Here is a 230,686-nt window from a genome sequence, read left to right on the forward strand (position 1 = left end):
GCATCATAAAAAAAGGGCATTTCTCATTAAAGAGATAGAAAACAAACCCGACAGGTTTCAAAAAACTGTCGGGTTTGCTATATAAAAACTTAGTGTCTTAGTATCTCAGTATCTTAGTAACTTTTAAGATTCAATATCCTTAATGAAATCATCATATTCCAGGTAAAACATTTCCAGAGCATTCATTTTTTCGAAAAAGAAATCAAAAATAGTATCCCAATTGTTGCGGTTGCTGAAACCTACTCCTTGTATTTCGGTCCAGATTCGGCTGATGGTTTTACCGCTTTCAAGCGTGTAGTTTTTTTCGAAAACTAAATCTTTAATAAATTCTTCTTCGAGAATATTCCTTAAAGCTTCTAATTTTTCAAAATAAGCATTACGTTTCTCGTCGCTTCTTTGTTCGATATCAATTAAAACCTGGGCTTTTTTATTGTCTACAAAAAACTTAAAAGAGAAATCTTTAATCTTGGTATCATACAATACCCATTTACGAGGATATTTTTCGGCGAAAGCCACCCAAAATTCTCTTTTTATTCTTTGTGATTCTTCTTTACTGTACATTTTTATGGCTTTGATTTTAGAAAGCTTGTAGAAACGCGTTTTCTAAACTATATTTATATTTTATTTGAAAATACAAAAATAAACTTTGAATATGGATTTTCAAGATTTTTTGCAATATGTTCCTAATTTAATTCCAGTTGAACTACCGGCAGTTGCCTCACATGTAAAAATGGCTCCAAAAGAGCGCATAGAAGCCTTAAAGAATTTAGATTTAAAAATAGAAAATCCGCGCATTGCCGCCGTAATGATGCTGTTTTATCCAAAAAACGAAAAAACTCATTTGATATTAATTGTTCGTAATGCTTATAACGGAGTTCATTCTTCGCAAATTGCTTTCCCAGGAGGAAAATACGAAACGACCGATTCAGATTACCAGGAAACAGCGTTGAGAGAAACTCAAGAAGAAGTGGGGGTTTCTCCCGAGAAAATAGAGATAGTAAAGCATTTTACCCCAATGTATATTCCGCCAAGCAATTTTTTGGTGCATCCTTTTTTGGGCATTGCCAAAGAAGAGCTTTTATTTTATCCCGATATTAGGGAAGTAGCTGATATTATAGAATTACCTTTATCTGTATTTTTAAATGACGAAATTATTGTCGAAGCCACATTGTCAACTTCTTATGCCAATAACATTTTAGTTCCGGCATTTAATATTCAAAATCATATTGTTTGGGGAGCAACCGCTATGATTTTAAGTGAATTGAGGGATGTTTTGAAAATTGCTTTTGAATTAAAATCGGAAAAGTAGAAATTTAACAATTTGATATTCATTGTAATAACAATTTATTTCCGAAATTGCTTTATAGTTCTGCTAAAAGAATAATTTTTGTATGTTTGCGTTCTACATAAAAATACAATAAACAGCTATGGGATTGTTTAAACGAAATCCTTTTGGACATATATTATTCATCAAGAAATGGTTAATCCGTATTTTGGGTACCATGACTCATAGAAGGTATAGGGGTTTTAATGACTTACAGATTGAAGGATCTGAAATCATTAAAACGCTTCCGGATACAAATGTTTTGTTTATATCAAACCATCAAACTTATTTTGCCGATGTTGTGGCGATGTTTCATGTGTTTAACGCAAGTTTAAGCGGACGTCAGGATACTATTAAGAACATTGGCTATCTGTGGCAACCCAAGATGAATATTTACTACGTGGCAGCCAAAGAAACCATGCAAGCTGGTTTATTACCAAGAATTTTAGCGTATGTTGGCGCAATTACGGTCGAACGAACATGGCGCTCGAAAGGTGTTGATGTTACAGAAAAACGTGAGGTTAACCCAAATGATACAGAAAATATAAGGATTGCACTTGAAGATGGCTGGGTAATTACGTTTCCCCAAGGAACTACCAAATCGTTTAAACCAGTTCGTAAAGGAACTGCACATATCATTAAACAACATAAACCTATTGTAATTCCTATTGTTATTGACGGCTTCCGCCGTTCATTTGATAAAAAAGGATTACGAATGAAGAAGAAAGGGATTCTGCAATCTTTTATCATCAAAGAACCTCTCGATATTGATTATGAAAACGATACAATTGATGAAATTGTTGAAAAAGTAGAATATGCTATCGAACAGCATCCATCATTCTTAAAAGTTATTCCAGCCGAAGAAATCAAAGTAGAGGAAGAACTTAACGAAATGAGAAGATGGAGCTACAAAGCTTCTGAAAGCGAACATTAAAAAAATGTTTCAGGTTTATAAAGTTTCAGGTTTTAGGTTTTAAAAAAAAACTTAAGAGCCTTAACAACTTAGAATCTTAGGAACTTTAAAAAAAAACTTTGCCCCTTTGTCCCTCTGCAGCTTTGTCCCTTTCCTAGAAATCAATTTTCTTCAACTCCTTATAATTAGCATATAATTTACGCAATAAGGTTCCGTAAAGTAATCTGTAAATACACCAGAATATACCCAGTAATCCTAGTATTGTCAAAATTAAAATTCCCACAGTAAAGAACATCGCTTTCCCGTCTGCAGCTAATTTTTCTCTTAAAAATGCCATGTCCGGATTGTACACAAAGGTGATAAAATAGCTAAATATACAAATGATAACAAGCATTCCTAAGTTGTACCATACGTAATACTGAACTATTTTTCGAGTTCTTAAAATAGCACTCATTAGTGTTTTTGTAGCGACGGTTGTTGAAATCGTTTTATAGTTTTTGTAAAAATTAATTACAAAAAACAGCACCACTACATAATTGAAATAAGTTAAAATGTCAAGGGCTAAGACAATTTCCGGATGATTCATTTTTCGTAACAAATCATCAGTATTTATAAATAAATTAGAGAAAGTCCAAAATGAAAATTCCAAAATACTGATAACCAAAATCCACTTCACGGTTGAAGAAGATTGTTTATGAATCATCTTGTAGATTTCTGTTTCAGAAATTTGTTGAAAAGAATCCGAGTTCTTTTTCCAGTCTTTTTTTAATAAATCCAGTTCTTTCATAATAATTTTTAAGGATTTAGTATTTTTTTAAGTTTCCCTTTAATTCTGTTCATTTTCACACGTGCATTCACTTCGCTGATTCCGAGGGTTTCGGCTATTTCTTGATAATCTTTGTCTTCCAAATACATAAAAACTAATGCTTTTTCGATGTCATTAAGCTGATAAACGGCTTTGTACATCAATTTAATCTGTTCTTCTTCTTCATAATTGTAATCGACATCTTTTATAAAATGCTGATGACTCTCGTACTCTACAGTCGATACGGTTCGTTTGGTTTTTCGATATAAGGTAATGGCGGTATTTAAGGCAACGCGATACGTCCAGGTCGAAAATTTACTATCGCCCCTAAATTTAGGATAAGCTTTCCATAACTGAATGGTAATTTCCTGAAACAAGTCTTTATGAGCATCTTCGCCGGCAGTATATAACCTACAAATCTTGTGGATTATATTCTGATTTGCCTGCAATTGCGCAACAAATGACTGTTCTAGATTTTCGCTCATAATCTATTAGTAGTGTTGAAATCACTTTTGTTACAATAATTTTCTTTTTTTTAGTCACGAATTTCACAAATTTCTCGAATTATGACTAAGTTATTAATTAGAAGAATATTTAAAATTTGTTTTTAAATGATAAAAATTCGTGATAATTTGTGTAATTGCTTCGCCTGTTCGCTAACGCTCGGGTCGTGGTAAACTTTTATAATTCTCGCGTTTTGTAATAATTCACCATCAGGTCTACAAATTTGCTGTAGCCTTCCATTCCGTCCTTTTGATTGTTTGTTTTTAGAAAATTATCGTAAAAAGCATGAAAACCTTTATCTATAAAAGTATCATATTGTTTCCAGAAATCCTGACTTTCCTGATAGTTTTTTAAAATACCAACGTGAACGGTTTTCTTTAATTGTTTAAATATTTTTTCATCTTTTGCTTGCCAGATGCCTAAACAATAACGCAAGGCAAAACTATATCCTGAGTATTGATAATATAAATTCTGATTTTTTACCGAAGCCAAAACGCCAATAAAATTACATTCACTTTCGCTGGCATACCCCATTTGGTGCGCCATTTCGTGACAGCTTGTAACAGGGAAATTGTACATTGGCAGTAAATCATTTACCTGGGCTTCATTGGTAAACGGATTCAAATATCCGCCAAAACCCATGTAGGTAAGAGGTAAGCTAAAAAGTGATTTTTTGACGCTTAAAATCTCGTATTTGAAATAAGGATATTCATTGGCCAGATTTTCATAACCAGTTAAATTCATGTGGAAAGCCTGATTTTGAGAATACGGAAAAATTACTTTGGCACTGTCATTTTTAGTAATTTGAAGCTGAATTTCATTTGTTTTGGTAATTAGTTTTTTGGTAAATACCAATAATTCAGCATCAGTATATTCTCTTTGAATTTTCATTTTTTTGAAAAGAGGCTCGCGATAATAGTTAAATGCCCAAAGTAAATGAAAGAAAAAGTAGAATATAGATAATACACTTAAAGCTTTTAGAACATTATCTTTCCACTGAACCTTCCAGGTTTTTCTGGTTTTCCAGATCCATCGAATTAAAAATAAAATCAAAACAGAGTAAATGCAATCTCCAACCGAAAATGGAATTCTGCCTAAAATGATCCTCGAAAAGTAAGAGGTTTTTAAATACAATCCGTTGCTATAAAATTGTTCTATAAATTCAGGGAAAAAGCGAAGAATCTTTAATAGGATAATTTGCAAAAGAAGAAATAAAGGTAAGATGTATTTTGATTTCAAAGTATAAATTTTGGATGGGTAAATATAAATACAATATTGATTGATAAAAAAAGTTAGCCACAAATTCCATGAACTTTCACTAATTAAACGTTTGTAATTTTGGAAAACAGGATAGTATTTGTGAAATTGTATTTTAATTTCAATAAGATTAGTGCTAATTCGTGAAATTCGTGGCGAAAAAAAATATAAACTTTGTAACTTTGGAACTCTTAATTGTTAAACTTCAAACAAAATATAATGAGTCAGGAAATAAGAAATCTGGAACCTAAAGCGCTATGGAATAAATTCGCTGATTTAAATGCAGTTCCACGTCCGTCAAAGAAGGAAGAACGTGTGATCGAGTTTATGAAAAACTTTGGAAACAGCTTAGGTTTAGAAACTTTTGAAGACGAAATTCGAAATGTAATTATCAGAAAACCGGCAACACCAGGAATGGAAAACCGCAAAGCAATCGTTATGCAGGGACATCTTGATATGGTGCACCAAAAAAATGCAGACACTGTTTTTGATTTCGATACACAAGGAATCGATATGTATGTAGACGGTGACTGGGTTCGTGCGCGTGGTACAACACTTGGTGCTGATAATGGGTTGGGAGTAGCGACAATTATGGCTATTCTTGAAAGTAAAGATATTCCGCATCCTGCAATCGAAGCTTTGTTTACTATAGACGAAGAAACTGGAATGACAGGAGCTTTAAACTTAAAAGGAGGAATCCTTCAGGGGCAGATTCTTTTGAATTTAGACACAGAAGAGGATGATGAGATTGATATAGGTTGTGCTGGTGGAATCGATGTAACAGCTACAAGAAGCTATAATGAAGAAGAAGTTCCGGAAGGATCGGTTGGACATATTATTACCGTAAAAGGACTTAATGGAGGCCATTCAGGAATGGATATTCATAAAGGTTTGGGTAATGCCAATAAAATTATGAACCGTTTGTTATTTGATGCATTTGAAAACTTTGGTTTGCAAGTTGCTGAAATTAACGGAGGAAGTTTAAGAAATGCAATTCCGAGAGAAAGTGTTGCAAAAGTAATTATTTCTGAAATGTTTGATGAAGCGTATATTTTTGATATGCAGGAAATCATCAATGATATCAAAGCTGAATACAAAACGACTGAGCCTAATTTATCGATCGAAATCGTGAAATGCGATTTACCGGAAAAAGTAATGGATTTAGGTGTTCAGGAAGGAATTATTCGCGCTATTTATGCAGCTCACAATGGAGTTTACAGAATGAGTGCTGATATGGAAGATTTAGTTGAAACTTCAAATAATATTGCCCGTGTTATCGTAAAAGATGGAGAAATCTCTATTGGATGTTTAACGCGTTCATCTGTAGAAACTTCAAAATTTGATTTGGCGAATGCATTACGTTCTGCTTTTGAATTGGTAGGTTGTGAAGTTGAATTATCTGGTTCTTATCCAGGATGGACGCCAAATGTAAATTCTGAAATATTAGATACTTTGGTTGGAATCTACGAAAAACAAAATAATGAAAAGCCTAAAGTGGTAGCTTGTCATGCTGGTTTAGAATGTGGAATTTTAGGAACAAATTATCCAGATATGGATATGATTTCTTTTGGTCCAACAATTCACGGAGCGCATTCTCCGGATGAAAGAGCTAGTATTTCTTCGGCTCAAAAATATTGGAAATTTGTGTTAGAAATTCTTTCTAATATTCCGGTTAAGTAATGAGTCTCAGTCTTCAGTCGCAGTTTTCAGTTTCGTTTGAGACTGAAAACTGTGACCGCGACTGAAAACTAAAATTAATCTCTTTTAGGATTGTTTTTCTTGTCTCTTTTTTCTTCTTTCTTTTCTTTGGCCGTTTTTAACGGTTCTTTTTTTGCTGTTTTCTTAGCATCCTGACTCTTAGCCATAATATGTTGATTTTGTTTGTGTTATTATTTTAATAGTAAATGTAAGGTTTTTAAAATCCTAAATGCATAAAAAAATCCCCAATTTATAAAATTGAGGATTTAGATATTGTTTTAAGTAGACGGTTTAATTTCTCTTCAATACTTTATATTGTTCGTAACAGCCATTAATAGCATCCATAATTTGTAAATCGTTTGCTGATTGTATAAAAGCTTCTGAATAGTTACAACGCTGTAAAATTTCAGGAATTTCGTCTTTGCTAATGCCTAATAATACTGAGACAGTTTCGCGATCGTATTTTGATTCTAAGAGATTTCGAACAGTGTCATCTTTTCTCATTTCCTTTAACTTCTTGAGTTCTTTTCCGTTTTTTCCAAAGAAACCATAGAGTACGTCGGCGGGGTTAAAAATAGATCCTAAAACTTTTCCAAAAGCATTTGGGGAATATTCGCCTGCTTCATAACCTTGTGTAAGACCTGAAATACTATAACGATAGTTTTCTTTTGTCGGAATTAATTTTGAATCGACCTCAAGATATCCTGTTAAATTAAAAGGAGCAATAATAACTTCTTCAAGAGCAATTGCTTTTTCAGTAAGCTGAATTCGGGTTACTTTATTTTTTATCCAGTCATTCGTTACCCTGATTCTTAGAGATTGAAATCCCAGAATCGAAAAGTGAATCGTATCGTTTAGCTGAACATCTATCTCAAAATATCCTTTGGCATCAGATTTTGCGCCACGAACTTTGTTGGTGTTGATAATATTAACATTGGCAAGTGGTTGTTTGCTATTATCGTTAATAATATAACCAGATACTCTTTGGGGTACAGTAGACTCACTGTCTTGTGCAAAACCAATTGTAGATAGTAGTGTAAAAAAGAAAACTGCGAAATATTTCATATCCTGATTTAAAGCACTAAAAGTACTAAATAGGGATTAAATATTTCGCAGTCTTCGAAGATAATTATCAGAAAATTAACAAAGGTAGTAGTGGTGCTTTTTATATTTAAATAAAATAGGATAGAGAAGATTCGATTACATTGTTTTGGATGCTAAAAGAATATATATATATATATATATGGGAAGTGGAATTCTTAAAACAAAAAAAAATCCCAAATTCCAGTTATGTTTGGGATTTGGGATTTTATATTTTAAGATATTGACTTATTAGTCTCTTCTTGGTCTTCTTGGTCTTGGTGAATCACCAAAGCTTTCAGAACGTCTTGGAGCTCTGTCTGAACTACCTTCGCTTCTTGGAGCTGAACTTCTGAAACCACCTTCTCTTTTTGGAGCAGATGAGTTTCTGTCGCTTCTGAAACCACCTTCTCTAGGAGCAGAGTTTCTGTCGCTTCTGAATCCTCCACCAGAACCTTCACGTCTTGGTCCGAAGCTTCCTCCGCCAGAACCTTCTCTTCTTGGTCCTCCAGAACTTCTTCCGCCACCAGAACGCCCGTTATGGTCACGTCTTCCGCCACCATCATTTTTAGAAATTTCAACATTAATACGACGTCCTTCTAATTGTACGTTGTTTAATACTTCCATTACTTTTTCAGTGTGCTCAGGATCAGTGTTAAAGAAAGAGAAACCTTCTTTTACATCTACTTTGAAAACGTCATCACGACCTAAGTCTAATGTTTCTTTCAAATAATCTTTAAGAGACATCCAGTCGAAGTTGTCTCTTGAACCAATGTTTACAAAGTAACGAACTGCTCCGTTGTTATTGAATTCTCTTGGCTCAGAATCACTTCTTTCACGTCTTTCTCCAGATTGAGCAGAGATATCTCTGTTCTTTTTATAGTAAGCGATAAAACGATTAAATTCTACAGATACCATTTTCTTAATCAATTCCTCTTTAGATAAATCTTCAAGAACATTGTTAATTGCTGGTAAATAGTTGTCAATTTCATGATCAACTTCAGTATCCTTAATTTTAGTTGCTAAGTGCAACAATTGAATTTCGCAAATTTCGATTCCGGATGGAATAGTTTTTTCTTCAAATTTTTGTTTGATGATTCTTTCGATAGAAGAAATTTTACGCAACTCACTTTTTGTAACAATTACAATAGAAGTTCCTAATTTTCCAGCTCTACCAGTACGTCCAGAACGGTGATTGTAAGTTTCAATTTCGTCAGGAAGTTGGTAATTTACTACGTGAGTAATATTATCAACGTCAATACCACGTGCAGCAACGTCAGTAGCAACAAGCATCTGAATTTGTCTTCCACGGAAAGATTTCATTACACCATCACGTTGCGCCTGAGATAAATCTCCGTGCAATGCAGCAGCGCTGTATCCATCTTCAATTAATTTTTCAGCTACAGCTTGTGTGTCTCTTTTAGTACGACAGAAAACCACAGAGAAAATATCTGGATTTGCATCGGCTAAACGTTTTAAAGCTTCGTAACGATCACGTGCATTTACTAAATAAAATTCGTGAGAAACTGTTGCAGAACCTGAGTTCTTAGCTCCAACAGTAATTTCAACCGGTTCGCTCATGAATTGTTTTGCAATTCTGGCAACCTCTTGTGGCATAGTTGCAGAGAACAACCATGTACTTTTTTGATCTGGAGTATCTGATAAAATCGATACGATATCCTCATAAAATCCCATGTTCAGCATTTCGTCAGCCTCATCAAGAATACAGTAATCTATATTTTTAATGTTAACCAAACCTCTGTTGATCATGTCTTGCATTCTCCCCGGAGTAGCCACAATAATCTGTGCTCCTCTTTTAATGTCTCTAGCTTGCTCTGTAATACTAGCCCCGCCGTAAACTGCTACCACATTAATACCTTTCTCGTATTTTGAGTAGTTTTTAAGTTCGTTGGTAATCTGTAAACAAAGTTCTCGTGTTGGCGATAAAACTAATGCTTGTGTATTTTTGTTGTCAGCATCAATTTTTTGAATTAGCGGAAAACCGAAAGCTGCCGTTTTCCCTGTCCCTGTCTGAGCCAACGCAACCATATCCGTGTCTTTTTCCAATAATAGGGGAATCGCTTTTTCCTGTACTTCTGACGGATTCTCAAATCCTAGATCTAAAATCGCCTTCAGTAACGATTCATTCAATCCTAATTGTTCAAATTTATTCATATATGTATTTAAAATAGGGTGCAAAATTACTGTTAATTATTCAGATAAACTAATGCTATTTTAAGAATTATGTATTTGTTATGATTTGATTATCAAAAAGTTATGTTTACTGTAGCACGATTTCTGTCTGACAATCCAGAAAATTCGGGAAAAATACGTCGTGAAATATAAATTTTGGGCTGTAAAATGTTGTATTCTAAACAATTATTTTGCTGCATTCAGAAAATCAATTAGTTGGTGAGTTGCTTTTGCACGATGACTGATTTTATTTTTAACGTCTGAGGCCAGTTCAGCAAAAGTCTCAGTATAATTTTCCGGTTGAAAAATAGGGTCATAACCAAAGCCGTGATTTCCTGTTTTATCAAGAATAATGCTTCCTTTTGCAATTCCGGTAAATAAATGCTGTTTTCCTTTTAAATTTAATGCGATAACAGTCTTAAATTGTGCACTTCGATCTTCTTTATTGGCTAAAGCTTCCAGAAGTTTATTCATATTATCATCAGCATTGCGTTGTTCTCCCGCGTAACGTGCTGAATACACGCCTGGTTCTCCGTTTAAAGCGGTAACTTCTAAACCGGTATCATCAGCAAAACAATCGTAACCATACTTTTCAGTTAGATAATTGGCTTTCAAAATGGCGTTTCCTTCAATTGTTTCGGCAGTTTCAGGAATCTCTTCGTGACAGCCAATTTCCTCTAAACTTAATAATTGAATCGATCCGTTTAGAATACTTTGAATTTCTTTGATTTTATTAAGATTGTTTGAGGCGAAAACCAATTGCATGACGATATATTTTAAAGTTGATTATTGAGGGTAATTCCAAAAACACAAATTTAGAATTCTTATATTTGATATGCGACATGAAATACAAATAAATGCAGATATCATTATTATACAAAAAAATAACTCCTTTTGTTAAGCCTTACAAAAAGATGGTTATTGCTACTTTATTGCTTACTTTTTTAGGATCGTTTGCCGCTCAGGTAAATGCATTAATATTAAAGTACACAGTAGATTCAATTAGTGATCTTATGGTGGCGCACGAACCTTTGTCAAAAGGGTTTCATTTATTAGGTATAATAAGTATCGTTTTACTTTCTAAAGAATTGATTTATTCCGTGGTGCAATTTGGTCAGAAGTTTTATGGCGAAAAACTACGCATCTTTATAACACGTGATATATCGCAGGCAATTGTCGAAAAAATCCTGAGTTATCGAATGGAATTTTATACTTCTAATGAAAATGAAAGCGGAAAACTTCAAACCAGGATTGATCTCGGAATTAGCAGCCTGACAAGATTGGTCCAGAATTTCTTCATTGATATTCTGCCTTTGTTTGCAAATGCTTTCGTAGCGCTGGGGATTATGTTTTATGCCAATGTTTATGTGGGTTTGGTGAGTTTATGTATTATTCCGATTTATTTTTATATCAGTCAATTGCAAGCCACTAAACTAAGTGGTTTTAGACGAAGAATGCGTAATTATCGCGAAACCAAAAATAACGGAATCATAAGTTTAATCGAATCTATAACGGTTATAAAATCGTTTGTTCGGGAACCTATGGAGGCGGATCGTCATAAAGATATTCAGTTCGAAATGACCGAAAATCAACTCGAGACCAGAAAAACCAGTTTTATTTTTGAAAGTGTAAAAGGTTTTGTAGAACAAATAGGCGTAGTAATTATCATTATTCTAACGGCTTATTTTGTACTGAATAATACAATGACAATTGGTGCAATCATGTTTCATATTATGTTGTTTAATAATGTATCTGCACCCATCAGACAATTGCACCGTATTTATGATGAAGTAAATGATGCCCTGATTTATTCTGAAGGATTCTTTGATATTTTAGAATCGGATAATGAAAAAGAAGTCACGGGCGATTATATTCCGGAAAAAATAATAGGTCTTATAGAAGTTAAAAACGTTGATTTTGTTTATCCAAACGGAACAAAAGCCCTTTTTGATATCAATTTTGCCATTAAACCCAATGAAACAACTGCTTTGGTTGGTTTAAGCGGAGCTGGAAAGAGTACTATCATTAATTTACTGGATAAGTTTTACCTGCCTTCATCCGGAAAAATATACCTGGATGGAGTAGATTTAAATGACTACAATACTGACTTTCTTCGTAAAAACATTGGATTGGTATTGCAGAAGAATCATATTTTTAAAGGCACGATCGCCGAAAATATTTTATACGGAAAACCAGATGCTTCACAAGATGAAATTATTGAAGCTGCAAAACAAGCTTATATTCATGATCAGGTTATTCAATTGCCAAAAGGGTATGACTCTGATGCACATTTACTTTCAGGAGGTCAGCAACAGCGAATTGCAATTGCGAGATTGTTTTTGAAAAATCCGCCAATTATTTTCCTAGATGAACCAACTGCAAGTTTGGATGCTATTGCCACAGAGCAAATAAAAAAATCACTCGATGCGATTAAAAAAGACAGAACCGTAATTATTATTTCGCACAGTATTTCTCAAATTATCGATGCGGCGAACATAATAGTTTTAGAACAAGGAAGGTGTGTCGAAAAAGGAACTCATGACGAATTGTATGATAATAAATCAGTGTACTATCAAATATTTACCGCAATGGCAAATAGCCTGAATATTGATAAAATTACACAGACGCTTGATTAATTTCTGTTTCTTAAAACGATTCTTTCTGTAGTAAAAGCAATCAAAGCTCCAAAAGTATAAGCCAGAATATCGCTCCATAGAAAACCCAGTCCCAAGGTATATCTTCCTAAAAGAGTATTTCTAAATTCGTTTATCCAATCCGCCTGATAAAGTTGGGAAAACTCAATGGTGTAACAAATCAACAAAGAAAAAAACAGGATTTGGTTTGCTTTTTTTTCGATCAATAGTATTCTAATCAAAACATACATCATTACCGCGTACAGGAAATCTCCGGTACACAATGGTATTGTATCAAATTTTCTGGAGAAGATTCCAAGAAAAATAATCAATAAAAGAATGATGAAATAATAGATTCTGGATTTTTTCAAGCTTAGTTAGATTTGGAAGCAAATTTATATTAAATCTTTTATTTGTAAATGATGGTGATTTCTTTTTGTCAAAGTCCCAAGCTTTGACAAAGAGAAACAAAGAAAAAAAAGGCTTTGATAGTACATTTTTAGGGAACGAAAAATACAAACCGTTAAATAAGTTTACTTTATTTTATAAATTTATCGATTCAAAAAAAAACTAATAATTTTTCTATTTAATTAAATAACCACATGAATACAAGATTTACAGCTTTGTTTTTGACCTTATTTTTATTTGCAAGTAACGGCTACTCTCAAAAAAAGAATTCGTTTAATGTGAAAAAGCAACTCGAATATTGCGCAGAACAGGCATCGAAAACTTTAAAAGTAATTCCGGATGACGGAACTTCGCCAAGAACGGTTCCTAACGGAAGTAAGGATTGGAAATTTGTTAATTATAAAGATTGGACAAGTGGATTCTGGCCAGGAGAATTATGGTATTTGTACGAAGCAACGGGAGATAAAAAATGGGAAAAAGAAGCAGACAAGTTCAGTCAGTTTTTAAAACCTTTGTCGGTTAGCAAAGCTAACGATCATGATTTGGGTTTTCAGATTTTCAATAGTTTTGGAAACGGGTATCGGTTGACAAAAAATCCAGAATACAAAGATGTTATCCTGAAAACGGCAGATACTTTGGCAACACTTTTTAATCCAAAAGTAGGTACTATATTATCATGGCCTCACAATAAAATGGGTGGTCACAATACGATTATCGATAATATGATGAATTTAGAATTGCTTTTTTGGGCTTCTAAAAATGGCGGGAATAAAAAGTTGTATGACATTGCGGTAAAACATGCCGAAACTACGATGAACAATCATTTTAGGCCAGATTACACTTCGTATCATGTTATTATCTACGATTATGAAACTGGTAAAAAAATAAAAGGAAGAACCGCACAAGGTTATAGCGATGATAGTATGTGGGCGAGAGGCCAGGCGTGGGCTATTTATGGTTTTACGATGGTTTATAGAGAAACAAAAGATCCTAAGTTTTTAGATTTTGCACATAAACTGGCACGTGTTTATTTAGACAGATTAACGACAGAAGATTTAATTCCGTATTGGGATTTTAATGCGCCGGGAATACCTAATGAACCTAGGGATGCTTCGGCTGCAGCTATTGTTTCTTCGGCACTTATGGAGTTAAGTTTGTATACAAAAGATGCCAATCTTAAGAAAGAATTTTTAACAAAGTCCAAAAAGATGATTGTGTCACTTTCAGAGAATTACCAAAGTCATGACGTAAATTCGGCATTTTTACTTCATTCAACAGGACATAAACCTGCCGGAAGTGAAATAGATTGTTCGATAAATTATGCAGATTATTATTATCTTGAAGCACTTTTAAGACTTCAAAAATTAAAAAACTAATGCTATGATTAAAAGAATTATCCAAATTTCGTTTACCATTGCTCTTGTTGTAGTACTGGTAAGCTGTAAAAATGCAAAACAAAAACTTCAGGAATATGTCAAGACTTATAATAGTACGGCTGCAGGTTTTAAGGCTGATGATGTTACGCTTACAACCGCGAGAGGTTATATAAATGATGATAAAATCGAATTGCGTTTTGAAACCAATCTAGAGCAAAATGAATCTAATAAAGTAGAAGCGAATACATCATTTCCTAAGTTACTGAAAGAAATGATCAGTAAAAATCAAATTCCTAAAGAACTTGTTGAAGAAGGGATTCAGTTTGATGCTTATTTTTTGGCTGATGATAATACAGTTCTTGTAAAAGAGATTATAAACAAAGAATCCATAAATGAATTATTACAGTAATAGTTTATTTTATAATGGTAAAGAAGCCGCTTTAATTGTTTTTAAAGCGGCTTCTTTATTTGTTTTAAGTAGTCAATTTGATAAAATGAGGTCTCGGTTTTATTGTAAATGTTTATTTATTTTATGATAATTTATTTGTAGTTAAATAATTACATACTTTATTTTTATGAAATGATGTTGCTTTTGTTTGAAAAGTTCATTATGTTTGAGTTAAAAAATAATCTAAAACATAAAAATTTATGAAAAAAATTACCCAAATCGCATTTACTGTTATGATTGCTTTATTATTGGTAAGTTGTAAAAATACCAAACAAAAAATTCAGGAACATGTAAGTACTTATAATAATTCGTCATCAATAAAAGGAAGTGGGATTACCAGTACAACCGCAAAAGCATTTTTGAATGACAATAAAATTGAAATTAGAATTGAAACCAATTTAGAAGAAAACGACGCAAATAAATTGACTTACAAAGAGTCGTTTCCTGATTTGCTGAAAGAAATGATCAAAAATGATCAAATTTCAAAAACATTAATCGAAGAAGGAGTAAAATTTGATGTGTATTTTTTAGCGTATAATAATGCGATTCTTGCGCAGCGAGTAGTCGATAAAGAAGAATTAGCTGTTTTAGAAAACGGAGATTCTAAAGAAAAGGTAACTGCCAAACTATAGTTTTAAGAAAATAATAAAAGAAAAAGCCTCTTTGTTCAGATTACAAAGAGGCTTTATTTTTTTATCGTTTAGTAACATTGGTTAGAATATCCGGGAAATAAGAATCTGATAAATGACCAAACTCATCGCCGCGCATGAAGATATTAATATCAACATCAGCAAAGCTCTTTTTGCCTGCTGCTGCTAAAAGTTCATTGGCAGCATGTAAGGTGTTTTTGTGGAAATGATATACACGATCTGATTTATCAGTGACAACCAAACCTTTCATCAGCATTTTATTTTGGGTGGCAACTCCGGTAGGACATTCGTTATTATGACAACGTAAAGCCTGAATACAGCCTAGTGAAAACATAAAACCACGAGCGCTGTTACACATGTCGGCACCTAACGCAATTGCATGTAAAATAGAGTAACCCGAAATGATTTTTCCGCTGCCAATAATGCGTATTTTATCACGAATATTTAAACCTACTAAAGTTTTATTTACAAATATCAGGGCAGGTTCAAAAGGCATTCCGACACCATCGGCAAATTCTAACGGTGCAGCTCCGGTTCCGCCTTCTGCACCATCAATCGTGATGAAATCAGGGTAAGTATCCTCAGCAATCATTTCGTGACAAATAGCTTCAAATTCGGCTGTGTTTCCTATACATAATTTAAAACCAATAGGTTTTCCGTTTGATAATTCACGCAGTTGTGCAACAAAATGAATAAGCCCTTTTACATCTGAAAAAGCATGGTGACCAGGAGGAGAAAGAATCATTGTATGTGGCTCAACTCCTCTTATTTTAGCAATTTGTACGGTATTTTTAGCCGCTGGAAGTACACCTCCGTGACCAGGTTTTGCTCCTTGCGAAAGCTTAATCTCGATCATTTTAACATTAGGAAGATTGGCTTTTTCTGAAAATTTTTCAGGGCTGAAATTTCCCTCAGCATCACGGCATCCAAAATATCCTGTACCAATTTGCCAGGTAATATCTCCGCCGCCTTCAAGATGATAATCTGTTAAACCACCTTCTCCTGTATTTTGATAAAAGTTTCCTTTTTTCGCACCAATGTTGATGGCGCGAACTGCATTTTCGCTTAACGAACCAAAACTCATGGCCGAAACATTAAATATAGAAGCTAGATAAGGTTGCTTGCAATCTTTTCCTCCAACCAGTACACGAGGTAATTCTTCGTTGACCTTTGCCGGAAAAATAGAATGTTTTATCCCTTCATAACTATCATGATTTAGGTTTTGTTGCGTTCCAAAAGGTGTATTCGAATCGATATTTTTCGCCCTTTGATATACTAAGGAACGCTGATTTCTTGAAAAAGGTTTTCCGTCAGTAGATCTTTCGATAAAATATTGCTGAATTTCTGGCGCTATCATTTCAAATAAATACCTGAAATAACCCAAAACAGGAAAGTTTCTTAAAATAGCATGCTTTTTTTGTAGCGTATTATAAACACCAATAACTAATAATATCGGAATAATAATAACGAGTAAAAAACCGCGCTTGGTGTAAAAATAAATTGTAACAACAATTATAAACAATAAGAATCCGTAAATAAAGAATTTTTTTCTCATGTTCGTAAAAAATTAATGGGTAATAGTTTAATAATTAATTGAATCGCAGGCGCACATAAACGTGTTTTATGCCTTTTTTATCTGATTCTCTTTCGTCGATTTCAAGAATATCAGTCAGCGATTTTAACATTGGTGTAAGTTTAGAAAATCCATAATTTCTTGGGTCAAATTCTGGTTTTTTCTTTACAATTAAATTTCCAACATCTCCTAAAAATGCCCAGCCATCATCATCCTCAATATCTTCGATCGTAGCTTCGATAAGTTCGATGGTGGGAGCGTCAATTTTATGTAATGCTTTTTCAGCAGGTTTTTCTACCGGTTTTTTAGCATCGGCTGCGGCTGTTGTTTTTGGCTTTTTCTTCTGGATCGCACCGTCAAGAACTTCGATGTAAATAAATCGGTCGCAGGCAACAATAAAAGAATTTGGAGTCTTTTTTTCTCCAATACCAATTACTTTCATCCCGGACTCCCTTAGCCTTATGGCCAAACGGGTAAAATCACTATCACTGGAAACAATGCAAAATCCGTCAAGTTTTCCTGAATAGAGCAAATCCATGGCATCGATAATTAAAGCAGAATCTGATGAATTTTTACCTACCGTATAACTATATTGTTGGATGGGTGTAATGGCATGTTCTAGTAAAACAGCTTTCCATCCATTAGAATTTGGTTTGGTCCAATCTGCATAAATACGTTTTGTGGTTGGTGTGCCAAATTTTGTTATTTCTTCCATCATGCCTTTTACATTACTGTAAGGCACATTATCGGCATCAATAAGAACGGCTAATTTGAGATCTTTTGAGTTGCTTAAAGCCATTTTTTAGGTGTTAGAAAAATTAGTACTTCCAAAGGTAAAACTAAAATTGGTTTTTATTAGAATTTGATCCCGAATAAGTGTTTTGTGGTATATTAATTATTTTGGTTATAAATAAGAGTTTTATTATAATTAAAACTATTAAAGATAAACTTGTCTTTTATATTGAATTTGAATATATTTGTAGTTCAATCAACAAATTTTTCTATGTTTTCAAAAGCCTGCGAGTACGGAATCAGAGCTTCTATATTTATTGCTACTAAATCTTCAAAAGGAATTAGGGTTGGAATAAAAGATGTTGCCAAAGAAATTGATTCGCCAGAACCTTTTACGGCCAAGATAATGCAGATTTTAACTAAAAACGGAATCATCGAATCATCAAAAGGAGTAGGAGGAGGATTTGAAGTTTCTGATAGTGCTGTAAAATCGATTAAATTAATCCAGATTGTTGATGCGATAGATGGCGATACTATATATAAAGGTTGTGGTATAGGATTAAAAGAATGTTCAGAAACAAAACCTTGTCCGGTGCATAAAGAGTTTAAAAAAGTGCGCGAATTGCTTTTAGAGATGCTGACTAATACCACTTTAGAACAGCTTGCTTCAGGAGTAAAAAAGGGCGATTTTTTTCTAAGAATAAATGATAGAGAATAATATAAAAAATTAAAATAATTAGAAATGAATAAAAAAAATAAAATTTCGATTTTATTGCTAATGGGATGTTTGGCAATAACTTCTTGCGGAAAAAAAGATGCTGCAACAACAGACGAATCAACAGAAATAAACGAAAATACATCTGATGAAGGACATCCTGCAGCAGCGAGTAATGTTTTGGTTATTACAGGGGATGATCAAATGCAGTTTAATACGACAGAATTAAGAGCTGAAGCCGGAAAACCAATTACCTTAACGCTAAAACATATTGGTAAAATTCCTAAGCAGGCAATGGGACACAATATTGTGATTTTGCAGGAAGGTACCAATGAAGCAGATTTTGCTGTTAAAGCTGCAGCGGCTCAGGAAACAGATTATATCCCCGCCTCAGAAAAAGCGTCGATTATTGCTCATACCAAATTACTTGGCGGTGGAGAACAAGATACAGTCGAATTTACTATTGATAAAAAAGGAAGATATAATTTTTTATGTTCGTTTCCAGGACACTTTGCTATGATGAAGGGTGTTTTGATTGTAGAATAAATAAAAGGACTCTAATCCTCTTTTGGGTTAGGGTTTTTTCTTTAACTAATAAAAGATTAATTTGTCTTTTATTGAAAAGATATAGATATCAAAGAAAAAAAATAATAATGATTATGGAAAATTTAAGGGATAAAACAGTTGGGGCTTTTGTTGCAGAGGATTTTAGAACTGCAGCAGTGTTTTCAAAATATAAAATTGATTTTTGCTGTAAAGGACATAAAACAATTAATGAAGTTTGTATCAAGCAAAATGTAGATACAAGGGTTTTGCTTAAAAAGATCAACGAAGTCTTACTTGCTGAAGATTCGAATGCTATCGATTTTAACTCGTGGCCTTTGGATCTATTGGCAGATTATATCGAAAAAACGCATCATCGATATGTGGTAGATAAATCGGTGATTATAATTCAGTTTTTAAACAAACTTTGTAATGTTCATGGAGGCCGACATCCTGAATTGTTCAGGATAAATGAGTTGTTTAATCAATGTGTTACTGAATTATCACAACACATGAAAAAAGAAGAAGCCATTTTGTTTCCTTTTATTAAAAACATGGTAAAAGCTAAAGAAAGAGATGAAGCTGTTCTTCAGCCAGGTTTTGAATCAGTGACTAATCCAATTGCCATGATGATGCATGAACATGAAGTAGAAGGGGAGCGATTTGGTGAAATTTCTGATCTGACGAATGATTACACAGCGCCAAGCGAGGGCTGTACAACTTATAAAGTAACATTTGCAATGCTAAGAGAGTTTGAAGAAAACCTGCATACACATATTCATTTAGAAAATAATATATTGTTTCCTAAAGCTATTATTTTGGAAAAAGAATTTTCTTAAAATCATTTTTCTAAAAAAAAATGCACTGGCAGGTTGTTACAACTTTTCAGTGCATTTTCTACTAATTAAAAATTGATTACGTTTTTCTGAAATATTTTTAATCTCATTAAAAAATGAAATTCCTAACTAAAATAAGCGTACAAAAGAGCTGGATAATAGTTTGTCTTTTTAATTTTCTGATAGCTTCACTTAATGCATTTTTTTTATTTCCTGTAAATAATGTCAATTACAGCTTTTTGCTTTGCTTATTATTTCAACAATAGCAACAGTAGCCTTTCCGGTAAGTTGGTATGTCAAAAATGATTTAATAGGTATTGTTAATGGTATGAGTGTTATATTGCAACTTGTTGCCTTTATGTATTTTTATAAAATGCTAAAACCGCAGATTTCCTGGTTCAAAGCGGGTTTAAATACTACTGCAAAAAGCATTTATAGTTTTGCAATTTGTTCCTTATTTCTTAAAGTTATTGTTCAGCTACTGCTTTTATTTTCTGATATAGCTACATTGTCTCATTAAATTAGGGGGCTGGTAATAGGTTTTATTCATTTGACTACTTTAGGAATTATTACAGAATTTTTGCTTGGAATTCTGTTTCAGAACAATTTACTTTCGGATAAATCTTCTTTAGTTCAATCAGGAGTACAGTGTTTTATTTTTGGATATGTTTTTACAGAGATAATTCTGTTTCTGCATGGAGGACTTTTTTACTTTGGTAAAGGATTATTGCCAGGATATTATGAAGCTATTTTTGGAGCAAGTGTATTAATTGTTTTGGGTTTGGTATTGATTATTACATCAGAAATTAAAATAAAAAAATAAGGGCCGATTAATTAAAATCGCCCTTATCTCTTACTAATGAATCAATCTATTTAAAATGCGTAATTTTTTAGTTTATGGTTGTTGTTAATTGTTGATATAAAATGTTTGTTTAAAGTCAATTTAGCTTTGTTTTTAATACAATGTAAAATTAAGGGACGGTTTTGTCTTTTATAATGATAAAAGTCATGTTGCAGAATATCATTGTTTAAATTTGAAATTCTCTGTGATTCTAAAATTAATTTATAGTCGGGAAGCGTTAAAAATAAATACGATTTGATCGATGTTACCTGATTTTTTTAATAAAAATAAAGGGCAAACTCGATTTTAGAATAATAATCATTATTTTTGCACCCTGTTAAATGAAAATTATTACTTCAAAATATATTTATGGTAAAAGATTTATTCGAAAGAATTCAGAACAATAAAGGACCATTAGGAAAATGGGCTTCACAAGCTGAGGGATATTTTGTATTCCCTAAATTAGAAGGGGAACTTGGTCCAAGAATGAAATTTGGTGGAAAAGATATTTTAAATTGGAGTTTGAATGACTATTTAGGTCTTGCGAATCATCCGGAGGTTCGTCAGGCGGATATTGATGCTGCAACTCAGTTTGGAGCAGCTTACCCAATGGGAGCTCGTATGATGTCAGGACATACTAAATATCATGAGCAATTAGAAAACGAATTAGCTGAGTTCGTAATGAAACCGGCTGCATATTTATTGAATTTTGGTTATCAAGGAATGGTATCTATCATTGATGCTTTGGTAACTAAAAACGATATTATTGTTTACGATGTAGATTCTCATGCTTGTATCATTGATGGTGTTCGTTTGCATATGGGTAAACGTTTTACTTACAAGCACAATGATCTTGAAAGTATGGAGAAAAACCTGCAGCGTGCTACTAAAATGGCAACAGAAACAGGCGGAGGTATTTTATTTATTACCGAAGGTGTTTTTGGAATGCGAGGACAACAGGGTAAACTAAAAGAAATTGTAGCTCTAAAAGAAAAATATAATTTCCGTTTATTAGTAGATGATGCACACGGTTTTGGTACTCTTGGTAAAACAGGAGCCGGAGCAGGTGAGGAGCAGGGAGTTCAGGACGGTATCGATGTTTACTTTTCTACTTTTGCAAAATCAATGGCTAATATTGGAGCTTTTGTAGCTGCTGATCAGGATATTATTGATTATTTAAAATACAACTTACGTTCTCAAATGTTTGCAAAAGCATTGCCAATGATTCAAACCATTGGCTCATTGAAACGTTTAGAATTATTGCGTAATCACCCTGAGTTGAAAGACAAACTTTGGGAAAACGTAAATGCATTACAAAACGGATTACGTTCAAGAAACTTCAATATTGGAGATACAAATACTTGTGTAACACCAGTTTATTTAGAAGGAAGTGTTCCGGAAGCAATGGTAATGGTAAACGATTTAAGAGAAAACTACGGTATTTTCTTGTCGATTGTAATTTATCCGGTAATCCCAAAAGGAATTATTTTGTTAAGGATGATTCCAACAACTTCACATACTTTGGCTGATATCGATGAAACGTTAACAGCATTTGAAGCAATACGTGAAAAATTAGAGAACGGTACTTATAAAGAAATTGCAAGCAGAACCACAGTAGATCTGGATGCTTAATTTCTAGAAAATAAATTCCTGATATGGGAATTATGTAAAAAAATCCATTCGTTATGCGAATGGATTTTTTTTATTTAAAGTAATTTTATATCAACTAATTTTAAAAACAAAAGAACATGAAGAAAATACTAGCCGTTACAATTATTACTTTAAGTGTTTTTGCTTCTTGTAAAAAAGATCAAGTTGCAGAACCGGTAGAAATTACACCAAAAGCACCAAAAGAAGCTCAAATCGTTGAGCCATCAGGAGATCAATGTTATGCATCAACAGGTGCCAGTAAAATTGAACTGAGTTATAATGTTAACTCACATCAGGAAGTAAATGGAAAATTAAGCTATAATATAGCCGGAAAAGATAAAAATGAAGGGACTTTGATAGGGAATATGAAAGGTGATACTTTGATTGCCGATTATACTTTTATGTCAGAAGGAGTTTCATCTATCAGAGAGGTTGCTTTTATTGAAAGAGAAGGGATTCTTTATGAAGGATATGGTGATGTTGTAGAAGCAAATGGTAAAGTTTCCTTTAAGGATAAAAAACTACTAAAATTTGATCAAAAAAATACATTGACAAAAGTTGATTGTAAAGCAGAATAATCTCTTTATTCCGCTATTATTAAAAAATCCATTCTTTAGGGAGAATGGATTTTTTAGTTTTATATTTTGCTATGGTTTTATTTTATTTACGTAATCACTTGAATTTCCGTTCCAATAACATTTTTTGCATCGGTGATTTACAAATTCATGCTGGCAATTTTTATATCCGTACAAAACACTTGCGCATTCAGGACATAAATTTTCCATTATGGAAGATTGTTTATAAAACTCACTTTCGCATTCATTACAAATTTTAATGATTGGCATTTAATATTTTTAATGTTTAAACTCAAAACTAAAGATATTTCAGATATGTTTTTCTTTGGCAATGAATTTTTGGATCAAAGTTTTTCCAAAGTAAATGAATAGCTGTATTTTCGGCTAATTCAGGAGTTCTAATGCAATTTTGAATTCCTTTTTCTGAAAATGTTTTATAGTATTCATCAAAAATGATAGCTGTAACTCCTTTGTTTTGGTAATCCGGATGAACTCCGATAAGGTAAAAAACAACATCTTTACTTTGTTTTCGTGCTTTTAATAGATGAATAAATCCAAACGGAAATAGTTTTCCTTTTGCTTTTTGCAAAGCCTCAGAAAAACTTGGCATTACAATACTAAAAGCCACCAGATTATCTTCTTTATCCACAACAAATTTAATATATTCAGGATTGATAAAACTGATGTATTTCTTCTTGAAATATTCTTTCTGAACATCTGAGATCGCTACAAACGAAGCCAATTTAGCATAAGATTCATTAAACAAATCAAACATTTTATCCACGTGTGGCATAATGTCTTTTGTTTTGGTAAAGGTTAGTGATCTTAAACCGTATCTTTTTTTGATTAATTCCTGTGCTTTGAGAAAAAATTCAGGTTTAACATTCGAAAACGGAAAAATACTTTCGATATATTCCTTTTCTACCTGAAAGCCCAATTGTTCAAAATGGGTCACATAATAAGGATTGTTGTACCATGTAATCATGGTTCCCATCTGGTTATAACCTTCTGTAAGAACACCAACTTTGTCCAGGTTCGAAAATCCCATTGGACCTTCAACGTGTTCCAGACTATGTTGTCTTCCTAATTCGTATACTTTTTCTAATAAAGCTTTTGTTGCTTCGATATCATCGATAACATCAAACCATCCAAAACGAACCTTTCTTTTGTGCTGATTATTGACTTCAGCCCAATTGATGATGGCTGTGATTCTTCCCACAATTTGATTGTCTTTGTAGGCCAGATAAAAATAGGCTTCGGCATTATCAAAAGCAGGATTTTTTGTTTTGTCAAAAGACTCTAGTTCATCTGCAATAATAGGCGGAACCCAATACGGATTGTCTTTATAGAGAGAAAACGGAAATTTCACATAGTCGGTTAATTCCTTTTTGGTTTTGGCTTCTTTAATTGTAATCATTAAGATTCAGTATGTAAATTGTCTCTTTATTTAGAGAAGTTGGTTATTAAAATTATTCGTATTTCGCTTTACGCTTTCTTTCTTTTGCCTGGTAATCGATTTCTCTTTGTTCCATCTGATTGTCCTTGTTCTTTTTTGCTTTTTCTTTACCTTTAAACTCCATTTGTTTTTCTTTGTAACTTCCGTCATAACGCCACGAAACACCAACTCCGCCATATAAAACTGAAGGTGTGTTTTTGAAATTGGTACTAACAGAAGCATCAACCTGAAGATTAGAATTGATTAAATAAGCAGCTCCGCCACGAACAATGGCATCACTGTAGAAATCGCTTTTATAACCTTGATTTTCAACAAAACCAGACCATTTGTCATTAAATCCGTGTGTTAGTGTTAATACGTAACCATAACTAGGATAATCGGTTGTAATATAATCGGCAATAATATTGGTTACAAATACCCATTTTCCTCCTCCAAATAAATTTTGCGTAATCAAAGCCACTTTAGGCGATATTGCAGATTGCGGAGAAAAGTAATACGGATTGTCAGCTCCGGTAAAATTGGCTCCTGCAAAAATAGAAACTGCAGGAATTAGTTCATGCCAGTTAAAACTATGATTGGCTTTGTAACTGTATATATTGGCTTCTTTTTTGTAATTTTTATAAGGATCGTAAACTAAATATTTCGCTCCTAAAACGGTTTGTCTGAAATTATTCTTTTTATAGCTGGTGTATGGAGTATCAAAATTTTCCATTTGATATTGTATGTCCAGAATCAATTCTAATTTTTCTAAAAATGCACCATAGCGCAGGGTTAAATCTGTACCAAAACCACTTGCATCATAATTTAATAAATCGTGTTTTTCTTTGATGCCGTAAACACCAAGTTCTGCCTGAATTACAGATTTTCCAACTGCATACGCAGACATTGTTTCACCCGGACGATTAGAGTTAATAACATCAGTATATTGCGCGAAAAATAATTGAGGAACTAAACAAAGAGTTGCAATAAATAAGTTTTTATTTTTTAACATAAACGTTTTTTTTGATTAAAAAGTAATAACGCATTTCAAATGTACTATATTTTATTATTTATTTAAGATTGATATTTTAATTTTAAACAATGGATTTATTAATTTTGGAAAAAAATTATATGATCATGCAAGAAGCATCTTTTACAAATTTGTTTAAAACGATAATGTGGATTATTGCGTTTTATTATATTTTTAAATTTTTAGCTAAAATCTTTTTGCCGGTATTGGTAAAGAAAGCGGTTGAAAAAGCAGGAGAGAATTTTCAGAGACAACAACAATATAGTCAGGATACTACATGGCAAAAAACACGTTCGAATAATGATGAAATTATTATCGATACGGCCAATGCAAAAAAGCCACGCGAAACCAAAAAGGTGGGCGATTATGTTGATTACGAAGAAATAGATTAAGTTTGTGTCCTAGAGTTATAGGATTCATCATTTAACCCAAACCAGTTTCAATTGAAAATAGTAAATAAGTTCTATCCGCATGCCCTTGTTATATTGGGCTTTATTATCGTTTCTTTAATTTATTTTTACCCGGTTTTACAGGGAAAACAAATCTTCCAATCGGATATTGCTCAATATACCGGAATGGCCAAAGAGCAAAATGATTTTAGAGCTACAGAGCATTCTGAGCCTTATTGGACCAATTCAGCATTTGGTGGTATGCCAACTTATCAGTTAGGGGCAAATTATCCTAACGATTTTATTGGACATTTAGATGATGTTTTACGTTTTTTACCTCGTCCAGCAGATTATCTGTTTTTATATTTCTTGGGTTTTTACGGCTTATTATTAGTTTTAAAAACAGATCCTTTAAAAGCCTTTATTGGCGCCATTGCCTTTGGTTTTTCTACCTATTTAATCATTATTCTGGGAGTAGGACATAATGCAAAAGCACATGCAATTGCTTATATGCCGCTTGTTATTGCCGGATTTATATTGGTTTTTCAGAAAAAATATATTTGGGGAGGTTTGCTCACCATGTTTGCTGTTGCATTAGAAATTAATGCAAACCACTTTCAAATGACTTATTATTTATTGATATTCTTGTTGATATTATCAGGTTATTTTGCTTTTAATTTTATTAAAGAAAAAGAATATAAACCGCTCTTAACTGCTATGGGTGTTTTGGCTGTAGCAGGAATTTTTGCTATTGGTGCCAATTCTACCAATTTAATGGCAACAAGCGAGTATGCTAAATTTAGTACCCGTAGCAACAGCGAATTGACTTTTAATCCTGACGGATCCAAAAAGACCAACGAAAATGCTTTAAGCCGCGAATATATTACAGAATACAGTTACGGAATTCCTGAAAGTTTTAACTTAATTGCTCCACGACTTTTTGGAGGTTCTAATCACGAAAATGTTGGAAGCGACAGTCGTATGTATTCGTTTATGATCGAACAGGGAGTTCCTTCAGAACAGGCTCAGGATTTTGTATCAGGAATGCCAACATATTGGGGAGATCAGCCTATCGTTGCTGCTCCTGCATATATTGGGGTTGTTGTTTTCTTTTTAGCAGTTTTGGCATTATTTATTGATGATAGAAAAATAAAATACGTATTCCTTTGCGGAGCATTGGTAGCATTGGTACTTTCATGGGGTAAAAATTTCTCTTTATTGACAGACTTTTTGATCGATTATGTGCCTATGTACGATAAGTTTAGAGCAGTTTCATCGATTCAGGTTATTCTTGAGTTGTGTTTTCCTGTCTTGGCTATTATGGGATTACAATCTTTCTTTAAAGCAAAAGATGAACCTAAACTACAACAGAAAGCCCTTGTGCAAACAGGTGTTTTTGGTCTTGGGATAATTGTGATTTTAGTATTTGCTAAAAGCATGTTCCATTTTACAGGAAGCAGTGATAATTATTTCTTAGAAAGTTACGGACCGGCTTTTGTTGATGCCTTAAAAGAAGACAGAATGACGCTTTACTCTGCAGATTTATTGCGTTCAGGATTTTTTATAGTACTGACTTTTGGAATTTTATGGTTGTTCATTAAAAATAAATTAGCTCAAAATACTACGCTAATTATCGTTGGTCTTTTAATGATTTTCGATTTGTTTTTTGTGGATAAAAAGTATGTTTCGGCTAAAGATTTTGTGAGTCCTGCTCAAATTGCAGCTCCGTTTCAGGAAACACCATCTGATGCTCAGATTTTAAAAGATACAACACATTACAGGGTTTTTGAAGTAAACGGCAATATGTCTAGCGCACGTGCCTCTTATTTCCACCATTCCTTAGGTGGATATCATGCTGCAAAACCGAGAAGAATGCAACAGTTATTCGATTATCAGATTGCAAAAAACAATATGGAAGTTTTGGATATGCTGAATGTAAAATACATTATCCAAACAGATAAGGAAGGAAAAGAATTTCCAACTATCAACCCTAATACAAACGGAAATGCCTGGTTTGTTAGTACCGTAAAATTGGTCAATAAACCGGACGATGTGATGAAAGCTCTAGATCATATCGATACTAAAAAAGTAGCTATTTTTAATGTTCGTGAACACGAAGGTAAATTTAGAAGCGCGCGTTTAAAGAAACAGTGGGATACTACAGGAACGATTAAAGTTGTAGAATATAAACCAAATTATATCAAATATAAGTCTGATAATAAAAAAGACGGTTTAGCTGTTTTCTCTGAGGTGTATTATAAAAATGGCTGGAACGCTTATATTGATGGTGAGTTAACGACACATTTTCCTGTTGATTATGTTTTAAGAGCTATGGAAGTTCCTGGCGGAAAACATACTATCGAGTTTAAATTTGAACCTCAGGTTGTTAAAACAGGAAGTATAATAACTTTGGCCAGTTCAATTGGAATGTTATTATTGCTGATTGGCGGAATTTATTTCGAAAAATTCTACCGCAAAGATTCACAAAGAAATCACGGAGATACTCAAAAATAACCTTAAAAGCTTTGTGAAACTTAGTGAAAGCTTTGTGTATCTCTGTGAAACAGACTAAACCTGATGGAACAAAAAAAACTCTTAATCATTACTTATTATTTCCCGCCTGCAGGAGGTCCGGGAGTACAGCGTTGGTTAAAATTTGTAAAATATTTACCTGAATTTGATGTTCAGCCCATTGTTTACATTCCTGAAAATCCAACTTACCCTATAATTGATGAAGGTTTAGTTGATCAGATTTCTGATAAGGTAATTGTTCTGAAAAATAAAATTTGGGAGCCTTATCAATTGGCGTCTGTTTTTTCGAAGAATAAAACCAAGAAAATTAGTTCGGGAATTTTTCCGCATAAGAAAAAACAAACTTTTTTAGATAAAACATTTCTTTGGATTCGCGGAAATCTTTTTATTCCCGATGCACGTGTTTTTTGGGTAAAACCTTCAGTGGCTTATCTTGAAAAGTATATAAAGGAAAATAATATAGATACCATTGTAACTTCCGGGCCACCGCATAGTTTGCATTTGGTAGGTTTAGAATTAAAAGAAAAATTAAACGTAAAATGGTTTGCAGATTTTCGTGATCCCTGGACTACAATCGGCTATCATAAAGCATTGCGTTTATCAGCTTATGCTGCAAAAAAACATAAAAGTCTAGAGCATAAAGTACTTAATGCTGCAGATACGATTATTGTAACAAGTAAAACTACAAAAACCGAGTTTCAGGCGATTACCAATAAGCCAATTTCGGTAATTACGAATGGTTATGATATCGAGAATGTAGAAAAACAAACTCTGGATACTAAATTTACTCTGGCACATATCGGCTCATTTTTGTCTGATAGAAATCCGAAGTTTTTATGGGAATGTCTGGTAGAGTTGCTTCAGCAAATACCTGATTTTAAAACACATTTAGAAATTAAACTCATAGGAGCAGTAAGTCAGGAAGTTTTAGATGCTATTGGAGAATTTAATTTAAATGACTATCTGAATCTTTTAGGATATGTTTCGCATCACGAAGCCATTGCACATCAAAAAAAGTCTCAGGTTTTACTTTTAATCGAGATTAATTCTGAAGATACTAAAAGTATTATTCCGGGTAAATTGTTCGAATATATGGTATCAAATCGCCCTATAATTGCTATTGGTCCAAACGGATCAGATTTTGCCGATATTATTAAAGAGACCAATACAGGAGTATTTTTTGATTATTCTGAAAAAGCGAAATTAAAAAGTGTAATTTTGGACTTTTATAATCAATTTTTGGAAGGCAAATTACAATCTCATGGTGTTGGTTTACAACAATATTCAAGAAAAAGCCTAACTAAACAATTGGCACAATTGATTAGCAAATCATAAGATTGCAATAATCTAAAATCTAAAAATCTAAAATCCAAACATGGGTATTGTTTTAAATCAGTCTTTCAAAAATACAATTATTACTTATATCGGTTTCGCTATTGGAGCCATCAATACACTTTATTTATACCCGGTTTATTTAGGAGCAACTTATTATGGTTTGACTAATTATGTGACGTCTTGTGCGAATGTGATTATGCCATTGTTTGCGATTGGAATGCAAAATACTTTGGTTAAATTTTATTCACAATATCAAACTGAAGAAGAAAAATCCCGTTTTTTATCCTTTACTGTTTTGTTTCCTTTGCTATTAATAATTCCACTTTTACTGATTGGACTTATTTTTTATGATGATATTCTGTTCTTTTTGTCAAAAAAGAATGCGATTGTAAAAAGCTATATTTGGCTAATACCTTTTATAGGGTTATGTATGGCATATTTTGAAATTTTTTATGCTTGGCTGCGAGTAAATATGCATTCGGTTTTTGGAAACTTTGTTAAGGAAGTAGGTTTACGATTATTTTCATTATTTCTATTAGTAGGTGTTTACTACGATTGGCTTAGTGTAGAAGGTTTTGTGTACGCAACAGCAATTTTATATTTCTTTGCATTCCTGATAACCATGTTATATGCATTTAGCATTCAGAAGCCTACTTTTCAGTTTACAATACCAACAAATACAAAAGATATATTAGTATATACTTTTTATATTATTCTATCAGGAAGTGTGGCTAATTTACTTTTGGACGGTGATAAAATGATATTAAATCAATATATGCAGATTGAAAATATCGCTTTCTATTCTGTGGCTACTTATATTGCCTTGGTAATTTCTGTTCCAAGCCGTGCCATGCACCAAATTGTATATCCAATTACGGCAAAATTAATGCATGAGAACAAGCACGATGAGTTAAATCAACTATACAAAAAGACCTCAATAAATTTGCAGATGGTAGGTGGTTTTGTAATGCTTTGCATATTTGTAAATATTAATCAGCTCTACGAATTGGTTCCAAAAGAATACAGCGGAGGAATTGCCGTTGTATTTATGATAGGATTATCGAAGTATTTCGACTTGATTTTAGGAAACAATAATGCTATTATTTTTAATACCAAATACTATCGAATGGTATTGTATTTAGGATTAATGCTTGTGGTTTTAACCGTAGTTCTAAACATGATTTTTATTCCGATTTTCGGAATCTTTGGATCTGCTTTTGCTACTTTATTGTCTATTACTTTATACAGTTTGGCAAAGCTTCTTTTTGTGGTAAAAAAACTTAATTTATATCCGTTTACCAAGCAAACGATATATTCGATGTTGCTTACGTTCGCTTTGTTTTTATTATTTTATTTCTGGGAGTTTCCTTTTTTCCAATTGATTAGTATTGCTTTAAAATCTATTTTGGTAACAATTTTATACGTTTACCTGAATTACAAGTTTAATATCTCTCCTGATATTAATAAAGTAATCGACATGCTTTTTCGAAAAATAGGAATTAAAATTTAGTAAGATTTTATTGGGAAAACAGAAAGTAATTTAAATTTGAATCTATTTTGTTTTTATATTTGTTAGAAGGATAACCAACTTATTGCTAATAAAATATGAAAAAGAAATTAATTTGTTTTTTAGCGTTCTTTATTGTTTTATTTTCTTCACTGGCTTTTGCTCAAAAAGATAGTTTACAAGCTTCAAAAATAGTCACACCTGAATTAAAACTAAAAGGATATCCTGTTAGCCCTTTTAAGGATACGCTTTTTTATGTTTATAATAAAGTGGGTTCTTTTTCTGCCGAAAACAGAGCAAATGCCATTACAGAAAAAATCAGAAAACTATATGAAGATTCTTTTTTTGAAAAAGATTCTATTGTAGTTGTTCCTTCGGATATTTCTCAGGATATCGTCTATAAAAATGATTTCATCATCATGTCAATTCTTGATGGTGATGCAAAGGCCGAAAATCAAACTACAGGTTTTATTGCCAAAAGAAATTTGAAGGCGATAAAAAAAGCAATCATTTATCAAAACGAAAATTATTCGATGCTTCCTAAAAGGCTTGGATATACGGCATTGCTTATCCTTATCATCGGAATTGTTTTGTATTTTGTAGGTATGATTTTCAATAGAATAAGATTGCATATTCTTAAAAATAGCGATAAATATTTTAAAGGATTTACTTATAACAATATCAGTATTCTTTCTCCACAAAAGCAACAATCGATACTTATGCGATTGTATAGCTTTGTAAAAGGTTTTACTTTGGTTTTGATTGTTTATTTTTCATTGCCATTATTGTTTAGCATTTTTCCGGCTACAGAAGCATATACAACAACATTATTGCGATGGATTCTTACGCCTGCAAAATTGGCCATTATGGGATTTGTTGATTTTTTGCCAAGTTTTGTTACCATAGTAGTTATTGTTTTTATTTTTAAATATACCATAAAAGTAATCCGGTTCTTTTTTGATGAGATAAAAAAAGAGAATATAAAAATAGATGGTTTTTACAGTGACTGGGCAATGCCTACATTTAATATTATCAGGTTTCTATTGCTGGCATTCATGGTGGTTATTATATTTCCGTATTTGCCGGGATCAGATTCTCCCATTTTCAAAGGTGTTTCCGTTTTTGTGGGGATTCTATTTTCTTTAGGTTCCTCAAATGCTATTGCCAATATGGTAGCGGGATTGGTGATTACCTATATGCGTCCGTTTAAGATTGGGGATTTTATAAAAATAGGTGATGTTAGCGGAGAAGTTATCGAAAAAACAGCCTTGGTAACCCGAATCAGAACACCAAAATTCGAAGATATTACAATACCAAATTCCACGGTATTATCGAGTACTTCTACAAATTATTCTTCTAATACAAAACATGTTAATAATGGGTTGCTAATTCATACTACTGTTTCAATTGGTTATGATGTACCCTGGAAAGATATTCATAAAGCTTTGATTGAAGCAGCATTAAAAACCGAAATGATCGAGCAGACTCCGTCGCCTTTTGTACTGCAAACCAGCCTTGATGACTTTTATGTTTCGTATCAAATTAATGTATATACGAAACAACCTACAAAGCAACCGATGATCTATTCTTCATTGCATCAAAATATTCAGGATTCGTTTAACGCGGCCGGAATCGAAATTATGTCACCACATTATAGTGCCTTACGCGACGGAAACAATACTACTATTCCTGAAAGCTATTTGAAAAATGATTATGAAGCTCCTTCTTTTAATGTTAAGGATAAAAGCTAATAAATTGATAATGTGCTATTAATCTTAAAATTTTAACAGTGATTTATTTTGAAGTTAATTTTATAAAAATTAACTTTAGCTAAGAATTTAGCAACACTTCCCTTAGTAGGATAAAAAAGATCTCATTTAAGACAATAAAAGTGTGTGTTATTATGTTTATTAAATTGAATTACTACGCTGAAAAATGTTAAAGCGTGAAGTAATTTTTGCAGTATTTGGATTAATTTTTTTACGTATTGATTATGAAGAACAATGGACTTAGTCAGGAGCAGAGCTTACAAGTGTTTTCTAATATGATATCAAACAAAGTTCATAACGGATTTACATTAGAAGAGAGAAATGATGAATTCCTTTTTGCAGTCCTTTCTAAAGGCGGAAAAGTAGTAAATCATGGTTTAAATTTCATTATTTTTTGTCTAACCTTAGGATTGTGGTCATTTGCTTGGCTTTACTTGACAATTGAGGCATCAAAACAAAAAAAAGTATTAGTTGCCATCGACGAAGATGGTTTCCCTTTTGAAGAACGATGTTTAGTCGCTTAACAAATTTAAATCGCAAAATTAAAAAATTCCAAATTCCAAATGATTAACTCATTGGAATTTGGATTTTTTTTTTTTATTTGTCAGGCTGAGGCGAAGTCGAAGCCTTAGATAATGTTCTTCTATTTCTTGCGGGTAAAGTATTGAGTTTTCTAAAATAAAAAGTAAAAACCTTTGTTCCTTTGCACCTCAACACCTTTCCTCTATAATTTATCTTTTAAATAAATTCCCGTAACAGATTTCTTTTCTTTTACGATATCTTCCGGAGTTCCCGAAGCTAATAAATACCCTCCGTTTTCTCCTCCTTCAGGACCTAAATCAATAATCCAGTCGGCACATTTTATAAGATCAAGATTATGTTCGATTACAATTATCGAATGGCCTTTTTCTATTAATGCATCAAAAGAAGCTAATAATTTTTTGATATCGTGAAAATGCAGACCGGTTGTAGGTTCATCAAAAACAAATAATGCTTTGTCCTTTGTAGCCCCTTTTACTAAAAACGAAGCTAATTTAATACGTTGTGCTTCTCCACCGGAAAGAGTAGAAGAAGACTGTCCTAATTGCACATAGCCTAAACCAACATCCTGAAGTGGCTGAAGCTTCTGTGTAATTTTGGTTTGTTTATTTTTATCGAAAAACGCAATTGAATCATCAATAGTCATGGTTAGAATATCGTTGATGTTTTTATTGTCGAAAGTGATTTCTAAAATTTCCTTTTTAAAACGTTTGCCTCCGCAGGTTTCACATGGTAAAGAAACATCGGCCATAAAGACCATCTCGACGTTTATTGAACCTTCTCCTTTACAAGTTTCGCATCGCCCACCATCTACGTTAAAAGAAAAATGTTTGGCCTGATAACCTCTTATTTTAGATAATTTCTCTTTAGCATATAAATCCCTGATGTCATCGTAAGCTTTTATATACGTTACAGGATTTGATCTGGAACTTCTTCCAATAGGATTTTGATCAACATATTCGATATGTTTTATCTGAGAGAAAGAACCTTTTATGTCGCTAAACTGACCTGCTTTTTCAGAAGCATTTTCCAGTTTTTTCTGCATGGCCGGAAACAAAATCTTTTTGATCAAAGTACTTTTTCCACTTCCTGAAACGCCGGTAATTACCGTTAGGACATCCAGAGGAAAAGTAACATTTATATTTTTTAAGTTGTTTTCTCGTGCTCCAACAATATCAATATGATTTTTGAATTTTCGTCTCTTTTTAGGAACCGAAATTTCTAAATCTCCATTCAGGTATTTAGCCGTTAAGGAATCTGATTTTAGAATTTCATCATAAGTGCCCTGAGCAACAAGATGACCTCCAAAAGTTCCTGCTTCCGGACCAATATCAATAATCATATCAGCAGCTTTCATGATATCTTCATCGTGCTCGACTACAATTACAGTATTACCTAAATCACGAAGCGACAATAAAACTTTGATCAGTCGTTCCGAATCTTTAGGGTGCAGACCAATACTTGGCTCATCAAGAATATACATCGATCCCACCAAGCTGCTTCCTAATGAAGTGGCCAGATTAATACGCTGCGATTCTCCACCGGAAAGTGTTGCAGAATTTCTGTTTAAAGTCAGATAATCTAAACCAACTTCTGTTAAAAATGATAAACGATTGTTGATTTCGATCATTAAACGCTTTGCAATTTGCTGCTCATAAACATTTAGATCAATGTTTTTGAAAAAAGTAACCAAATGTTTAATTGGTAAATCGACTAAATCAGAAACCGTTTTACCATTAATTTTCACATAAGAAGCCTCTTCGCGTAAACGTTTTCCGCGGCAAGCATGACATTTTGTTTTTCCGCGGTAACGCGATAACATCACACGGTTTTGAATTTTATAATTTTTTTCTTCAAGTTCTTTAAAGAAACCGTTCAGACCCTGAAAATACTGATTTCCTTTCCAGATTAAATCTTTTTGATCTTCGCTTAATTCAAAGAAAGGTTTATGAATAGGAAAATCAAATTTATAAGCGTGTTTAACGAGTTCGTCTTTATACCAGCTCATACTATCTCCCCGCCACGGATAAATAGCATTTTCAAAAACCGATAAGGAAGTATTTGGCACTACTAAATCAGCATCGATGCCAATAATATTTCCGTAACCTTCGCAAACCGGACAAGCTCCGTAAGGATTATTAAAACTGAATAAATGAACGTTAGGTTCTAAGAACGTAATGCCGTCTAATTCAAAATTATTCGAATACGTAAATCTTTTATCTGAACCTGCTTCCTGAAGATAACAAATTCCTTTTCCTTCAAAAAAAGCGGTTTGTACGGCATCGGCCAATCGATTATAAAACTCTTCTTCGTCTTTTACAACGATTCTGTCAATAATCAATAAAATATCTTTATTGTCTAATTTATGAATTTCTTTAGGGGTAAATTCATCTAAACGAACCATTTCGTTATCAACCAGAATACGCGCAAAACCTTGTTGCAGCAATACTTTTAGTTTGTCTTCGAGTTTCCTTCCTTCTTCAAGATGAATAGGAGACAGAAGCATCCATTTGCTGTCCAATGGCATACTTTTTACATCGGCAACAACATCGCTAACAGTATTTTTTTTGACTTCAAGTCCGGAAATAGGGGAATAAGTACGGCCAATTCTTGCGAATAAAAGCTTTACATAATCATAGATTTCAGTCGAAGTTCCTACAGTCGAACGCGCGTTTGTTGTATTTACTTTTTGTTCAATGGCAATTGCAGGAGCAATACCTTTTATATATTCTACTTTTGGTTTGTCTAATCGCCCAAGAAACTGACGCGCATAAGAGGATAAACTCTCTACATAGCGGCGTTGTCCTTCGGCATATAAAGTATCAAAAGCTAAACTTGATTTACCTGATCCTGAAAGACCTGTGATTACAACAAGTTTATTTCTGGGAATAGCAACATCTACATTTTTTAAATTATGTACCTGTGCTCCTTTAATTATAATATTATGTTTTGGGTCGAGTGTAGAAAGATCAATCTGCATACAAAAAGTCAATTTTTACAAAAGTAATCAATTTTGAATTGAGTTTTGTTAATGCCATTGTTCCAAATTCTAACATAATTATCATGTTTATAAAATAGTTACTTATGAGAAGAATGGCTTTAAATTCTTTTTGCAAGATCGTTATTCTGCGGTTTTCTCAAAGTTGAAACCTGAGGTTATGGTAAATTATGAATAGAGATATATTTAATAGTTTAAATTATTGATGTTTTGAGATTGAAAGTGTAATTATATCCGATATACTAAATCTTGTTTTATTTTATTAAAAACTTGTAGTTTCAATATAAAATAAGCTATTTTAGAACTGTTTTAATAATAATTAATACCACGGCTCAATTTGAAAACTAAATTTACTTTTCTGCTTTTTTCAATCAGTTTTCTCTTGTTTTCGCAGGAGTTTCCGCCCATTATCAAATATTCATCTTCTGTTTATGGTGCCGGAAATCAAAGTTGGATGATCGCTCAGGACGATCAGAACTATTTGTATTTTGCCAACAATGAAGGTCTCTTAGAATATAACGGCACAAATTGGCAATTGTATCCTACTCCCAATGAAACCATAATGCGATCTGTAAAAGTAATTGGAAATAAAATCTATACCGGTTGCTATATGAATTTTGGCTACTGGACAAGGCGGACAAATGGTAAATTAAAGTATACTTCGCTCAGCGATACCATCAAAAATAAAATTTTAGATGATGAACAATTCTGGAATATTCTTAAATACGATCAGTGGATTTTATTTCAATCCTTAAACCGAATTTATATTTATGATACCAAAACAGGGAAATTTAAAATTATTGCACCAAAAAATGGCGTGGTTAAATCATTCGCAAATAAAAATGCCATTTATTTCCAAACGATAAAAGAGGGGCTTTTTGAAATAGAAAGCGGCAAAGCCAAATTAGTTTCGGATCATCCAATTCTTAAAAAATTCACGATGGTAAATATATTTACCACAGAAGATGGTTTGCTGATTCAGACGCAATTAGATGGTATTTATAAATTATCAGGAAATACTCTAACGCGTTTTATAACAGATGTAGATGCTGAACTAAAATCAAGTTTTGTGTATAGCAGTCAGCTTTTGGAAGACGGAAGTTTTGCTTTGGGCACAGTCTCGAACGGGATTTTTATTTTATCAGATGCAGGAAAACTAAAATATCATATTTCGCAAAGCAAAGGACTGAGTAATAATACCGCTTTATCCCTTTTTGAAGATAAGGACCGCAATTTATGGGCAGGACTCGATAACGGAATTAATTGCATCAATATCAACTCGCCTGTACATAGTTTTACAGATGATACCGGAGTTCTGGGAACGGTTTATGCGTCGGGTACTTTTAATGGTTTGCTGTATGTGGGAACCAATCAGGGATTGTTTTACAAAAATACTCAAAGTAATTCTGAGTTTAAATTCATAAACGGAACAAAAGGTCAGGTTTGGTCTCTTTTTGTATACGATAACACGCTTTTTTGTGGTCACGACTCAGGAACTTTTATTATCACGAATGATTCTGCAAGAAGCATCTTTTCTGCTTCGGGAACCTGGAAATTTGAACCTGTTCCCAATGCCAAGAACAAATTACTTCAGGGGAATTATTACGGAATTTCGGTTTTAGAGAAAGTAAACAATCAGTGGTTTTTTAAAAATAAAATTCAGGGTTTTGATTATTCATCGCGTTATTTTGAAATCAACAATAATTTTGATGTTTATGTAAGTCATGAATATAAAGGAATTTTTCGATTAAAATTAGATCAGACTTTATCAAAAACAAATGCATTTTACACTTATAAATCGCCTAAAAAAGGTAAAAACGCGAGTTTAGTCAAATTTAATAATGCTATTTATTATGCCTACAAAGACGGAATTTTCAAATTAAATCCCATTACAAAACTATTTGAGAAAGATAATTTATTAAGTTCTATTTTCGAAAAAGACGAATATACATCCGGGAAATTAATCGTAGACAATTCCAACAAAATCTGGCTGTTTTCTAAAAACTACATCCATTATTTTTCTGCCAGTAAATTAAGCAATCAGTTAAAGCAGAATATAATTCCCATTCCGTCTTCTTTGACCAATTCGATGCTAGGTTTTGAGAACATTACACAAATTTCCAAATCGACTTATTTAATAGGTACAACAGATGGGTATTATACTTTGAATATTGAGGATTTAAGTTTTAAAAATTATACCGTCTTTATTACTGATATTACAATTAATAAACAAAATGAAACCTTAAAGAACGTTGCAATTCAGAATGAAGGAGAATTTAAATCGAATGAAAATAACATCACTTTAAACTACACAGTTCCGGAATATAATAAGTACATCAACTCAGAATATCAATATTTACTAGAAGGTTTCCAGAACGATTGGAGCGAATGGAGTACAAAAGCTACGGTGAACTTTAAAAACTTAGCACCGGGAAAATACACTTTTAAAGTAAGGGCAAAATATGCCAATACCATTTTACAAAATACGGCTACCTATACATTTGTGGTTTTAAAACCCTGGTATTTGACCAATTTGGCGTGGTTTATTTATTTTCTTTTAATGATGGTGCTGGCGTATTTTGTAAACAAGGCATATCTCAATTATTATCACAAGCAAAAAGAGAAGCTGATAGAAGAAAATAATTTGTTATTGGAGATTAAAGAACTCGAAAATGAGCAGCAATTAATGAAGCTTAGAAACGAGCAGCTTTCTCAGGATGTTGACAATAAAAATAGAGAACTGGCGGTTTCGACCATGAGTTTAAACAGTAAAAATGAGTTGCTGGCATTTATAAAAGAAGATTTAAAAAAGACCAGTCAAAACGATAGCAGTAATATAAAATCGGTCATAAGTACGATAAACAAAAACATTACCGAGGAAGATTCCTGGAACGTATTCAAAGAAGCTTTTGATAACGCCGATAAGGATTTTCTAAAAAGAATCAAACAGCTGCATCCTGTACTTACTCCAAATGATTTACGTCTTTGCGCTTATTTACGTTTGAATCTTTCATCAAAAGAAATTGCTCCATTGTTTAATATTTCTGTTCGCAGCGTAGAAATAAAAAGGTATCGTTTGCGTAAAAAAATGGATTTACAGCACGAAAACGGTTTAGTCGAGTATATTTTGGCTGTATAGTACATCAAAAAATGCTTCTAAAAAACTATACATTACCTCAACATTAACGATTTGTTGTGATTTTGTAGTGTTAATGTTAAAGAAATTAACATTCGTAAATTATAGTTAAATAAGGGTGTATTTTGAGATATATTGAATTTACCTGTTATTTTTTTATGATGTATGTTTTTTGTTGAGGTTAAAATTGTCGTTTTCCTAAATGGATAAGATAAATTTATCTTTCAATAAAAACTAACTAATTATGAAATCTAGATTATTACTAACCGTACTAATGCTGTTTACATCTTATGCGTTTTCGCAGTCTTTTGATGTAAGCGGTACAGTATTAGATGGCTCGGGTTTATCACTACCGGGCGTAAATGTAAAAGTTAAAAGTTCGTCACAAAGTACAACCACAGACTTCGACGGATCTTTTAAATTATCAGGAGTTCCAAAAGGAACTGTAATCGTTTTAAGTTATATAGGTTTTAAAACGCAGGAAGTTGCGGTTGCAGGAACCAAAATAACAGTTAAAATGATTGACGATGCCAGATCGCTTGATGAAGTTGTTGTATTAGGATACAGCAGCAAAAAGAAGAGAGATGTTACCGGAGCAGTTACTGTTGTATCCAACAAAACCATCGAAGATCTTCATCCCCTTAAGGTAGAACAAGCCCTGCAGGGAACTGTGGCAGGGGTTAGTGTTACGGCACAATCGGGTTCTCCGGGCGCACCAATGAATATCAATATTAGAGGTATCGCCACAAACGGAAATAATGCAGCAACTGTATTTATAGATGGCTATCAGGGAGATTTGAGTATTTTAAATCCAAGTGATATCGAATCGATTACAGTACTTAAGGATGCTCAGGCGGCCGTTTACGGAGTATTGGGAGCCAACGGAATTGTGCTGGTAACAACAAAAACGGGTAAAAAGAATTCTAAAACCAAAGTTTCTTTCAACTCTTCTTTTGGTACTCAGGAAACGAGCAAAAAAATGTCGGTACTAAATGCTACAGAATATGCATTGTTACTGAACGAAAGTTATGCTAATGGCGGACAAGCATTGCCTTATCCTAATGTTTCAGGTTTAGGAAAAGGAACAGACTGGCAAAAAGAAATCTTCAACCCAGCTCCGGTTATTAATAATGATATCGCTATTTCCGGAGGTTCAGATAAAATCACCTATTTATTAAGTGGATCAGATTTAAGCCAGCAAGGTATTATTGGAGGTCCAAAATCTGATTTTAAAAGAAATACTGCAAGATTATCTTTAGGTGCTGATTTAGCCAGTAATATGAAACTGCAAACGAATATTATTTATACGTATCTCGACAGAGATTCATTAAATGAAAATGGTTTGGGATCGGTACTTTTTAATGCTATCAATACACCTTCGACTTTGCCGGTTCGTGATCAAAACGGAAATTATACTTTAGTTCCAAGTGCACCGGGTTATGGAGTTGAAATCATCAATCCTTTGGCACAAATAGAAAACACCTATAATGACTATAAATTAAGAAAACTAAACGGGAATGTTAGCTTTATTTACGACATAACCAAAGAGTTTAAATTTACATCTCGTATTGGTTTCAACACAGGAAATAGCATTAGCAGAAACTTCTCTAAGCAAGTAAGCTACGGCGGAAAAGTGTTTGATATCACCAGAAGCAGTGTGACTCAAAATACTGTAAATGATAATGATTATACACTTGATCTTATTGCAGAATACAAAAAGACACTTTTTGGAAATCATAATATCAAAGCAATCTTAGTATCTACAGTTTATAAATCCTGGGGGTCAGGACTTGGTGCTACAGGTTATGATGTTCCTAATAATTCATGGAAATATGCCGATATAAACCTTGCAAAAGGAACAAGTCCGGCTGGTGGCCGTGATGTATCGTCGTATGGGTATGATGAAAGAAGAGTTTCTTATGCCGGAATTTTAGAATATGATTTTAAAGGAAGATATATTTTAAGCGGAGTGATCAGAAGGGATTCATCAACTAAATTTGGTCCGGAGAACAGAGTAGCTTTCTTTCCGTCATTTACGGCAGGATGGGTAGTTTCTGAGGAATCATTTTTAAAAGATAATAGCACTTTAAATTTCTTAAAATTCAGATTAAGTTATGGAGTTTTAGGAAATGACCAGATCCGACCTAATGGTTATACAGGATTATTAAACGGAGAAGCAACTTATGTATACAATGGCGCTCTGATAAACGGAACAGCAATTGGAGGATTACCAAACCCGAAATTACAATGGGAAGAAGCTAAAAAGTTTGACGTAGGGGTTGATTTTCGTTTATTTAATGATAAGCTGGACTTTACAGCAGATTATTTTATTGATACACGAGATAAATTATTAATACCAAAAATTCCGGTTTCGGGAATAACAGGAGTTTATGCTCCGGGAGCTTCTTCACCAACTATGAATGCAGGTTCGGTACGTAACAAAGGATTCGAATTCGCTGTTAATTATAAAGACAAGATATCAGATAATTTTAATTTTAATATCGGATACAACATCACTACAATCGATAACGAAGTTTTAGAAGTAGCCAATAGTACCGGTTATACAGACGCAGGCAGTTTTGGTGTCGGGCAACCGCTTCTTCCCTCAAGAATGGAAAAAGGAAGACCTATAGGATATTTTTACGGATATAAAACAGACGGGATTTTTCAGAACCAGGCCGAAATTGCAGCACATCCATCGCAGGCAGCTTTAGGAGCAGCTACAGCTCCGGGAGATATTCGTTTTAAGGATATAAATGGTGATGGTGTAATTGACAGCAAAGACAGAACGAATATTGGAGACCCGATTGCCAGTGTAATAATGGGATTAAATGTAACCCTTAACTACAAAAATCTTGATTTTCTTGCCTATGCTTATGCTTCAATAGGAAATGATATGGTTAGAAACTACGAGCGTACACTTACAGATGTAAACAAATCTAATTATGTGTTAGGAAGATGGACCGGAGAAGGAACAAGTAATACCGTTCCCAGAGTTACAACGGGAGCAACTAACAACAGCCTTTTTTCTGATTATTATGTAGAAGATGCTTCTTTTTTAAGAATTCAGAATGTACAATTAGGGTATACATTAAACAAAACATTCTCGGATAAAATCGGTATTTCAAAATTGCGTTTGTATGTAGGGGTAAACAATCTATACACGTTTACCAAATACAGAGGTTTTGATCCGGCTGCTATAACAGGGCCACAAAATGACGATAACATTTCACAATCGTCTGTAGGATCTGGAATCGATAACGGATTTTATCCAACACCAAGGATTTATACAATGGGACTAAATCTAAATTTTTAAAAAACAATAAAATGAAAAAGTATATTATAAATATAGGATTAGGAATCGTTCTTTTAGGAGCTTTGAGCGTTTCTTGTTCAGATAATTTTGTAGAACGTGAGCCTGTATATTCAATAGATTCTGAAAATTATTTTAATTCAGAATCAGATTATAACAATGCCTTAATTGGTGCATATGATTTGCTGCAATCTACTTATATAAATGTTTTATTGGGCGAAATAGCTTCAGATAATACATTGGCCGGAGGAGAAAGCGCGAGTGATGTAGTTGGTTTCCAGCAAGTAGATGAAATGACGCACACTGCCGTAAACAGTAATATAAAAGATGTCTGGAACTGGATGTTTGCAGGAGTAAACAGAGCAAGTTATATTCTGGAGTTTAAAGATAAAACAGACTTTCCGGGTAAAAACCAAATATTGGCTGAAGCACATTTTTTAAGAGCATATTATCATTTTGAATTAGTAAAATGGTTTGGTGGCATTCCGTTAAATGGAGATAAGAGGTTTAAATTAGATGACGAGAAAAAAATTCCCCGTTCATCAGTTCCTGAAGTTTACGCTTCTATTGAAGCTGATTTGCTTTATGCTATCGATAATTTAAACCCGAATGCCCCACAAGTGGGTAGAGCTACAAAAGGAGCTGCACAGGCATTATTAGGAAAAGTGTATTTGTATCAGGATAAATTTGCTGATGCCTCTAAAGTTTTAGACAAAGTAATCGAATCAGGAAAATATTCCTTGATAGCAGATTATAATACCATTTTTGAAAACGCAGGAGAAAACGGAAAAGAATCAGTATTCGAAGTACAATACAGTGATGCCGAAGGAGCAGGTTTTGGATGTCTCCAATGTAGCGAAGGTAACGTAGCTGTAGGTTTTAACGGAATAAGAAATTATGTAGGCCCTGTTTTCGATTCAGGATATAGTTTTAATGTGCCAACGTCAAAAATTGCCAATGCATTTGAAGTAGGCGATAAACGTAAAGATGTTGCTATTTTGGATATTGTTGCCTGGGCTGCAGCCAATAATGCTACTTATGGTACGGGATATAAACACACTGGATATTTTAACAGAAAATATTTACCACGTCAGGGAGATTCAAATATTGGAGATCAAAACCTGACAAACCCTAATAATTACAGAGCGATTCGTTATGCAGATGTATTATTAATGGCTGCCGAAGCTTATAGTAGAGGAGGACTAGGCGATGCTAAAGCCAGAACTTATTTAAACGAAGTAAGAAGACGTGCATTTGGAGATACAAATCATGACATCTCAGCTTCAGGACCAGCTCTAACCGATTTTATCTGGGCAGAAAGAAGGTTTGAATTTGTTGGAGAAGGAATTCGCTTTTTCGATTTAGTGCGTACAGGTAAAGCAGCACAGGAAATTGCTGGTTTTAAGGCAGGAAAAAATGAAATATTCCCAGTTCCTATCGAAGAGATTCAATTCGCAAACGGAAACTGGCAGCAAAATCCTCAATATTAAAAAATAGTATTATGAAAAAATTACATTTTATTATAAGTCTGTTCGTTTTGGCAATCACAGTAGGTTGTTCTAATGACAGTAATGGCAGCGATGTCGATATCGATTCGATAGGAGCGCCAAAAAACATATCGGCACTCACAACCATTACTCAGGATAATTCAGGTAAAGTAACTTTTTTGCCTAAAGGAGAAGGCGTTACGCAATATCAAATTAATTTTGGAGATGGAAGCCCGGTGTCGAGTTATCTTTCGGCAGGAGCGACCGTAGCGCATACGTACAAAGAAGGTATTTACCAGGCCAAGATTATGGCAATGGGATTAAATGGAAAAATTACAGAAGTAACACAGGAAGTTACAGTTTCATTTTTGGCACCAAGTAATTTGCAGGTAACTTTAGCACATGTAGTTGGTGATAATTTATCAGCGTCCGTAAGTGCAAAAGCCAGTTTCGAAACCTATTTTCAGGTTTATTTTGGAGAAACCCCAAATGAAATCCCGGTTGATTTTATGGAAGGTGAAACCATTAAACATACCTATGCCAATATAGGAACCTACGAAGTAAAAGTTGTCGCTTTAAGCGGAGGAAAAGCAACATCGGTACATACAGAATCGATTACAATTTCGAACCCAATTTTATTACCGGTTGATTTTGAATCGGCTACCTTAAATTATGCCTTTACTACTTTTGGCGGTGTAGCAACAGTTGTAGCCAATAACCCTAGTGTAGATGCCAGTAACGTAAGTGCAAAAGTGGCTAAATTAACCAAACCGGCGGGTGCAGAGGTATGGGCAGGTTCTTTCTTAGAATTAGGAGAACCAATTAATTTCTCTACTCTGAAAAAAATCAAAATCAAAGCATGGTCACCAAAAGCGGGAATTGTAGTTAAAATGAAATTAGAAAATTTGACCAATTCAGATATTAATACCGAAGTAGATGTTACCAACACAGTAGCGAACAATTGGGAAGAATTGGTATTTGATTTCTCTGCTGTTGATAATGCTAATAAATATCAAAGAGTAGTACTTTTCTTTGACTTTGGTAATGCAGGTACAGGCGTAGATTATTACTATGATGATATTCAGTTAACTTCAGGAGCAGAATCTTTAGTGTTGCCATTAACATTCGAATCGACCAACTTAACTTATGCTTACGGAAATTTTGGTGGAGCGGCCGCATCGGTAGTTGCCAATCCTGATAAATCAGGAATCAATACATCATCAAAGGTAAGTGCTTTAACAAAAAACAATGGTGCCGAAGTTTGGGCAGGTTCATCACTAGCGCTTGAAACGGCGATTAATTTCTCAACATTTAAAAAACTAAAAATAAAAGTCTGGTCACCTCAGGCCGGAATTATTGTGAAATTTAAATTAGAAAATCTAAATGATGCCACTATAAACAAAGAAATTGATGCCACTACAACAGTTGCCAATAGTTGGGAAGAACTCACTTTTGATTTTGATGGAATTGTGAATGCCAATAATTATCAAAGAGTAGTGCTTTTCTTTGATTTTGGAAACAATGGCACAGGCAAAACATACTATTTTGATGATATTAAACAATCCAATTAAAAATATAAGTAATCATGCGTAAAATAATTATAAATATCGCGTCCGTACTTACGATTCTGCTTATGGTAGGTTGTCAGGAAGACGATTTAAAATTCGGGAACTTACAAGCGCCGACAGACCTTGTAATTAAAGCCGAGATTGTAGGTAAAACCGATGCAGATCCAAACGGAGATGGTTCGGGATTAGTAAAACTTGTCGCCACGGCCAATAATGCTATATCGTATAAATATGCTTTTAGCGACGGAACCTCAGTAAATGCGCCAACAGGTAAATTCGAAAAAAGATTTACCAAACCGGGACTTAATACTTATACCGTAACTGTTATTGCAACAGGAACAGGAGGGATAGAAACAAATACTTCGATAGATGTTACTGTGCAAAGTGATTTTAGCGATCCTGAAGCCGTAACGTTCTTAACAGGCGGAACTTCTAAAAAATGGTATTGGTCAGCTTCAGAACCAGGACATTTGGGTGTTGGACAAAATGATGGTGATGCAACCAAAAATTATTTCGCTAATTATTATACAGCAGGACCTTTCGAAAAAGCAGCCTCACCGGCAAGTAGCTGTTTGTATGATAATGTTTTAACATTCTCTCTGGATGGTGATGTAGTGAAATACCAATTAGATAATGGTGGCTCAACATTCTTTAATGCAGCTTTTGCAAGTGTAGCAGGCGGAAGTTCACCAGATGACGCATGTTTGGCATATGATGCAAGCGGAACAAAAATCGTGTCGCTAAGCCCTTCAGAATCGGTTGTGATGAACAACCCGGATCATCTAACACAAACAAGAGGAACAGCAATGAATTTCTCTGATGGTGGATTTATGGGCTATTATATAGGACAAAGTACTTACGAAATAATTTCGATAACAGCCAACAGAATGGTAGTAAGAGCTGTTATGGGCGGTAATCCGGCATTGGCATGGTATCATATATTTACCACTACAAAACCTACTCAGGCACCACCGGCTGATTATACAAAGTTAGTTTGGTTTGATGAGTTTAATACAGACGGTGCACCTGATGCGACAAAGTGGAATTACGATCTTGGCAGAGGAGACAGCGGTTGGGGAAATAATGAAGAACAAAACTACACCAACTCAGCAACAAACGTAATCGTTCAGGGCGGAAACCTGAAAATTACGGCTAAAAAAGAAGCTTCAGGAGGTGCCAATTATTCTTCGACCCGACTTAAAACCGATGGTAAATTTAAATTCACCTATGGTAAAGTCGAGATAAAAGCCAAACTTCCAACAGGAGTAGGAACCTGGCCGGCAATCTGGATGTTGGGTTCAAATTATGCAACTAAACCATGGCCGGCTTGTGGCGAAATAGATATTATGGAGCATGTTGGGAAAAATCAAAATGTTATTTTGAGTACCCTTCATTATCCGGGACATTCGGGAGGACAAGGTAATACAGGTTCTAAAACGATACCAAATGTCTCAACAGAATTTCATGTTTACAAAACAGTTTGGAGCCCTGCATCAGTAACAACTTTTGTAGATGATGTTCAGATCCATTCTGTTCCTAACGACGGTACTTTACCTTTCAACAGCGACTTCTTCTTAATCCTGAATGTTGCAATGGGAGGTAATCTAGGCGGCAATATTGATCCTGCTTTTACACAATCTTCTATGGAGGTTGATTATATAAGAGTATATCAATAGATTATAAATTAATTAGTAAGAATGAGGTGAGAAGGTCAGTTAAGGCTGGCCTTCTTATTTTGTTAATTTTAAAATGATGGTATGAAAAAAGTAATTGTATTATTAATGATAACCAGTTTGAGTTTTGCGCAAGAAGTCAAAAGAAAACTAGTCTGGGAAGAAAATTTTAATAAAAAAGAAGTGAATGAAACCTTTTGGAATTTCGAACTTGGAGACGGATGTCCAAATTTATGCGGTTACGGAAATAACGAAAGACAGATTTACACCAAAACAAATCACGAATTCAGGGATGGAAATCTTATTATAGAAGCCAGAAAAGAAGGTGCTAAATACACCTCGACAAAAATAACGACAAAAGGTAAAAAAGAGTTTAAATATGGCCGCATCGAAGCCAGAGCAAAACTACCGGTAGGACATGGCTTATGGCCGGCATTCTGGATGCTGGGTGCAAATATCGATGAGGTAAAATGGCCTAAAACAGGAGAAATCGACATTCTCGAATATATAGGCAGAGATCCACATATGGTATATACTACTTTGCACACGCAAGCCAGTCACGGAAATACCATCAATACAAAAAGAACCCCTTTTGCTACTATTGAAGAAGGATATCATGTTTATGCAATTGAATGGACAAAAGATAAAATCGATTTTTTTGTAGATCAAACATTAGTTTACACCTTTAATCCTGAAGTAAAAAATGAAGATACCTGGCCTTTTGATAAACCATTTTATATTATCCTAAATTTGGCCATAGGGGGAAATTTTGGAGGTCCTGAAGTGGATGATAATGTACTTCCTCAAAAGTTTTATATCGATTATCTTCGTGTTTATCAATAGTAAGTACTAACGTGACAAAAAAATGTAATAATCAGATGTAAATGAGTTAATTATTTAGTGTTGAGTTGTTTATATCTGATTTTTTATGTTAAAAAAAGACCTTATTTTTGCTTTTTTTGATCATATAAAGCCTGAAATTAAGTTTGTTCTGCAATAATTAACAATTTATTGTTAATTATTCCTCATTTTGTTTGCTTTTTAAAATTATAATTTGTTAAATTTGGTCAGAATATTAACATAACATCATAACCCAAAAAATACGCCTATTATATAAAACTACTTTTTAGAAAAAATTACTCCAAATTTTAAAACAGAACTAAAAAAAAGTAGTATTATGGCTGATCTGCATATTCCAGACGCTCTATTAGTGAAAAATTATGTCGAAGGCAATGAGACGGCCCTGGCGACATTAATTAAAAGACACGAGTCTAAGATATATGGATTTATATATTCTAAGATTGCTGATAGAGATATTTCAAACGATATTTTTCAAGACACTTTTATTAAGGTAATTAAAACCTTAAAAAGTAATTCCTATAACGAAGAAGGTAAATTTTTACCTTGGGTAATGCGTATATCTCACAACTTAATTGTAGATCATTTTCGTAAAACCAAAAAAATGCCAATGTACAGAGAAACCGAAGAGTTTTCGATTTTTTCTGTCATGTCTGATGATTCCCTGACGATTGAGAATAAAATGATCTTTGATCAGGTCGAAGTAGACTTAAAAAAGATCATAGAAGAACTTCCCGAAGATCAAAAAGAAGTATTGGTTATGCGTATGTATCAGGATATGAGTTTCAAGGAAATATCTGAACTTACGGGTGTTAGCATCAATACGGCACTGGGCAGAATGCGTTATGCATTAATGAATTTAAGAAAAATAATTGACAAACATCAAATTATTTTAACCAACTAATACTATTTTGAGTAATAGTCCGTTATACTATAATAAAACATTTTGATAGTATGGCGAAAATTTACTCTAAAAAGGCATTAGCTTCTAAAGATTTAAAACCTAAAAAAGAAGTTGTTTCTTTTTTACTAAATTATTCACAAGCATTAACAGTTGTGAAAATTGAAGATAAAAGTTTTGAAATTATAGCTAATTAAACAGCCCACTACATTTGTCGGATGTTTATTTCGAAAGAAAAACCAACTGGTCGTTTGGTTGAAAGCTCACTATTTGTATGCAAATACAGGTAGTGAGTTTTTTTTTCTGATACAAAAAGAGCACATTCAAAAATCGAAGATCTAGTAAAAAATATCCTCAATTAGATAAACATAACCAACGGTTTCAACCGTTGGGACGCAATCCATCCAAAATGCATTTTTCATCATGATTAATTAATACATTAATAAATTAATAAATTCTCTCAAATACGTTTCCCGCCATCCCAAAGGTTGAAACCTTGGGTTATGTTTGCAATATGCTCATTGTAGGTAATTTTAAAAAAAAAGGAAGATCTAATAAGATATAATCAATTAGCTAAAACATAGCCAACGGTTTCAACCCTCGGGACGCAATCCATCCGCAATCCATTCACAATGCTATTCCATAACAATCCATTTCCACTCTAAATAGCACAATAATAAGCTGTTTATTATTGAAGATAACACCTATTATTGATAATAACTTGATTATAACTTTACAGCTGTTTTGTTAAAATTCTATATTTTAACCGAATATCAATTTTTTATTTTATATTTAGCTTTATTTTAGTTAAAAAGAAGTTTTTTATTTAACAAAATCGCTATATAAAAGAGGTTTATGTATTAAAAACCTTTCAATATGTAGAAAAATTCAATTTTTAATAATAACCAAAAAGAAGTATAACCAAAACCAAATCATCTATGGCCAAAAATTACCCTAACCACGTTTCGTTTGTTGTTTATTTTAATATCTCGTAAAGATTATTAAAAAAGAATGATTGTTTGGTACACATTGATTGAGGGTAAGAGTAAAGAACTTTAGCCTTTCAAATCAATTTTTTCAATCAACAATAATAAGTACTACCCTTAATCTATTTAACAACCAAACTTAACCGAAAATGAAAAAGAACTTTAAGATCTTATTATTGCTCCTATCAATAAGTATAGGAGCATACGCTCAAAAAGAAGAAATCAAAGAAGCGCAATCTTATTACAGCAAAGGAAAAACCCAGGAAGCATTAGCTATTTTAAAGAAAATAGAATACCTAATAATAAACGCACCGGTTGAGGTAAAATCAGATTTCTATTTTACAAAAGGAAATGTTTACAAAGATTTAGCAAGCAAAAATGTAGATGCTGCAGCTAATTTTGCTTTAGCAGTAGGAGCGTATCAGGATGTATTATTATACGAAAATGATTCTCAAATCTACAAATATGCTTTCAAGGCAAGTTTGGCCCTAAAAGAAATGAAATCCAAACTGGTAGACGGAGCATACAATGATTTTAAAGCAGAGAAATACAAAGAAAGTGCCGATAAAAGTTACGAAGTCTATCTTTTCGATAAAAAAGACATCAGAAACCTGTTCAATGCAGCTTCTGCCGCCTTTGCAGCAAAAGAGTACAAGTCAGCCATTAAGTATTTCGAAGAACTTAAAAGACTAAATTACACTGGCGAGACAGTTATTTTTTATGCTACAAACAAAAAAACAAAACAAGAAGAAGCCTTTATCTCCATGAGTGCGAGAGAAGCAAGTATTCAGGAAGGACTTTACGAAAAACCAAGAAATGTAAATCCACCATCAAAAAAAGAAGAAATCCTGACCTCTTTAGCCTTTTGTTATATGGAGACAAACGATTATTGTAGTGCCGAAAAATATTACGAAGATGCACTACAAGCCAACCAAAATTGCATGACCTGCTATATCAATCTGGCCTATGTCAAAATACAATTCAAAAAAGAATTACAGGACCTAATGGGGACTTTAGGAAACAGCCCTGCCGAAATGAAGCAATATGATAAATTAGATGCCCAAAAAGACGAAATCGTAAAAAGCGCCATTCCGTACCTAAAAAAGGCATTGAATATAGAACCAAAAAATGAAAGTGCAGCAAAATCACTTCTAGGTATTTATAGATCACTAAATATGACAGGTGAATATAATGCCCTTAAAAGCAGTATGTAAAAAATAGAGAAGAAGCTACTTAACAATCTTTTTAGTAGCTTCTTCCTTTTTCATAGTTTCCTCAATCAGCGATTTTTTGCCAACAGTCCTTGTAATAATATCTTTATCTAAGCTCCATCCCCTTGCAGGCGAATATTCACGACCATACCAAATAATCTGAAGATGTAAGTCGTTCCAGATTTCTCTAGGAAATAATCTTTTAGCATCTTTTTCAGTCTGCACCACATTTTTCCCGTTCGAAAGATTCCACCTGTGCATCAACCTGTGAATATGCGTGTCAACCGGAAAAGCCGGCACACCAAACGCCTGAGACATTACCACACTCGCCGTTTTGTGTCCCACAGCAGGTAATTCTTCAAGAGCTTCAAAACTCTGCGGAACCTTTCCATCGTATTTATCAATCAAAATATGCGATAAACCATAAATCCCTTTCGATTTCATTGGCGACAAACCACAAGGGCGAATAATTTCCTTAATTTCCTCTACCGACATTTTTACCATATCATACGGATTATCAGCCTTTGCAAAAAGAATAGGTGTAATCTGGTTCACACGCACATCGGTACATTGCGCCGAAAGCAAAACAGCAATCAGCAATGTGTAAGGATCCTTATGATCGAGCGGGACAGGTATAGTAGGGTAGAGTTCTTTTAACGTATTTATAACAAACTGTACGCGAGCTTCTTTATTCATTTCCGTATTTTTAATCCCGTAAAAATACTATAATTTTCATGATGTGCCTAATCCAGCTTTCCGTTGCAACTCCTCATTGTGGCAATAACATTTTTAAGCATTCGCAAGAGCTTCCTCCGGTCGCTTTTCCAATGCAAAAAATGTAAATTACCACAACTCGGGGGTTTTCACTGCAATCTGAGGCATGAAAACATATCTCTTAATTAACCTATTTTATTTAAACAATGAAAATTATAGTGACATTTATTTTTATAATTATTTCGCAATTTAGTTCTGCACAAAATTGTAGTTGTAAAGAGCGACCTCAATTGAATGAAATTATATCTTGTGAAAAAACAACCTTTAAAAACGGAGCAAAAATTTACTATCAGTTTAATTGCGATTCATCTTGGCTTGTTTTTGAAAGTAAAACAAAAGAAAAGAAAAAGCTTTTTTCTTTAGATAAAAGTCTAATCGAATTAACAGGCAGATTAGGTTATTTAAGCTGGGCTGAGTACAACAACACATTCATTATAGAAAACCGTTTAGTTTCTGGTTGTTGCGATCCGTCAGAGTTCGTACTATTTGATAAGAATAACGGAAAAAAAATTGCAAATCTTGGTAGGGAAATTTATCATAGTAACATTAAGAAATATCCTTATTTTGTTACTATTGATTCTAAAGAGTCTAATTTTTTAAACTTTTTTAATTTGAGTACCAACAAACTTTTTAAAATTAATTTACCAAAAGGACGTATAGAAAAAACCTTAAAAATAACTACCGAAATCTTTTTTGAGAGCTTATTCGAAGAAGGGGAAATTAAAAATGGTATTTTTGAGATTGAATATAGATATAAAACTCGACATAACGGAAAATGGTTGATTGGAGAGATAAAAGTAGATTTAAATAAACAGACATTAATCTAAAATCTAAAATCAACAATCTAAAATTTAAAAAATATGACAACATTAAAAGCCGGTGACAAAGCACCAAATTTTTCAGGAACAGACCAGGACGGAAAAACACATAAACTGGCAGATTACGCCGGAAAAAAATTAGTAGTATTCTTTTATCCAAAAGCAAGTACGCCAGGTTGTACCGCAGAGGCTTGTGACCTAAGAGATAATTTCGAACGTTTTAAAGTCAATAACTATGAACTCCTGGGAGTAAGTGCCGACAGTCAAAAAGCGCAGCTGAAATTCAAAGACAAATACGAATTCCCTTTTCCTTTATTAGCCGACGAAGACAAATCAGTTATCCATGCATTTGGAGTTTGGGGCCCTAAAAAATTCATGGGAAAAGAATACGACGGAATCCACAGGACCACTTTCGTAATCAACGAAAACGGAATCATCGATGAGGTAATCGAAAAAGTAAAAACAAAAGAACACGCAGCGCAAATTTTGAAATAAAAATTTTTGTTTCAGGTTTCGAGCTTAACGGTGACTTTTACCGCAAAGCACGCTAATTTTTTTTCTTAGATTGCATTTATAATGCGCAAAGTTTGCAAAGCTTTACCTGAAAAATTGCCTCAAACAACTTGTCAAAGTTCAAAACTTTGACAAAGTTTCAAATCCAGCAAAACCTGAAAACTGAAACATAAAAAGTTCGCAAAGCTTATTCAACACATAGCTTTGCGAACTTTTCTTTTACAAAAGCTTCAGATATAGAAAAAAAACTTAGCGCGCTTTGCGGTAAAAAAAATTTTAGAACTAGAGAGTAAAAAAAAGTCCCAAAAAGAAAGACTTTCTTTTTAGGACCTTTTTGATATTACATATTATTTTGTTCCAATTCAGTTTCCGGATGATATCCAAAAAGATGGTGTTCTTTGATAATTTCGGCAACACCAGAAGGAAGCATCGGTTCCCAGCCTGATTTCCCCTGGCTGATCATTTTTAAAACCTCTCGGGAGAATACATTTAAGATATTCGGGTTATAATCTACGATATCAACCACTTTTCCGTTGAATTTAAAGAATTTATATAATTCCTTCATTCTAGGGTGTACTTTTAGATTTTCAGAAGTAATGATTTCTCCGTTATCGCCCAACATTGGGTATAAGAATACTTTCATATCACGATAGAATAACTTTCCAAAAGCTTCAAGGATACCACCACTTAAATGACGATAATACTTCTCGTCAAAAATATCTACTAAATTATTCACCCCCATGGCCAATCCCATTCTGGCTTTAGTGTAATTAGCAAAATATTCAACCACTTTATAGTATTCCTGGAAATTTGAGATCATTACAGTCTGACCTAACGAACAAAGCAATTCGGCTCTGTCCATGAAATCACGTTCGTCAATTTCACCATCAGAACGTAAATTCGAAAGTGTAATTTCAAAAACGACCAAAGTATTGTCTTTTTCAACCTTATTTTCTTCAAGAAACATTTTGAGAGATTTCTCGTACATATCAAGGTTTACGTTCGTAACCGGTCGAAAACTTCCTCTAAAAGCAAGAAGGTTCTTTTTGTATAAAACGGCAGCTGGTAATACGTTTTTCCCTTCAGGATTAAACATTACCGCATCAGTCATTCCGTTTTTAACCAATTGTAAACTCATCAAACGATTATCAACATCAGCAAAACGAGGTCCTGAGAAGTTAATAGTATCAATTTCGAGTTGGTCTTTGTCTAAGTGATCGTATAAATAACGAAGTAATCGTTTTGGATCGTTGTATTTATAAAAAGCACCGTAAATTAGGTTTACTCCTAAAATTCCCAGTGTTTCCTGTTGTAGTCGGGCATCAGTTTCTTTAAAACGAATGTGCAGGATAATTTCGTTATAAGCTTCATCAGGTTCAATTTGGTATCTAATTCCTACCCAGCCATGACCTTTAAACTGTTTGGCAAAATCTATTGTGGCAACAGTGTTCGCGTAACTAAAGAAAAGTTTTGTAGGATGTTTTTCGCGGCTTAATCGCTCCTCAATGATTTGGCCTTCAAGAGTCAGCATTTTCTTTAATCGCTCTTCGGTTACATATCGGCCATCTCTCTCAATTCCATAAACGGCGTCACTGAAATCTTTGTCGTAGGCAGACATTGCTTTTGCAATTGTTCCCGATGAACCCCCGGATCTGAAAAAATGCCTAACGGTTTCTTGTCCAGCACCAATTTCAGCAAAAGTTCCGTAAATATTCTCGTTTAAATTAATGCGTAACGCTTTGTCTTTTATGGAAGGAATCTGTTCGATGACCTTGTCACCTTTGAGTTTTATTTCTGTACCCATTTTATTTTAAATAGATTTGTTACAAAGTTAGCAAATTAGGCTTCTAATGAAAGAGAAATAATCCTATTTTTGTAAAAAAATTAAGTTCAATTGAAGGTATATTTTTTAGGTACTGGTACTTCACAAGGCATTCCGATAATCGGAGTCGATCATCCTGTTTGTAAAAGCACTGATGCTAAGGACAAAAGGCTCCGCGTATCGATCTGGATCACATGGGGCGAGCACTCTTACGTTATCGATTGCGGTCCTGATTTCAGGCAACAAATGCTTTCTTGCGGCTGCAGACATCTCGACGCCATTTTGTTTACACACGAACATGCAGATCATACTGCTGGTTTAGACGATATACGTCCGTTTAATTTCAGACAGGGCGAAATTCCTGTTTATGCACATCAGCGTGTTATAGATAACCTTAAACGCCGTTTCGATTATGTTTTCGAAACTGTAAACAAATATCCGGGCGCTCCAAGCGTAAAAACGATTGAGGTCATCAATAACGAATCCTTTACGGTAGGTGATAAAACAGCCATTCCGGTAAATGTTATGCACGGCGATTTACAGGTTTTTGGATATCGTATAGATGATTTTGCCTATTTAACCGATGTTAAAACGGTTCACGAAACCGAAGTTGAAAAACTAAAAAATCTTAAAGTTTTAGTAGTAAATGCTTTGCGAGTAGAACCACATGACACACACTTTAATTTGCAGGAAGCACTTGATTTTATAAATTTGGTGAAACCTGAAAAAGCTTATTTAACGCACATTAGCCACGTTTTAGGCTTTCATGAAGAAGTGCAAAAACAATTGCCTGAAAACGTTTTCCTGGCCTACGATAACTTAGAAATTACAATTTAATTATACCACTACAATGAAAAAATCCTTAATGCTTTATCTTTTTATCCTTGCGATACTTATGAATGTTTTTACTTATATGTTTTACAGCAGAGAAGTAAAATTTGGGCAGGAAAGATATGATAAAACAACTAAAAAACTAAGAGACAGCATTAATCTTGTAACAACAAAATTAGCCGATGCAGATTATTTCTCTCTGGAACATAACGAGAATGCGCAAAACTATTTTGATAATAGCGCTTCAGGAGGAAAAGTAATTTTATACGAAAAACTGATTCCGGTTGTAACAGAGAAATTATTAGATCTAAATGCAAATCCAAACGGAAATCCTTATACAGGGCAGGATAAAATTGGTCCAAACAAGTTTATCATCAATAAAATAAAAATTCTAAACCACAGATGGATCATTGCAGATTACAGCAATGGTGAATTATGGGGAGAAGTCTTGTTAAAATATTTTGTTGATAACGATGATAATATTACTTTTGAAGTAAATCAAACCTGGTTGTATCAAAAATAGAAACTAATGATCCTATTTTTTGCAATCTAAAATTATAGGATATATGAAAAAGATATTTTTATTTTCGATGATTATTGGTCTTTCGTTTTCTTGTACAAAGAAAGTTTCGGAAGAGAATAAAACACCAAAACAGCAAGAATCAAAACCGGTGGTAGTAGGAGGTGACTCTGATGCTCACGGTTGCAAGGCATCTGCAGGATATACGTGGTCAATACTTAAAAAAGAATGTGTACGTCTTTTTGAAGCAGGAACAAAACTAGCTCATGCCGAAGATGGAAAAACATACTCGACTGTAGCCTACGTTATTTTTGATGCAAACCAAGCCGAACTTTTCCTTGACACTCAAAAAGAACCCATCCTTTTAGACAGAAAATCGGAAGGAGATTCCTGGACAAAAGGCGATTATCAATTGATTCCCTGGAAAGGTTATGTGCTGAAAAAAGCTGGTAAAATTATTTATACAGGAGAATAAGAGTTTTCAATATACAGTGGCAGTTTTCAGTTTGAAGGCTGCGATTTTTTATTTTAAGAAAAATGCATTGTCATAAAAATGATTGCATAAATCCAAAAGTTGTATAGAATTGTAAAACTAAGACCATATAAGATACTATTTGAATAATTGCCTTTGCACTTTCCGGATTTTTTAAAGACCAGCCTTAATGCCCTGAAGAAAATCCAATAAAGCATTGCCATAAAAGTTAAGATGGAAAACCATACTATGGCACCAAATGCCCAGCATAAGTAACTAATTACGACTGCCATAATAAACCATAAAATTAGGCTTAGTATAATTCCAAAAATTCCTTCGCCAATATCTGGTGCATCCTCAATACTGCGATCTGCAACAGCTTCTCTTATAAAATCAATTTGTGAAGGATCAAAACGATCTGTTATTTGGCCTAGATTATCTCTAAGTTTAATTCCCTTAAATAATCCAATAGATAGAAATAAAAAGAATGCTATAGATAAAATGGTTGTTGATAATAGCGAATTTTCGAAAAAAGATCTATGATCTCCTAATCCAAAAAGCCAAACAGTTATAATAGTTAGGGTTATAATAATAAGTGTAATTATAAATATATTTCTGGAGTTCAGAATTTTATAGTTACTCGTTAATTTTAATTTACTGTTTTTGTTGCTCTTTTTTGTCATTATGCCTTAAAAAAATCTTTAATCATCTTTGAGCTTTCTTCGGGACTTCTTAATGAAACTACCTGACCTTTTTCGTCTATTGTAAAATGACCTTTAAAAGCATCAGGCATTCCATTATATTGCTTATTTACCTGATTTAGTGTTTCTTTAAAACAATTGTAATTGTACTTTTCTACTAAATAAGTCAAAGAATTTTGCCCTTTTAAAAGTTCGTATTCCTGATAATTATAAGGTGTTGTTTCTTGTCTTTTTAGTAAAGTCAGATTGAATTTATGCAATAGTTTTTCTATATCCTTCTCACTAATAAACTGAGAAAGACCACGGAGTGCATAGATTTTCATGTCTAGATAACGTTCTTTCTTATATGCACTATCAAAGAAATCCTTTAATTGAGGAAAATCAAAATCATATAATAATCTTAATACTTTATTTCTAATATCAAGTTGTTTTGTAGTAGAATAAATCCTTGCTAAGTGAACGAAATTATCCTTATCAATAATGTTTTTGTCTAAAGAAAACAGCGCACTTCTAAAGTCTTTATTGCTGTCCTTTATTTTTTCGTCAGTTAATATCTCTGGAAATTTACTCATTATTAGGATTTAAGATGGCTGGAAACTGAGACCGAGACTGAAAACTGTGACTAGAAAACTACTCCGAGAGCCAATTCTTAAAATCAAAGAAATTTTGCGGAGCCACTCCATGACCAACAGGATATTCCTTATAAGTAACCGGAATATTTAGTTTTTCAAGAATAGCAGGAGTTTTTCTCGCCCAATCGATAGGGATTACCTGATCTACGGTTCCGTGTGAAGCGAATATTTTTAAGTTTTTAAAGTCGTTTTTCTGGTAACCTTCTTTGATTATTTCTTCGTTAAAATAACCACTCATAGCCACAACTCTCTGAATTTTTTCAGGATACGAAAGTGCAACCGAATAACTTAAAATAGAACCCTGGCTAAAACCAACCAAGGTAACATTATTGGCATCAATAGGATAATTAGCAACCAGTTCATCAACAAACTTAGCGATCAAATCACGAGAAGTTTTGGCTTGTTCGTTGTCTGAAAATTTATTCTGATCCGCATCAAAATTAATCGCATACCAGGCATAGGCACCATATTGCAAATCATAAGGCGCACGGGCAGAAATGATATAATAGTTATCAGGAAGTTCAGTAGCAAACGAAAACAAATCAGCTTCATTGCTGCCGTATCCGTGTAGTAAAAGTAAAACAGGATTTTTGTCTAAGATAACTTTTGGTTCTTGTATTTTATATTCTAAAGATAGATTCATTTCTTTGGAAGTTATGAGTTTTGAGTTATAAGTTATGAGTTTTCTCTGAAAGTCGAACTTTGAGAAAGTTTGTTGAGATTATATAGTAAAATTTGTTTTTTTCTGCATTTTTGCTTGCAAATCAGTGTTATCCGTGTTATCCGTGTTCTAAATTTATACGCTGATAAAACAGATTCGCTAAAGAGAAAACGCGGATTTTAACGGATTTTTTTAAATTGGTATTTGGAGTTTTTAAAAATTTGGAATTTTCTTATCCTATCGATTTAAACCATTTTTGAAATAAATTCCCAACCAACGGAATTGGTCTTGTTTGACCTTGTATAGCACTAAAAATCCCATACGTCCATAATATCGAAATACAAATCCACATTGGGAAAGTAATCATAAAGCTGTCGAAATTACTGATAATGGCTCCAAATGAAATAAAAGCAAGCGATAATCCTAAAGCTTGGCGAATATGAAAAGAGGCAAAACTATTTTTATTTTCAGAGTTCATAGACATCGCGATCAAAACACCAATAATTAAAATATAACTGGTAATGGCGATTGATTTTCCCTCTTCGATTGAATTATTCATTGTAATTATTTAGTGATAACAAGTTGATTTTGATTCAAGATTCCGTACACAGAACCTTTGATTTCTGTTCCTAAAAAAGCAGAATTTTTAGATTTCGAAAGAATATTAGCTTTTGTAAAAGTCGATTTTCCTTCCGGAGTAAAGAAAGTGAAGTTCGCTTTAGAACCTTCGGCAATTGTATTGTTTTCAATTCCGAAAACAGATTTACCATAAGTTAATTTTTCGATTACCGTTTCGAGTGGTAAAACAGTTAATAAGGCTCCAAAAGCACTTTCAAGACCAATTGTTCCGTTTTTCGCTGTATCAAATTCCATTTTCTTGAACTCGATATCAATTGGATTGTGGTCTGAAGTAATAATATCTATTATTCCGTCTTTAACTCCATTTAATAAAGCCTGTCTGTCGCTTTCGGTTCTTAATGGCGGCGTAACTTTAAAGCGGGTATCAAAACCTTCTAATTTTTCATCGGTTAAAACCAAATGATGTACTGCAACGCTACAAGTTACCTGAAGTCCTTTTGCTTTAGCTTCTTTTATCAATTCAACCGATTTTGCGGTAGAAATGGTCGGAATATGAAGTTTTCCTCCCGTATATTCCAGTAGAAATAAATTTCTTGATATTTGTAATTCTTCGGCCAGATTTGGAATACCTTTTAAACCTAATTTGGTTGAAACGATTCCTTCATTGGCAACACCGTTTCCTTTGATATTTGGATCCTGCGAATAAGTAATAACCAAGCCATTAAAATCCTGAACGTATTGCAAAGCAATTTTTAGCAAGTTGGCGTTGTCAATACTTTTATTATAATCGCCAAAAGCAACCGCTCCGGATTTTTTCATATCAAATAATTCTGCCATATCTTTTCCTTCGCTGGCTTTGGTTAAAGCACCAATTGGGAAAAGTTCTGTAGCAAAACCATTAGCTTTATTTTTTACAAAATTGACCTGCGATTGATTATCGATAACAGGGAAGGAGTTCGGTTGAAGAGCGATGCCGGTAAAACCGCTTTTTGCAGCAACATTCAATCCGTTTGCAATGGTTTCTCTGTCTTCGTAACCTGGCTCTCCAAAAGAAACGCTGCTGTCAAACCAACCTTGGGAAAGATGTAAATTATCCAACTTAACTTCGGTTGTGTCCTCGATATCAAGAATCGAAGTTCCTATTTTTTCTATTAAACCATCTGCAATTAAAAGATCAACGGTCTGATTATGAAACGGACTTTTTGAATCGATAATTTTGGCGCTTCTGATGATTATTTTCATATGTAGATATTTATTTATTCAAACATAAAATGTTTTATTTCTACCATTAAGGTATTAAGTTAAATTAAGAAGGCTTAACCCTTTATGGTCTTAATCTCTTAATGGTTCGGAAAAAATAAACTTTAAGTTTATTTCACGAATTTTATAATTGCCATTTCTAATGCTAAAAATAACAGTGCAAAGATAACAAACCATTTCCAAATTTGGCTGTCAGTTCGTTCAGTTTGTAGCGTATTAAAAATGGTCGAAATCGTATCGGCAGTTTTAAAATCAGAAACTACGTTGGTATTTACCTGACTCAAATCGCTTTCGGTTCTTTTGTAATTGAAGCTCAGGTTTTCTACCCATTCTTTTTTATCAAAAACACTATAATTTCCGGATGTTTCAGGGAAATCATTAAAGGTTAGTTTTACTTTATTATTCAATATTTGCTGAATAGGAATAAAAGAATCTTCACTTCCTTTTACTTCCAGAATAGCATCTTTGGTCAATAAAACATCCACAAAATAAGGTTGGTTATTGCCAATAGTCAGGGCATTAACTCCTGTTTTTTGATTGTTTTGCCCCATTTTATAAAACAACGGAACAATTAATGGCGATTGCTGAAAGTTTGAATTTGCTGCATTAATAGGTGCTGAAAAAACAGTAATTCCCGAAACCGGATTCTGAATTGCAGTTACAAATACGCTCTGATCTTCATAAGATAATACGGCCGGATATGGGCTCGAAATGGCAAAAGAATTATTTGTTTTTGGATATTGAAAATTCGTGATTTTATTCTCGAAAACGCCTGAAAATAAAGGATGATCGAAATTGATTTTGGTAATCAACTTGCTTTTGTTTTCAAGAGTATTAAACTGAATTTTTCCGAAATTACCCAGAAATGAATTGAGATTTGAAACTGAACTTTTTTCAGAAGGAATCACCACTAAATTTCCGCCTTTAGCAACAAATGCTTTCAGAGTAGTTTGCAAAGCCTGAGGAACTTCAACTAATTCATTTAAAATGATAGTATTCTGTTTGTCTAAACTATTATAATCTAAATTGCTAATCGAATAATTATTGTAATTGAATTCAGAAGAAGTATAAATTCTCGATAAGAAATTGCTTTTTTCTGGTTCGCCTATACTAATAACATTTGTTTTTTTATTTTTCGAAATACTAAAATAAAGCTTATTGTCGTAAGTAAGACCGTTATCTTCAATAGTCACATATCCGTGAAAAGCTTCTTTTGGAATCGTAAAATTGACTTTCTTTTTCTTTGCCTCAAAATTGATAATGGTTTTGGCAATCAGTTTATTTTGATTGTATAAGGCCATCGAAACCGGTTTGAAATGCTCTCCGTAAGCGGATAGATTTACGCTAATTTCATAGAAATTTTCTAAAGTCTGATTGATATAAACGCTGTCAATAGCGATGTTGTTTTTTTGTTCCGCCGATGGAATTATAAAATAAGGTTTCTCTTCAGTATCAATATTTTTTACATCTTTTTCGGCCAATCCAATAGCATCTGTAATAATAACAATGTCTTTTTTATAAGCCGATTTATGGGCTTTTATCTTTGCCATGATTGACGGAAGTTCAAAAGGTGTTGCGCTGTACTGTAGATTCTGTAAAGCACTTTTGGATGATTTTATATCCGTATTCCAGTAATTTTCGGTATTGGTTAATAATGAAAACTGAGTGGTTTCGGGAGTATTTTCTAATAATTCCTGAACAGCACGTTTTAGCAATTCTCCTTTTTTGCCTTTTGCTTGCATACTAAAGGAATTGTCCAGAATAATATACATTTCGTTAGTGGCATTTTTACTGTCTTTTGCTTCGAAAAAAGGCTGGGCAAAAGCCAAAATAATACAAGTCAATAACAATAAACGAGTCGCCAGTAAAAGTCTTTTTTTGATTTTTGAACTTTTTCGGGTTTGAATCGAAAGCTCTTTTAAGAAACGTACATTAGTAAAATAGGAAGTTTTAAAACGTCGTAATTGAAATAAATGAACCAAAATTGGAACAATCAATAAAAATAGAAAGTATAGAATTTCAGGATGTTTAAAATGCATTCCGGCTTAGATTTATTTTACTACTTTTTGTAGATACTGGTCAAAAATACAAATTTTTAGTCAAACCATATAGGTAATAGTATTTAAACCATATAAGTAATATAAGAGATATAAGTTAGATTCAAATTATATTAAAATTACATGAACTCATATGACTTACTATGGTTGAAAATTGGAAGACGGAGTTTGAATAATGTAACTTTTGTAATTTCTTTTGTAACGAAAAATGACTTTTCGAATGATATTATTGAGTATTTTAGCCTATTCAAAAAACAAATAAAAAACTATGAAAAGATTATATATGCTGCTTTTTTCAGCTTTAGCCTTTACAACTACACAAGCGCAGAATAAATTTAATTTATTGGTAGGAACTTATACCAATACATGCGATAGTAAAGGAATTTACGTTTACCAATTTGATGCGGCTTCGGGTGATTTTAAATTAAAAAATTCTACAGAAAAAGTAGTGAGTCCGAGTTATGTATCCGTTTCGGCAAATAATAAATTTGTTTATGCCGTAAACGAAAACGGAAATCAAAGTGCTGTAACAGCATTAACATATGATGCACCAACAGGTAAGCTTAAGGTACTAAATACAAATTCTTCTTTAGGAGCAGATCCTTGTCACTTAATAAATGATGATAAAAACGTGATTGTTGCGAATTATTCTGGAGGAAGTATTGCGGTATTTAAGAAAAATGCTGACGGAAGTATAACCGAAGGTCAACAATTGATTCAGCATGAAGGAAAAGGACCAAATGTGGCACGTCAGGAAAAGGCGCATGTGCATCAGGTTGTTTTTTCTCCGGACAAAAAGTTTGTTTTATCGAATGATCTGGGACAGGATAAAGTTTTTATTTATAAGTACAATCCTGGTGCAAGCCATGAGGTTCTAACTTTAAAAGGATCTGTAGATGTAAAAAAGGGAAGCGGCCCAAGACATTTAACCTTTAGCAAAGACGGTAAATTTGTTTATTTGGTTCAGGAATTAGACGCGACTCTTACTACATTTAGTTATGATAAATCGGGAAGTTTAAAGTTACTTTCTGAAACCAGTATTTTAGCAAAAGGATTTACCGGAGGAACAGGTGCAGCAGCGATTAAAATTTCGCCTGATGGAAAGTTTTTATACGTAACAGATCGTGTTGATGCCAATAATATTTCGGTTTATCAAATTCAGAAAGACGGAAAAATTAAATTTACAGAGCAGCAAAGTACTTTAGGAAAAGGCCCAAGAGATTTCGCTATCGACCCAACAGGAAATTACCTTTTAGTTGGTCATCAATATACTAACGATATCATTATATTCAAAAGAGATAAAGCTACAGGAAAACTTAAAGCTACTGGTAAAAAAATCGAATTGTGTTCGCCTGTGGGATTGGTTTTTACCAAAATATAGTTTTCAGTCTCGGTCTCAGTTTTCATTTTCCTAAAAGTGCTAAAAACTGAAACTGAAACCTGCCACAAAAAAAATCCAAATTCTAAGTTCAGCAACTTGGAATTTGGATTTTTTTTTATTGGAATTTGAGAGATTTACTTGTTCTTATCTTTTCTCTTCTTGTCTCTCGTTTTCAACATATTTCGATTGACAGATCCGTGGGTTTTCTTTTTGGTTTTAGAAGGTCCCCCAAGGTTGACTTTTTTATTCTTTTTATCTTTTTCATGAAAAGCACCATCACCTTTAAGGGTTTGTTTTTTCATTAAAAACTTAATCGGCTGTTTGTCTTTTTCAGGTTCGATTAATTTAGAGGAAATTTCAACTTCTTCAGGGAAATCTGCAATGGCAAGTTCCTGATTCATCAACACTTCAACTTCCACTTTAAATTCTTCTTCACGAGGTGTAATAAAACTAATTGCAGTTCCTGTTGCATCAGCACGACCTGTACGACCAATTCTGTGCATATACAATTCAGGAAATTCAGGAAGTTCGAAGTTGATAACGTGAGAGATATTAGAAATATCCAAACCTCTGGCCATAATATCAGTAGTAATTAATCCGCGTAGATTTCCTTCCTGGAATTCAGCCATCGTACTCAAACGGTAATTCTGAGATTTATTGGAGTGAATTACACCAAACTGACCTTCAAAATCTTCTTCGATTCTTGTATGAAGCATATCTGAGATCTTTTTATTATTCACAAAAACCAAAACACGTTCCATGCTTTCGTTTGTTTCTAATAAATGTTTTAGCAGATTTACTTTTGTATTAAAGTTAGGTACGTTGTACGTAATTTGTGTAATGTTTTCAAGCGGTGTTCCTGAAGCTGCAAGTGTAACTTCTTCGGGAAAATCAAAAAAGTCATTCAAAACAGCATCTACTTCATCTGTCATGGTTGCAGAGAATAGAATGTTCTGACGTTTGGTTTTCATCATGGCCAAAAGTGCTGTCAATTGCGTACGGAAACCAAGATTCAGCATTTCATCAAACTCATCAATTACTAATTTTTGAGTTTCATCAAAACGAATAACGGCATCAAGTGCTAAATCCATTGTACGGCCTGGTGTTCCAACTAAAATGTCGACACCTTCGTAAACGGCTTTTTTTTGTGTATTGATATTTACCCCACCAAAAATACCAAGTGTACTAACCGACATGTATTTGGTTAATTTCTCGACTTCTTCTACCACCTGAACAACTAATTCACGTGTTGGAACCAGAATTACAATTTTAGGTGTATTGGTTGGTGTAAATTTGTATAATTTTAAAAGAGGTAATAAGTAGGCAAATGTTTTACCGGTACCGGTTTGCGCAATTCCCATCATATCGCGGCCAGACATAATCACGGCGAAAGATTTTTCCTGAATAGGAGTAGGCGTAACAAAGCCTAATTCGTCGATTGCTTTTTGTACTGATTTTGGAAGATTGAATTTTTCGAAAGTGCTCATTTGCATTAAATTTTGTGCAAATATAGCTATAAATAGCTGAAAATTGGTATTTCTTAGAAATTACGACAGTTTGGGGCATTCGTATTTCTCAAAAATCGACTTTGAATTGCTATAAAAATCGTTTTATTCGCAATAAAAGTTCATTTGGATTAAAGGGTTTTGCAATAAAATCATCAACACCCAATTGAAAAGCTTCTTCGACAGTATTCTCTTCTTCGCCAAGTGCCGAAAGTGCCACCACACGAATGTCTTTAAAATTTTGTTTGATATAACTAATGATTTCTAATCCTGATTTAAGCGGTATAATGATATTAGTAATCACTAAATCAGGCATAATAGTCGGAATGCGTTCTAAAGCATTGATACCATCTTTTGCAATACTTATTTTATAACCTTCTCTTTTTAGAATAAATTTTAGAATTTCGATTGTCATGTCATCATTATCAATGATCATGATTTTTTTATCACTAGTGTTCATGTTTTGATTTTCATTTTTTATATAATTCTATTTCGTCCAGCATTACCATTGGTTTTTTGTTTTTTCTTTTCCTCCACTTGGGGACTGCAGTCTGGTTTTCTACAATGATCTTAATCATAGCAAAACTACTAAAGCTTTGATCTTCAAATTCCCATGATTTTGTTGTAATTTCAAAGTCTTCTGTTAAATTGTCACAAATTTTTTCTTGTAGAAGATTCCATTTCTGATCTTTAAAACCGTACACTTTTATTTTTTTAGGTAAAAAAATCCAATGCCTTTGATCGTTGAGGAAATTTAATATTAAGCTATTGAAATCTAATTTCTTTGTTTCGATTTCAATTTCAGGGTTATTTTCGTACCAACCAATCCAGTTACTATTGAAATCTTTATAACCTCTGTTTCCATCCACTAAACCATAACCTCCTTTACCTTTAAATTCGTCTGAAGGCTGTGTGATAAGATTCACTTTTAGATCTTCACCCAAATGCGTTACGGAGTTTTTGCAAATTTCCAGCCATTCTTTATAATAATTATCCGGAGAAAGTCCGCCTTCGCTGAGTTCGTAAATGCCAAATTGATTGCAGGCTTTCGAAAATTTCAAAACTCTTTCTGTCAAGCCTTGTTTTACTTCTTTCTCTCCTTTAGAATTTACGGTAAACATTCCATGTTGGTTTTTTCCGTAAAACTTAGCCTGTTCAAAATAGACATACTCCAAAGCCAATCGTAATTTTTGAATTCGGGAACTTAAAACCGAATCATTTTCGACAGCACTTAAAGCTTGTTCTAATAATTGATCGTACTGATCCATTGCTACGGGGGTTAGAAACGTATTTCGGGCATCAACAGGGCTCGAATAAATATCTAAATAAGCATTGCTTTTCTTTTGATTGGCTTCCAGAAGATTCAAGTATTTACTAACAAAAGGCGCCGCTTTCCCATAAAAACCACGGAGAAAGTCAGCAGTTACAGCTTCGGTATTAATATCAGTATCCCACATTAATTTAGCTAAAAGATATTGCCTTAATTCTGAGAAATCTCCTGGAAGGTCTGAGTAGCCCTGAGCGAATATTCCTTTTACCTTATTTTTTTTAAAGAGTTTATAATTGCCCTGGAAGGATTCGAAATTAGGAAAAGGCGACATATAATTAGAAAACTGCACGGTATAATCCCATAGAAATAAATGCTGTGAAGTAATGCTCCAGTTTTCTAATGTTTTTACAAACCACGAAGCATTTTCGGCGGTAATTGTTTTTGCCCGATTCAATTCAATCGGGCAAAAAATAGTGTAAATATTAGGTTCTATCTTTAGATTAACCGGAGGTTTGAAGGTATGAAGATAGGCGAGGGTGGTAATTTTTGTTTTAGGAAAATGCGCTGCAATTTTATTCAAAAAATAATAAAATGAACCCTGAGGACCGCCGTATTTTTTATTTAAAGCCTTACATTGAGTACATTCGCAATACACCACATCGTCATTTTGACTCACTGAATAAAATTGAGCATTTGGTTTTTTAGCAATAATTTTTGCCATTTTTGTCTCTATCAAATCTACAACCGTGTCATTGCTCATGCATAACGATTCGGTATTTCTTTCGCCTTCGTATAAAGCAAAAAGTTTAGGGTTGGTTTTAAAATACTCTTTTGCCGGAACCAAAACACTAAACGAATGTCCCCAAATGCCAAAATCGTCAACCTGCCAATCTAGTTTATGCCAGTCTCTAAAATCTGTGTCATAACAGTCCGGATATAAAAGTGCCCGGTAATCAAATGATGGCCGATGAGTTTTATTGGTATTTTTAGCAAAAGTAAGCTGTGTCACTTTCGGGATATAGTTTTCTGAAGCGGTAAATTTTCTAAACTCCCAAATTTCCAGTAAAGTATAAACGGCGTAACTCAGGTATTTTTGATTTGAAGCAATTAAATAAATTGATTTTGAATCGCTTTTGATAATAAATTCATTCGGTTTTAGTTTTTTATTAGCTGATATCGATAAAATTATTTCAGATGCATTATTTTCTTTTTTGCTTTCTGATGTAATTTCAAATGGTTTTGAAAAAGCTTTATCCAGATAATATTTTAGAATTTTAGCCGCTGACTGAGCATTTTCAGAAGCGGAAATAATCCTGTTTTTATCGGATATTATAATTTCAGATTGTGCCATCATATTGAAGCTAAATAGGAAAAAAAAGAAAAGTTGAAAATATATGAATTGCTTTTTTTTCATGAGATTTAAAATTTGTATTGTAATATAACGGCAAAATCAAGTTCAGTTTGAAATCCGTTTTTTGTGTATTCTTGTTCATTATCTGTAATTAGCAAACCAAAAACATAACGGTTTTTTATTAATCTGTAATAACCTGCGCTAAGTCGATAAGATTTTAAAGACATTCTGGTATCGTATTCTGTCGCTCTTGTTCGATCATCCGGAGAAGTTCCATAACCGGCTATCAGGGTGATATAATCAAATTTTGTTTTATAATAATATCGGGAGCTGAATGTAAATGAGGGACTGTCTTTTTGAATATAGGATCTTAAATTAACCCAATACGAACCAAAATATTTTCCGACCCCGATATTTAATGTTTTTAAATTGCTGTTATCCTGCATAGTAATATAACGAACGCCTAAATCAGCTTCCCAGCCTTTTTTAAAATTATGAAAGTAAGAATAGCCTAATCGCCATTCCGGAAAAGCGCTGTCTTTACTATAGGCAACATCAAGATAAGAATAATTATTTCTTTTGGCATACAGATACGATTCAACTTCAAACTGAAGTCCGCTGGCCTGTATCAAATCTGAGGAAAGTCTTTTGGCATAACTTACCCTTCCAATCAAACTTCCCCAGGTACGCTGTCTCATATAATCGGCACTGGCTAAATGCCACGGACCAACTCCCTTACGATCAATCGTGGTAATATTGTAATATGCTCCAACACGATCCATATTTGTTTTAGAATATAAGGCATAAAGGCGCTGTTCTATATCGGCATCATTAGGGTATTTTGTACGGATAGATTTAAGATATTTAGCCTCATTCTGAGTATCATTTTGTAAAGAATAAATTGCAATTCGCTTAAGTCTGAAGATTCTGTTCTCTGGAAATAATTCAATTGCTTTATGAGTTAAATCTAAAGCTTCGTTGTAATTTTTATCTTCTAAATCCATATTAATCAGATAAAGAAAAGCGTCTTCGTATCTCGGGTTTTTCTCAATGACATAATTATAATAAAATCGGGCACTGTCTTCTACTTTTAGTAAATCGTAATTTCTGCCCAAAGCCAAATGAAAATCGATATAATCGGGCGCTAATTTTTTACCTAATAACCCTCTCTCAACATTGAGTTTATAATTAGCACGCGCACTTTTCATGTCTTTTATTATCACGGTCAAAAGACTGTCAGTGTCAATTTTTTGTGCGTTAGTATTTTGGTGAGAAAATAAAAACACGCAAAAAATCAGTACAATTGTATGTAACGTTTTAAGGTTTTTCATTATCAATTATTTTTTAGTTGGGGTTTCATATCCTTTTCGAACCATAACACCCCAGTTTTGTTCTTTTTTTCGAAAGAAAAGCCAATACCCTTTTAATGATGCATAAACCGTGATAGGGTGATATACAAAAGGTTCAATCGCAGCCATACCAATTAGGATTAGTAATTCTTTGTAATTGGCATAACTTTTATATAAAATTTCATCGATTAATATCGATATTATTGTAATCGAGAGATAAAATAAATAGACCAGCAGACTTATAATAAATAGATATTGATAATCGATAATATTAAACACAAAGCTGGAGATCAGGGTTATTACACCTATAAATTCAATAATTGGAACTAAAAATTCGAAACTAAAAAAGAAAGGTAAAACCAAAAAAGCTGTCCGGCCATATTTGGGGTTCAGAAACATTTCCCTGTGTAAATACAACGTTTGTACCAATCCTCTTGCCCAGCGTATGCGTTGTCTTAAAAACACTTCTCTTGTACCTGGAACTTCAGTCCAGCAAAGCGATTCAGGAATGTATTTTATTAAAAACTTTTCTTTATTGTCATGCATGTACCTTCTCATTCGGGTGACCAATTCTATGTCTTCTCCCAAAGATTTGTGCCAATATCCTCCGGCTTTTATTACGATATCTTTATCGAACATTCCGAGACCTCCGGAAACCAGCAGTAAACCGTTGATTTGACTCCAGGCCATTCGTCCAAATAAAAACGAACGTACATACTCTAATTCCTGAAAACGCGGATACCATTCTTTAGGATAATGCACTTTAAATAAGAAACCTTCTTTTATCTGGCAGGAATTCGAAATCCTGATTCCGGCGCCACAGGCAATGACGCGGGTTTCATTTTCCATGAATGGTTTTGCCAGTTTCAAAATCGTATCTCTTTTTAAAATACAATCAACATCTGTACATAAAAACAAGGGATACTGAGAGGAGTTGATTCCTGCATTTGAGGCATCGGCTTTGCTTTTTCCGTTTACTTTATCGACAATCAATAACTTTGAATAAACGGGATTTGTCGATTTATAGTGCCCGCGAACAGGTTGTGTTACGATTTTTTCCTGATAATAGAAATCAATTTTAACCAAATCGAATTCGGCTATTAATTTTTCCAGAGTATCATCTGTACTGCCGTCATTAACAATAATGATTTCGTATTTTGGATAGGTTAATGAAAGCAAGGATTTTACATTATAAACAATATTGACACCTTCGTTAAAAGCCGGAGCCACGATCGAAACGCCTAAAATATGATTGGAGCGAAGTAAAACTTCTTCGTCTAAGTATTTTTGATATTTTAAATGTTTTATGATGGCCCAATACGATAATATCGAAAGGAAGATGTAAAAAAAAATATATCCCATAGAAAACCAGGCTATAAAAAGATCATAACCACGAATAAGATGTGATAGAAAATCATGAATCATAATTGTCGTGTTCTAATGTGATTGATCATTTTTTGTGTATCAGAATCTTGTGTTCCTAATATATTAAGTCCTGTCGGATCAATATTGTTTAAGCAGCAAACCATTTGAAGTTTGAGATCTTTTATTTCTTCTTTTTTTATTTGAATGTTTAAGTAGTCAATGGTTTTTTCTGAACCTATTGCTGATAGTGCTTCCAGAATTTCAAGTTGAATTTCTAAGGTTTCGGTTTCAAGTAAGGTTAGTAATTCGACTTCGGCTTCAAAAAGATAAAGATCGCGAATGGCAATAATAACATCTGTACGTAAGTTTTTATCTTCGTGATGTAAGAGTCTGATTATTTCTGCTGATTTGTTTCTATAGTTGTAAAAAACCATTGTCATAACAGCCAATTTTAGAATGGTTGGATTTTCAGATTGTATCCAAAGATCTATGTCGGGCGGAATTGGTATTTTTTCTGAATGTAAAACGTCCATTACCTTTATGGTCGTGATAAGAGAGGCTTTAATAGGTAATTTATTTACAACCTGCCAATCGCCTTTTGATAAAGCCAGATAAGCAATATTAGCATTTGATCGAATAATTTTATCCGGATGGAATAAATATTTTTTTAGAAGTGAAATTCCAGGCTTGTATTTTAATGCCTGAAAATGATAAATTCCTTCCCGTTTTTTATATTTCCTGAAATCCCGAATTAAACTTGCCGAATAATGATTGAGATCCAGTTGTTTGTAAATGAGTAAAATGTTTTTAGCAGTTTTCCCTTTCAAGTTGCTTTTCATCCGGATCATATCCTCTATAAGCATATTTTTGCACCAGGTTCTGTGTATCGGAATTTCTGATTTGAACTTCGCGATTTTATATTTTAAAGTATTTTTATCCGGTTTTGATAAGGTAATCTCTGTTAGGAAAATTTCAGACTTTCGTATTATAAGATGTCTGTAGGGTAATGTGTACTGGTAATGAATTCTTTTTAGTATTAAAGCCAGCGCCAGAGATAAACTTGTAAATACAAATAAAGGAATGGCGTAATGTTTTATATAACCTATAAAATGTTCCATATCACATAACTTTATATGTAATATTACGAAAAAAAACGCAATAAAGCTAATGAAAAAGGAAGCTGTTGGGGTTAAAACCCTTCAAAAACGCCCAATCCAAATAAAGCAAAATCATACTTTACAGGATCCTGAGCATCCATTTTTCTAAGTTTAAGATCTAATTCGTTCAGGGCTTTTGCGTCGTTTTGTTTTCGGGTCAGAATGCCTAATTTTCGGGCAACATTTCCCGAATGAACGTCAAGCGGACAAGATAATAAAGAAGGTGAAATGGTTTTCCAAATACCTAAATCGACGCCTTTTGTGTCCTGGCGAACCATCCAGCGCAGGTACATGTTGATTCTTTTTGCTGCCGAATTATTCAGCGGATCCGAAATGTGTTTTTGAGTTCGGGGCAAATGATCGATTTCGAAAAATATTTTTTTGAATTCATGAATACTTTTCTGCAAACTATCTTTTTCCTGATGTTTTGCAAAAACAGCTTCTAAGCCGCCATGATTCTTGTAAATATGTTGCAATCCTTTTATAAAACCGCCAAAATCTTTTCCGTTGAAAGTACGGTGAACGAAATCTTCAAGACGGGTTAGATCATCATCAGAATGCGACATGACAAAATCATAAGGTGTATTACCCATTAATTCCATCATTTGATGCGAGTTTTTGATGATCATCTTACGATTTCCCCAAGCAATTGTGGCGCTTAAGAAACCGGCAATTTCGATGTCTTCTTTTTGAGAGAACAAATGCGGAATTTGTACAGGATCGCTATCAATGAAATCCTGATTGTTATATTGAATGACTTTTTGGTCGAGAAATTCTTTGAGTTCTTTTTGGGTCATTTTTTCGAAAGGTCTTTAGCGTAGAAACCATCTTTTAAATCGTTTGTACGCATTTGAGGGATTGTGTTGAAATGTTTTTTAAAGTACTCTATTTGATCTTTATTTACGCAAGGTAAAACACCATCTCCATTTCCCCAAAAGAAATCATTATTTACAGGTGAGTCGTAATTAAGATTTCCAAGCGTAAGAGTAATAAAAGCAGTGTTGCTTTTTGTGTTTTTATACGGGAAGACAATATTGCTAACCGAGAAATTACTAGATTTTCGCATAAAAGGATTATTAGAAAAGCTATTGAAGTTTAAAGGAAAGAATAATACAATAAAAACAGGGATCAATGATAGAGTCAATAATGAGTTGATTGTTTTCTTATTCTGAATCAGACAAGCGAAACAAAAAAGAGAAAAGAATAGTATAAAATTCATGAAAAAACGATATTGCGGTGATGTCATAAAAAGCAAAACCAATTGTAAAACCATCACAATATAAAGTATCCAGAGACTTTTTTTATTTTGAAATTTATAGATAAAAAATGGAACAAAAACGATCAGAAAAATACTTAACGAATTGAATAGACCATGAAGTTTTGGAAGTGTCAACCATTTTAAAAACAAACTAAAAGGTGACATCGAATTATAATGCTCAGCAGTAACAGAGTAACCAAAATGCTTAATGGAGTCATAATAAAAATTTTCGATAGCATCCGGAATACCATAAGCAGTTGATAAACTATTAAAACCTTTAGACGGGAAAATGGGGGATCCGCAAACAATCATATTTTTTATGATAAAAAGCGAGATAATTAAAATTGCCAGTAATATGGGTTTTAATAATTTTTTCGAAAGCAGTTTAAAATGTAAAGTCAATAAAATAAGAGGAATTATCCCAAAAGTTAACATGGTGTTTTTGATGTAAACCAAAAAAAGAACTAAAATTACAATTAGATTAAATACTTCGGGTGTTGGTTTTTTAAAGTTTTCTAAAAAGTAAAAGAAAAGTACTATTGAAAAAACATAAACCGGAACATCTGGAGAAGGAGCGCTTATAAATTGAAATAGAAATATGTTGAATAAAGGAAGCAATCCTGCAACAAGATAATTTCTATTATTGTTGGTGAAGAATTCATTTAATTTTTGAATTGAAAAAAACGTTCCAAGCAAAAGACAGAAACCGCTTAGGTCATTAAAATTTTTGTATAAGAAAGAAAAATTAAAAACACTTTGAGTAACGTGCCAACCACTAGTTTGCCCTAAAAAGAGGTGTAAATTAGCAAGTCCTTTTACAAAACCATATTCATTAATCCATTTTATAGTTTGAATGTAGTACGATTCGTTGTCTATAATAAAAGGAATTGAAGAACATTGTGCAATTATTAACAAACTGGTTATAACAAAAACAATTTTTAGAATGTTTTGCAATTCCTTAAATTCAGATAGAACCAGTTGATAAATTGCTATGATTTTGTTTTTAAATCGAAAAGAAATAAAGATATTTAATAAGAGTAAAAAAACATGAAATTCAATATTTATTCTACCAAAAATGGCCCAAATACTTGCAATTATAGTTGTCCCAAATAGACCGAGAATCGATGTGATCGCAAAATTTTGATTTTTTAGCTGTAATATTCTATCTGTTAGAAAACCTAAATTAATTGTGGCAAAAAGGATATAAAACCAACTTATTACAATTAAAATCATAATTAAGAAATAATTTGTCCATCAGACATTACCAATTTTCTATCGGCCATATTTGCCAATTCCTCATTATGTGTTACAATTACAAAAGTCTGCCCAAATTCATCACGAAGCTGGAAGAATAACTGATGCAGGTTTTCCGCAGAATGTGTGTCAAGGTTTCCCGAAGGTTCATCGGCAAAAATAACATCGGGTTTGTTGATTAAAGCTCTCGCTACGGCAACCCTTTGTTGTTCTCCGCCTGAAAGTTCGTTGGGTTTATGATGTATTCTGTGCGATAGACCTAAATAGTCTAAGATTCTTTTGGCTTCTTTTTCAGTTTCGGCTTTTGGTTTGTTAGCCATAAATGCAGGGATACAAACATTTTCTAAAGCGGTAAATTCAGGTAATAATTGATGAAATTGAAAAATGAAACCAAGATTTAAATTTCTGAAATTAGATAATATTTTGTCTTGCTTGCTTTTCTTTTTAAAATAGCGATTCATATAAATAGCTAACACCAAAAGAGGCAGTAATAAAGCAGCAATGGTAATGTATCTAAAAATATCGTCAAATATGGTAAGCTTAAAGAATAATAAAAAGGCAACTAAGCATACAGTATAAATGCCGCCTATCCAGGAAATTAATCTGAATGTTTTTTCTTGCTTAGAATTGTCAGTTTCTACATCCTGTAATTTCAGTACATTTTCTCCGTTTATAGTCAGAGACGATTCGGTGTTTATTTCTGGTTTGTCCAGTGTTCCTAAAATTTGTAAAAGGGTTGTTTTTCCGGCACCTGAAGCACCAACAATAGAAACAATTTCTCCTTTTTTGATGTGCAAATCGACTCCTTTTAGAACCTCTAATTTATCGTAGAACTTATGTATATTTTTTGCGTGAATCATTTTGAAACTGTTTTTACAAAGAAACAAAGATTCTGCCGATATAAAAATGGGTTGTAACAGAATTTTATGAAGAAAGCTATTTAAATAGGTATTGAAATTTTATGCTACATTTATTAGAAATTATTTAGAGGGATGAAAACAAAAATTGGGTTATTAGTTTTGATAATTGTACTTCTTGGACTGTTTATTGATGCCAAAATATATGCTGATGATTCATTTTTGGTGTATAAAGTCGATCTTAAAAAGGAAGATTTAAAACTATATTGGAAGAATAATAAGGATGAGAATTTTGGAAGTATCCAGAACCTGAAACTTTGGATAGAAAAAAACAAGTTGACGCTAAAATTTGCCATGAATGGCGGAATGTATAAAAAAGATAATTCGCCACAAGGACTTTATATCGAAAAACAAAAGGTTCTGGTTGCTTTGGATACCTTAAAAGCAGCTGGTAATTTCTATCTAAAACCGAATGGTGTTTTTTATCTAACAAGAAAAATTGCAGGAATTTGTAAAACAGAAGATTTTCGTAATGATGGAAAAATTCAATATGCTACACAATCCGGTCCAATGTTAGTGATTGATGGAAAAATTCATCCGGACCTTACAAAGGGATCAGGTAATCTAAACATTCGAAACGGTGTTGGAATTCGGCCTGATGGGAAAGTGATTTTTGTATTGTCGAAAAAAGAGATAAATTTTTATGATTTTGCCCATTATTTTAAAAGTTTAGGCTGTAAAAATGCTTTGTATCTCGACGGATTTGTATCACGTGCTTATGCTCCATCAGAAAATTGGATTCAGACCGATGGAAATTTTGGTGCGTTATTTGCAGTAACAGAAAAAAAGAATAATTAAAGGGTTTATTATGTGGGAATTAAGAAATAAAATTGTACTAATAAATAAGTTCAATTGACTCAATTCTTTATAAATTCGAATAATATCTAAATGAAATGAAAATGCAGGAAGTAAAAACAATAAACGAAGGCGACAGAACCAGGAAACTCCTTTTGGGTTTGCTCTTGGACGGCGTTGGAATGATATCCTTTTCGATTCCCTTGATTGGAGAATTCTCAGATGTAATTTGGGCGCCCGTTGCGGCATTTATTATGACCAGGATGTACAAAGGAAGAGTAGGTAGAGTGGCAAGTGTGTTAACATTTATAGAAGAAGCATTGCCGTTTACAGATATAATCCCGTCGTTTACACTAACGTGGATTTATACTTACTATTTTCAAAAAGGAGAAGACTAAAATTCTAACAATTTTATAAATGAAAAATGGCAACCTTAAAAGTTGCCATTTTTTTATTTTAATGAGATGGTGAAATTAATCTTTAAATAAAAATCCGAGTCCCATGTTTTTTAGCATTTTCTTTTCGAAGTTCCAGAAAAAACGGAATTGACCAAAAATAGTTCCTATTGCAACGAGTAAAACCTGATAGATAGGGAAAATAATCAATAACCGGATTAAAGTAAACCATCCGCCAAAATCTTCTTTGGTGATGCCCAGTACAACGCAAAAAGGTTTAGACAACCATGCAGATGCTGATCCTGTGATGGCAAAAACAATCAATATAATTATGGCTTGTAGATTTGAGGTAATACCCCAACGTTTCTTTAATCGATTCATTTTTATTTGCAATAATTACAAATATAAGAACATTATCTTATAGGAACATACCCTGAAAGCTTTTGTTTGTATGTATTTTGAAAATAAATCATATAATTATAAATCAGGTAATTTACTTCGTATCCGTAATGAATATTTGGCTGATAATCGATTCTCATTTCGTATAAATTGGGGCTATAACGCTGCGGTTGCAAAACACGATTATTCCATTCATTTACATATAAATTGTTCTTGTTTTCAAGATATGATAAAGAGTAATAATTACGCGGAAGCGCCGTTGCAGCCAGCCAGGTGCTAAAACCATTATCGATAATAATAACTTCATATTCTAGAGAATCATTTGCAATTCTTACGGTATCATTTATAGCAACTTTTGGAGTATGCCCAGGATGAGTAGTATTGGTTACAATATTATTTTTTGAAGTAGTAGAACAAGCAATAATCGTAAATAAAAGGATAAAGATGTAGAGGTAATTTTTCATAACTTTTTAGTTTGAAACTTAAATTTACAAAGATGTCAATCAACTATATTGCTATTTAACAACAGTTTATAATTAGTAATTGCAGATTTAAATTTATTTAAAAGTTAGAATATCAAAACCTTTGCCATTCTTACAATGAAAAGAAAAAAAAGCTGCTTACATCAAGTAAACAGCTTTTTTTTATATTTTTAGGCTCAGCAACTTAGTATCTTAGCGACTCAGCAACTTTTATTTACTTCCAAACAATTTACCAATAAATCCTGCAATTCCGCCTTTGCTTTTAGTGACTACAAGAACATCCGTTACATCTACCTTTCCGTCATTGTTTTGATCTAAACCAAACTGCATTCCGTATTTATTAATTGTTTCCATGATCCCGGAAGCCTGACCGCTATTTCCGGTAAGAGAACCAATGATATCAGAAATCTGAAAACTACTGTCATTAGGATCTTTCGCTTTATTAACCAAAGAACTTAGTATTTGCGGAATCATACTTGCTGCAACCCCTGAAGAAGCATCACTGCTCAATCCAAATTTTTGCCCAAGACTTCCTGACAATTGCTGTGTTATTTGCTGTACAACAGGGTTTGAACTGTCTATAGAAGATTTACCGCTAAATAAACCGGCAAGTTGTTCTCCACCACCTTCTGAAGCAATTTTTTTAAGTCCTTCAAAAATCGAAGTGCTTGTTTCGTTTATTACAGCCTCGTTGTGCTCATTAGGAACAGCAGAGTTGTTTACTACGGCATTGCCTCCGTATTGTTGTACTAATTGAGTTAATTGTTCAAACATAATGTTTAGATTTAGATGAGACGACAAATTTAATAAAAAGAAAGGTATTTACTACAAAATAATAATAAATACCTCTAAAGTTAATCTATTTTTTAATTACTTAGTTCAACAAATTTAAGAAATTACTCAAACTCTTATATCGCTTTAACTTAAAGTCAATGTTATGGTTTAGTATTGGGTACTTTCACGTCGCACCAGGTAGTGATATCCTCAGGATTAAATCCGGGACAATTAGCAATGTTCTTTTTAGGAAAAAATAGCACGTCATTATTTAATGTACTTAGATTGAAATAATAATTGCTGTGATCTTCTCCATACCTCCATACGTCACTTGAGCCGTCATTATGTACCGTTTCATTAAAAGTAAAAATAGAAGATTGCTCCGGGATAAAATATTTTTTTTCGATAACAAGCATAAATATATTTCCAAAGATATAAGTACAGAATAATGCAATTGCAGCTGTAAGTACTATCAAACGAAAGATCCACTTACGTCCGGAGTTATTTTTGGCAGTCTCCATATTATAGTTTAATTAAACGGCAAAATTAGAAAAAAAGAAAAGGGATTTACTACGGTTAAGCAGTAAATCCCTTTAATTAATTTGATCTATTTTATTTAGCTCAACAAGGTAATGATTTGTGAAGCCAATTCTGTACCAATTCTGTCTTGAGCCTCTCCGGTTGCAGCACCAATGTGCGGAGTCAAAGAGATTTTAGTATGCATTAAGATTGCCATTTCTGGTTTTGGTTCGCTTTCAAAAACGTCTAAACCTGCAAAAGCAACTTTTCCAGAATCTAAAGCTTTTACTAAAGCAACTTCATCGATAACACCACCTCGAGCACAGTTTACGATTCCAACACCATCTTTCATGATTGCCAGTTCTTTTTCTCCAATGATGTAACCATCCTGAGCAGGAACGTGTAATGTAATGAAATCAGCTTCTTTAAACAAAGATTCTAATGATTGAGAAACGATAGTTGTAGTGATTGACTGACCATCAAAAAACTCCACTTTTACATCTACAGAGGGAATAAAACTATCTGCAGCAATTACTTTCATTCCTAAACCAAGAGCCATCTTTGCTGTAGCTTGTCCGATACGACCAATACCAACAATACCTAGAGTCTTTCCTCTTAATTCAGTTCCATTTGCATATGCTTTTTTCAAACCATCAAAGTTCGAATCCCCTTCAAGAGGCATGTTTCTATTAGAATCATGTAAGAAACGAACACCAGAAAACAAGTGTCCAAATACCAATTCAGCAACAGATTCTGATGATGAAGCCGGTGTATTAATTACGTGAATTCCTTTGCTTTTTGCATAATCAACATCAATATTATCCATACCAACACCACCACGACCAATAATTTTAAGTCCTGGGCAAGCATCGATAATATCTTTACGAACTTTAGTTGCACTACGCACTAAAACTACGTCAACATTATTTTCATTCACAAAATTAGCTACTTGTTCCTGAGCTACTTTTGTAGTTATAACTTCAAATCCACCTTTTTCTAAGGCTAGAATTCCACTTTTAGAAATTCCGTCATTTGCTAATACTTTCATTGTATTTATTGTTTATTTGGCTAATCGTTTAATTGTTTAATCGATAAACCAGCTATTTGATTTTTCTTTTTTGATATTTTAAAGGAAGCATTTTTTGACGATTAAACAGTTAAACAAATTAACGATTAACCGAAAAAAATTAAACTTTAGCTTCCAAAGCTTTCATTACATCAACTAAAACCTGAACACTTTCGATAGGCATAGCGTTGTAAATAGAAGCTCTGTAACCACCTACAGAACGGTGTCCTGGCAATCCTGAAATTCCTGCAGCTTTCCATAAAGCATCAAAAGTTTCTGTATGATCAGCGTTGTTTAATAAGAAAGTAACATTCATTTTAGAACGATCTTCTACCGCTGCAGCACCTTTAAATAATGGGTTTCTGTCTATTTCAGCATAAAGTAAATCAGCTTTTGCGTCGTTTAATTTCTCAACAGCAGCAATTCCTCCTTTTTCTTTAATCCATTGTAAAGTTAGTAATGATACATAAACAGCAAAAACAGGAGGAGTATTGTACATACTTTCTGCTTTAATATGTTTAGCATAATCTAACATACTTGGGATAGTTCTTCCGTTTTTCTCTAAGATATCTTCTTTGATTACTACCAAAGTAGTTCCTGCAGGACCCATATTTTTTTGAGCTCCGGCGTAGATTAAATCAAATTTAGAGAAATCTAAATTGCGTGAAAAAATATCAGAACTCATATCGCAAACAACAGGAATGTTAGTTGCTGGGAATTCTTTCATTTGAGTTCCAAAAATAGTATTGTTACTAGTACAGTGAAAATAATCAGCATCACTTGGTATTTCGTATCCTTTTGGAATATGGTTATAATTTTGTTCTTTCGAAGAAGCTACAACAATAGTTTCTCCAAAATATTTTGCTTCTTTTATTGCAGCAGTTGCCCAGGTTCCGGAATCTAAATAAGCGGCTTTTCCACCTTCTTTCAATAAATTATACGGAGCCATCAAGAAAGCGGTACTTGCACCACCTTGTAAAAATAATGCCTGATATCCTTTTCCTGTAAGTCCTAATAACTCTAAAGCAAGGGAACGAGCTTCATCCATAACGGCAACGAAATCTTTACTTCGGTGCGAAATTTCAAGAATAGAAAGTCCTGAATCATTAAAATTTAATATAGCTTTTGATGCTTTTTCAAAAACCTCTTGAGGTAAAATACTTGGTCCTGCGCTGTAGTTGTGTTTTTTCATGGTTGTTGTTAAAAGTCGAAAATTTTAAAGAGGCAAATTTCGGCAATAGGAGCTGAAAAAGCGATAAATTATTCGAAATAATTAAACATATTTTTACTTTGTTGTTAACAAAAACGTTATAGTATCTACGTTATCTGCATAATCCCACAATTGAGGATTTTGAGTTTGTCCGAATGGGATACTATTTTTGATCAAATTGTTGCTAACAATACACTGAATTTGTTCAGCATCAGCTTCAAGGCGAGTTTGTAATTCGTCTATATTTTCGTAAAATTCATAAAAAACACTCGAAATAGGAGAGGCGTAGCTAGGATCTTCCTTTATCGTTAAAAATCCGTTATCAAGTAATTTAAAATTACTCATTAAAAAAACGGCCTTGTTGTAATCGTAATTGTTGGCGTATTTCTCGTAATGAATCACGTCCTGATATTTAAAAATTGCTTCAAAAAAAGCATCAAATGAATATCCTTTTGGCACAAAAATCTTCGAAACATTGCGGCAACCTAACCCAAAATAACGGAAAATATCTTCGCCTAAATTTTCTAAATCTTCTTTGGTTTCTTTTCCGTTTAAAACTGCAACCGAATTTCTGTTTTTTCGAATGATCGAAGGTTTATCTTTAAAATAATACTCAAAATATCTTGCAGTATTATTGCTTCCGGTAGCAATTACGGTATCAAAGTTTTCCAGTTTTCCTTCCACAAAAGTGATCTTATCTTTTAAGCTTTCATCAGCAAAAATCAAATATTTAGCTAAAAAAGGAAGTAAATGCTGATCGTTTGAAGATGTTTTTATTAAAGCTTTATTTCCGGTAACCAGAACCGATAAAAAATCGTGAAAACCTACCAGCGGAATATTTCCCGCCAAAATTAAGGCTACATTTTTTTCAGTTTTGTCATCCTGGGCAAATTCTGTTGCGTATTGAGAAAGCCATTTTGTAATGTTTTCTTCAGTCAGTGCATCGGCCCATGATTTTATAGCAAAGTATACTTGTTCAGGTGTATACCATCCGTTATGAGATTGAGATAAAAGGATCAGTTTTATAAAATCATCAAAAAACAAGTCATTACCTAAAACCGATTCATTTCGTGTATTTTCTTCTTCGGAAAACTGACTTAAAAATTTTCCTAATTCAACAAAAACACTTTTTTTTGTTTCTAATGTCATAATGTTTGTTTATGAATTGTTTTGATTGTAATTTTGCACAAAAATAAGCTATATTACGTTATAAGGCAAAGCAGAATGAAATCTTTGGTATTTTAAACTCAAAGCCTGTAACTTTTAACATGTAACCAAGAACAAGATGGCAATAATTATAACTGACGAATGCATAAACTGTGGAGCTTGTGAACCAGAGTGCCCAAATACAGCAATTTATGAAGGCGCTGATGATTGGAGATATAAAGACGGAACAAGACTTTCAGGAAAAATAATTTTACCGGACGGAACTGAAGTTGATGCAGATGATGCTCAAACACCAATTTCTGACGAAGTATATTATATTGTTCCTGGAAAATGTACAGAGTGTAAAGGTTTTCATGATGAACCTCAATGCGCTGCTGTGTGTCCTGTTGATTGTTGTGTGCCAGACGATAATCACGTAGAAGATGAAGAAACCTTGTTGAACAGACAAGCGTTTTTACATGGTGATGAATAAACTTTTAGTGTAGAAAATATAAATCCTGAGTAACAACTCAGGATTTTTTTTGCTCATATTTTAAATTTTGACATTTGGTAGTTTGTTGATTTTTAAGGTTTTATTTTTTTAATGTTAATTTATTGATAAAAAATTAATACTTTAGTTGAAAATTTAACAACGCCTATGAAGAGATTGATATTTTTATTTATTGTGTTTTTTAGTGTTAACAGTTTTGCTCAAAATGCAGAATATTCTATCATTGTAAAAGATATAGAAACGCAGTTGCCTATAGAAAACGCAATGGTTGTTATACTTAAAACCAAACAGGTTTTGTTAAGTAATGAAGACGGAAAGGTTACTTTTGTACTCAACGGAGCTTCGAATGTTCAGGTTTCTGAAATGAATTATGAGAATTTAACCCTGCGCTGGGCTACTTTAAAAGAAGATCAATTTGTAGTTTATCTAAAAAATAAGAACAACAAATTAGATGAAATTGTCTTATCTAAAGAAAATCCACAAAAAATACTTCAACGAATTGTTTCTAATTCAATAGAAAAACTAACAACACCTTACCGGCTTAAAGTTTACGTGAGAGAGTTTTTTATGCTCGATAATAAATACTCGTATTATAATGACGGACTGGTAAATTTTCAGTTTTCAGGAAATAAAAAGTCAACCACTACATTATTAGTAGAGCAAAACAGGTCTTATGGTTTGCTGGAAACAGATGTAAGCGCGGATTTAAGAGGCTATAATCTCAATAATATTATGGAGAATTATTCGAACCTAAATTACTTTCATCCCGTTTTAGATTCAAAAGCAAAAAAAGAATATGATTTTATTATAAAAGGTCATCCTAATAATAAAGACTATTATGTCATGAATATTACTGCTCTTGATAAATCTAAAAAAGATGCAGATAGTTTCGAGGTGATTTATGATCCTGTAAAAAAGCTTATTGTAGAATTCTCGTGTGTTTTTACCCCGGGAGATCCTGATAAAATCGAAGAGAAACCGGCTATAGGATCAAAAAAAATCACCAGATCTTTTGTAAAAGTAGATTACAGATTAGATGGTTCAGATTATTACCTGTTAAGTTCGAATGAAGAAATAGCGTATAATCTTACCTTAAAAGATCAGGTTAAGAATATTCAGGTTCGAAATAACTTTATAACCACGAGTTATAACAAACAAAAGTTTACCTATAATGAAAGTGATGTTTTTAAAGAGAAAACACTTTTTAATAAACAAAATAAAATTTTAACCAACTATTGGGATATTTCAGGATTTACAGCAACCGATGAAGAAAAAGCAATCATTGCTTCCTTAGATTTTAAGCTATGATCTTTAATAAATAAAAAAAATCCTGAGTTTAACGCTCAGGATTTTTTGTGATTTATGGTCAGATTATGTCAATGGTTTTTCTTTAAATTAAAAATTAAACCCAAGTCTTGCATAGTAATAAGCTCCGTTGAAACCCATTTGTACAGCATCCCAATATCCTCCGGCTTCAACCCAGTCGTCTTGCTGGTCAGGATAGATATTTAATAAGTTATTGGCTCCAATACTAATTTTGGTAGATTTTGAAACTTTAAAACCTAAAGTTAAATCGGTTACAATTTTTGCCCCGTACGTATCTGTAGCAGCTTTCTTTTGGTTGGCAAAAACCTGAGCATCAGTTTCGGTTGGAGACGTTCTGTAATCTTCAGGATCTTCATCCATTTGATAATCCAGTAATTTTACCTCACTAAATCTGGTAAAAGCCAAACCTGCATCAAACCATTTTCTTCCGTAATTAAGGTTTAAACCAAATTTATTTGGCGGAGCAGAAGCCAGTAAAAAAGCTTTGTCACGTTCACCAAAGAATGTTTTTTCATCTAAAGTACCATTTTTTACTTTATCGATTTTCATGTCATTGATGTTTCCAACAAGAGTTGCACCAAATCTATTCTCGTTTATTGTTTTTTTCCATGCTAAAACAACATCAAGTCCTGTTGTTTTTGTATCAACACCATTTACAAAAAACTGCGCTTTATCTACATTGCCAGGCAAAGCCGATGCATCAAAATAACCCGTTAATACAATTCTGTCTTTTACATTAATTAAATAACCATCTACAGTTGCAGTAAAATCGCCAAAGTTAGCTGTAAAACCCAAAGAAGCGTTTAAAGCTTTTTCTTCGTTTAATTTCTGAATCCCAAAAGCTCTGGTAATTTCGCTATCATTTGGAGCCAGCAAAACTTCAGTTGCACCGGCAGAGCTAAAATTGGTAAAGCGTAAATTGTAATAAATCTGAGCTAATGACGGGGCACGAAATCCTGTGCTTACAGAACCTCTTAAGTTAATATGATCTGTAATTTTAAGTCTGGAAGCAAATTTTCCGTTTACCGTACTTCCAAAATCACTATAATTTTCATAACGAACAGCACCGCTCACCATCCACGCCTGGGTAACATCTAGTTCAGCATCTGCGTATAAAGAAAAGTTAGTACGGCTTTTGTTTACTTCGTTTAAGGGGCTATATCCCGGGAAACCCTGAGAACCACCAGGTCTTGGAATTGTTGGAGAAGAAGTAGGATCTGTAGGATCATAATCAGGATTTGGAACCGTAGGAGCACTTTGAGTTGTTGGGTCTGTAATAGGTACTCCATTTGTGTCATAAGTAGCGTATGAACCTTCTTCTCCTGCAAAAATTTCGAATTTTTCTACTCTAAATTCAGTTCCAAAAGCAATATTTAATCCGCCAAGAATATCACCGTAATTTTTTGAAACATCTAAATTAGTAGTGTTTTGAAGTAAGCTGTGTCCGCCGGCATCAAATTCTCTTGGCGATTTATCTTCAAGAGAAGCATTGATGGTTCCTTTTATATCATAGTGGAATTTGTTCTTTCCTAAAGTATTACTAAGATCCCATTTCCAGCCACCTGAAGTTTCTGTTCTAATTCCTGCTGCAATCGAATTGTCATTTATTTTTGAGGTAATTCTAGGTGTATATCCGCCCGGATAAATAGATTCTACGACTCTTTCTCCGTCATTTCTAGTAAAAGCGTAGGCATCTGTATCTCTGAAATTGCTTCCTCCAAATGCATAAAATTGTGTCTTGTCAGAAATAGGAATAGCAAGATTTACAAATAAATTCACACCCTGAATTTCAGCTTCACCAAAACCTTTTCTAAAATCAAAACCAGGGCGTAATGTTTTGTTTTTATTCAAAAATTCTCCTGTAACATTCACATAGCCTCCTTTAGATCCTATTGCAGTACCATAATTGGCAGACACTTTTAGCGATCCTCCGTCAAAATTTTGGTTTTTCCCAAATGAGTTTCCGTTTCCTTTTTTGTCTAATCTAAAATCTTTTGTGTTGGCAGTACCTTCGGGAAAGTCTCCTTTTGCATCTGTATTAAACGCACCGTAAGTAATGGCTCCGGTAAATTCGTTTATATTGTCATTAGTCACAATATTGATAACTCCTGCAATGGCATCAGAACCGTATTGCGCCGCTGCACCATCTCTTAAAATCTCAATTCGCTTAATAGAGGCAGCAGGAATAGCATTCAAATCAGTTCCTGTATTTCCGCGTCCGCGAGTTCCAAATAAATTAATCAATGACGATTGATGTCTTCTTTTTCCGTTAATTAAAACCAGCGTCTGATCAGGTCCCATTCCTCTTAAAGAAGCCGGGTCGACGTGATCTGCTCCGTCAGAACCGGATTGTTTATTGGCATTAAACGAAGGCGCAACATATTGTAGTAATTCATTAATTTCCAGTTTTCCGCTTTGCGTCGTAACATCTTTTACATTAATAACATCAATAGGAACAGCCGAATTTACAACCGTTCTTTTCGCGTTTCTCGAACCAACAACTACGACATCGCTCAAGATTTGGCCGCCGCTTTCGTCTAAAATAATCTCTATTTTGTCACCGGTAACTTTTTTTTCGATGGAAGAATAGCCAACATAACTAAAAATTAATGTAGCTCCTTCTTTGACTTTTATACGATAGCTTCCTTCAAAATCAGTCGATACGCCGTTTGCAGTTCCTTTTTCAAGAACATTAACACCTGGTAAAGGCGCGCCGGATTTGTCTTTTACAACACCTGAAATTTCTTTTTGTGCAAAAAGAAACATCGTATTTAGTAGGAATAAAAATAATGCAATCTTTTTCATAGTTTTGTGGGTTTGGTTTATTATTTGATTTTGATCTTTGATAAAATTACTATTTTTTAACAAAATATTAATAAAAAGTTTAATTATTTTAAAGAAGGTGTTTTAAAATACATTAATCGTCATTTTTACTTCACTTACGAGCTATTAAATCTTATATTTGCAAAATTTTAAAGCCAAAAAATATCATTTCGGCAGAAATAAAAAGTCAATACATAAATTATACGTCATTAAAGTAACCATCTATATATTAAGGTAGAAGCTAAATGATAAAGACCTGAGAGAATCAGGATCTAATAAAAATAAATAGAAACAACAGATGAAAGCAGGAATTGTAGGATTACCAAATGTTGGAAAATCAACATTATTTAATTGTTTATCTAATGCAAAAGCGCAAAGTGCCAACTTTCCGTTTTGTACAATCGAACCTAATATTGGTGTTGTAAACGTTCCGGATCCAAGAATCAACAAGTTAGAAGAATTGGTAAAACCAGAGCGTGTACAAATGGCAACAGTAGATATTGTTGATATTGCAGGTTTGGTAAAAGGGGCGAGTAAAGGTGAAGGTCTTGGAAACCAATTTTTAGGAAACATTAGAGAGTGTAATGCTATTATTCACGTTTTGCGTTGTTTTGATAATGATAACATCGTACATGTTGACGGAAACGTAAACCCAATTCGTGACAAAGAAACGATTGATATCGAGTTACAGTTAAAAGATTTAGAAACAGTTGAAAAACGTTTAGAAAAAGTAAACCGTGCCGCTAAAACCGGAAACAAAGAAGCGCAAACTGAAAAAGCACTTTTAGACAGAATCAGAGAAGCATTATTACAAGCTAAATCAGCTCGTACTATTACACCTCAAGGTAATGACGAAGAAGTTCTTATGGAATCTTTTCAATTAATTACTGCAAAACCGGTTTTATATGTTTGTAATGTTGACGAAAACTCAGCAGTAAACGGAAACAAATATGTAGATCAGGTTCGTGAATTAGTAAAAGACGAAGATGCTGAAGTAATTATCCTTTCAGTAGGAGCAGAGGCTGATATTACAGAACTCGAAAGTTATGAAGAGCGTCAGGTTTTCCTTGAAGACATGGGATTAACAGAGCCGGGAGCATCAGTTTTAATTCGTGCTGCTTACAAATTATTAAAACAACAAACGTATTTTACGGCAGGTGTAAAAGAAGTTCGTGCCTGGACCATCAATATTGGAGCTACAGCGCCACAAGCAGCCGGAGTTATCCACACTGATTTCGAAAAAGGATTCATTCGTGCAGAGGTGATTTCATACGAAGATTACGTTCAGTACGGTTCAGAAGCAAAAGCAAAAGAAGCAGGAAAATTCAAAGTTGAAGGAAAAGAATATGTGGTAAAAGATGGAGATGTAATGCACTTCCGTTTCAACGTGTAATTTCTAGAGAATAAAGAATAGAGAATATAGAGAATAGACTAAACTGCTGAAGAGATTCAGCAGTTTTTTTATGCTTAAAGCTGACTGTTGTCAGGCTGAGCGAAGTCGAAGCCAGTACAATACATGAGAATAAAATCTGCTCAATCTGCGAGAAACAAAAAAAACAAAGCATAAAAAAAAATCCGTGTAAATCCGCGCTTTCGCGTAAGCGAATCCGCATAATCCGCGTGCGATTATTTTTTTGGCTCAAAAATTGGTTAGAGAAAAATTAACCAATAACTAATTTAAAAACAAACCAATCAAAATGCTAAAATCAACTTTCAAATTTCTAGGCTGGACCATTCTCGGAATCATTACTTTTCTTGTTTTATACCTCATTTCAGTCTATCTGATTTCTAAAATCACAGTCAATTCAGACGTTGCACTAGTAGAGGAAAAAGATGCAGTGCCTATTTATATTCTCTCAAACGGAGTGCATACAGATATTGTAGTTCCAATTGTAAATGACATTAAAGATTGGCGACAAGAAATTCAGTTTAGTCAAACAAAATCAAAAGACAGTTTGATGGAGTATATCGCTTTTGGCTGGGGCGATAAAGGTTTTTATCTGCATACGCCCGAATGGTCACACTTGAAAGCTAGTACAGCTCTAAAAGCAGCATTCGGAGTAAGCTCTTCGGCCATGCATACTACATTTTTCAAACAATTAAAAGAAGGTGAAGATTGTAAACGCATTCTGGTTTCAAAAGAAAACTATCAAAAACTAGTGGCTTTTATTTCAGAAAGTTTCCTGGATCCAAATCACCCACAATGGATTGAAGGTTATAGCTACGGGAAGAAAGATGCTTTTTACGAAGCCAAAGGAAGTTATAGTTTGTTTTATACCTGCAACACCTGGGCGAATTGCGCTCTAAAGGCGGCCAATCAAAAAGCAAGTTTATGGACGGTTTATGATAAAGGGATTTTTTGCCATTATAAGTAAATCTCGTGTAGGGAGTAAGTTTTTCTTATTTTATGTCATTTCGACGCAGCGTCCCAATAGCTATCTGGAGCCATAAAAGATTACTTTACTTAATTTTTATTTTATTTCTGAGTTTAGTGAACTTCGTTTGAAAGGGATTGCTTTGCCAGTTTGCACTTTCAGGCTCGTGTGCGGGATTAGGTCCTGAAAAAAAAGGATTTGGTTTTATTATAGAAATTGAAATAAAAAAAATCCGTGTAATCTGCGTTTTCGCTTTAGCGAATCAGTTTGATCCGCGTGCCATTTTACTTAAATTCGACATGGAAAAAATGTAAAATTCACCAAAAAAGCGAGAATTCAATTTTTCGATAATTGCGTAAATTTGAGAGTATCTCAAAAAATCAGCAAAATGAAAATCAAAAATATCTTTTCAAAATCATGGTTTCTGGTAAAGAACGCTTTTTTAGAATTTAATGATGATAACGCTATTAAACTTAGCGCAGCACTATCTTACTATACCATTTTTGCATTACCTCCTTTATTAATTATCATTATTACCATTTGTGGTTTTTTCTTTGGCGAGGATGCTGTAACTGGTCAGCTATACGGACAAATTAATGGCATGGTAGGAAATGGTGCAGCAATCCAGATTCAGGAAGCGATAAAAAATGTTCAATTATCCGGAAACAATGTTTTTGCAACCACCTTTGGAATCATAATGTTGTTGATTGGGGCATCAGGAGTTTTTGCCGAAATACAAAGTTCAATTAATTTTATTTGGGGATTAAGAGCAAAACCAGATAAAGGTGTAAAGAAATTTATACAAAACAGATTAATGTCATTTTCGATGATTGCATCAGTAGGTTTTTTAATGCTGGTTAGTCTTTTAGTAAATACGACATTAGATTTAGTTAGTGCCCGTTTAAAGATATATTTCCCGGAAAGCACTGTGTATTTATTTTATGTTGTCAATATAATAATTGTACTTGCCAGTATTACGATTCTTTTTGCTATTATTTTCAGAACATTACCTGATGGGAAAATAAGATGGAAAGATGCTTTTATAGGATCAGGAGTTACAGCAGTACTTTTTATGATCGGTAAATTTGCAATAGGTTTTTATTTAGGCAGTTCAACTGTTGCTTCTGTTTATGGTGCTGCCGGTTCAGTAATTATTATTTTAGTTTGGGTATATTATTCGGCAATTATTCTGTATTTTGGAGCAGAATTTACGAAAGTATATGCAAAATCTTACGGAGGAAAAATTTACCCAAATGAGTACTCGGTAGAAATAGCAAAAGAGATTTACGAAATTGATAAATCGAAAAAAGCACCAATAGATGACAAATTATTAAAAGATAAACCATGAAAATAATAGCCTTTGGAGGAAGTAACAGTCAGCATTCTATCAACAAACATTTAGCAACTTATGCTGCAGGTTTGTTCGAAAATGCCGAGGTTGAAGTTTTGGATTTAAACGATTTTGCAATGCCATTATTTAGCGTTGATCTCGAAAAAGAAGTAGGGCAGCATGAAATTGCAAAAGCATTTTTAGCTAAACTTACTGCTGCAGATATTTTAGTAGTTTCTCTGGCAGAAAATAATAATAATTATTCTACGGCATTTAAAAATATATTCGATTGGTCTTCCCGAATTACGAAAGATGTTTTTCAGAAAAAGCCAATGCTGTTAATGGCAACTTCGCCTGGAACAAGAGGCGGTGCTTCGGTTTTAGAAATAGGACGTAATGCTTTACCAAGATATGGGGCTGAAATTAAAGCTACATTTTCATTACCCGCCTTTAATGCTAATTTTGATTTAGAGCAAAATAAAATCTCGAATGCAGAGTTAGATAAAGAATTAAAAGACATAATAAAGTCTAGTTTTTAATCGATGACCATAAAAAAGATTACCGTTATATTTCTTTTCCTTAATTTTCTTTTCCTGCATTGTTCATACGCTCAAAAGTATAGTGATGTTGACAGGACAATTGTAAAATATCCCAAGCATTTTACTTCTACAGAAGATCTCGCCCAGAAAATTCGGGAAGATTTTAGTTCTGATGGAGATAAAGCACGGGCTATTTATACCTGGATTGCTCTAAATGTAAAATACGATTATGCTTCTTTTTTGAAACCACAAAGAACGCAGGGTTTTAGCTATTCTACAGAAGCCGAGAAACAAAGGAAGATTAAACAAATCAATGATAAACTGATTCAAAAAACGTTTGATTCTCAAAAAGCAGTTTGCGAAGGCTTTACAGCCTTGTTTCAGCATTTGGCTGGGTTAGTGGGATTAAAATCCGAAATAATTAGAGGAGATTCAAAAACAAGATTAGCAGATATCGGCCGGAAAAACACTTCTTCAAATCATGCCTGGAATACGGTTTTAATTGATAAAAAGTGGCGATTGATAGATGTTACCTGGGGTCAGGGATATTATGACAGCAGTAAAGGCAGAATGGTAAATGATTTTGATCCAATTTATTTTGACACAGATCAGGACTATTTTTTTGCCAAGCATTTTCCCGATTCAGGTTCTTATCTGGGCAATAAATTAAATAAAGAAGAATTTCTTAACGCCCCTTTAATTTATAATAAAACAATTGCAGGAGATTATAAAATTAAATCGCCGGATTCTGGGATAATTGAGGCCAAATATGGCGATAAAATTACGATTGAAATTAAAAACGTTTCAAAATCAAATGTCGTTTTTTATTTAAATAAAAAGAATCAACCCGTGAAAATTCAGAACTCTAAAGAAAAACGTGGTGGTTTAGAATTTCAAATCACCTATGACAAAAATATAGGAGATTATATTACTATTTATCTGGATACCTTTAGTATTGTTTCTTTTAAAGTCATCAGGAAATAAATATATTTGAGAGGTTTATTTTAAAGAATTTTCTTGTTTTAGCGAATTGCCGTATCTTAGCCGGAAAGATATGAGATTTAATGATAACAGTCAATCGAGCTGTTAAAATGTGATTATGAGTATGGAGACAACTTTCCTGAAATCAATTCTAGATAATGATTTCTATAAATTTACGATGCAACATGCTGTAATAAAACTTTTTCCAAAGGCAAAAGTGCGTTACGGTTTTATAAACAGAGGAAAGCATATTTTTCCTCCCGGTTTTGCTGATTTACTTCGAAAATCAGTAGTTGCAATGGCCGATTTGCGATTGACTAAGGACGAAAAGAAATATTTGTCTAAATTTTGTCCCTATCTGGACCCTACTTATTTAGACTTTTTACAGGGATATACTTATGATCCCTCAGAAGTCCATATTACTCAGGAAGGCTCAGACATAAAAGTTACGATTGAAGGATTTTGGTATCGTACTATTTTATGGGAAGTGCCTTTGATGGCCTTAATTTCGGAACTTTTTTATAAGTCAAATCATTTAATTCGTTTAAACGATGATGCAATAAAAAAGCTGACCAGAGATAAAATCGATAATTATAATACTTTAGGAGTTTCGATTTTAGAATTTGGTACCCGACGTCGTCATTCTTACAATGTGCATGTTTTGATCAATGATACATTACAAACTTTTGGTTCGCAAAGTTTTATCGGCACCAGTAATGTGCATTTTGCAATGGTCAATAACATACGTCCTTTAGGCACTCATGCGCACGAATGGTTTATGTTTCATGCTGCCCAGTTTGGTTTTAAAATGGCCAATTTTATAAGCCTTGAACATTGGACACAGGTTTATGGTGGTGATCTCGGGATTGCCCTGACAGATACCTATACAACAGATGTTTTCTTTGAACAATTTGACAAAAAATACTCCAAACTTTTTGATGGAGTCCGTCACGATAGTGGAGACCCAATTGAGTTTGCGCAAAAAGTAATTTCGCATTATACCAAAATGGGAATTGACCCAAAATCGAAAGTAATTGTTTTTTCGGATTCCTTAAATTATGACAAGGTAAAACTCATAACCGATTTTTGTAAAGACAAAATAAAAATGTCATTTGGTATTGGGACCAATTTTACCAATGATGTAGGTTTGCCTCCTATGAATATGGTTATAAAATTAACGGAAGTTAAGCTGGACAATACACATTGGCAGGGTGTCGTAAAACTTTCTGATGAAAAAAATAAAAATACGGGAACACCTGAAATGATTGCTTTAGCGAAGCAGGTTTTAGGAATCAAATAGTGTTTTTTTGTTTAAAAGCTGATTTTTTATATTTTTATCGGCCGTATTATTTTAAAATCAATTTAAATAGAATTCAAAGCTGTTATTAATCATAACAAAAAAGAAATACGCTTTCATTTTTTGACTATAAATGGTACATTAGCCAAAAATCCAATTCACTTTATGCTAGAGCAAAATCAATATACCGAAGATAATATTCGATCACTCGATTGGAAAGAACATATTCGTATGCGTCCCGGAATGTATATCGGGAAATTAGGAGATGGTTCTTCACCTGATGATGGTATTTATATTCTTTTAAAAGAGGTTTTAGACAACTGTATCGATGAGTTCGTGATGGGGTCGGGAAAAACTATTGAGGTGACTATCAGGGATAAAACGGTTTCGGTTCGTGATTACGGACGTGGAATTCCGTTAGGAAAAGTAGTCGATGTAGTTTCGAAAATGAATACCGGAGGAAAGTACGATTCTAAAGCTTTCCAGAAATCGGTAGGTTTAAATGGTGTCGGAACAAAAGCAGTGAATGCACTTTCGAGTGCTTTTCGTGTAGAATCTGTTCGTGATGATAAACAAAAAGCTGCCGAATTTTCAGCAGGAAATCTGATTCTTGAAGAAGATGTAATTGATACAACAAAACGAAAAGGAACAAAAGTAACCTTTACTCCGGATGAATCGATCTTCAAAAACTATAAATTCCGTTTAGAATATGTAATCAAAATGGTGAAGAACTATTGTTACCTAAACAATGGTTTGACTATTATATTCAACGGCGAAAAATACCTATCAGAAAATGGTCTTCGTGATTTATTAGAAGAAACAATCAGCGAAGAAGATCTTGAATATCCAATTATTCACCTGAAAGAGCATGATATTGAGATTGCTTTAACGCACAGTAAAACGCAATATAGCGAAGAGTATCACTCTTTTGTCAACGGACAGAATACAACACAGGGAGGAACGCATTTAGCGGCTTACAGAGAAGCAATTGTAAAAACCATTCGTGAGTTTTACAACAAAAACTTCGAAGCATCTGATGTTCGTAAATCGATAGTGAGTGCTATCAGCATCAAGGTAATGGAACCTGTTTTTGAATCTCAGACCAAAACCAAATTAGGTTCTATGGATATGGGGTCTGATGACGGAACACCGCCGGTATCGGTTCGTACTTTTGTAAATGATTTTATTAAAACCAAATTAGACAATTATTTACATAAAAATCCTCCAACAGCAGAAGCTTTATTACGTAAAATTTTGCAGGCTGAACGTGAGCGTAAAGAATTATCAGGAATTAGAAAACTGGCTACAGATCGTGCTAAGAAAGCCAATCTTCACAATAAAAAATTAAGAGATTGCCGTGCGCATCTTCCTGATACCAAAAACCCAAGAAACTTAGAAAGTACGCTTTTTATTACCGAGGGAGATTCGGCTTCCGGATCGATTACAAAGTCACGTGACGTAAATACTCAGGCAGTATTTAGTTTACGTGGTAAGCCTTTGAATTCGTACGGAATGACTAAAAAGATTGTATATGAGAACGAAGAATTCAACTTATTGCAAGCAGCGTTAGATATCGAAGACGGATTGGAAAAATTGCGTTACAACAATATTGTAATCGCAACCGATGCCGATGTCGATGGTATGCACATTCGTTTGTTATTGATTACTTTCTTTTTGCAATTCTTTCCTGAATTAATCAAGGAAGGACATTTATATATTTTGCAAACGCCTCTTTTCAGGGTTCGAAATAAAAAAGAAACCATCTATTGTTATTCTGATGAAGAAAGAAAAGATGCGATCGAAAAATTAAAACCAAAACCGGAAATCACCCGATTTAAAGGTTTGGGAGAGATTTCGCCAGATGAGTTCAAAAACTTCATTGGAGAAACGATTCGACTTGACCCAATTATGATGGATAAAAACACTTCGATTGAGCAATTATTGTCATTTTATATGGGAAAAAATACGCCGGATAGACAAGAATTTATCATCAAAAATTTGAAGGTAGAATTGGATGCTGTTGAAGCTGAGGTTTAAGAATTAAAATAAATATAGAAACCTCAGTCACTGACTGGGGTTTTTAAGATACAAAATTCCGCGACAGTGTTGCGGATTTTAGAATTTGAATTTGGTCACTAGTGTTGGCGAAATTTATTCTTTGTAATTAGAAATGAAATTGCGATATGAAGAGAATACTATTTTTGATTGCATTCTTATTTTTTATTTCATGTAAAAATGAAAAAGCAAAAGATTTTGAGAGAATTGAAGCTGTAAACTCATTAAGCAGAATAATCAAAAAAAGAGATTTTCCATTAAAGAGATTTTCTAAAATTGAATTAGTATCTTATTACAATAGAATGGTTTGGGATATTATAAAAGTTAATGGAAAGTATCCATTTAGTAAAAAGCTGGTCGATAATTACAGATTGACTTTTGATAGCTTAATGATACAAGAAAGAGTTGTTTTGAATAAAATTCAGGAAAAAGAACTTTTGAATTTAATGCTATCTGATACCTGCAGTACTGGTAAAACTCCTGCAGATTGTTACAAACCTCGACATATGATTTTATTTAGAGATCATAAAAACCGTATTATTGGTTACAGCGAGTTTTGTATAGCCTGTGCCGCTGGAAGAAATTCTGATAATTTAGATGAATTTCAGAAATATTGTTATTCTGATATGGAGACATTATTTAGGAAATACGGGATTAAACTTTTTGTACGTGAGGGGGATGAAGATGATACTGAGGAAAATAAAGAATATGATTTTCTAAAACATAAAGGGTTTATAAAAAATTAAAATTTATTAATACTGAAAATAAATTCAGCATAAAAAATGAAAGACGAAGAAGACGATAACATCATTCCAAACGACGACGAGAATAATTCTGAAGAACACCAGTTTGATGACAATCAGGACGGAGATGATTCTGAGGAAATTATTAGTGTAAATGCTAAGAATTTTGAAGGACAGCATTTTTACGAAAATCAGGAAGAAGAAGGAGAAGACGTTATTACCAAAGTAACGGGTATGTACAAAGACTGGTTCCTGGATTATGCTTCATACGTAATTCTGGAACGTGCAGTTCCGGCGATTGAAGATGGTTTTAAACCGGTTCAGCGTCGTATTATGCACTCTTTGAAAGAGTTGGATGACGGTCGTTATAATAAAGTTGCCAATGTTGTAGGTCACACCATGCAGTATCATCCACACGGAGATGCGAGTATTGGTGATGCTATGGTACAAATTGGTCAGAAAGATTTATTAATTGACTGCCAGGGAAACTGGGGAAATATATTAACAGGCGATGGAGCAGCGGCTTCTCGTTATATCGAGGCACGTTTATCTAAATTTGCTTTAGAGGTTTTGTATTCTCCAAAAATTACCGATTGGGGAGTTTCATACGATGGTCGTCGTGCAGAACCCAACAATCTTCCGGTAAAGTTTCCGTTACTTTTGGCGCAAGGAGCAGAAGGTATTGCAGTTGGTCTTTCGACTAAAGTTCTGCCTCATAACTTCAATGAACTAATTGATGCTTCGATCAAGATTTTAAAAGGTAAGGCCTTTACATTATATCCTGATTTTATGACACAAGGTATTGCCGATGTGTCCAATTATAATGACGGACTTCGTGGCGGACGTGTACGTGTACGTGCTAAAATTGCGCAATTAGACAAGAACACCTTGGTGATTACGCAAATCCCATTTTCGACCAATACAACGACTTTGATTGATAGTATTTTGAAAGCCAATGATAAAGGTAAAATCAAAATCAAGAAAATCGAAGACAATACAGCTGCAGATGTTGAGATTTTAATTCACCTTTTCCCGGGTGTTTCTCCGGACAAAACAATCGATGCTTTGTTTGCTTTTACGGCATGTGAAACTTCTGTAGCGCCTTTAGGTTGTGTGATTGAAGACAATAAACCTTTGTTTATTGGAGTTTCTGAAATGTTGAAAATTTCGACACACAGAACGGTTGATTTATTGCGTCAGGAATTAGAAATTCAGTTAGAGGAATTAAAAAATAAATGGCATTTTTCTACTTTAGAAAAAATCTTCATTCGTGAAGAAATGTACATTGATTTTAAATTATATTCTGATAGAGAATCTCTTTACAAATATTTGTACGATAGATTCGAGCCTTTCAAAAAATCATTCGTCAGAGAAATCAACGATGATGATTTGCAGCGTTTGACTCAAATCCCGATGATTCGTATTACCCGTTTTGACTCTGATAAAGCAGATGACTTTATCGCGAAGTTAGAAGACGAGATGAAAGAGGTAGAGCATAATTTAGAAAATCTTACTGATTTTGCTATTGCATACTTCGCCAAATTAAAAGAAAAATACGGAAAAGGCCGCGAACGTCAGACAGAACTTCGTGTTTTTGATAACGTTGAGGCTACAAAAGTGGTTTTACGTAACACGAAATTATATGTAAACCGCGAAGAAGGTTTCGTTGGAACCAGCCTTAAAAAAGACGAGTACGTAGGTGATTGTTCTGATATTGATGATGTTATTGTGTTTTTAAGAGACGGAACATTGATGGTAACAAAAGTTGATGCCAAAACTTTTATCGGAAAAGATATTATTCATGTTGCTGTTTTTGATAAGAGTGATAAACGTACCATTTATAATATGATGTATCGTGATGGTAAATCCGGTCCTTCGTATATAAAACGTTTTAATGTTTCGGGTGTTACCAGAGATAAAGCTTACGATTTAACAAATGGAACGAATGGTTCTCAGGTTGTTTATTTTTCACATAATCCGAATGGAGAAGCTGAGGTTGTAACAATTTTATTGCGTCAGGTGGGAACAATCAAAAAACTGAAATTCGATATTGATTTTGCTAAGCTCGCTATTAAAGGCAGGGCTTCAAAAGGAAATTTGGTAACAAAATATCCAATTAAAAAAATCGAGCTAAAAGAAAAAGGAATTTCTACTTTATTGCCAAGAAAAGTTTGGTTTGATGACACGGTTAAACGTTTGAATGTCGATGCCAGGGGTGAATTGTTAGGTGAGTTTAAACCAAGTGATAAAATCTTAGTAATTAGTCAGGCAGGTAAATTAAAAGTCATTATTCCAGAGTTGTCAACTCATTTTGAGGAAGACATGATTGTTTTGGAGAAATTTAATCCTAAAAAACCAATTTCGGCGATTTATTATGATGGAGAAAAAGAACGTTACTATCTTAAACGTTTCCTTGTAGAAAATGAAGGAAAAGAAGAAAGTTTTATAACGGATCATCCAAATTCGCAATTAGAAATTGTATCGACAGACTATCGTCCGGTAGCACAATTGATATTTGCAAAAGTAAAAGGAGTTCAGAAAGAAGATTTACATATCGATGTCGAAGATTTTATTGCTGTAAAAGGCTTTAAAGCATTAGGAAATCAACTGACAACTGATAAGCTAAAACAAGTTAATTTATTGGATCCATTACCTTATGAAGAACCCGTTGAAGAAGTTCCTGAAAGACCAGAATTAGACGATGACGATTCGGTTGAAACAGAATTAGATGATGATGGCCAAATAGGGTTAGTTTTAGACTAATATAAAAACAGAAAACGCTAAGATTTATCTTGGCGTTTTTTATATAATAAATTGTATCAGTTTAGTTCTCCAGAACATTTGCAATGATTTCTTCCTTGATCCATTTTACCTCTTCATTTTCAATAATAACAGTCATGGTATCGCCATTGAGTGGGATTACTTATGTGAGAGTTTTATGAAGCTTTTAAAAAATAAGTCTTCAAACCTATTCCCATACCCACTATTTATAGAAGATTAATTTCTAAAAACAAGCCTGATTCTAAAATCAGGCTTTTTATTTAAATAAACCATTCAAATTAATATGTTTTTTCTCTTTTAGTTTTTTTACAATTTTTAAAAAAGCAATTGCTGTAATATACGCATCACCCAAAGCGGTGTGACGGTCTTTTTTAGAAATATCAAATTTATCTGCCAGATCGTCTAAAGTATAATGATCTTTTCGCTCGAATAAATGAGACTTGATTAGCGTTTTTTTGTATAAAATAGCAGTATCTAAGCGTTGATTAGTTAAATGAGGTAATCCGTTTCGCTCTAAGGCTTTATTGATCATCGTAACATCAAAAACAGCATGATGCGCAATAATAATCGAATCGCCTAAAAAAGCCAGAAATTGTTGCAAAGCTTCTAATTCAGTAGGACGTTGGATCACGAAAGCTTTTAAAATACCGTGAATCTGAGCTGTCGATTTATCATAATGATCCTGTTGGATATAAACCTCAAAACTATCCTGAATAGCAATTGTTCCGTTTTGTAAAATCAATGCACCAATACATAATATTCGATCATTGTCATAATCAAAACCCGTAGTTTCGGTATCTAAAACGACAAATCGGGTTTCTTCTATCGAAATATTTTCATCAAAGAGATCTTCTTCCTTTTTCCAAAAATTAAATAAACTCATAGTTATACCAGATTTGAAACATTAAAACGTACCGAAATCAATTCCTGAAGTTCTTTGATGGTTTTAAAAGTTCTTTTCAGCTTGATTTTTTCCATTTTAGATAACGATTCCAATGCTATAAATTGTCCGGAATCATGATGTAAAAGACCTTGTTTGGTTCTGAATTTTAATAAAGCTTTAAACGAATACGAACACGATAAATATAGTTCTCTGTTATTGGGTTCTAACTCGGCCAGTTTTTCAAAACGTTCTGCTGTATTGCTGATCGATTTAACCGAATGGGATAAGATCAAAACCCTGGCAGCATCTGTAAGTGGCATCAAAGCCCTTCTTTTGATATCAAAATGGTCTTTATTGGCTCCGTCCTGTTCTACCAGAAATTGTCTAAAAAAGCCTGTTGGCGACGGACTTTGCAATGCACCACTAACCAGGTGAACATAAAAAATAGGATTTGCTTTTACATTTTCAAAAATAGATTCTGATAATTCATCCACAATCGCTGCATCTCCATAGGTCAAGCTGTAATCGAAAAAGATAAACGACAATAAAACTTCATTTTTCCCCGGATTGGTAATCCAGTGGTATACCTGATTTTTCCATTCATCAAGACTCATACACCATTTAGGGTTTGAGGCCATCATTTCGGCAGGACAATAATCATAGCCAATTTCAAAAAGACCTTTATTAACAAGAGTGGCAAATTTTAAGAAGTAGATTCTGGTTTCGTCTTTAAAAACCTCGGAAACATTTTCATATACAATCGCATTATCCTGATCGGTATGCAGCATTTGTTCGCTTCGTCCTTGGCTTCCCAGAGCGAGCCAGGCAAATTTTACCGGAGGCGGACTGCTCATTTTTTCTAATGAAATTTCGATAACACGTGTCGTACAAGCTTCATTAAGCTCTGTAATAATTTTAGAAATCAGAGTCATTGGAATGTTCTGATCCAGATATCCCTGAAGCAACTGCATGATTCGTGCCCTGATAGGTTTTATTTCCTTTGCCTTTTTAGCTCTTTTAAGCGCTTTTATTAAGACAGCAGGATTATTTCCCAGAGCTACCATTACATCATGTTTCGATAATATGCCAACCGCTTTGGTATTTGTTGTGCCGTCTTTGGTTAAACATAAATAACTGATGTTACTTTTCATCATCGCCATTTGAGCCTCTGTCACTGTCATTTTTTTAGGATAGGTAATAACAGGTTTGGTCATTATGGTTTCTGCAGTCGTCAGGATCGAATAATCTCCCGTCACGATCTTGTTACGCAAATCTTTATCGGTAATAATCCCTATTGGCAACATTTCATCAACGATTAAGATGGCTCCGACTTTTTTCTTCGTCATGATTTTTGCAATATCCCTGGCAGTGGTTGATGGTCCGCAGGTAACAATTTTTTTCGAATATTTGATAGGTTGTAAATCAAAGGAATCTCTTTCAGAATTATTGTTGTGCAGTAAATCATCACCATACAATTTATCTTTATGGATATCTGAATACGGATTTCGGGTGTTGGATGCGTAGCTTTCGATCAGGAAATTACCAACAGTTCTGTTCTCAAGTGCATAAGGTTTAAAAACAGCAATAGGAATGGCGTATAATATCGTCTCTTCATGCGCTACGGCTTCCATAATGTAATTTTCCTGCGCCAAAAGCGGACGCAAGCCAAAAATATCTCCTTCATCGCACATGTCTAAAACAGTGTTCTTTTGGCTTTTTTTAAGCGCAACAGCGCCTTTGTGTACCACGTAAAAGGAATCGTGAGTTTCTTCGTTTTCTGCAAAAATTACAGCATCTTTATCTTTATAAACAATAGAAATTTGTTCGGATAATTTCTCTAAATCCTTTTGGTGCAAAAAGCTAAAAGGAGGAAAGCCCTTTAAAAAGTCGGCAACTCTATGCGAAATGGTATTTTTCATGCGTAAGATTTAGGTTCTAATGTAATACTTAAAATAGAAATGTAAAAGAAACACGCTTAAACTTTTTTGGTTTTGCCACAAAGTCACAAAGGCACGAAGTTTTGTTTATTCTTCGTGTTTTATAAGATGTAATAAGCGAGTTACTGTTTGCTAAATGCTGATATAAAAAAAGTTCCACTAATGGAACTTTTTAAATTATGACTTATGATTGTTTCTTTCGGACTTTCATATTGATAAATTCAACAGCCAGCGAAAATGAAATGGCAAAATACAAATACCCTTTAGGAACCGCCCCAATGTGTTCACCGGCAAGCGCAGCATTCGATAAATGCATACTTTCGGTAATTAGCATAAAACCAATTAGTATTAAAAACGAAAGCCCTAATATTTGAATAGAAGGATTTTTATTAACGAAATTTCCAACCGGAACCGCAAAAAGCATCATAACCAAAACCGAAATAATAACCGCAGTAATCATAATTGTCAAAGCGCCATGAACACCATTTGTCATACCAACAGCGGTTAAAATAGAATCGACAGAAAAAATCAAATCAATCAATAAAATCTGTACAATAACATTTGAGAAAGATTTTTTTGCTGCGGTGCCAATACTCTTTTCTTCATCGCCTTTATGGTCTACTTTTTCGCTAATCTCTTTGGTACTTTTATAAATTAAAAACAAACCTCCAACAAATAAAATCAAGGCCTGACCTGTAAAATCACCTTCAAACCAACCCCAGTGAATACTAAAGATGGTGGCTTTCATAGCAATCAGATACGAGATTCCCATTAGCAAAGCAATACGCATAAACATGGCTAAGAACAAACCAATTCGCGTTGCTTTTTTTCGATCTTCTTCGGGTAATTTACCCGTTACAATCGAGATAAAAATAATATTATCAATTCCTAAAACAATTTCAAGAAAAGTCAGTGTCAATAAGGCAATCCAGGCATCAGGATTCAAAAATACTTCCATTCTAAAAAAGTTTTATTAAATTACTTAATCCAATTTTACAACAGTTCCGCGTTGTTTCTGATCAGAACCTACCATTCCAAACTCAAAAGTATAAGAATTTTTAGAAGTCGTTAAAATCTTCATATTGATTGCTTTCTCTTCAGCCATATTTTTTGGGTGTTTCTTTTGCAAAATATATTCGCAATCACTTACCCAGCGTACTGTTGAGGTATCTGTTTTTCCTTCAAAAGTTTCGATTTCGATACCGTCTTTACGCTCAAAAATCGTTGTTTTTTTTACGCCATTTACGTCAAACTCAAATTTGAATTTTCCGTTTTTAAAATCTTTGCAATTGTGTTCGGCATCATAACAAGATACTAAGGAAAGTAACGGAAGTAAGAATACTATTTTTTTCATTTTAAATAATTTGTTTTTTTAGGAGCTGTTTCCTGCTGTTCGCTATATCTTTTGTGGCGAACCCCGCCACAAAAGGATTTCGCTTCCATCAGGGCTAGAAATATATCGGATAAATTAGAAATACTGTTACAATTGATGCAAAAAAGATATTTATAAAACAGAGAAAAAATAAATTCCGTCTTCTGTTTTTATCAGCTTGTTCATCAGATAATATTGTTCTGCCGAATTTAATTAAAATCCAGTACCAAAATCCTCCTAACTGAGCATGATATTCGATCATTTCAATCGCTTTAGTTCATCATCTGTAAAGTTCTTGATTTCTTTTTCCTTGGCAAACTTTTCGGCATTATAATTTCCTGATTTATTTTTCGCGATCGATAAACTATCCCATTGGCTATTTTTTAGTTGTTTGGCATAAAAAACGATTTGCCCAACGTGATAAGGATAATGTGCCAGTTGGCGATTTATAGCTTCGATAACCGTGTGACCTTCATTACGGATATAAATGATATCCGAGAGCTGTTCCGGTTTTAATTCGTTTAAGGTATTTAGGAAACAATCCCAGCCTTTGTTCCAAACAGTAAGCACTTCTTCTTTAGATTGCAGGTCATTTTCGAATTCGGCGTCACGGTTACGCCATTCTTTTTCACCATCAGAAGTTAAAAAGTCTGTCCAGCGCGACAACATATTACCCGAAATATGTTTGATTATAGTGGCAATACTGTTTGTATCTTCATTTACCGAAACAAAAAGCTGATGAGGTTCTAATTGCCCAATTGCTTTTTCGCCCAGCATTTTATAATATAGAAATTGCTTTTTAACGCTTTCTAAGTAAGATTCAGTTGTTTCCATAATTAATTTTATTTTCGTCCACTAATTTTACTGATTTGTAAGTTTAAAAATAGTTAGTGCAAATTCGTGCAATTCGTGGCGTTTTTAAATTTAAACAATCTTAATGTCGTATTTATCTAAAAGTCCCACAATTCCATCATTAGAAAACTGAGCTTTTCTCATTGGGTTAAATTCCGGATCGATTTTGTAATTGTATGCTGTTTTAAAATTTACTGCTGCCAATTGGGTATCATTAAAAATGGCTCCTTCTAAATTGCAATTATCAAAAACCGAACTCGTCAGGTTGGTTCCTATAAAAGTTACCTCGCGAACAGAGCAATTTATAAACTTGGTTTTAGGCATTTTTTTATTCGAAAAAATGGCGTAATCTAACGTGCTTTCTTCAAAATAAACCTGGAATAAAAAATCGTCACATTCGTTAAAAGCAATTCCTAATAACTTACAATTTTTAAAACTCACATTTTTTAAATTCGTCCCAAATAAACTGGTCATCGACAAATTGCAATCGATAAATACGCAGTCTAAAAAAGTATTGTAAGTAAAATTGCTGTTAGAAAAATCACAGTTTTTAAAAACACAATCTTCAAACTCGCGATTGTTGATTTTTTTGTCAATATAAACGACTTTCTCGAAGGTTTTCTGAATGTGAATTAGACTTTCCATGAATGTTTTTTGGATTTTCGGGCATTGTGACGTACTCGAAGAATATAAATTAAATCGTTGGTCATTTGGTATGAAATAGCATAGTCATAAACAGAATAAACTCTAAAGCTTCCGTCATTATTAACTTTTTGTTTATCTAGTTTATAAATTTCAGGCTGTGTTTTTAGAATTTCGGTGCTATCAAAAATCGTGTTAACTACTTTATCGGCAATTGTAATTGATTTACTTTCAAAGAAAATATAAAAATGAATGTCTTCTAATTGATCTAAAGCATCTTTAGACCAAATTATTTTCTTCCCCATTTTTTTGCCATTTCTTTAGCTTCGTCTTGAGCATAAAAATCCCCTTTTTTTATACTTTCTAAAGCATTTTCGATATCTAAATTATATGCTGCATCCGAATCAACTGTAGAATTATTGATTGACTGCAAAAGATGTTTTAATTTTTCTACGAAAGAAGGATCTTGTACTTTATCAATTTCCTGATGAATCCAGTTTAGTTCTGCTTGTATATTCATAATAAAGAATTTTAGTAAAGATACAAATTAGTCATTAAACAAACCCTTCATAATAATTTTCAATCCGTAAAAAATCAGGAACATGGCGCTTAAGCAAGCTACAATTCCAATTCCTAAAACGAGATAATGCCAATTTGTATGTTGATTCATAAAAGCATTATATATCAACGAAGGACCAATAAACAATAGAGGTAATGAACCTGACATATATTTAATTCCTTTTCCCAGTAATTCTTTATTTGTTGCCATTTGTTTTTTGTTTCGGGTTTCAGAAAGTTTCAGGTTTCAGAAAGTTTCAGGTTTCAGAAAGTTTCAGGTTTCACGTTTTTTTAGTTTCAAGTTTGTTGGAACTTTGTCAAAGTTTAACTGCGAGAGTTTCATCCTGATACTTTGCGAACCTTCATTTTTTTGTTTAAACCTTGCGAGCTTTGCGTAAAACCTTGCATTCTTTGCGGTTAGATCAAAACTCTTTTTGCAAATTATAATTATCGACAGCATTTCGTACGCTGCCGTATTTTTTTAATAGTTCACTTGCTTCTTCATATGAAATTGGAATTTCTCCCATAATCATTTTTACACCTCGGTCAACCAATTTTATATTGCTCAATTGCATATCGACCATTTTATTCCCTTTTACTTTTCCGAGTTGAATCATAGCAGCGGTCGAAATCATGTTTAAAACTAATTTTTGCGCTGTTCCGGCTTTCATTCTGGAGCTTCCGGTAATAAATTCAGGGCCTACAACTACTTCAATAGGATATTGGGCTGTTAATGCCAACGGACTTCCTGCATTATTGGTAATACAACCCGTAAGAATATTGTTTTGATTGCAAGTTTCTAAACCACCAATTACATAAGGAGTTGTTCCTGAAGCGGCGATACCAATTACTACGTCGTTTGCACCAATATTATTGTTTTTAAGATCAATCCAGGCTTGTGTTGCATTGTCTTCGGCGTTTTCTACAGCTCTGCGAATAGCAGTGTCACCTCCGGCAATTATTCCGTTTACTAAATCAAAAGGGACACCAAAAGTAGGAGGACATTCTGAGGCATCTACAACGCCTAAACGTCCGGATGTTCCGGCTCCAATATAAAAAAGGCGTCCGCCCAGCTTTAATTTAACGACAATTTGTTGTACTAAAGCTTCAATTTGCGGAATTGCTTTTTCAACTGCATTGGGAACAGTTTTGTCTTCCTGATTGATATTGGTAAGCAATTCATGAACCGACATTTTTTCTAAATGCTCGTATTTTGATGCTTGTTCTGTAATTTTTGTAAACGTCATTTTTTAGTATAATTGGTCGGGTCAAAATTAATCTTTTTTATTGCAATCTCGAAATTTAGAACATAAAGTAATAGCACATTATAAATCTTTTTCCTTATAAATTTTCACCTATAAGGACTGATTTCCTGAAACTTTGTTACACCGGCTAAAATATTGTGTTTGATGATGATTAAAAGTTATGGGGGAATAATTAGAAAATTTGTCAATTAGATAATTGAAATTAAACGGGAGTATAGATTGAGTATCCTAACAGGTTTTTTAAACCTGTTAGGTATTTTTTATGCGTAAAGTTTTTTTTGCGTGAGGGATAGGAGCTAACTACCGAAGTAGTGTGGATAACCCCACCGTATTTGCGAAAGGCGCACATAAGCGGTTGGTTAAATAGCGCCTTTTGTGAATATGGTCACGCCCAGATTATAAAAAGAATGCCAGTAAAATTCCGAGAACAATCATAGAAACTTTGGCTACGTTGAATTTGTGGCCTTCGCTGCTTTCGAAAATAATGGTTGATGAGATATGAAACAAAATACCGATGACAACGGCGGTGATTTCTGTATAATAATCGTTTAAAAAAGGTAAAAAGTCTGATGCAATTGTCCCAAGCGGCGTCATGATTGCAAAGGTAAGCATGAAGGCAAAAATGGCTTTTTTATTGAGGTTTGCATTGATGAAAAAGGTCGTCAGGATTACGGCAATAGGCAGGTGGTGAATGGCTATGCCGAGTGCTAAATCGTGATGATGACTTACAGGAAAACCCTCCAGAAAGGCGTGAATACAAAGGCTTATAAAAAGCAGCCACGGAATTTGACTCATTTGCGCATGTCCGTGTACGTGTCCGTGTTCGGCGCCTTTTGAGAAAAACTCTAATATGATCTGGAATAAAATTCCGACCATGATAAAAATTCCAATATTGTGATTGTGTGTTGCATAAACGTCAGGCAGTAAATGCATAACGGTTAGGGATAGTAAAAATGAACCGCTAAAAGCAAGCAATAGTTTTAGATTGGTTTTGCTTTTTGGTTTTAAAAACAAAGCCACTATATAACCTAAAAGTACAGAAAATAAGGGTAATAGATAATTCATTTCGTTTTGGTGTAATCGTTGATTTGTTTAATCGGTTAATCGGATAATTGTTTTTTTAACGATTAAACAAATTAACAGTTAAACAATTGAACCTATTTAAAAATCATGATTAATCGTTCGCTTTCGGTTTTATGAAACTTTTTGAGTTTATAATCTCCAAAAATATCTAAGAGATAAATTCCGGCTTCGTCCATTAATTCCTGAAAGTCTTTGAGGGTAAGGGCTTTTACTTTTTCGGTAAAATGATATTGACGTCCCTGGTCTTCAAAATCTATTTCTTTAAAAATATGCCCGTCCTGAACGTATCTTTTTATTTTAAAATCGATACTATCAACTGTTTTTACTTCTTCGGGAACCAGCGTTTCGATTACATTGGCTACGTTCATAAAGTCTATAACGGCAAAACCATATTCAGATAAGCTTTCTTTGATGGCTTTAAGGGTAGTAAGGTTATCATCGTCACTTTCGAAATAGCCAAAACTGGTAAACAGGTTAAAAATGGCATCGAACTTTTCTTCGAAAGGTTCGCGCATATCGTGCACTTTAAAATGCAGGGTTTCGTTGCTGTTTTTACTGGCTTCGGCAATGCTGTTTTCAGACAAATCAGCGCCTAAAACATTAAAACCTAATTGATTTAAATAGATAGAATGGCGTCCTTTTCCGCATGCTAAATCAAGAACTTTTGCTTTTTCGGGCAAATTGAGATAATGCGTAAGATTATCCATAAAAATTTGTGCCTCGCGGTAGTTTCTATCTTTATAAAGTATGTGGTAATATGGAGTATCAAACCATGAGGTAAACCAATTTTCGGTGTTACGTTCCTGATTTGGTGTTGATGAGTTTGGTGCGTCAGACATTTATTCTATTTCAATTAATTCAAAGTCCCGCAAATTTAGTGTATTTTTGCCGAAAAATAACTATTTCGTGACGATACCTGAATAATCAGATGTGGGTTTGCGATCGGAGTTTTTTTTAATACAAAAATAAAGATGGAAGAAAATTTTAGAATGATAGCCAAATGTTTTTTTGGTTTTGAGGAAATATTAGAAAAAGAATTGCGTGATCTTGGTGCTCAGGATGTCGAAAAAGGGGTGAGAATGGTAAGCTTTAAGGGCGATAAGGGTTTTATGTATAAAGCCAATTTATCGTTGCGTACCGCACTTAAGGTTTTAAAACCTATTTACTCGTTTAGAGCCAATAATGAGCAGGCATTATATAAGGGGATTTCTGGTGTAAACTGGTCTAAATTATTGAATGCCAATCAGACTTTTGTGATTGATGCAACGGTGCATTCGACTTATTTTAATCATTCTGAGTTTGTTTCTCAAAAATGTAAGGATGCCATTGTAGATCAGTTTAGAGAAAGAACGGGACAACGTCCAAGTATTGATAAAGCTTTTCCTGATTTGCGAATCAATGTGCATATCGATAAAGATCAGGTTTCGGTTGCATTAGATACTTCTGGGAATTCATTGCACCAGCGTGGTTATAGAACCGCTACAAATATTGCGCCTATCAACGAGGTTTTGGCAGCAGGAATATTGATATTATCCGGTTGGGAAGGACAAAGTCACTTTTTGGACCCAATGTGTGGTTCGGGAACTTTCCTTGCCGAAGCAGCTATGATTGCTTGTAATATTCCGGCAAACATAAACCGTAAAGAATTTGCTTTCGAAAAATGGAAAGACTGGGACAATGATCTGTTCGAACAGATTATAAACAGTCTGATGAAAAAAACAAAGGAATTTCATTATACTATAAAAGGTTTTGATAAAGCGCCAAGTGCAGTAAACAAAGCCAAAGACAATATCAGAAACGCCAATCTTGAAGATTATGTGACGATCAAAGAAGAAAACTTTTTTGATACTGAAAAAGAGGTTGAAGGAAAACTGCATATGGTTTTTAATCCGCCTTATGATGAGCGTCTGGATATTCATATGGAAGAGTTCTATAAAAATATTGGTGATACCTTAAAGAAAAGCTACCCGGGAACAAACGCCTGGTTTATAACGGCAAATCTTGAAGCGCTGAAATTTGTAGGATTAAAACCTTCCCGCAAAATTAAACTCTTCAACGCAAGCCTTGAAGCACGTTTGGTGAAATACGAAATGTACGAAGGGAGTAAGAGAACGAAATTTCAGGTTTCTGAATAAGTACAAAGCAGCAAAGGTTCAAAGGGACAGAGGTTTAAAAACTTTGTCGTTTTGAATTTTTATAACTTTGAGTCTAAAAAAAATCAGATTGAGTAATAGTGCAAAGAAGTAAGGAGTTATAAGCGCAAAGAAAATCCTTTGTCCCTTTGAACCTCTGTACCTTTGAACCATAAAAAAGAAAAAAATGTCAAAATTACAAGTAAGAGCTTTTTTATACCAATTAGGATGTTTTGCAATTTTATTTATTGCAGGACGATTTGTAGTTGCGATGTATACAGGATTAACGGGACTTTGGATTCCGATGACTGCATTTATCGTAGCTACTTTGATTTCGCCTAAATTTCAGGCAGTAAAAACCAAAGACGGTGAAAAGCTGTACATGAAATGGATTTTTATAAAAGGAATCAGAGAAATAGGTTAATTTAGTTAGCGACTCACGATAGCTATCGGGATAAAGGATTGTAAAGTTTTTTTTTTTTTCACGCAGATTCGACAGATTTAAGCAGATTAAATTTAGATAATTGATCTGCGCAGATTTGCTTGAGTCTTTTTAGATCTACGTGAAAAATATTTAAAATTATAAGCAGTCTATGTTTCTGTGTTGAATAAAACACTATTAATTTGTACGGATTTTAAAATAGTTGTTTATGAAGATAATTGGACTTATAGGTGGTATTAGCTGGGTGTCTACTGCTGATTATTACAAACTTATAAACGAGGGGGTAAATGAGAAACTGGGAGGTCTTAACTTCTCAGAATGTTTGATATACTCTTTTAATTATGCTGATATAAAAAAGAATAACGAAAAGAGCGATTGGGATTCGACCTTTAATATGTTATTAAACGCGAGTCAGTTTTTAAAGCAGGGTGGAGCAGAAGCCATTGTTTTATGTGCTAATACCATGCACTTTATCGCTGACAGACTAGAAGCAGCCGTGGAGTTACCAATTATTCATATTGCTACTGCCACTGCTGTTGAAATCGAGAAACAAGAATTGAAAAAAGTAGGTCTATTAGGGACTAAGTTTACTATGGAGCTTGATTTTTTTAAGGATAAGCTTCTGGCTAAAGGAATTCAAGCTATTATTCCGCAAAGTGAAGAGGATAAAGATTTTATTCACACTACCATTTTTGAAGAGCTAGGAAAAGGCCTTGTGACCAATGAAACTAAGAAACGCTATCTGGAAATTGCCAACCAATTAATCAAAGAAGGAGCCGAAGGAATCATTTTGGGTTGTACCGAAATTCCGTTGGTGATAAAACCCGGAGAGCTTTCTGTGCCTATTTTTGACACGGCTCTAATACATTCAAAGGCAGCTGTTGATTTTCAATTATCGTAAGCTTGCCATAAAACTTAAAAGCCATGAACTTAATTAATTTAAATTCATGGCTTTTTTTATTTTTGATATTCTTTAACTTTTACTGACTTGTTGTTTTTTATTTCGTACTCAGTATAAGTTGTTTTATCGTTGTCTTCGAAACTTTGAACTTTTTTAATCAAATAGAAATTGTTATTCGACCATTTGTAATAATAGTCAGATTCGTTTCCGCTTCCATCAGCTTCAAATTTTACAAATTCTTTATTTTTTTGATCGAAATTTAAATATTCTAAAGCTTCGAGTTTTGTATTTCTAATAAACTGTTTTTTAGTTTTATCATAAACAAAGTAGAGATAACCACTATCAAATTTAATTCTATCCGGAAAATAGATAGGAATTTTAATGTCCAGAAGTCCGTCAAAATTTAGGTCTTCTAATTCTACTGTTCCGTCTTTTTCGTAAATCGCTTTATTAAAGCCGGAAATTGTTTGTACTTTTTCTTTTTTAGAATTATAAATATCCAGTTTGCTAATTAAGAAATTATCAGCTAGTTCACCATTTGTGTTTTCAGCTTTACCTTTATATTGGTTGAGTTTGTAACTGTAATTTTTTGGATTAAACGAAGATAAATCTTCCAGACAGGAAAGAGTGGCATCGAATTTTTTATCTTTCTTTACGTTTTGCCATATCCCGCTTAATTTATATTCACTATCTAATTGTAATAAAAATGAGCCTGTTTTTTGCGGCACGTTTCCTTTTTTAGTTGTTGTATAACTTGTCTCGTCAAGTTTTATTTCGCCTGCTTTACAGATGCCTTTTGTAAAAATAGGCATGTCTTTACTGTTTTTTAAATAGTAATAGCTTCCTGAAACAGAATCTTGTCCCTGAATGAATTCAATAGTCATTTCTATAGGGTACTTATCTATTTTTCCGGAGAAATGAAGCGAGGTCTTAACAATCGTTTTTTGAGCAAAAGCAATTTGGCTAAAGGCAAAAAGAATAAGGATTTTGTTCATTTAGCTCAAAACTAATTTTTAGGAGTTTCTATAATTTGCGGAATAATAGTTTTTTTCTTGTAAAGCGGAATAAAGTAGGAAACGGTGTAATTGAAGCCTACTCCAAAACTTCCGTCGTAAGTTCTGTTAAAACCCGGTATGTATAAATTATCAAAACCTGATGGTTTTGAATTGGCTACGAGCATTTTTAGCTGAACTCCAAATCCAACAAATACATTATTAAACACTTTTGCTTTTAAACCCATGGCAACTTCAAGCCATCCTGCTGTTAGGCCGGTATATTTTTGACCAGCAGCAACTGGCGGCTGTTCTCCCCAATACGGATTTGCATTGTATATTTTATAGCTATTAAGCTGTTGGCTAAAAGTACTAAAACCGCCTCTTAAACCGATTGTAATTAAGTTTTCCATGTCGAGCCAGTTTTGATACAAATTGTAGTCAAAACCACCTTTGATGTACGTTCCTGTAGCGGTAGAGTTTAATCTGTCGTCATCCGTGGTTTTATCTTCGAAACCAAGTTCGGCTGCGATAAAGTATTTTTTCGTTAAACGAAAATCTCCTACAATTTCAATTCCTTTATAATCTTTATCATAAAGACCGCGAGTCAGTTTGTACAAATCGACACCTACACGAAGACCATAGCGATCTGTTTTGATGCTGTCTTTCTTTACTTCCTCAAGAGCAGGTTTTGCAGTTTCGGTTTTAGGCTTTTCTTTTGTTACTGTTTTAGTTGATGTTTCCTGAGTATGACCCAAAAACATTGAAAACAATAAGACAGAACTAAAAATATACTTCAAGGTGTGTTTCATTTTCAGATTCAATGTTACGGGTTTTTACAAAAATTTCCTGCATCCAAGGGCCGTCACCATCCGGATCTGTTCGTACGAAAGGATTTACTGGAGCGAGTGTAAATGTGGTTTTAAAACCGCAGGCTCTCGATACATATACATTTTGATGTGTATAATCTATTTTTAGAACATCGATATTTATGGCAGCAGGATTTGGACTTAATGAGTTATAGACAAACTTATATGTTGTCGAAATGGTGTCTGTTCGCAACGGGACAGAAACTGTACTTGCGTTTGTAACATATTTGGTTGTGTCTGTAACGCTTTTGTTGAAAATAATTCCCTCTGTTTTTCCTTGTCCAATAACCATTAAATTGTTTACATTTCTAAGTTTTGAAGGATCATTAATATCATAAAATGAAATTACTAATCGGGGAGTGGTGGGTGTATTTGCATCACAAATATCATCTTTCTCACAGCTGGATAAACCAAATGTAAAGACCAATAAAAGAGAGATTATTTTTTTCATTTATATTTTGTTAGCGAAGTTCTAAAAGTACAACATTTTCGACATGATGCGTTTGCGGGAACATATCAACCGGTCTCACGCGTGTAACTTTATATTTTTCGTCCATTAAAGCTAAATCACGTGCTTGTGTTGCTGAATTACAACTTACATAAACTACTTTTTTAGGAGCAATTTTCAGGATTTGATCGATAACTGCGGCGTGCATACCATCTCTTGGTGGATCTGTAATAATAACATCCGGTTTGCCATGTTCTGCGATGAAGCTTTCGTTGAAAACAACTTTCATATCACCTACAAAAAACTCACAATTCGTTATATTATTGCGTTCTGCATTGGCTTTAGCGTCTAAAATTGCTTCGGGAACACTTTCTACACCAATTACTTTTTTTGCTTTTTTAGAAACAAATTGTGCAATAGTTCCGGTTCCGGTATATAAATCATAAACGGTTTCGTTGCCCGAAAGTCCGGCGAAATCACGTGTTATTTTGTATAATTCATACGCCTGATCAGAATTTGTTTGATAAAAAGATTTAGCATTGATGCTGAATTTTAAACCTTCCATTTCTTCCAGGATATAATCTCTACCTTTATATAGTTTGATATTCTGATCGTAAATAGTGTCGTTTTGTTTGGAGTTTACGACATATTGTAACGAAGTAATTTGCGGAAACTTCTCATAAAGATGATCTAAAAGCAATTCACGATTTTTCTTGTCATTTTCGTAAAACTGAATCAAAACCATGATTTCGCCAGTCGAAGCTGTACGAATCATAAAAGTTCTTAATAAACCGGATTGCTCTCTTGGATTAAAGAAAGCTAAATTGTTTGCGTTAGCAAAATCTCTAATTTCATTTCTAATGGCATTAGACGGATCTTCTTGTAAATAACATTTTTGAATATCAAGAATTTTATCCCACATTTTCGGGATATGAAATCCTAAAGCATTTCTGTTTCCTAAATCCTCAGTGCTTTCTATTTCTTTCTCTGTTAGCCAGCGACTGTTAGAAAACGAAAATTCCATTTTATTTCTGTAGAAAAATTGTTTTTCAGAACCTAAAATAGTTTCGAATTCAGGTAGTTCTACTTTTCCTATACGCTGCAAATGATTTTTTACTTCGTTTTGTTTGTAATACAACTGTTGGCTGTATTTCATATTTTGCCATTTGCAACCTCCACAAACACCAAAATGATCGCATATAGGTTCTATGCGGTGTTCTGATAATTCATGAAATTTTACGGCTTTGCCTTCATAATAGGCTTTTCTTTTTTTGAAAGTTTGAACGTCAACAACATCACCCGGAACCACGTTCGGTATAAAGATTACTTTTCCGTCAGGAGCCTTTGCTACTGATACACCTTTTGCTCCGGCATCAAGAACCTGAATCTGATGAAAGACAACTTTGTCTGTATTTTTTCTTCCCATAGCGCAAAAATAAGGGTTTGTAAACTTTTTCAAATTTAATTTTCAAAATATTTTATCAAATTGTTTAATTTATTATTTTAATTGACATTAAAAGTTAACTTTGTTTTTAGCAATTAACCCAAATCTGCTATTTTTAATCCATTGATTGTTATATTTTTATGAATTTATATCATAACCTTTCACAAATTGGCTTTCTAAAAAAAAGTTATGCTTTCAAATTTTTATTTGTTGCTTTTATAGGAATTCATATTCCGTTGATAGGGATATTATTTTTTGTACTTTATTATAACCACAGTGTTTCGCCTACTTCGATTTTAGTTTTTTCTTTGATCATGACTTTACTGGCTACCTTGATAACGCTTTTGGTTTTAAATCAATTAATTAAACCCATATCGCTTGCTTCAAAATCATTAGACGATTATAGAAATAATAGAAAATTATCTATTTTACCCACTGATTATACAGATGAAGCCGGTTTGTTATTGTGCAATATTCAGGAATCTATCTATGAAGCGGAAAGTTTTATCAACGAAAAACAGGATTTGATTTATATGCTTTCGCATGATTTGAAAAATTTTGCAGGTAATCCGCAAGGCCTGGCAAATTTAATTATAAGCGAAAAACCATCTGAATCTGTTCGTCAATTGGCAGAACTGATTCGTGAGTCGACTAATTTGCAGTTTCGATATATCGAGAACTTTATAAAATTATTACAAGAACAGGATCGTGTTGTAAAAGGTAATCAGGAAAGCAGAACAATTTTATTGCATGATATTTTGCCTTTCATTAACGAACAGGTCGAACAAAGGCTTATTGATAAAAATATAAAACTGAGCCTGAATTTAGAAATTACCGAGGCTAAACTAAGACTCGATGAAGGTTTGCTTGTTCAGGTTTTAGTAAATTTAATTAGTAATGCTATTAAATTCTCGTATTTCGACAGCGAAATTAAAGTTAGAATTTACAGTGAAAATTCAAAAGTGATAATTACGGTTGTAGATAAAGGAATTGGTTTTGATAAACATCAAATTGATGAATTGTTTAAGAAATTTACCAAAATGAGCCGATTAGGTACTGCAAATGAATCTTCAACGGGAATTGGATTGTACCTCTGCAAGAAAATCATCGAAAAAAACAAAGGAACATTAAACGCAACAAGCGAAGGCAAAAACAAAGGGGCCGAGTTTAGAATTGAGTTTGAAGGCTGATGAGTTATGAGTTATAAATTATGAGTTGTGGCGGGCAAGTAAATATGAAAGTTCTAGAAAAAAAAGCACTGAGATTAAAAAAAAAAATTAGAATCTCAGCAGCTTGTATTTTAGTAACTAAAAAAAACTACCATAAGTGATGCACGGAAGGTCTTATATATTCTTTGTAAATATTGTTCATGGCCTCGATTTTCCCCTGAGTTAATTCGGGTAAATCATAGACTGATAAATTCGACATTACATGATTGGCTGTTGAAGCTCCCGGAATGATACAGCTAATATCTTTAAAACTCAAAATCCATTGCAGGGCAATAGGAGCGAGGTTGGGTGTTTCAGGAAATAATGCTTTTAGTTTTTCTACAGCTTTTAGTCCCAATTCGTAATCTATACCTGAAAAAGTTTCTCCTTTATCAAAAGCATCTCCGTTACGATTAAAATTGCGGTGATCCTGAGCATCAAAAGTAGTTTTAGTATCAAATTTACCTGTTAAAAGTCCGCTTGCCAGAGGAACTCTCGCAATGATTCCGATATCTTTCTTTCTGGCTTCAGAGAAAAATAATTGAGACGGACGCTGACGGAATAAATTGAAAATGATCTGAACCGTTGTTACATTCGAATATTCGATTGCTTTTAAAGCTTCTTCGACTTTTTCGACGCTAACACCCAAATTCAAGATTTTACCCTGATCTTTTAAGCGATCAAAGATTTCAAAAATTTCAGGTCGGTAAAAAACTTCCGTAGGAGGACAGTGAAGCTGAATTAAATCTAATGTTTCTAATCCCATTCTTTTCAAACTGTCTTCAACATATTTTTGAAGTGCTTTTGGCTGATAACCTTCACTTATATGAGGATTTATATGACGTCCGCATTTTGTAGCGACGTAAATTCGTTCAGAGCGGGAACGAACAACTCTTCCCACAGCCGTTTCGCTTAATCCGTTTTCATAAACATCGGCAGTATCAATAAAATTTACGCCGTTGTCTATTGCCCTATTTATAAGTTCGTCGGCAGTTTTATCATTAAATCCTGATCCCCATTTTCCTCCTACCTGCCAGGTGCCAAGAGAGATTTCGGATATATTAAAGTTTGTTTTTCCTAGTTTTCTGTAGTTCATTTCTTTTTAGGTTCAGAGTGGCAAAGGTTCAAAGGTTTTTTGTAGAGGCGCACAGTAGTGAGTCTTTTTATATGCGTAGATTTTTTTTAAGAATCTAAGATTCAAAAGTAGAAAGACGCAAAGATTTTGGTATTAGTTTATAAAACTTTGCGCCTTTGAACCTTTTTTCTCAATCAAATAAATCCGAAGACAAATAACGATCACCGCGATCGCAGATAACGGCAACGATTACTCCTGATTCTAATTCTTCTGCGATTTTTAGGGCGACGGCAACAGAACCTCCGCTGCTCATTCCTGCAAAAACGCCTTCTTCGAGTGCTAAACGTTTAGTCATTTCGCGCGCTTCTTCTTCGCTGACATCAACAACTGAATCTACTTTTGTTGCATCAAATATTTTAGGTAAATATTCCTGTGGCCATTTACGAATTCCCGGAATTTGAGATCCGTCGCTTGGTTGTGCACCAATGATCTGAACTGCCGGATTTTTTTCTTTTAAGTATGTCGAGGTTCCAATGATAGTTCCTGTTGTTCCCATTGCCGAAACAAAATGCGTTACCGTACCATCAGTATCATTCCAGATTTCAGGGCCGGTGGTTTTATAATGTGCTTTCCAGTTGTCATCGTTCGCAAACTGATTTAGCATAATATAACCGCCTTCTGCCACTTTTTTGTCGGCATAGTCCCTTGAACCAATAATTCCTTCCCTAGCAGGTGTTAAAATCACTGTAGCGCCATAAGCACGCATGGTTTGAGTTCTTTCTTTTGTAGAATCTTCCGGTAAGACTAATTCGATCTCAATTTGAAACAATTGTGCAATCATGGCAAGGGCAATTCCGGTATTGCCGCTTGTGGCTTCAATCAGTTTATCTCCTTTTTTAATATCACCTCTTTCAAGAGCTGCAGCAATCATGTTATATGCTGCTCTGTCTTTTACGCTTCCGCCCGGATTATTTCCTTCAAGTTTCAGTAAAAGTTTTACATTTTTATTCTTAACCAAATTGACAGTTTCCATCAATGGAGTGTTTCCAATTAGGTTTAGCAATTTTTGTGCGTTCATTTTATTTTTTTTCTTTTATTTTAACTTCAGTTGTAGTGGTATTGATTACTATAGAACCTTCAGGAATCGATTTGGTCACCCAGGCATTTCCTCCTACGATACTATTTTTTCCAATAATGGTTTCGCCTCCCAAAATAGTAGCATTCGCATAAATGCAGACATTAGCTTCTACGGTTGGATGTCTTTTAGCATTTTTCATTTCTTTGCTCACGCTTAATGCTCCCAGAGTAACTCCTTGATAAATTTTTACGTGTTTCCTGATTACGGTTGTTTCGCCAATAACAATTCCAGTGGCGTGATCGATAAAAAAAGGAGATGCAATATCAGCACCCGCATGAATATCGGTTCCTGTAATTCGGTGCGCGTATTCGCTCATTAATCTCGAAAACAGCAATAGGTCCAGATGATATAGTTCGTGGCTTAAACGATAAATGGCAATGGCGTAGAAGCCGGGATAACCTAAATAAACTTCATCGATGCTATTCGATGCAGGATCATTTTCTAAAATATATTCGGCGTCTTGATTTAGTTTTTCAAGAACTCCGGGTAATTTTTCCAGAAATCGGTCCCAAATCGATTCGCATAAATTTTGAGGTTTTTTGCAGGCTAAAACAGCAATTTCTTTAAAGCAGATTTCTAGCTCATCAATGCTTTTATCTAAGTCTGCATTTGAATCAAAAAGGGTATAGAAAAGCTTCTCGGTAAAATCTTCAGTTTTGGTTTTGATTCCGTAATTTATATTTGAATGGCTTTTTAAAGCTTTAATATTTTGTATGATATTGTCTTTGGTCACAATTGTAAAATTGAGTGGATAATTTAAAACGTTAAAAGTAATGCGTTTTTTGTAAATAAGGGCATGAATATTACAAAGAAATTTTGTTCTGAGAATTGTATTTGTGATAAATAAAATAAAAACATTGCCGAATTTTTTATGTGATTCTTAAGAACTTAAATGCGTAAATTAGCCTGTAAAATTTATAAAAATGAAAAATAATTCGACTTTTAAAAGTGCTATTTCTAATCTTTCTTTTCCTGAAAGTGAGAAAATTTGGGGAAAATCTATTCATGATCCAATTTTGGGGCTTATTATTGAAGACTTTCCTTCTTTTAGCGAACAGGATTGTATAGCGGTCAAAGAATTAAATGAATACCGCCAAAAATACATTTCGAGATATTTGTCGACAGAAATAGGAACGCTTTCTAATCTTGAAAAAAGTGTTATTAATTCTTTAAAAGAAGATAAATCAATAGTAAGTATTGTAGAGGACGAACAGGAACCCAGAAGTTTTGGACAAAGAATTGCCGATCAGGTAGCAGACTTTGGCGGAAGCTGGACTTTTATTATTTCGTTTTTACTTTTTATCGTCGTCTGGATTGGAGCCAATGTTTATATTTTGGTCAATAAGGGTTTTGATCCCTATCCGTTTATTTTGCTGAATTTGATTTTATCCTGTATTGCCGCATTGCAGGCTCCGGTAATTATGATGAGTCAAAACCGACAAGAAGAAAAAGATCGAAATCGTGCCAAAAAAGATTATATGATTAACCTTAAATCAGAATTAGAAATTAGAATGATCCATGATAAAATTGATCATATGATTATGCATCAGCAACAGGAATTAATCGAAATTCAGAAAGTACAAATCGAGATGATGAATGATATTCTGAATCAGATAAAAAAATAATTTAGGAGAATTTTGATTTAGAAAAGCTTAAAAAAAAAATTCAGAAAATATACTTTTTATGAAAGTATAAAGTCAAATATTTTTGATGATTTTTAGATTTTTCTGAAAGCTGGAAAGTGCTAAAAACGAAAAATAATAAATAGGTAAAAAAACAAAAATTAAGGAAGTTTTTCTTGAGAAAAAAAGTAAGAATGAATTGTGCTTTAAAAAGGGTTTTTAGTACTGTAAAAACAAGCCAGTTTTTTGCGTTTTTTGAGACATCATTTTCATGAGTTTTACCATGAGTATTTTGTTTGATTTCATCAGAAAAATATTTGATTCGTTTTAGAGAGTAGTGAAGTCCTATTTTAAAGTTTCATACTTTTGAATTCTTAATACGTAGAAAATGAAAACTTTTAAAATTTTAATAATGATTCTTGCGATTTCACTTGCGTTATATGAGCAGGTTTCAGCAGATAAAAATATTTATATAACGGTAATTGCGATTGTAGTTTTCATGTTTGGAATGATGCAGCTAAGCGCAAAAACACCTAGTAAAAATCAAGATAAAGAAGAACAGGATGTTGACTAAAGGAGATAAGGTTTCTGTCTTAGATGAAGCCATAAACGGAATAGTGATTTCGGTAAAAAACAATGAAGTTTTGATCGAAACTGAGGACGGATTTACGATGACATTTTTTGTCAATGAGTTGCTTAAAATACAAGAATCCAGTAATTTAATGAATTCTATTAAAAGAATTGATTTAGATGCGGTTTCAAAAGAGAAAGAAGAGCCAAAAGCAAGGAGTTTTGTCAAAGAAAAGAAAGATAAACGCGAAATCGCAGCACCGGAATTTGATTTGCATATCGAAAAACTGGTTCCTAATAAACGCGGAATGTCAAATTATGATATTCTGACTTTGCAGACAGAAACGGCAAAAAGACACATTGAATTTGCGATCCGAAACCGCATTCCTAAAATCGTTTTTATTCATGGTGTTGGCGAAGGAATTCTAAAAGCAGAACTTGATTTTTTATTGGGACGTTATGACGGAATAGATTTTCAGGATGCCAATTATCAAAAATATGGCTTAGGTGCTACTGAAGTTTATTTTAGGCAAAACAATAAATAAGACGCTTTTTTGCGCTTGAATTTATTCGTTTTAGAGCATAAAAAAACATCCGTTTTTCATTCTAATTTCAATACAAAATTAGAATGAAAAACGGATGTTTTTTTTGTAGGAATTAAGTGGTGTGTTTAAAAGCTTAAAACAGGGTTTAAATTTATGGTACGACAACTTCTAAATTTCCTAAAGTATAATTTGTAGGCAACTTAAAAGTACTGTGATCTTTTTGTAATATTACACTTTTAAGAACAATAGTATGAGTGAAAACTTTATTGACATTTGTTGTCGTTACTTCTATAATTCCACTTTCTCCAGCAAGCCCATCCTGGGCAATCCATGTTTCGCTTACCGAAGGACTTGATGGTATTGTTGTGTTACAAAAGTAACCTTGCGTTAGCGTACCGTTTATATAAGTACGTAATAAAACTTTGTTTGTTGTACCATTAGCATTGATAAGACCTGTTCTTGGTGTTGTAGTTTTTTCATTAACGATCAATGCAGGATCGATATTGTCAATCGTTAATGCAGATGATGCATTGAAATTGTAAACCTGTTTTGAAGAATTTGTACATTGCTGTACAGGATTGGTAAAAGTTGTATTTGGTGAAGTATACGAAGTTGCGAAATTTCCAAATACGTATTCAGCTTCAACCTGATCTCCGGCAGGTTTAGCAAAGGTGATGTTTCTAAAAACAATAGTATGATTGTAGCCTATAATTTTGGTGCTTCCATCAGTTGCGGTTAAGTCTGTATTCTGAGTGGTAGTAATCTCTATTTTTCCGGCTGTTCCAAGCCATTCTTCTGTAATATTAGGTGTTTTTGGAGGTATTGTGCCACATATATTGGCAGTGGCAACAGTACCGTCATATGCTCTGTATACCACACGATATAAACTATTATCAATGTCATAAGAGTAAACAGACGGATCATTTATAATTTTATTGTCAGGTAATTGCAGTAATAAAGATTCCTGAGTTTTAAGTTTATATATTAGATTATTAGTTAATGGATCACAGGTTTGAGCTTTAATACTCTCGTTGCTAAAATCAATAGTATCTACTGTTAAATCACCATCATCGCAACCGTTTAGTAGTAGGGCGAACAATAGAAGGCTTGCATATTTTTTCATCGTAATTTTATTTGACGTCAAAAATAGTGAAAAATTTGGCAAATGATATTTAAGATTAGACAATTGATATTTCATAACTTTGCAGTAATGAAAAAAGTATACCTCGATAACGCCTCTACAACCGCTATGCGTCCTGAAGTTATTCAGGAAATGACTAAAGTAATGACAGAAGATTTTGGTAATCCATCTTCTACACATAGTTTTGGAAGAAACGGAAAGACTATTTTGGAGCTCTCCAGAAAAAGTATTGCCAAACATTTAAACTGTTCTGCACAAGAAATTATTTTTACTTCAGGAGGAACTGAAGCTGATAACTGGATTCTTCGTTCAGCCGTAGAAGATCTTAAAATTGAGCGTATCATTACTGCAAAAATTGAGCATCATGCCGTTTTGCATACTGTTTTAGTGTTAGAAGCGGAATATAATCTACAGGTTGATTACGTAAAAATAAACCCTGACGGAAGTATAGATCTTACTCATTTGTCTAATTTATTGGCAGAAGATAAAAAGACTATTGTGAGTTTAATGCATGTAAATAACGAAACAGGAACCATTCTCGACTTAGACAGAGTTGGGCTAATCTGTAAACAATACAATACTTTATTTCATTCAGATACTGTGCAGTCTGTTGGTAAAACCCAGATTGATTTACAAAAAACGCCAGTCGATTTTATTATTGCAAGTGCACATAAATTTCATGGGCCAAAAGGAATTGGTTTTGCTTTTGTTCGAAAAAACTCTGGATTACAGCCTCTTATTTTTGGCGGAGAACAAGAAAAAGGTCTTCGCGCAGGAACAGAAGCCGTGCATCAAATTGCGGGTATGGCAAAAGCCTTATCACTTTCGTATGAGAATTTAGAGCATGAAAGAATATATATATCCGGGTTGAAAATGTACCTGATTGATCAACTGGAGATTCATTTTCCGGGCTTTAGAATCAACGGAAAAAGAGATGACTTTTATAATATTATCAATATCATATTGCCTTTTTCTGCAGATAAAACGTCAATGCTTTTGTTTAGTTTGGATATGAAAGGAATTGCAGTTTCAAGAGGAAGTGCATGCCAGTCCGGAAGTATAAAACCTTCACACGTTTTAAAAGAAATGCTTTCGGAGACGGATTTAAAATTACCAAATCTCCGAATTTCATTTAGTCATTATAATACCAAAGAAGATATCGATTGGCTGATTGAGAGTTTGAAAGCTTTGTAGAGGTTCAAAGGTTCAGAGTGGCAAAGGGACAAAGGTTTTAAATTCCAATTGTGAAGCTGAAACTTGAAACCTGAAACAAAAAAAACTAAAAACTAAATTACTTACGAATAACTTTCACCTGCGAATCATTTGTTAGTTTGATGATTGTTGATGGTTTTCCGGCTAGTTTATCGTGGTTTAGTTTTACTACATAGTCTACTCCTTTGATGATTTCAGGATTAATATCCTTGAATGCGATAGGAGTAGGCTGTCCTGAAATATTTGCCGAAGTTGAAACCAGAGGCTTTTTCATTCTTTCTAATAATTTAAAGCAAAAAGGCTCTTTCACTAAACGAACTCCTAATGATTTATCTGCGGCAATAATATTTGCGGCTACATTTCTGGGTTCATCTAAAATTAATGTAGTAGGTTTTTCAGATAAATCCCAAATCTGCCAAGCAACTTCAGGAATGTTTTTGAATACATTGTACATCATTTTTTCGCCATTCATCAAAACAATCATGCTTTGGGTTTCAGCACGCTGTTTTAATTTGTAAATTTTGGCAACAGCTTCCGGATTAGTTGCGTCGCAGCCAATTCCCCAGACTGTATCGGTTGGGTAAAGAATAATGCCACCTTCTTTTATAACTTCGTAAGCATTGTGAACTTCAGTGTTGATATCCTGACTCATAACCTAAAATATTTTTAATGATAACAAAACAACTTTGTTATAAGATTTGTTTATTTATAATTTGAACTATTTTTTCTAAATCAGCTGCAGCGATTCCTACATACAAAGGCAGGCATAAAATTCGTGATGCGATCGATTCAGAAATAGGCATTGTATCTCCTTTTGTATATTCTATTGTGTTTAAAGACGGATAGAAATAACGTCGGGGAATTATATTTTCATCTGCCAGCGCAGTCTGAACTTTCAATAAAACATCTTCTGAACTAAAAATCACAGGATAATAACTGTAATTCCATTCTGTGTTTTCTCTTATTTTTAAAGATTTTACGGTCTCAAAATTTAAATTTTCATTGTAAAAATTGACTACTTTTTTTCTTTCGGCAATAATATGATCCATATACGGGAATACCGCTAAGCCCATTGCTGACTGCAGCTCAGAGATTTTAGCATTTATTCCTAAACCATGAAATGCTAAAGGTCCATCATGTCCGAAATTATGGCTGTAATACAACTGATAAAACGTTTCTTTATCATCGCAGAATATTGCGCCACCTTCTCCTGTATGAAATAATTTTGTTGCGTGAAAACTACAAGTGCTTACATCTCCAAAATTAAACATAGACTGGTTATTATACTTAACCCCAAAAGAATGAGCAGCATCGTAAATGACCTTTAAATTGTGTTTTTTGGCGATTTTCTCAATTTCGATTACATGACACGGGTTTCCAAAAACATGTGTTGCCAGTATTGCTGTAGTTTTGGGCGTAATTGCGGCTTCGATTTTAGTTTCGTCGATGGATAAATAATCAGGATTTATGTCGACAAAAACAGGTGTACAGTTTTCCCATACAATTGCTGCAGAAGTGGCTACATAAGAAAAAGGAGTTGTGATTATTTCGCCTCCCTTTCCAAATAACTTTAATGCAATTTGAATGGGTATTGTACCGTTATTAGTAATGATTAAATTAGAAACGTCAAGATGTTTTTTGAGTTTATCTTCTAATTCTATAGTCAGTTCACCCCGGTTTGTAAGCCAAGCTTTATCCCATGCACGTTTTACAAAAAGGTTATATTCTTCTTGTGGAGGTAAAAAAGTTTTGGTTACAGGAATCATTAAATTTTTGATTAGTGGTTTTTAATTTATCTTTAAGGGTAAACTATTGTTATATTTGTGGGGTAAAAATAGCAAAAGAAACCTGAATTTTTGGCATAAGTCATTATTATAACAATATAAGAAAAACTACAAACAGCTGAGTTGTTTGAATGACAAGAATTTAAGAGACTTTTTTTATACAAGTAATAAGAATAATAAACTCAAAACAAATTTAAGAATACTATGGAAATCAACACTTTTTTGCGAAATTTTGCAGATATTTTAGATGACACAGATGCGGCATTAATTAAACAAGAAACTGTTTTTAGAGATTTGGAAGAATGGGATTCCTTAACAGCCTTGTCATTAATTGCTATGGCTGACGAAGAATACGCTGTAAAATTAACGGGAGATGATATTAAATCTTCGACTTCATTAAATGATATCTTCGAAATAATTAAAAATAAAGCATAATCAAATGGCTACTTTTTCAGTAAATAACATTGCAATAAAAGGTATATCTTGTTGCGTTCCCAAAAATACGGAACGCAACATTGATTTAGATATATTGACACAAGAAGAAATTCAAAAATTCATTGATGCCACCGGAGTTGAAGAACGACGCATAGTAACCAAGGAAATTTGTACTTCGGATTTATGTTGTGAAGCTGCTGAAAAATTAATCAAAGACTTAAACTGGCAAAAAGAAGAAATAGAAATTTTGGTTTTTGTTTCGCAAACTGCCGATTATATTTTACCTGTTTCTGCCTCAATACTTCAGGACAGATTAGGTTTGTCTACAAATTGTATTGCTTTTGATGTGCCACTAGGATGCTCCGGTTATGTTTACGGAATATCGATAATAGCCAGTATGATGAAAGCAACCGGTATCAAAAAAGGATTGCTTTTGGCTGGAGATACAAGCAGTAAATTACTTTCTAAGTCAGATAAAAGTACAATCCCGCTTTTTGGTGACGGAGGTAGTGCAACAGCATTCGAGCTTGATGAAAAAGCCGATAATTTGCTTTTTGATTTAGGTACAGACGGTTCCGGTTATAAAGCGATTATTATACCGGATGGAGGATCAAGAAACAGAATAAATGAAGATTCCCTTAAAGTAGTAAATATCGAAGAAGGAATTAGTCGTAATTCCTGCAATTTGGTTCTTGACGGAATGGATGTTTTTGGTTTTGGAATTTCACAGGCTCCTAAAACAGTAAATAAACTTATCGAAAAATTTGAAATCGATAAGGAAGCCATTGACCATTTTGTATTTCATCAGGCGAATCTGATGATGAATAAAATGATTGTTAAAAAATTAAAATTACCGGTAGAAAAAGTTCCTTATTCATTAAAAGGATTTGGAAATACCTCTTCTACAACAATTCCTCTTACTATCGTAACTGAGTTAAAAGAGAGTTTGACAAATGACAACAAAGATCTTATCATTTGCGGTTTTGGAGTTGGATTATCCTGGGGAACAGCCAAAATAAGGCTGGATAATGTTATGATTTCAGATTTGATAGAAATATGACAAAAAACTTAAACTACATAGACCAAGCAGTTTATCAAAAAGAAAAATCTTTGTTTCTGGAGGAATCCTGGATACTTGTTGCCCATAAAAATGAACTAGTAAACAATAATGATTTTGTAACGTTTGAATATTTTGGCAATAAAATATTTGTTCAAAATTATAACGGTACAATAAAGTCTTTTCAGAATGTTTGTTTGCACAGATTCAATACAATACATGAAGAACCTTATGGAAACAGGGTTTCATCATGTTTGTATCATAACTGGACGTACGGAAAAAAAGGCAATGTTATAGGCTTAATGTGTCGCAACTCATTCGAGAAAGACAATATAAACGAATTACGGCTTAAAGAATATGAAGTGGGTTATTGTGGTGATTTTGTTTTTATAAAATTAAACAACGAATTTGATAAAAGTCTGGAAGAATATCTAGGCAATATATTTGTTCCGTTACAAGAAATCAGCACACACTTTGGATCAAAAACAATCGATTATACTATTGAACATAAAGTAAACTGGAAACTTCTGGTCGAAAATGTACTGGAATGTTATCATTGTACATCCGTACACGAAAACTCATTTGCAAAAATGGGATTTGGTTCTATGGCCCCGGAAAAATTTGATTTTTTTAATGCGCACAGTTGGTGTGAATTTCCTAAAGGAGAAAGCGCCAAACAAAATAAAATTATCGAAAAATCACTGGCAGGCCGAACTTTTAAAACACAAGGGTATTTGCATTTTTATTTGTATCCCAATGCTTTTATAAGTTCTGTAGAAGGTAAAGGTTTTTACTTTGGTTTTATGCTGCCGGAATCTCCTTGGAAAACAAATTTAAGAGTGCGTTATTTCTCTCCAAAATTTGATAAAGAATTAAGCGAATCCGAGCAAAATATTATTGATTTTATTAATAATAGTACCAACGAATCTTTGGATTTGGTTTTAAATGAAGATAAAAAGATAGTAGAAAATATTCAGACGAATCTCGTGAATTTTAAAGACAGCTCGCCAATATTTGGTGATGAAGAATTTAGAATTCTAAAGTTTTACGAATATTTTAATGCTAAAAAAGAATTAAAAGAGATATAATGAGCCCATTTGATTTATCAGGAAAAAAAATAGTAGTAACCGGAGCATCTTCAGGTATAGGATATGAAACCTGTTTAGCCATCGCCAGACAAGGAGGCACTTTTATTGCCATTGCAAGACGGCAGGATTTTCTCGAAAAACTAATCCAAGAATGCGGAAGCGAAAATAGCTTCATAGCTGCTGATTTATCCAAAATAGAGGATATTAAAACTATTGTTGATTCAATCGAAAATATTGACGGTGTTGTTCATTCAGCAGGAATAGTGTCGTTGGCGCCCGTAAAATTTTATTCAGAAGAATTGATGAATGAAATGAGAAGCATCAATTTTGATTCGATTGCTTATCTGATTAATTTAATATTTAAAAAGAAAAAAATAAATAAAGGAAGTTCGATTGTGCTGGTTTCCTCTATAGCCGGTTTGTTCGGTATGAAAGGAAACGGGATTTACGCTGCAAGCAAAGGCGCGTTAATTGCCATTTCTAAAGTCTGGGCTGCTGAATTTGCTGCCAGTAAAACGCGTGTAAATTGTGTTTCACCAGGAATGGTTAAAACCGAAATAACATCAAAATCGATTGAAGATTTATCTTTAGAAGTGATTCAGCAAGATGAAAAAAAATACCCGTTAGGATACGGAGATCCGGTTCAGGTGGCCAATCCTATTGTATTTTTATTGTCTGAGGCAAGCAACTGGATAACGGGGCAAAATATAGTTTTAGACGGAGGAAGAACATCAACGATATAATCCTGACAATGAAAGCGAATATAAAAGCCATTTCGTATTATTTACCCGAAGCTGTTTTATCTAATGATTTGATAAATCAGGAATTTCCTGAATGGGATATCGAAAAAATTAGTTCTAAAACAGGAATCAATTCGCGACATATAAGTGCCACTGATGAATTTTCATCGGATATGGCGGTGAAAGCGGCAGAGAAATTATTTACGGAACATAATATAGATAAATCAACTATTGATTATTTGTTGTTTTGTACGCAGAGCCCTGACTATTTTTTACCCACGACCGCATGTATTATTCAGGATAAGTTAGGATTAAACACATCAATAGGGGCCTTAGATTTTAATTTAGGATGTTCCGGATTTGTTTATGGTTTAAGCTTGGCAAAAGGCCTGATTGCAGGTGAAATGGCTAAAAATGTTTTACTAATTACTTCAGAAACGTATTCCAAATTTATTCATCCAAAAGACAAAAGCAACAAAACTATTTTTGGTGATGCCGCTGCAGCTACCTTATTAACTAGCGAAAAAGGATTTTGTTCTATTGGCAATTTTATTTTTGGTACAGACGGAAAAGGAGCAGAGAACCTTATTGTAAAACAAGGCGGTATGCGTTTTCCTGTTTTGGATGAAAATGAAGATATCGAAGATGAATTTGGTAACGTAAGAAATGATAAAAATTTATTCATGAACGGAACCGAGATTTTCAATTTTACAGGTGAATTTGTTCCAAAGCTTACCGAAGCGATTTTAGAAAAATCCAGCTTAACAAAAGACGATATCGACCTGTTTATTTTTCATCAGGCTAATAAATACATGTTGAATCATTTAAGAAAAAAAATAAAAATCCCTGAAGAGAAATTTTTTATTGCCATGGAACATTGTGGTAATACGGTTTCATCAACCATTCCAATCGCTTTGTATGAAGCTCAGCAACAAGCTAAATTAGCCGATAGTAAAAATGTTATATTAGCAGGTTTTGGTGTGGGATATTCATGGGGTGCATGTAATTTAATAATAGAATAATGAAGAATCTAATAATAATAGGAGCAAGAGGATTTGGTCGTGAGGTTTATGATCTTGCCACACAATGTTCCGGTTTTAATATCGAATATGTTATTAAAGGTTTCTTAGATGATAAGGCAGATGCTCTTGATGGTTTCGAAAATTACCCTTCTATTATTTCTTCTGTAGAAAATTATAAAATTGAAGAGAATGACGTTTTTGTCTGCGCGTTAGGAACTGTAAAATGGAAAAAACATTATGCAGAGTTAATTTTATCAAAAGGAGGTTCGTTTATTAATCTTATTCATCCTTCGACCAAACTAAATACGAACGTTGTTGTTGGTAATGGTTTGCTGGTTTTTATGTATGCCAATATTAGTAATGACTGCATCATTGAAGATTTTGTAACTATACAAGGGTATGTTGGTTTAGGTCATGATACTAAAATTCATAAATGGGCACATTTAAGTTCCTATTCTTTTACAGGTGGTTTTGTTGTGCTTGAAGAAGAATCAACTCTTAATACCCGTGCGACGGTATTGCCTCACCTAATAGTTCGAAAAGGGGCAACCGTAGGTGCCGCAAGTCTTGTAATTAGAAACGTAAAAGAAAACACTACCGTTTTTGGGGTTCCGGCTAAAAAGCTTGAGTTTTAAAACTTATTTCTATAGTAAAATTCTCATATAAAGTTTGAATTAGCGTTTAAATTAAATAAGAATGAGTACTAAGAAAAACGTTTTAATGATTTGCTCTTGGCTTGATTATAAGCTAAGATTAGGAAGTTTCTTTATGGAACAGGCTTTAATATTAAGTGATGAATTTAATTTTATCCTGATAAATTTTCGGCCGGTTAAATTTAAGTTTAAAAATTTTAAGAAAATTTTTAAGATAGAGAAAAATATTTATGAAGAAAAGGTTACAATCCTCTACTTATATTATCCATCGTTTAAGATTTTTAAGAATAATTACTTTTTAAAATTAATCGAAAAAAAAGCTTTCAGAGTTTTGCATCAATATTTTAAAAAAGATAAAATTGAAATTGATTTACTTCATGCGCAAAGTGTTTTCGATGCAGTATTTTGGGCTTTGAGTTATCACGAAGAATATAAAACACCTTATTTGCTAACAGAGCATAATTAGTTTACATTAAGGAATATTGGTAAGCAAAAGATTAAAAAGCTTGATGCCGTTTAAAAAAAATCTAAATTTAATTTAGTGCTAAGTACTGATGTGGTGAGGCAGTTTGCAACGAATTATTTTTTTGGTGATTTTATTACTGTTGGAAATACGGTAGATAAAAAACTATTTAATAATTATAATAGAACGAAAAGTGAATATTTCGAAATTATAACCAGAGGAGCGTATGCGCCAATAAAGAACCAGATTAAAACTTTAAAAGCGTTGAAGATCATCGACAACTTAAATTACCAAAAGATAAAATTTACATGGATTGGCATCAATGCCTGGGGAAAACAATTGTATAGAAGAAGTAAGAAATTTGATTCTAAGTTTTCAGTTTAAAAACATACAAATCGAAATAATAGAAAAAGCTTCAAAAGAAGAAATTGTTTTAGCCTTGCAAAAGTCAGATGTTTTTGTTTTTACAAGTCTTTTTGAAACCTTTGGAGTCTCTCCTTTTAGAAGCTTTGTTTACAGGTGTTCCAGTAATTACAACACAATCCGGAGTGTTAATGAATTTATTACTAAAGAAAATGGTATTATTGTACCCGTAAAACATTTTAAGGCTATTGCCGAAAATATTCTAAAAATATTGAATAAAGAACTTCAGTTTAATCACGAATCAATATTTAAAAATGCAATTTCAAGATTTGGTGTAAAAGCATTTAGGGAGAAAATGATTCCAATATATAATAAAAGTATCGCTTCGTGATATTTCAAAAAAAAAATAAACAAAAACAATCTAATATGAGAGATCAAAATACCATTATTTCAAGTTGGATAAATAATGAAAAACCATTTGTCAGCATTTTATGTGATACCTTTAATCATGAAGGATTTATTCGGGAAACTTTAGAAGGTTTTTTAAAGCAGGAAACAACATTTCCTATTGAAATAATTGTACATGATGATGCTTCTACAGATAATACAGCTGCTATTGTAAAGGAATTTGCAGAAAAATATCCACTCATTATTAAACCCATTTTACAAAAGGAAAATCAGTATTCTAAAAAAGTTAATTTTTGGAGTGATCTTACTTTTCCTATGGCACAGGGAAAATATATTGCCTTATGCGAAGGCGATGATTATTGGATCGATGCATTGAAATTACAGAAACAAGTTGACTTTTTAGAAAATAATAAAGAATATGTCATTACATGGACAGATTATTTTAGCAAAAAAGGAACTGAATTAGTGCCTAATGATTTCAAAGATACTTTACCATCAGTGTACACAATTGATTTTGATACCATTTTTCAGCCCTATTGTACCCTGACCCTGACCAGCGTTTTTAAAAAGAAGGCTGTTGATCCTTTAGATTATAAAAAGTTTAAATACGGTAAAGATAATACGCTTTATGCACTGGCGCTTTGCCACGGAAAAGGTGCTTTTATGAATTTTCAGGCAGCGGTTTACAGAGTGCATCCGGGAGGCGTTTTTTCTTTAAAATCTACTTTTTTCCAGCGTTATTCTTCCTACCTCAATATAAAAGAGATCTATGATAATATTCCGCAGGCCAGAACAAAAAACATCGAGAAAGTGATGGCTTCGTTATTAAAAGCTTCTGCGTTTGAGGCTTTAAAATTGCGTAAAAATAAAGAATTTCAAAATATAGAGGAACCACGAAAAGCGATCAATGAATTTTTATATAAAGCTAATTTATCTTTAAAATTCAAATATTTATTGAAATATATAAAATCAGGATTTTAAAATCTTTATCGCCCAAATAAAGATTTAAAATATAAAATCATTCGATCGAAAGGGCTTATTCTCTGGAATATAGCCTTTTCGTTTTTACTTACATGCTTATAAAATGTAATATTAAAAGAGCCAGCATTACGAATAGTGCGCACCAGAACCTTATTGATATGTTTTTCCAGCAAGTCCTGATTGAAATATTTTAGCTTTTCATTCTGCGAAACCAGAAATTTTGAGGCATTAATAGTTTCGATAATCTCCTGAGGAGAAAGTCTTTTTTGTAATGAAACTGCATTTAGGTAAAAATCAATTTTTGGATCCGCAGGATTTACTTCAAGAGAAGCTAACTGATTTATTTTTACTCTTTTTACAGATCGGTTCACATTATCAATTTTTGTTTTACTTATATTGTTATCGTGTTGTCTGTAATTTAGAAGAGATTCAGGGATGTTATAGAAATTGGTTTTAGCTAATAATCGGCTCCATAAATCATAATCTTCAGCAGGAACAAAATCATTATCGAATTTTAGATCGCCTAAAACCTCTTTTTTAAACATTACAGTTGGGTTACCAATGTTACAACTGTGTAAAAAAGATACTTTTATAGCATCATGATGGATACTGTGTTTTATTGTTTTATTTTTTTTCGATCCAAAAAAAGTAAAACCTGTACCACAAACTCCAATTTCAGGATTATTTTTTAATACTGCTAGCTGCTTTTCAAAACGTGTTGGTATTGCAATATCATCAGCATCCATTAATGCAATAAATTTACCTTTTGCAGCGTTAATTCCTTCATTCCTAAGGTATGCCGGGCCTACATTCTGTTCCTTATCAATAATAATTATTCGATTATCTTTAGAGTGAATTTTTTTAATTATCTCTAAGCTTTCATCTGTAGATTTATCGTTTAATATTATAAGTTCAAAGTCTGAGAATGTTTGATTTAGGATACTTTCAATGCTTTCGTGCAAAAAGGTAGCAGCGTTAAAAACAGGAATTATAACAGAAATTTCAGGAATTTGCATGATTTTGCATGGTTTTTGTTTCAACATGGCAAAGATAATATTTAAGTTAAAATTATCTTAAAGAATCAGCTGTAATTTTATAGATAATTTCGGAATGTTTTTATCTTTGCCCTAACAAATTTAAATAAATGAAAAAAATCCATGTTGGCTTTTTATTTTCTTATGATTACGAAAAACTAAAAATATCAATTCCTCTTGTATATAATGATGCCGATGCTATCTTTTTAGCAGTTGATGAAAAATTTAGAACCTGGTCAGGTGAAATTTTTGAGGTTGATGATCAGTTTTTCGAGTGGATAAAACTATTTGATACTCAAAATAAGATCACAATTTATCGAGACAATTTTTATGTGCCTGAACTTTCAGCTATCGAAAACGATAACAGGGAACGTCACATGCTGTCTTTAAAAATGGGAATCGGTAATTGGCTTATACAGGTAGATAGTGATGAATATTTTTTAGATTTTAAAAAGTTTGTAAAAGATTTAAAAAAGCATGATCACTTTTTAGATAATCCGGAAAAAAACAGAATACAGGTTGCTGCTTTCTTAATTAATATGTTTAAGTATACTGATGGAGGTCTATTGTATGTAGATAAAGCCACCAGAGGGCTTATGGCGACTAATTATCCTGATTATAAAGTTGCCCGAAATACGCGTCGTAGAATTATATATACGCCAAATGTGTTATGGCATGAAACTTTATCCAGAACAGCCGAAGAAATAGAATATAAATTTAAAAACTGGGGCCATAATGATGAAGTAAATGTAGATTCTTTCATGCAGAAATGGAAATTAGTTAATAAAAGTAATTATAAAGAAATGCGTGGTTTCTTTTATATTGAACCAGAAAAATGGAACCGCTTAGAATTTGTAAGCGGCACTACTATGGAAGAAATTATTAAAAATTTTAATGGAGAAAAATTAGTGCCTTCACCTTTCTATATTTGGAAAAAAAGCTTTGGACAATGGTTTAAACATTTATTAAAAAAATAGTTTATTTCAGGATTTCATTATAAACGTTTAAATATTCTCTAGCTGCAATTTTCCAATCGAAACTTGCAGCTCTTTTTTTAAGCAAAGATGCTATTTCTGTCTTATTTTTATCAAAATGCTCTAATTCGTCAATAAGTGTATTTTTCATATACTCCGGATCAAAATTTGTCCAATAAGACGCTATATCTCCACCAATTTCAGGTAATGAGGTTTTGTCTGATAAAAATACAGGTTTGCCAAAACTCATAGCTTCAATTGGAGGCAGGCCAAAACCTTCTCTTATGGAAGGAAAAAGGAAAGCAGTACAGTTTTTCATGAAATATTGCTTGGCCTGATCGCTAACTTTTCCTGTTAAAAAAACTTGATTTTGTAAGCCATTATCATCAATGAGTTTTCTAATCACGGCGCCATATTTTTTATTATTGTTTCCTGATATGATCAAATTGAAATTTTTTATTAACTTCATCATATTAACAATTGAAGCGTAATTCTTTCGTTCGATAAAATCGCCAATGGTATAAAAAAACGGTTTGTCAACTGGTACACTGCTGACAAAATTAGTTGTGTCTAATAAAGTAGAAATTGGATTTCCGTTATATATAATATGTTCCGGAACATCGGGAACTTTAAAGTATTGATGGGTTTGTTTTTTTGCAAATTCAGATATGTAAGTTATAGCTGTGGCTTTATTCAATTTTTCCAGAAATAATCGATTGCGCTTATGGCTCATATCTGCAGATATTTCCTCCACAAAATTTACATCATGTATTGTAAGAAGATATTTAGTATCTATTCTTGGTTCTAGTTTAGAATTTTGATTTACAGAATGCCATAAATCAAATTTATCCAGAGGTCTAAATGGCTTATATCTATGAAATGATCTGTACTTGTGATATTTAAACTTATCACCAAACTCATCTTTTAGTAAATTGGGCTTTCCGGAATTGAGATGAATCTCTACATTATCAAATGACAATTGATCTAATCCTTTAATCAATTCATAATTAAAAGTGCCTAAACCTGAGGCTCTGTTGCTGATATTATGTGTTTCTAGAAAAATACTTTTCTGTGACATCTTTTCTTTTTTTTACGAAAATACAATAATAATTTGAAGTGTTAAATCGTATATGTACTTTTGTTCCTTATAAAAAGCTACTGATGAATTTTAAAGTAAATCCTTCTTTCGAAAATAGTACTTCGTCAATTCTTGACAAAATCAAAATGTTTAATTCTTCGGGTGAACTTTTTGGGAATGGAGACCGCAATAAAATAAAACTGTTTGATTTAGATGGAAAAACCATCAATATTAAATCCTTTAAAATTCCGAATATAGTAAACAAAATTGCCTATCGATATTTTAGAAAATCAAAAGCAAGACGTTCGTTCGAATATGCTACCATTTTATTAGAAAAAGGAATTGGAACTCCACAGCCAATTGCGTTTCTTGAAAACTTTAATATTATAGGATTAAAAGACAGTTATTACGCAAGCGAACATTTGGTAACTGAATTGACTTATAGAGAATTGGTAGAAATTCCGGATTATCCGGATAACGATACTATTTTAAGGCAGTTTACAAAATTTACTTTTGATCTTCATGAAAAAGGAGTAGAGTTTTTAGATCATTCTCCTGGAAATACATTAATTAAAAAGAACGAAAACAATCAATATAATTTTTTTTTAGTAGATTTAAATAGAATGAATTTTCATGAAAACATGAGTTTTGAGCAGCGTATGAACAACTTTAGCCGCTTAACTCCTAAAGAGGAAATGATTGCTGTAATGAGTAGCGAATATTCAAAGTTCTACAAAGAAAAAACTGAAGCTGAAATTTTTGAAAAAATGTGGCAGGCAACTACTCATTTTCAGGAAGAATTTGCAAGAAAGAAAAGACTAAAGAAGAAACTTAAATTTTGGAAGTCTTAGTTTTTGATCGTAATTTTTTAAGTTCCTGAAATCGTACGTAAACACTCAAAGTATTCAGGTAACAAATAATAATGCCCTTTTTCCCATCTAGAATTCCTAAACGGAGTATATATTGATTCAGGAATTGATAAACTGGCCGTATGTAGAAATGAAAAAAATGCGGTTTCGTCTTTTTTGCTAATTCTTCCTGCGCTTTTAATTGTCCGTAAAGAATCATTTTTTGCTTATAATCCTCATAACCGGAATAAGAATAATGAACTAATTTGTTTTTTAATTTTCCGATTGTTCCACTTACGATTAATTTTTCGTGTACAATTTTTTCGTGATTATAATGAGCCTCTTCTTTTTTGAACAAACGGATGATTTTATCTGTTTGCCAGCCGCTAAAACGTAATTTTTTATTTTGGAACATAAAAGTTCTATACATAAAATACGCCGAAGCGCTATCTTTGTCATTGATAATATTGCTGATTTCATTTTCAAGTTCAGTGGTCAGCCTTTCGTCAGCGTCAATAAAAATAATCCACGAATTTGTTGCCAAACTTAATGCGTAGTTGCGTTGAGAGGCAAAATTATCAAAAATACGTTGAGCAACTTTTACATTTTTGAAGGAAGAAGCTATTTCAAAAGTAGTATCTGAACTAAAAGAATCGACAACAATTATTTCATCGGCGAAAGCCAAATTGTCAAGAACAGCTTTTATATTTTGCTCTTCATTATAAGTAATAACTAATGCTGTTAAAGCTTTTTTAGACAAAGCCATTAGATCGAATTACTTAGGTTTTGATTTAAAAACGATTCGATCTGAGCTGTAAAATATTCAGGTTTAAATTCTTTATACAAAGACAAAGACTCTTTTTTAAGCATTTTTTCTGTCTTTTGATCGAATAAATCGGCACGATAATCTTTTAAATGAACTGATAGATGATGAACTCCGTCTTCAAAAGTTGCCCAGATTTTCTTTTCTATCCAGGGAGAGAAAATAATAAATGATGGTTTTTTGAGTGCTTTTGCCATATTTATAGCACCGCCATCATTACCAATAATCAGATCGCATTGGTTCATGATAGCAATAAATGAACGAAGGTCATCGCCCAATAAATCAAAATATATTTTTTCCTGAGTCGAAGGTTTGCAGGCGTTAAAAACGGTTTTGGCATCTTCTAATTGCTTAGGGAAATAATTAAAAAGAATATTTACATTGGCGTTATCTGCAACATAATCGATCACTGTAGACATAAATTCTAAAGGATATGTTTTTAATTTTTCGCTTCCTAAAAGACTAATCATAACTGTTTTTTGGTCTTTTTGAACATTATGTTTTTCAAAAAGTGCAATCGCTTGTTGATTTTCTTTTTCAGAAACAAATAATTTTGGGATCGGATCATTTTTTATTTTTAAATCCAAAGGTTCTAATAGCGAAAGACGTCTTTCTATTGCCAAACCTAAATTAGTTTTAGGAAGCGCTTCAAAGGGAACATTATCGGTATAAAGGAAGTTTCTGCCAGGTTTTTTATAAGAGATTTTTTGTTTGGCATTGCTTAATAATACCAAAATCCAGCTTTCTAATTTTGAGTAGGCATCAATTAATAAGTCGTACTTTTCTTTTCGAATTTGAATTCCCAGGTTTAATAGCTCTTTTTTGCTTTTGCGATGTTTTTCTTCAAATAAAATGATGTTATCTATATTTGAATTCCCTTCTAAAACAGGAGTTGTAGAGGCGTAAACTAAATAATCTATTTGGGCATCAGGATAAGCAGCACGCAAATTATTGCATATTATACTGCTAATCAAAACATCACCAATCATTTTTTGTTGAATTACAAGTATCTTCATATAGAAAGCTTAATCTTATTAAGAATCTACAAATTGAAGCAAAAAAAATCCAAATTCCAATTGATAAGATTGGAATTTGGATTTTAAAATATTGTAATTTAAAATTTAAACCGCAACGTCGTATTCACGAAGCGCGTTATTTAATGAAGTTTTTAAATCTGTAGATGGTTTACGTGTACCAATAATTAAGGCACAAGGAACCTGAAATTCACCGGCAGCGAATTTTTTAGTATAACTTCCTGGAATTACTACTGAGCGTGCAGGAACAAAACCTTTCATTTCAACTGGCTCATCTCCGGTAACATCGATAATTTTTGTAGAAGCAGTCAGACATACGTTAGCGCCAAGGACAGCCTCTTTACCTACGTGAACACCTTCGACAACAATACAACGAGAACCAATAAATGCACCATCTTCGATAATTACAGGAGCAGCTTGTAATGGCTCTAAAACTCCACCAATACCAACACCACCGCTTAAGTGAACATTTTTACCAATTTGTGCACAACTACCAACAGTTGCCCAGGTGTCAACCATAGTTCCTTCGTCAACATACGCACCAATATTTACATAACTTGGCATCAAAATAACGCCACTCGAAATATAAGCTCCGTAACGTGCAACAGCATTTGGTACTACACGAATTCCTTTTTCAGCATAACCTCTTTTTAGTAACATTTTGTCATGATATTCGAAAATACCAGACTCCCATGTTTCCATTTTTTGAATTGGGAAATACATCACAACAGCTTTCTTAACCCATTCGTTTACCTGCCACTTGTCACCAACTGGTTCAGCGCAACGTAATTTTCCTGCATCTACCAATTCTATAACTTCTCTGATAGCATCAGTTGTAGTAGTTTCTTGTAATAAAGCTCTGTTTTCCCAAGCTTGTTCGATTATAGTCTGTAAAGAATTCATAAGTTTTAATTTTTGGCAAAGATAGCGTATTTGTACAAATGCAAAAAGGTAAATGCTTTTGAAAATGTTACAAATTTAACTTTTTGTTTTTAATTTGATAAATAAAACAAATCGCCTTAATTGAATTTTTCAACACATGTAGCCACTAAAAGTTTTTTTAATGTCAGAATATGACAAAAATCAGGTTTTGACTTTTTTGTTCTAATTAATTTCGCACTACGAATTTCTCAAAACAGATAAGGGAAATTGAATATACCATTCCAAAACAAATTATATAAGCAGCAAAACATGAATCAGGAAAATCAACTTCAGGGACAAAGAACTATTATTGATAAAGAAGTCTCATGGGACAAGACTCAGGTTATTATGAGTAAAACAAATGCTTTTGGTATTATTGAATATGCCAATGAAACTTTTGTTGATGTTTGTGGTTATGAGGATTATGAATTAATGGGGCAGCCTCACAACATTATTCGCCATCCGGATATGCCACGAGTAATCTTTAAAGTACTTTGGGAAAATCTTAAAAACGGAAAAAACTTTCATGCCATTGTAAAAAACTTAGCCAAATCAGGAAGATACTATTGGGTTATTACTGATTTTGAAATTTCAAGAGATGAGAATGATGTGATTGTAAATTATTTTGGAAGACGCCAGGCAGTGCCGCAAGAAGTTATCGCTCTGCATATTGAGCCTCTTTATAAAAAACTTTTGCAGATAGAAGCAGCAAGTGGAATGGAATTTAGTGAAAAATACCTTATTGGATTTTTAGAAGAAAAAAAGAAAAGTTATGTCGAATATATTAAAGACCTGATTTTTGAACACGAAAGAGGTCATGCAAAATTTGCTCAATATGAAGAACGAGTAGTTGTAGAGGAAGAGGAAGAAGAGGAGGAAAGAGGTTTTTTTAGAAGACTCTTTAATAGATAGTATTTGATTTTTTTAGGTTTGAATATTTGGATAAAAAGTCCGTTTTGAGTTTTTCAAAACGGACTTTTTATTTAAAGGGCTAACTTGTTGTAAATAATTCTTTCGTTGAAAGACTGTATGTAAGCTTTTATAAATTTTTCGTATTCTTTAACTTTGGCTTTGTCCTTGTTAATTAAATTATCTTTTAATAAAACGTCTTTTTTCCAGTTATAAAGTCCAATTGTCTGATTATTGGCAAAAGCTAAATAATAATCGTCCTTAATATAATGATACGTTCCCTGAAGGTAATACACCACAAAGTTGTCCTTAGATTTATAGCTTTTACCAAAACTTACCATATCGGTCTTAATGTTTAGATAATCTAATATACTTGGCATTATATCAATCTGCTGAAAGTTTTTCTCATTAACACCTGTCAATTCAGGATTCGAAGGGTCGAAGAATAAAATGGGAATTCTGAATTTTCCAATATTGGTTTGATCAGATTCCTTATCGCCTCCGGCCGATGTATGATCAGAAGAGATGACAAAAAGAGTGTTGTTGTACCACTTTTGTTTTTTTGCAGTTTCAAAAAACTTTTTCAATGCATAATCGCTATAAGCAATACTCTCCTGAATAACAGTTGTACCTTTTGGAAATTTTCCCTTGTATTTTTCGGGTATAATATAAGGATTGTGTGAAGAAATGGTAAATAATGAACTGAAAAAGGGCTGTTTAAACGAAGATAATTTCTCAGCATAGAATTGTAGAAACTCTTCGTCAAAAATTCCCCATCGCCCGTCAAACGCTTCTTTACCTGTATATTGGTCTTTTCCGAAGTATTGATCGAATCCTGCTACTTTGGCGTACTGGTCAAAGTTCTGGCTTCCGTTAAAAGCACCATGAAAAAAGGAAGTTTTATAACCTTCTTTTTTTAAAATTTTCGGAAGGCCATTTATTTTGTTCAAAGAATAACTAGAGGTTATAAACGAATTATTCATTAAACTCGGTATACTTGAAAGTATCGAAGGAACAGCATCAATCGATACTTTTCCGTTGGCAAAACCATTTTTAAAATAGTATGACTTTGTAATAAGAGAATCTAAAAACGGAGTTTGTCCGCGTCCCACATTTTCATTTCCAAAACTTTCCAAAATCAAAATCACCACATTTTTTTTGATAGCAGGTTTGCCAGGGTGTAATGAAATAACAGGATTGTATATTGATTTTAATTCTTTTGTATTATAATAAGTAGTGTTCTCAAGATCTTCTTTTTTTGTGATAGTTTTTAAGATAGTAAAAGGAGTATTGAGGACTAAAGCAGTATTGCTTAAAGCACCGTACTTAATTCCGTCAACGATTTTTATTGGTTTTTTTTGAAAGCCTCCACGTCCTAAAATTAATAAAACTGCGATTGAAAGTATTAGATAGCTAAATTTCAGCAAGTAATCTTTCTTCGTAAGGTCTTGTCGTGCTATGTTTTTATTTAAATCCGGAAGTAGTTTCCACAATAAAACACTAATGGCTATAAAGATAAGTCCAATGTACCAAAACTCTGCTAAAAATGAAGGTATCAGTCCAATTGCTTCCTGCTCCATACCTTTAGCGGTAATCATACCAAAAGTGCTTCTTCTTGAAGTAAAACGGTAGTAGATAATATCGATGAAATTAGTTGCTATAAATATAAGATTGACAACGTAAAAAGTAATCTTAAGTATACGTTGATAAAGGTCATTGTACTTGAAATTCCCGGGAAGTAAATGAGCAACAAGAAAAACAATATTCAAATAGCTGATAGCGGCCAGATCAAACAAAATCCCTCCTGTGAAAGTTTGAAGGGTAAAATCATCAAATAAATCCAAATTCATAAAATAAAATAAAGCTCTGCTTAACTGGTATATTAGAACGATTAAAAGAAATCTTTTCAAAAATAGAGCAATGCATTTTTTATAGTTATTCATTTAGGGCTTAATGTTTTTGGTGACTTATTTTTGTTCCTGTTTAGTTTAAAAAATCTGGTATTCAATGATTTAAAAGGATCGATGAATTTTCCGCAAAAGAACTTATTTTTTTTTAAATTATGAAATAATAAACAACATTTTTCTGATTAAAAGGATAATATGTTAATTTTGCATGCAATAATGTAAAATAATGCAGTAATGTATCTTAATTTATTGGAATTATAAAACATTCAGATTATTTTTTAAGTTGTTAATTCCTTTCTATCTTTGTTGAAAACTGAAAAATGCCAAGAATTCTCTCTATAGATTACGGACAAAAACGCACAGGAATTGCTGTTACTGATGAAATGCAAATTATTGCTTCAGGATTAACTACGATCCCTACCAATAATTTGATCGACTTTTTGAAGGATTATTTTTCAAAAGAAAAAGTCGAAACGGTTTTAATTGGTGAGCCTAAACAAATGAATGGGCAGCCATCCGAAAGTGCTGCTGTAATTAAAGGATTTGTTACTCATTTCTCTAATGTTTTTCCGGATATGAAAGTAGTGCGCGTTGATGAACGCTTTACTTCGAAAATGGCATTTCAAACCATGATCGATAGTGGATTAAGTAAAAAACAGCGTCAAAATAAAGGGTTAATTGATGAAATCTCAGCTACAATAATGCTTCAGGATTATCTTTCTTCAAACCGTTTTTAATTTTTACAGCTTTGCAGTTCCTTAACCTGATTTTTTTAGTAAAAACATAACTTTTATCATGTGATTTTAGTTTTTTTTTGCAATTATAAAAAGTACCTTTGCACTTTAAAAACAAATTACTGTTATGCCTGACAATACAATACGTTCCAATAGTGAAGTAGTGCTTATTGGAGCTGGAATTATGAGCGCAACTCTTGGATTAATTTTAAAAGAGCTGCAACCCGATATAAAAATTGAAATTTATGAGCGTTTAGATGTCGCTGCTGCCGAAAGCTCTGATGCTTGGAATAATGCAGGAACAGGACATTCAGCTTTTTGTGAATTAAATTATACCCCAGAGAAGGCTGATGGAAGTATTGATCCTAAAAAAGCAATTAGCATAGCAGAATCTTTCGAGATTTCGCGTCAGTTTTGGTCTTATTTAGTACAAGAAAATAAAGTACCGTCTCCAGATAATTTTATTAAAAGTGTTCCTCATATGAGTTTTGTGTGGGGAGATAAAAATGTCGAATACCTTAAAAAGAGATTCGAAGCTTTGCAAAGCAATCCTATTTTTTCTCAAATGGAATTTAGTACAGATTTTGAGAAATTAAAACAATGGATGCCACTTGTCATGGAAGGCAGAGAAGCTAATGAAAAATTAGCAGCAACCCACATGGAAATTGGTACCGATGTAAATTTTGGAGCTTTGACCAGAAGTATGTTTAATTATTTAGAAAAACTGGATGGTGTTTCTTTATACTTTAATCATGAAGTTAAAAAATTAAGACAACGCGAGGATAAATCATGGAGAATTAAAATCACTGATTTAACAAGTGGTCAAACAAGAAAAGCCTATACCAAATTCGTATTTATTGGTGCCGGTGGAGGTTCATTACCTTTACTGGAAAAAGCAAACGTTCCGGAAGGAAACGGTTACGGAGGTTTCCCGGTAAGTGGGCAATGGCTAAAATGTACCAATCCTGAGGTGATTGCTAAACATCAGGCAAAAGTATATGGTAAAGCAAGTGTAGGAGCTCCGCCAATGTCTGTTCCGCATATCGATACACGTGTAATTGATGGTGAGAAAGCACTACTTTTTGGACCTTTTGCAGGATTTTCGACTCGTTTCTTAAAGAACGGATCTTACCTGGATTTACCTTTATCAATAAAAGCAAATAATTTAATCCCAATGTTATCAGCGGGATTCCATAATATACCATTAACGAGATATTTAATTGAGCAGGTTCGTCAGTCTCCAAAGGACAGAATGAAAGCTTTACGTGAATATTTACCAACAGCACGTTCTAAAGACTGGAAATTAGAAAAAGCAGGACAACGTGTTCAGGTAATTAAAAAAGATGAAAAAGAAGGTGGGGTTTTAGAATTTGGTACAGAAGTGATCAATACTCAAGACGGAACATTAGCAGTATTATTAGGAGCTTCTCCTGGTGCATCGACTGCAGTTGCAATTATGATTGATTTGATTAGCAGATGTTTTACCAATCAAATTAAAACACCGGAATGGGAAGCAAAAATGAAAACTATGATCCCTTCTTACGGACAAACTTTAAATGATAAACCGGAGCTTTTAGCAGAACTTAGAAAACATACTTCTGAAGTTTTAAAACTAAATAATTAAGCTCAAACTTTTATAATATAAACAACAAATCCAGATGAATTAATCTGGATTTGTTGCTTTAAATTCTTCTGTGATTTTCAAAATCTTTTCGGCCAGATTACTCATCCAGATCAATTGTTCAATAACCATTTGAGCTTCCTGCATTTTGGCCTGGCGTGTTTCTTTATCCAGTTCGTCATCTTTAATTAAACGAGTAAAATTGACGCGTTTGAGTTCTTCAAATTGCAAAGTCACATCCTCCTTATCGAAAAAAGTATCTGTTAAAATAACTTCATTTCGTAAAATAGAAATCGCATGATCTAAGTTAGAAAGAATCGTTTTTATGATATAATTAAATGATTCTGAAGCTGATGTTGTCTGGTGCGATTGTATATAAGTCGATAATGACGCTAAAGCGGATAATATCGAATGATTTAGAACCACCAGTTTATTGACTAATGGTAACGTTTTTTGCTTCGATTTTGGCTCCTGCATCATACGCTGAAAAGAAGTCATTAAGTTTCCAATTTCAACAAAGGCATTTTTTCTTGCCAATCGGTATGAGGTTGGTATTTCGCCTTTTTTATTATAAAAATCAGCAATTTCTTTTAGATAATTTCTATTGGCCCTAATCGAATTTTCGATATGAATAGGCGTATTGATAAATTCCCAGGCCGGCCATAAAAATTGATTGGCCAAAAACGCTAAAGCGGCTCCGGCTAATGTATCTAAAACACGAAACTGAATAACTTCGACAATATTAGGGGTTAAAATTCCGTATATAAAAACTACATACATCGTAACAAAAGTGGCACTTATTTTATAATTAATCTGTGTAAAAGAAATACCAAGAAGCATACATATAATAGATAATATACTAAGCGCAACATGATTCTGTATTAAAGATACAATTCCAAAAGCTATTAATCCTCCAAGAATAGTTCCGAAGATCCTGTTATACGAGCGTTCTTTCGTTAAGCCATAACCCGGACGCATGATTACGACAATGGTTAGTAAAATCCAATAGACGTTTTGAAAAGCTAAAAATTGCCCAATAGTAAAACCAATTAATATGGTAATGGTTAATCGTACGGAATGCCTGAAAATAGAAGAAGAAAAACTTAAATTTTCGATTAAAGTACGCAACGGATAATATTGAGGGGTTAAGAATTTTTCTAATTCTTTATCCTTATCCTTTAATTTAAAAGATTGCATCGCAAGCGAGAAAGCACGCTGAATAATTTTGATCTTACCAACCTGATTTTTAGCATATTTAAGCATATTGGTCAGCATTAAAACGCCTTCTGCAGCTTCTTCCTTACCTAAAGTTTTTTCGTAATCAAAAATGGCAAATTCAAGCGCATCAAGTTCATTTTTTAAATCATTTTTATCAACGTATACGCTAATAGTGTGTACGTTTTTAGAAAGCTTTTTCAATGTCGAAGCCAATTTATAGGCCACATTTTGATACGTTCTTAAAACATCAGGATGTTTGGCGAATTTTTCGTGAAGTTTGCTGTGATCGAATGATGTGTATAAGGCAAGCTCCTGAATTTCGACCAAAGTAATAAAAACAAGCAGCATTTTTCGGTTTTGGCTCGTTGTTGCTGATGCATTTTGATTGCCAATAAGCATTCTTCTTAAATCCTCGTGAATTAAATTCAGATCGACCTGTGTGGCAAGTTGTTTTTCGATGATTTTCTGGCGATTGGCTTCCGGGCTCCATAAATCACCTCGTAATTTTAAATATTTTGCTGTTAATTTTATGCCTTCGGCAATTTGTAATTCGACATATTTATAAGGTTGTACAAAATGAAAAACCAATGAAACAACTAAATACAATATACCGCCAACAAATATAAAACCCGAATATTCAAAAGCTTCCCAGCCTTCATGCAAATGCCCGAATGATAATGAAATAGATAATAAAGCAGAGAACGAAACCAAAGTAGCACGCTGACCGTAAACAGAAATCATCGAGCATAAAAAAAGTAAACATCCCAAAAAAGGATAAAATAAATAAGGATAAGGGTACGCAAGATTTACTAATAAATTCACGCCCGAGACTATAAAAGAAGCTACAATAAGGCCTTTTATTTTATGACCTAAAGAGCTCGGAACATCACTGGGATAGGTATAGAAGGCTCCTAAGGCAATTGTAAAGCCTATTTCGAAATGACCTAGAAAATTCAAAATTAAAACAGGAACAACAGAAGCAATAGTTACTTTAGAGGCGTTTAGAAAAGAGGTACTGTTAGTAAATTTCGAGATACGATCAAGCATTATGGTAAGGTTTACAAACAAAAGTACGAATTGTACGAATTAATTTGGCATAATTATGGATGAGATTTTACGAAGCTGCTAAAAAATACGATATAATATATCTTTAGAATTATTCATTGACTATTTTTTACTATTTTTGCCAGCTGAATTATGAGAACGAAATTCAGGAGTTTTCATTAGATAAAATATAAAAAAAGACAAATGATTTTACCAATTGTAGGATATGGTGATCCTGTTTTAAGAAAAGTGGGTGAGGCGATTACGCCAGAATATCCAAACTTAAAAGAAACAATAGCAAACATGTATGAAACCATGTATAATGCTTACGGAGTAGGGCTTGCTGCCCCACAAGTGGGTATGCCAATTCGTTTGTTTGTTATTGATACAACTCCTTTTAGTGATGATGATGACTTACCTTCAGAGGAACAAAAAGATTTAAAAGGTTTCAAAAAAACTTTTATCAATGCTAAGATTCTTAAAGAAGAAGGTGAAGAATGGAGTTTTAATGAAGGTTGCTTGAGTATTCCTGACGTTCGCGAAGATGTTTACAGAAAACCAACGGTGACGATAGAATATTGCGAAGAAGATTTTGTAGTAAAAACAGAAGTTTTTGATGGTTTGATTGCAAGAGTTATTCAGCATGAATACGACCATATCGAAGGAGTTTTATTTACCGATAAAATATCCTCTTTGAAAAAACGTTTGATTCAAAAGAAATTAAAAAATATTACCGAAGGCAAAACGTTTCAGGAATATAGAATGAAATTTGCTGCTGCTAAAAAAGGGAGATAATTGATCTAAGAGAATTAGAATCAATAAAATATAATAAATCAAATTCTTAATACTAATTTTAATAAACATGAATTTAGAGAAAATTTTAGCCATTTCTGGGAAACCAGGTTTATATGTATTGAAAGTGCAAACTCGTACAGGCTTTGTGGCAGAATCATTGACAGACGGAAAAAAAATTACTGTTAACCTGAAAAGTAACGTTAGTTTATTATCAGAGATTTCAATTTATACTTACGACGGAGAAAAACCATTGACTGAAGTAATGCAGCGTATTGCTACTAAAGAAAACAAAGGTCAGGCAATTTCTCATAAAGAAGATAATACTACATTAGCGGCTTATTTTAAAGAAATTCTTCCTGATTATGATGAGGAAAGAGTTTATCCTTCTGATATTAAAAAAGTATTAAACTGGTACAATACACTTCAGACAAAAGGATTAGTAACTGATTTAGCTCCGGCTGCTGCTGAAGCTCCAGAAGAGACTCCGGTTGTTGAGGAAAAACCAAAAAAAGCGCCTGCTGCTAAAAAAGCAAAAGCTAAAAAAGAAGAATAGTAGTTTACTCATTCAAATATATTAATCCTGTTAAGATGTTTTCTTAGCAGGATTTTTTACTTTTACAGCATTCGTTACAATCCGAAAAAAATGTCATAAAATGAGCAGAGAACTTCAACTTAAAGCCTTCGAAAGATTATTAATTATTATGGATGAGCTTCGTGAGCAATGTCCGTGGGATAAAAAACAGACTTTACAGACCCTGAGACACCTTACGATCGAAGAAACTTATGAACTAGGAGACGCTATTTTAGATAATGATCTCAATGAAGTAAAAAAAGAATTAGGTGATTTGTTACTGCATATTGTTTTTTATGCGAAAATTGGCTCTGAAACTAATGATTTTGACATTGCTGATGTTTGTAATGAAATTTGCGATAAGTTAATTCATCGCCATCCTCATATATACAGTGATACTGTAGTAAAGGATGAAGAAGAAGTAAAGCAAAATTGGGAAAAACTAAAACTGAAAGAAGGTAAAAAATCGGTTCTGGAAGGTGTTCCAAGAAGTTTGCCGGCGCTGGTCAAAGCAAGCCGAATTCAGGATAAAGTAAAAGGAGTAGGTTTTGATTGGGAAGAACCACACCAGGTTTGGGATAAAGTACAGGAAGAATTAGAAGAATTGCAAGTAGAGGTAAAGTCAGGTGATCAGGATAAAATTGAAGCCGAGTTTGGAGATGTTTTATTCTCTATGATTAATTATGCAAGATTTTTAAACGTAAATCCTGAAGATGCTCTAGAACGCACAAATAAAAAATTCATAAAGCGTTTTCAATATCTCGAAAGTAAAGCCGGAGAGTTAGGAAAACCCTTAATGGATATGACTTTAGCTGAAATGGATGTATTCTGGAACGAAGCTAAAAAGCTGTAATTATTCGGCCATTTTCTTTAATGCTTTCACATTCTTAAGCATTATTTTTTTACCTACTAATTCAATCAAATTCAGTTTGTTAAAATCAGATAATAATCTGATACAACTTTCTGTGGCAGTACCAATTATCCCTGCTAATTCTTCTCTTGTCAGTTGAACTTTCAGGGTTTTATCTGCATTTTCACCAAACGAGTCATGCAATTCCAATAAAGTTTCTGCCAGGCGTTGTTTTACGGTTTTCTGAACCAAAGCAATTTTATCATTTTCAGATTCTTTCAAATCTTCACACACAGATTGCATCAGGTTCATTGAGAACTGATTATTGTTATTAAAAAAGTGTAAAATTTCGGTTTTCGGAATAAAACAAACCTCCATATCCGCAACTGCTTTTGCAGATAAATTTGCAGGTTCATTGCTAATCATGGAGCGCTGACCCAAAAGTTCTCCTGATTGTACTAGTTTTACAATCTGATCTTTTCCGTTTGCACTTAATTTAGAGAGTTTCCCCACACCATCTTTTATACAAAAAACACCATTAGTTACTTCACCTTCTTCAAAAATGGATTCTCCTTTTTTAATTTTATAGGTAGTCTTGCTGTTAGCCAATTTTACAACCTCATCCTTATTAAGTGCTTTAAGAGAAGAAAGTTGTCGTACGATGCATTGATCACATTTATTCATGGCAAAAATATTTACTGCAAAATTAACCAATATAAGCATTCGAAGGCATTATTATTCCTAAAAAAAAGCATAAAAAAGCGAATATTGTTATTTAGCTATTTTGTTTTGTTAAATTTAGAATTCGATTTCTTGATAACATGATAAATGTCATTTTTATCATCTCTAGTTTTTTTAACATTTGTTGTATCAAAAAAAACAAATTTTATGAGTGAGCAGAGTTGTTTTCATTGTGGGTTAACCATAGCTAAAAATGAGGAAATCAATTTTGATGAAAAGAAGTTTTGTTGCAACGGATGCAAAACCGTTTACGAAATTTTTAGTCTTCATGATATGACCTGCTATTATGATTTCGAAAAATCACCAGGCGCCACTCCGCAAGATATTAAAGACAAATATGACTTCTTAGATAATGAAGCAATCCTGTCAAAAGTATTAGAATTTCAAGAAGGAAATACGGCAATAGTTTCATTAAACATCCCTCATATTCATTGTAGTTCTTGTATTTGGATTCTTGAAAACTTAAATAGAATTCAACCGGGAATAAGTATTTCACAAGTTAATTTTCCTGAAAAGAGAGTCCGAATTACATTCAATTCAGATCTTGTTTCCTTAAAAGCTATTGTCTACCTGCTAAGTTCTATTGGTTATGAACCTTACATTAGTTTAGAAAACTATGAAACAGGTAAAACAAATGTAGACAGAACTTTAACCTACAAATTAGGTGTTGCTTTCTTCTGTTTCGGAAATATAATGTTATTGTCTTTTCCGGAATATTTCGAGATCAAAGAATTTTGGTTAGATAATTACAAACCATTTTTTAGAATATTGATTTTCCTTTTGGCTTTGCCAAGCTTTTTATATTCGGCAAGCGGCTATTATGTTTCAGCCTATAAAAGTATAAAATCAGGAATGCTAAACATCGATATCCCTATTGCTCTGGGAATCATCGTGATGTTTATCCGCAGTACTTTTGATATTGTAATGAATTACGGGTCAGGATTTTTCGACAGTTTAACTGGTTTGGTTTTCTTTATGCTGCTCGGAAAAATGTTCCAGATTAAAACCTACAGTTTCTTGAGTTTCGAAAGAGATTTTAAGTCCTATTTCCCAATTGCAGTTACCAGAATAAATTCAGATACATCAGAAGAAAGTGTTCCTATTTACGATGTGCAAAAAGGGAATAGATTACTCATCAGAAATCAGGAATTAATCCCGGTAGACGGTATTTTAATTAGTGAAAAAGCCGAAATCGATTATAGTTTTGTAACCGGTGAAGCTGTTCCCATTACTAAAAAATCCGGAGATAAAGTTTTTGCCGGCGGTAAACAAATAGGTAAAGTAATCGAGATGGCAGTGCTGCACTCAGTCTCACAAAGTTATCTTACTCAGTTGTGGAGTAATGAGATTTTCCAGAAAAATGTGTTCCAAAAGCATAAAACGATTACCGATGCCATAAGCCGTTATTTTACTCCTATATTATTATTAATTGCTTTTGCAGGTTTTGGATACTGGATATTCATTGATGCCAATACAGCATTTAATGTTTTTACAGCAGTTTTAATTGTCGCTTGTCCTTGCGCATTGGCTCTGACAGCTCCTTTTACTTTCGGAAATATTCTCAGAATAATGGGCAAACAAAAAATGTATCTCAAAAATGCATTGGTCATCGAACAATTAGCCAAGGTAGATACTATTGTTTTTGATAAAACCGGAACTATCACCACCAATAAAAAATCAAATATTTCATACGAAGGAAATATCCTTTCTGAAGAAGATTATATTTTGATAAAAAATGTGCTTAGAGGTTCAAATCATCCATTAAGCCGTATGCTATATGATTTCTTATCAGAAACAAAGAAGGTTAAAATGGATGATTTTCAGGAAATAACCGGAAAAGGAATTTTAGCTTCTGCCAACAATAAAGTAATCAGAATTGGTTCTGCTGAATTTGTTGGAAGTTCAGGACCAGATGCATCGCAAATTGAAAAAACTGCGCTTCATATCAGGATTGATGACATTTATTACGGAAAGTTTACTTTTCAAAATCAATATCGTGAAGGCTTAGAAAACTTATTTTTTAATTTAAGCAAAACCTATCAGATAAAAGTGCTGTCAGGAGATAACGATGGAGAAAGGGCGAGTCTTCAGTCGATTTTACCTTTAGAAACCGAATTGATTTTTAATCAGAAACCTGAGCAAAAATTGGAATTTATCAGGAAATTACAAGAAAAAGGTCAAAATGTAATGATGGTAGGAGATGGGTTAAATGATGCAGGAGCATTGGCACAAAGTAATGTCGGGATTTCTATTTCTGAGAATGTCAATGTTTTTTCCCCAGCTTGCGATGCGATTTTAGATGCTTTAGAGTTTTCAAGACTCAATTATTTTTTAAAATTATCTCAAAAATCAATTACGATAATTAAGATGAGTTTTGTTCTGTCACTTCTTTATAATATCGTCGGACTCACTTTTGCGGTTACTGGTAATTTACTTCCATTAGTGGCTGCTATTATCATGCCTTTAAGTACAATAACCATTGTAAGTTTTGTGACTTTAATGTCTAACTATTTCAGTAACAAAAAATTAAAATGATTTATAAGTGATTTTTTTAAATTTAACATTACTCTGTAACTATGATAATTATCATATTTTAACAACAAGTAATCTGTTAATTTTGTTAACATAAATTTAAGGGTATGAGTGTTATTTATCTATTGATTTCAGTTAGTATTTTCGTCGCAATTTGCTTCTTTATTGCCTTTATTGTTGCTGTAAAATCAGGACAATATGATGATGATTATACCCCTTCAGTCAGAATGCTTTTTGACGATGAAACGAGAATTACCCCCCAGAATAAAAAATCAACAACAGAAGAAAAACAAGTATAATTATGGAAATGGAACAGTTTTATTACGACAACAAAATTGTAAAAAAATTCATTTACGCCACTATCCTCTTTGGGGTAGTAGGTATGTTAGTAGGGCTGACCTTAGCGGTTATGTACCTTTTTCCCAACATGACAGATGGTATTTCGTGGCTTAGCTACGGTCGTTTAAGACCTTTACATACCAATGCTGTTATTTTTGCCTTTGTTGGGAATGCTTTTTTTGCGGGTATGTATTATTCGCTTCAGCGATTGCTAAAAGCCAGAATGTTTAGTGATTTTTTAAGTAATGTCCATTTTTGGGGCTGGCAGCTTATTATTGTTGCTGCAGCAATTACATTGCCTTTAGGATATACTTCATCAAAAGAATACGCTGAGTTAGAATGGCCTATTGATATTGCTATTGCCCTTATTTGGGTAGTTATGGGGATCAACATGATAGGTACAATGTTGCGTCGTAGAGAACGTCACTTATATGTTGCGATTTGGTTTTACCTTGCCACATTTGTTACAGTAGCCGTTTTACATATTTTTAATAATATCGAAATTCCGGTATCAGCTTTAAAAAGTTATTCTGTTTACGCAGGTGTTCAGGATGCGCTGGTACAATGGTGGTACGGACATAATGCGGTTGCATTTTTTCTGACAACTCCATTTTTAGGTCTTATGTATTACTTCATTCCAAAAGTTGCAAACCGTCCGGTTTACTCTTATAGATTATCTATTATTCACTTTTGGTCTTTGATTTTTATCTATATCTGGGCAGGTCCACACCACTTGTTATATTCAGCTTTACCAAACTGGGCTCAAAACTTAGGAGTTGCATTTTCTGTAATGCTTATTGCCCCGTCTTGGGGAGGTATGATCAACGGACTTTTAACATTAAGAGGTGCCTGGGATAAAGTTCGTGAAGAGCCAGTTTTAAAATTCTTTGTGGTAGCCATAACAGGTTACGGAATGGCAACTTTTGAAGGCCCTATGCTTTCTCTAAAAAATGTGAATGCTATTGCGCATTATACTGACTGGATCGTTGCTCACGTACACGTTGGTGCATTAGCATGGAACGGATTTATGTCTTTTGGTATTATTTATTGGTTGATTCCAAGAATGACAAAAAGCTCATTGTTTTCAAAAAAATTAGCAAATTTCCATTTCTGGATCGGTACTTTAGGAATCATTTTGTATACTTTACCAATGTACGTGGCAGGTTTTCAACAAGCCTCAATGTGGAAACAGTTTAATCCTGACGGCACATTAACTTATGGTAATTTCCTTGAAACGGTTACTGCAATTATGCCATTATACTGGATGAGAGCAATAGGAGGTACTTTGTATCTTGTTGGGATGCTGACATTAGTTTACAATATTATAATGACTGTTAAAGCGGGTGATGCTATCGAAGATGAATTAGCGCAGGCTCCGGCTCTACAAAGAATAAGTACTGGAAGATTAAAAGGAGAAAAATTCCATACCTGGTTAGAAAGAAGACCAATTCAGTTAACCATTTTAGCTACAATTGCTATTTTAATTGGAGGGATCATTCAAATTGTACCAACGATTATGGTGAAATCAAATATTCCAACAATATCAAGTGTTAAGCCTTATACACCTCTAGAATTAGAAGGTCGTGACTTATATATAAGAGAAGGTTGTGTAGGTTGTCACTCACAGTCAGTTCGTCCTTTTAGAAGTGAGGTAGAACGTTATGGTCCGCAATCAAAAGCAGGTGAGTTTGTTTATGATCATCCATTCTTATGGGGATCAAAACGTACAGGTCCTGACTTATTAAGAGTAGGTGGGAAATACAATGACAATTGGCATTTTAACCATTTCTGGAATCCACAAAGTATTTCTGCGGGTTCTATCATGCCAGGTTACAAATGGTTGTTTGATAATGAACCAATGGATATCTCGCTGACTCAAAAGAAAATGCAAGCCATGATTACGCTTGGGGTTCCTTATTCAGAAGCTGATGTTGCCAATGCTCAAAAAACATTAAGAACTCAGGCTATTGCAATCGAGAAAAGTTTAGAAAACGATCCTGACTTTGTAAAAAGTTATGAAGAAAGCAAGAAAAAAGCAGCTGCAAAAGGCGAAAAATTCGTTCCTATGAACGAGAGAGAAATTGTTGCTTTGATTGCTTATATACAAAGACTTGGAACTGACATTAAAGTAAAAGAGACTTCTAAATAACAGCATTATGTTTGAACAAATAAAACACAATATGGAGACTATTTCGGGTATAGCAATTTACCCGATACTTTCTCTCTTGATATTCTTTTTCTTTTTTGTTGGATTAGGCTTATGGGTATTCTCATATAAAAAAGAAAAAATACAGGAAATGAGTGAAATACCTTTAGATGAAGGGTGTAGTATAATTTCAAAAGATATTTAAAATGAAAAAGTTTTTCCCAGTATATTTAAGAGTACCGATTATTTTCTTCATCGTATTTGCTTTGATGGAATACTTTATAGATTCAGGCGACAGGCCGGCTTTTGTTAAGTATCCAATGGTTGCTGTCTTTTTATTGGTTTTTCTATTTATCCTTATTGCGATAGAAATTACCTTAAGTGCGGTGAACCGCATTATGTACCAATTGATGTCGCCGGAAGAAAAGGCAAAACTGGAATATGAAAAAAGTTTGAGTTTAACAGAAAGCACCTGGTATAAAGATTTAATGCAGAAGCTTACGAAAACCCAACCTATAGAAAAAGAAGGTGACTTGTTGATGGATCATGATTATGACGGCATCAAAGAGTTAGACAACAATTTACCGCCTTGGTGGGTGTATTTATTCTATATCTGTATTGTTTTTGGAGTAATTTATTTTGCCCGTTATGAGGTTTTTGGTGGAGATGATCAGGAGATGGAGCTTAAAAAAGAAATGGCTCAGGCAAAAATTGATGTAGACGAGTACCTGAAAACAGCACCGGATTTAATGGATGAGAAAACAGTTGTTTTACTAACAGATCCTGAAAATTTAGCTGCCGGTAAAGAAATATTTACAACCAACTGTGCTGCATGTCACCGTGCTGATGCCGGAGGCCAAATTGGGCCAAACCTTACCGATAATCATTGGATTTTGGGAGGAGGAATTAAAAATCTTTTCCATACCATAACTAATGGAGGTCGTGACGGTAAAGGAATGATTGCCTGGAAAGGAACTTTAAAACCAAAAGAAATTCAAAAAGTAGCGAGTTACATCCTGTCCTTACAAGGTAGTAACCCAAAAGATCCAAAAGAAGCAGAAGGCGAAATTTGGGTTGATGATAGTGCTCCAACAAAAGATACCACAGCAAGTACACCAAAGGATAATACTGAAGTTAAAAAATAATTACAAAAACCATGTCAAATTTACCAGACGAAGCTTTTAGAGATACCATCGGAACTATTGATGAAGGGGGTAATCGAAAATTTATTTTCCCTAAAAAACCGTCTGGTAAATTCTATGAATATAGAAAAATAGTTAGCTACATATTGTTAGCCATCTTAATTGCAAATCCGTTTATAAAAGTAAACGGAAATCAATTCATGATGTTTAATGTTATGGAGCGACGTTTTAATATTTTTGGATTTCCATTTTGGCCGCAGGATTTTTATCTCTTTGTAATTTCAATGCTTGTTGGTATTGTTTTTATAATTTTATTTACCGTAGTATTTGGAAGGATTTTTTGTGGATGGATTTGTCCGCAAACTATCTTTTTAGAAATGGTTTTTCGCAGAATTGAATATTGGATTGATGGTGATCGTGGCGCTCAGTCCCGATTAGCAAGACAGGAATGGAATGCAGAAAAAATTAGAAAACGATTAATTAAATGGACTATCTTTTTTCTGATCTCGTTTGGCATTGCAAATATTTTTCTGGCCTATTTAGTAGGCAGTGATCAACTTTTTTTAATGGTCGAACAAGGACCAATTGAGCAAGCAAGTAATTTTATTGCGCTTCTGATCTTTACCGGAGTTTTCTATTTTGTTTTTGTTTGGTTTCGTGAACAGGTTTGTATTATTGCCTGCCCCTACGGAAGATTGCAAGGTGTACTTTTAGATGATAAATCTATCAATGTGGCTTATGATTTTGTTAGGGGAGAAAAAGAAGCCGGTCGTGCGAAATTCAATAAGAAAGAAGACAGAGCTACAACAGGAAAAGGAGATTGTATTGATTGTCACCAATGTGTACATGTATGCCCAATGGGAATCGACATTCGAAACGGAACTCAATTAGAATGTACCAATTGTACTGCCTGCATTGATGAATGCGATACAATAATGGAAAGTGTAGGTTTACCAAAAGGCCTTATTCGATATGCATCTGAAGATGAAATTGTAAAAAAAGCACCTTTTAAATTTACAGCAAGAATGAAAGGTTACACAGCTGTTTTGTTCATTTTATTAAGTGTTTTTGTTGGGATGCTGTTTTTACGAACCGATGTTCAGGCCGTTGTTTTACGTTTGCCAGGTCAGTTGTTTCAGCATAAAGGCGATATGATTAGCAATGTTTATACCTATAAAATCGTTAATAAAACGATGAAAGATTATCATGACATTCATTTTGAATTGATTGATCAAAAAGGAAATATTAAAAATGTTGGAAAACAGCATTTTAAAGTTTTAAAAGAAGGAATCTCACAAGGAACATTATTTATAGAAATTGATAAGGTTCTTTTGGAAAGCGATAAAACCAAAGTTAAAATTGGAGTTTATAACGGTACAGAATTACTCGAAACTACCACAACTAATTTTTTAGGACCACGAAGTTTTAATTAAAAATATACTATTATGAAAATAAATTGGGGAACCGGAATTGTCATAGCATTTGCACTGTTTATGAGCTTTATTTTATATTTTGTTTTCGAAGTGCAGTCGAATAGTAAGTATGATAATGATTTGGTTGTAGAAGAATATTACAAACACGATTCGCATTTTCAGGATGAAATGGCCCGAATTCAAAATGCTCATGATTTGCAGCAAAGACCTTCTGTTACCTATACAGAGAATGGTGTAAAAATAGCTTTTCCTGCCACTTTTGAAAGTGATAAAATAAAAGGTAACGTTTTATTATACCGACCTTCAAATAAGAAATTTGATTTTGATACTCAAATTGCTTTAACCAATTCGTCTTTGCTTATTCCGCAAAAGAAACTGATTAAAGGGCGTTGGGATGTTAATATGGAATGGGAATATAAGGGAAGAAAATACTTATCGAAAGAAGTAATTTACGTGAATTAATTTTAATACGTGTTTGCCACAGATTAGAAATGATTTGCATGGATTTTTGAAAAATTATTGATGTCAGGTTTGAAAATATAGTCCCTATGGGACAAATAATCATGGGGATTTATTTTTTACCAACATTTAATCTCTGTGAGATATAATCCGTTCGGATTTAGATATTGGTAGAAAGAACAAGCTACATTTAAAAAAGATGTCCCATAGGGGACTGCACAAATATTGATTGAATAAAACACACAAAACGTTGTAAAATCATTTTAGTCCAATTTTTCTGCGGCAAGATAATAATAAACAAATGTTATACTCAGCTTTCATATTAGGTTTAATAAGTAGTTTGCACTGCATCGGAATGTGTGGTCCAATTACTATGATGTTACCTGTAGATCATCAAAATGAAGCAAAAAAAGTTACGCAGATCATAACATATCATCTAGGCCGACTAACTGCGTATGCAACAGTTGGACTTATTTTTGGTTTATTAGGAAGAGGATTTTTTCTGGCGGGACTGCAGCAAAAGATGTCTATTTTTATAGGTTTGGCAATGATTCTTGTCGTTTTGGTTCCGGAGAAAGTTTTTTCAAAATACAATTTTTCAAAACCTGTTTATAAAATTATTTCCAGAGTAAAATCAGGTTTAGGAAATCAATTTAAAAAGAAAACCTATAAATCCCTTTTTACAATAGGATTATTAAATGGTTTTTTGCCTTGCGGAATGGTGTATGTAGCCTTATTTGGTGCCATCGCCATGCAGAGTGCCGGTTTTGGTGTATTGTATATGATTTTGTTTGGGTTAGGAACAATTCCTTTAATGACACTCGTTGTTTATGTCCATTCATTAATAAAATTGCCTTTCAGAAATAAAATCCAAAAGGCAATTCCGTATCTAGCTGTAATAATTGGTGTTTTATTTATCCTTAGAGGACTGGGATTAGGAATTCCCTATATTTCTCCGTCGAATATGAGTTTGTTTGTACAGGAAACTCCTAATTGTCATTAAACAGTCATCGAAAACAAGTTTGTTTGCGGTGATTTTCTTTTTAGATGTAAATCAAATGCCATACAAATATTTCGAACAAAAGGTCTTCCGGCTTCTGTAATGGTTATTTTACCTTCCCCGATTATAATCAACTGATCTTTTTCTATTTCTTTTAAGTCTTCTAGTACGTTAGGAATTTCTTTGAAGTATAAGGCTTCATCGCTCCAGGAAGTTTCAAATTCACAGGTTAAGTTAAGTATGTGTTTTCTAATAATTAAATCCTCATTGGTTAGGATATGTCCTTTTGCAACAGGCAATTTGTCTTCTTCTAATAATTGGTAATATTCTTCGATACTTTTTGTGTTTTGGGCAAAACTGTACCAGCTATCACTAATAGATGAAACTCCCAAGCCAATCATAAGCTGCGTTTTTGAGGCACTATAACCCATGAAATTTCGATGCAATTCCTTATTGGCTCTAGCTTTATACAAGCTATCAGAAACCAGCGCAAAATGATCCATACCAATTTCGTGATAACCATTTTGAGAAAGCATCTGTTTTCCTGTTTCGTATAGTTTTCTTTTTTCAGCATCTTTAGGAAGGTTCTCTTCATTAAATCCGCGTTGTCCGTTTCCTTTTATCCACGGTACATGTGCGTAGCTGTAAAATGCCAAACGATCCGGTTTTAAGGAATTTGTCTTTTCGACAGTATCAATTACGTTCTCAATCGTCTGAAATGGTAATCCAAAAATAATATCGTGACCTATCGATGTATAACCAATTTCTTTTGCCCAAAAAGTTACTTTTGCGACATTGTGAAAAGGCTGGATTCTATGAATTGCTTTTTGAACTTTTTCAGCATAATCCTGAACGCCAAAACTCACTCGGCGAAAGCCTAAATCGTATAGTTTTTTAAGTTGTTCGTATGTAGTATTGTTAGGATGACCTTCAAAACTGAATTCGTAATTTTTAGCTTTGTCAGCTTTAAAAAGTATAGCGTTTATAAGCAGCTCTAAATTGTTTGAAGAGAAAAATGTTGGCGTTCCTCCGCCTAAATGAATTTCTTTTATAAGGGGTTTTTGAGGTAATAAATTACAATACAAATCCCATTCTTTTAAAACTGCCTGTATGTAAGTTTCTTCAACCGAATGATTTTTTGTAATGCGTTTATTGCAGCCACAAAAGGTACACATGCTTTCGCAAAATGGTAAATGAATGTATAAACTAATTCCGTTTTGAGCATTACTTTCTGAAAAAGATTTCTGAAAAGACGCTATCCATTCCTGAGTAGTAAAATCACTTTCATTCCAGTACGGAACTGTTGGATAACTTGTATATCTGGGACCTGGGACATTGTATTTTTGGGTCAGTGAGATTTTCATAAAGTCGGATTTTGTATAATTCAAAATTAGAATTTATGAATGAAGCAGAAAATGACAAATATCATGTATTTACCAAAAAAAAGAGACTCACTAGGAGCCTCTTTTCTGAATTAAATAACTAACGTGAAATAGAATCTTGGATGATTTTAAGCCATTTTTTTGCAAACTGATGATCTTGATAGGCGCTTATCTGTTTGATGCGGTCATCATCAAAATCATAGAATGGTATTGTGATTTTTTTAGGAGTTTCTTTATCCTGAAATTCAAAGTCAATTTTTACGATGGTATCTGATGGTCCTTCAGTGGTTAAAACCAGTTTACAAGAGGAAACCGTTTTTAGATCTACATACATAGATTCTTGCTGATTAGGATTGAAATTCATCAAAATAAAACGTCTGTTTTTCTGATCTATTGTAAGTGTCTTGTTGCTTTGAGATTCAGTTAAATCAAAATCTTCCGGATGAGTTGGACTGAATTTCTTTTTTATGTTTAAAATTTTTGATTTGCTTGCAGCGCTCGTTCGTGCTGAAAAATATACAGGAATGGCTACTATGATCGCGATCACAATACCAATTATGGTTACACTTGTTTCCATGATTTAAAAAATTGGGTAAATTATTATGAAATATGACACCATTTTCAGGATAGAAAACAGCTCAACTTGTTAGGAAGATGTCTCCCTAAATTAAAATTTCATAAAATGCCTACCAAAAAAAATGGAAGGGATAGAGCATTAAAAGGACTTTTTTGCTCTGAGTTGCAAACTGATTTGCAAAGTTTGATGTTGATTTTACTGCTTTGTGCTGAGGAATCACCATCAATAAAGAATCAAACCATTTTGTTAAGATAGATGGATTCGATTTTATGTTTGCTGCAAATTGATAACTTGCCTGGGGTTGTATAAAAGCTAATGAATCGGCGTGATCTATGGAGAAATTAGTATCCGTTTTTTGACTTTCAGTTATTTCAATAGAAGATTCGTTTGCTTGAACAGCAAAAAAAGCAACTATCAAAAGTGATATAAAAATAACGGTTTTACGAATCCAATTCATGGTGGCGAATTTAACTCATAAAATACAATTAAAGAAATTTTAAAGAATTAATTAACTTTAAAAGTAGGTTATTATTTATCCTCAGTAGATAATTGTACTATTGAGGATAAATGAAGTTATTGTTGCATTTTGAAATAATAATCAGCAGAGTGTTTTCCGCTTCCGTAAAACAGGAAGAAAACACAAACTAAAAGTACTACTATAGCCAAAATTAAACTTTCAGAGTGCATATGTCCCATAAAATTGATGAGAATCGCACCAAATAATATTGGCAATTGGGCTGCGATTGCCCAACGGGTTAGTAATCCGAAAAAGATCATAATACCACCAATCATATGCGCTGGTGCAATGTAATGTAAAAGAAACATTCCGCCGCCAAACTGATCAATTGGAGAAATTAAATCATGTAAATACTGAATGTTGGTTACAAATGAAATTCCTTTCATAAATAAAAATACACCCAAAACAATACGTACTAAATCAACCGGTAAATAAGTGTGCGCATTTGCCCACTTATTTAAACTTTTTACATTTTCCATGATACTACGTGATTAAAAATTACATCTAAAGTTACTACTTTTTAATGAGATATTTACTTATAAGTACTTGAAAGTAAGATTTTTGTATTTTTTTAACGTAATTTGAAAAATGCAGGAATTCTTTAAACCTGAATAACGCCTAAATTAAATTGTTTTTGAATAGGAGCGTGGTTGGCAGCCTCAATTCCCATAGAAATCCAGGTACGGGTATCCAGAGGATCAATGATAGCATCTGTCCATAATCTTGAAGCAGCATAATAAGGTGAAGTTTGTTCATCATATCTTGCCTTGATCTTATTGAATAATTCAGCTTCTTTGGCTTCGTCTACAATTTCTCCTTTTGCTTTAAGCGAAGAAGCTTCGATTTGGGCTAAAACTTTTGCAGCCTGAGTTCCTCCCATAACGGCAAGTTCTGCACTTGGCCATGCAAAAATTAATCGTGGGTCATAGGCTTTTCCGCACATGGCATAATTTCCTGCTCCGTAAGAGTTACCCACAATTACGGTAAATTTTGGAACAACCGAATTACTTACAGCATTCACCATTTTTGCACCATCTTTTATAATACCGCCATGCTCCGATTTTGATCCTACCATGAAACCGGTAACATCCTGAACAAATACTAACGGAATTTTTTTCTGGTTACAATTGGCAATAAATCGAGTGGCTTTGTCAGCGCTATCAGAATAAATTACACCCCCAAACTGCATTTCGCCTTTTTTGGTTTTAACTACTTTTCTTTGGTTGGCCACAATTCCTACCGCCCAGCCATCGATTCTGGCATAACCGGTAATAATGGTTTGACCGTAACCATCTTTATAGGCTTCGAACTCTGAATTATCAACCAAACGATTGATGATTTCCATCATATCGTATTGCTCGTTTCGGGCTTTTGGTAAAATTCCGTAAATGTCTTTAGGTTCTAAGGCAGGTTTTTCAGATTTGATTCGGTTGTAACCGGCTTTATCATAATCACCTATTTTATCTACTATATTTTTTATTTTATCAAGAGCGTCCTTATCGTCTTTAGCTTTATAATCAGTTACGCCGGAAATCTCACAATGTGTTGTCGCGCCACCTAAAGTTTCGTTATCAATAGTTTCACCAATGGCAGCTTTTACCAAATAACTTCCGGCAAGAAAAATACTTCCGGTTTTATCCACGATTAAAGCTTCGTCGCTCATAATGGGCAAGTAAGCTCCGCCGGCAACACAACTGCCCATAACAGCAGCAATCTGGGTAATGCCCATACTGCTCATTTGTGCATTGTTTCTAAAGATGCGGCCAAAATGTTCTTTGTCAGGAAAAATTTCATCCTGAAGAGGTAAATAAACCCCTGCACTGTCTACCAAATAAATAATAGGCAATCTGTTTTCCATGGCAATTTCCTGCGCACGAAGATTTTTCTTTCCGGTAATAGGGAACCAGGCACCAGCTTTTACAGTAGCATCATTGGCCACAACAATACATTGTTTGTTTCTTATGTAGCCTATTTTGATAACAACACCGCCAGATGGGCAACCACCATGTTCAGCATACATTCCGTCTCCAACAAAACCTCCAATTTCAATACTTTTTGAGCCTTCGTCAAGCAAATAAGCGATACGTTCGCGCGCTGTCATTTTTCCTTCGGCATGTAATTTTTCTATACGTTTTTCACCTCCGCCCAATTTTACTTTGGCAAATCTTTGTTTTAAGTCAGAAAGTAATAGTTTATTGTGATCTTCGTTTTTATTGAAGTTTAAATCCATGGTATATTGTGGTTTTTACAAAATAGTGTTGGCTAATTTACAAAATCAATTGAAATCCACATAATAAAAATGTTTTCAGATATAATAAAAAGTAATTAATGATATTTTAAAAATAAGATGGGTTTAATGAGAAATAAATGAATTTATAGTCTTTATAAATTCAATTTTTGTTTTAGACGAGCTAAATACAAATGCATGCTTAATCATATTTTTTGCCTTAATTTGTTGTTTCATACCAATTAGTATTCTTTATGTCTAAAGCTGCCAATACCCGACTTACAATTCTTCAGAAAGCATTTGAATTGATTTATTCAAAAGGATATCAAACCACCAGTATTGATGATATTATTGCCACCACGCAAGTTACAAAAGGCGCGTTTTATTACCATTTTAAGACCAAAGATGAAATGGGAGTTGCAATTATTGAGGAAATCTTGAAACCTGTGATGCTGGAAAGTTTTATAAAACCTATCGAAAACTCACTTAATCCTGTTGATGATTTGTACAATATGATCTCTTATTTACTTCTTGAAGATCCTTTTTTGCAAATAAAGTATGGTTGTCCTGTTGGAAATTTAACCCAGGAAATGACACCCTGGAATAATCAGTTTAGTGAAGCTTTGCTGGGATTAAGTAATCAATGGAAACAAACTATCGAAAAAACGATTTTAAATGCTCAGCAATCTGATTTGATCAAAAAAGAAGTTAATGGGGAACAAGTAGCTTTTTTTGTAATGTCAGGATATTGGGGAATACGAAATTTTGGAAAAATTCAGAATAGTAATTCGTGTTATATTATTTATTTAAAGGAGCTTAGAAGTTATTTGAATAGTTTGAAATAAATTTTTATGATAAAACATACTATCTGGTATGTTTTTTAAATATATTTGCATTGTCTTAATTTTAAAACAATGTATACAACGCTATTATTTTGCCATTCGATGCTGCGGTGGTTTGTTTTAGGAAGTTTATTCTACTCGATTTTTATCGCTTACAAAGGTTATTGGTTACAATTATCTTTCACTAAAAAAGATAATGCTATACGGCATTGGACGGCAACTATTGCTCATATTCAATTGATTTTTGGAATATTAATTTATATGCAAAGTCCGATTGTAAAATACTTTTGGGCAAATTTCGCCACAGCTGTTCAAAATATTGATGCCGCTTTTTTTGCATTGATTCATATTTTATTAATGCTTGTTTCTATTGTTTTAATAACAATTGGTTCAGCTTTGGCAAAAAGAAAAGAAAGTGATCGCGATAAGTTTAAAACCATGTTAGTTTGGTTTTCTATCGCGCTAATAATCATTTTTATAGCAATTCCGTGGCCCTTCTCATTTCTTGCAAACCGACCTTATTTTAGATAATTATGAAAAATTTACTGCAAACCAATACCGGACGATTACGAATCATTGGGTTTCTGGAAGGAACCTCTCTTTTAATCTTACTTTTTATAGCAATGCCTATGAAGTATGTATTTGAAATGCCTTTTCTAACCAGACCCGTAGGAACCATTCACGGCGCTTTATTTTTACTTTTTATTTTTAATACGCTGAGTGTTGGTGTAGAGCAAAACTGGAATTTTAAAGACACCACCTGGAAAGTACTTTTAGCGTGTGTTATACCTTTTGGAACTTTCTATATTGATTCTAAAATTTTAAGTAAAATTAAAAACCAGCAATAACTATGATTTTTGTATTTAAAACAAATGTTGATAGTATATCAAAAGTAAAAAAGATAACGCCTAAACTGAATCGGTTATTTCCTAATTCGAAATGGAATTTTGATCTGGAAGATTGTGATAATATTTTACGTTTTGAGTGTAGTGAGAATATTATCCAAAAAGTGATTTTTTTAATGAAAGTCGTAGGCTTTGAGTGCGAGGCCTTATAAAACAAAAAAAAACAGAAGCAAGCTTCTGTTTTTTTATATAAAAATGTGTGTTTTATTTTTTTGAATCGCAAACCATTCTTTTCAAAATAGCCCATTGTTTTAATGCATCGCGAGCTTCGACAGCAGGATATCCTAACATTGTTTTTCCTGCAGGAACATCTCCAGTTACACCAGAACCTGCACCAACAATAGCACCGTCTCCAATAGTAGTATGATCTTTTATAGAAGCACTTCCGCCAATAATTACGCCATTTCCTAAAGTTACTGAACCGGCTAAACCGCTATTTCCGGCCATAATACAAAATTTACCTAATTTACTATTATGTCCAATTTGTACTAAATTATCAATTTTACAACCATCTCCTAGTACTGTAGAACTGAATTTACCGCGGTCTACACAAGAATTCGCTCCAATTTCAACTCCATTTCCTATGATAACATTTCCAATTTGTGGAATTTTTACCAAACCTTTTTCACTACAAGGACGGAATCCAAAACCATCAGCGCCAATTGTTGCATTTGGATGAATGATACAATCGCTGCCTATATGACAACGTTCACGAATTACAGTTCCCGACCAGATAATGGTATTTTTACCAATAGTACATTCGTCTAAAATAGTAACATTTGGGTAAATTGTAGCGTTTGCACCAATTTCGACTTTTGGACCAATATAACAACCTGCACCAATTCTGGCGCCTTCACCAATAATAGCTGTTTCATCAACATTGGCCGATTTATGGATATTATTACGAAATATTGGGGTAGGCGGAGCAAAAAGTGCTAAAATTTGAGACATTGCCAAATCAGCATTTTTTACTTTTATAAAAGCACGATTATCTCCAGGTTCAATCGAAATGTCTTCGTTAACAACTGCAATTGAGGCTTTTGAAGCTTCCCAGAATTTTTCATATTTTTTATTTCCTATAAAAGAAATTTCAGAAGAGGTGGCTTTTTCTAATTGTTCTGTTGCTGTAATGCTTTGCGAAGTCGTGCCGTAAATTACGCCATTAATAACTTCATTAATTTCTTGAATTGAATAGGATTTCATCGAATGATTTTAATTGTTTTAGGGGTTATTTCGCACCAAATAAAATCAATTAGATTTAAATTACCTAATCTTATTTTGAACTTTTTTAAATAGTATTTTAAATAATAGTTTAAATATTACAATTTTAACAGTAATTCTATTAATTTTTTGATTGATTTCGAATTCCTGAGAGTACAACAGCTTTTAAATTCGTGTCTTTTGTAGGTTTTTAGGTATCAATATACAGACTTTTAAATCGTAATGATCCAATAAATTGGTGTACACTTATCTTGTTTTAAATCAATGGATTTTAAGGTGTTTTCGATAGTAAATAGCCATTTTAAACGCTCATTAAAGCATCATGTTATTTTGTAGGTTTCTTTGGCTTTGATTTAGAGAAGGTTTTTTTGCTGATTTGTAGCAGTTATTTAAATCAAATAAGAGAAATGAAAGGTTGCTTTTTGATTTTTTTGAATGTATTTTTCAATTTAATTTTTAAAAACAGTAAAATTGGTAAGTTAAATCTTAAGGTCAATAGGGAATGTATTTCCTTATGAAGTTAAATTGAAAGCTCTTTTTTAAATTTTATTCTCATTTTAAAATGAAATTATAATAAAAAAAGCGATTCACTTTAAATTATAAGGAATCGCTTTTTAGATTTTTTATTCTTTTATTTTAGAAAGAGAAATAGCATTAATGCAATAACGCAAACCGCTTGGTTCAGGGCCATCAGGAAAAACATGTCCTAAATGTGCGTCGCAGGTATTGCAAACCACCTCAACACGGATCATTCCGTATGACTTGTCTGCATGGTAAGCAATAGCATTTTCTTTTAGCGGTTGTGTAAAAGACGGCCATCCTGTTCCTGATTCAAATTTTTCACTTGCATCAAAAAGTAAAGTGCCACAACATTTACATTCATAAATTCCCGGATCGAATAAACTGCAAAGTTCAGAGCTAAAAGATCTTTCAGTACCTTTTAATCGTGCTACCTGAAATTCTTCCGGCGTTAAAAGCTGTTTCCATTCATCCGGTGTTCTCTCGACTCTTTTATCCGGAGCCGGATTTCCTTTATTTGTAAAACGAATTATATCTGCCCATTTTATCATAACTGTAATTTTAAATTTAAAAAAGATTGAATAAAGTTACTACTCTTTTATATAACAAAAAGTAATAAGAATAAGTACCGTTACTTATAAAAGTAAATAATTAATTAATTATCAAAAGGATAATTTTCGTATCGTTTATATTCTCCGGTTTCGCAATTTATTTTAACCACATAATGCTTAAGGTTTCTGGGAACTAAATCATCTGGAAGTGTTCCCGATTCAGTTTCTTCACCAAATATGTAGTAACTGTTTTTTGGGCCCAGCTCAATTCCATCCGTTGTGGTGGATCTAAAAACCTGATCTTTTCTTTTTTCTTTCAGGATACGATCTGCATCTTTTATTTTTATTTTGCATTTTTTAGCAAAACCATAATATTCTACACTATCAGATACGCTAATTTTCTTAATATGTTTCGATACTTCGGGATTAATCCAACCGTGTTCCCTGAAAAGTACCGGTCGTAAAAAAACTTCATTGTTAATTGTAGGATTATCAGAAAATCTACAGTCATTACTTCCAACATAGCCCGTCATTCCGTAATGTAAGTAAGCATAATGATGATAGCCCGAAATATAATAATGCAATTTGTTTTGTGTGGTAACTACAATTGTGTCTGTTTTCAAAAATGTTTTATAAGGAATATTGATGGATTTATATTCATCATAACTGGTTCTTTTATTGAACCCATTTTTAATTAATGTGTCATGAATTAATTTTCCGTCTCTTAGTATCTGAAACTTAAGAATATTAATCTCATTCTTTTTGAATTTTGCTAACTGAATCTCGGGTTGTTCAGTAATAAGTTTGACTGTATCGCATTCTTTTGAGAACTCCACTGCATCAATTTCTGCTTGTTTTTTTCGGTGATCTGATGACCAAAAGAACCAACCAATCATTATTGCTACCAGAGTAATAAAAACACCTATTATTACTAAACAACCTTTGATATATTTATTCATTTATTTATTCTTCCTCTTTTTGCCCCATCATCATTAAAAATGCTTTTAGGAAAGGATCGATATTTCCGTTCATAACGCCATCGACATCGCTGGTTTCATAACCTGTACGAACGTCTTTTACTAATTTATAAGGCTGCATTACATAATTACGTATTTGCGAACCCCATTCGATTTTCATTTTTCCGGCTTCGATATCGGCGCGTTGTGCCTGCTGTTTCTTCAATTCGATTTCATACAATTGCGAACGTAACATTTGCATGGCACGTTGTCTGTTGTCTTGCTGAGATCGTGTTTCAGAACATTGAATCTGAATTCCGGTTGGTTTGTGTACCAGTTGTACTTTGGTTTCAACCTTATTCACATTTTGTCCTCCGGCTCCACTAGATCGGGAAGTTGTGATCTCGATATCGGCAGGATTAATGTCAATTTCGATACTGTCATCAACAAGCGGATAAACATATACAGATGCAAATGAAGTATGACGTTTGGCATTACTATCAAAAGGAGAGATTCGAACCAAACGATGTACGCCATTTTCTCCTTTTAAATATCCAAAAGAATAATCGCCTTCAAACTCCAGAGTAACCGTTTTAATTCCGGCAACCTCACCAGCCTGAAAGTTCAATTCTTTTATTTTAAAACCATAACTTTCTCCCCACATCATATACATACGCATTAACATTCCGGCCCAGTCACAACTTTCCGTCCCGCCGGCACCAGCAGTAATTTGCACTACGGCACTTAAGCTGTCACCTTCGTCTGAAAGCATGTTTTTAAACTCGATGTTTTCGATATGAGCTTGTGTCGTATTGTAATGTCCGTCTAATTCTTCTGCAGAAAGTTCTCCTTCTTTATAAAAATCATACGCGAGTTGCAATTCATCTGTAAGTTCGATGGCTTTGTTGTAATCTTCGATCCATTTTTTCTTGTTTCGAAGGTTTTTTACAATGACTTCTGCTTCTTTTGCATTGTTCCAGAAGTCTGGTGCGAAGGTTTTTTCTTCTTCGTTGGCAATTTCAATTAGTTTGGCATCAACGTCAAAGATACCTCCTCAACGCACCAAGGCGCTCCACAATACCTTTTATTTGTTCGGTAGTTGTCATAAATTAATAATGTTTTATTTGTTTTTTGAATATTACATTAATTACTAATTTGTCAAAAAAGAGTTCACTAGTAAAATGTAATTTTGTTGTACAAAAATAAGATATAGTTTTTATATTATCGTATTAATTTTAACATATAAAAAACGAGTTTAAAAAGTCTTTGAATTAAATAAGCGACAGAAGATAATTTGTTTTTTAATAATTTTTTAATGAATCTATACATCAGATAAAAAAATGTTTTATTCCTATTATAGTTAAGAAAAAAATGCATTTTTTTTTAGTTTATTTTGGTAATACAATTTAAGGCTGATTATCAGCTGTTTGCTTATTTTTGATAGGTTGTAAATAAACCGTAATTATTTCTGCTAACAAATTGGTTTTTAAAATTATAAGCCAGTTTTAGAATATTAATGTTAGTTTTATATGATTTTTGTGAATATTACGTTAATTTAGTTTAATTGTATTTACAAGTTAAATTTTAGCAAAACTTGCCAAGAATAACTATCAGTAATACGTAATTTTGCTGTACAAAAAAGATATACTTTTTAGAATATGGAGATAAATTTAATTAGCGATACTATTACCAAACCTACCAACGAAATGTTGCAGTATATGTTTAACGCTCATGTTGGCGATGATGTATACAGACAGGATCCTACAGTTATTGAGTTGGAAACCAGAGTCGCTGAGTTTTTTGGTATGGAGGCCGGACTGTTTTTTCCATCAGGAACTATGGCTAACCAAACCGCTATAAAATTACATACACAGCCCGGAGAGCAATTAATTGCAGATAAATATGCCCACGTTTATAATTATGAAGGTGGAGGAGTTTCGTTTAATAGTGGCGTTTCTTGCTGCTTATTAGATGGAAATCGAGGTATGATTACGGCAAGTCAGGTTGCGGCAGCGATTAATGATCCGGAGTTTTATCATAGTCCGTTAACGAGTTTGGTTTGTGTAGAAAATACAACCAACAAAGGAGGCGGGGCTTGTTATGAACTGGAAGATTTAAGAGAAATAAAAAAGGTTTGTGATACCAATAATTTGAAATTCCACCTTGATGGAGCTAGAATTTGGAATGCATTGGTGGCTAAAAGACAAAATCCGAAAGATTTTGGTGCTATTTTCGATACTATTTCGGTTTGTTTATCAAAAGGATTAGGAGCTCCAATTGGCTCAATTTTGTTAGGAAGCAAAGCTGATATTCACAGAGCGTTGAGAATCAGAAAGATACTAGGTGGTGGAATGCGTCAGGTAGGTTATTTGGCTGCAGCCGGATTATATGCATTGGCTAATAATATCGAACGATTGGCAGAAGACCATAGAAGAGCCAAAGAAATTGCTGCAATTTTAAGCACAAAACCCTGGGTGTCGCATATTGAACCAGTAGAAACCAATATTTTGATTTTTTCATTGGCAGAAGGTTACAGTGACCAGCTTTTGATTGAAAAATTAAAACTAAAAAATATTTTGATAAGCTCAATGGGACATAATAAACTTAGAGTTGTCACGCATTTAGATTATAAAGAAGTCATGCATACTTATGTGATTGAAACGCTTCAGAAGTTTTAGGAAGAAGGTTCAAAGTTGCAAAGGTTTTTATTTTAGGTTTATTTAAACTTAAAAGATTGTTTGAATCAAAAAAAAGCAGGATTTAAATCCTGCTTTTTTTAATTATTTACTTTATCAATAATCACCAGATTGTCATCAATTGATGAATTTGAGGTGAGTTTGAAATATTTATATTCTTTAGTTAAAATGTTGAATTTTACAAGAGAAAAATACCCGTCTTTAACCATATAACAAACATATTCGTTTGTTGATTTGTCTAAAAATCCAGAGCCATTTTGCATACCATTTCCTAATCCTTCAGTGCTTAAAAAGTCTTCATAAGTGTAATCGATAAGATTAATTTTGGTAATCGTTACACCAGCAGTTCCAGCTATATTTTTCAAACAATATACAGTGTTGTTATCGTATACGGCAGCTTTTGAAAAAGTAAATTTTGAGTTTTTAAATAACACTTTTTTGGCTGTATTATTTTCTACATCAATTTCAAAAGTATCTGTAGTAGGGTAAGAGCTGTAGATTTTGCTGCCATTAAAAAAGTTTGAAATCGATGCTGTCTGATCAAAATTTAAACCTTTATAGGTGACTTCAAATGTATTTGGATCGATTTTTACAAAATAAGAATTGTCTTTAAATGTGCCAAGATAAGGAGTTCCAAGAACTATTCCGTAAAGTATTTTTTTTGAATCATCCCAGTTTAAAGAAACCATAGTGGGTTCCTCGCCCATTATTTGACTTGGATAAATTAATTTTTTTGAAGTCGTAGTTTTGGTATTTCTGTCAAAAATAAAAAGTTTATCATTGGGAGGATAATGCTCAATTAAAAATATTTTTTCAGAATTTGAAACAATCGTACTTAAGTTAATCGTATTTGATGTTAAGCCTTCAAATTGTGCATATGGCGTTAATTTACCACTGTTGTTTCCGATCTTGTTAATCTTTCCTGAAAAATTTACAGATAAATAACTAAAGTCATCTTTAACCAGTTCATTATTTGTGGATGGTGAATCACTGGAACAGGAAAATAAAAATAAACTGGCAAAACTAGTTGCCAGTGTTTTGAAGGTTAATTTCATGTTTAAAGTATCTTACTTAAAAAGATTATCCATTCCCGGAATCATAGGCATATCCATTTTTGCAACAGCATCAAGTTCTTGTTCGTTAACGCTTGTAGCTCTTTCTATTGCTTTGTTTAGCGTTACAACTAAGTAATCCTCTAATTGTTCTTTATCTTCAAGCAAAGAATCATCAATAGAGATCGATTTTACTTTTCTATTTGCAGTTAATGTTACCTTTAGTAATCCGTCAGCGCTTTGTTCATCAATCAAAACAGTATCTAAACGTTTCTTAGTATCTTCAATTTTTTGTTGGGTTTCTTTAAGTTTACCCATCATTCCCATTAAATCCATTTTTGTTGATTTTTTAAATTGTTTCGTACAAAATTAGTATATTGCTTTATGATATCAATAGAATATTTTATGAAAAAATTAATTTGGTTCTATTGTCTTTGTAGTATTTTTGCTCCTTCGTATTTAAAAACTAATGCTTAATCAATGCAAAACGATATAATGGCTCCACAAGCCAAAGAAATTCCTAAATCATTAAAAAAACATAAAGAAACAAGAATTGACAATTATTTTTGGTTAAATGACCGCGAAAATCCTGAAGTTATTGATTATCTGAATCAGGAAAATTCATATTACCAGAGTATGACATCGCATACAAAAGATCTTCAGGAAAATTTGTATGAAGAGATGAAAGGCAGAATCAAAGAAGATGATTCATCAGTTCCTTATTTTTATAATGGTTATTATTATATCACTCGTTTCGAAACAGGTCAGGATTACCCCATATTTTCGAGAAAAAAAGGAAGCCTTTCGGCAGATGAAGAAGTTTTATTCAATTGCAATGAATTGGCCAAAGGGCATGCTTACTTTAAACTGGGAGGTTTAAGCGTAAGTCCGAACAACAAATTTGCCAGTTTTGGAGTAGATATAGTAGGAAGAAGAATTTACACTATTGAGGTTAAAAATTTAGAAACAGGAGAAATTTTAGCAGATAAAATCGAAAATGCAACGGGAGGTTCAGTATGGGCAAATGACAATAATACTATTTTTTATACCAAACAAGATGAGGTTACTTTAAGAGCCGATAAAGTTTTTAGACATAAATTACATACTGGTTCAAAAGAGGATGTTTTGGTTTTTAATGAAACTGATGATACTTTTAATGTTTCTGTAAGTAAAGAAAAGTCCAGAAAGTATATCGTGATTGGTTCAGGAAGTACTTTGACAACGGAATACAGAATTTTGAATTCTGATACTCCTGATGGAGAGTTTGTTGTGTTTCAGCCTCGTGTACGTGGTTTAGAATACAGTATTTCTCATTTTGAAGACTCATTTTACATTTTGACGAATAAGGACAAGGCGACTAACTTTAAGTTGATGAAAACGCCTGAAAATAAAACTGGAAAGAAAAACTGGGTAGATCTTATTCCGCATCGTGAAGATGTTTTGTTAGAAGATATCGAAATTTTCAAAAATTATCTGGTCGTAGAAGAGCGCTCAAACGGATTAAATCATATTCGCATTATGCCGTGGAATGGTGAAGAAGATTATTACCTTCCTTTTGGCAGCGAAACATACAACGCTTACACGACAACCAATATCGATTTTGATACAGATGTTTTACGTTATAGCTATCAATCGCTGGCAACGCCTTCGTCTGTAATCGATTTTAATATGAAAACTAAAACCAAGGAAATCCTTAAGGAGCAACAGGTTTTGGGTGGAAAATTTGATAAAGAAAATTATATTGAAGAGCGCGTTTGGGCAACTGCCAGAGATGGTGTAAAAGTGCCTATTTCGATGATTTACCGTAAAGGATTACAGAAGGATGGTAAAAATCCGTTGTTGCTTTACGCTTACGGATCGTACGGAATTACAATGGATACTTATTTCTCTTCTACACGACTTTCTCTGCTAGACCGTGGTTTTGTTTACGCCATAGCACATATTAGAGGCGGGGAAGATTTAGGAAGACAATGGTATGAAGATGGAAAACTGTTAAAAAAGAAAAATACCTTTACAGATTTCATTGATTGCTCTAAATTTGTAGTTAACGAAAAATTTACATCTCCTGAACATTTATATGCTGAAGGAGGATCTGCAGGAGGACTTTTGATGGGCGTAATTATAAATGAAGCTCCGGAATTATATAACGGGGTGATCGCTCAGGTGCCTTTTGTTGATGTTATCACAACAATGTTAGACGACAGTATTCCGTTAACAACTGGAGAATACGATGAATGGGGAAACCCAAACAATAAAAAATATTACGATTATATGTTATCTTACTCACCGTATGATAATGTAAAAGCGCAAAACTATCCAAACATGTATGTTTCTACCGGATTGCATGATTCTCAGGTACAATACTGGGAACCAGCTAAATGGGTGGCGAAGTTAAGGAATCTAAAAACAAATAATAATCTTTTATTTTTAGATACCAATATGGATGCCGGGCATGGCGGAGCTTCTGGACGTTTTGAGGCTTTAAGAGACTTAGCAAAGGAATTTAGTTTTTTATTAGATTTAGAAAAAATTAAAAGCTAATTAGAAATTTTTTGTTAAATTTGCAACCTATCAAGGGTATTTAAAAATACCTTCGATTAACTATTTTTTTATGAAAGAAGAAATAAACGCTTATAATAATGTTTTAGAGTTGATAGGTAATACCCCACTTATTAAGCTAAATAAAATTACCGAAGAGTTAGAAGGTAATTTCTACGCAAAGGTAGAAGCTTTTAATCCAGGACATTCCTCAAAAGATAGAATAGCGTTATATATTATCGAAGAAGCTGAGAAAAAAGGAATCCTGACGCCAGGTGATACTATCATTGAAACGACATCAGGAAATACGGGTTTTAGCTTAGCAATGGTAAGCATTATAAAAGGGTATAATTGTATATTGGCAGTAAGCTCAAAATCATCGAAAGATAAAATTGACATGTTGAGAAGTTTAGGAGCAAAGGTTTATGTTTGTCCTGCACACGTTTCGGCAGATGATGAGAGATCTTACTATAACGTAGCCAAACGTTTGCACGAAGAAACAAAAGGCTCAGTTTACATTAATCAGTATTTTAATCAATTGAATATTGATGCCCATTATAACACTACAGGTCCTGAAATTTGGGAACAGACAAAAGGACAAATTACACATCTTGTAGCTTGTAGCGGAACGGGAGGAACAATTTCCGGAACTGCAAAATTCTTAAAAGAGCAAAATCCAAATATTAGAATTCTAGGTGTAGATGCTTTCGGATCAGTTTTAAAGAAGTACCACGAAACAAGAGAATTCGATAACAAAGAAATTTATCCGTATCGTATAGAAGGTTTAGGTAAAAACCTGATCCCGTCTGCTACAGATTTTGATATCATCGACAAGTTCATTAAAGTAACTGATGAAGAAAGTGCTCACTCAGCCAGAGAAATCACCCGTAAGGAAGGATTATTTGTAGGGTATACTTCCGGAGCGGTAATGCAGGCAATTAAGCAATATGCAGAAGAAGGTGAGTTTACAAAAGACAGTAATATTATTGCTATTTTTCCTGATCATGGTTCTCGCTATATGAGTAAAGTATTTAGCGATGACTGGATGAATGAACAAGGATTCTTTGACAGTGTCAATGAAGAAGAAGTTCAAAAAATTGAATTTGTAAAGTAGTTCAACTGCTTTTTTTAATATAGAGCTCCATTCGTAAAATCGAATGGAGCTTTTTTTTGCATTTTTTTAAAGTGTTGATCATGAATGTGTAATACTTATAAAATAGACCTTGTTGACGTATGTTAATGTTTTGTGTTTATTTGCGAATACCGTATTTATACGTAAGAAATTATAATTTTATTTGAGTTTAATTTACTGTTTTAATAAATTAGTTATTAGTATAAACAAATACAATTAAACGTTTTAAATTATCGTTTTGGTTATTTAAACGATTATTTAGGTTCGTTGTCGAATAAATTTTAGGTCCCATACATAATAATATAGTTTAGCAGTGTTAAAAAGACACAATGTTTTTTAATCCCTAAATCTACTATTATGAAAAAATTACTACTCACTTTATTGTTTGTAAGTTATTTGAATGTTAATGCTCAAAATCCAATTCAGGAGTTTAATTTCAATGGGACCTTAAATAATATAGCCAATACAACTTCTTTTATTGGTGCTAGCAATTTTGTCACAGACAGAGCAGGATTAGTAAAAGGTGCACAGCGACTAACTAATAAAGCTATGGAAGCTGTTGTAGATGATCTTCCTCAGGGTAATAGCCCAAGATCAGTTAGTGTATGGGTAAAATTAAACGATATTGCTTCGGCAAATTATATTTGGGGTTACGGTACAGCTTATAATACGCAATACTGTGGCTTATTGCAGCAAGGAACGAATTCTTCTAACTCAGATTTAAGTTTAGCAGGTTGGGGAGCTTCTAATGATGTTATTGTTTCGACACCTCTTGCAAAAGATACTTGGTACAATTATACAATAACCTACGACGGAAAAGTGTCTAATATATACCGTAATGGAGAATTGTTAAAATCTGCAGAAGGAATTACGCGCTCTACTAAAGGTAATATTTTTAGGCTGGGTGAAATAAATACAACCGTGGGTATTAATGCAGATATAGACGATTTAAAAATTTATAATGTTGCCCTAGCCAGCGAGCAAGTGTTGGCATTGTACAATAGTTCTAAAGCTGTTATTAACTCTGTTGCAGTTATTGAGCAAGCTGCTACTGCAAAAACAGTAAAAAAAGCACCGGTAAAAACAAAAAACGCTGCCAAAGCTGCTTCGTCAAATATTATTGCGACAGCTGATGTTAATGATGTCCCGAAGAATGTTGAGGTGTTCTCGCAAGGTCAAAAGATTTACGGGAACAATAATAATACAATGAGTATAAATGATCTTCCTGAAGGAACGTATTTGCTAAAAATAACAAATGCACCATCAAAAAAGATAACTTCAAATTAAAAACAAGATTTGGTTTATAACCAATAGTTAGTTTTTTTTATTTTTTATATTGTTTTAGTCTCAGTTAATTTTTTTTGGATAGTAAAAGGCCTTGTAAAGTTTTACTTTAGAAGGCTTTTTTGATAATTTCTTTGGTTGTAAATGATTTTTTTGTAAAGATGTTTTTACAAATGAATCGGATAATGTCATTTAGTTTTGAATTTTATTAATTTAAATAAGAATATCGTACTTATACTCAGTAAGGGTTTGGTAGCTTTGAATAAAATTTATAGTTTTAACAAAATTTCTGAAACTATACCTGAATTCTAAATGTATTTGAATCATTAATTATAATGATTTGTGATACTGAGATTTGTTGAGTTTTTGCATGATAATATAGTTTGGTGTTTGTGAAAGAACACTTTTTAAATCCCCTAAAATCTGTTACCTATGAAAAAATTATTACTGACATTACTGTTTGTAAGTTTTTTAAATACCAATGCCCAGAATCCGGTTCAGGAATTCAATTTTAACGGAAACCTGACTAGTGCCGATAATACCATCTCGTTTCTTGGTGTTGCCAATTTTGTAAATGACAGAATGGGAGTTGCAAAAGGAGCACAGCGTCTTACCAACAAAACGTTGCAAGGTATGATAGGTGATCTTCCGCAGGGAAATAAGCCCAGATCAATATCAATTTGGGTGAAGTTTAATGCTATTAATGCTGTAAACTATATTTTAGGCTACGGAACTGCCGTAAATACACAATACTTTGGTTTAGTACAACAAGCAACTGCTGGAGGTAATTCTGATGTAAGTTTGGTAGGTTGGGGAGATACTAATAATGTGATAGCTTCGGTTCCGCTTCTAAAAGACGTTTGGTATCAATATAGTATTACTTACGACGGAAATACTTCAAAAGTATACCGTAATGGTCAATTATTAAAATCGGTTAATGAAATCCCTCGTTTAACGAAAGGTTATATTTTAAGGCTGGGAATAATAAACACCACAACGGGAATCAATGCTGATATCGATGATCTTAAAATTTATAATGTTGCCATGACAGATGAGCAAGTGATGGAATCTTATAATAGCTCGAAACCAACTACCACTGGCGAAACTGAAAATGTTCAGTCTTCTAATACAGTAAAAAAGGTTAATCCTGCAATAACTGCAAAAGCTAAAGTTGCCGCAAAGTCTCCTGCTTCTGGTTCTGCAAATGCTACAGAAACAAATTCTGGTTCTAAAACGGTTGAGGTTTTTTCTCAGGGACGAAAAATAGCGGGAAGTAATGCCTCTAATATTGGAGATTTACCGGAAGGGACTTATTTGATAAAAGTAACAAATAATCCTGCGAAAAAGTAATTAAAAATATAATAAAATGTTCATTTCTAATTACATTTTTAGAATTACATTAAAATTTTGCAAATTAAAACGCCTTCTAATGTATAGAAGGCGTTTTTTATTATTTTTTTTTCTGTTGTCCGGGAGCATATGCTTTTGCACTTTTACTTCCTGACATTTTTTTTGCTTGTCCTGGTGGAATTTTTTGATTACCATTATTGCTATTGTGAACATGAGTACTACAACTAACGACGCTAATAACAACAAATAAAATAACCATAATGATTACGGCAACTTTAGTGTATTTAGATGTTTTCATAAATATCTTTGATTTTTGTTTTCGAACAAATATATGCCATAATATGAGTTTTAAACGATCCAGATGCTATTTAGAGTATATATAAACAATGAAACAAAGCAAAGAGCCTTTAAGAAATTCAATTTTTCCAATGCTGATTTTTAGCTTATTACGCTAAGAACTACAAATAGAATTACCAGAACAATTACGGCGTATCTTGTATATTTTGATGTTTGCATGATTTGTTATTTTAAGTTTATATAATTTAAATTTGAGATGCGTAAATATAATAGTTTATTTTAATTGACGTAAATCTCTCGCAAATTTTTTATTTCTTAGCAATAAATATGTTTGACTAAATACTATGAGAAAAACAATATAATTTACGTAAAAGCGAACAAGGACTAAAGGCCTGGGATGTTCATTGATTAATTGAATTATCTAAAAATCTACCGGTAAAAAGTATTTTATTGTCTGATATTAAAGAAGTAAATTAGCCTTATTGTTTTGAATATAATACGAATTTACCAACTTGTGCAGATGTTCTTAACCATATGAAACTTGTTCAGGAAGCAGATTTAAAGTATCCTATTATTTTATGTTCAGACCTATGTTTATGGACGGAATGCATCGGGTAATTAAGGCGTTGCTTGAAGGTCATCTTGAGATTCAGGCAATTCGGTTTGAGAGTACGCCAGAGCCTGATTTTATCAATATTCCCGTTGATGATTTGCCTTATTAAGCTATAAAAAAAGCCCTGAAAATTTCAGGGCTTTTGATATTTATAAAAAAGAGAAAATTATGCTTCCTGCATAGTATGATAAACGTTCATTACGTCATCATCTTCTTCAATTTTTTCGATTAGTTTTTCAACGTCAGCGATTTGAGCTTCTGTAAGTTCTTTGGTAATTTGCGGGATACGCTCAAAACCAGAAGATAAAATTTCAAGACCTCTGTTTTCTAGTTCTTTTTGCAAAGCACCAAAACTTCCAAAAGGAGCATAGATTAAGATTCCGTCTTCGTCCTCAAAAACTTCCTCAGCACCAAAATCAATTAGTTCCAATTCTAGTTCTTCCGGATCAAGATTTCCTTTTGCAATTCTAAAGTTGCAAGTATGGTCAAACATAAATTCAACAGAACCCTGAGTTCCCATTGTACCGTTGCATTTATTAAAATAGCTACGAATGTTTGCTACAGTTCTATTATTGTTGTCAGATGCAGTTTCAATCAAAATAGCAATTCCGTGAGGAGCATATCCTTCAAACAAAATCTCTTTATAGTTGGCAGTATCTTTATTACTTGCATTTTTTATCGCGCGCTCCACATTGTCCTTAGGCATGTTAGCGGCTTTTGCATTTTGTATTACAGCTCTTAATCTAGAATTGGCATCAGGGTTAGGACCGCCTTCCTTAACAGCCATAACGATGTCTTTACCAATTCGGGTAAATGTTTTAGCCATTGCTGACCAACGTTTCATTTTTCTTCCTTTTCTAAATTCGAACGCTCTTCCCATTTCTAATTTTTAGTTTTGAGATGCAAAAATACGGTTATTCCTTTTTTTAGCAAAATCAATTGTATTCTTTTTTGAATTATGTTTTGTGAATAATTTAACCGCTAAGATCGCTAAGATTTACGCAAATCTTGCAAAGCTGAAATGACTGAGCTTTGCGGTGAAATTTTACCACAAAGAACACAGAGGATTCACAAAGCTCACAAAGTTTCTAACTGATTAAAGAATGCCAAGTTTACAAAGCTCAATGATAAATTTTTACTGTGAAATTTTACCATAAAGAACACAAAGGATTCACAAAGTTCGCAAAGTTTGTAACTGATTAAATAATGCAAAGTTCACAAAGCTAAGAAATGACAAAGCTTTGCGAACTTTCCATTCTTTATAAAGCTAACAAAGGATATAAATCTTAGCGTTCTTTGCTGTTAATTTTTTATTCCCATTTCAAAACCTGAAACGTGAAGTAAAAATCGCTATTTCATAGCATTAAACTCATTAATAACATTCACCGCTTCATTCAGGTACGGATTTGTTTTTAAGTTATTAATCTGGTATTGATTGATAGTTTTGTCATTAGGATAAACGCCTAACAAAAACTGATTTACGGTAGAGTTGTAAACGTCTAACGGATTATTTTCATCATTAAACGTATTGATTTCTTTCCAAAGAGAATTTACGGTTTTTTTCTGTTTAAAAACGGCATCCAAAGTCATCGGAATCTCTGCTTTTGGCGTATTAACAAGCTGATCAATTTTAAGATTTATCTTTTTTATATTATTAAAAAAGTAATTATCAGCCAATCTCATAGTACTATTTTTTGCCAGTTTATCAATCAGAGCTCTTTTTACGTAAGGTCTGAATTTTAAAGAGGTTTGAATACTATCGTTTTTAATAGCGGTTGGAAAATCACTTTCCTTTTGATAAACTCCTTCGTAAAATTCAGGTAAAACTACATCGGGTTTTACTCCAACATATTGGTGACTTTTTCCTGTAACCCTGTAGAATTTATTAATCGTTATTTTCAAAAAGTCAGTGTTTTTAGTTTCGTCAAGCGAAAGTATTGTCTGCATAGTAGCCTTTCCAAGTGTATTGCTTCCTAGTAATAAGGCACGATTATAATCTTGTAGAATTGAAGAGAAAAATTCACTTGCCGAAGCCGTATTACTATTTACCAGAATCACAATCGGACCTTTATAAATCAAACCTTTATAAGGGTCATTAATAACCGATGTTCCTTCTTTATTGTCTAACACAATAGAAAGCGGGCCATAATCGATAAACATTCCGGCTAGTTTTATGGCTTCTTCCATAGATCCGCCGCCGTTATCAATTAAATCAATTACAAGACCTTTTATATTATCTCTTTCCAGTTTTATCACTTCTCGCGCCACATCATCAGCACAACCTTTTCGGCTATTGCCATCTAAGTCAGCATAAAAACTTGGTATTTTGATGTATCCAATTTTACTGTCTTTACCAATAATAAAACTAAAAACCGAATTATCTTCATCCTTCATCACTTGCTTTTCAATATACACATCAAAGCTTTTGCCCGAATTTCGCTTTAGCGTAAGCGTAATACTTTTATTCGATTCAGACAAAATCATGGTCGAAATAGATTCTATCGAAGCACAGGAAACCTGAAGGGATTCCTTTTGATTGGATATCGAAACAATCTGATCCCCTTTTTTTATTTGTCCCGTTTGATAAGCCGGGCCATTGGGGTCAAGTTCAGCTATAATAATTTCATTTTTTTCGTTTAGACTCACCGTCATCCCCAGAGACAAATGTTCTTTGGATAACGAAGCAACAAAACTCGTTTTAGAATCATCACTAAAGTAAGCAGTATGTGGATCAAAATAAGTACAAAAAAAATTATAGAGTTTTTCCTCCTGTTTTGTATTGGTTTCTAAAAGCGTATTGATTCTACAGATTTCGTTAGCAACAATCAAGTTTTTAGACTTTAACTCAATCGACTTAAAATTAGTTTTAAGAGAATCTAAATTATCACTGGATTCAGCAATTTCATCCAGAATCTGATAACGGATTTTTTTAGACCATACTTTTTCCAGATCTTCTTTTTTAAGGTAAAAAGCAAAGGATTTTTTGTAAAACCTGATGGTGTCTTTTTTAGTATAATCCATCGGTTCTTTTTGAATTTTTTCAAGAACAGTTTTAGTTCTCAAAAGTCCCTTTTTATAAACATATGTAATATCGGCTAAAAAATCACAATGATTGCTCAGAATAAGGTCGTCCAGATTGGTACGATATTTATCGGCTAATTCGTCATATTCAGATTTATAAAATATGTTTCTCGAAGGATCTAATTCGTTGATCAGATTGTCGAAAACAAAAACCGACAAACTATCATCTACTAGTTTAGGTCTAATATGTTCTTCCTGAATAAGCGCATTTATTTTGTTTAGTATTTCACATGTATTGTCACTATTTTGGCTAAATAGAACATTGGTAACCAGCATCAATACTAATAATATTTTTTTCATAAATCGAAAATCTTCGTTTAGACTAAAATTACACTTTATTTTTTGATAAAAAGTTACAATTTTTCTAAAATTTCTTACATCACAACAATTTGTTTTTAGTAGTCAATTCTCAAATTACTAAAAAAATTAGCTCCGAATTCACGAATTATTAGATAGCGCTTCAATAAAAAAAAATCCTGATTTGCTTCGCCTGTTCGCTGTCGCTCGGGTCGAGGCAAAAAAAAATGCACTACAATCAATGTAGTGCATTTTTAATTTATTTTAATAAAAACTATTTCTTATAAAAAGGTAATTTTACCACTTTTGCAGGAACATCATTTTTTCTAATTCTAATAAAAATATCGCTATCAACAGCGCTATTGTTTACTGTAACATATCCTAAACCAATACCTTTATTCATAGAAGGCGACATTGTTCCAGATGTTACAATACCAATAACTTCGCCCGCCGCATCAACAATTTCGTAATCATGTCTTGGCACTGCACGTTCCTGCATTTCAAAAGCCACTAATTTTTTAGTAACACCAGCCTCTTTTTGTTTTTTCAAACCTTCAGAATTGGTAAAATCTTTTGTGAACTTAGTAATCCAACCCAATCCAGCTTCAAGCGGAGAAGTCGAGTCATTAATATCATTTCCGTACAAGCAGAATCCCATTTCAAGACGCAAAGTATCACGGGCAGCAAGACCAATTGGTTTAATCCCAAAAGCTGCACCAGCTTCAAAAACTTTATTCCAGATTGCTTCAGCATCAGCATTTTTGCAGTAAATTTCAAATCCGCCAGAACCTGTATAACCAGTTGCAGAGATAATTACATCGCTAAAACCAGCAAAATCACCTACTTCAAAATGGTAATAAGGAATCGCAGCCAAATCTAAAGACGATAAAGACTGCATTGCCTCAACCGCTTTTGGTCCCTGAATAGCCAATAAAGAGTAATCATCCGATAGGTTTTTCATTTCAACACCCAAATCATTGTGCGAAGAAATCCAGTTCCAGTCCTTATCAATATTCGAAGCATTTACAACCAATAAGTACTCTTCCTCTTTCATTTTATACACAATCAAATCATCTACGATTCCGCCTTCATTGTTAGGCAAGCAAGAATATTGCGCTCTTCCAATTGTCAAAGTCGAAGCATCATTCGAAGTCACTTTCTGAATCAAAGCCAAAGCATTTGGACCCGTCAACAAAAATTCACCCATATGCGAAACGTCAAAAACGCCCACACCAGTACGAACTGTTTCATGTTCAGCGTTAATTCCCTCATAAGTAATAGGCATATTATAACCCGCAAAAGGCAGCATTTTCGCTCCCAAACTCTCATGTATGTGCGTAAGCGCAGTATTTTTCATTGTGTTGTTTTATAAAATTGTGTCGCAAATTTATTCAAAAAATATCTAAAAATGATAGTCTAAATTATAAATTTCGCAATGATTAGGAGCAATTCAAGCTTTTCGTTACATGTCCTCATAAAAAAAGCAAAGTTTCTAATGTTCTAAAAAGAGCTTCCGTTGGTCGCTTTTTTTGAACAAGAAACTTTTGCTTTTTTTACTCCGGGCTTTCCAGTGCAATCCGGGCTAGGGCATTCAGTAAACAAGAAACACTTTCCTTTTCAATTTTTTGTGTAACTTTAATTAACTAATTTTTTATAGTTAATAAATTAAGGTACATATGCAACAGCCAATTAAAAAATCTGTTTTTATCCGCGTTTTTACGAAGTAAATCCGTTTCATCAGCGTCATAATTAAGCATTAACCTAAATCCAAAAGCGATTAAAAAATTAAAATAATTTATACAAATAACCCAAATGAAAGATCCGCTTTTAATCACCAAAGAAGAAATTCTAAAATTCTACAAACCCGTAAATCCGCATACACATAAAGGACTTCAGGGACATGCCGTGATTATTGCCGGAAGTTACGGCAAAATAGGAGCAGCCGTTTTAGCCTCAAAATCCTGCTTAAAATCAGGTTGCGGACTCGTAACGACTTTTACACCAAAATGCGGGTATCAAATTCTCCAAATCTCTATCCCCGAAGTGATGGTCGTAACCGATGAAAATGCCAATTTTATCACCAATATTCATTTTCCCATTCCGCCACAAGCCATCGCAATTGGCCCGGGAATAGGGAAGGAGCTGGGAACACAAAAAGCCTTATTCGAATTTTTACGAATCAACAAAGCACCTTTGGTACTCGATGCAGATGCCTTAAACATTCTCGCCGAAAATCAATCATGGTTAGCATTAGTTCCCGAAAACACAATTCTGACACCTCATCCAAAAGAACTCGAACGCTTAATAGGCAAATGGAATTCAGAATCGGAAAAATTTCAAAAAACAATCGCTTTTTCCGAAAAACACAAGCTAATCATCGTCATGAAAGGCGCACCAACCTACATTATCAACAAAACCGAAATTTACGAAAACACCACCGGAAACGCAGCACTTGCCACAGCCGGAAGCGGCGACACTCTAACCGGAATCATCACAAGTTTTATAGCACAGGGTTACGAACCCAGATATGCGGTAAAACTAGGCGTCTTCATCCACGGATTAACTGCTGATATTGCCTTACCACAAACCGGTTATCAATCGTTTATTGCTTCTGATATTATTGAGAATCTTGGGAAAGCTTTTTTAGAATTAGAAAACGAGATAATTTGACAATTTGAAAATTTGACAATGACAAACTAGATGAAAATATTGTTATGAAAATGATTCCCATAGCCCCGATAGCAGTGGAAATCCTTTTGTGTCCGCCGCGGCGGACACAAAAGATTGGAACGGATTGCTTGGCCAGTTCGCACTTTCAGGCTCGGGTGCGGGATTAGCTCCTGAAAAAAAACGCAAGCAAAAAATTAAAAATCCGTATTACATATGCGTCTTCGCTTTAGCGAATCCGTTTCATCCGCGTACTTTTTTACAATCCCTTCAAAGTCTCAAGCTTTGCGCCCTTTCAAATAATCAAAAAACTTTGCGAACTTTGCGTAAAATCTTAGCGCTCTTTGCGGTAAAATAACGAATCTAAAATCAAAATCCGTAAGTTTGTATTCCAGTAAATACTGCTTATGAAAAACAATTTCGATCTCAGAACGGTAAACGTTACCCGTTATATAACACCTTTACGCGAAGGCGGTTCTTTACCCGCTTTGGCAGAAGCCGACGACGATTTTAAATACGTCTTAAAATTCAGAGGAGCCGGTCACGGCGTAAAAGCCCTTATAGCCGAATTAGTAGGCGGACAAATAGCAAAAGCCTTAAAACTACAATTACCAGAATTGGTTTTCGCTAATCTCGACGAAGCTTTTGGCAGAAACGAAGGCGACGAAGAAATTCAGGATTTACTGCAAGGAAGCCAGGGATTAAATCTGGCACTGCATTTTTTATCAGGAGCCATAACGTTTGATCCTGTTGTAACGACTGTAGACCCAAAATTAGCTTCGCAAATAGTTTGGTTAGATGCTTACATTACCAATGTCGATCGTACATTTAGAAATACCAATATGTTGATCTGGCATAAAGAATTATGGCTTATCGATCACGGTGCATGTTTGTATTTTCATCATTCCTGGAACAATTGGGAACAACACGCCAAAAGTCCGTTTGCATTGATAAAAGACCACGTTTTATTACCACAAGCCTCGCTTTTAAAAGAAGTCGATGCCGAATATAAAGCACTTTTGACACCAGAAATTCTCGAAGAAATTGTAAACACAATTCCGTTAGAATGGCTGGAATGGGAAGACAGCGATGAAACGCCGGAAGCCTTGCGAAACGTATACTTACAGTTTTTGCAAACTAGATTAAACAATTCAGAAATCTTTGTAAATCAAGCCCAAAATGCAAGATAGTCACTTATATGAGTATGCCGTAATTCGTGTGGTACCCAGAGTGGAGCGCGAAGAATTCCTGAATATCGGAATCATTTTGTTTTGTAAAAGAGCCAAATTTATAAAAGTATTACACCACATAAACGATGCGAAAGTCGAAGCTTTATCAAACGATTTTGATATCGAACAGCTGCATTGTAACGTAGTCGCATTAGAAAAAATAGTAAACGGAACCAAAGACAGCGGCCCAATTGGAGCAATGGATATTCCGGAACGTTTTCGCTGGCTAACCGCTATTAGAAGTTCGGCCATTCAAACTTCCAGACCACATTCAGGATTATCTCAGGATTTAGAAAAAACGATTCAGCGATTGTTTGAAGAACAGGTGTTATAATCGTTTTAAACCATATAAGTTATATAAGAAAATTTAAGCTTTTACTTAAAATAATCTCGCAAAGACTCGAAATCGCAAAGAAATATAAGAAAAAAACTTTGCGACCCTGCGTCTTTGCGAGATTATAAAAATAGGCTAAAACAAAAACTTAGCGGCTTAGTACCTTTGTGGCAAAAAGCAGTAAAAAAATAACCATATAAATAATATTAAGAAATCATAAGCCTGGTGACTTAAATTTCCTCATATAACTTATATGGTTTAAAATAAAAAAAACTAAAAAACTAACTCATATTATTAAAACGATCCGCAGATGTTGCCGCCTAAAGTAGCCCCTGCATTAGCCGAAACATCAGCTTTCACAGCCGTTTTATCCAGTTTTACAATTGAATAAGGAGGAGTGAAAGCAGTTTTGCTTCCTGCCTGATTTCCTGTAGTATTAGTAAAAACATTATCAACTGCTGTAACAGCTGTATAACCAGTCATTAAATCGATTGGAGTTTTTACACCTTCAAAAACGTTTGCTTCAACACGAATATCAGCTTCAAAACCTGCAGCAATACATTTGTTGCTTACTGTACTGTTGAAGAAGTTGTTTACTAAATGCACTTTTCCAAAACGTACTCTTGGCATTCTTTCTTTACATCCCGGAGCCCACCAGCAACGAGCGAAAGTAATTCTTAATTTTCCACGATCTCCTGTAGCACCATCACTTGAGCCAATTAGGTTTGAATACCTGTGATCATCAGAACCTCCTGATCCACCTGGTTTTGGTGCTTTTAGGTAGCCAAATTTAGTGTAAGAAACCGTGATATAATCAGACTTGTTTTTAATGTCGAAGTTCCCGTCGACACCATCTCTGAATTCGCAGTGATCTACCCATACGTTTGTACATTCGTCAAGAATGGCATTATCCCATCCATCAGTATCATAAGCTCCGGGTCCTTCAAAAATAAGGTTTCTGATAATTAAGTTTTTGCATCTTTTGATGTTGATAATCCCAGAAGCCTCTTTAGTTTGGTTGGTCGAAACTAATTTCGCACCATTTGCACCGTAAATAGTTTTACCGGTTTGATCCTGTAATGATAATCTTGTTGTAACAGTAATGGTACCCGTAACTTTGATGACCTTTACAGAACTGTTTTCAATTGCAGATTTCAATTGGGCATAAGTAGTAACATTTGTTTCAGCAGCAGATCCTCCACCGGTTACACTTCCGTTTTGTGAAGCCCATCCCGGAACCTGAGCACAGTTACCAATTTTTGCAGTTACATTACCAGATACAGGTGTAGTTTCAATACTAGTACTCTCATCATTTGCAGAAGAAGCAATTTCTTCGTTGTTACACGATGCAAAACCTAAAATCAGAGTTAACAGGAACACTGAGAATGTTGATTTAATTTTCATAATAATAAATTTGGGGGTTTATATAATTTAACAGTGCAAAACTGACTATAATTATTTGCTAAAAAGTTGAACAAGTTCAATATTTTGAAAATAAATTGATTAAAAGTGTTTTTTTAACAGTTGTTAATTTACAAAAATGCATAAAAAGAATACTTTTACGTAATCGATTACATTATTTTTCATTCATTCACCTACTTACGCCCCTGAGTAAGAATAAAAGTAAAAAACCACATGTATAAAAACCTACGATTAAGTATTGAGCGCAAAATTCCGTTAACAGATCAAGAATGGAATTTTATTGTTGAAAAAGCCGAGTTCATCAAACTCAAGAAGAATGAATTTTTACAGATCCAGAACTCAAACAGTTCCTATGAAGGCTTTATTTTAAAAGGTGCTTTCAAAACCTACATTTTGAATGATAACGGCACCGAAAGTGTAATTTTCTTTTCGTTCGAAAACGAATGGATGTGTGACCTTGAAAGTTTCTACCATCAAAAGCCTACAACCTACAACATCAAGGCAATTGAAGATAGCGAAATCCTGGTCATTAATAAAACCAACAAAACCATCTTATTTGAGCAAGTACCCAAGCTAATCCAGTTTCACATCATTATGGTCGAAAAAGCCAACATTGCCATACAGCAACGACTTATAGATGTCTTAAACAAAACCTCGAAACAGCGATATCTGGAGTTTATCGAAAAGTATGCTCACAAAGTAGATAAAATCAACAACAGAAATTTGTCGTCTTATCTTGGTGTCTCGCACGAATTTTTATCAAAGATTAAAAGAAAATGCGTGTAACATATTAAAAGAATCTCGCAAAGTCGCAGAGCCGCAAAGAAAAATAAAACTTTGCGTCTTCGCGTCTTTGCGAGATTAAAAAAAACTTAGCGACCCTTTTGTAAATCCTAGTGCACTTTGCGGTTAAACCTGAAACCTGAAAAATTTCAAATTAAAAATCCAATATCCCAAAGAGGCATTCATTAGAAAAATGAAGCATGATATTTTTCTTTTCTGGATTTTCAACGACTAATAAATCATAAGGATTTAAATCGTACGGCTTCTCATTAATTTTAATGACTGCTTTATCTAAAGAATATAAAACTACTATTGCAGCATTACAATTCTGATTACTATTGGTTATTATCAATTTATGATGGCTTATTTTTTCAGAAACTATCCAATTGAAATCAGTACCTTTTGTATAAGAAGTCACTTCATCATCGGATTTAAATTTCATGATTTCATACTTCTCATATTTTTTTTTCTCTGTGTTTACCTCAATGTCTAAGCAGTTATCAAGCATCACCAAATATCGATGATAACCCTTAAATTGGGTAAATTCTGAAGGGACTTGCTCTATTGTAGCACTGCTTATTCTGAAGATAAAATCCCGATTAATATAGTGTGCTGTTTTCGGATAGATCATATATTCATAGGTCAATCCGCCGCTCCAAATAGAGGCCGTACTATCTTTTTTAGGCAAAAGGCGTATGTTCATTTATTGAATATTTTAATAAGATTTCAAGTTTCTTGATACATCCTTAGCCCCGCTTTTAAATGAGCTGTATCACTTATAGGATAAAGCCTTTGTGTCTTTGTGCCTTCGTGGCAAAAAAAACTTAGATTTTCTTTTCTAAATGAATAAATTCCAAAGGTTTATCAGAAATATTAATATGAATATCACTTGAAGGAAAAGCTTCTCTCTCGCCTGTATCAACATAACCATGACGTTTGTACCATGCAATAAGTTCTGAACGAACTGAAACAACCGTCATACTAAGCGTAGATAATCCTAAAGTTTTAGCATGAATTTCCGCCTCTGCCAACATCTTTTTTCCAATACCGCTATTTTGTAATTCAGGAGAAACAGTAAGCATTCCCACATACAACTGATGCTCTTTCTCGACCAATAAAACCGATCCGATAATTTTGTCGTTCTCTGTAAATTTCAGGAATGTATTTTTAGGATCTAAAATCATTTCTGTTAGTTCTTCTTCGGTGGTTCTTTTTCCTTCTAATAAATGAGCTTCTGTAGTCCAGCCTTTTTTAGAAGTTTCGCCTCTGTAGGCTGAGTTTATTAATATGTTTAATGATGGAATGTCTTGTAATGTTGCTTTTGTAATCATGAATTATAGTACTTGTAATTTAGCTTCTTTAAATTAGAAATTAGATTTAATATTTTGCAGGTTCACCAGCTTTAGGCAATGATTGCTTTATGAATGTTCTGATGTCTTCATTTGCAGCTTCTAAGTCAGCTTTTCTCAAATACATCATATGACCGCTTCTGTAGCCTTTCCATGACATTCGATCGGTTAGTTTTCCGCTTGTATCCATTTGCCATAAATTGTATTTAGAATTAAAATAGTCACAGGCACCATCATAATATCCTGATTGCACCATTACATGTAAATATGGATTTTGAGCCATGGCTTGTCTCAGGTTTTCCCCTGTTTTATCATTAGATCTATCCCAGGGATGTACAGCACCAAACATATTGTATTTAAAGTCCGTTTTGTAATTAAGATTATTACGAACATACATATTGATGGCAGGTGTAAAGGAATGTAGCCAAGACGTAAGTTCGGCATTAAAATCCGGACTTTCACCAGAATCCTTACGGTCAATTCCTTTGTATCTTGAATCAAGTCTTCCTATTGTATAACCTTGATCTCTTAATAGTTCTTTCCAAAAATAATCATACGGAACGTCTAAATTATTTTGCAGGATTACTTTCTCAGAAATACCAGAATAATGTGCCATTTTAGTGGCAATTTCTTTTCTTTTTTGTTCTTCCAATGATCCCCCTTTACTTAATGCAGGAAGAAGTTCGTTGATGGTAAAATCTTCAACCTCGGGTAACATAGCGGTTAAATCTTTGTTTTGAAGATCAGGACTAAGCATTTTGTGATACCAGGCAGTAGCTGCAAAATAGGGTAGTTTAAGGGCAGCATCAGAAACAACGCCACGGGTTATCCCTAAATCAGTAGGAGATACCAAAATCACTCCGTTGAGATACATCCATTGATTGTTTTGTAATTGAAGCGCTAATCCAGAAACACGGGTTGTGCCATAACTTTCTCCTATCAGGTATTTAGGTGAAGCCCAACGATTAGAGCGGGTTACAAAACCATTGATCCAATCGGCTAAGTATTTAATGTCTGCATTTACGCCGAAGAACTTTGTAGTAGGGATTTCTTTGCTTGTAGGTCTTGAATAAGCTGTGTTGACAGGATTTACAAAAACGATATCAGCAACATCTAAAATAGAATAAGGATTTTCCTTTATTCCGTAAGGCTGCACAGGATATCCTTCATCATCAATATTTAACAAACTTGGTCCTGTGTAAGCAATCTCCATCCAAACCGAAGCAGAACCCGGACCACCATTAAATGAAATAACTAAAGGACGTGAATCCCGATCTTTTACATCAGAGCGCTCATAATAGGTATAGAATAATCCGGCAATTGCTTTTCCGTCTTCGTCCCAGACTGGCATCGTCCCGGTTGTTGCTTTATAAGGAACTTTTTGTCCTTTTATTGTGGTGGTATGATTTGTGATAACCTGAGAATCCGGATTGAAAGTAAGGTTAGCAGGTGAATTTTCTTCTTTTGCAACCGGCGGTTTATCGGCTGCTTTTGGTTTTGACTCCTGAGCGTATGAGATAAAAAATCCAACTAAAAGGAATGAAATTAAAGTTTTTTTCATAGAAGTATTGGTATGTTATTATTTGGGATTTTGATGTTCTAAACAGTTGACTAGAATTTGAGTTTTTAAAGATATAAAAAAATAGTAAGTGATGATTTTAGTCTTTAAGAAGACTAGGGCTTTTTATGAAATTGTTTAGTAAGGAAGTTTCTGGTTTTTTATTGAATAACCTTCCGTTTTAGCTAGAGAAAAAAAAATATTAAAGAATGGCTTTAATCAAAACTTTACAGTTTATTTTTTTTTTGATTAAGCAAATAGCAGTACGTAAGATGAGTTAATAAAACAATAGAGATTCCAATACTCCAATAAATTTCAAAATAAGCAAATGCATTATAAAAGCAGAAAAGGGAATTTATATTTTCATCAACTCCAAAATAAAGAGGAAAGACAATTAAAGGAAGCGATAAAAATATTGACAAAATTATGAAACGACCGTATTTAATTTTAAAGTGATCCGCAATTCCATAACATAGCATTTGAATAATTAATATTATAAGGAAAAGTTTCTCCATGATTTAAATTTTATTGGCAAAGCAAGTGCATTCTCTATTAAATAAAGCAATTAAAAAGAAGGTTTAATTAATGTAGAAATACTCTGTATTCTCTAAAATTTTATTTTCTTTAGTTTGAAAAAGCACATTTTCGCTTATTTTTTCTTTATCAATGTAAATTTTCCCTTTTTTAAATTGACCAGATATGTTTATTTTTCCAAACTTCTTATGATCAAGAAATATGATACTGTCATTTATTTTGTAATTTCCGTAATGATGAGTTCGTCCTCCCCAGCTTCCACTTTTAATGATATATTTTCCATCTTCTTTTAAGTCGATAATTAATCCATTTCCTCTGGCGTGAATGTATGTTTTAGAATTTTCTAAATTTTCATAATAAAGATAAAGCCCTAAAGTAAAAAGGATAATGAAAGGAGCTAATAAAATTGGAAGTAAATTATAAATATTTTTATGCTTTTTGAAAATTTTAAAATTTTCAGGAATTATATTTGATAACAAGATAATTTCTAAAACGCCTAAAATGATGTAGAAAAAAGGAGCAAAAACATTATCTGCCTGATATGATCTGTAAAGGATAAAAATAAATAATCCTCCCACAATAGTAAGTTGAATTATTCTTTTAATTTGGTTTTTCTCTGTCATTAGATTATTTGCTTCTTTGAGATTCAAACCAATTTAATTGATTTTTAATTCTTTCAATAATATCTAAATCATGGTCACTGTGGATATCTCTTAAATTATAATTAGGATTTCTTGGATCAGTAGTTTCCTGAAATTGATTAACACCTAAATTAAAAAGAGCTTGCCCAAATCTTTGACTTGGATTTTTTTCTAAATACTCTTCTAATAAATCAAGTATGATCCTATGTTCTTTTTTCATTTGAAATTAATTTTCTTTATTTTCTAAATTCTCAAAAAATAATATTGGGTTAGCAATAAATTTCATTGCATTTGAACTTTTCAAACTCTCAATAATATATTTCATTTCTGGTTTAAAGATTTGCCCTTTTAAATCAATCAAAACAAATTGATTTTTTTTACAGAGATTTAAAATCGCTTGAAGAACATTTATAATATTGGACGCTTTTCTTAAATCAATACGAAAATGAAATTCCTCAATTTGACTTTTATTGTCATTTAAACAAAGACAGGCATCATTATCTTCTTCATTACTTCCATTGCCTTTCCAATTTATAAAAGTATCATTACCCCAATCAGCTCTTTTTATTATTTGATCCATTTCGGAAATAATAGAAGAAATATTTCCATCAAAATTTTCCCAGAAAGAATCAGTATCTGGTAAAAATTCAGTTTCATTATTTTCAAAGATATTGTAATTTTTATCAATAGAATTTTCAGGAATAACGATTAAAAGATATTGCCAGATTGCCATTTTACGATAAGATTAATAATTGGTAATTACTCTCGAGCTAGCTAATATAGAAATTATGAAAATAGTATCTTAGAAAAACTGCTTTGTTTTTTACCGAAATTTATTTTCGTTTAAGAATTTTAAATATCTTTGAATTATCAGTACAGCAATAAAACCAAAATATATCGGCAGAAATATAAGCTGTATCAGAGAGCTTAAAGATATGAAACAGGAAGCACTGGTATATGCTTTAGGAATAAGTCAGCAGACCATTTCGACTATTGAAAACAGCGAAAATGTAGACGAACAAAGACTAATTGAGATAGCAAAAGTTCTGGAGGTTTCTGTTGAAACAATTAAAAATTTTTCGGAAGAAGTGGTTTTTAATATTATTGGAAATACTTTTCAAGACCATAGTTCAATTACTTCGGGTGATTACAATTGCAATTGTACTTTTAATCCTTTAGATAAAGTTGTTGAACTCTACGAACGTTTGGTACAAGCTGAAAAAGATAAAGTTGAGTATTTAGAGAAATTATTCAACGGGAAATAAACGTTTTTAAAGCTATATTAATTATAAAAAAGAGATCTTAAATAAGATCTCTTTTTTTATGTTCAATTGCTATCGCGAGCGTCACGCTCGTGAACTTTTCAATTGGTTTTTGAATTTCTTTGTGTTCACGAGCGGGACGCTCGCTAGCTGGGAAATGTTAAATTTTATTCCATTTTCATCGTATCCAGAAGGATAAACACCATAGCGGCTTTTGAATTCTTCTACCGTGGCAGGTTCTCCCATGTTGCCATGAAAATCATGAGGACTTAAATTTTTGTACCAGATTCTCCATTTTTCGTCCTCTTGTTCCCTTTCCTCTTTTGTCATAGCGTTTAATCGTTCCTGTTCTTTTCGATCGATTAATTCACCTAGCTTTTGATGAACTTGAAATAATTGTGAATCGGTCAATTTCTTGTAACACTCACGCCATTCTGTGGATGTTGGTGTTTTACCCAGCATTTCGGCTAAAACTTCTAATTGTTTATCACTTAAACTCTCTGTTAATTCTTCTGGTTTAATTCTTTTCATAGAATTTTAATTTTATTTACATATTAACGCAAGCCTCTTGCCTGTATCTACTTTGTGTTCACGAGCGAGATGCTCGCCCTAGCAAGAGGAATTAATTTTAATTCGTTATCTGTATAAATTATTAAATTTTCTTTACTCTCATCAACGTATAAATTTCTTATTTCACTTAATAAGTCTAATTGAATTTCTTGAAGTATTTTCTTTTCTTGTTTATCAATGAATAATATAGTCTTTCCTTTTCCGATAAGGATAACCTTTTCATCTTTAAAAGCCAAATAGCTCAAAGCATGTCTTGAATGGTATTTCGAAATATCCATTTCCCAAATTTTAGTAATAGTATCATCTTTAAATATGTAGTATTCTAGTTCATTTGGAAATGATACAGCAAATTCATTATCATTGAATTCAAATCCGCTAGATGTATTATTCCATTCCTTAAAGAAGCGATGAATAAATTGAACGCTTAAATCTTTTTTGAGATGATATAAATTAAAATAAGTTTCTTGGTCATAACTATGAAAAGAAAGCAAGTTATTATGATTTATTTTTGGACTAAGAGTACCATCTTCAGCTTTAGTTTTACTAATTATTTCAAAATTCTCAGAGAGTAAGATTATTTCCCAATTTTGAGAACTTCCAATATATAAATTTCTTGATGGAAGATAAGTGATTTGATCTAAAACCAAATCTTTGGGTAATTTTATCGTTTTTGTGTGGTTAAAAGATTCTTCCTCAATAATTAATAATTTATTATCTCCTGTAGGAACTATAATATTTCCTTTATAATCAAAAGTAAAATTTCTAATTGTAGGCACATCAATATTTATAATTTGGTTGACCATAATTTCATTCCCATATTTTGAATACTTTACTAAGTTAGAACTTTTAGTTAGAGCGATATATATTGATAACTTAAGAGGGTTTTCTTTTAAGAAAAATATTCTGTTATAATTATAATTTTCAGTTGATAGATGTGTTGTTTTATTTGAAATTATTTCGGAATAATATTTTTCAAAATGGTTTATAATACTCTCACGTCTTCCTTGTTTTGCTAAATAATATGGTGTTCTATTGCTACTATCTTTTTTCCAGTCACATCCATTATTGTAAGCAAAATCAAATACTTGAGGTAAATCAAGCCAGGCTAGCTTGTGAAGTAAATTGCTTTTGTTTTCATCAGAGCCATTTAAATCAATTTTATGTTTTATATAAACTTTAGCGCATTGAATTGATTTACATTCTAAATATTGAGGTTCTTTCTTGTTTATTTTTGCACCGTTCGTAAGTAATAAATCAACAACATCAACTTTATCTTTACTTGTTGCCAGAAAAAGTTCCTTGTCATTCATGGTGGCTCCATTGTTAAGAAGATATTTAGCAATATCATAATTATCTGCCCAGCATAGTGGAGTGGCATAATTACCACTTCTTTCTGCATTTATTTCGGCGCCCTTTTTAAGTAGGTATTTAACCATTTCAATATTTCCACTAGATGAAGCAATATGTAAAGGAGTATCGTCCATCCATCCTTTTAGAAATATTTCAGATGGATTATGTTTTAAATGTTTTTTAGCCTCTTCATTTTTATGTTCTTTTATAAGAATGAATATCTCTGGTGTTTGTGTATGATCAGTTTGATACACATTTGGTTCGATTGTTTTCCTAAAGTTGTTAACTAAAATGTTTAAAAGCCTCATTTCAAATTCTATTTTTATTCAATATAACTTGGTAAATATAAGATTTGTACTCTTAAAAAAAGCTTATCAAAATAAAAACCATAGATTATATTGTAATCTATGGTTCTAAATTTTTTTATTGTAAAGATGATTATTACCCTAAGAAATCCTTCAACTCCTCATAAGTCTTAATCTTGAGACTTACTTTTTCCTCATTAATAACACTCTCAATTTGTTCCGGAATAGGAAGTGTAATACCCAAAGTAGGTTCAACAACATCCAAAAATTTAATAGGATGTGCGGTTTCTAAGAAAACACCAATTGTATTATCGTGCTTTTGTAATTCTTTTTTCAATCCTAAATAGCCAATAGCGCCGTGAGGTTCTGCAATATAACCATCAGCTTTGTAGATGTTTTTTAAAGCTTCCAACGTTTCTTCATCGGTATAACTATAAGAAGAGAAATCTTTTTCGAAAGCTTTTAGATCGTTGTTGTATAATTCCTGAATCCTAATAAAGTTACTTGGATTTCCAACGTCCATGGCGTTAGAGATTGTGGCTTTAGAAGGTTTTGGATCGTATTTTCCGCTTTCTAAGAATCTTGGTACGGTATCGTTAACGTTTGTAGACGCAACAAAATGTTCGATTGGTAAACCTAATTTCTTAGCCATAATTCCGGCACAGATATTTCCGAAATTTCCACTTGGGCAAGAGAAGACTAAAGGTTTGTTTTGGCTTTTCAACGCCTTATAAGCAAAGAAGAAATAGAACATTTGCGGCAGCCAACGCGCAATATTGATAGAATTCGCCGATGTCAGGTTTTTGTGCGCTAAAGTCTCGTCTAAAAACGCTTTCTTTACCATATCCTGGCAATCATCAAAAACGCCGTCAACTTCAAGTGCTTTAATGTTTTTTCCTAAAGTCGTCAATTGTTTTTCCTGAACTTCGCTCACTTTTCCTGAAGGATATAAAATAACGACATCAACGCCATCAACGCCAAGAAATCCGCTGGCAACGGCTCCGCCTGTATCTCCCGAAGTCGCTACTAAAACGGTATTTTTACTGTCTTTTTTGTCTTTATTAAAATACGCCAGACAACGTGACATAAATCGCGCTCCAACATCCTTAAAAGCCATAGTGGGCCCGTGGAATAATTCTAACGAATAAATATCTTTTTCGACTTCAACAACCGGAAAGTCGAAAGATAAAGTTTCGGCAATAATGGCTCTTAAATGATCTTCCGGAATTTCATCGCCCACAAATTGCTGAATCACATCAAAAGCAATATCGTTATGGCTTAGATTTTCGATTACATTAAAAAATGCAGGATTTAAGGGTGTAATAGTTTGAGGAAAATATAATCCTTTATCACTCGCCAATCCTTGTATCACAGCTTCTTTGAAAGAAACTTCCGGGGCATTATGGTTTAAACTATAGTATTTCATTGGTTGTTTTGCTTTAGGCTTTAAGCTTTAGGCTTTAGGCTTTTTTCCTAATGCGTATAAGCTTATTGCTTTTTTATTTTTTATTGATTTTATATTTTCATAAAGGTTTTAAGCCTATTGCCTACAGCGTTCAAAGAACACGTACGCCGTCTGGATTAATTTTCGAAACGTGAATTTCATACGGCAAATTCATATTTTCGTAAACATCGCTCATGGCTTTGGCAATTTGGTCGGCGGTATTTTTTCCTCTGCTTAAAGCAAAAATCGACGGACCAGAACCTGAAATTCCGGAACCTAAGGCGCCGTTTTCAAGAGCCGTTTGTTTGATAAGGTCGAAACCAGGAATCAATACACTTCTTAGAGGCTCTACGATTTCGTCATGAAGAGATCTTCCAATTAAGTCGTAATCTTTGGTATACAAACCTGCGATTAATCCGCCTACATTTCCCCATTGCATGATCGCGCTTTTTAGGGAAACGGTTTGTTTTAATACCGAGCGTGCGTCAGATGTTTTTAACTCAATTTGAGGGTGAACCACCGTTGCGAACAATTCCTCAGGACTATCAATTCTGATAATATCAAGCGGAGCATAACTTCTTACCAAAGTAAAACCTCCCAAAAGGGCAGGAGCAACGTTGTCAGCATGCGCGTTTCCGCTGGCTAATTTCTCGCCCTGCATGGCAAATTGCACCAAATCTTGGCGGGAATATGGTTTTCCTAATAATTCATTAATTCCAAAAACTGCTCCGGCAGAACTTGCAGCGCTGCTTCCGATTCCGCTTCCGGCTTTGATGTGTTTATAGATTTCGATTTCGAAACCAAAATTTATCGGTTCAAAATCTCTTTCGTAAGCTTCAAGCATCGCAATTGCCGCAACACCCGAAACATTTTTCTCGGTTTCCAAAGGTAAATCGGCACCTACAATTTTAGTAATACGAACTCCTTTTTGTTCTACTTTACGAACAATCATTTCATCACCCGCATTGTCTAAGCAAAGTCCAAGTACGTCAAATCCGCAGGAGAGATTCGCTATGGTAGCCGGGCAAAATAGTTTTATTTCCATTTTCTTAAAGGTTCAGAGCGGCAAAGGTTCAAAGGAACAAAGGTTTTGCTGCTCGTAATTTTTATATTTAGGTTTAAAGGTTCAGAGAGGCAAAGCGACAAAGTGAAAACCTTTGAACCTTTGTGCCTTTGTACCTTATTAATTATTTCCTATTCGAATAACGTCTGCAAAAATTCCTGATGCAGTAACCGCTGCTCCCGCTCCAGCGCCTTTGATCAATAAAGGCTGATCTACGTAACGATCTGTGTAGAACAATACGATATTGTCTTTTCCTTCTAAATTATAGAAGGGATGATCTTTCGGGATGAATTGAAGACTTACGCTTGCTTTTCCATTTTCGAATTGTGCTACGTATTTCAATCTTGAATCTTTGGTTAAAGCCTCTTCGTAGATTTTTTTGAAATGAGCAGCGTGTTTGGTTAACGAAGCAAAAAAGTCTTCGTTGTTTGTTGTTGCTAAACATTCGGCAGGCAGGAACGATTCGTTGGCGATGGCATCAATATCCATTTCGTAACCGCTTTCGCGAATTAAGATTAAGATTTTACGCGCAACATCGATTCCGCTTAAGTCGATTTTTGGATCCGGTTCTGTAAAACCTTGTACTCCGGCTTCTTTTACTACATCGTGAAAAGAATTGTTCTTATCAAAATTATTGAAAATGAAGTTTAAACTTCCTGATAAAACCGCTTGGATTTTGTGCACTTTATCACCTGATGCAATTAAGTTTTTTACGGTGTCAATAATGGGTAATCCCGCGCCAACATTGGTTTCAAACAAAAATGGAGCATTGTACTGGCGTGATAAACTTTTCAGTTTTTTATAATTATCGTAAGCAGATGAACAGGCAATTTTATTACAAGTTACAACGGCAATACTTTGTTTTAAGAATTTTTCGTAAGTTTCAGAAACGCTTGCATTTGCTGTAATATCCACAAAAATACTGTTGCGTAAATTGAGCTCTTTGGCGCGTGCGATAAATTCTGTTGGAATAGCGTGTTCACCTTTGTCTAAAGCCGATTGCCAGTCTTTTAGAGAAATTCCGTCCTCGTCAAAAAGCATTTTTCTGGAGTTCGATAAAGCAATTACGCGAACATTTATTTTTAAATTTTCTTTTAAAAACTTTCTTTGATTGTGAATTTGCTCGATGAATTTCTCACCTACATTTCCAACTCCCATTACAAATAAATTCAGCTGTTTGGTGTTTTCTTCAAAGAAGTTTTCGTGCAATGTATTCAATGCTTTTTTAACGTCTCTTTCGTTAATTACAGTCGAAATATTACGCTCAGAAGCACCTTGCGCAATAGCACGGATATTTACGTTGTTTTTACCCAAAGTACTAAACATTCTTCCGCTTAAACCCTGGTGATTTTTCATGTTTTCTCCAACCAAAGCAATAATGCACAGATCTTTCTCTACAATGGCAGGATCAATTTTGTTTTGAAGAATTTCTACTTCAAAAGCTTTGTTGATGGCAGCTTCGGCATTATCAGCATCCGAATTTAAAATTCCGATACAAATAGAATGTTCAGAAGAAGCCTGAGTAATAAAAATGACATTGATTTTTTCCTGAGACAATACTTCGAACAAACGTTTTGATGAACCCGAAACTCCAATCATTCCAGGACCTTCCAAAGTTACCAACGAAATATGATCGATATGACTGATTCCTTTTACAACCGTATCTTTTGATGAAACCTGATTCGAAATTAAAGTTCCTACAGCTTCCGGCTCAAAAGTGTTTTTGATTAAAATGGGAATATTTTTTCTTAAAACGGGCTGAATCGTCGGCGGATACAAAACTTTGGCACCAAAATGCGATAATTCCATCGCTTCCTGATACGAAATGTTTGCAATGGGCTGTGCTTGTTTTACAATTTTAGGGTTGGCAGTAAACATTCCGTTTACGTCTGTCCAGATTTCCAATTGTGATGCGTTAAGTGCTCCGGCAATTATAGCCGCAGTATAATCAGAACCTCCACGGCCTAAAGTTGTAGTGATTCCGTCAAGGGTCTGAGCGATAAACCCGGGTAAAATATTGATTTGAGATTGATTTCCGCCAAAATATTCCTGAATCAATTGGTTCGAAACTTCAAAGTTTACCACCGCTTTACCAAAGTTATTGTTGGTTTTAATCAGTTCGCGACTGTCCTTATACACTACATCCTTATCAATTTGCTGATACGCCTGTGCGATGATGTAAGAAGAAAGCAATTCTCCAAAACTTAAAATAGTATCGGCAGTTCTTGGAGATAATTCGCCCAATAAAAAACAGCCATCCAATAAAGTTTCCAGGTGATTGATGATTCTTTTCACGTGACTTAATAAGCTACTTTGTTCGCTTACTGGAATAAGATCTTTTAATGTATCAAGGTGTTTTTTCTCGATTTCAGCAACAATCTCTCTAAAGCTTTCGTCGTTTGCCGCTGCTTTTGCTGCCGCCAACTGCAATAAATCGGTTACTTTGCTTAAAGCTGAAACAACAACTACTAGTTTATCTTGTTTAGAATTCTGGTTTATAATTTCGAGAACGAGTTTTATATTTTGAGCATTGGCAACCGAAGTTCCGCCAAATTTTAATACTTTCATTTTGATATTTTTTAATAATGTGCAAAGATTTTGAGTAACAAAGGTTCAAAGGTTATCAACGGTGAACTGAAACTGAAAACTGCGACTATTTTTTTTTTTTGTAAATGTTTTTTATGTATCCATCGTCTTTCTTCTTTCAAGAAAAAAGTATAGATAACCCAGGTTTATATGTGAAAATGTATACCCCTAAGGGGTAGTAGTTGTTGTTGTAGAAATTGTAGTAGCAGCAATTGCAACTCTGGATTGAGTTGTCATTGTAGATTGATATTTTGCGCTGTTACTTTTCATTTTGATTTTTCAAAAGTACAGTTTTTTATAAAAGTTAAAAAACTGAAAATCCTTTTTGCGAATATTTCAATAATTCAAATGTAAGCATTTTAATATTGAGTAATTGTTAAAATTAAAACTCTAAATATTGCTTATTCATATATTTAACGCTTTTTCTAAGAAGGTTTTAAAGTTTTTATGGTATTGATTTTATTAGAAAGCAGATAAAAAACAAACGATTTTAGCCTATATACTAAGTAGGAAATGTTTTTTATGTCTTTTAAGATGAAATCTGCGATTGAAATTTTTATCAATAAAGAACTGATTTTTTGTCTGATAAGGATTATGAAATAAATAAAACCGACGAACCGAATTGAGGCAAATTTTAATTATTATGAACAAATGTTGCTTTTTAATATTGATTTGCTGAATTTTGATGTCTTAAAATACAAACAATATGAGAGAAATCCATTATATAAGTACTGAAATCTTAACCTTAGAAGCTTTACAAGAAATTATCGTAAACCAGAAAACCCTTGAATTATCTGAAGAAGCGAAAGTAAATGTTCAGAAATGCCGTGATTATTTAGATAAAAAAATGGCTTCACATTCTGAACCTATTTATGGTATCAATACAGGATTTGGATCTTTATGTAATGTGAAAATCTCTAATGAAAATTTATCCAAACTTCAGGAAAATCTGGTAAAGTCGCATGCATGCGGAACCGGAGAAGAAGTTCCTGCTGAAATTGTAAAGCTGATGTTGTTGCTTAAAATTCAATCTTTAAGCTATGGACACTCTGGAATTCAGCTGCAAACCGTAAATCGTTTGGTTGATTTTTATAATAATGACATTTTACCTATTATTTATACTCAGGGTTCTCTTGGAGCTTCTGGAGATTTGGCACCTTTGGCGCATTTATCTTTGCCTTTATTAGGTGAAGGTGAAGTTTTGTTTGAAGGAAAAAAAGTGGCTTCTGCTGAAGTTTTGAAGCATTTTGGCTGGGAACCAATCGTTTTACAATCAAAAGAAGGTTTGGCTTTGTTGAACGGAACTCAGTTTATGAGTGCTTACGGGGCTCATATTTTGATAAAAGCCTACAAATATTCTTATTTGGCTGATTTAATAGGTACCATTTCATTAGAAGGTTTTGACGGAAGAAGCGAACCTTTTAACGAATTGATTCATTATATACGTCCGCACAAAGGGCAAATCGTGACAGCACAGCGTATTAATGAGTTTCTGGAAGGAAGCGAGATTATTGCTCAGGAGAAAAAACACGTTCAGGATCCGTATTCTTTCCGTTGTATGCCACAAGTTCACGGTGCTTCAAAAGATGCGATCGATTATGTTCGAAAAGTATTCAAAACCGAAATTAATTCGGTTACGGATAATCCAAATATATTTATTGAGGCAGATCAGATTATCTCCGGCGGAAATTTCCACGGACAGCCTTTGGCTTTGGCTTTAGATTTTATGGCAATTGCTTTGGCTGAATTAGGAAGTATTTCTGAAAGAAGAACCTATCAGTTGATTTCGGGATTGCGTAATCTTCCGGCATTTTTGGTAGATAATCCGGGATTAAATTCGGGATTTATGATTCCGCAATATACTGCCGCAAGTATTGCAAGTCAAAACAAACAATTGGCAACTCCATCAAGTGTAGACAGTATTGTATCGAGTAACGGACAAGAAGATCACGTGAGTATGGGAGCAAACGGAGCAACAAAAGCGTTACGTGTTTTAGATAATTTAGAGCGTATTCTGGCAATTGAATTATTGAATGCTTCACAGGCTATTGCTTACAGAGAACCTCTTAAATCAAGTGATTTTATCGAGATGTTTTTGAGCAGTTACAGAGAGGTAGTTCCACTGGTTAAGGAGGATAGAATCTTACATTATGACATCGAAAAAACCGTTGAATTCCTTGATAGTTTCCAAATTGAAAACGATTTGTTAACAATGGCTTAACATTGTAGAATATTAATGAAGTAATTTTGCACTATCAAAAATATAAAAATGTCAATAAACAGTATTTTCCAATTTTTAGTGCCGAAAGACAAGAAATTCTTTCCACTTTTTGAAGAGGCTTCAAGCAATTTAATTGAATTAGCTTCTAATTTACACGAAGCTGTAAATCTTCCATTAAAAGAAAGAGAAGTTCTTTTTCAGAGAATTGACGAATTAGAGCAAAAAGGAGAAGACATTACACGTCAGACCAATCTTGAATTGAGTAGAAACTTTATCACTCCATTTGACAGAGAGGATATTCACACATTGATTACTTCTATTGACAACGTTGCAGATTATTTGCACGGAGCAGCAAGCAGAATGAGATTGTATCAGGTTGACAAGATTACAAAATCGATCAGAAAAATGACCGAAATCAATCTTGAAGCTTGTCAGAACATTGACAGTGCAGTAAAAGAATTGAGAAATTTAAAGAATTTCAAAGTCATAAAAGATGCTTGTGCCAGAATTAATAAACTGGAAAACAAGTCAGATAACGTTTATAACAAAGCAGTTTTTGAAATTTTTGAAAACGAAACAGATGCTAAAAATATTATTAAATATAAAGAAGTGTTATCTGTTTTAGAATCAGCAACAGATAAATGTAAGAGCGTTGCGAACATACTAGAATCTATTTCGGTAAAACATTCTTAAATTCAATTTATTTCATTCTGAAGTTATAATTTATGACGCTACTTATAATTATTATAGTATTAGCCTTAATTTTTGATTACATCAATGGTTTTCATGATGCGGCAAATGCTATTGCAACAGTTGTTGCCACAAAGGTGCTAACGCCTTTTCAGGCGGTTCTTTGGGCAGCATTTTTTAACTTTCTGGCTTATTGGGTTTTCGGATTTGGTGTTGCGGATACTGTTGCAAAAACAGCGCACACTATGGAGATTAACCTTGTGGTAATTCTTGCGGGGGTTATTGCAGCGATTTGTTGGAATTTATTGACATGGTGGTTAGGTATTCCTTCAAGTTCATCACATACCTTAATTGGTGGTTTTGCCGGAGCAGCAGTTGCTCACGCGATCGCTGTACATGGTTTTTCAGGTTATGTTGGTGAAGACGGAACTACACATTACTGGTATCAAATTGTAAGCTGGTATAAGGCTGGAAAAGATGGCGGAATGCCTTCGGGAGTTCTTATTATCATTGCCTTTATTGTTTTGGCACCGCTTTTAGGAGCTTTGGCTTCTTATTTAATTTCGATCTGGTTATTAAATGCTTCTCGTAAAAGTATTTATCCTAAAATATTTACAGTTGCCTTGATGATTGCTACTGTTTGGTTTGTGAGTGGTCTAATGGTGCCTTATGACGAGATTCTTAAACATGGAAAACCTCGTTTTGATTCACATTTTTGGAGCGTAGCTTTCGATCCGCATAATATTAAATGGTTTTTAGTTGCTTTCATTATCTTAACAGTAAGTGCATTTTGTTTGATCTTTAGTAGTTTGAATCTACATCAGGCAGATGCGGCGTTAAAGAAAATGCAATTACTTTCTTCTGCTGCTTTTAGTTTAGGACACGGAGGAAATGATTCGCAAAAAGTAATGGGTATTATTGCTGCTGCTGTAGCGGTTTATATCAATACAAACCCGGGTGTACATATGGATTCCTGGTTAGATGTTGTATTGCCAAATGATGATTTAGGTATAAAAGGAGTAATGCCGGGATGGATTCCGTTAGCGTGTTATTCTGCAATTGCGGCAGGAACTTTGAGTGGTGGATGGAAGATTGTGAAAACAATGGGTTCTAAAATCACAAAAGTAACGTCGTTTGAAGGTGTTGCTGCTGAAACTGCTGGTGCTTTAACGCTTTATTTTACTGAGCATTTAAAAATTCCGGTAAGTACAACGCATACTATTACAGGTTCTATCATTGGTGTTGGATTAACAAAACGTGTATCTGCCGTTCGTTGGGGAGTTACTGTAAGCTTAATCTGGGCATGGATATTAACCATTCCAATTTCAGCAATATTGGCAGGTTTAGTATATTACATTTTAAGTGTATTTATATAAAAGTAAAAAGATTTTTGTAAAATGTGAGAGATAAAATCGCATTTTAAAACAGATAGAAAAAGCCGGTTTCTTTATTGAAACCGGCTTTTTTGTTTGGTAGTATGGGTTGTTTTAAAGTTATAATGTATTTACATTTACTTTATAATAAAAGAAGGAAAAAGTTTTAGTTAATGGAAGAATTGAATCAAATTGAAAGAATAAAAAAGAAGCTGCTTATAGCAAAAAATACAGATAAGGATTTAAAAGTATTTGGTGCAGACAGTCATAAGTATTTTTTGGGCGAAACTGCAAATAGCGACCAAATTTTAAAGTTCGAAAAAGACTATAATCTGGAGCTTCCTGAAGATTATAAGGCTTTTTTACTTCATATTGGTAATGGTGGGATTTCGTATGCAGATTCTGCCGCGGGACCAGGTTACGGAATTTATCCACTTGGGAAAAATGTAGATGAATTTATCTCTGAAAATGCAAAGCAGTATCTAAAAGAAGATTGTAAATTATATCCTGAAATGACCGATGATTTTTGGGCTGATTTGAATAAAAATATTGAAGAAGATGACGATATTTCTACAGAAGATTTTGAGGTTGAATTAGGTAAAATATTTTCAGGATTATTGCCTGTTGGTACGCAGGGCTGTACGTATTATTATGCACTTGTTTTAAATGGTGAATTTAAAGGAAGAATTGTGAATGTCGACAGTGACAGGCAAAAGCCATATTTTGCGTTTGAATCTAATTTTTTAGATTGGTATGAAAGATGGTTGGATGGAATTATACCAGAAAGTATAATGGCAACGCAACCTGATTTATTTAAATACACCTTGAGCGGATTGGCTGGTTATATTTTAGAAGTGTTTTTCTCTACAGAAAATCATGATATTAAAATAGAATGCCTGAACGGAATTTTGAAAAAGGAAAAATTAGATGCAGCAACTTTAGATATTGTAGAAGAACAATATAAATTAAGTTCAGGTGAAATTAAAAAAGCGATTCTTCAAATATTGACCAAGTTTGATTACGAACGTGCAAAACCTCATTTAATTTCTTATTCAGATGAAAGTTTACTGGATGTTTTTCAGTTTGTATTTTGGTACGCAAAAGATAAAAGTTCAGATTGGTTAGAAGTTGTAAAGGCAAATATTGAAAACATTCATGATGAAGAAACGTTTAGTTTTTGTACTTATTTATTAGAAGCAATGAATCTTGATTATGCAGATATTATTGTTCCTTTTACTTATAATAAAAACGAAGATATAAGGGTTGATGCTTATTATGCGCTGGGAAAATTGGTGAATAAAAGTAATTATATTGATGCTTTTGTATCCGGCCTTAATGATGAATCAAACAGGGTAATTCATATCGTTTTGCAGGCTTTGAATGGAGTAGAAGACAGGAGGCTATTAAAGCATTATAAAGTAATAGCTGAAAAATTTCCTGTAGAAAAAGATTATATTTTAGTGAATCTGAATCATAGATTAAAACCATTTGGTTTAACTAATAAAACAATTAAAAAAATCAAGACAGATTTAGAAATTGATCTTAATAATATCAAGTAGAATTAAATTTTAGAGATAAAAAAAGCTAGTTTCGATAAAGAAACTAGCTTTTTTTTTATTTGCTATTTTAGGTGTATTTATTCTTTGGTGAATAAAAATTCTTGTCCGCCCTGTTTTAAAATCATTTCTTTTTTATCATAATTGAATTCAAGAACGATACCCGCAGTATCAAATTTGAACACTTTGGTAGTTGTAGCTTCTAACGGAAAAGAAGGTTGTCCGGTAGCTTGAGCAATTAATGTATTGTCTTTTTTTGAAATCGTTATTTTTATTGGAATTTGAGTACTTCCGTAAGTTCCGGAATACAAATCCAGAATTTCCGGACTAACAGCAACGCTTCTGAAAACCGGCATTGTAAATGGTTTGTTAAAGTAGGAGTTTAAAGCGCATAATAAGATGTTATTATTGTCGTAATCCAAACCGTTTGAAGTTAAGGTTAAAGCTAATTTTTCATTTGGAAAATAGCCTGCAACAGATTTAAAACCATCAATTCCTCCGGTATGACCGTAATTTTTCTTTTCGTAGTACGGAAATTCAAATAATCCCATTCCAAACTTATCTTGTGCGGTTTTCATTTGATTTAAATGATCTGCTGAAATAATTTTTCCGGCAAAAAGACCTTCAAAAAAGATGTTTAAGTCAGTTGGATTAGAAACAATTGCTCCTGCACCAAGCGGAATAGACATGTCTGTTTCGCTTTCTTTTTTCCATTTTCCATTTTCAGCTGTATACGAATAGCATTCGTTGTTCGCAATATTGGTTTTTTTACCTAAATAAGTGTTTTTTAATTTTAATGGATTAACAATTTTCAGGTTTAAAATTTCGCCGAAAGATTTCTTGTAAATGTCTTCTAATATAAAAGATAATAAAACGTAGTTAGAATTGCTGTATTGTCCTTTTATGTTTGGTTCAAAAGCAATTTCGCCAGATGCAATTCGTTCGATCATTTTAGTTCTCGATTGATATTGAGTGTTCCAGGTTAGGTAATCATCGTCGTTTGTAAAATCGTGTATACCGCTTCTGTGGTTTAATAAATTGCTAATTGTAATTGTTTTTGCATTTTTTACTGTTGGAAAATATTTATCAATAGTTTGATTTAAAGTGATTTTATTTTCTTCGATAGCTTTAAAAATAAGCGCCGCGGTAAAAGTTTTAGAGATGGAACCAATTCTGTATTTCGTATTTATACTTGATTTTTTTGAAGTCGCAACGTCATCAAAACCAATCGATTTGGTATAAATTGTTTTTCCGTTTTCAGAAATGGCAATGCTTCCCATGTATTTATTGTTCTTTTCCAGAAGCGTAAACAAACTGTCCAATTTTTGGGTGTTGAAAGTTTGTGAGAAAGCGCTTGTAACTATAAAAGCGCATAAACAAGTAATGATTTTTTTCATGATAATGTTTTTTGATTGATTGATTTTTTGAACTTTAATAAAAGGGTTATAAGAAAATAGAAAACTACGATTGCTAATAGCATTACAGGAATAAACCAGTTACCCAAAACTTCATGAGTTCCGTATTGAGTTTTGCTTTCAGGATTCATTATTCCCAATACAAATACAGAAGGCGACTCGCTTTTTATGTGAAGACCAACAAGATTTGGATTGAAGATTTTTGCAAAAATCAGAAAAACGAAACCAAATAGAAACAGATATAAAACAAAGAAAAAGATGTACGAAACACCATTTGTAAAGTTTAATATTAAAGCTTTAAAAACATGAATAGGGTTGAATGTTCTTGTTGCCTGTTCTAGTTTTTTATCGGCAACAAGAGGTTTTAGGACTTCTTCCGGAAAACCTAGTTTTTCGATAATATCTAAAAGTGAATCTAGTTCGTTGGTATTATTTCTATGCTGAATCGCTTCAAATATATGGCTGTTGAATTCCATATAAATATCATCCTGATTCATTTTTGATAATGATGCCGTCGCTTTTCTAACGCGCTTCATGTAGTCGTTGTAAATTCGCTGCGAAGCTTTCTGTTCGAATTTGATGTCTTCTATTCTCATTGAATGATTTTTTTAATTGATTTCTCCAGATTCTCCCAGTAGAAATTCATCTGGCTTAGAGTTTCTATTCCGGCTTCGGTCAATGAATAATATTTTCGCGGAATCCCGGTTTCCTGTTCTACCCATTTTGAATCTACTAATGAATCGGTTTTTAACCGATTCATTAAAGGATAAAGCGTTCCCTCGGCAATTTCTATTTCAGTATGTTTTCTTATTTGTTCGATAAGTTCATAACCGTAGTACTCATGATTTTTGAGTACGTTGAGGATAATGAAGGTCAATGTGCCTTTCTTTACCTGCGATTTCCAGTTTGTTACAAATGTTTCGTTCATTCTGCTAATGTATAACAAAATACATAGTATAACAAAGTATATAGCTAAGTTTTTTACGGTAAATATTTAAAATATTGATTTTTAAATGTTTAAATATTTTTAGAGGTTATTTCTGTAAGTTCTTGTGATTGTGTTTTCGCTTAAAATGCGTCTCCTTGATATTTTTTTTATCATCTGAGATCACGCTTATCGTACCGTCAATTTCCAGCATAGCGAGCTTTATATCGGTCAAATGCTCTAAACCATGCTCACGTGCCGCTTCTTTTAATTCTTCGTGCGAAATATCTAATTTACTCAGGGTTTTAAAATCGATGATTCCGTTATGGATTAGAATTTCGGGTTTGTCTAATAATAAGTTATTGAGCCCTTTGTATTTATGTGTAAGCTTTTTGATGATGTAATTAATGATAAATAATGCCAGAGCAGCAATTAAACCTCCTGAAAGACTGGTGTCGGGCCCGACCATGGCATTTTGAACCGAATTACTAATCAGTAAAATAAGAATGATATCAGCGGTATTCAATTGAGAAAGTTCTTTTTTGCCAAAAATTCTCAATGCTATTGTCATAAAAAAATAGACAGCAACGCTTCTTAAAATAATATCGAAATACGGGTACAGTGCCATGTTTTTAGAATTTAAATTTAAAAAAAGCTTTGTCGAAGTTTTACACTTTGACAAAGCTGCTAAATTAATTATAGGTTATTAAGTTCAGGTGAACTTTACTTATATCAGTTTAAAATTCTTTTCAATCGCTTTAATCATTTCTCCGGCAACATCTTTATTAGTAGCGCCTTCGATTCCTTCAAGACCTGGCGAGGAGTTTACTTCGAGTAATAAAGGCCCTTTTGAAGAGCGAATAATATCAACTCCGGCTACTTTTAAGTCCATAGCTTTTGCGGCTTTTATAGCGATTTTTTTCTCTTCGGCCGTTACTTTTATAACAGATGCAGTTCCGCCCAAATGAATATTAGCTCTAAATTCTCCCGGCATTGCTTCACGCTGGATAGCTGCAACCACTTTTCCGTCGATTACAAAACAACGAATATCTTTTCCATTTGCTTCCTTGATGAATTCCTGAACCAGGATATTAGCATTTAAGCTTTTAAAAGCATTGATAACACTTTCTGCTGCTTTTTTAGTTTCTGCCAAAACAACCCCTTTTCCTTGAGTTCCTTCCAGTAATTTTACAATTAAAGGCGAGCCTCCAACCATTTTAATTAAGTTGTCAGTATCCAAAGGAGAATTGGCAAAACCAGTTGTAGGAATATCAATTCCGCTGTTTAAGAGCAATTGTAAGGAATATAATTTATCTCGTGATTGTGTGATGGCTGTAGCCGAATTTAAAACGAAAACCTTCAAAGCTTCAAACTGACGTGTTAGCGCACAGCCATAAAAAGTTATACTTGGTCTAATACGTGGAATAATAGCATCAAACTGATTCAATATTTTTCCGCCGCGATAATGAATTTCAGGAGTTTTAGCGTCCAGTTTCATGTAACATTCCTTGATATTCAAAAAATGCATTTCATGACCGCGCATTTCACCCGCTTCCATAATTCTTTTATTGCTGTATAATTCAGGATTACTGGCCAAAAGTCCAATTCGTAAACCAGAAGTTGCTTTTTCGGAGTTTTGGTATAATTCTTTTAGTGTTTCTGTAGACGGCTGTCCTAACATGTATTTTTCCTCAGGATCAACCAGTACACGTCCGCTCATGGCTTCGCGCCCTAAAAGCATACGAAAACCCATTGAATCCCTGTTGGTCAGGGTCATTTCTATTGGCCATTTTATATCGCCAAGTTTAATGCTGGTCTGGATAACGTAACGGTGTTCTCTAAAACCGCTTGAACTTTTTACAATTCTTTTATCAACCAACGGAGCTTCGCAATGGATGATAGTTTTAATATTATTCTGAATTGGATTAATATCAAATTTCACCCAATTGGCATCATTTTTTATAAAAGGAGCTATGTTTATAGCGTGCATTGCCGAAGTTTTAGCACCGGAATCGACACGAGCTTTGATTGTCGGGATTCCTAGTTCTGGAAATGAGCACCATTCTTCGCTACCTAAAATGACTTTGTTTTGAAGCATACGTTATTATTTGTTTTTATAGAGATTAATAGCCAAAAATAGCTATTTGCTTTTACTAAAGATAGTAAATTATCTAAAAAAAATACCCGTTATGTTATGAAAACGTAACGGGTAAATTAAATTTGTTATAGATTTAAACTAATTTATTGATTAGTTGGCTCCTCGGCTTTGTGTATTTCTACTGAAAGTTCTTGAGAATCATCTTTTAAATCCATTAAGATTTCATCACCTGAATGTATTTTTGAAGTTATGATTTCTTCTGCCAATAAATCTTCAACGTATTTCTGAATCGCTCTTTTTAGAGGTCTCGCTCCAAATTGTCTGTCAAAACCTTTTTCAGCAATAAATGCTTTGGCTTTATCAGTAAGATTTAGTTTGTAACCTAATTCAGCAATACGAGAATATAGTTTTGCAAGTTCGATTTCGATAATCAAATCGATGTCGCCTTTTTCTAATGCGTTAAATACGATTACATCATCAATTCTGTTTAAGAATTCAGGAGCGAAGGTTTTTTTCAATGCATTTTCGATAATACTTTTTGAGTTTTCATCAGCCTGAGCTACTTTCGCAGCAGTTCCGAATCCTACACCTTGTCCAAAATCTTTTAACTGACGTGCTCCAACATTCGATGTCATGATAATGATGGTGTTTTTAAAGTCGATTTTGCGACCTAAGCTATCTGTCAAATATCCGTCATCTAAAACCTGAAGCATCATATTGAATACGTCCGGATGCGCTTTTTCGATCTCGTCTAAAAGTACCACGCAATATGGTTTTCTACGAACTTTTTCAGTCAATTGACCTCCTTCTTCGTAACCAACGTATCCCGGAGGCGCTCCAACTAAACGAGAAATAGCAAATTTTTCCATGTATTCACTCATGTCGATACGAACTAACGCATCTTCAGAATCGAATAATTCTTTTGCTAAAACTTTCGCCAATTGGGTTTTACCAACTCCAGTCTGACCTAAGAAAATAAACGAACCAATTGGTTTGTTAGGATCTTTAAGTCCGGCTCTGTTACGCTGAATAGAACGTGCAATTTTTAAAACGGCTTCGTTTTGACCAATTACTTTGTTTTGAATCAATTCAGGTAATTTGGCTAGTTTATTACTTTCTGTTTGAGCAATTCTGTTTACAGGAATTCCGGTCATCATAGAAACAACATCAGCTACATTATCTTCTGTAACTTCAATTCTGTTGTTTTTAGAATCTTCTTCCCATTGTTCTTGTGCAACCGCAAGATCTTTTTCTATGCGTTTTTCATCATCGCGAAGTTTGGCAGCCTCTTCGTATTTTTGTTTTTTGACTACCATGTTTTTCATTTCACGAACTTCTTCTAACTGACGCTCTAAATCTAAAATTTGTTTAGGAACATCAATGTTAGTAATGTGTACGCGTGATCCTGCTTCGTCAAGAGCATCAATAGCTTTGTCCGGTAAAAAACGCTCAGACATATATCTGTTGGTTAATTTAACACAAGCTTCAATAGCTTCCTGAGTATAAGTTACATTATGGTGATCTTCGTATTTGTCCTTAACGTTATTTAAAATGGCAATCGTCTCTTCAACAGATGTTGGTTCAACAATTACTTTCTGGAAACGTCTTTCAAGAGCACCATCTTTCTCAATATATTGTCTGTATTCATCAAGAGTTGTAGCACCAATACATTGGATTTCACCTCTTGCTAAAGCAGGTTTAAACATGTTCGAAGCGTCAAGAGAACCTGTTGCTCCACCGGCACCTACAATCGTGTGAATTTCATCAATAAAAAGAATGATATCGTCATTTTTCTCCAGCTCGTTCATTACGGCTTTCATTCTTTCTTCAAACTGACCGCGGTATTTTGTTCCGGCAACTAAACTAGCCAAATCAAGAGTAACCACGCGTTTGTGAAAAAGAATACGGGATACTTTCTTCTGGATAATACGTAGAGCAAGTCCTTCTGCAATAGCAGACTTACCAACTCCAGGTTCTCCAATAAGAAGCGGGTTGTTCTTTTTTCTACGGCTTAGAATTTGAGAAACACGTTCGATTTCTTTCTCGCGTCCTACAACCGGATCTAGTTTTCCTTCCTCGGCCATTTCTGTTAAATCTCTCCCAAAATTATCTAAAACCGGAGTCTTGGATTTTTTGTTTGACTTATTGGCGGGATTGTTAAAACTACTTTCTTTAAGACTGTCATCTTGTCCTGAATCGTCATTATACGATTCGTTTCTTGGCAAGTTTTCTAAGAATTCTTCTTCGTTTGGAGTCATATTTAAATATTGTTCTTTAGCTATGTCATAATCTATTTTTAGTTTATTCAATAGCTTGGTTGTTGGATCGTTTTCGTTTCGTAAGATACACAATAGCAAGTGCGCCGTGCTAATAGACGAGCTCTGAAATACTTTAGCTTCTAGAAATGTGGTCTTCAGGGCTCTTTCCGCCTGACGCGTAAGATGAAGATTTTTCTTTTCTGCATTTACTTCAACGCTTTGATTGGCCGGGCTCAGTATTTCTACCTTCCTGCGTAAATGATCTAGATCGACTGCAAGGTTATTAAGAATATGAATAGCTTTTCCGTTTCCATCCCTTAAAATGCCTAGCATTAGATGTTCAGTACCAATAAAGTCGTGGCCCAAACGTAAGGCTTCCTCTTTACTGTAGGTAATAACATCTTTTACTCTTGGTGAAAAATTATCATCCATAATATATAATTGGTATTGTAAATTTAGTGAATTAGTGTTTGAAAAACAAAAACCATACCCTTAAGGAACTCCTGACAGCTAAGAGACAAAAAAAATAACAATAAAAGCGTTAAAATACGCTTAATTTATTAACCAAAAGCGAAAATAAAGTTGTTAATAAATCATTGAAATAAGTGTAAGTAAATAGCTGAAAAAATTCCAAAAAAACGTATCTTGGCACGCTTTGAAACTAATATAATTATTTAAACATAACAACTTATGTCTGAAGGAGAAAAGTTAATTCCTATTAACATTGAAGATGAAATGAAATCAGCTTACATCGATTATTCGATGTCAGTAATTGTATCGAGAGCGCTTCCGGATGTTAGAGATGGCTTGAAACCAGTGCATCGAAGAGTTCTTTACGGAATGTATGATTTAGGTGTAACTTCAAGATCTGCCCACAAAAAGTCTGCAAGAATCGTAGGAGAGGTTCTGGGTAAGTATCACCCACACGGGGATACTTCTGTTTATGATGCAATGGTTCGTATGGCTCAGGAATGGAGTATGCGTTATTTATTAGTGGATGGTCAGGGTAACTTTGGGTCTGTCGATGGTGATAGCCCTGCAGCAATGCGTTATACTGAGGCCAGAATGCGTAAAATATCTGAAGATATCATGGCAGATATCGAAAAAGAAACAGTTGATTTTCAATTGAACTTTGACGATACATTATATGAGCCAAAAGTAATGCCTACAAGAGTTCCTACTTTATTAGTAAACGGAGCAACAGGTATTGCCGTTGGTATGGCAACAAATATGCCTCCACACAATTTAACTGAAGTTATCAATGGTACATTAGCGTATCTTGATAATAACGATATTGAAGTTGACGAATTAATGACACACATTAAAGCTCCCGATTTTCCAACCGGTGGTGTAATATATGGTTATGAAGGAGTTCGCGAAGCTTTTAAAACCGGTAGAGGACGTATTGTAATGCGTGCTAAAGTTGGTTTTGAAGAAGTTGACGGAAGAGAATGTATCATCGTAACGGAGATTCCCTATCAGGTGAACAAAGCCGAAATGATCAAACGTACGGCTGATTTAGTTAACGATAAAAAAATCGAAGGTATTGCGAATATTCGTGACGAGTCTGATAGAAACGGTATGCGTATCGTTTATATTCTGAAACGTGACGCTACGCCAAACGTAGTATTGAATACCTTATATAAATTCACATCATTACAATCTTCTTTTAGTGTAAATAATATTGCATTAGTAAAAGGACGCCCGCAAATGTTGAATCTAAAAGATATGATTCACTATTTTATCGAGCACCGTCATGATGTAGTAGTGCGTAGAACTCGTTTTGAATTGCGTAAAGCAGAAGAAAGAGCGCATATCTTAGAAGGATTAATCATTGCTTCTGATAATATTGACGAAGTTATTGCGATCATCAGAGGTTCTAAGAATACAGAAGAAGCTCGTGAGAAATTGATCGAAAGATTTAATTTGTCAGATATTCAGGCACGTGCTATTGTTGAGATGCGTTTACGTCAGTTAACAGGTCTGGAACAAGATAAGTTAAGAGCTGAATTCGACGAATTGATGAAGTTAATCGAGCATTTGAAAGCTTTATTGGCAGATGTAGATTTAAGAACGAATTTAATTAAAGAAGAACTGGAAGAAATCCGTGAGAAATACGGAGATGAGCGTCGTTCTATAATTGAATATTCTGGTGGAGATGTAAGTATCGAGGATTTGATTGCCGATGAAAATGTAGTAATTACAATTTCACACGCAGGTTATATCAAACGTACCAACTTAACAGAATACAAAACTCAAAATAGAGGTGGAGTTGGACAAAAAAGCGCAGGAACAAGAGATCAGGATTTCCTTGAGCATATGTTCGTTGCAACCAATCACCAGTATATGATGTTCTTTACGCAAAAAGGAAAATGTTTCTGGATGCGTGTTTACGAAATTCCTGAAGGAAGCAAAACTGCAAAAGGTAGAGCAATCCAGAATTTAGTAAATATTGAAAGCGATGATAAAGTAAAAGCTTTCATTTGTACACAAGACTTAAAAGACAAAGATTATATCAACAGTCATAATCTTGTAATGGTAACGAAACAAGGTCAGGTGAAGAAAACTTCTTTAGAGAAATATTCTAAACCAAGGGTAAATGGTGTTGCTGCAATTACAATTAAAGAAGGTGATGAGTTACTTGAAGCTAAATTAACAAACGGAGAAAGCCAAATTATCTTAGCTGTTAAGTCTGGTAAATTGGTTCGTTTTGAGGAAACTAAGACGCGTCCGATGGGAAGAACAGCATCAGGAGTTCGCGGAATTACCTTAAAAGACGATACTGATGAAGTAATTGGTATGGTTACGGTTGATAAAGAGGATGTAAACGATACACAGATTTTGGTTGTAACTGAAAACGGATACGGTAAACGTACTAAATTAGTTGATGACGATGGAGAAGATGTTTACAGAATCACAAACCGTGGAGGTAAAGGTGTTAAAACACTTAATATCACGGAGAAAACAGGAAAATTAATTTCTATTAGCAATGTAACAGATGCTGATGATTTAATGATCATCAATAAGTCAGGATTAACAATTAGAATGGCGATTGAAGATTTACGTGTAATGGGTCGTGCAACACAAGGGGTTCGATTGATTAACTTAAAAGGTAAAGATTCTATTGCTGCTGTAACAAAAGTTATGAAAGATGATGTTGCAGAGGTTGTTGTTGACGAAGACGGAAACGTTATTGAGTCTGCTATCGAAAGAGTAAAACCGGATTTAGAAGTTCTTGAGGACGAAGGTCCTGTAGACGATGACGACGACGATGATACTGATCAAGAAATTGAAGACGAAGATGATTCTGAAGAAGAAGAGTCTGAGGAATAAAAAGTAAACCACTTATAATTAAATACACAAATTGAATATTATGAAAAGTAAATATGTAATACTTGCGTCAGCATTATTGATTTCAGTAGCTACTTTTGCTCAAAAGGATCAGATAAAAAGTGCTGAAAAAGCGTTAAAAGGAGGGGATGCTCAGGGAGCAATTACAATCCTGAACGATGCAGAAAATATGGTAGCAAATGCCAAAGATGTTGAGCAGGCTCAATTTTACTCTGTAAAAGCTAATGCTTATTTAGATTTAGCAAATAAAAAAATAGACGAAAGTAAAAACCTTTCTCTTGCTGCTGAAAGCTATAAAAAGTTAATTGATGTTGAAAAAGCTTCAGGAAAATTAAAATATTCTACTCAGGCTGCAGCTTCAATTACTGAAATCAAAGGAAAGTTGATTAATTCAGCTATCGCAGATTCTCAGGCTGGTAAAAATGTTGAAGGAGCAAAAAAATTGTATGATGCTTATTTGTTAGAGAAAAAAGATACAATCAATTTGTATTATGCAGCTTCAACAGCGGTAAATGCTCAGGATTTTGATCTTGCATTGCCAATGTACGAAGAGTTGAAACAATTAAATTATTCTGGAAAAGGAACTAGCTATACTGCTGTAAACAAAATTTCAGGTAACGAAGATGCTTTTAATAGTGCAAAAGACAGAGATTTAGCTGTAAAATTAGGAACTCACGAAAAGCCTCAAACAGAAGCTATTCCTTCTAAAAGAGGAGAGATTTACAAAAATCTTGCTTTAATTTTAGTTCAAAAAGGGCGTGGCGAAGATGCTAAAAAAGCAATCGCTGATGCAAGAAAAGCAAATCCGGATGATAGTTCTTTGATCCTTACTGAAGCTAACTTGTATTTAGAGTCTAAAGATTTTGATACTTACAAAAAATTAGTTGGTGAAGCTTTGCAAAAAGATCCAAACAATGCTGATTTAGTATTCAATTTAGGAGTTCTTAGTGCGAATGCAAAAAACAATGCTGATGCTGAGAAATATTATTTGAAAGCTATCGAAATCAATCCAAAGTATACAAATGCTTATCTTAACCTGGCAGCTTTGAAATTAGAAGCTGAAAAACCAATTATTGATGAGATGAATAAATTGGGTACTTCTGCAAAAGATATGAAGCGTTACGATGTGTTGAAAGGACAAAGAGAAAATGTTTTTAAAGCAGTAATTCCTTACCTTAAAAAAGCAAATGAGTTAGATCCTAAAAACGAAGATGTTTCTAAAACATTATTAGGAGTTTACAAAGCGTTAGAAATGACTGCTGAAGCAAAAGCTCTAAAAGCTACAATGAACTAATAAACGTTTGTTTAAATCTATAAAAAAAACCATTCACTGCGGTGAATGGTTTTTTTTATGCTTAAAAATATTGCTTTTAGCTTACTAGTGAAGCAGATAAAGTAATAGTGGTATTTAAAAGTTTAGAAATCGGACAGATTTCTTTTGCTTTTGCAGCTGTTTTTTCAAATTCCTCAGCTGAAATATTAGGAACCTTGCCTTTTAAATCTAAATGAATTAAAGTTATTGTTCCGTCTTCAAAAGTAACTGTAGCTTCTGTATTAAGATCATCGGCAGTAAAACCTCCTTCGTTAAGTAAAAAGCTTAATTGCATCGTAAAACAGCCCGAATGCGCTGCTGCAACCAATTCTTCAGGATTTGTTCCCACTCCGTCTGCGAATCTTGTTTTAAATGATAATTGCGCATTATCTAGTGTAGTACTTTGTGTGCTGATTTTTCCTGTTCCTTCCATGCCCGTTCCTTTCCAGTTGGCATTCGCTTTTCTTGTAAATTTCATTTTTCGTTGTTATTAGGATTAATAATTGAATTTGTTGATTATCAATAGATAATGTGGTTTATCAAATATAATCAATATTTTACAGAAATTTTTTCATGAAATTATAATACATTGTTAAGTTTCGGGTTGAAACGAGATAGATATTGGAGTGAACTTAACCGCAAAGTGCGCAAAGTTTTTTTAATATACTGACTGGGATTTATAAAACGCAAAGCTCGCAAGGCTTTGTGTTTATTTAGCTTTGCGAACTTTGTGTATCCCGATAGCTATCGGGATTGTGTACTTTGCGGTAAAATCAGAATAGTATAAAAAAAAACTGCAATGAATATTCACTGCAGTTTTGATATTTAAATTATTCCTGACCCAGGTTTCGTAATTGTTTCAGTTTATCTTTCCAAAGTTCAAGGCTTTCTTTATGGATAGCGATGTTTTTACGAACTTCAAGAACAATTGAATTCTCTTTTTTAGCATTTTTTGTATTAGCAAAAAACTGAATATTGTTTTCTAATTGGAAAATTTCATTTTGAACTTCTTCAATCTTACGCATTAAGAAGATCTTTTCGTTGTCTAATTTACGAGTATCATTACTATCAGATAATGAGTCGATACGATTAGAGAAACGCATCATTTCAGTTTCTTTTTTGCTTAAGCTTAATTTTTCAAAAAGAGCGTCTAGGATTTTATTGAATTTTCCTTCTATATGACGTCTTGAAAAAGGTACTTTTCCGTAACCTTTCCAGATTTCGATATGTGCTTTAATAGCATCCAAATCAGTTTTGTGATCACCAGTCAATTGATAAGCTCTTAAAATGTCTAAGTATGCTTTTTTATTGTCGAAAGCAGCTACTTCGTCAACATTTTCTTCAGATTTGTACTCTTTTAATTTATCAAAATAATGATTACAAGCGTCTTTGAATTCTTTCCAGATTTTATCTGAATATTTTTTAGGAACGTGACCAATTTGTTTCCACTCTTCCTGAATTTGCTTCATGATAGGGGTAGTGGCACCAAAATCGGTACTTTCTTGTAGTTCTTTTGCTTTGGCAACAAGAGCCATTTTTTTGTTTAGATTGTCGTTTTGATCCTTTTTAATGTCTTTGTAAAATGAATTTTTAAAAGAATTAAAGTTTCTAACGGCAGTTTTAAAAGCAGCCCAGGTTTCTTCGTTAACTTCAGATGGTACTTTTCCGGCAGCGAAAAACTCATTTCTAAGTGCTTCTACCTTCTGAATTTGTACTAACCATTGGGAGTGAGAGTTTACTTTTTCAGTTCCTAAAACTTCAATTTTACCAATGATTTCTTTTTTAACTTCAAGATTTTTTTGTTCGTTTGCTCTTTGGCTTTCAAACAAAACTTCTCTCTTGTCATGGATTTTTTTAGTCAGTTCACTAAATTTATTCCAGATGGTATCACGGTGTTCTTTAGAAACTGGTCCGATATCTTCTTTCCAGATTCTATGTAAATCCTGTAATTCACGGAATGCTTTGCTAATGTCGGTTTCGTTTGCTAACTCTTCAACACGTGCAATAATTTTTTGTTTTTGCTCCAGATTGTATTTAAAATCTAAATCTCTGGCTTCACGATCTAAGTGTAGGTAATCGTAAAAATTCTCTACGTGAAAATGGTAATTATTCCAAACGTGATTGTATTTGTCTTTTGGGATTGCTCCGGCATTTTTCCATCTTTCTCTTAAATCATTAAAATGTTTAAGAGTGTCTTTGATGTTTTCCTGCGGATTGATAAGCTCTTTAAGCTCTTCTACAATCGCAAGTCTGTTTTCTAAATTCGATTTTAGATTGGTTTGTAAATGCTTGAAATGTGTATTTCTTTTTTCTCTAAAAACATTGTAATACTCGTCAAATTTAGATTTTAACGGAGAATGATATTCAAATTCTTCATTCGGGTCTTGTTTAGAAGCGTTGAATTCTTCTTTTTTCTCCTCTATAAGGTGGTTGTATTGTATTAAAAATGACTTCTTGATTTCTTCGATATGATCTTTTACAGACATTACTTTATCTGTGTTGATCAGTTTTTTAAGTTCATCTACAAGCACATCCATAGCAAAAGTATCATAATCCTGCATAGGAATATCATGACGCTCTTTCAGCGTTTCATCTTCACTTTCTTCGGCGTTCGAATTTGTTATGGCATCTAATGCAGTCTGATGAGCGGTTTCTGTTTCTTCGGCTGTATTTTCTGCTTCAGTTTCAGTTTCTGAAGTTGAGATTTTAGCAGCAGTTTCAGGCTCTGATGTTTCAGTTGCATTATCTTGTGTAGAATCGCTAATTTCGATTTCTAATTTTCCGTCTGCTTCCTGCAGGTTATCATTCTTTTCTTCTAACATTTTAAATGTATAAGGTTTTTATTTTAAACAGAGCGAAAGATACTAAAGGTGTTTCTAAATACAAAATAAATCGTTTGTTTATACGCTTTTTTAAGATGAAATTCCTATTTATTGTGGTATTTTAGGAATATGATATGGGTTTTTTAGCTGATTTTTTTGAAGTAAATTTAAATTTCGGATTAATAGAAATTTTAGAAAAATCAAATTAAATTAATATTGTAAACTTAAATTTTTAGTTTTCTTTCAAACTAAAACAAAATAAGGACTCTGACTTCGATGCCGTAATTGTAGGATTTATGGCTTCTAAAAGTAATACCGGGTTGGATGTAAATCATATTGATTAGCATCATTTTTCATCCAAACTCTAAAAAAAAAACTATTACTTAGTCTAATATATAAAAAAAAACACACTAGTAATTAGTGTGTTTTTGTCTTTTATTTATTCCAGATTTTCCAGGCTTTCTCTGCCTGAAAAATAAGCATGTCATAACCGTTTTTGATTACAGCGCCTTTTTCTTTGGCGTTTTTTAAAAACTGAGTTTCTGCCGGATTATAGATTAAATCGTAGGCGATATGTTTCTCTGTGAAAAACTCGTACGGAAGATCTGGACAAGCTTCTATATTTGGGCTTGTGCCAACTGGTGTACAATTGATTATGATTTTGAAATTATCAAATGTAGTGGCATTGATTAAATTGTAATCGATAATGTTTTCCTTGGCTTCTCTCGATACAAAAGTATACGGAATACCAAGTTCGTCCAGTGCAAAGGCAACACCTTTTGAGGCGCCGCCTGTACCCAGAATAAGTGCTTTTTTATGGTGCGGCTCTAATAATGGTTCTAATGATTTTTTGAAACCATAGTAATCAGTGTTGTATCCTTTTAATTTTCCGTTTTTGGTAAATTTAATCGTGTTTACGGCACCAATTAGAGCTGCTTTTTTTGAAAGTTTATCTAAGAAGGGAATTACTTGTTCTTTGTACGGAATCGTAACATTAAGGCCTTTTAAATCGGGATTGTTTTTTACTAATTCAGTGAAATAATTAATTTCTGAGATGTCAAAGTTTTCATAGCTGTTGCCGGCAAAAACTTCATCGCTAAATTTTTCTGTAAAATATCCTTTCGAAAATGAGTAACTAATATTACGGCCTAACAAGCCAAAACGTCTCCTTAAAATATCAATCATTATTGTTTTCTATGTTTTTCTATATAATTTTTAACCGTCTTTTTTGACCATACTACCGGAAATAAATCTTCGATTAAGATGTAATTATCAAAGTTCAAACGCAAACCATTGCTTAAATGAAATTTTGCTTTGGTATTGTCCTGAATCATGAAATACAATCCTGCCAAACGATATTCGATCTCGTTTTCTTCCGGAAAATATTCTGTGGCCTGTAATAAAGTCTGAATAGCGCTTTCGAATTCGCCTAAAAACTGAAGAATGTCAACCCAAAATAACCAGGTATCTAAGGCATAATCTCCAAATTCTACTGCTTTTCTATAACCAAATTCTGCTTCTTCAAAAAAGTTCATTTGTTTGTTGATCGTCGCATAACGTTTCCAGTACAAACGATTTTGATTGTCGATTGCTAATGCTTTATTGACAAAAAATAAGGCTTTCTGGAAGTTTTTCTGGCGAACATAGAAATCAGTAATAGCAATCCATCCTTTGTCTAAAAGGGGATCTTCGTGTACTGTTTGGTTATAGTATTGAAGTGCTTTAACTGAATTACCCAGTTTTTCGTAACATTTCCCTATACGCAATAGCGCATAAGAAGTAGCATCGTCTAACTCGATGGTTCTGTTGTAGCTTTCAATCGCTTCAGCGTATTGTTTAAGACGCTCATAGGCTTTTGCTTTTTCCATGAAAGCACCTAAAAACTCATCGTCGATTAGGGTTGCATAGTCAAAAGCACGAATAGCGTTTTCATATTCTTTTACGCCATAATGCAAACGGCCAAGCTGATGCCAGGCGATTTCGCTGTATGGGTTTTTATTGATGTACTCGTTGAGATAAACAATGGCTTCCTGGTTTTGATCTAAAAATTCAAAACAATACACCACATTATATAAGGCAGACTGATCTTCTAAATCTTCTTCAAGACATTTGATAAAACTGTCTTTTGCCATCTCGAGGTTATCCATAAAAAGATATTCCATTCCGATCAGGTTGTACACGTCAGCGTAGTCATCAGTATATTGCAGGGCAATTTTAAGCAATTCTACCGCTTTTTCGTGTTGATCTCTTTTAGAGCAGATATTGGCTTTCTGGATGTAAATTTCCTCGTTATTAGGTTCGATTGCATATAACTCATTTAAGAGTTTCTCGGCGATCTCTAGTTTATCGTCGTAAACCAACATTTCTACTTGTACTAATTTTAAGCCCGTAGATTTTGGGTGTTGGTCTAATGCAAGTTTCAAGGCCTTCTTTGCTAAATTAGCCTTGCCTATGTCTAAATAATGAAGAATAATTTCTTCAAATTCTTCAGAATCAAAAAAGAGTACTTTGTTAGTTTTTAACATCGACTCAAATTTGGATAGGGATAGGTTATAATCTTCTTCTTCGTTGCTTAATTGCATACTGTCTTTATTTGAAATTAGCCTGTTATAAATTTAGGCAACCATATTATTGTTGTGAGGAATGGGAATTAATTGTTGTGAACAATTTAATTAACAATATGGACAGAATTTCTATTCTGTTTTAAGTTATAATCTTTTGGTCTGTAAAAGATTAAATTTGATTTTTATTTTATTTTTGTTTTAACCGTGAATCCTAGCCCTGATAGCAGATAGCAGGAAATAGCTCCTAATTAAACTACTTGTTCTTTTTTCATGATTTCATCCATAACACTTAAGATTATGGCACAACCTTCTTTTATTTCTTCGTCAGAAATGGTTAACGGTGGTGTTATTCGTATTGCGCATCCTTCAAACAGCAACCAGAATAAAATGAGCCCTTTGTCCTGACAGTTTAAAATAACTTCGTTTGTTATTTCTGCACTCTCTGTCATGGCGGCAAGCATTAATCCTTTTCCTCTAACTTGCTTTATCAAAGGATGTACCAAAAGCGATCTAAAGAGTTTTTCTTTATTTAAGGTGTCCTGCATTAAATTTGTCTCAGTTAATTCCTGCAAAGTAGCTAAACAGGCTGACGCAATGACAGGATGGCCTCCAAAAGTGGTGATATGTCCCAGTTTAGGGTTTTCGGTTAATAGATCCATTTTTTCTGCCGAAGCGGTAAAAGCACCTACCGGCATTCCGCCACCCATTCCTTTTCCCATAACGACAATATCCGGAACGACGTCATAGTTCTGGAAACCAAATAGTTTACCGGTTCTTCCAAATCCGGGTTGGATTTCGTCGACAATCATCATGGCACCAACCTCATCGCAACGTTTACGTACTTTTTGCAGATAATTGTTTTCGGGCTGAATAAATCCTGCGCCTCCCTGAATGGTTTCTAAAAGTATTGCGGCTGTTCTGGTGGTGATTTTTTGCAAATCTTCTTCGTTATTGAAGGTGATAAAGTCAACATCAGGAAGCAACGGACGAAAGGCTTGCTTGCGTTCTTCGAATCCCATAACGCTCATGGAACCCATGGTGTTACCGTGATAGGCGTTATGACAAGAAATCAATTGACTGCGTCCTGTGGTTCGTTTGGCTAATTTTAGTGCGCCTTCGATAGCTTCTGTACCTGAATTGACTAAATAGGTTTTGTTTAGAGATTCGGGTAGGAATGAGGCCAGTAATTTGCAATATTGAACGGCCGGGCTTTGCGAATATTCGCCATAAACCATAACGTGCGAATATTTGTCTAACTGATCTTTGATCGCCTGATTGACTCTCGGGTGTTGATGTCCAAGTGTGCAGGCCGAAACTCCGGCAACAAAATCTAAATATTTTTTATCGTTTGTATCGTAAATATAGGAACCAATGGCGTGAGAAACTTCCATTCCGAGTGGGTAAGGAGAGGTTTGTGCCTGGTATTTTATAAAATCTGGATTCATTTTTTTTAAGGTTCAAATTGGCAAAGGTACTAAGGTTGAAAGTTTAGTCTCAGTCTCGGTTTTGGTCTCAGTATGAAACTGAAAACTGTAACTAAATACTGTGACTGAATTTAACCGCAAAGATCGCAAAGTTTACTAAGATTTAGGTCAAGATCATATTATTAAAATGCAAAGTCCGCAAAGCTTTGTAAACTGAAAACTGTGACTACGACTAATTTTACCGTAAAGATATAAAACTGAAAACTGTAACTGCGACTGAAAACTATTTCTTAGTCTTAGTAGTGCTTGCTTTTGTGGTACTAGTTTTATTAACAGCAGGTTTCTTTTTGTCGTAATCAAGGGTTTCTTTTCTGACTTTCATCGGGGTGGTTTTGTCCTTGGCTTCCTGGTCTTTTCCTTCCTGTACTAATTTGTCGTTGAGTTCGTTGTCTTCGGCGGTAAAAATATCATCTTTGGACTTTATTCGTTCGTCACCTCGCCATTTTAAGCCTTTTAGTTTACGTGCATTTTCGGGCAGATCGGCTTCCGGATAAACATCGCCGTCGACTTTATTAAAAAATGTAATGGTTTCGATATCGTTATTTTCTAAAATAAGATTGATCTTGCTGCTTACATTTTTATTGATGCCAATGAGCTGATTATCGTCATTTCGCATATAATAGACTACCTCGGTGTTTTTAATCACATCGACGTCATGCAATTTTCCTTCTTTGAATTTTCCGAATAAATTGAGTCCCTTGACCTGATTATAACCCGTGCCGAGGGTATCCCGCGAGACTATAAAGGTGTTATTGAGGACTTTTAAGGAATCTAATTTTTTGGTGGTGTTATCACCAATTAAATGCATAATATCTCCTGTAATCTGACTTTCTCCGTTCCATAGAATTGGATTTCCGATCAATTTTGTCAATGCAGTTTTAGAGTTCGAATGGATAGAATCACATTTTCCGCTCATGTCTATTTTGTAGAAACGAACGTTTTTATACGCTCTTAAAATTCGTTCGCCTTCTTTGCCGGTAACCATTAATTTTTGTCCGTGAATATAAACCGAATCTTTTTCGACGAGATTTATGGCTACGGCTCTTTTTGTGACAAACATCGAATCTTTTAGTTTGTAAATTTCGGCATAATGTCCTTTTACAATTCCGCGATTGATAGAGTCGGTAATTTTTACATTTCGGGTGGCAGAGGCAAATTCAATATTTCGATTATAGTACAAACTATCCCCTTCTATGAGTCGGTCATCGTATTTTATGTACGACTTCCTTAAAAAATGCGCAAGGTTTTTCTTGGTATCATAAAACCCTTTTTCGGTGTAAATGTAGTTCGTCTTGCTTGTAATAGTCGACGGGCCAAACAAATAAGTGTGTCCTGAATTACTGTAATAATCTAAATGATTCGATTTTATAACATATTTAGGATTTGTAATCGTAACTTCTGTCAGGAATTGAAATTTTTTCTCAGCTACAAAATATCTTCCTGATTTACTTACCAGGGTATTGTCTTTATTAACGATAGTACCTTTTGTATTGTAAAAAACCTGCTGAATATTTCGATCAAAATTAATAGTATCTGTTTGTAGAGTGGCATCTGGAGAACTCATCACAGCATCTCCGGTGGCGAAAGCTTTTTTTGAATTTCCACTATATTCCGCATATTTACTGTTTAGAAATAAAGTATCACCTTGTACTAATTGTACATTTCCAAATGCTTTAAGATAGTTTTCTTTCTTAAAAACGTAGGCTTTGTTACAAGTTAATACAATCCCGTCATGATTTACTTTTACATTTCCAGTCAATAAAACACCGTCAGGTACTAAGACTTCATTGACTTCTACCAAATCTGCATTTTCAATATTAATTGTTTTTGGCTTTGGCGCCTGTGCAAAAATGAATTGAACGCTTAACAATAGCAAACAATAGGATATGAAAAATAGTGATTTCTTCAATTGATTAAATTTTTGTCAAATTTATGAAAAAGGTTACAACCTTTACTGATATTGTGATTAATTTATATTATTTAGATGTGAAGGTTTTCTTATTAGGTTTAAAGTTTCATAGGTTCGAAGGAACAAAGGTTTAAAGTTTTCAAAAGGACTGTGATATTTCTGGTAAAATGAATTTTACAGGTAGTATATATCTTTAGAGATGCATAGCAGTGCATCTAATATAAAGAAGAGATTTAATTTTAATTCATCAGGAAAAAACTTTGTTTCTCTGAACCTTTTTTTAATTATCAACAAATCATAATACTATTTCGTTATAGTTGGCTTTTTATATAATGTATTAATGTAATATGATTTTTGTTTGATTTGAATTTTAAAAATTAGCCTAAATTTAGAAAATAGTTTCGGGATGTTGAGTTCAGAAAACCATTAGTTTATAAAAAACGAATATGATAAATAAAAAAGTTTTTGTTGCAGGATTGGCTGCAACCATGCTGTTTTCTGCATGTAAAACCAAAGATTTAAAAATGAATATAACAAAAGAAGAAGTTCCTGCTGAAAGGAAGATTGTAGTTTATCAGGTTTTTACGCGTTTGTTTGGAAATAAAAACACAACCAATAAACCCTGGGGAACAATTGAAGAAAATGGAGTAGGGAAATTTAATGATTTTACCGACCATGCGCTTCATGAAATTAAAGATTTAGGAGTTACTTACATTTGGTATACCGGAGTTCCGCACCACGCTTTGGTGAGGGATTATAAAGCTTATGGAATTTCTGATGATGATCCCGAAGTGGTAAAAGGCCGTGCAGGATCGCCTTATGCGGTGAAAGATTATTATAATGTAAATCCCGATTTAGCATTAAATCCGGCGAACAGATTACAGGAATTCGAAGATTTGATTGACCGTACGCACAAAGCAGGTTTGAAAGTTATTATTGATATTGTACCGAATCATATTGCCAGAAAATATGAAGGGAAAAATAATCCTGAAGGTGTTAAGGATTTTGGTGCCAATGACAATGCAAATGTTGAATACAGCAGAAACAACAATTATTATTATATCCCGAATAATCACTTTGAAATTCCGGACAATGATATTCCATTAAACGGAGAAAAGAATCCACTTGTTGATGGAGTATTTGATGAAAATCCAGCAAAATGGACAGGAAACGGTTCGCGAAAAGTAAAACCAGATCAAAATGACTGGTATGAAACCGTAAAAGTAAATTACGGAATTCGTCCGGATGGATCTAAGGATTTTCCTGAACTTCCAGCCGGATTTGATCAGAAATCATATCAGGAGCATTTTGCTTTCTGGCAGGATAAAGACGTTCCGGATTCCTGGAAAAAGTTTAAATCAATCGCTTTGTATTGGATTGTAAAAGGTGTTGATGGTTTTCGTTATGATATGGCCGAAATGGTTCCGTATGAGTTTTGGAGTTATATGAACTCGGCTATCAAAATGAAAAATCCGAATGCGTTTTTATTGGCAGAGGTGTATAACCCAAATGAATATCGCAATTATATTCGTTTAGGAAAAATGGATTATTTATATGATAAGGTCGAAACTTATGATAAACTGAAAGGCATTATTCGCGGAAAATCATCTCCTGACGGATTATCGGATATTCAGAAAAGTATGTCGGATATTGAACATAATATGCTTCACTTTTTAGATAATCATGACGAGCAGCGTTTGGCAAGTTCTGAATTTGCAGGAACACCGGAAAGAGGAAAACCTTTAATGGTGGTTTCGACTACGATTAGCACTTCGCCAACAATGGTTTATTTTGGACAGGAAGTAGGAGAGGCCGGAAATGAAGATGCCGGTTTTGGAAAACCTACAAGAACTTCAATTTTTGATTATATCGGCGTTCCTAATCATCAGCGTTGGATGAATGGCGGAAAATTTGACGGAGGACAGCTTTCTGAATCAGAGAAAAATCTTCGTGATTTTTATAAGCGATTATTAAATTTCTCTATTAATAGTCCGGCTTTGATGGGAAGTTTTCAGGAAATTCAATCTGTAAACCGTGAGAATAATGCCGGTTATGATGAATTGCTTTATTCGTATGTTCGCTGGTCTGAAAATCAGAAATTGATCGTTGTGGCGAATTTTTCTTCTGAAAAAACAAGTGAGTTTGAATTGAAAGTTCCGGCAGATATTATCTCAAAATGGAATTTGAAAGACGGTGAATACGGACTTACAGATCAATTGTACTTGCAGAATGAGGTAAAACTGAATGTCAGTAATGGAGAGGGAAGGGCTAAAGTAAAAATAGCACCATCTGAATCGTTTATTTATGAGTTAAAATAGGATAGAACTTGCATTGATTTTGTTTGATGCAGTACTATAAGATCAAAAAAAAGCTGATACTCAATTGTATCAGCTTTTTTGTTTTTATACTTTCCTGACCTTTTTGAGGGCTTCAGTATAATATTCGTTTACTTTTTCCCAATTAATATGTTCGTAAAAAGCATCGATATAACTTCCTTTTCTGTTTTGGTAATCCAGATAATAAGCATGTTCCCATAAATCGATTCCTAAAATAGGCGTTCCGGGAATCAGGGCATTTTTCATTAAAGGATTATCCTGATTATCAGTTGTAGTAACTTGTAGTTTCCCATATCTGTCCACTACCAGCCAAACCCAACCTGAACCAAATTGCTTTGTCGCCT

209 protein-coding genes and 3 pseudogenes (2 of these 212 cut by a window edge) are annotated in these 230,686 nt (G+C 33.5%); 103 read left to right on the forward strand and 109 right to left on the reverse strand.

The window, feature by feature from the left end:
- On the forward strand, positions 1-38 hold the 3' portion of the coding sequence (locus IRZ78_RS04490; protein WP_194615382.1) for a T9SS type B sorting domain-containing protein. The gene continues 2,131 nt to the left of window position 1, outside the view; the window shows 38 of its 2,169 coding nt (coding positions 2,132-2,169); its start codon lies beyond the left edge, outside the window; its stop codon occupies positions 36-38.
- Between the two features lie 85 nt (positions 39-123).
- Here the strand turns inward: IRZ78_RS04490 and IRZ78_RS04495 are convergent, their stop codons facing one another.
- Positions 124-561 carry a DUF4268 domain-containing protein gene (locus IRZ78_RS04495; RefSeq protein WP_194615383.1) on the reverse strand — a complete coding sequence of 146 codons (438 nt, stop codon included), beginning with the start codon at positions 559-561 and terminating at the stop codon, positions 124-126.
- 91 nt (positions 562-652) lie between these two features.
- Here IRZ78_RS04495 and IRZ78_RS04500 point away from each other — a divergent pair, with 91 nt between their 5' ends.
- Both IRZ78_RS04500 and IRZ78_RS04505 read left to right on the forward strand, forming a co-directional pair.
- The gene (locus IRZ78_RS04500; protein WP_194615384.1) at positions 653-1,309 is read left to right on the forward strand and encodes a CoA pyrophosphatase; all 657 of its coding nucleotides are present in this window, start codon (positions 653-655) and stop codon (positions 1,307-1,309) included.
- A gap of 118 nt (positions 1,310-1,427) precedes the next feature.
- Positions 1,428-2,258 (forward strand): lysophospholipid acyltransferase family protein, encoded by an 831-nt coding sequence (locus IRZ78_RS04505; protein ID WP_194615385.1) that lies wholly within the window; start codon positions 1,428-1,430, stop codon positions 2,256-2,258.
- 133 nt (positions 2,259-2,391) lie between these two features.
- Here IRZ78_RS04505 and IRZ78_RS04510 read toward each other — a convergent pair whose 3' ends face one another.
- From IRZ78_RS04510 to IRZ78_RS04520, 3 genes are all read right to left on the reverse strand, one after another.
- Positions 2,392-3,024, reverse strand: a complete 633-nt coding sequence (locus IRZ78_RS04510) for a hypothetical protein (protein WP_194615386.1) — start codon at positions 3,022-3,024, stop codon at positions 2,392-2,394.
- Positions 3,025-3,032: 8 nt separating this feature from the next.
- The gene (locus IRZ78_RS04515; protein ID WP_089481356.1) at positions 3,033-3,527 is read right to left on the reverse strand and encodes a sigma-70 family RNA polymerase sigma factor; all 495 of its coding nucleotides are present in this window, start codon (positions 3,525-3,527) and stop codon (positions 3,033-3,035) included.
- A 196-nt stretch (positions 3,528-3,723) separates the two neighbouring features.
- Positions 3,724-4,785: a DUF3810 domain-containing protein gene (locus tag IRZ78_RS04520; RefSeq protein WP_194615387.1), complete on the reverse strand. Its 1,062-nt coding sequence runs from the start codon at positions 4,783-4,785 to the stop codon at positions 3,724-3,726.
- A 237-nt stretch (positions 4,786-5,022) separates the two neighbouring features.
- Here IRZ78_RS04520 and IRZ78_RS04525 point away from each other — a divergent pair, with 237 nt between their 5' ends.
- Positions 5,023-6,483: an aminoacyl-histidine dipeptidase gene (locus IRZ78_RS04525; RefSeq protein WP_194615388.1), complete on the forward strand. Its 1,461-nt coding sequence runs from the start codon at positions 5,023-5,025 to the stop codon at positions 6,481-6,483.
- Between the two features lie 309 nt (positions 6,484-6,792).
- Here the strand turns inward: IRZ78_RS04525 and IRZ78_RS04530 are convergent, their stop codons facing one another.
- The 3 genes from IRZ78_RS04530 to IRZ78_RS04540 all read right to left on the reverse strand — a co-directional run bounded on the left by IRZ78_RS04530 (position 6,793) and on the right by IRZ78_RS04540 (position 10,539).
- Positions 6,793-7,566, reverse strand: coding sequence for a carboxypeptidase-like regulatory domain-containing protein (locus tag IRZ78_RS04530; RefSeq protein WP_194615389.1), 774 nt, complete (start codon positions 7,564-7,566; stop codon positions 6,793-6,795).
- A 267-nt stretch (positions 7,567-7,833) separates the two neighbouring features.
- On the reverse strand, positions 7,834-9,756 hold the full coding sequence (locus IRZ78_RS04535; protein WP_194615390.1) for a DEAD/DEAH box helicase: 1,923 nt from the start codon (positions 9,754-9,756) through the stop codon (positions 7,834-7,836).
- Positions 9,757-9,960: 204 nt separating this feature from the next.
- Positions 9,961-10,539 (reverse strand): non-canonical purine NTP diphosphatase, encoded by a 579-nt coding sequence (locus IRZ78_RS04540; RefSeq protein ID WP_194615391.1) that lies wholly within the window; start codon positions 10,537-10,539, stop codon positions 9,961-9,963.
- A 92-nt stretch (positions 10,540-10,631) separates the two neighbouring features.
- Here IRZ78_RS04540 and IRZ78_RS04545 point away from each other — a divergent pair, with 92 nt between their 5' ends.
- Positions 10,632-12,410, forward strand: a complete 1,779-nt coding sequence (locus IRZ78_RS04545) for an ABC transporter ATP-binding protein (RefSeq protein WP_194615392.1) — start codon at positions 10,632-10,634, stop codon at positions 12,408-12,410.
- Here the strand turns inward: IRZ78_RS04545 and IRZ78_RS04550 are convergent.
- Positions 12,407-12,778: a DUF2809 domain-containing protein gene (locus tag IRZ78_RS04550; RefSeq protein ID WP_194615393.1), complete on the reverse strand. Its 372-nt coding sequence runs from the start codon at positions 12,776-12,778 to the stop codon at positions 12,407-12,409. The two genes, IRZ78_RS04545 and IRZ78_RS04550, sit on opposite strands and share 4 nt — an antisense overlap.
- Before the next feature lie 231 nt (positions 12,779-13,009).
- Here IRZ78_RS04550 and IRZ78_RS04555 point away from each other — a divergent pair, with 231 nt between their 5' ends.
- From IRZ78_RS04555 to IRZ78_RS04565, 3 genes are all read left to right on the forward strand, one after another.
- Positions 13,010-14,191: a glycoside hydrolase family 88 protein gene (locus IRZ78_RS04555; protein WP_194615394.1), complete on the forward strand. Its 1,182-nt coding sequence runs from the start codon at positions 13,010-13,012 to the stop codon at positions 14,189-14,191.
- A gap of 4 nt (positions 14,192-14,195) precedes the next feature.
- Positions 14,196-14,600, forward strand: a complete 405-nt coding sequence (locus IRZ78_RS04560) for a hypothetical protein (RefSeq protein ID WP_194615395.1) — start codon at positions 14,196-14,198, stop codon at positions 14,598-14,600.
- A 239-nt stretch (positions 14,601-14,839) separates the two neighbouring features.
- Positions 14,840-15,271 carry a hypothetical protein gene (locus tag IRZ78_RS04565; protein WP_194615396.1) on the forward strand — a complete coding sequence of 144 codons (432 nt, stop codon included), beginning with the start codon at positions 14,840-14,842 and terminating at the stop codon, positions 15,269-15,271.
- A 61-nt stretch (positions 15,272-15,332) separates the two neighbouring features.
- Here the strand turns inward: IRZ78_RS04565 and IRZ78_RS04570 are convergent, their stop codons facing one another.
- Together IRZ78_RS04570 and IRZ78_RS04575 are read right to left on the reverse strand one after the other, a co-directional pair.
- A complete protein-coding gene (locus IRZ78_RS04570; RefSeq protein WP_194615397.1) occupies positions 15,333-16,844 on the reverse strand; it encodes an FMN-binding glutamate synthase family protein in 1,512 nt (503 codons plus the stop codon).
- Positions 16,845-16,878: 34 nt separating this feature from the next.
- A complete protein-coding gene (locus IRZ78_RS04575) occupies positions 16,879-17,661 on the reverse strand; it encodes an NYN domain-containing protein (RefSeq protein WP_065447804.1) in 783 nt (260 codons plus the stop codon).
- 204 nt (positions 17,662-17,865) lie between these two features.
- On the opposite strand from IRZ78_RS04575, the gene IRZ78_RS04580 reads away from it, so the two are divergent.
- The 6 genes from IRZ78_RS04580 to IRZ78_RS04605 all read left to right on the forward strand — a co-directional run bounded on the left by IRZ78_RS04580 (position 17,866) and on the right by IRZ78_RS04605 (position 22,757).
- Positions 17,866-18,312 (forward strand): Rrf2 family transcriptional regulator, encoded by a 447-nt coding sequence (locus tag IRZ78_RS04580; RefSeq protein WP_194615398.1) that lies wholly within the window; start codon positions 17,866-17,868, stop codon positions 18,310-18,312.
- A gap of 24 nt (positions 18,313-18,336) precedes the next feature.
- Positions 18,337-18,855: an azurin gene (gene azu, locus IRZ78_RS04585; RefSeq protein WP_194615399.1), complete on the forward strand. Its 519-nt coding sequence runs from the start codon at positions 18,337-18,339 to the stop codon at positions 18,853-18,855.
- Positions 18,856-18,968: 113 nt separating this feature from the next.
- Positions 18,969-19,691: an iron-sulfur cluster repair di-iron protein gene (gene ric / locus IRZ78_RS04590; RefSeq protein WP_194615400.1), complete on the forward strand. Its 723-nt coding sequence runs from the start codon at positions 18,969-18,971 to the stop codon at positions 19,689-19,691.
- Between the two features lie 547 nt (positions 19,692-20,238).
- Positions 20,239-20,511, forward strand: a complete 273-nt coding sequence (locus tag IRZ78_RS04595; protein WP_194615401.1) for a hypothetical protein — start codon at positions 20,239-20,241, stop codon at positions 20,509-20,511.
- 387 nt (positions 20,512-20,898) lie between these two features.
- Positions 20,899-22,161: a pyridoxal phosphate-dependent aminotransferase family protein gene (locus IRZ78_RS04600; RefSeq protein WP_194615402.1), complete on the forward strand. Its 1,263-nt coding sequence runs from the start codon at positions 20,899-20,901 to the stop codon at positions 22,159-22,161.
- Between the two features lie 116 nt (positions 22,162-22,277).
- Positions 22,278-22,757, forward strand: a complete 480-nt coding sequence (locus tag IRZ78_RS04605; protein ID WP_194615403.1) for a hypothetical protein — start codon at positions 22,278-22,280, stop codon at positions 22,755-22,757.
- A gap of 295 nt (positions 22,758-23,052) precedes the next feature.
- Here the strand turns inward: IRZ78_RS04605 and IRZ78_RS04610 are convergent, their stop codons facing one another.
- Positions 23,053-24,171 (reverse strand): GTP cyclohydrolase, encoded by a 1,119-nt coding sequence (locus IRZ78_RS04610; RefSeq protein WP_194615404.1) that lies wholly within the window; start codon positions 24,169-24,171, stop codon positions 23,053-23,055.
- A 52-nt stretch (positions 24,172-24,223) separates the two neighbouring features.
- Positions 24,224-25,201, reverse strand: coding sequence for a transporter (locus IRZ78_RS04615; protein WP_194615405.1), 978 nt, complete (start codon positions 25,199-25,201; stop codon positions 24,224-24,226).
- Positions 25,202-25,290: 89 nt separating this feature from the next.
- Here IRZ78_RS04615 and IRZ78_RS04620 point away from each other — a divergent pair, with 89 nt between their 5' ends.
- The 6 genes from IRZ78_RS04620 (at position 25,291) to IRZ78_RS04645 (ending at position 33,275) form a co-directional block, all read left to right on the forward strand.
- Entirely contained in the window at positions 25,291-25,611 is a 321-nt protein-coding gene (locus IRZ78_RS04620) for a DUF4834 family protein (RefSeq protein ID WP_228520363.1), read from the forward strand.
- Between the two features lie 51 nt (positions 25,612-25,662).
- The gene (locus IRZ78_RS04625) at positions 25,663-28,122 is read left to right on the forward strand and encodes a YfhO family protein (RefSeq protein ID WP_194615406.1); all 2,460 of its coding nucleotides are present in this window, start codon (positions 25,663-25,665) and stop codon (positions 28,120-28,122) included.
- 63 nt (positions 28,123-28,185) lie between these two features.
- The gene (locus tag IRZ78_RS04630) at positions 28,186-29,475 is read left to right on the forward strand and encodes a glycosyltransferase family 4 protein (RefSeq protein WP_194615407.1); all 1,290 of its coding nucleotides are present in this window, start codon (positions 28,186-28,188) and stop codon (positions 29,473-29,475) included.
- A 40-nt stretch (positions 29,476-29,515) separates the two neighbouring features.
- Positions 29,516-30,985: an oligosaccharide flippase family protein gene (locus IRZ78_RS04635; RefSeq protein ID WP_194615408.1), complete on the forward strand. Its 1,470-nt coding sequence runs from the start codon at positions 29,516-29,518 to the stop codon at positions 30,983-30,985.
- Positions 30,986-31,080: 95 nt separating this feature from the next.
- Positions 31,081-32,733, forward strand: coding sequence for a mechanosensitive ion channel domain-containing protein (locus tag IRZ78_RS04640; RefSeq protein WP_194615409.1), 1,653 nt, complete (start codon positions 31,081-31,083; stop codon positions 32,731-32,733).
- A gap of 293 nt (positions 32,734-33,026) precedes the next feature.
- Complete coding sequence (locus IRZ78_RS04645) at positions 33,027-33,275, forward strand: hypothetical protein (protein WP_228520364.1); 249 nt, start codon at positions 33,027-33,029, stop codon at positions 33,273-33,275.
- A 200-nt stretch (positions 33,276-33,475) separates the two neighbouring features.
- Here IRZ78_RS04645 and uvrA read toward each other — a convergent pair whose 3' ends face one another.
- Complete coding sequence (gene uvrA, locus IRZ78_RS04650; RefSeq protein WP_194615410.1) at positions 33,476-36,271, reverse strand: excinuclease ABC subunit UvrA; 2,796 nt, start codon at positions 36,269-36,271, stop codon at positions 33,476-33,478.
- A 355-nt stretch (positions 36,272-36,626) separates the two neighbouring features.
- Here uvrA and IRZ78_RS04655 point away from each other — a divergent pair, with 355 nt between their 5' ends.
- From IRZ78_RS04655 to IRZ78_RS04695, 9 genes are all read left to right on the forward strand, one after another.
- Positions 36,627-39,428, forward strand: coding sequence for a triple tyrosine motif-containing protein (locus IRZ78_RS04655; protein WP_347349813.1), 2,802 nt, complete (start codon positions 36,627-36,629; stop codon positions 39,426-39,428).
- Positions 39,429-39,669: 241 nt separating this feature from the next.
- Positions 39,670-42,741, forward strand: a complete 3,072-nt coding sequence (locus IRZ78_RS04660) for a TonB-dependent receptor (RefSeq protein ID WP_194615411.1) — start codon at positions 39,670-39,672, stop codon at positions 42,739-42,741.
- A gap of 11 nt (positions 42,742-42,752) precedes the next feature.
- On the forward strand, positions 42,753-44,228 hold the full coding sequence (locus tag IRZ78_RS04665; RefSeq protein ID WP_194615412.1) for a RagB/SusD family nutrient uptake outer membrane protein: 1,476 nt from the start codon (positions 42,753-42,755) through the stop codon (positions 44,226-44,228).
- 11 nt (positions 44,229-44,239) lie between these two features.
- Positions 44,240-45,796 carry a hypothetical protein gene (locus tag IRZ78_RS04670; protein WP_194615413.1) on the forward strand — a complete coding sequence of 519 codons (1,557 nt, stop codon included), beginning with the start codon at positions 44,240-44,242 and terminating at the stop codon, positions 45,794-45,796.
- A gap of 14 nt (positions 45,797-45,810) precedes the next feature.
- Positions 45,811-47,469 (forward strand): family 16 glycosylhydrolase, encoded by a 1,659-nt coding sequence (locus IRZ78_RS04675; protein ID WP_194615414.1) that lies wholly within the window; start codon positions 45,811-45,813, stop codon positions 47,467-47,469.
- Positions 47,470-47,550: 81 nt separating this feature from the next.
- Complete coding sequence (locus IRZ78_RS04680) at positions 47,551-48,309, forward strand: glycoside hydrolase family 16 protein (RefSeq protein ID WP_194615415.1); 759 nt, start codon at positions 47,551-47,553, stop codon at positions 48,307-48,309.
- A 334-nt stretch (positions 48,310-48,643) separates the two neighbouring features.
- Positions 48,644-49,228 (forward strand): sigma-70 family RNA polymerase sigma factor, encoded by a 585-nt coding sequence (locus tag IRZ78_RS04685; RefSeq protein WP_194615416.1) that lies wholly within the window; start codon positions 48,644-48,646, stop codon positions 49,226-49,228.
- A 50-nt stretch (positions 49,229-49,278) separates the two neighbouring features.
- Entirely contained in the window at positions 49,279-49,422 is a 144-nt protein-coding gene (locus tag IRZ78_RS04690; RefSeq protein WP_165689754.1) for a hypothetical protein, read from the forward strand.
- Between the two features lie 938 nt (positions 49,423-50,360).
- On the forward strand, positions 50,361-51,425 hold the full coding sequence (locus IRZ78_RS04695) for a hypothetical protein (RefSeq protein WP_194615417.1): 1,065 nt from the start codon (positions 50,361-50,363) through the stop codon (positions 51,423-51,425).
- A 15-nt stretch (positions 51,426-51,440) separates the two neighbouring features.
- Here IRZ78_RS04695 and nth read toward each other — a convergent pair whose 3' ends face one another.
- Positions 51,441-52,118 carry an endonuclease III gene (nth, locus tag IRZ78_RS04700; RefSeq protein ID WP_194615418.1) on the reverse strand — a complete coding sequence of 226 codons (678 nt, stop codon included), beginning with the start codon at positions 52,116-52,118 and terminating at the stop codon, positions 51,441-51,443.
- 224 nt (positions 52,119-52,342) lie between these two features.
- Between nth and IRZ78_RS04705 the strand changes: the two genes are divergently transcribed.
- Positions 52,343-53,023 carry a hypothetical protein gene (locus IRZ78_RS04705; RefSeq protein WP_194615419.1) on the forward strand — a complete coding sequence of 227 codons (681 nt, stop codon included), beginning with the start codon at positions 52,343-52,345 and terminating at the stop codon, positions 53,021-53,023.
- Positions 53,024-53,056: 33 nt separating this feature from the next.
- Positions 53,057-53,509: a thioredoxin-dependent thiol peroxidase gene (gene bcp, locus IRZ78_RS04710; protein ID WP_194615420.1), complete on the forward strand. Its 453-nt coding sequence runs from the start codon at positions 53,057-53,059 to the stop codon at positions 53,507-53,509.
- A 358-nt stretch (positions 53,510-53,867) separates the two neighbouring features.
- On the opposite strand, the gene IRZ78_RS04715 is transcribed toward bcp, so the two are convergent.
- Positions 53,868-55,331, reverse strand: a complete 1,464-nt coding sequence (locus IRZ78_RS04715) for a TonB-dependent receptor (RefSeq protein WP_194615421.1) — start codon at positions 55,329-55,331, stop codon at positions 53,868-53,870.
- A 90-nt stretch (positions 55,332-55,421) separates the two neighbouring features.
- Here IRZ78_RS04715 and IRZ78_RS04720 point away from each other — a divergent pair, with 90 nt between their 5' ends.
- From IRZ78_RS04720 to IRZ78_RS04730, 3 genes are read left to right on the forward strand one after another with little or no spacing between them, the layout of a single operon-like run.
- On the forward strand, positions 55,422-56,186 hold the full coding sequence (locus tag IRZ78_RS04720; protein WP_194615422.1) for an MBL fold metallo-hydrolase: 765 nt from the start codon (positions 55,422-55,424) through the stop codon (positions 56,184-56,186).
- A gap of 13 nt (positions 56,187-56,199) precedes the next feature.
- Positions 56,200-56,703 (forward strand): hypothetical protein, encoded by a 504-nt coding sequence (locus tag IRZ78_RS04725; protein ID WP_194615423.1) that lies wholly within the window; start codon positions 56,200-56,202, stop codon positions 56,701-56,703.
- A gap of 43 nt (positions 56,704-56,746) precedes the next feature.
- Positions 56,747-57,175, forward strand: a complete 429-nt coding sequence (locus tag IRZ78_RS04730) for a hypothetical protein (protein WP_194615424.1) — start codon at positions 56,747-56,749, stop codon at positions 57,173-57,175.
- A 53-nt stretch (positions 57,176-57,228) separates the two neighbouring features.
- Here IRZ78_RS04730 and IRZ78_RS04735 read toward each other — a convergent pair whose 3' ends face one another.
- The 6 genes from IRZ78_RS04735 to IRZ78_RS04760 all read right to left on the reverse strand — a co-directional run bounded on the left by IRZ78_RS04735 (position 57,229) and on the right by IRZ78_RS04760 (position 63,044).
- Positions 57,229-57,855: a hypothetical protein gene (locus IRZ78_RS04735; protein ID WP_194615425.1), complete on the reverse strand. Its 627-nt coding sequence runs from the start codon at positions 57,853-57,855 to the stop codon at positions 57,229-57,231.
- On the reverse strand, positions 57,855-58,445 hold the full coding sequence (locus IRZ78_RS26075; RefSeq protein ID WP_228520366.1) for a hypothetical protein: 591 nt from the start codon (positions 58,443-58,445) through the stop codon (positions 57,855-57,857). The genes IRZ78_RS04735 and IRZ78_RS26075 overlap by 1 nt, the downstream gene beginning before the upstream one ends.
- Before the next feature lie 58 nt (positions 58,446-58,503).
- Complete coding sequence (locus tag IRZ78_RS04745; protein ID WP_194615426.1) at positions 58,504-59,148, reverse strand: alpha/beta fold hydrolase; 645 nt, start codon at positions 59,146-59,148, stop codon at positions 58,504-58,506.
- 250 nt (positions 59,149-59,398) lie between these two features.
- Positions 59,399-59,725, reverse strand: coding sequence for a hypothetical protein (locus IRZ78_RS04750; protein WP_055098245.1), 327 nt, complete (start codon positions 59,723-59,725; stop codon positions 59,399-59,401).
- A 5-nt stretch (positions 59,726-59,730) separates the two neighbouring features.
- Complete coding sequence (locus tag IRZ78_RS04755; protein ID WP_194615427.1) at positions 59,731-60,987, reverse strand: dihydroorotase; 1,257 nt, start codon at positions 60,985-60,987, stop codon at positions 59,731-59,733.
- Between the two features lie 128 nt (positions 60,988-61,115).
- Positions 61,116-63,044 (reverse strand): BatA and WFA domain-containing protein, encoded by a 1,929-nt coding sequence (locus IRZ78_RS04760; protein ID WP_194615428.1) that lies wholly within the window; start codon positions 63,042-63,044, stop codon positions 61,116-61,118.
- Between the two features lie 286 nt (positions 63,045-63,330).
- On the opposite strand from IRZ78_RS04760, the gene IRZ78_RS04765 reads away from it, so the two are divergent.
- Positions 63,331-64,443, forward strand: coding sequence for a lactonase family protein (locus tag IRZ78_RS04765; protein ID WP_194615429.1), 1,113 nt, complete (start codon positions 63,331-63,333; stop codon positions 64,441-64,443).
- 134 nt (positions 64,444-64,577) lie between these two features.
- On the opposite strand, the gene IRZ78_RS04770 is transcribed toward IRZ78_RS04765, so the two are convergent.
- The 10 genes and pseudogenes from IRZ78_RS04770 to IRZ78_RS26085 all read right to left on the reverse strand — a co-directional run.
- Positions 64,578-65,930 (reverse strand): DEAD/DEAH box helicase, encoded by a 1,353-nt coding sequence (locus IRZ78_RS04770; RefSeq protein WP_194615430.1) that lies wholly within the window; start codon positions 65,928-65,930, stop codon positions 64,578-64,580.
- Positions 65,931-66,039: 109 nt separating this feature from the next.
- Positions 66,040-66,408, reverse strand: coding sequence for a response regulator (locus IRZ78_RS04775; protein WP_194615431.1), 369 nt, complete (start codon positions 66,406-66,408; stop codon positions 66,040-66,042).
- 10 nt (positions 66,409-66,418) lie between these two features.
- Positions 66,419-68,572: a DUF4838 domain-containing protein gene (locus IRZ78_RS04780; protein ID WP_194615432.1), complete on the reverse strand. Its 2,154-nt coding sequence runs from the start codon at positions 68,570-68,572 to the stop codon at positions 66,419-66,421.
- A gap of 65 nt (positions 68,573-68,637) precedes the next feature.
- On the reverse strand, positions 68,638-69,900 hold the full coding sequence (locus tag IRZ78_RS04785; protein ID WP_194615433.1) for a YaiO family outer membrane beta-barrel protein: 1,263 nt from the start codon (positions 69,898-69,900) through the stop codon (positions 68,638-68,640).
- A 6-nt stretch (positions 69,901-69,906) separates the two neighbouring features.
- On the reverse strand, positions 69,907-71,343 hold the full coding sequence (locus IRZ78_RS04790) for a glycosyltransferase (RefSeq protein WP_194615434.1): 1,437 nt from the start codon (positions 71,341-71,343) through the stop codon (positions 69,907-69,909).
- The gene (locus IRZ78_RS04795; RefSeq protein WP_194615435.1) at positions 71,340-72,401 is read right to left on the reverse strand and encodes a hypothetical protein; all 1,062 of its coding nucleotides are present in this window, start codon (positions 72,399-72,401) and stop codon (positions 71,340-71,342) included. The genes IRZ78_RS04790 and IRZ78_RS04795 overlap by 4 nt, the downstream gene beginning before the upstream one ends.
- Positions 72,402-72,472: 71 nt before the next feature.
- Positions 72,473-73,237: a TIGR02757 family protein gene (locus IRZ78_RS04800; protein WP_194615436.1), complete on the reverse strand. Its 765-nt coding sequence runs from the start codon at positions 73,235-73,237 to the stop codon at positions 72,473-72,475.
- The gene (locus IRZ78_RS04805; RefSeq protein ID WP_194615437.1) at positions 73,234-74,652 is read right to left on the reverse strand and encodes a hypothetical protein; all 1,419 of its coding nucleotides are present in this window, start codon (positions 74,650-74,652) and stop codon (positions 73,234-73,236) included. Before IRZ78_RS04805 ends, IRZ78_RS04800 begins: the two co-directional genes overlap by 4 nt.
- 281 nt (positions 74,653-74,933) lie before the next feature.
- A pseudogene (locus IRZ78_RS26080) lies at positions 74,934-75,380 on the reverse strand (ABC transporter ATP-binding protein); the annotation flags it as partial.
- Positions 75,381-75,593: 213 nt separating this feature from the next.
- Positions 75,594-75,812: pseudogene (locus IRZ78_RS26085) on the reverse strand (ATP-binding cassette domain-containing protein); the annotation flags it as partial.
- A gap of 132 nt (positions 75,813-75,944) precedes the next feature.
- On the opposite strand from IRZ78_RS26085, the gene IRZ78_RS04815 reads away from it, so the two are divergent.
- Positions 75,945-76,667 (forward strand): phosphodiester glycosidase family protein, encoded by a 723-nt coding sequence (locus IRZ78_RS04815; RefSeq protein ID WP_194615439.1) that lies wholly within the window; start codon positions 75,945-75,947, stop codon positions 76,665-76,667.
- A 95-nt stretch (positions 76,668-76,762) separates the two neighbouring features.
- The gene (locus tag IRZ78_RS04820) at positions 76,763-77,062 is read left to right on the forward strand and encodes a hypothetical protein (RefSeq protein WP_194615440.1); all 300 of its coding nucleotides are present in this window, start codon (positions 76,763-76,765) and stop codon (positions 77,060-77,062) included.
- Between the two features lie 75 nt (positions 77,063-77,137).
- Here IRZ78_RS04820 and IRZ78_RS04825 read toward each other — a convergent pair whose 3' ends face one another.
- The 7 genes from IRZ78_RS04825 to IRZ78_RS04855 all read right to left on the reverse strand — a co-directional run bounded on the left by IRZ78_RS04825 (position 77,138) and on the right by IRZ78_RS04855 (position 82,658).
- Complete coding sequence (locus IRZ78_RS04825; protein WP_194615441.1) at positions 77,138-77,440, reverse strand: DUF6787 family protein; 303 nt, start codon at positions 77,438-77,440, stop codon at positions 77,138-77,140.
- A gap of 32 nt (positions 77,441-77,472) precedes the next feature.
- Positions 77,473-77,922: a DUF6146 family protein gene (locus IRZ78_RS04830; protein WP_194615442.1), complete on the reverse strand. Its 450-nt coding sequence runs from the start codon at positions 77,920-77,922 to the stop codon at positions 77,473-77,475.
- Positions 77,923-78,150: 228 nt separating this feature from the next.
- Complete coding sequence (locus IRZ78_RS04835; RefSeq protein WP_194615443.1) at positions 78,151-78,714, reverse strand: hypothetical protein; 564 nt, start codon at positions 78,712-78,714, stop codon at positions 78,151-78,153.
- A gap of 161 nt (positions 78,715-78,875) precedes the next feature.
- A complete protein-coding gene (locus IRZ78_RS04840; RefSeq protein WP_194615444.1) occupies positions 78,876-79,235 on the reverse strand; it encodes a hypothetical protein in 360 nt (119 codons plus the stop codon).
- A gap of 95 nt (positions 79,236-79,330) precedes the next feature.
- Positions 79,331-80,281, reverse strand: coding sequence for a D-2-hydroxyacid dehydrogenase (locus tag IRZ78_RS04845; RefSeq protein ID WP_194615445.1), 951 nt, complete (start codon positions 80,279-80,281; stop codon positions 79,331-79,333).
- 139 nt (positions 80,282-80,420) lie between these two features.
- A complete protein-coding gene (serC, locus tag IRZ78_RS04850; protein ID WP_194615446.1) occupies positions 80,421-81,491 on the reverse strand; it encodes a 3-phosphoserine/phosphohydroxythreonine transaminase in 1,071 nt (356 codons plus the stop codon).
- A gap of 93 nt (positions 81,492-81,584) precedes the next feature.
- Entirely contained in the window at positions 81,585-82,658 is a 1,074-nt protein-coding gene (locus IRZ78_RS04855) for an acyl-CoA reductase (protein WP_194615447.1), read from the reverse strand.
- Positions 82,659-82,794: 136 nt separating this feature from the next.
- On the opposite strand from IRZ78_RS04855, the gene IRZ78_RS04860 reads away from it, so the two are divergent.
- Both IRZ78_RS04860 and IRZ78_RS04865 read left to right on the forward strand, forming a co-directional pair.
- Positions 82,795-83,148, forward strand: a complete 354-nt coding sequence (locus IRZ78_RS04860) for a 4Fe-4S dicluster domain-containing protein (RefSeq protein WP_065447848.1) — start codon at positions 82,795-82,797, stop codon at positions 83,146-83,148.
- Between the two features lie 165 nt (positions 83,149-83,313).
- Complete coding sequence (locus IRZ78_RS04865; RefSeq protein ID WP_194615448.1) at positions 83,314-84,474, forward strand: hypothetical protein; 1,161 nt, start codon at positions 83,314-83,316, stop codon at positions 84,472-84,474.
- Between the two features lie 87 nt (positions 84,475-84,561).
- Here the strand turns inward: IRZ78_RS04865 and IRZ78_RS04870 are convergent, their stop codons facing one another.
- Positions 84,562-87,297: a TonB-dependent receptor gene (locus IRZ78_RS04870; RefSeq protein WP_194615449.1), complete on the reverse strand. Its 2,736-nt coding sequence runs from the start codon at positions 87,295-87,297 to the stop codon at positions 84,562-84,564.
- Positions 87,298-87,613: 316 nt separating this feature from the next.
- Between IRZ78_RS04870 and ychF the strand changes: the two genes are divergently transcribed.
- The 9 genes from ychF (at position 87,614) to IRZ78_RS04915 (ending at position 99,398) form a co-directional block, all read left to right on the forward strand.
- Positions 87,614-88,708, forward strand: a complete 1,095-nt coding sequence (gene ychF, locus IRZ78_RS04875) for a redox-regulated ATPase YchF (protein WP_053473683.1) — start codon at positions 87,614-87,616, stop codon at positions 88,706-88,708.
- Between the two features lie 304 nt (positions 88,709-89,012).
- Positions 89,013-89,690 carry a TIGR02117 family protein gene (locus tag IRZ78_RS04880; protein ID WP_194615450.1) on the forward strand — a complete coding sequence of 226 codons (678 nt, stop codon included), beginning with the start codon at positions 89,013-89,015 and terminating at the stop codon, positions 89,688-89,690.
- A gap of 388 nt (positions 89,691-90,078) precedes the next feature.
- Complete coding sequence (locus tag IRZ78_RS04885; RefSeq protein WP_194615451.1) at positions 90,079-91,038, forward strand: YihY/virulence factor BrkB family protein; 960 nt, start codon at positions 90,079-90,081, stop codon at positions 91,036-91,038.
- Complete coding sequence (locus IRZ78_RS04890; RefSeq protein ID WP_194615452.1) at positions 91,035-91,559, forward strand: NAD(P)H-dependent oxidoreductase; 525 nt, start codon at positions 91,035-91,037, stop codon at positions 91,557-91,559. Before IRZ78_RS04885 ends, IRZ78_RS04890 begins: the two co-directional genes overlap by 4 nt.
- Before the next feature lie 3 nt (positions 91,560-91,562).
- Complete coding sequence (locus IRZ78_RS04895) at positions 91,563-92,543, forward strand: transglutaminase domain-containing protein (RefSeq protein WP_194615453.1); 981 nt, start codon at positions 91,563-91,565, stop codon at positions 92,541-92,543.
- A gap of 121 nt (positions 92,544-92,664) precedes the next feature.
- The gene (gene pncB, locus IRZ78_RS04900; RefSeq protein WP_194615597.1) at positions 92,665-93,840 is read left to right on the forward strand and encodes a nicotinate phosphoribosyltransferase; all 1,176 of its coding nucleotides are present in this window, start codon (positions 92,665-92,667) and stop codon (positions 93,838-93,840) included.
- 162 nt (positions 93,841-94,002) lie between these two features.
- Complete coding sequence (locus IRZ78_RS04905; protein WP_194615454.1) at positions 94,003-95,874, forward strand: DNA topoisomerase IV subunit B; 1,872 nt, start codon at positions 94,003-94,005, stop codon at positions 95,872-95,874.
- 146 nt (positions 95,875-96,020) lie between these two features.
- Entirely contained in the window at positions 96,021-96,638 is a 618-nt protein-coding gene (locus IRZ78_RS04910) for a hypothetical protein (RefSeq protein WP_194615455.1), read from the forward strand.
- A gap of 36 nt (positions 96,639-96,674) precedes the next feature.
- Entirely contained in the window at positions 96,675-99,398 is a 2,724-nt protein-coding gene (locus IRZ78_RS04915) for a DNA gyrase/topoisomerase IV subunit A (protein WP_194615456.1), read from the forward strand.
- Between the two features lie 274 nt (positions 99,399-99,672).
- Here the strand turns inward: IRZ78_RS04915 and IRZ78_RS04920 are convergent, their stop codons facing one another.
- The 12 genes from IRZ78_RS04920 to IRZ78_RS04975 all read right to left on the reverse strand — a co-directional run bounded on the left by IRZ78_RS04920 (position 99,673) and on the right by IRZ78_RS04975 (position 108,847).
- On the reverse strand, positions 99,673-100,299 hold the full coding sequence (locus tag IRZ78_RS04920) for a 3'-5' exonuclease (protein WP_194615457.1): 627 nt from the start codon (positions 100,297-100,299) through the stop codon (positions 99,673-99,675).
- Between the two features lie 2 nt (positions 100,300-100,301).
- Positions 100,302-102,218 (reverse strand): DUF294 nucleotidyltransferase-like domain-containing protein, encoded by a 1,917-nt coding sequence (locus tag IRZ78_RS04925; RefSeq protein ID WP_194615458.1) that lies wholly within the window; start codon positions 102,216-102,218, stop codon positions 100,302-100,304.
- Positions 102,219-102,420: 202 nt separating this feature from the next.
- A complete protein-coding gene (locus IRZ78_RS04930; RefSeq protein WP_194615459.1) occupies positions 102,421-103,194 on the reverse strand; it encodes a TerC family protein in 774 nt (257 codons plus the stop codon).
- A 24-nt stretch (positions 103,195-103,218) separates the two neighbouring features.
- Complete coding sequence (locus IRZ78_RS04935; RefSeq protein WP_194615460.1) at positions 103,219-103,590, reverse strand: DNA topoisomerase IV; 372 nt, start codon at positions 103,588-103,590, stop codon at positions 103,219-103,221.
- A 276-nt stretch (positions 103,591-103,866) separates the two neighbouring features.
- Entirely contained in the window at positions 103,867-104,442 is a 576-nt protein-coding gene (locus IRZ78_RS04940; RefSeq protein ID WP_194615461.1) for a DUF1572 family protein, read from the reverse strand.
- A 90-nt stretch (positions 104,443-104,532) separates the two neighbouring features.
- On the reverse strand, positions 104,533-105,105 hold the full coding sequence (locus IRZ78_RS04945) for a pentapeptide repeat-containing protein (RefSeq protein ID WP_194615462.1): 573 nt from the start codon (positions 105,103-105,105) through the stop codon (positions 104,533-104,535).
- Positions 105,093-105,407, reverse strand: a complete 315-nt coding sequence (locus IRZ78_RS04950) for a type II toxin-antitoxin system RelE/ParE family toxin (RefSeq protein ID WP_194615463.1) — start codon at positions 105,405-105,407, stop codon at positions 105,093-105,095. Before IRZ78_RS04950 ends, IRZ78_RS04945 begins: the two co-directional genes overlap by 13 nt.
- Positions 105,392-105,622 carry a hypothetical protein gene (locus IRZ78_RS04955; RefSeq protein ID WP_194615464.1) on the reverse strand — a complete coding sequence of 77 codons (231 nt, stop codon included), beginning with the start codon at positions 105,620-105,622 and terminating at the stop codon, positions 105,392-105,394. Before IRZ78_RS04955 ends, IRZ78_RS04950 begins: the two co-directional genes overlap by 16 nt.
- Before the next feature lie 27 nt (positions 105,623-105,649).
- Entirely contained in the window at positions 105,650-105,871 is a 222-nt protein-coding gene (locus tag IRZ78_RS04960; protein ID WP_072955827.1) for a DUF6095 family protein, read from the reverse strand.
- Positions 105,872-106,082: 211 nt separating this feature from the next.
- The gene (gene murQ, locus IRZ78_RS04965) at positions 106,083-106,907 is read right to left on the reverse strand and encodes an N-acetylmuramic acid 6-phosphate etherase (protein WP_194615465.1); all 825 of its coding nucleotides are present in this window, start codon (positions 106,905-106,907) and stop codon (positions 106,083-106,085) included.
- 414 nt (positions 106,908-107,321) lie between these two features.
- Positions 107,322-107,990, reverse strand: a complete 669-nt coding sequence (locus IRZ78_RS04970; protein ID WP_121318961.1) for a ZIP family metal transporter — start codon at positions 107,988-107,990, stop codon at positions 107,322-107,324.
- 92 nt (positions 107,991-108,082) lie between these two features.
- Positions 108,083-108,847 (reverse strand): class I SAM-dependent methyltransferase, encoded by a 765-nt coding sequence (locus IRZ78_RS04975; protein WP_194615466.1) that lies wholly within the window; start codon positions 108,845-108,847, stop codon positions 108,083-108,085.
- A gap of 132 nt (positions 108,848-108,979) precedes the next feature.
- On the opposite strand from IRZ78_RS04975, the gene IRZ78_RS04980 reads away from it, so the two are divergent.
- The 3 genes from IRZ78_RS04980 (at position 108,980) to IRZ78_RS04990 (ending at position 111,483) form a co-directional block, all read left to right on the forward strand.
- Positions 108,980-110,143, forward strand: a complete 1,164-nt coding sequence (locus tag IRZ78_RS04980) for a THUMP domain-containing protein (RefSeq protein WP_194615467.1) — start codon at positions 108,980-108,982, stop codon at positions 110,141-110,143.
- A gap of 184 nt (positions 110,144-110,327) precedes the next feature.
- Positions 110,328-110,564, forward strand: a complete 237-nt coding sequence (locus IRZ78_RS04985) for a hypothetical protein (protein WP_194615468.1) — start codon at positions 110,328-110,330, stop codon at positions 110,562-110,564.
- 226 nt (positions 110,565-110,790) lie between these two features.
- A complete protein-coding gene (locus IRZ78_RS04990) occupies positions 110,791-111,483 on the forward strand; it encodes an aspartate/glutamate racemase family protein (RefSeq protein ID WP_194615469.1) in 693 nt (230 codons plus the stop codon).
- Between the two features lie 56 nt (positions 111,484-111,539).
- Here IRZ78_RS04990 and IRZ78_RS04995 read toward each other — a convergent pair whose 3' ends face one another.
- The 4 genes from IRZ78_RS04995 to rlmD are packed head-to-tail and all read right to left on the reverse strand — an operon-like array spanning position 111,540 to position 115,218.
- Entirely contained in the window at positions 111,540-112,478 is a 939-nt protein-coding gene (locus IRZ78_RS04995) for a hypothetical protein (RefSeq protein ID WP_194615470.1), read from the reverse strand.
- Between the two features lie 11 nt (positions 112,479-112,489).
- Complete coding sequence (locus tag IRZ78_RS05000) at positions 112,490-113,287, reverse strand: DUF6048 family protein (RefSeq protein WP_194615471.1); 798 nt, start codon at positions 113,285-113,287, stop codon at positions 112,490-112,492.
- Positions 113,259-113,795, reverse strand: a complete 537-nt coding sequence (locus IRZ78_RS05005) for a DUF6452 family protein (RefSeq protein WP_194615472.1) — start codon at positions 113,793-113,795, stop codon at positions 113,259-113,261. Before IRZ78_RS05005 ends, IRZ78_RS05000 begins: the two co-directional genes overlap by 29 nt.
- Before the next feature lie 10 nt (positions 113,796-113,805).
- On the reverse strand, positions 113,806-115,218 hold the full coding sequence (gene rlmD, locus IRZ78_RS05010) for a 23S rRNA (uracil(1939)-C(5))-methyltransferase RlmD (protein WP_194615473.1): 1,413 nt from the start codon (positions 115,216-115,218) through the stop codon (positions 113,806-113,808).
- 158 nt (positions 115,219-115,376) lie between these two features.
- Here rlmD and IRZ78_RS05015 point away from each other — a divergent pair, with 158 nt between their 5' ends.
- A complete protein-coding gene (locus IRZ78_RS05015) occupies positions 115,377-116,426 on the forward strand; it encodes a HAMP domain-containing sensor histidine kinase (protein ID WP_194615474.1) in 1,050 nt (349 codons plus the stop codon).
- A 127-nt stretch (positions 116,427-116,553) separates the two neighbouring features.
- Here the strand turns inward: IRZ78_RS05015 and IRZ78_RS05020 are convergent, their stop codons facing one another.
- The 3 genes from IRZ78_RS05020 to IRZ78_RS05030 all read right to left on the reverse strand — a co-directional run bounded on the left by IRZ78_RS05020 (position 116,554) and on the right by IRZ78_RS05030 (position 119,390).
- A complete protein-coding gene (locus IRZ78_RS05020; protein ID WP_194615475.1) occupies positions 116,554-117,540 on the reverse strand; it encodes an aldo/keto reductase in 987 nt (328 codons plus the stop codon).
- Between the two features lie 169 nt (positions 117,541-117,709).
- Entirely contained in the window at positions 117,710-118,597 is an 888-nt protein-coding gene (cysM, locus tag IRZ78_RS05025; RefSeq protein ID WP_194615476.1) for a cysteine synthase CysM, read from the reverse strand.
- Between the two features lies 1 nt (position 118,598).
- Entirely contained in the window at positions 118,599-119,390 is a 792-nt protein-coding gene (locus IRZ78_RS05030) for a serine acetyltransferase (protein ID WP_194615477.1), read from the reverse strand.
- Positions 119,391-119,580: 190 nt separating this feature from the next.
- On the opposite strand from IRZ78_RS05030, the gene IRZ78_RS05035 reads away from it, so the two are divergent.
- The 3 genes from IRZ78_RS05035 to IRZ78_RS05045 all read left to right on the forward strand — a co-directional run bounded on the left by IRZ78_RS05035 (position 119,581) and on the right by IRZ78_RS05045 (position 121,394).
- Positions 119,581-120,282: a DUF1003 domain-containing protein gene (locus IRZ78_RS05035; RefSeq protein ID WP_194615478.1), complete on the forward strand. Its 702-nt coding sequence runs from the start codon at positions 119,581-119,583 to the stop codon at positions 120,280-120,282.
- 385 nt (positions 120,283-120,667) lie between these two features.
- On the forward strand, positions 120,668-120,853 hold the full coding sequence (locus IRZ78_RS05040; protein ID WP_194615479.1) for a hypothetical protein: 186 nt from the start codon (positions 120,668-120,670) through the stop codon (positions 120,851-120,853).
- Positions 120,843-121,394, forward strand: a complete 552-nt coding sequence (locus IRZ78_RS05045) for a Smr/MutS family protein (protein WP_194615480.1) — start codon at positions 120,843-120,845, stop codon at positions 121,392-121,394. The genes IRZ78_RS05040 and IRZ78_RS05045 overlap by 11 nt, the downstream gene beginning before the upstream one ends.
- 151 nt (positions 121,395-121,545) lie before the next feature.
- Here IRZ78_RS05045 and IRZ78_RS05050 read toward each other — a convergent pair whose 3' ends face one another.
- Positions 121,546-122,517 carry a hypothetical protein gene (locus tag IRZ78_RS05050; RefSeq protein WP_194615481.1) on the reverse strand — a complete coding sequence of 324 codons (972 nt, stop codon included), beginning with the start codon at positions 122,515-122,517 and terminating at the stop codon, positions 121,546-121,548.
- An 87-nt stretch (positions 122,518-122,604) separates the two neighbouring features.
- Between IRZ78_RS05050 and IRZ78_RS05055 the strand changes: the two genes are divergently transcribed.
- Positions 122,605-123,729, forward strand: a complete 1,125-nt coding sequence (locus IRZ78_RS05055) for a cysteine desulfurase family protein (protein ID WP_194615482.1) — start codon at positions 122,605-122,607, stop codon at positions 123,727-123,729.
- 97 nt (positions 123,730-123,826) lie between these two features.
- Here the strand turns inward: IRZ78_RS05055 and IRZ78_RS05060 are convergent, their stop codons facing one another.
- Both IRZ78_RS05060 and IRZ78_RS05065 read right to left on the reverse strand, forming a co-directional pair.
- Positions 123,827-124,399, reverse strand: a complete 573-nt coding sequence (locus tag IRZ78_RS05060) for an L-threonylcarbamoyladenylate synthase (protein WP_194615483.1) — start codon at positions 124,397-124,399, stop codon at positions 123,827-123,829.
- A 37-nt stretch (positions 124,400-124,436) separates the two neighbouring features.
- Positions 124,437-125,513 (reverse strand): DegT/DnrJ/EryC1/StrS family aminotransferase, encoded by a 1,077-nt coding sequence (locus IRZ78_RS05065; protein ID WP_194615484.1) that lies wholly within the window; start codon positions 125,511-125,513, stop codon positions 124,437-124,439.
- 222 nt (positions 125,514-125,735) lie between these two features.
- Between IRZ78_RS05065 and IRZ78_RS05070 the strand changes: the two genes are divergently transcribed.
- From IRZ78_RS05070 to IRZ78_RS05115, 10 genes are all read left to right on the forward strand, one after another.
- Positions 125,736-125,966: a phosphopantetheine-binding protein gene (locus IRZ78_RS05070; RefSeq protein WP_078008137.1), complete on the forward strand. Its 231-nt coding sequence runs from the start codon at positions 125,736-125,738 to the stop codon at positions 125,964-125,966.
- A gap of 4 nt (positions 125,967-125,970) precedes the next feature.
- Positions 125,971-127,026, forward strand: a complete 1,056-nt coding sequence (locus IRZ78_RS05075; RefSeq protein WP_194615485.1) for a ketoacyl-ACP synthase III — start codon at positions 125,971-125,973, stop codon at positions 127,024-127,026.
- Positions 127,023-128,111, forward strand: coding sequence for an SRPBCC family protein (locus IRZ78_RS05080; protein ID WP_194615486.1), 1,089 nt, complete (start codon positions 127,023-127,025; stop codon positions 128,109-128,111). The genes IRZ78_RS05075 and IRZ78_RS05080 overlap by 4 nt, the downstream gene beginning before the upstream one ends.
- Positions 128,111-128,854, forward strand: coding sequence for an SDR family oxidoreductase (locus IRZ78_RS05085; protein ID WP_194615487.1), 744 nt, complete (start codon positions 128,111-128,113; stop codon positions 128,852-128,854). The genes IRZ78_RS05080 and IRZ78_RS05085 overlap by 1 nt, the downstream gene beginning before the upstream one ends.
- An 8-nt stretch (positions 128,855-128,862) precedes the next feature.
- The gene (locus IRZ78_RS05090) at positions 128,863-129,873 is read left to right on the forward strand and encodes a ketoacyl-ACP synthase III (RefSeq protein ID WP_194615488.1); all 1,011 of its coding nucleotides are present in this window, start codon (positions 128,863-128,865) and stop codon (positions 129,871-129,873) included.
- Positions 129,873-130,508: an acetyltransferase gene (locus IRZ78_RS05095; protein WP_194615489.1), complete on the forward strand. Its 636-nt coding sequence runs from the start codon at positions 129,873-129,875 to the stop codon at positions 130,506-130,508. Before IRZ78_RS05090 ends, IRZ78_RS05095 begins: the two co-directional genes overlap by 1 nt.
- A gap of 61 nt (positions 130,509-130,569) precedes the next feature.
- Positions 130,570-130,992: a hypothetical protein gene (locus IRZ78_RS05100; protein WP_194615490.1), complete on the forward strand. Its 423-nt coding sequence runs from the start codon at positions 130,570-130,572 to the stop codon at positions 130,990-130,992.
- Positions 130,993-131,067: 75 nt separating this feature from the next.
- A complete protein-coding gene (locus IRZ78_RS05105) occupies positions 131,068-131,373 on the forward strand; it encodes a hypothetical protein (RefSeq protein WP_194615491.1) in 306 nt (101 codons plus the stop codon).
- The gene (locus IRZ78_RS05110) at positions 131,312-131,743 is read left to right on the forward strand and encodes a glycosyltransferase (RefSeq protein WP_228520380.1); all 432 of its coding nucleotides are present in this window, start codon (positions 131,312-131,314) and stop codon (positions 131,741-131,743) included. Before IRZ78_RS05105 ends, IRZ78_RS05110 begins: the two co-directional genes overlap by 62 nt.
- 35 nt (positions 131,744-131,778) lie before the next feature.
- On the forward strand, positions 131,779-132,741 hold the full coding sequence (locus IRZ78_RS05115; RefSeq protein ID WP_194615493.1) for a glycosyltransferase: 963 nt from the start codon (positions 131,779-131,781) through the stop codon (positions 132,739-132,741).
- 5 nt (positions 132,742-132,746) lie between these two features.
- Here IRZ78_RS05115 and IRZ78_RS05120 read toward each other — a convergent pair whose 3' ends face one another.
- Positions 132,747-133,784 (reverse strand): glycosyltransferase family A protein, encoded by a 1,038-nt coding sequence (locus tag IRZ78_RS05120; protein WP_194615494.1) that lies wholly within the window; start codon positions 133,782-133,784, stop codon positions 132,747-132,749.
- Between the two features lie 101 nt (positions 133,785-133,885).
- Here IRZ78_RS05120 and IRZ78_RS05125 point away from each other — a divergent pair, with 101 nt between their 5' ends.
- Entirely contained in the window at positions 133,886-134,752 is an 867-nt protein-coding gene (locus tag IRZ78_RS05125) for a hypothetical protein (RefSeq protein WP_194615495.1), read from the forward strand.
- Between the two features lies 1 nt (position 134,753).
- Here the strand turns inward: IRZ78_RS05125 and IRZ78_RS05130 are convergent, their stop codons facing one another.
- Positions 134,754-135,827: a glycosyltransferase family 1 protein gene (locus IRZ78_RS05130; RefSeq protein WP_194615496.1), complete on the reverse strand. Its 1,074-nt coding sequence runs from the start codon at positions 135,825-135,827 to the stop codon at positions 134,754-134,756.
- Positions 135,828-135,910: 83 nt separating this feature from the next.
- Here IRZ78_RS05130 and IRZ78_RS05135 point away from each other — a divergent pair, with 83 nt between their 5' ends.
- A complete protein-coding gene (locus tag IRZ78_RS05135) occupies positions 135,911-136,678 on the forward strand; it encodes a Kdo domain containing protein (RefSeq protein ID WP_194615497.1) in 768 nt (255 codons plus the stop codon).
- On the opposite strand, the gene IRZ78_RS05140 is transcribed toward IRZ78_RS05135, so the two are convergent.
- The 3 genes from IRZ78_RS05140 to IRZ78_RS05150 all read right to left on the reverse strand — a co-directional run bounded on the left by IRZ78_RS05140 (position 136,659) and on the right by IRZ78_RS05150 (position 139,435).
- Entirely contained in the window at positions 136,659-137,441 is a 783-nt protein-coding gene (locus IRZ78_RS05140) for a glycosyltransferase family 2 protein (protein ID WP_194615498.1), read from the reverse strand. The two genes, IRZ78_RS05135 and IRZ78_RS05140, sit on opposite strands and share 20 nt — an antisense overlap.
- Positions 137,441-138,514 carry a glycosyltransferase family 9 protein gene (locus IRZ78_RS05145; protein WP_194615499.1) on the reverse strand — a complete coding sequence of 358 codons (1,074 nt, stop codon included), beginning with the start codon at positions 138,512-138,514 and terminating at the stop codon, positions 137,441-137,443. Before IRZ78_RS05145 ends, IRZ78_RS05140 begins: the two co-directional genes overlap by 1 nt.
- A gap of 105 nt (positions 138,515-138,619) precedes the next feature.
- Positions 138,620-139,435, reverse strand: a complete 816-nt coding sequence (locus IRZ78_RS05150) for a 2,3,4,5-tetrahydropyridine-2,6-dicarboxylate N-succinyltransferase (RefSeq protein ID WP_026982140.1) — start codon at positions 139,433-139,435, stop codon at positions 138,620-138,622.
- Positions 139,436-139,723: 288 nt separating this feature from the next.
- Between IRZ78_RS05150 and IRZ78_RS05155 the strand changes: the two genes are divergently transcribed.
- Positions 139,724-140,365, forward strand: coding sequence for a PAS domain-containing protein (locus IRZ78_RS05155; RefSeq protein WP_194615500.1), 642 nt, complete (start codon positions 139,724-139,726; stop codon positions 140,363-140,365).
- Positions 140,366-140,436: 71 nt separating this feature from the next.
- Here IRZ78_RS05155 and IRZ78_RS05160 read toward each other — a convergent pair whose 3' ends face one another.
- Positions 140,437-142,212: an alkaline phosphatase family protein gene (locus IRZ78_RS05160; RefSeq protein ID WP_228520367.1), complete on the reverse strand. Its 1,776-nt coding sequence runs from the start codon at positions 142,210-142,212 to the stop codon at positions 140,437-140,439.
- A gap of 377 nt (positions 142,213-142,589) precedes the next feature.
- Here IRZ78_RS05160 and ruvX point away from each other — a divergent pair, with 377 nt between their 5' ends.
- Positions 142,590-143,006, forward strand: a complete 417-nt coding sequence (ruvX, locus tag IRZ78_RS05165) for a Holliday junction resolvase RuvX (protein WP_194615502.1) — start codon at positions 142,590-142,592, stop codon at positions 143,004-143,006.
- 124 nt (positions 143,007-143,130) lie between these two features.
- Complete coding sequence (locus tag IRZ78_RS05170) at positions 143,131-144,627, forward strand: malate:quinone oxidoreductase (RefSeq protein ID WP_194615503.1); 1,497 nt, start codon at positions 143,131-143,133, stop codon at positions 144,625-144,627.
- Positions 144,628-144,666: 39 nt separating this feature from the next.
- Here the strand turns inward: IRZ78_RS05170 and IRZ78_RS05175 are convergent, their stop codons facing one another.
- A complete protein-coding gene (locus IRZ78_RS05175; RefSeq protein ID WP_194615504.1) occupies positions 144,667-146,889 on the reverse strand; it encodes an FUSC family membrane protein in 2,223 nt (740 codons plus the stop codon).
- Between the two features lie 201 nt (positions 146,890-147,090).
- On the opposite strand from IRZ78_RS05175, the gene def reads away from it, so the two are divergent.
- The 3 genes from def (at position 147,091) to mazG (ending at position 149,105) form a co-directional block, all read left to right on the forward strand.
- Entirely contained in the window at positions 147,091-147,681 is a 591-nt protein-coding gene (gene def, locus IRZ78_RS05180) for a peptide deformylase (protein WP_194615505.1), read from the forward strand.
- Positions 147,682-147,748: 67 nt separating this feature from the next.
- A complete protein-coding gene (locus IRZ78_RS05185; protein ID WP_194615506.1) occupies positions 147,749-148,234 on the forward strand; it encodes a DUF5606 domain-containing protein in 486 nt (161 codons plus the stop codon).
- Between the two features lie 100 nt (positions 148,235-148,334).
- Positions 148,335-149,105, forward strand: a complete 771-nt coding sequence (gene mazG, locus IRZ78_RS05190; RefSeq protein WP_194615507.1) for a nucleoside triphosphate pyrophosphohydrolase — start codon at positions 148,335-148,337, stop codon at positions 149,103-149,105.
- Here the strand turns inward: mazG and IRZ78_RS05195 are convergent, their stop codons facing one another.
- The gene (locus IRZ78_RS05195) at positions 149,106-149,786 is read right to left on the reverse strand and encodes a Crp/Fnr family transcriptional regulator (protein ID WP_194615508.1); all 681 of its coding nucleotides are present in this window, start codon (positions 149,784-149,786) and stop codon (positions 149,106-149,108) included.
- Between the two features lie 204 nt (positions 149,787-149,990).
- Between IRZ78_RS05195 and IRZ78_RS05200 the strand changes: the two genes are divergently transcribed.
- The 8 genes from IRZ78_RS05200 to IRZ78_RS05235 all read left to right on the forward strand — a co-directional run bounded on the left by IRZ78_RS05200 (position 149,991) and on the right by IRZ78_RS05235 (position 158,897).
- Positions 149,991-152,378: a heavy metal translocating P-type ATPase metal-binding domain-containing protein gene (locus IRZ78_RS05200; protein WP_194615509.1), complete on the forward strand. Its 2,388-nt coding sequence runs from the start codon at positions 149,991-149,993 to the stop codon at positions 152,376-152,378.
- A gap of 104 nt (positions 152,379-152,482) precedes the next feature.
- On the forward strand, positions 152,483-152,674 hold the full coding sequence (gene ccoS, locus IRZ78_RS05205) for a cbb3-type cytochrome oxidase assembly protein CcoS (RefSeq protein ID WP_194615510.1): 192 nt from the start codon (positions 152,483-152,485) through the stop codon (positions 152,672-152,674).
- Positions 152,675-152,676: 2 nt separating this feature from the next.
- The gene (gene ccoN, locus IRZ78_RS05210) at positions 152,677-154,863 is read left to right on the forward strand and encodes a cytochrome-c oxidase, cbb3-type subunit I (RefSeq protein WP_194615511.1); all 2,187 of its coding nucleotides are present in this window, start codon (positions 152,677-152,679) and stop codon (positions 154,861-154,863) included.
- Positions 154,864-154,870: 7 nt separating this feature from the next.
- A complete protein-coding gene (locus IRZ78_RS05215; RefSeq protein ID WP_065447907.1) occupies positions 154,871-155,065 on the forward strand; it encodes a cytochrome C oxidase subunit IV in 195 nt (64 codons plus the stop codon).
- Position 155,066: 1 nt separating this feature from the next.
- On the forward strand, positions 155,067-156,005 hold the full coding sequence (locus IRZ78_RS05220; protein WP_194615512.1) for a cbb3-type cytochrome c oxidase N-terminal domain-containing protein: 939 nt from the start codon (positions 155,067-155,069) through the stop codon (positions 156,003-156,005).
- Between the two features lie 11 nt (positions 156,006-156,016).
- The gene (gene ccoG / locus IRZ78_RS05225; protein WP_194615513.1) at positions 156,017-157,435 is read left to right on the forward strand and encodes a cytochrome c oxidase accessory protein CcoG; all 1,419 of its coding nucleotides are present in this window, start codon (positions 156,017-156,019) and stop codon (positions 157,433-157,435) included.
- Positions 157,436-157,447: 12 nt separating this feature from the next.
- Positions 157,448-157,897 carry a FixH family protein gene (locus IRZ78_RS05230; RefSeq protein WP_194615514.1) on the forward strand — a complete coding sequence of 150 codons (450 nt, stop codon included), beginning with the start codon at positions 157,448-157,450 and terminating at the stop codon, positions 157,895-157,897.
- Between the two features lie 298 nt (positions 157,898-158,195).
- Positions 158,196-158,897, forward strand: a complete 702-nt coding sequence (locus IRZ78_RS05235) for a sulfite exporter TauE/SafE family protein (RefSeq protein WP_194615515.1) — start codon at positions 158,196-158,198, stop codon at positions 158,895-158,897.
- Here IRZ78_RS05235 and hemN read toward each other — a convergent pair.
- From hemN to IRZ78_RS05260, 5 genes are all read right to left on the reverse strand, one after another.
- Positions 158,894-160,258, reverse strand: coding sequence for an oxygen-independent coproporphyrinogen III oxidase (gene hemN, locus IRZ78_RS05240; protein WP_194615516.1), 1,365 nt, complete (start codon positions 160,256-160,258; stop codon positions 158,894-158,896). The genes IRZ78_RS05235 and hemN overlap by 4 nt on opposite strands.
- A gap of 118 nt (positions 160,259-160,376) precedes the next feature.
- Entirely contained in the window at positions 160,377-160,853 is a 477-nt protein-coding gene (locus tag IRZ78_RS05245) for a hypothetical protein (protein ID WP_194615517.1), read from the reverse strand.
- Positions 160,854-160,962: 109 nt separating this feature from the next.
- The gene (locus tag IRZ78_RS05250) at positions 160,963-161,310 is read right to left on the reverse strand and encodes a hypothetical protein (protein WP_194615518.1); all 348 of its coding nucleotides are present in this window, start codon (positions 161,308-161,310) and stop codon (positions 160,963-160,965) included.
- Between the two features lie 116 nt (positions 161,311-161,426).
- The gene (locus tag IRZ78_RS05255; protein WP_194615519.1) at positions 161,427-161,849 is read right to left on the reverse strand and encodes a DoxX family protein; all 423 of its coding nucleotides are present in this window, start codon (positions 161,847-161,849) and stop codon (positions 161,427-161,429) included.
- Between the two features lie 122 nt (positions 161,850-161,971).
- Positions 161,972-163,600, reverse strand: a complete 1,629-nt coding sequence (locus tag IRZ78_RS05260; RefSeq protein ID WP_194615520.1) for a carboxyl transferase domain-containing protein — start codon at positions 163,598-163,600, stop codon at positions 161,972-161,974.
- A gap of 251 nt (positions 163,601-163,851) precedes the next feature.
- On the opposite strand from IRZ78_RS05260, the gene IRZ78_RS05265 reads away from it, so the two are divergent.
- The 3 genes from IRZ78_RS05265 to IRZ78_RS05275 all read left to right on the forward strand — a co-directional run bounded on the left by IRZ78_RS05265 (position 163,852) and on the right by IRZ78_RS05275 (position 165,287).
- Positions 163,852-164,442, forward strand: a complete 591-nt coding sequence (locus IRZ78_RS05265; protein ID WP_194615521.1) for a TetR/AcrR family transcriptional regulator — start codon at positions 163,852-163,854, stop codon at positions 164,440-164,442.
- Positions 164,443-164,511: 69 nt separating this feature from the next.
- Complete coding sequence (locus IRZ78_RS05270) at positions 164,512-164,970, forward strand: hypothetical protein (RefSeq protein ID WP_194615522.1); 459 nt, start codon at positions 164,512-164,514, stop codon at positions 164,968-164,970.
- A gap of 2 nt (positions 164,971-164,972) precedes the next feature.
- Positions 164,973-165,287, forward strand: a complete 315-nt coding sequence (locus tag IRZ78_RS05275) for a DUF3817 domain-containing protein (protein WP_194615523.1) — start codon at positions 164,973-164,975, stop codon at positions 165,285-165,287.
- Positions 165,288-165,548: 261 nt separating this feature from the next.
- On the opposite strand, the gene lpxD is transcribed toward IRZ78_RS05275, so the two are convergent.
- The 4 genes from lpxD to prfB all read right to left on the reverse strand — a co-directional run bounded on the left by lpxD (position 165,549) and on the right by prfB (position 169,697).
- Positions 165,549-166,547 (reverse strand): UDP-3-O-(3-hydroxymyristoyl)glucosamine N-acyltransferase, encoded by a 999-nt coding sequence (lpxD, locus tag IRZ78_RS05280; protein ID WP_194615524.1) that lies wholly within the window; start codon positions 166,545-166,547, stop codon positions 165,549-165,551.
- A gap of 641 nt (positions 166,548-167,188) precedes the next feature.
- On the reverse strand, positions 167,189-167,635 hold the full coding sequence (msrB, locus tag IRZ78_RS05285; protein ID WP_194615525.1) for a peptide-methionine (R)-S-oxide reductase MsrB: 447 nt from the start codon (positions 167,633-167,635) through the stop codon (positions 167,189-167,191).
- 104 nt (positions 167,636-167,739) lie between these two features.
- Positions 167,740-168,594: a hypothetical protein gene (locus tag IRZ78_RS05290; protein ID WP_194615526.1), complete on the reverse strand. Its 855-nt coding sequence runs from the start codon at positions 168,592-168,594 to the stop codon at positions 167,740-167,742.
- Positions 168,595-168,598: 4 nt separating this feature from the next.
- A protein-coding gene (gene prfB / locus IRZ78_RS05295) for a peptide chain release factor 2 (protein ID WP_194615527.1) occupies positions 168,599-169,697 on the reverse strand; the annotation gives its coding sequence in 2 pieces (ribosomal slippage) (positions 168,599-169,633 and positions 169,635-169,697; 1,098 coding nt in all).
- Between the two features lie 552 nt (positions 169,698-170,249).
- Between prfB and IRZ78_RS05300 the strand changes: the two genes are divergently transcribed.
- A complete protein-coding gene (locus IRZ78_RS05300) occupies positions 170,250-171,269 on the forward strand; it encodes a GntG family PLP-dependent aldolase (protein WP_194615528.1) in 1,020 nt (339 codons plus the stop codon).
- A gap of 98 nt (positions 171,270-171,367) precedes the next feature.
- Here IRZ78_RS05300 and IRZ78_RS05305 read toward each other — a convergent pair whose 3' ends face one another.
- Both IRZ78_RS05305 and IRZ78_RS05310 read right to left on the reverse strand, forming a co-directional pair.
- Entirely contained in the window at positions 171,368-172,342 is a 975-nt protein-coding gene (locus IRZ78_RS05305) for a hypothetical protein (RefSeq protein ID WP_194615529.1), read from the reverse strand.
- A 12-nt stretch (positions 172,343-172,354) separates the two neighbouring features.
- Positions 172,355-172,681, reverse strand: a pseudogene (locus IRZ78_RS05310) (YbaB/EbfC family nucleoid-associated protein); the annotation flags it as partial.
- 138 nt (positions 172,682-172,819) lie between these two features.
- Here IRZ78_RS05310 and IRZ78_RS05315 point away from each other — a divergent pair.
- The 4 genes from IRZ78_RS05315 (at position 172,820) to IRZ78_RS05330 (ending at position 178,643) form a co-directional block, all read left to right on the forward strand.
- On the forward strand, positions 172,820-174,880 hold the full coding sequence (locus tag IRZ78_RS05315; protein WP_194615530.1) for a S9 family peptidase: 2,061 nt from the start codon (positions 172,820-172,822) through the stop codon (positions 174,878-174,880).
- Between the two features lie 70 nt (positions 174,881-174,950).
- Positions 174,951-175,991 carry a cysteine synthase family protein gene (locus tag IRZ78_RS05320; RefSeq protein WP_065447924.1) on the forward strand — a complete coding sequence of 347 codons (1,041 nt, stop codon included), beginning with the start codon at positions 174,951-174,953 and terminating at the stop codon, positions 175,989-175,991.
- A gap of 375 nt (positions 175,992-176,366) precedes the next feature.
- Complete coding sequence (locus tag IRZ78_RS05325) at positions 176,367-177,296, forward strand: LamG domain-containing protein (protein WP_194615531.1); 930 nt, start codon at positions 176,367-176,369, stop codon at positions 177,294-177,296.
- A gap of 429 nt (positions 177,297-177,725) precedes the next feature.
- A complete protein-coding gene (locus IRZ78_RS05330; RefSeq protein ID WP_194615532.1) occupies positions 177,726-178,643 on the forward strand; it encodes a LamG-like jellyroll fold domain-containing protein in 918 nt (305 codons plus the stop codon).
- Positions 178,644-178,743: 100 nt separating this feature from the next.
- On the opposite strand, the gene IRZ78_RS05335 is transcribed toward IRZ78_RS05330, so the two are convergent.
- The gene (locus tag IRZ78_RS05335) at positions 178,744-178,941 is read right to left on the reverse strand and encodes a hypothetical protein (protein ID WP_194615600.1); all 198 of its coding nucleotides are present in this window, start codon (positions 178,939-178,941) and stop codon (positions 178,744-178,746) included.
- A 577-nt stretch (positions 178,942-179,518) separates the two neighbouring features.
- Here IRZ78_RS05335 and IRZ78_RS26090 point away from each other — a divergent pair.
- Positions 179,519-179,662 carry a hypothetical protein gene (locus tag IRZ78_RS26090; RefSeq protein ID WP_228520369.1) on the forward strand — a complete coding sequence of 48 codons (144 nt, stop codon included), beginning with the start codon at positions 179,519-179,521 and terminating at the stop codon, positions 179,660-179,662.
- A gap of 57 nt (positions 179,663-179,719) precedes the next feature.
- Here IRZ78_RS26090 and IRZ78_RS05345 read toward each other — a convergent pair whose 3' ends face one another.
- From IRZ78_RS05345 to gcvT, 3 genes are all read right to left on the reverse strand, one after another.
- Complete coding sequence (locus tag IRZ78_RS05345; protein ID WP_059118580.1) at positions 179,720-180,433, reverse strand: YebC/PmpR family DNA-binding transcriptional regulator; 714 nt, start codon at positions 180,431-180,433, stop codon at positions 179,720-179,722.
- Between the two features lie 470 nt (positions 180,434-180,903).
- Positions 180,904-182,934: a S41 family peptidase gene (locus IRZ78_RS05350; protein WP_194615533.1), complete on the reverse strand. Its 2,031-nt coding sequence runs from the start codon at positions 182,932-182,934 to the stop codon at positions 180,904-180,906.
- 271 nt (positions 182,935-183,205) lie between these two features.
- Complete coding sequence (gene gcvT, locus IRZ78_RS05355) at positions 183,206-184,288, reverse strand: glycine cleavage system aminomethyltransferase GcvT (protein WP_194615534.1); 1,083 nt, start codon at positions 184,286-184,288, stop codon at positions 183,206-183,208.
- Positions 184,289-184,743: 455 nt separating this feature from the next.
- On the opposite strand from gcvT, the gene IRZ78_RS05360 reads away from it, so the two are divergent.
- The 3 genes from IRZ78_RS05360 (at position 184,744) to IRZ78_RS05370 (ending at position 187,161) form a co-directional block, all read left to right on the forward strand.
- Positions 184,744-185,601 (forward strand): NAD(P)H-hydrate dehydratase, encoded by an 858-nt coding sequence (locus tag IRZ78_RS05360; protein ID WP_194615535.1) that lies wholly within the window; start codon positions 184,744-184,746, stop codon positions 185,599-185,601.
- Between the two features lie 404 nt (positions 185,602-186,005).
- Positions 186,006-186,788 (forward strand): HipA family kinase, encoded by a 783-nt coding sequence (locus IRZ78_RS05365; RefSeq protein ID WP_194615536.1) that lies wholly within the window; start codon positions 186,006-186,008, stop codon positions 186,786-186,788.
- On the forward strand, positions 186,778-187,161 hold the full coding sequence (locus IRZ78_RS05370; protein ID WP_194615537.1) for a DUF3037 domain-containing protein: 384 nt from the start codon (positions 186,778-186,780) through the stop codon (positions 187,159-187,161). The genes IRZ78_RS05365 and IRZ78_RS05370 overlap by 11 nt, the downstream gene beginning before the upstream one ends.
- Before the next feature lie 294 nt (positions 187,162-187,455).
- Here the strand turns inward: IRZ78_RS05370 and IRZ78_RS05375 are convergent, their stop codons facing one another.
- Positions 187,456-188,565, reverse strand: coding sequence for a pectate lyase-like adhesive domain-containing protein (locus tag IRZ78_RS05375; RefSeq protein ID WP_194615538.1), 1,110 nt, complete (start codon positions 188,563-188,565; stop codon positions 187,456-187,458).
- A gap of 231 nt (positions 188,566-188,796) precedes the next feature.
- Between IRZ78_RS05375 and IRZ78_RS05380 the strand changes: the two genes are divergently transcribed.
- Positions 188,797-189,369, forward strand: a complete 573-nt coding sequence (locus IRZ78_RS05380) for a Crp/Fnr family transcriptional regulator (protein WP_194615539.1) — start codon at positions 188,797-188,799, stop codon at positions 189,367-189,369.
- A gap of 151 nt (positions 189,370-189,520) precedes the next feature.
- On the opposite strand, the gene IRZ78_RS05385 is transcribed toward IRZ78_RS05380, so the two are convergent.
- From IRZ78_RS05385 to IRZ78_RS05410, 6 genes are all read right to left on the reverse strand, one after another.
- Entirely contained in the window at positions 189,521-190,069 is a 549-nt protein-coding gene (locus tag IRZ78_RS05385; protein ID WP_194615540.1) for a HutD family protein, read from the reverse strand.
- 121 nt (positions 190,070-190,190) lie between these two features.
- Positions 190,191-190,697 carry a GNAT family N-acetyltransferase gene (locus IRZ78_RS05390; RefSeq protein ID WP_194615541.1) on the reverse strand — a complete coding sequence of 169 codons (507 nt, stop codon included), beginning with the start codon at positions 190,695-190,697 and terminating at the stop codon, positions 190,191-190,193.
- Between the two features lie 46 nt (positions 190,698-190,743).
- Positions 190,744-192,276 (reverse strand): carboxypeptidase, encoded by a 1,533-nt coding sequence (locus IRZ78_RS05395; protein WP_194615542.1) that lies wholly within the window; start codon positions 192,274-192,276, stop codon positions 190,744-190,746.
- 575 nt (positions 192,277-192,851) lie between these two features.
- A complete protein-coding gene (locus tag IRZ78_RS05400; RefSeq protein ID WP_194615543.1) occupies positions 192,852-193,430 on the reverse strand; it encodes a hypothetical protein in 579 nt (192 codons plus the stop codon).
- Positions 193,431-193,434: 4 nt separating this feature from the next.
- Positions 193,435-193,668 (reverse strand): hypothetical protein, encoded by a 234-nt coding sequence (locus IRZ78_RS05405; RefSeq protein ID WP_194615544.1) that lies wholly within the window; start codon positions 193,666-193,668, stop codon positions 193,435-193,437.
- A gap of 6 nt (positions 193,669-193,674) precedes the next feature.
- Positions 193,675-194,181 (reverse strand): hypothetical protein, encoded by a 507-nt coding sequence (locus IRZ78_RS05410; protein WP_194615545.1) that lies wholly within the window; start codon positions 194,179-194,181, stop codon positions 193,675-193,677.
- A gap of 136 nt (positions 194,182-194,317) precedes the next feature.
- Between IRZ78_RS05410 and IRZ78_RS05415 the strand changes: the two genes are divergently transcribed.
- Positions 194,318-194,713, forward strand: coding sequence for a helix-turn-helix transcriptional regulator (locus tag IRZ78_RS05415; protein ID WP_194615598.1), 396 nt, complete (start codon positions 194,318-194,320; stop codon positions 194,711-194,713).
- Positions 194,714-194,794: 81 nt separating this feature from the next.
- Here the strand turns inward: IRZ78_RS05415 and IRZ78_RS05420 are convergent, their stop codons facing one another.
- The 5 genes from IRZ78_RS05420 to thrA all read right to left on the reverse strand — a co-directional run bounded on the left by IRZ78_RS05420 (position 194,795) and on the right by thrA (position 202,010).
- Complete coding sequence (locus IRZ78_RS05420) at positions 194,795-195,241, reverse strand: hypothetical protein (protein ID WP_194615546.1); 447 nt, start codon at positions 195,239-195,241, stop codon at positions 194,795-194,797.
- A 47-nt stretch (positions 195,242-195,288) separates the two neighbouring features.
- Positions 195,289-196,938 (reverse strand): ankyrin repeat domain-containing protein, encoded by a 1,650-nt coding sequence (locus IRZ78_RS05425; protein WP_194615547.1) that lies wholly within the window; start codon positions 196,936-196,938, stop codon positions 195,289-195,291.
- 133 nt (positions 196,939-197,071) lie between these two features.
- On the reverse strand, positions 197,072-198,361 hold the full coding sequence (thrC, locus tag IRZ78_RS05430; protein ID WP_194615548.1) for a threonine synthase: 1,290 nt from the start codon (positions 198,359-198,361) through the stop codon (positions 197,072-197,074).
- 130 nt (positions 198,362-198,491) lie between these two features.
- Positions 198,492-199,424 carry a homoserine kinase gene (locus IRZ78_RS05435; protein WP_194615549.1) on the reverse strand — a complete coding sequence of 311 codons (933 nt, stop codon included), beginning with the start codon at positions 199,422-199,424 and terminating at the stop codon, positions 198,492-198,494.
- Positions 199,425-199,562: 138 nt separating this feature from the next.
- Positions 199,563-202,010: a bifunctional aspartate kinase/homoserine dehydrogenase I gene (gene thrA, locus IRZ78_RS05440; RefSeq protein WP_194615550.1), complete on the reverse strand. Its 2,448-nt coding sequence runs from the start codon at positions 202,008-202,010 to the stop codon at positions 199,563-199,565.
- Positions 202,011-202,734: 724 nt separating this feature from the next.
- Here thrA and hutH point away from each other — a divergent pair.
- From hutH to IRZ78_RS05460, 4 genes are all read left to right on the forward strand, one after another.
- Complete coding sequence (gene hutH / locus IRZ78_RS05445; RefSeq protein ID WP_194615551.1) at positions 202,735-204,249, forward strand: histidine ammonia-lyase; 1,515 nt, start codon at positions 202,735-202,737, stop codon at positions 204,247-204,249.
- Between the two features lie 48 nt (positions 204,250-204,297).
- Positions 204,298-204,942: a DUF47 family protein gene (locus IRZ78_RS05450; protein ID WP_055098081.1), complete on the forward strand. Its 645-nt coding sequence runs from the start codon at positions 204,298-204,300 to the stop codon at positions 204,940-204,942.
- Between the two features lie 32 nt (positions 204,943-204,974).
- Entirely contained in the window at positions 204,975-206,315 is a 1,341-nt protein-coding gene (locus IRZ78_RS05455; protein ID WP_194615552.1) for an inorganic phosphate transporter, read from the forward strand.
- Positions 206,316-206,485: 170 nt separating this feature from the next.
- Complete coding sequence (locus tag IRZ78_RS05460; RefSeq protein WP_194615553.1) at positions 206,486-207,871, forward strand: SMI1/KNR4 family protein; 1,386 nt, start codon at positions 206,486-206,488, stop codon at positions 207,869-207,871.
- A gap of 77 nt (positions 207,872-207,948) precedes the next feature.
- Here IRZ78_RS05460 and IRZ78_RS05465 read toward each other — a convergent pair whose 3' ends face one another.
- The 6 genes from IRZ78_RS05465 to IRZ78_RS05490 all read right to left on the reverse strand — a co-directional run bounded on the left by IRZ78_RS05465 (position 207,949) and on the right by IRZ78_RS05490 (position 214,996).
- On the reverse strand, positions 207,949-209,265 hold the full coding sequence (locus tag IRZ78_RS05465; protein ID WP_194615554.1) for a serine hydrolase domain-containing protein: 1,317 nt from the start codon (positions 209,263-209,265) through the stop codon (positions 207,949-207,951).
- Positions 209,262-209,879: a hypothetical protein gene (locus IRZ78_RS05470; RefSeq protein WP_194615555.1), complete on the reverse strand. Its 618-nt coding sequence runs from the start codon at positions 209,877-209,879 to the stop codon at positions 209,262-209,264. The genes IRZ78_RS05465 and IRZ78_RS05470 overlap by 4 nt, the downstream gene beginning before the upstream one ends.
- Positions 209,876-210,211 carry a PadR family transcriptional regulator gene (locus IRZ78_RS05475; protein ID WP_194615556.1) on the reverse strand — a complete coding sequence of 112 codons (336 nt, stop codon included), beginning with the start codon at positions 210,209-210,211 and terminating at the stop codon, positions 209,876-209,878. The genes IRZ78_RS05470 and IRZ78_RS05475 overlap by 4 nt, the downstream gene beginning before the upstream one ends.
- 106 nt (positions 210,212-210,317) lie before the next feature.
- Positions 210,318-210,836: a YetF domain-containing protein gene (locus IRZ78_RS05480; protein ID WP_194615557.1), complete on the reverse strand. Its 519-nt coding sequence runs from the start codon at positions 210,834-210,836 to the stop codon at positions 210,318-210,320.
- 99 nt (positions 210,837-210,935) lie between these two features.
- On the reverse strand, positions 210,936-212,306 hold the full coding sequence (gene rimK / locus IRZ78_RS05485) for a 30S ribosomal protein S6--L-glutamate ligase (protein WP_194615558.1): 1,371 nt from the start codon (positions 212,304-212,306) through the stop codon (positions 210,936-210,938).
- Between the two features lie 143 nt (positions 212,307-212,449).
- Positions 212,450-214,996 (reverse strand): ATP-dependent Clp protease ATP-binding subunit, encoded by a 2,547-nt coding sequence (locus tag IRZ78_RS05490; RefSeq protein ID WP_194615559.1) that lies wholly within the window; start codon positions 214,994-214,996, stop codon positions 212,450-212,452.
- Between the two features lie 258 nt (positions 214,997-215,254).
- On the opposite strand from IRZ78_RS05490, the gene gyrA reads away from it, so the two are divergent.
- Both gyrA and IRZ78_RS05500 read left to right on the forward strand, forming a co-directional pair.
- The gene (gene gyrA, locus IRZ78_RS05495) at positions 215,255-217,897 is read left to right on the forward strand and encodes a DNA gyrase subunit A (protein ID WP_194615560.1); all 2,643 of its coding nucleotides are present in this window, start codon (positions 215,255-215,257) and stop codon (positions 217,895-217,897) included.
- A gap of 40 nt (positions 217,898-217,937) precedes the next feature.
- Positions 217,938-219,209 carry a tetratricopeptide repeat protein gene (locus IRZ78_RS05500; protein WP_194615561.1) on the forward strand — a complete coding sequence of 424 codons (1,272 nt, stop codon included), beginning with the start codon at positions 217,938-217,940 and terminating at the stop codon, positions 219,207-219,209.
- 76 nt (positions 219,210-219,285) lie between these two features.
- On the opposite strand, the gene IRZ78_RS05505 is transcribed toward IRZ78_RS05500, so the two are convergent.
- From IRZ78_RS05505 to IRZ78_RS05530, 6 genes are all read right to left on the reverse strand, one after another.
- Positions 219,286-219,705, reverse strand: a complete 420-nt coding sequence (locus IRZ78_RS05505; protein WP_194615562.1) for an OsmC family protein — start codon at positions 219,703-219,705, stop codon at positions 219,286-219,288.
- A gap of 352 nt (positions 219,706-220,057) precedes the next feature.
- Entirely contained in the window at positions 220,058-222,049 is a 1,992-nt protein-coding gene (locus IRZ78_RS05510; RefSeq protein ID WP_194615563.1) for a DUF349 domain-containing protein, read from the reverse strand.
- 435 nt (positions 222,050-222,484) lie between these two features.
- Complete coding sequence (locus tag IRZ78_RS05515; protein ID WP_194615564.1) at positions 222,485-223,234, reverse strand: shikimate dehydrogenase; 750 nt, start codon at positions 223,232-223,234, stop codon at positions 222,485-222,487.
- Positions 223,234-224,631 (reverse strand): tetratricopeptide repeat protein, encoded by a 1,398-nt coding sequence (locus IRZ78_RS05520; protein WP_194615565.1) that lies wholly within the window; start codon positions 224,629-224,631, stop codon positions 223,234-223,236. The genes IRZ78_RS05515 and IRZ78_RS05520 overlap by 1 nt, the downstream gene beginning before the upstream one ends.
- Before the next feature lie 230 nt (positions 224,632-224,861).
- Positions 224,862-226,058: an aspartate aminotransferase family protein gene (locus IRZ78_RS05525; RefSeq protein ID WP_194615566.1), complete on the reverse strand. Its 1,197-nt coding sequence runs from the start codon at positions 226,056-226,058 to the stop codon at positions 224,862-224,864.
- A gap of 262 nt (positions 226,059-226,320) precedes the next feature.
- Entirely contained in the window at positions 226,321-227,973 is a 1,653-nt protein-coding gene (locus tag IRZ78_RS05530; protein ID WP_194615599.1) for an OstA-like protein, read from the reverse strand.
- A 479-nt stretch (positions 227,974-228,452) separates the two neighbouring features.
- On the opposite strand from IRZ78_RS05530, the gene IRZ78_RS05535 reads away from it, so the two are divergent.
- A complete protein-coding gene (locus IRZ78_RS05535; protein ID WP_194615567.1) occupies positions 228,453-230,324 on the forward strand; it encodes an alpha-amylase family glycosyl hydrolase in 1,872 nt (623 codons plus the stop codon).
- 84 nt (positions 230,325-230,408) lie between these two features.
- Here the strand turns inward: IRZ78_RS05535 and IRZ78_RS05540 are convergent, their stop codons facing one another.
- On the reverse strand, positions 230,409-230,686 hold the end of the coding sequence (locus tag IRZ78_RS05540; RefSeq protein ID WP_194615568.1) for a superoxide dismutase. The gene runs 505 nt beyond the window's last position; only the last 278 of its 783 coding nucleotides appear in the window; its start codon lies off the right edge, out of view; the stop codon is at positions 230,409-230,411.

The sequence above is a fragment of the Flavobacterium sp. CSZ genome, from assembly GCF_015350725.1.
Lineage (GTDB): Bacteria > Bacteroidota > Bacteroidia > Flavobacteriales > Flavobacteriaceae > Flavobacterium.

Bases quoted from the DNA above. Each gene is read 5' to 3' on its own strand.
- IRZ78_RS04495 (WP_194615383.1), bottom strand. From the start codon at position 561: ATGTACAGTAAAGAAGAATCACAAAGAATAAAAAGAGAATTTTGGGTG.
- IRZ78_RS04500 (WP_194615384.1), top strand. From the start codon at position 653: ATGGATTTTCAAGATTTTTTGCAATATGTTCCTAATTTAATTCCAGTT.
- IRZ78_RS04505 (WP_194615385.1), top strand. From the start codon at position 1,428: ATGGGATTGTTTAAACGAAATCCTTTTGGACATATATTATTCATCAAG.
- IRZ78_RS04510 (WP_194615386.1), bottom strand. From the start codon at position 3,024: ATGAAAGAACTGGATTTATTAAAAAAAGACTGGAAAAAGAACTCGGAT.
- IRZ78_RS04515 (WP_089481356.1), bottom strand. From the start codon at position 3,527: ATGAGCGAAAATCTAGAACAGTCATTTGTTGCGCAATTGCAGGCAAAT.
- IRZ78_RS04525 (WP_194615388.1), top strand. From the start codon at position 5,023: ATGAGTCAGGAAATAAGAAATCTGGAACCTAAAGCGCTATGGAATAAA.
- IRZ78_RS04530 (WP_194615389.1), bottom strand. From the start codon at position 7,566: ATGAAATATTTCGCAGTTTTCTTTTTTACACTACTATCTACAATTGGT.
- IRZ78_RS04535 (WP_194615390.1), bottom strand. From the start codon at position 9,756: ATGAATAAATTTGAACAATTAGGATTGAATGAATCGTTACTGAAGGCG.
- IRZ78_RS04540 (WP_194615391.1), bottom strand. From the start codon at position 10,539: ATGCAATTGGTTTTCGCCTCAAACAATCTTAATAAAATCAAAGAAATT.
- IRZ78_RS04545 (WP_194615392.1), top strand. From the start codon at position 10,632: ATGCAGATATCATTATTATACAAAAAAATAACTCCTTTTGTTAAGCCT.
- IRZ78_RS04555 (WP_194615394.1), top strand. From the start codon at position 13,010: ATGAATACAAGATTTACAGCTTTGTTTTTGACCTTATTTTTATTTGCA.
- IRZ78_RS04560 (WP_194615395.1), top strand. From the start codon at position 14,196: ATGATTAAAAGAATTATCCAAATTTCGTTTACCATTGCTCTTGTTGTA.
- IRZ78_RS04565 (WP_194615396.1), top strand. From the start codon at position 14,840: ATGAAAAAAATTACCCAAATCGCATTTACTGTTATGATTGCTTTATTA.
- IRZ78_RS04570 (WP_194615397.1), bottom strand. From the start codon at position 16,844: ATGAGAAAAAAATTCTTTATTTACGGATTCTTATTGTTTATAATTGTT.
- IRZ78_RS04575 (WP_065447804.1), bottom strand. From the start codon at position 17,661: ATGGCTTTAAGCAACTCAAAAGATCTCAAATTAGCCGTTCTTATTGAT.
- IRZ78_RS04580 (WP_194615398.1), top strand. From the start codon at position 17,866: ATGTTTTCAAAAGCCTGCGAGTACGGAATCAGAGCTTCTATATTTATT.
- azu (WP_194615399.1), top strand. From the start codon at position 18,337: ATGAATAAAAAAAATAAAATTTCGATTTTATTGCTAATGGGATGTTTG.
- ric (WP_194615400.1), top strand. From the start codon at position 18,969: ATGGAAAATTTAAGGGATAAAACAGTTGGGGCTTTTGTTGCAGAGGAT.
- IRZ78_RS04600 (WP_194615402.1), top strand. From the start codon at position 20,899: ATGGTAAAAGATTTATTCGAAAGAATTCAGAACAATAAAGGACCATTA.
- IRZ78_RS04605 (WP_194615403.1), top strand. From the start codon at position 22,278: ATGAAGAAAATACTAGCCGTTACAATTATTACTTTAAGTGTTTTTGCT.
- IRZ78_RS04610 (WP_194615404.1), bottom strand. From the start codon at position 24,171: ATGATTACAATTAAAGAAGCCAAAACCAAAAAGGAATTAACCGACTAT.
- IRZ78_RS04615 (WP_194615405.1), bottom strand. From the start codon at position 25,201: ATGTTAAAAAATAAAAACTTATTTATTGCAACTCTTTGTTTAGTTCCT.
- IRZ78_RS04620 (WP_228520363.1), top strand. From the start codon at position 25,291: ATGGATTTATTAATTTTGGAAAAAAATTATATGATCATGCAAGAAGCA.
- IRZ78_RS04630 (WP_194615407.1), top strand. From the start codon at position 28,186: ATGGAACAAAAAAAACTCTTAATCATTACTTATTATTTCCCGCCTGCA.
- IRZ78_RS04635 (WP_194615408.1), top strand. From the start codon at position 29,516: ATGGGTATTGTTTTAAATCAGTCTTTCAAAAATACAATTATTACTTAT.
- IRZ78_RS04640 (WP_194615409.1), top strand. From the start codon at position 31,081: ATGAAAAAGAAATTAATTTGTTTTTTAGCGTTCTTTATTGTTTTATTT.
- IRZ78_RS04645 (WP_228520364.1), top strand. From the start codon at position 33,027: ATGATATCAAACAAAGTTCATAACGGATTTACATTAGAAGAGAGAAAT.
- uvrA (WP_194615410.1), bottom strand. From the start codon at position 36,271: ATGCAGATTGATCTTTCTACACTCGACCCAAAACATAATATTATAATT.
- IRZ78_RS04660 (WP_194615411.1), top strand. From the start codon at position 39,670: ATGAAATCTAGATTATTACTAACCGTACTAATGCTGTTTACATCTTAT.
- IRZ78_RS04665 (WP_194615412.1), top strand. From the start codon at position 42,753: ATGAAAAAGTATATTATAAATATAGGATTAGGAATCGTTCTTTTAGGA.
- IRZ78_RS04670 (WP_194615413.1), top strand. From the start codon at position 44,240: ATGAAAAAATTACATTTTATTATAAGTCTGTTCGTTTTGGCAATCACA.
- IRZ78_RS04675 (WP_194615414.1), top strand. From the start codon at position 45,811: ATGCGTAAAATAATTATAAATATCGCGTCCGTACTTACGATTCTGCTT.
- IRZ78_RS04680 (WP_194615415.1), top strand. From the start codon at position 47,551: ATGAAAAAAGTAATTGTATTATTAATGATAACCAGTTTGAGTTTTGCG.
- IRZ78_RS04685 (WP_194615416.1), top strand. From the start codon at position 48,644: ATGGCTGATCTGCATATTCCAGACGCTCTATTAGTGAAAAATTATGTC.
- IRZ78_RS04690 (WP_165689754.1), top strand. From the start codon at position 49,279: ATGGCGAAAATTTACTCTAAAAAGGCATTAGCTTCTAAAGATTTAAAA.
- IRZ78_RS04695 (WP_194615417.1), top strand. From the start codon at position 50,361: ATGAAAAAGAACTTTAAGATCTTATTATTGCTCCTATCAATAAGTATA.
- nth (WP_194615418.1), bottom strand. From the start codon at position 52,118: ATGAATAAAGAAGCTCGCGTACAGTTTGTTATAAATACGTTAAAAGAA.
- IRZ78_RS04705 (WP_194615419.1), top strand. From the start codon at position 52,343: ATGAAAATTATAGTGACATTTATTTTTATAATTATTTCGCAATTTAGT.
- bcp (WP_194615420.1), top strand. From the start codon at position 53,057: ATGACAACATTAAAAGCCGGTGACAAAGCACCAAATTTTTCAGGAACA.
- IRZ78_RS04715 (WP_194615421.1), bottom strand. From the start codon at position 55,331: ATGGGTACAGAAATAAAACTCAAAGGTGACAAGGTCATCGAACAGATT.
- IRZ78_RS04725 (WP_194615423.1), top strand. From the start codon at position 56,200: ATGAAAAAATCCTTAATGCTTTATCTTTTTATCCTTGCGATACTTATG.
- IRZ78_RS04730 (WP_194615424.1), top strand. From the start codon at position 56,747: ATGAAAAAGATATTTTTATTTTCGATGATTATTGGTCTTTCGTTTTCT.
- IRZ78_RS04735 (WP_194615425.1), bottom strand. From the start codon at position 57,855: ATGACAAAAAAGAGCAACAAAAACAGTAAATTAAAATTAACGAGTAAC.
- IRZ78_RS26075 (WP_228520366.1), bottom strand. From the start codon at position 58,445: ATGAGTAAATTTCCAGAGATATTAACTGACGAAAAAATAAAGGACAGC.
- IRZ78_RS04745 (WP_194615426.1), bottom strand. From the start codon at position 59,148: ATGAATCTATCTTTAGAATATAAAATACAAGAACCAAAAGTTATCTTA.
- IRZ78_RS04750 (WP_055098245.1), bottom strand. From the start codon at position 59,725: ATGAATAATTCAATCGAAGAGGGAAAATCAATCGCCATTACCAGTTAT.
- IRZ78_RS04755 (WP_194615427.1), bottom strand. From the start codon at position 60,987: ATGAAAATAATCATCAGAAGCGCCAAAATTATCGATTCAAAAAGTCCG.
- IRZ78_RS04760 (WP_194615428.1), bottom strand. From the start codon at position 63,044: ATGCATTTTAAACATCCTGAAATTCTATACTTTCTATTTTTATTGATT.
- IRZ78_RS04765 (WP_194615429.1), top strand. From the start codon at position 63,331: ATGAAAAGATTATATATGCTGCTTTTTTCAGCTTTAGCCTTTACAACT.
- IRZ78_RS04770 (WP_194615430.1), bottom strand. From the start codon at position 65,930: ATGAGCACTTTCGAAAAATTCAATCTTCCAAAATCAGTACAAAAAGCA.
- IRZ78_RS04775 (WP_194615431.1), bottom strand. From the start codon at position 66,408: ATGAACACTAGTGATAAAAAAATCATGATCATTGATAATGATGACATG.
- IRZ78_RS04780 (WP_194615432.1), bottom strand. From the start codon at position 68,572: ATGATGGCACAATCTGAAATTATAATATCCGATAAAAACAGGATTATT.
- IRZ78_RS04785 (WP_194615433.1), bottom strand. From the start codon at position 69,900: ATGAAAAACCTTAAAACGTTACATACAATTGTACTGATTTTTTGCGTG.
- IRZ78_RS04790 (WP_194615434.1), bottom strand. From the start codon at position 71,343: ATGATTCATGATTTTCTATCACATCTTATTCGTGGTTATGATCTTTTT.
- IRZ78_RS04795 (WP_194615435.1), bottom strand. From the start codon at position 72,401: ATGGAACATTTTATAGGTTATATAAAACATTACGCCATTCCTTTATTT.
- IRZ78_RS04800 (WP_194615436.1), bottom strand. From the start codon at position 73,237: ATGACCCAAAAAGAACTCAAAGAATTTCTCGACCAAAAAGTCATTCAA.
- IRZ78_RS04815 (WP_194615439.1), top strand. From the start codon at position 75,945: ATGAAAACAAAAATTGGGTTATTAGTTTTGATAATTGTACTTCTTGGA.
- IRZ78_RS04820 (WP_194615440.1), top strand. From the start codon at position 76,763: ATGAAAATGCAGGAAGTAAAAACAATAAACGAAGGCGACAGAACCAGG.
- IRZ78_RS04825 (WP_194615441.1), bottom strand. From the start codon at position 77,440: ATGAATCGATTAAAGAAACGTTGGGGTATTACCTCAAATCTACAAGCC.
- IRZ78_RS04830 (WP_194615442.1), bottom strand. From the start codon at position 77,922: ATGAAAAATTACCTCTACATCTTTATCCTTTTATTTACGATTATTGCT.
- IRZ78_RS04835 (WP_194615443.1), bottom strand. From the start codon at position 78,714: ATGTTTGAACAATTAACTCAATTAGTACAACAATACGGAGGCAATGCC.
- IRZ78_RS04840 (WP_194615444.1), bottom strand. From the start codon at position 79,235: ATGGAGACTGCCAAAAATAACTCCGGACGTAAGTGGATCTTTCGTTTG.
- IRZ78_RS04845 (WP_194615445.1), bottom strand. From the start codon at position 80,281: ATGAAAGTATTAGCAAATGACGGAATTTCTAAAAGTGGAATTCTAGCC.
- serC (WP_194615446.1), bottom strand. From the start codon at position 81,491: ATGAAAAAACACAACTACAGCGCAGGACCAAGTATTTTACCTCAAGAG.
- IRZ78_RS04855 (WP_194615447.1), bottom strand. From the start codon at position 82,658: ATGACATTAGAAACAAAAAAAAGTGTTTTTGTTGAATTAGGAAAATTT.
- IRZ78_RS04860 (WP_065447848.1), top strand. From the start codon at position 82,795: ATGGCAATAATTATAACTGACGAATGCATAAACTGTGGAGCTTGTGAA.
- IRZ78_RS04865 (WP_194615448.1), top strand. From the start codon at position 83,314: ATGAAGAGATTGATATTTTTATTTATTGTGTTTTTTAGTGTTAACAGT.
- IRZ78_RS04870 (WP_194615449.1), bottom strand. From the start codon at position 87,297: ATGAAAAAGATTGCATTATTTTTATTCCTACTAAATACGATGTTTCTT.
- ychF (WP_053473683.1), top strand. From the start codon at position 87,614: ATGAAAGCAGGAATTGTAGGATTACCAAATGTTGGAAAATCAACATTA.
- IRZ78_RS04880 (WP_194615450.1), top strand. From the start codon at position 89,013: ATGCTAAAATCAACTTTCAAATTTCTAGGCTGGACCATTCTCGGAATC.
- IRZ78_RS04885 (WP_194615451.1), top strand. From the start codon at position 90,079: ATGAAAATCAAAAATATCTTTTCAAAATCATGGTTTCTGGTAAAGAAC.
- IRZ78_RS04890 (WP_194615452.1), top strand. From the start codon at position 91,035: ATGAAAATAATAGCCTTTGGAGGAAGTAACAGTCAGCATTCTATCAAC.
- IRZ78_RS04895 (WP_194615453.1), top strand. From the start codon at position 91,563: ATGACCATAAAAAAGATTACCGTTATATTTCTTTTCCTTAATTTTCTT.
- pncB (WP_194615597.1), top strand. From the start codon at position 92,665: ATGGAGACAACTTTCCTGAAATCAATTCTAGATAATGATTTCTATAAA.
- IRZ78_RS04905 (WP_194615454.1), top strand. From the start codon at position 94,003: ATGCTAGAGCAAAATCAATATACCGAAGATAATATTCGATCACTCGAT.
- IRZ78_RS04910 (WP_194615455.1), top strand. From the start codon at position 96,021: ATGAAGAGAATACTATTTTTGATTGCATTCTTATTTTTTATTTCATGT.
- IRZ78_RS04915 (WP_194615456.1), top strand. From the start codon at position 96,675: ATGAAAGACGAAGAAGACGATAACATCATTCCAAACGACGACGAGAAT.
- IRZ78_RS04920 (WP_194615457.1), bottom strand. From the start codon at position 100,299: ATGAGTTTATTTAATTTTTGGAAAAAGGAAGAAGATCTCTTTGATGAA.
- IRZ78_RS04925 (WP_194615458.1), bottom strand. From the start codon at position 102,218: ATGAAAAATACCATTTCGCATAGAGTTGCCGACTTTTTAAAGGGCTTT.
- IRZ78_RS04930 (WP_194615459.1), bottom strand. From the start codon at position 103,194: ATGGAAGTATTTTTGAATCCTGATGCCTGGATTGCCTTATTGACACTG.
- IRZ78_RS04935 (WP_194615460.1), bottom strand. From the start codon at position 103,590: ATGAAAAAAATAGTATTCTTACTTCCGTTACTTTCCTTAGTATCTTGT.
- IRZ78_RS04940 (WP_194615461.1), bottom strand. From the start codon at position 104,442: ATGGAAACAACTGAATCTTACTTAGAAAGCGTTAAAAAGCAATTTCTA.
- IRZ78_RS04945 (WP_194615462.1), bottom strand. From the start codon at position 105,105: ATGGAAAGTCTAATTCACATTCAGAAAACCTTCGAGAAAGTCGTTTAT.
- IRZ78_RS04950 (WP_194615463.1), bottom strand. From the start codon at position 105,407: ATGGGGAAGAAAATAATTTGGTCTAAAGATGCTTTAGATCAATTAGAA.
- IRZ78_RS04955 (WP_194615464.1), bottom strand. From the start codon at position 105,622: ATGAATATACAAGCAGAACTAAACTGGATTCATCAGGAAATTGATAAA.
- IRZ78_RS04960 (WP_072955827.1), bottom strand. From the start codon at position 105,871: ATGGCAACAAATAAAGAATTACTGGGAAAAGGAATTAAATATATGTCA.
- murQ (WP_194615465.1), bottom strand. From the start codon at position 106,907: ATGACGTTTACAAAAATTACAGAACAAGCATCAAAATACGAGCATTTA.
- IRZ78_RS04970 (WP_121318961.1), bottom strand. From the start codon at position 107,990: ATGAATTATCTATTACCCTTATTTTCTGTACTTTTAGGTTATATAGTG.
- IRZ78_RS04975 (WP_194615466.1), bottom strand. From the start codon at position 108,847: ATGTCTGACGCACCAAACTCATCAACACCAAATCAGGAACGTAACACC.
- IRZ78_RS04980 (WP_194615467.1), top strand. From the start codon at position 108,980: ATGGAAGAAAATTTTAGAATGATAGCCAAATGTTTTTTTGGTTTTGAG.
- IRZ78_RS04985 (WP_194615468.1), top strand. From the start codon at position 110,328: ATGTCAAAATTACAAGTAAGAGCTTTTTTATACCAATTAGGATGTTTT.
- IRZ78_RS04990 (WP_194615469.1), top strand. From the start codon at position 110,791: ATGAAGATAATTGGACTTATAGGTGGTATTAGCTGGGTGTCTACTGCT.
- IRZ78_RS04995 (WP_194615470.1), bottom strand. From the start codon at position 112,478: ATGAACAAAATCCTTATTCTTTTTGCCTTTAGCCAAATTGCTTTTGCT.
- IRZ78_RS05000 (WP_194615471.1), bottom strand. From the start codon at position 113,287: ATGAAACACACCTTGAAGTATATTTTTAGTTCTGTCTTATTGTTTTCA.
- IRZ78_RS05005 (WP_194615472.1), bottom strand. From the start codon at position 113,795: ATGAAAAAAATAATCTCTCTTTTATTGGTCTTTACATTTGGTTTATCC.
- rlmD (WP_194615473.1), bottom strand. From the start codon at position 115,218: ATGGGAAGAAAAAATACAGACAAAGTTGTCTTTCATCAGATTCAGGTT.
- IRZ78_RS05015 (WP_194615474.1), top strand. From the start codon at position 115,377: ATGAATTTATATCATAACCTTTCACAAATTGGCTTTCTAAAAAAAAGT.
- IRZ78_RS05020 (WP_194615475.1), bottom strand. From the start codon at position 117,540: ATGAACTACAGAAAACTAGGAAAAACAAACTTTAATATATCCGAAATC.
- cysM (WP_194615476.1), bottom strand. From the start codon at position 118,597: ATGAACGCACAAAAATTGCTAAACCTAATTGGAAACACTCCATTGATG.
- IRZ78_RS05035 (WP_194615478.1), top strand. From the start codon at position 119,581: ATGAAAAATAATTCGACTTTTAAAAGTGCTATTTCTAATCTTTCTTTT.
- IRZ78_RS05040 (WP_194615479.1), top strand. From the start codon at position 120,668: ATGAAAACTTTTAAAATTTTAATAATGATTCTTGCGATTTCACTTGCG.
- IRZ78_RS05045 (WP_194615480.1), top strand. From the start codon at position 120,843: ATGTTGACTAAAGGAGATAAGGTTTCTGTCTTAGATGAAGCCATAAAC.
- IRZ78_RS05050 (WP_194615481.1), bottom strand. From the start codon at position 122,517: ATGAAAAAATATGCAAGCCTTCTATTGTTCGCCCTACTACTAAACGGT.
- IRZ78_RS05055 (WP_194615482.1), top strand. From the start codon at position 122,605: ATGAAAAAAGTATACCTCGATAACGCCTCTACAACCGCTATGCGTCCT.
- IRZ78_RS05060 (WP_194615483.1), bottom strand. From the start codon at position 124,399: ATGAGTCAGGATATCAACACTGAAGTTCACAATGCTTACGAAGTTATA.
- IRZ78_RS05065 (WP_194615484.1), bottom strand. From the start codon at position 125,513: ATGATTCCTGTAACCAAAACTTTTTTACCTCCACAAGAAGAATATAAC.
- IRZ78_RS05070 (WP_078008137.1), top strand. From the start codon at position 125,736: ATGGAAATCAACACTTTTTTGCGAAATTTTGCAGATATTTTAGATGAC.
- IRZ78_RS05075 (WP_194615485.1), top strand. From the start codon at position 125,971: ATGGCTACTTTTTCAGTAAATAACATTGCAATAAAAGGTATATCTTGT.
- IRZ78_RS05080 (WP_194615486.1), top strand. From the start codon at position 127,023: ATGACAAAAAACTTAAACTACATAGACCAAGCAGTTTATCAAAAAGAA.
- IRZ78_RS05085 (WP_194615487.1), top strand. From the start codon at position 128,111: ATGAGCCCATTTGATTTATCAGGAAAAAAAATAGTAGTAACCGGAGCA.
- IRZ78_RS05090 (WP_194615488.1), top strand. From the start codon at position 128,863: ATGAAAGCGAATATAAAAGCCATTTCGTATTATTTACCCGAAGCTGTT.
- IRZ78_RS05095 (WP_194615489.1), top strand. From the start codon at position 129,873: ATGAAGAATCTAATAATAATAGGAGCAAGAGGATTTGGTCGTGAGGTT.
- IRZ78_RS05100 (WP_194615490.1), top strand. From the start codon at position 130,570: ATGAGTACTAAGAAAAACGTTTTAATGATTTGCTCTTGGCTTGATTAT.
- IRZ78_RS05110 (WP_228520380.1), top strand. From the start codon at position 131,312: ATGCCTGGGGAAAACAATTGTATAGAAGAAGTAAGAAATTTGATTCTA.
- IRZ78_RS05115 (WP_194615493.1), top strand. From the start codon at position 131,779: ATGAGAGATCAAAATACCATTATTTCAAGTTGGATAAATAATGAAAAA.
- IRZ78_RS05120 (WP_194615494.1), bottom strand. From the start codon at position 133,784: ATGTTGAAACAAAAACCATGCAAAATCATGCAAATTCCTGAAATTTCT.
- IRZ78_RS05125 (WP_194615495.1), top strand. From the start codon at position 133,886: ATGAAAAAAATCCATGTTGGCTTTTTATTTTCTTATGATTACGAAAAA.
- IRZ78_RS05130 (WP_194615496.1), bottom strand. From the start codon at position 135,827: ATGTCACAGAAAAGTATTTTTCTAGAAACACATAATATCAGCAACAGA.
- IRZ78_RS05135 (WP_194615497.1), top strand. From the start codon at position 135,911: ATGAATTTTAAAGTAAATCCTTCTTTCGAAAATAGTACTTCGTCAATT.
- IRZ78_RS05140 (WP_194615498.1), bottom strand. From the start codon at position 137,441: ATGGCTTTGTCTAAAAAAGCTTTAACAGCATTAGTTATTACTTATAAT.
- IRZ78_RS05145 (WP_194615499.1), bottom strand. From the start codon at position 138,514: ATGAAGATACTTGTAATTCAACAAAAAATGATTGGTGATGTTTTGATT.
- IRZ78_RS05150 (WP_026982140.1), bottom strand. From the start codon at position 139,435: ATGAATTCTTTACAGACTATAATCGAACAAGCTTGGGAAAACAGAGCT.
- IRZ78_RS05155 (WP_194615500.1), top strand. From the start codon at position 139,724: ATGAATCAGGAAAATCAACTTCAGGGACAAAGAACTATTATTGATAAA.
- IRZ78_RS05160 (WP_228520367.1), bottom strand. From the start codon at position 142,212: ATGAATTTGGATTTATTTGATGATTTTACCCTTCAAACTTTCACAGGA.
- ruvX (WP_194615502.1), top strand. From the start codon at position 142,590: ATGCCAAGAATTCTCTCTATAGATTACGGACAAAAACGCACAGGAATT.
- IRZ78_RS05170 (WP_194615503.1), top strand. From the start codon at position 143,131: ATGCCTGACAATACAATACGTTCCAATAGTGAAGTAGTGCTTATTGGA.
- IRZ78_RS05175 (WP_194615504.1), bottom strand. From the start codon at position 146,889: ATGCTTGATCGTATCTCGAAATTTACTAACAGTACCTCTTTTCTAAAC.
- def (WP_194615505.1), top strand. From the start codon at position 147,091: ATGATTTTACCAATTGTAGGATATGGTGATCCTGTTTTAAGAAAAGTG.
- IRZ78_RS05185 (WP_194615506.1), top strand. From the start codon at position 147,749: ATGAATTTAGAGAAAATTTTAGCCATTTCTGGGAAACCAGGTTTATAT.
- mazG (WP_194615507.1), top strand. From the start codon at position 148,335: ATGAGCAGAGAACTTCAACTTAAAGCCTTCGAAAGATTATTAATTATT.
- IRZ78_RS05195 (WP_194615508.1), bottom strand. From the start codon at position 149,786: ATGAATAAATGTGATCAATGCATCGTACGACAACTTTCTTCTCTTAAA.
- IRZ78_RS05200 (WP_194615509.1), top strand. From the start codon at position 149,991: ATGAGTGAGCAGAGTTGTTTTCATTGTGGGTTAACCATAGCTAAAAAT.
- ccoS (WP_194615510.1), top strand. From the start codon at position 152,483: ATGAGTGTTATTTATCTATTGATTTCAGTTAGTATTTTCGTCGCAATT.
- ccoN (WP_194615511.1), top strand. From the start codon at position 152,677: ATGGAAATGGAACAGTTTTATTACGACAACAAAATTGTAAAAAAATTC.
- IRZ78_RS05215 (WP_065447907.1), top strand. From the start codon at position 154,871: ATGTTTGAACAAATAAAACACAATATGGAGACTATTTCGGGTATAGCA.
- IRZ78_RS05220 (WP_194615512.1), top strand. From the start codon at position 155,067: ATGAAAAAGTTTTTCCCAGTATATTTAAGAGTACCGATTATTTTCTTC.
- ccoG (WP_194615513.1), top strand. From the start codon at position 156,017: ATGTCAAATTTACCAGACGAAGCTTTTAGAGATACCATCGGAACTATT.
- IRZ78_RS05230 (WP_194615514.1), top strand. From the start codon at position 157,448: ATGAAAATAAATTGGGGAACCGGAATTGTCATAGCATTTGCACTGTTT.
- IRZ78_RS05235 (WP_194615515.1), top strand. From the start codon at position 158,196: ATGTTATACTCAGCTTTCATATTAGGTTTAATAAGTAGTTTGCACTGC.
- hemN (WP_194615516.1), bottom strand. From the start codon at position 160,258: ATGAAAATCTCACTGACCCAAAAATACAATGTCCCAGGTCCCAGATAT.
- IRZ78_RS05245 (WP_194615517.1), bottom strand. From the start codon at position 160,853: ATGGAAACAAGTGTAACCATAATTGGTATTGTGATCGCGATCATAGTA.
- IRZ78_RS05250 (WP_194615518.1), bottom strand. From the start codon at position 161,310: ATGAATTGGATTCGTAAAACCGTTATTTTTATATCACTTTTGATAGTT.
- IRZ78_RS05255 (WP_194615519.1), bottom strand. From the start codon at position 161,849: ATGGAAAATGTAAAAAGTTTAAATAAGTGGGCAAATGCGCACACTTAT.
- IRZ78_RS05260 (WP_194615520.1), bottom strand. From the start codon at position 163,600: ATGGATTTAAACTTCAATAAAAACGAAGATCACAATAAACTATTACTT.
- IRZ78_RS05265 (WP_194615521.1), top strand. From the start codon at position 163,852: ATGTCTAAAGCTGCCAATACCCGACTTACAATTCTTCAGAAAGCATTT.
- IRZ78_RS05270 (WP_194615522.1), top strand. From the start codon at position 164,512: ATGTATACAACGCTATTATTTTGCCATTCGATGCTGCGGTGGTTTGTT.
- IRZ78_RS05275 (WP_194615523.1), top strand. From the start codon at position 164,973: ATGAAAAATTTACTGCAAACCAATACCGGACGATTACGAATCATTGGG.
- lpxD (WP_194615524.1), bottom strand. From the start codon at position 166,547: ATGAAATCCTATTCAATTCAAGAAATTAATGAAGTTATTAATGGCGTA.
- msrB (WP_194615525.1), bottom strand. From the start codon at position 167,635: ATGATAAAATGGGCAGATATAATTCGTTTTACAAATAAAGGAAATCCG.
- IRZ78_RS05290 (WP_194615526.1), bottom strand. From the start codon at position 168,594: ATGAATAAATATATCAAAGGTTGTTTAGTAATAATAGGTGTTTTTATT.
- IRZ78_RS05300 (WP_194615528.1), top strand. From the start codon at position 170,250: ATGGAGATAAATTTAATTAGCGATACTATTACCAAACCTACCAACGAA.
- IRZ78_RS05305 (WP_194615529.1), bottom strand. From the start codon at position 172,342: ATGAAATTAACCTTCAAAACACTGGCAACTAGTTTTGCCAGTTTATTT.
- IRZ78_RS05315 (WP_194615530.1), top strand. From the start codon at position 172,820: ATGCAAAACGATATAATGGCTCCACAAGCCAAAGAAATTCCTAAATCA.
- IRZ78_RS05320 (WP_065447924.1), top strand. From the start codon at position 174,951: ATGAAAGAAGAAATAAACGCTTATAATAATGTTTTAGAGTTGATAGGT.
- IRZ78_RS05325 (WP_194615531.1), top strand. From the start codon at position 176,367: ATGAAAAAATTACTACTCACTTTATTGTTTGTAAGTTATTTGAATGTT.
- IRZ78_RS05330 (WP_194615532.1), top strand. From the start codon at position 177,726: ATGAAAAAATTATTACTGACATTACTGTTTGTAAGTTTTTTAAATACC.
- IRZ78_RS05335 (WP_194615600.1), bottom strand. From the start codon at position 178,941: ATGAAAACATCTAAATACACTAAAGTTGCCGTAATCATTATGGTTATT.
- IRZ78_RS26090 (WP_228520369.1), top strand. From the start codon at position 179,519: ATGTTCAGACCTATGTTTATGGACGGAATGCATCGGGTAATTAAGGCG.
- IRZ78_RS05345 (WP_059118580.1), bottom strand. From the start codon at position 180,433: ATGGGAAGAGCGTTCGAATTTAGAAAAGGAAGAAAAATGAAACGTTGG.
- IRZ78_RS05350 (WP_194615533.1), bottom strand. From the start codon at position 182,934: ATGAAAAAAATATTATTAGTATTGATGCTGGTTACCAATGTTCTATTT.
- gcvT (WP_194615534.1), bottom strand. From the start codon at position 184,288: ATGAAAAATACTGCGCTTACGCACATACATGAGAGTTTGGGAGCGAAA.
- IRZ78_RS05360 (WP_194615535.1), top strand. From the start codon at position 184,744: ATGAAAGATCCGCTTTTAATCACCAAAGAAGAAATTCTAAAATTCTAC.
- IRZ78_RS05365 (WP_194615536.1), top strand. From the start codon at position 186,006: ATGAAAAACAATTTCGATCTCAGAACGGTAAACGTTACCCGTTATATA.
- IRZ78_RS05370 (WP_194615537.1), top strand. From the start codon at position 186,778: ATGCAAGATAGTCACTTATATGAGTATGCCGTAATTCGTGTGGTACCC.
- IRZ78_RS05375 (WP_194615538.1), bottom strand. From the start codon at position 188,565: ATGAAAATTAAATCAACATTCTCAGTGTTCCTGTTAACTCTGATTTTA.
- IRZ78_RS05380 (WP_194615539.1), top strand. From the start codon at position 188,797: ATGTATAAAAACCTACGATTAAGTATTGAGCGCAAAATTCCGTTAACA.
- IRZ78_RS05385 (WP_194615540.1), bottom strand. From the start codon at position 190,069: ATGAACATACGCCTTTTGCCTAAAAAAGATAGTACGGCCTCTATTTGG.
- IRZ78_RS05390 (WP_194615541.1), bottom strand. From the start codon at position 190,697: ATGATTACAAAAGCAACATTACAAGACATTCCATCATTAAACATATTA.
- IRZ78_RS05395 (WP_194615542.1), bottom strand. From the start codon at position 192,276: ATGAAAAAAACTTTAATTTCATTCCTTTTAGTTGGATTTTTTATCTCA.
- IRZ78_RS05400 (WP_194615543.1), bottom strand. From the start codon at position 193,430: ATGACAGAGAAAAACCAAATTAAAAGAATAATTCAACTTACTATTGTG.
- IRZ78_RS05405 (WP_194615544.1), bottom strand. From the start codon at position 193,668: ATGAAAAAAGAACATAGGATCATACTTGATTTATTAGAAGAGTATTTA.
- IRZ78_RS05410 (WP_194615545.1), bottom strand. From the start codon at position 194,181: ATGGCAATCTGGCAATATCTTTTAATCGTTATTCCTGAAAATTCTATT.
- IRZ78_RS05420 (WP_194615546.1), bottom strand. From the start codon at position 195,241: ATGAAAAGAATTAAACCAGAAGAATTAACAGAGAGTTTAAGTGATAAA.
- IRZ78_RS05425 (WP_194615547.1), bottom strand. From the start codon at position 196,938: ATGAGGCTTTTAAACATTTTAGTTAACAACTTTAGGAAAACAATCGAA.
- thrC (WP_194615548.1), bottom strand. From the start codon at position 198,361: ATGAAATACTATAGTTTAAACCATAATGCCCCGGAAGTTTCTTTCAAA.
- IRZ78_RS05435 (WP_194615549.1), bottom strand. From the start codon at position 199,424: ATGGAAATAAAACTATTTTGCCCGGCTACCATAGCGAATCTCTCCTGC.
- thrA (WP_194615550.1), bottom strand. From the start codon at position 202,010: ATGAAAGTATTAAAATTTGGCGGAACTTCGGTTGCCAATGCTCAAAAT.
- hutH (WP_194615551.1), top strand. From the start codon at position 202,735: ATGAGAGAAATCCATTATATAAGTACTGAAATCTTAACCTTAGAAGCT.
- IRZ78_RS05450 (WP_055098081.1), top strand. From the start codon at position 204,298: ATGTCAATAAACAGTATTTTCCAATTTTTAGTGCCGAAAGACAAGAAA.
- IRZ78_RS05455 (WP_194615552.1), top strand. From the start codon at position 204,975: ATGACGCTACTTATAATTATTATAGTATTAGCCTTAATTTTTGATTAC.
- IRZ78_RS05460 (WP_194615553.1), top strand. From the start codon at position 206,486: ATGGAAGAATTGAATCAAATTGAAAGAATAAAAAAGAAGCTGCTTATA.
- IRZ78_RS05465 (WP_194615554.1), bottom strand. From the start codon at position 209,265: ATGAAAAAAATCATTACTTGTTTATGCGCTTTTATAGTTACAAGCGCT.
- IRZ78_RS05470 (WP_194615555.1), bottom strand. From the start codon at position 209,879: ATGAGAATAGAAGACATCAAATTCGAACAGAAAGCTTCGCAGCGAATT.
- IRZ78_RS05475 (WP_194615556.1), bottom strand. From the start codon at position 210,211: ATGAACGAAACATTTGTAACAAACTGGAAATCGCAGGTAAAGAAAGGC.
- IRZ78_RS05480 (WP_194615557.1), bottom strand. From the start codon at position 210,836: ATGGCACTGTACCCGTATTTCGATATTATTTTAAGAAGCGTTGCTGTC.
- rimK (WP_194615558.1), bottom strand. From the start codon at position 212,306: ATGCTTCAAAACAAAGTCATTTTAGGTAGCGAAGAATGGTGCTCATTT.
- IRZ78_RS05490 (WP_194615559.1), bottom strand. From the start codon at position 214,996: ATGGATGATAATTTTTCACCAAGAGTAAAAGATGTTATTACCTACAGT.
- gyrA (WP_194615560.1), top strand. From the start codon at position 215,255: ATGTCTGAAGGAGAAAAGTTAATTCCTATTAACATTGAAGATGAAATG.
- IRZ78_RS05500 (WP_194615561.1), top strand. From the start codon at position 217,938: ATGAAAAGTAAATATGTAATACTTGCGTCAGCATTATTGATTTCAGTA.
- IRZ78_RS05505 (WP_194615562.1), bottom strand. From the start codon at position 219,705: ATGAAATTTACAAGAAAAGCGAATGCCAACTGGAAAGGAACGGGCATG.
- IRZ78_RS05510 (WP_194615563.1), bottom strand. From the start codon at position 222,049: ATGTTAGAAGAAAAGAATGATAACCTGCAGGAAGCAGACGGAAAATTA.
- IRZ78_RS05515 (WP_194615564.1), bottom strand. From the start codon at position 223,234: ATGATTGATATTTTAAGGAGACGTTTTGGCTTGTTAGGCCGTAATATT.
- IRZ78_RS05520 (WP_194615565.1), bottom strand. From the start codon at position 224,631: ATGCAATTAAGCAACGAAGAAGAAGATTATAACCTATCCCTATCCAAA.
- IRZ78_RS05525 (WP_194615566.1), bottom strand. From the start codon at position 226,058: ATGAATCCAGATTTTATAAAATACCAGGCACAAACCTCTCCTTACCCA.
- IRZ78_RS05535 (WP_194615567.1), top strand. From the start codon at position 228,453: ATGATAAATAAAAAAGTTTTTGTTGCAGGATTGGCTGCAACCATGCTG.